This is a genomic window from Kitasatospora hibisci, from assembly GCF_043950205.1.
In the GTDB taxonomy this organism is placed as follows: Bacteria; Actinomycetota; Actinomycetes; order Streptomycetales; family Streptomycetaceae; genus Kitasatospora; species Kitasatospora hibisci.
The window spans coordinates 6834988-7065673 of record NZ_CP171642.1; the positions used below are offsets into that span (position 1 = coordinate 6834988).

The window sequence follows — 230686 nt, forward strand, 5'->3', positions numbered from 1 at the left end:
CTCTCCAGCAAGCCCGGGCCCGACGGCTACCCGGACGAGTACGCCAAGATCACCGCGTACGCCCGGATCATCGCCGACCAGGCGCACACACTCGACCCCTCGGCCACGCCCACCCCGGGCGCGGCGTGGCAGGAGATCGACGACGACAGTCCCTTCGTCTACCGGGACACCGCAACCTCCCGCGCCGGCATCGCTGCCATCAACCGCCGTTTCCGAGGCCACCGCGTCGTGATCGTCGGCCTCGGCGGCAGCGGGAGCTACATCCTCGACCAGGTGGCCAAGACCGAGGTCGACTCGATCCTCCTCGTCGACGGCGACACCTTCGACAACCACAACGCGTTCCGCGCTCCGGGCGCCCCGACCCTCGAGACCCTGCGCGGCCGCCCGGCCAAGGTCGCCTATCTCGCCTCGATCTACGCGAACATGCACCGGGGCGTGAAGGCCTGCGAGGAGTACCTCGACGAGGACAATCTCCACCTGCTCACCGGAGCGACGTTCGTCTTCCTCGCCTCGGACGACGCCACCGGCAAGCCGGCGATCATCGACTGGCTCGAGGCACACGATGTCCCGTTCATCGACGTCGGCATGGGCGTCGAGGAGATCGACGGCCACCTCAGCGGGCTGCTGCGCGTCACCACTAGCCTTCCCGGCCGCCGTGACGCAGCCCGCCGCCGTATCCCGCAGCCGGCACCCGAACGCGACGCCTACGCCCGGAACATCCAGACCGCGGACCTGAACGCGCTCAACGCTGTCCTGGCCGTCATCCGCTGGAAGCGCTCCATCGGCATCTACGCCGATGCCACCGACGAAGGCCACTCCACGTATTCGCTGATCACTAACGAGATCGCCAACGAGGACCTGCCGTGACCACCCAGGACACCCTGCGCCCGGTCTTCACCGAGACGTTCCCCCCGAGAATGGAACCAGGGATGCTGTACGTTTCCATCCCCTACCGCACCTGCGGTCACCTGTGCTGCTGCGGCTGCGGGAACGAGGTCGTCACGCCGCTTTCCCCCGCTCAGTGGTCGCTCACCTTCGACGGCGAGAACGTGTCCCTCTCCCCGTCGATCGGCAACTGGTCGCTCCCCTGCCAATCGCACTACTGGATCCGTGAGGGCCGCATCCGCTGGAGCCGCCGGTACTCGGCAGCGGAGATCGATCAGAACCGGGCTCGGGACCGTCGTCTGCTGGACCTGGAGACCACGGTCCCCGAGCCGGGACCGCCGTCCAGACTCCGCCGCTATCTGCGGTTCTTGCGCCCGTAGGCCGACGAACGATCGTCCTGACGAAGCGGCCCCGCAGGTACGGAGCGTGACGGTGGAGGCGGAGCCCAGGACGTGTGCGGTGACCTAGCCGGGTCCCGCTCCGGCTGCCCGGGCCGCGTTCCGAGTTGGCCCCGCCCTCCATGGTGAGTAGGGCCAGCTAGCTTCTCGGCACCAACCATGTGCAAGTGACTGGGCATGGCTGTTCTGCCAGGACTGACATGTCCGTGTTCGTCTCCGCAGGCGCCTGCGGAGACGGCTGGGCTTAGGCGACGGCGCGGTCCTCGTCCAGCTCGGCGTCGATCGCGGTGTACAGGTGGGCACCGTGGGCCCAGCGCTTCAGGGTCCGCCGTCCTACGAGCTCCAGGTCCTGGTCGTCGCCAAGCGCCCTGGCGTCCGCGGTGAAGCCGTTGAGGCCCACCATTACGGGTACGTCGGCGCGGTGCACGGGCCGGGCGGTGCCATTGAAGGTCTGCACGTCCCGAGAGCCGACCGGCTTGGCATAGTGCTTGCACTGCACGACCACCTTGCGGCCGAGATGGTCGTAGGCGATGACGTCCGCCCCGAGGTCACCGCGGCGCCCGGAGTGCTGGACATGAGTGAAGCCGTCCCGGACGAGCAGAGCGGCGCACGCCTTCTCGAAGTCGGTCGGGTGCATCGCGTCGAGGTGACGCATCCGATAGAGCGGGCCGGCCAGCTCGTCCTCTTCCTCCTCCTCGTAGTCCGCATAGTGGGTGTAGTTGCGCGGGGCGAAGGTTCTGAGCAGCAGGAGGGTGGCGACAAGAACGACTGGGCTGGCGATGAGGGCCGACCACCAGGCGTGGCCGGTGATCCAGCCCCATGCCTCCACGGTGAGCCAGTGCCAGAACGTGGTGGTCAGCCACTGCCAGAGCATCTTGGCGGCGGCGAGGGCGACCACTGCCCCGGCGATGAATTTCAGCAGCGGATCGAACGTGCCGTCCTCGCGCACGGGACGCCTCCTTGTCGAATCGGTGGGTGGAACAGTCAGGCTGCAGGCCGGCCCGATCCGCGGCGAAGAGGACGGGCCGGCAGCCGTAGCAGGTCGTGCAGAGCGAGGCCGTGTTCGGCCCACAGGCGGAGCCGATCCCGGTCGACCCAGTGCACGGCGTGCTTGTCACCCCACGCCTTTGCGTCGCGGGTGAAGGAGCCGTTGGTGACCACGACCGCGATGTCGGCGCCGTGGGCGGGCCCGGCAGTGCCCTTGACCTGATACATGACCTGGGAGCCGACCTTCGCACCGACCTTGGTGTGCTTGGCCTGGAGGACGATGCGGCCCAGGGTGCGGTGCTGACCGATCACGTCTGCGGCTTGGTCGCCCTGCTGGCCAACCTTCCGGGCGCTCCAACCGTCCCGGATCAGCAGATCTCGCAGCGCGAACTCGAACTCCTGGTCTCCGAGGGCGTCGATGCCGGCGAGGCTGAGCCTCATCGTCGCCAGCCGCTCGGCACGCACCCGGTCGGCGTCCCGCCTCCGCGCCCACCACGCCATTGCGGCAACGGCCGCCATGCCCGCGAGGACGGCAAGGACGGGCCAGTTGCGTGCGGCGGCCTGGACGGCGGCCTCGACCGCGTGGGCGAGCCAGACGAGCGCTGCAAGGACGACGGCCGTGGCTGCGAGGACTTCCGTGGTCCCGCGCGGCCGACGGAGCCGGCGCCGCGTGCGTGCCATCAGCGCCCCGCAGGGGCGGAGACCGCAGGAGCGGGCTTGTTCGGCGTGGTCGTTTCGGTGTGGCTGAAGCCGATGAAGTGCCCCCACAGCCACACCAGCGCGCAGATCCCGGCGATCGTCCAGCCGCTCATCTTCTTCGTGCTCGGCCGCGGGTTGCGGCGGATGTGGCTGCGGACGACGTGATATCCCTCGGGTACCGGCATCGGACTCGTTCCCTCCCATCGGCGGACCGCACCGCGCGGCCGTCTGGCATTGATGTACCAGCGGCCCATGACAGGAACTGATGGATCACCAACAAGCGGATAGTTCTCTGGACACGTTCCGGACAACCTCCCAGGAGCGGGCGGCTCACCTGTGCGCTCCTGCGAAGCGCCTCTGACCTTGCGTGATCGAACGACTTCATAGGCCGAACGAATAGAGGCTAGGCGGGAGGACGAGGACGTCTGGGCTGGGGGAGGGCGAGCTGGCCTGCCCGGATGCCACTCAGCGATGGGGCAGGGCAACTGGTCATGGATATGGCGGGAAGTGACGGCGTACGCCGGTGGTACAGGCTGGGGGTGATCCTGCCCGGATCCGCCGGTGCCCGGGACCTGTGAGGAGAATGATGGGCAGCGCCCGTCTGTGGGCCAGGCGGCGGAGTCCATAGGTATCCACCTGGGGACGCACGGCAGAGTCGGTCGTCCGGCCGACGGCCGGTGGTCCACCTGCTGGTCGGGATTACCGGGTCGGGGAAAGACCAGCTACGCGACTCGACTGCTGAGTCGGCTGGCGCGGTCCGGCTGTGGGTGGACGAGTTGGTGCACGCCCAACACGGCCGCTGCGGCGTGGACTAACCCGAGCACCGGCACTTCGAGCTGGAGGCCCTGGTGGTCGCAGAGGTCCGCGAGCGCCTGGCCGAGTTTGTCGCCAGCGGGACGGACGTGGTGCTCAACCACGGGCTGTGGTGTGGCTCCAGGGGGCCGCGAGGAGTGGAAGAAGCTGGTCACCGAGGCGGGTGGCGGCTGCTGTACTTCCCGGTGCCGAAGGACGAACTGCTGCGATGCCTGGCCGAACGTAACGAGCGCGAGGAGGCCAAAGTGCCCACCTGACGGCCAGCGCGCTGGACGACTTCTACGAGCGGTTCGACGTCCGCGAGGGCGAGGGCGAGGAGATCACCGCCCCTGGCTCGTTCCAGTCGAACGCCCGCGCGGGCGGGGGGCAGGCGTCGACCAAATACTGGGCCCTCCTCAGCCCACCCCCAGGAGTCTCGGTGAGGCTGACCGGTCGCAGCTCCAGCTGGCGGATGCCCATCCGGCCGCCGGGCCTCGGTGCTGCGGGCCTGCGAGAGGGCCTTCCAGGCCTCGGTGGTCAAGCGAAGGCTCAAGCCGCAGATCGCCCGGCCAGCGGGCGGCACTCCGATAGGCCGCTAACCGACGGCCTCGTAGGACGCCTTGAGCAGTGGCATCGCCCGATCGAGGTCGTCCGCGGAGTAGATCCGCACCTCCAGGTCCCCGGTGCCGTGGTGCCCTACCTCGCTCACGTCTCGGGTGAAGCCCTCCTCCAGCACCACCGACCGAGGATCGAGCCGCAGGAAGACCCGCAGACCGGTCGTCAGCACCTTCACGGTCGCGAAGTTCCCGCCGCGCCGGTAGGCGATGTACTGCTTCAACTCCACACTGTGCGCATCGCCGAGGGCGAGCAGCCGACCGTCCAGATCCTCGTATAGCTCCCGCACCGCGGCCGGCGCTCCGGCCAGCCGCTGCGCCACCGTCTTGCGGCCAGCGGCCGGAATCCCCGGCTCGCCGTCAGTAGTTCGAGCAGACATTCCGGCACTCGAGGTCACGAGGTCCAGCGACAGCAAGTCGTCACCGAAGCGTCGGTACTGCACCAGATCGATGCGCCGGTCGATCTCGCCGACCGCGTGTCGATCGAACTTGCTGTAGTCGGCAGCGACACAGATGATCCTCGGACTCGTCCAGTCAACCTGCCCCACCGCCTCGGGGCCAAGCACACGCGCCACCAGGCCCTCGAAGTCACCCTGGTGGTCCCGGAGCCACGCCAGGTAGTACAGCCCCTGGTTGATCACGTTCTCGTCGCGGGTGCGCTTGTACTCGACCACGACGGGCGAGCCATCCTCGTCCAGGCCCAGCGAGTCGATCCGCCCCGCGTGCACCGGGCCCGTGGACACCTCCGAGTCCAGGAATCGGATACCGAGCATCGACGACATGTTGCGCTCGATGCACGTCTGAAGGTGCCGCTCCAGGGCCACCGCCGAGCTGGCGATCTCCACCGCCTCGCCGCCGTTCAGGCGGAACACCCTCAAAGTCACGATCCCCCCGATCTCGCAGACCCGCTGACCCGGGCGGGCAGAAAGATCACCATATCCGCCTAACAGGTCGTAGGCTAGGGCAAATTGTGCGCAAATGAATCGTGCGGTCGGATCGATGATCCGGCGGCGAGTGGCTGGATTCTGCCCGATCGAGGCGACATTTCGCGCCGACAACTACGCTCAGAGCTTCGAAGCCGTCTGGGCCGGCGCACGCCGCTGGATGCCCGACCGGGAGGGGACCGCCACGCATGGGCAGGACTGAGTACTACAACGACCCGAACGCCCCCAAGGCCAACACCCTCATCCCGGCCAGCAACCTGCTCGTCGTCGACGACCAGGGAGCGATCCTGCTCCAGCGACGCCGCGACACCAGCCAGTGGGCCTTGCCTGGCGGGGCCCAGGACATCGGCGATACCGCCGCCCAGTGCGCCGTGCGCGAGTGCCTGGAGGAGACCGGCATCGTCGCCGAGATCACCGGGTTCCTCGGCGTCTACACCAACCCGAACCACATCGTCGCCTACACCGACGGCGAGATCCGCCAGCAGTACGAGAACACCTACATCGGCCGCCCTATCGGCGGCCAGCCGACATCAACGACGAGGCCGACGGCGTCCGCTTCGTCCGGCCCGCCGACCTCGACCAGTACGACATCCACCCCAGCATGCGCCAGCAAATCGGCGACTACCTCGCCGGCACCTACCCCTACCTCGGATGATCGCCACCCAGGCCGCGCCCTACGCCGCCGAGCGGGACACCGATGGGACTTGCCCTGCAGGACAACGGCCTGCTCGGTTTGGCGTCGGCCGTGGACTCCGTCTCTCCTCGGGAACCGGGTACGGCCCGGCACGAACGCTGGCGGCTTTCAGCCGCCCCACTCGATGCGCACCGGTTCCCGGGCCGCGGCCAGGGCGCCATCAAGGTCGGCCAGACGCTCCGCGAGGGTCGCTGTGGCAAGGCGTTCGGGGAGCGCGGTGGAGAACTTCAGGCCGCGGACCGCGCGCGGGTCGACCGAGGGCAGGGTGAGGGAGTCGGGCAGTTCCGCGCGGGCCGCCTTCCAGTCGCCAGGCGAGAGATCCTGGCGGAGGCGTACGTGGGTGTCGGTGGGGCGTTGGACGGGGTCGGCTAGGTTGCCGAGGGAAGCGGTGAGGGTCGCGTTGGCCCGGTAGCCGGCCCAGGTCCACCAGCGGGCCGCGTCGGCGTCGCGCGCCAGGAGAGTTCCGGCAGGATGGACTTCGCGCGGCGCACGATCGGTACGCAGCACCGCGAGGGCGGTCTCCGCACGACGGGTGAGGCGGACGCCGGGGTCTTCGCCGAGGAGCACGTCGCGCATCGCACGCGTGAGGGCGAAGGACAGGCCGCGGAACTCGCTGCCCTGCCACTTGGCCACGCCGCCGTCCTGGACCGGTTCGACGAAGACTCGCCGCCGCGCCCAGTCGGTGAAGGTGACTTGCCAGCTGCGTCCGGCGAGCAATAGGCGCCGTGGCCCTGGCCGTTCCTCGGTGAGTACGGAGGGGTCGGTGGTGCCGATCTCCGCGCGCCCGGCGAGAACGGTGAACTCGGGAGGAGCCGTGAAGGAAGCAGTGAGCTCCATGAAGTGCCGTCGCCTGAAGGCCTTCTCGGCCTCGGGCCCGATGAACAGCATCCCGCCGTCCCGGTCCAGGAAGCCCTGTGCAGCGAGATGGTCGACGAGGGGCTGTGCGGAGGCGTCGAATGGCGCGAGGCCGTTCCACTGCTCGGCCCACACCTGGTCGCCGAGCTGATGCTGCTGCAGGATCACCGCGAGGAGCTGCTGGGCGACTAGGTGGCGGGGCGAGGGTGGCGGGGTGATGGGCTCGACCCAGCCGCGCGACCACAACGTGAGCAGGCCGGCGGCCTGGAGCAGCGTGTCCTCGCGGGTCGCCAGGAACAGGCAGTTGCGCGACGAGCCGGCACGCCGCCCGGTACGGCCGATACGCTGCAAGAACGAGGCGACGGTCGACGGTGAATCGATCTGGATGACACGGTCCAGGTCGCCAACGTCGATGCCGAGTTCCAGCGTGGACGTGGACACGATCACACAGTCGCGGGCCTCGGCGAAGGCAGCCTCGGACCGGGCACGCTCCTGGGCCGACAACGACGCGTGCGAGAGGAAGACCGTGACCTCGCGCTCCCGCAGCGCGGCACCCAGCTCCTCGACCTGCTTGCGCGAGTCGCAGAACACGAGCCTTTTCTCGCCACGGTGTAGGGCCTCGATCACCTTGGCGGCATTGGCGAGCGAGCCGACGTAGTCCAGCTCCACGTCGCCTGACGGACGCGCAACTGCCTTGTCGGATACATCGGATGCCTTGGAAGCGCGGGTCAGGTCCGGTGCGACGACCCGCCCCACCCGCTCCTTCGGCCGGGCCCCCTGCAGCCAGGTGAGCAGTGCGTCAGGGTTGCCGACCGTCGCGGAGAGGCCGATCCGCTGGATCGGCCTGCCGGTCAGGCGCTCCAGGCGTTCCAGTACGGCGAGCAGATGCCAGCCTCGATCGTCGGCGGCGAAGGCGTGCACCTCGTCGATGACGACGGCTCGCACCTGACCGAGCATCAGCGCATGGTCTGTCTTGACGCTGATCAGCATGGCCTCGAGCGACTCAGGTGTGGTCAGTAGCACGTCAGGGGCATCGACTCGAATCCGACGCCGCGTGGCCTCCGAGGTGTCGCCGTGCCAGAGGGCGGCACGCCGCCCGAGCCACTGCGCATAGCCGTCGACGCGGTGGACGAGGTTGTTCAGCAGGGCTTTCAGTGGGGCCAGATACAGCACTGACGTTCCCGTCCACCCCTGGTGGGCCATGGCGGAGAGCACGGGGAAGACGGCCGCTTCGGTCTTGCCGCCCGCCGTCGGGGCGAGCAGCACCGTATCCTCGCCGTCAAGGAGTGGCCCGACGGCCGCCTTCTGAAGAGGGCGCAGATCGGGCCAGCCCAAGGTATTGACGATGTGGTGCACGATCACCGGATCAAGCCGCTCCACCGGGTCCGAACCCACCGCTTCTGAGCCCACAGCTACAGCTCCAGCTCGATCTCGTCTGCCGACCCAGTGAGGGCAGCTGCGTTGCGCTCTACGTCGGTCAGGTCACCACCGCGGAGGGTGAGCCGGTAGTGGGCGCGCGGATCGAAGTCGGGGAACTGGTCGACACGGTCCAGGACATCGCCCACGAGCTTCTTCAGGAACACCCGCGGCGCCACCCCCACCTTTCCCCCCAGTGCCCCGCCGACCGCGCCCGCCAGGTCGGCGATGTACGTGTCGTCGGCGAGCATGCCGATCCGCTCCGGGGAGTCGGCCCCCTGCGCGTACAGGTCGCGGATGGTGGCGCCGAGGCTGGTGAGCGAGCCGGTCGTGAAGCCGGGCAGCCGCACCTGCACGGCACGCGGGTTATCGAAGCGCGGGTCGGTGGTGAAATCGGTGGCCAGGCGCTGCGCGAGCGGTGCGAGGCGCTGCACGCCCTGCTGGCCGTCGTAGAAGGCCGGGGTGCCCGTGATGATCAGGTACAGGCCGGGGAAGCGGCCGGAGTGCACCTCGTCGATCAACTGCCGCAGGGCGTTGAGGGCTTTGTCGCGGGCGTCGGACCGTACCCGCTGCAGTGTCTCGACCTCGTCGAGGACCAGGACCAGACCCGCGTGCCCGCTGTCGCGCAGCACGGTGAGCAGTCCCTGCAGGAAACCGAACGCGCCGAAGTGGTCCAGGTCGCCGCGCACCCCTGCGGCGCGCCGGGCGGAGGCGGCGACGTGCGGCTGTCCGCCGAGCCAGGACAGGACGGCGGAGGCCGTCGGCTCGTCACCGGCTTGGACCGCCTGCCGGTAGCCGCGCAGCGCGGTCGCGAAGGCGGGTGCGTGCCGGGACACCTCGGCGAGCCGCGCGGTGAGCAACCGTTCGACGGCGGCGGGCAGCTCGTCCTCGCTTACCCCGTCGTCCAGTGCGTCTTCCTCCAGCGCGTAGAACCATGCGTCGATGACCGGCCGCAGCGCACTGGGCGGGAAACTCGCCGTGGTCAGACGCTCGGTGAGTCGCCGGTACACCGTCTCCAACTTGTGCAGCGGCGTCTCGGTCTCGGAGATCTGGACTTCGGCGACGGCGAACGTACGGCGTTTGGCGCGTTCTGCGAGCCACCGGGTGAAAAAGGTCTTGCCGGAGCCGTACTCACCGCGTACCGCCTTAAACACCGATCCGCCGGACGCCGCCGTCTGTAGCTCCTCGTCCACGGCCTGCTCGAACCGGTCCAGACCGGTTGCTAGGAGGTCTAGGCCGCTGTCAGGGACGGCGCCGCGGCGCAGCGCGTCGAGGACGGCCCGCCGCCGTACCGCGCCCACAGCGCCGCTTGCCGCTCCAGGGTTGTTCACGTGCTTACGTTGCCCTTCCAGTTGGGATGCACGGGGCTTACAGGTCGAACTGGGTACGCAGGAGCGTCCGGTTGAGCCTCAGCGTGCGGTTGTCGGGGAGGATTTCCAGGATCGGTGCGCCGTCGTGATTGAGGAGCTGCGCGAGGGTCGCCGCGAAGCCCGCCGCACGCGCGGCGGGCTGCCCGGCGCGCTCGGCGAGCGCGGTCATCGACAGCGTGCCCGCTTCGACCAACGCGGTCAGTGCGCGCGGCACGGCGTCGCCGCGTGGCTTGCGGGCGAGCAGAGCGAGCTGAGCCTGGTAGAGCTCGCTCGCCGTCAGCTGTCGCACGAGGTCGGAAGCAGGTCCCCCGGACGGTGTGGGCCGCGCCGGCTTGGCTGCGGCCTGTGGTTCCGGCTGAGGCTCGGGGACAGCGACCTGGTCGATGTCGAACAGGCCGAGGGTCGCTTCTCCCGACTGCTGCGTACGTCGGCGACTCGGCTTCTTCGCATTGTTCGCAGAAGCGGGCGGGGCTGCGGGTGAAGCAGGTTCGCGGACGTCGGCTTCGGTGTCGAGGTGCCACCACGCGGGTGTCGGATCGCTCACCTCCCGCCACCCCCTGGGAGGTTCGGCGCCGAACGGCAGCAGTGCGAGCACCGGGATGGTGACCTCAGCGAGGGTGGCGCCGCCGTGGTAGCCGGCCTTGCGGGCGGTGTAGCGGCTGTCATGGTCGCGAAGGGCGACGATCGCCGCATCGGGCTCGGGCCACACCACCCGCGGGCCGGACAGCTCGACCTCGCACTCGGCGACAGGACCACCCGGCGTACGATGCCGCGCGGAGCCGATGACCCCGCTACCGGCCTCCACGCGCTCGCCGTGCCGGTCCACGATGTGCCCGTGGTCGGAGGTGATCAGTACGGTCATGCCGGACGCGCGGGCGGCGCGGAGCAGCGGGGCGAGCCCGCCGACCTCGCCGACCGCCCAGGAGCCGTCGCCGAGCTTCTGTTCCTTGGCGAGCCGGTCGTCAATGGTGTTGAGGACGACCGCGACATGCCCGCGCTCGTCGGCGAGGGCCGCACTCAGGGCGCCCGAGAACGGCGATCCGGTCTCCTCGGACCGCAGGTCCTCCTTGTGGAACACGGCGGCAGGTGCGTTCTTCCAGAAACGGTGCTGAGGGAAGATCCGCTTCTCGTCGCCTTGGTCGCCCTTCATCAGCGCGCCCGCGAACAGGCTGGTGCGGCTGACGGTCGTCAGTGTCGGCAGCGCCGCCGCCATCGCTCGCCGGACTGGCCCGGACTCGGGCGCGGTCCCTGCCAGGGGGTCGAATTCGGCCCAGCCGCGCCGCAGTTCCTCGCCTAGCTCTGCGGCGATCGCCGCGCTCATGCCGTCGACGACGAGTAGCAGAACCCGCCGCCCTACGGACGTCGACGTTATCGGCGCGACGACCCGTTCCAGGAACGTCTCCACTGTCAGCAGTGACTTCGGCGGTGTGCCCCCTGCGGTCCACACGGCGAGCCGCTCGGAGAACTCGCGGTCCAGGTGCTGGCGTCGACTACGTACCTCACGGGCGACGGTGTCGTACGCGGCCGCGAGGACAGCATCCTCGTCACCGCCGGCCTCCAAGTGCTCCAGCGCCCGGTCTACCCAGCCGAACTCGGCCATCTGCCGCTCTATGCCCGCCGCCACGGTGGGGATCTCCGCGGAAGGTGCGGAGGCGAGCCACCGCCGCAGCCGCGCCGCCATTCGGACCCGCTCGACACGGGCCAGAGTCTGCGCCTCCCCGGCGAGCGCATGCGCGGACAACTCACCCAGGACCTGGGTTAGTTGTGCGCGATCCTGCGCGGCCAGGGCGTGGCCGGCCGCCGTGAACCGGGCGTCGAGCCCGCTCTGAAGGACCAGGCTCGCCCCGGCCACCGACTCTGCGCCGAACCGCGCGGTGAGTTGCGCTGCCCGCGCGAGCACTGGGTCGGCGAGCCGGTGCTCGCCGCGCTCGAGCAGGGAGCGCACATACCCCTCGCCAGTCCGGCCGAACACGGCGAAGAGCTCGTCCAGTTCCTCGCCCTTGCCGGGCAGCCGTTCACCGAAGAACCGCTCGGCGCGCCCGCGCGCCCGGAACACTGCCTCGCCGCCGCTCCCGTGTGCCCACAGTGCAGCGCACACCACGGCGAAGGCCAGTGCGTCCGAGCCGTTGCCCGCCTCGCACAGCGCGGCGACGCAACGCCCCGTCGAACCCGCCTGGTCGGGCTCGCCGAGAAACCGTCCGATACCCCGCCGCTCGGCGGCCCGCGCGCCGGCGAGGCGCTGTGGTCCGCCAGGCAGCAGTGTCCAGCGCAGCAGCTGTACCGCGTCGATCCGCTCCCCGCCTGCGGACGGATCCATCAGGCCCGCCTCGGCGGCCTCGTCGAGGCCGAGAATGCGCCGGGCGAGCAGCCCGAGCGCCTCATCGCGCGAGAGAACCCGCCGGCCCAACCCCGCTCGGTCGAGCCTCCCGGCCGAGCCGAGCAGGGCCTCGGCTGCCCACTTCTCGGCGCGCAGCCGCGCGTCGATGTCCTGAGCGCCGAACGCGGCCCGAACGACCTCCCAGTTGTCGACCTCGCGGATCCGCCGCCCGTACGTACGTGCCAGGAGCGCGGGGTCGAGCTCGGTGTCCTCACGGTCCGTCAGCACGACAAGGACGAGAGGGTCGACGGGGCCTGTTTTGTCGTTGCCGCCCAGATGACGCAGGATCTGCTCGTGCACCCCGAGCACCGAAGGCACGGCCGTCACCCAGACGCGCACCCCGTTCGGGGCACGCAATGCGGCGGGCCCGTCCCACACCGGGGCGGCCCGCAGCAGAAGGACGTGGCGCCCCCCGTCGTTCAAGGCGCTGCGCGAGGCGACGTACTGAGCGACAGTGGCCGCCGGTAGCCGCGGTGGTCCTGCGGGCGCGACGGCGGTATCGGACGTGGCGGTCTCGGACATCAGTCGACGACCTTCCAGATGATCTCGACGGTGGCGTTCGGGTCCAGCTCGGCCAGCCCGGCGATCTCCGCACGAAGCGAGGCGACAGCCTGTGCGGCGGTGGTACGGCCGCCGCCGGAGCGGCGCGCTCCGGGCTTGCGCTGGGTGCCCGCCTCTTCCTCGTCCGCCGCTTGCCCGTTGCTGATTGGTGGGTGCGCGGAACCGCCGTTGAGGTCGATGTCGTCGGGCTTCGCAACGACTACCGGCTCCGACCTGTCGACCTCCTGTTCGGCCTGTCGCTTGGCCGCCCGCTCCCGTTGCACCAGAGCGATGACCTTGCTCCCAGCCGTGCTCAACAGCACAGGGAAGTCCGGGAATTCAACGGGATCACCCGAAGCGGCTTCCTGCAGGCGGGTGACGATCGTCAAGCCCTCGACGCCGTAGCCATCCGCTAGCTTCAGTTCCTCCCAGCCCGTCCGGTGCAGCGCGTCTACCACCTTCCCGGCCGTCTTCAGCGACGTACCGAATCGCTGCGCCGTGAACCCGCCGAGGTCAAACCGCGCGAGTGCCTCCACGACACCCTTCGCCCCACCTGAAGCGGCAGCGGTCCCCGCCACCGTTCCGTCCCCGCCAAGTGTCCGCACCAGAGCGGAGGCCCGCCGCCCGAGATCCAGGCGCGGTGCGGCATCGTCCAGCCCGAGCTGCGACCGGTGCCGCTCAAGGGCAGCCACCAGCCGGTCCGCGTCGTCGACGAAGCCGCGCGCCTGCTGCCGGATCTGCCCGGCGAACTGATTGACGATCCGCCCGCGCCGCAACTGCGGCGGCTTAGCGCCGAACACTGCTTGGAAGCGGGCCTGCGCCTCCACCCAGTCCGTCTCGTCGGGCAGCGGCTGCTCACGCAGTCCGTACGTGAGCCTGAGATCGGCAGGTGCGGCAGGGGCGGGGTCGATCAGCGATCCACCGAGTACCCACACCCGGTCGGTCATCTCTGCGTACGCCGCGGCCACTAGCTTCTGCAGCGCCTCGGGCAGGCCGCGCGGTGCGGGTTTGTCCATCCAGTCGCCGAGCCGCACGAGGGTCGGCTCAGCCGCGTCGTCCTGGCGGGCGAGCCGCTGGAAGTGGTCGGGCCAGTACGAGGACTGCTTGTAGTACGCCTCCTGCTGGGTGCCCAGCTGCAGGCCACCCGCGATCCGCGCCATCACCTTGCGGTCCTTGGCGGCGACCTCGGCTCGCCCATCCGGGCTCTCCGCCGCCGCCCGCACGTACCCGAAGACGGTCCGCAGGTCACCCGGGGTCACCGTAAACCCGCGATTCTCTGGGTCGAGGTTGGGGTGGGCCGGGAACTGCTCGCCAAGGAGTTTGCCAGCGAGTTCGCAGGCGGCGCCGTGCAGAGTAGCGCCGAACGGCAGCTTCAGCTTGTCCTCGGGCAGGTCGCTCCGGAGGGACACGAGGTGCTGGTCGAAGTCGAGGGCGACCTTGCCCTCCTTCTTCTTCTCCAGCCCGTACGCCTGCTTCAGAACCTTGCCGAGTTCGTCATTGAGGGTCTCGCGCTGTGAGGCGAACATGGTCTTGGCACGGATCTTGTCGTCGGGCTTGAGGCGGCGCGCATACTCGTTGTCGAAGCGGTCGTCGTCGGCAAGGAGCTTGTCGATGACAACGAGCAGTTCGAAGTCGTCGCGCGCGGCTCGGGTGAGGTGGCTGGGAAGCCAGGCCAGGGTGCGCACCGTGCCGCCGGTCTTGTCGCGAACCTTGCGCAGCCGCTGTACATCGTCGACCGGCGTGAACTCACCCTCGTCGTATGGCAGATCGATCACGAGCCGCCAGGCGTCGTCGTCGGCAGGACGGAGATCGAGCTCGCCGAGGGAGTCGGGATCGGCGACATTGCCGAACACCACCTCGACCTGCCGCTGAGTGCCCTTCCACACCAGGTTGAGTAGGTCGTACCCGCCCAGTCCGTCCGGGCCCGCGGTGATGGCTAGGGCCTCCTTCAGGAGGGCCTCCATCTTGGTTTTGCGGGCGCCCTGATTGTTGTGGACCCGGGCATTGGCGAGGACCGCCTCCAGGTCGATGCCGGTGAGTTCGAGCCGGACGGCGGGACTGGCTTCCGTGCCCGTCCGCTTGATCTCCGGAATGGCGGCCGCCCACTCACCGACCTTCGTGTACAGCCGCGACACCTCCGTGCCCGGGATCATCGTGATGATCGACCCGTAGTTGAGCGCGTCAAGCCGCTTCAGGGTCAGATCGGCGAGAGCCGGCACGGTCGGCGCGAGAGCGGACAACAGCACGGTGTGCATCAGCCGCAGGTCGCCGGTGAAGTCGCGGCAGCGGGCCGCCACATGGGGGTCGGTGACGGACTCAGGGTCGCGTTGGTACGCGGCGACGGTGTCCTCGTCGAGGTTGTGCGTGCGCAGCAGGAACGGCCGCAGCTTCTCCTGGTACAACCGGTCGGCCGCCTTGAAGTGCACCTCTTCCTCACCCGTGAACGCCTGGTCACCGCCGCCCACGAGCGCCGGGTACAGGTCGCCGAGCGGGACGAGCTGCCCGAGCCGCCAGTCGTCGCGGTGGTCGGAGAGCAGCTGCCCCATCAGCTTCAGACCGGTGCGGGAGCGTTGCAGCGCACCCGAGATGTGGACGAGGGTGTCCATGAAGGCCGGCGAGAAGGGGTACGTCCGCCGGAACGACTCCTCGTCGGCGCCGGTCGTGGACTTGTCGTCCCCGAGCAGTGTTTGCCACACATCGGGCCTGAGCCGCTTCGCCTCCTCGAAGGCCGAGTCGATCTGCGCCTCAGCCTGGGGAGTGAGGGGCTTGAGGAGTCGGGCCTGAGCGATCTGGGGGAGGTTGCGGTCCTCCAGCGTGATCTTGTCAAAGCGGCCGATGCTCAGCTTCAGCCCCTCCTGCACGGCCACCTCGGCAGCGCCCGACAGCTCCTCGCCCACGAGTTCACGCAGGTCACGCTGGCGCGCGATGAACGACACGATCGGGATGGCACGTCGCTCGTCGGCGCCCTCCACCAGGTTCGTGATCTTGTCGGCCTCGCGGGACATCGCCTTCTGGTCGGAGATCAGACCGGCCAGCCACAGGATCAGCTCGTCCATGAAGAGGATCAGACCGTCGTACCCGAGCGACTTGGCGTGCTCGGCGATGATCCCGAGCCCCCTGTCGAGGGAGACGAACGCGTCCGCGTCCTCAGAGGAGTTGCGTGCGAAAGCCGGAAACAGGGTGTGCGAGAGGTCCTGCACGAGCCGGGCGCGCAGCTCCTGCGGGGTGATGGGGTTCTTGAGATCGAGTCGCTTGGTGTTCTCGTGCTCCTCGGGCGCGGACATCGCGGTGTCGAGCAGCTCGGACGTCCACTGGAACGAGGAGTCCCCGGAAGGGACGAGGTCGCCCCAGCCGTCGTTGTCGGCGACGACAGGCGTGCCGGCGGGTGAAAGGTCAGGCAAGGCCGCCTGGGACAGTTGCTCGATGACCTTGGCATCGCTGTTGAGCCTTCGCTGCTGCGCGAAGTCCTGGAAGAGACCGTCAGTGCGGTAGACCTGCGGCAGCGGAGCGGTGGGGTGCAGCTTGCGTACATGGTCGACGTAGCGGCCGAGCACGCGCTGTTCAAGGGACTTCGCCGAGAGCATGTGGTAGGGCACGAGCAGGAACTTGCGTCCGTCCTCGTCCAGCCACGAGTGGTTGGCGCGCAGGGCGTCGAACTCGTCGCGGGAGCGGACAGCCTGATGCCCGGACAACAGCGCGTACAGCACCGCCATGAAGTGAGACTTACCGGAACCGAACGAACCGTGCAGATAGACAGCCTTGGACGAGTGCCCGTCCAAAGCTGCCTTGATGTAGCCCAGCGCCTCGTCGAAGTTCCTCTTCAGCCGGTCCGTGACGACGTAGTCGCGCAGCGCTGCCTCCGCACCCTCGGGGGTGACGGCCTCACTCAGCCGCAGCACGTAGTCGGACGTCGACACCGTCTCCTTGATGTCGATCAGCTCGCGCAGCAGCGGCCGGTCTTCGGGGCGGGGCTTGCTCTTGCTCATGAACGCCATGGTGTGACTTTCTCGTCTTTCCGGTCTCGGCTCAGCTGTCCGACTTCGTGGTCACCGTGCGCCCGCCGCGCTTGGCTGCGACCGGTTTCCAGTTCTTCAAGTCGTCGTCGGTGAGTCCGAGTTCGCCCTGCTTGAGATGCCGGAATCCTTGGATCTCGGCGGCGGGAGCGGCCCCGTATTCCGGGTCATACTCGCTGTACCACTGGTCGAGCCACGGCTGCAGTTCGAGCAGCCCGGCCAGGTACGGGACAAGTTCCGTGCCCTCGATGCGACCACTGGAGTCCTGGATGTACGAGGCGAGTGCGAGCGCCTGCTGCAAGTGGTTCCAGCCCGCCCAGCCGTAAAGGGCAGGCTGCTGGACATTGGCCGACCCGTACGAGACGAACCGCTCCTTGGGCACGTCAAGCTTGCCGCGCGCCCGCCAGTAGGAGGGCTTGAGGAAGTCGGCGGAGGTGTACTTCGGAGGCACAGGTGTGCGCTCGCGGACCTTGCGCTTGGCGGGCTCGTCCTTGGCGGCGTCCTCCTCGCGCTGGAGGTCCCAGACGTGCTCCCAGTCGGCGCGCTTCTTCAGCCCGGAGGGCTTGTAGCGTAGAGCGGAGATGAACGGCACGTGCTCGTCGCCGAGCAGCTCGCGCACCGTCTTCGCGAAGTCCTGGCGCGGCGCGTAGATCTGGGCGACGGACACGAACTCGGCGTCCGTGCTGAGGTCTTCGGTGAGACGAGAGAGGGAGATCAGGGTCGGATTCCCCTCCTGGTCGAACCAGTGCTGACGATCCTCGACCCGGTCGAGCAGCCACGCCTTGAGCGCCATGTTCTGCATGGCGTCCCAACCGTCGGTCGCCCAACGCCGCTTGTACTCGGGGCGCTCGATCATGGCCAGGGCGCGGTTCATCTCGATGGCGTCGATGCGCTTCTGGACGAGGGCGCGGTAGGGGGCGGGCCAGTGCTCGGGGATGGCGGTGATAGGCGTCGATCCGTGCCGCTTGAACCACTCGTCGCTGGCTTCACCGGCCGCGACGCGGCGAGCGAGCACGATCTCGAAGGCGCGCTCACCGAGGGCGAGGGACGGGACGGCGGCGGTTTCGGGGTCCGCGTCGACCTCGGGGAGCCGCAGGTCGTCGGCGTGCAGTTGGTAGAGCCCGTAAACCTGCCAGTCCAACTCCTCCTGCAACGTAATCATCCGTGCTCGGACCGCGTCGTAGCGGGCACGGGCCTCGCGCAGGGCGGCGTGGGTCGGCGTCTCGCGAGTGGCGAGGGCGGAGGGGGAGACAACGGAGAGCTGCTGGGCGAGGGCGTGGATGGCGGTGGCTAGGGCAGTGGGATAGGTGGCGGGGAGGGGGAACTCTTGGAGCTTGGTGCCGGTGAACTCGTAGAAGCGCTCCCAGTCGTCGCTGGTGAAGCCACCGCCCTCGCCGCGGATTCCCTTGTCGTGGCTCACCATCTTGAGCCAAAACCCAGCTGTGGAGCTATTGAGCACCCCAAGCAACGCCAGATATTCTTCCTGTGTCGCCTCGTCCCGCAGTTTGATTACCTGTGCCGAGTCCTTCACCGGGAGAGGGGCGGTCTGAAGGTAGAAGTGATTATGCGTCGTCACTTTGGCGTACGCGATCAACCTCTGAGACTTGACCCGGGAATCGTAAACCTCGCGCCATGCGATCCATGGGATCCCCCGTTCCAGCAGGGTGACACTGAAGCGCTTCCGAAGTTCCAGGACATGTCGCAGAGGCCACATGAACTGCAGCAACTCGCGAATGTCGCCATTTGCATGGAGGTTCATTTGTCCGTCATACGGACTGGAAAGCCAAGTCGGACCGAGAAGAGCCCAGTCTCGAACCTCATCGCCGTTGGCGACCAAGGTTGGTCTGGCACCTCGCGCGCGGGCGGCCGCTGTATCTGTGGAACTGAATGCGTTGTCCTCGCCGGTGACGATCGATAGGCCGATTTCCTGCGTTACAGACCGCAGTCGCGGGGAGGAACTTTCGATGACCTTCATGATATCCGGGGCAGCGCCACCGGTAAGGCTCCAAGGGTGCTTCGCGAGATCGTCGCGAGGGGTAGGGCGGACACTGATCCAGGCGCTTTCGGACTCGCGACTGTCAATCTGTTCCGTGATCGCCGTCCAGACGAGTCCCTTGCCCGGGTCCTCCGGTGCCGCAGGTTCCCCCTGCACACTCCGCACTGTACAGATCGTTGCCTGCCGCCCCGAGCCCTTCCTCGGCCTGCCGACCAAGATCACCGTCGGCGTCCCGTGTCCCGGGATGTACGCCCCCGACGTGTCGATGACCTCCGTCAGCTCTACCTTGTGCGCGAAGAACTCCTCGATCAGCCGCGTGCCGAACTCCCGCTTCATGAAGGAGTTCGCTGTGATCTGGCCGACCATGCCGTACCCGCGCCCGCTCTTCGGATCGTCGCCCTGTACCGCGAGCTCGAAGAACCGCTGGGCGAACGGCACAGACAGCGCGTATGTCCCCGCGCACGCGTCGTACAGCCCCCGGTACCGCTGGTTGAGCGTTTTGTCCTTCACGGTGATGTACGGCGGGTTCCCTACCACTACGTGGTAGCGGCCCTTGCGCAGGATCTCCGGGTGCTCGAATACGTCCTCCGTGCTCAGTGCGTAGTACGGGTCCTCAGCCCCTTCCTCCGTAGTACCCGGAACCTCGAACAGCCCTTCCTGCCGGAACTCCGTCGGCAGGAGCGAGTCGCCCACGGCGAGCCCCATCGGCCACTCGTATGCCGACGCCTCTGCGAAGGTCCGCATTTCGCCGGCCGCCATCGCCGCGAGGAGCAGCCGGAACCGGGCGATGGCGACCGCGAACGGGTTGAGGTCCACGCCGTGCACCGATTCCAGCGCCGCCCGCACCCGCTCGTACGGGCCCACCGCCGGCCGCTCCTCCGCCCACAGCCGCACCAGCCGCCGGAACGCGCCGAGCACGAAGTGGCCTGACCCACAGGTCGGGTCGATCATCTTCAAGCCCTCGAACCCGAACTCTCGCACCGCCGGCTTCATCGTCCGGTCGAGGATGAACTCCTCGACGAACTCCGGGGTCTGCAGCAGCGCGTACGTCTTTCGGGCCGCCTCGCTCAGGTCCTGGTACAGGTCGCCGAGGAACCGGGTGTCCCACCCCTTCGTGCCGTCGCCGCCTTCCTCCAGTGGGTCCGTGAAGTCGTGGACCAGCGTCCCGTCGTCGCCGTTCTCTCGCCGCCAGAAGTCCAGCAGCGCGCCGGCGCCCTCGTGCGACAGCGGGATCTGGAACAGCGGGTTGTGGCGTCGGTCGAACAGAAGCCGCCCCGCCGGACCTGCGCCCAGCTCCGCGAAGGCCGTCTCCAGCCAGCCTCGGTACGTCGGGTCGTCGTCCTTGTCGACGTACTCCTCATACCGTGCCTGCGCGACGTCGCGCCCCGCCACGGTCGGCGCGGTGATGTACGGCTCAGCGATCAGGCCGTTGTCCTCGCTGAAGCGCACGATGACCGTGCCGAGCACCCACGCGACGGCGACCTGCGTGACCCGCTCCCCGAGCCACGCGCTCCACGTGGCGGCTGTCCGGTCCGCCTTGCGAGCCTGGTCGTACTCTCCGCGCAGCCGTGCACTCACCTCGGGCACGGCCTTGACCTGGGCGTCCAGGTCAGTTTCGGCCGCCTCGACCTGCTGCTGCAGGTCAGCGAGGAGAGTCTTGCGCTCAATCACGGATGGCTCCCGTTCGGGTGATCATGCGGTAGGTGGTCGTGGGGGAGTTGGGGCGAGGTTAGACGTCGCTAGGTATCACAGGTATCAGTGATCAATTGTCAGGCATCGGCACGCGCGTTCACCCATGCCTCCGGCACGTGGATCCACTCGCCGCGCGCGGCCTGGTACGGCACGGCCTTCCCCGCGAGGCGTGGCGTGTCCGACGGGTCGGACTGGGCGACGAGCAGCCACAGCGGCCGCCGCCCCTCCCGCGACAGCTCCGCGAGCCGGTCCAGGACATCCAGGGCGTCGTACCGGGCCAGCACCGCCGCCTCGGTGAGCAACAGCGGCCCTCGGTCCGCCCCCGGTACCCGCTCAAGCCGGGCCGCTAGCTTCGGCTCCAACTGGTGCCACGCCCGCCCGGCGACCACGCCGAGGTTCTGCCGACTCCGCGAACCGGGTGCGGCTGCATCCGCCTCGAGGACCGTCTGCCAGGTCGGCTGGGGGCGCCCGTCGACCATCGCATGCAGCTCGTCGAGGAACAGCTCAGTCAGTGACACCTCCTCCGCCCCGTACGGCGCCTGCGCCAGGAGTCGTGCCGCCGCGTGTGCACCGCGCGACGGCACGGTGAGTACCCGCAGCCCGTCCTTGCCCGCGTCATGCGTCAGCCGTTGCTCGGCGGTGGCCGCGGCTCGTACCGCCTGGTCGGCGTCGTACCGCGCGGCTCCCTGCTGGCTCGCTGACCGAACGGTCCCCGTACGCGAACTCCCGTACGTCGTCACCTGGCTGCCGCCAGCCCCAGCGCCCGAAGGGCGGTTGGGAAGCAGTCGCAGCACGCGGTCGTAGCGAGTCTCCAGCTTCAGGTCGAACCCGGCCTTGCGCAGCGCCGTCACCAACTCTGCACCCGTGGGGAGTTCGGCCGTGACGAGAGGGTCGGCGCCGAGGCCGGGGAAGCGGGTGTGGACCAGCTTGTGCACGTCCTCCACGCGCAGGCCCGGCTGCCGCGCCTCCTCCAATTCCGGCTGGACGGCGACCATGCCGGCCTGGGTGATGCGCAGGGCGCGCACTAGATCCAGATCCCGCGGATAGATCTCCAGGCGCGGCGTGAGCGCGGCTCGCGTGGACGCGGCGACGGCGATCTCCGCGATCCGCTGTTCGTTCCAGCCGAGCACACCCGGCGGCCGTGCGACGGAGCCCAGTTCGGTCAGCACGGTCGCGGCGGTCGGCAAGGACTCCAGGCCGGCGAGTCGATCCGCCTTCGCGCCGAGCTTCACCGCGTACTCCTGAAGCGCCGGCTTGGTTGGAGTGTCCGGGCTGTCTGTGCCCTCCCGTACGTCGATGACGAGTAGGCCGAGCACAGGCTCCGTGCCGCGCGGCGCCGGCGCGTGAAAGTAGTGCAGCAGCGGCGGCTGCGGATTCTTTTCGGCGTCGTAGAACTGCTCCCGCTCCACCAGCGCCCGCAGCAGCGCCAGAGCGAGTCCCCGACGGCCGCGCCGGTCGGCGACCCCGGTACCGCGGCGGGCGATGAGCGCGTCGGCGATCTCGACCACGGACGCCACCCGGCCGCGCTCGGCGAGGATCTCCACCACCTGCTCGCGCAGGGCCGACAGCGCCGCGTCTTCGTGCCACCGCTCGCGCGCCTTCCTCACGATCTGCGGGATTCGGCCTGCGGTGACCTCAAGGGCCTTCGCCACGTCCGCCTGCCGCGCCCACACCGGACCCTCGGGGTACCGGCCCTGCTCGTTCGGCAGACCGAGCAGCAGTCGGATGCCCTCGCGGGTCGTCTCGTTGGAACCACCACGACCTGTCGCAGGCTTGGGCACCAGCCGGGCCGCGAGCGCGTCCAGGCTGAGCCGGGCGTACGCCTCCGCGGCCGTTTCGCCTCCTACCGCCTCCGCGAGACTCGCTTCGAGGTCGGTGAGTTCCTGCTCTGCCTCCCTTCGCGCCTCACTGCTGGTCGGCGCGACTGGTCGGCGCAGCCGCGCGTTCCACTCCTTCTGACGACCCTGGATCTCCTCACGCGTACGCGAACCCATGCCGGGGGCGGTGAGGAACTTGCGTGCCTTGTAGGTGACGACATCGCCGACCGTGCTCAGGCCCATCGCATACAGCTGGGAGAGCGCGGCCGGGCTCAGGCCCGCCACCGACAGATGCGTGCTCAGCGTCGCCCGCGCGGCCTGCTCCTCACGGATCTGAAGCGCGGCGGCGCCCTCGTCACCGGGCGGAGTCTCATCCCCGACCCCGGCACCGGCCCCTGCACCCCGCTCCGCACCGGAACCGTGCCCCGTGGACGGCGCCGTCGCCTTCTGCGCCTCGATGAAGATCTGCTTCCAGGCCCGCTCCATCGGAACCAGATCCGGAAAGCGGTCCTTGACGTCCCGCGCGAGCGCCTTACGGAAGAACGCCACCAGGCCGTCGCGCACCTGCGTCTCGAACGCATCCGCCGCGATCTTCGGGTACGGCCACTCCTCCGCGACCGTCTGCCGCGCGGTGACCGAGCCGTCGCCCCACTGCGGCAGCTCGCGCGAGGCCATCTCGTGCAGGGTCACGGCGAGCGCGTACCGCTCGGCATACGCGTCGTACGCGCCGCGCTGGAGCGTGCCGAGAAACGGGTCGAGGTAGCCCTCCGTGCCTGCCTCGATCTCCTTTGCCGGATAGCCGGCCAGCGAGAAGTCGATCAGGACGAGCTGACGGGTGCCGTTCGGCCGGATGCGGATCGCGATGTTGTCCGGCTTCAGGTCACGGTGCCAGATCCCCTCGGCCTCCAAGTGCTCGACAGCACCGAAGAGATACTGCCCGTACGCCTCCAGCTGGTCCATGCCGAGGCGGCCGACCTCTCGGAGCTGCCGTGCCACGGTGTCCTCGCGGCGCTGCGGCCGCTCCGAGCGTCCCGCCTCCTCGCCGCGCTGCTCGCGTGCGTCACCCACGTACTCAAGGGCGAGGACCCGGCGGCCGCCGATCGTCAGCGGCTCGGGCATGGCGAGCCCGATGATCCGCGAGTCCTGGTGGATCCGGCCGAGAACCTCCGCCTCCCGCTCCAGGACCGGATGCTTGGCCTCGCTGAGCGCGACCTTCAGCACGACCGGCGGCCGAGAGCCGTTACGGCGAGGCTCGGCGGCCAGGTCACGTACGAGGAAGGCCCGCGCGGTCGACCCGGTGCCGAGCCGCCGCTCGACCTCCCAGCGACCCGCGAGTACATCACCCGCGACACACTCCAGGGGATCGCGCTCCGGCTCGGGCTCAGGAGCAGGGCCGGACGCGTCACCGTGACCGGCCCCCTCACCGGTGCCGTCGTCCGCATCCGTCTCCGTGGACGCCACTGCAGCGAACGACGACTCGACGAACTCCAGCATCTCCATGAAGTCGTCGAGCGCGGCAAGCCGACGGACCGGGTCGAATGCTGTCGCCGCCTCCACCAGGTCGTCGATATCCGGATCCAGGCCGTCGACCAGCGCACTGGGCCGCAGCGTCTCACCGCTTTCCAGCCGGCGCAGTACGTCCGCCTGGCTCGCCCCCGGCGCCTTCCCCGTGACCAGCAGATAGGTGAGTACACCCAGGCCGTACACATCCAGGCGAACCGGATCGGCCTTTGCCGCCGTCAGCTCCGGCGCGAGGTACGGGTCCGCCTGGTCAGCGATGTGCAGCGCGGACAGCGAGCTCGGCGACATCATCTGCGTCAGACGACGCCCGCCACCGGAAGCACTGCCACGGGAAGCACCGGCCCCGGGCCCGCCGGCCGCGATCTGCCAGTCCGCGATCTCCAGGCGGGGCCGTGCCCACTGCTCGGCCTCGCTGAGCTCATGCCCGCGCGCGCCGCGGTTGCGCGGAATGACGTGCACGCAGTGGGCGGATAGGGCGCGGTGGTAGATGCGGCGCGAATGCGCTGAGCGGATCGTCTCAGCGAGCTGCCGGACCAGGGCGAGACGGGCCTGCAGATCGAGCTCCTGGCCGTGGCTGACGAGGTAGTCGTCCAGGCGCATCGTGTGCGGGTGGTAGTCGAATAGGATCGCTGGCCCGGCCGGGTGCCCGGTCGGAAGATAGTTCTTCACCGACACCGCGCCGGGGTGGCGGAACCGGTTCAGCACTGCGGCTTCACGCGCGGCGGCCTTCTCCACCGAGGCACGCTCGGCGTTCGAGGCGCCGCGCTCGCTGAGGAACACCCTCACCCGGGCGATGTCGTGGAGCTGGGTGTGCTCACCCCTGTAGTCGGCCCAGGTCTGGCCGGAGTCGAAGGATGCGGAGTCGAGAAGGTACCCCCCAACCTCCTCCTGCCGCCGGATTGGCGCGATCCCCAGGCTCTGAAGTCCTTGTGCGACCTTTCGGGAGACTTCGGCGGTGACCGCGTAACGGGCGTCACCGGGCGGCGTGGCCAGCATCTCGGCCAACTGCCTTACGGTGAACACGCCGTTCAGGTCGGCGGCCGGCAGATGCAGACGGAGCCTGTCGTCGGTGAAGCAGACCGCTTCGCCGACCCAGATGCGCGGGCGCGGACCGACGGTCGACTGGATCAGACCGGCCAACTCCTTGGCCTTCTGGTTGGACAGGTGCAGCGGATTGGAGTGACGTCGACTAGTACCGCCCGGGGTCGTCTGGATCCAGTCGCGACCACCGCCCGCGACCGAGCCGTGCCAGTCCTTCAACTCGATCAGGAAGACGCCGGCCGGGGCGACCATGAAGAGGTCGACCTCGCGGACATGGCCGCTGTTCGCGGTGAAGGTGAAGTTCGACCAGGCGCGCCAGGGCTCCCCGTCCTGATCCCGCAGGGCACGCCGGATCGCCTCCAGGCCGCGCCGCTCATGCTCGAACTGCGACTCGGTGACAGTCGTCCACCGCTCGTCTTTCACACCACTCCCCGTCCTGCCCCCTGCGTCCCCGCGATTCTAGGCCGCACCGCAGACGAACAGCGTGCACGGTGGGACTTGGGTGGACGGTTGGGGGACTATTTCGCGTGAACTGCGTCCTCCGGCAGCGGTGTCCTCACTCGCCAGCTCACCTTCGAGGTCACCGTTACCCGGACCGAGCCGGTCACCCTCACCGAACACGGCGCGCATTCAGAGAGTGATGGGTGCGCCTTCGGTCTTGTGACATTGTGGGCGGGGCCGGTCCGGTCGAGTGCGGTTCCGGGCCTGGGGCGTTGCTAGGTTACTCGCCGGTATCAAAGTCGAAGAACAGCTGTTCCGTGGGCACAGCCGCTTCGGGGAGCAGGTCTGCGGCGTCAGTCGGGTCTACCACGTCGTCTTCGTCTTCGTGGGGGAGCGCGTACTGGTCGGCCAGCCTCGCCAGGTGCAGGACCAGTGGCAGCCCGAGTGCGTCGCGGTACTCCTCGCTGAACCGCTGCTGGTGGACGAAGGCCGCCCACGCCTCGGCGTCGTCTCCCGGCTGCAGGCAGGCGACGGTGAACTCCAGGAGGCTCGGGTTCCAGGCGTTCGCGGTGGGGCGGTATGCATCCCGCCCACTCGGGTTGACGTGCGGGGTCAGCTTGGCGTCGTCGTTGGTCAGACCGGTCTGCGTGCTCGACTTGTCGGCTGTGCTGTAGAAGACGCGGCCCGATGCGTCGGGCTCCGTCGGCACCCAGAGCCCCTTGGCGATGCCGCCGCGCTGCTGGCCGGCGAGGTCCGCGGTGAGTTCCTCCCGCTCAGCCCACCACTGCGCCGTCTCGTCCCGGGTTGCGTCAGCGATCCGGACGACCCGCAACCCCTTGCCGTACAGGCCGATCCGCTGGGTCGGACCGCCGTCGAGCCCGAGCCTGTCTCGCTCCAACCCGTCGTTCCGCAGCCACGGCCAACGCTTGCGGATGTCCTGGGCGTGGGCCAAGACCAGGGTGGGGGTGCTGCGCAGCCGGGACAGCGTGTTCTTGATGAACGCTGCCGTGAGGGCCGACTGGGCGGGCTCGCTCCGCAGCTCCTCGGCCCGCACCCGCCCGGTGAGCGACTTCAGCAGCACCGGGTAGGGCACCCACTCCTGCATGTCGGCGCTTCGGCCGAGGACGCAGGTGGCGCCGGGACGGAGTAGCACCGCGATTGGGGTGAACTGCGGCTTGCCGGTCGGCCCGTCGCTCCGGCGTTCGACCAGATGGAAGGCGACCTGGTTCAGCTCCTCCGGGATCAGCTCGCCCAAGGTGTGCTGGGGAACGAGCCGCAGACCGAGCTGACGGAGCGCGTCCGCCCACGCGGCCTCGGCCCGAAGAGCGGCTTCCTCAGCCGCCTTTTCCGGATCGCCCTCCGTGTCCAGCGGCCGGATGAACTGGGTGACCAACCCGCCGTCCGCGCAGCCCAGCCGGATCGCGTGCTTCGGGTCGGCACGCCGCCGGGGGCCGCGGTACACATCAAGGCCCTCCAGCTCGACGAGAGCGATCTGGGCGCCGGGCACCCGCTCGCGCAGCGCTGCCACCTCGGCGGCGACCAGCCGCCGCCGGTCCGCGATCGCCTCGTCGTGCTCGATGCCGATCCGCGGGACACGGTCACGGCCGAGCGGTTCGCCGAGCGCTCCCAGCGGGTGTGCGTGGAGCCGCACCGTGAGCTCAGGCGACTTCCACGCCCAGCTGTTCGGGCCATGTTCGGCCCGGCCGTCGGCCAGGCCGAGTCCCTTCTCGGCGGCGGCGACCAGCCGGTCGCGTTGACCGTCCGACTGGTACAGCAGTACGCCGACGAGCTCGGCGTCGGGCAGTGCCTCGGCCATCGCCCGACGGCGGGTCGCGGCGTTGGCTGCCGAGATCTGGCCATGGGTGTCGAGGATGGCTGCGAGCTTCTCCGGGGAGGTCTCCTTCTTCGGGATGGCCGGCAGTTTACGGAGCTGCTTCTTCGGCGGCCGGGCGAGCCGGCTGCGCTCGAGGTATGGGGCTGGCATGAGGTCGGGCAGGAGTGCCTGTTCGGCCCACTCGACGACTCGGCGGCGCTCGCTCGGCATGAGGCCGGAGTGGACCGAGTGGGATCCCATAGCCGTTTGGTGACCGACTGCGAGCTGGATCCCGTCGCGGCCGCCGATCCAGTGGTCGGCTTCCTTCACCAGTCGCTCCGGGGAGGGAATGTGGTCGAGCGCCGTGACGGCAGCCAGCATGCCGCCGGCGCCGCCTTGGCGCCATTCCGTGGTGCCGTTGCGCCACTGGAGCGTGGCGACGGAGAAGCGCGTGGATGAGGGTCCGTTCGGTACCAGGGAGGAGTCCGGCAGCAGGTACACCGAGGCGCCCTTGCGATAGGGGAGCCATACTTTGCCGCTGACGAAGCGGCGGACCCCTGCACTGAGGTGGACACGTGGGACGGGGGAGAACGGGACGGTGCGCACGGTGACTCGAAGGGTGGCTGAGTAGTACGCGGGGGTACCGGTGCCGCGCTTGGTCCGGTACTCGATCGGCGGCCACGACATCAGCTCCGCGCCACCGCTGCCAGCGCCCCGGGCCCCGCCGAGACCCGCGACCTGGTGGAACGCCAGCTGTCTTCCGCCGTGCTCGTACGGGGGTTGGGCCGCGATGCGGGCGGCGAGATGATCGGCCAGCAGCCGGTAGACGTGCGGTGCGGGATTGGCGGTGCCGTTCACGGACGGTTGCTGCTCGAGCAGGTCGACGTTCCGTGCCTGCCAGTGAAGGGAATCGGTGTCGAGGTCGCGGAAGCAGGCCAGCAGTCGCGAGGCGCTCTCCGGGTCCTCCGGGTTTCGCTGGAGGTTCCGCAGCCAGGCGGCGACGAACATGTTGGTTACGGGCTGGGGATAGGCCTGCGTGCAGTAGAGCCATGGGCGGTCGGCACCGAACGTGGCGGTGGCGTCGACCGTCACGATGTCGGGCGCGGTTGCCCGAAGGAGTTGGTTGATCTCCTTGGTCGGTACCCGGCGGGGATGCGGGCCGCGCCGCTCGGGCCGCCCGCCGGCTCGGAGCGCGAGCAGCGGTTCTTCCCACGCGGCGGGCAGGGTGAGGCAGTGCATGGGCACGGTGAGGCGGTCCCGGCCGGGAACGGGTAGAAAAGCGGCGGCCCTGATGCGCTGGTACTCCATGGTGTCCTCCACGGTGACGGCGGGCGGATTGAAGGTGTGAAGGCCTGGTCAGGCCATGCCGGTGAGGGCGCGGTACAGCGGTTCGTACAACTCCTGGACGAGGGACTGGTCGAGCTCCGCGGGTTCGACGGCGTCCTCGTCCGCGGCCTCACCGAAGTAGGGAGCGAGGACGGCGCGCATGCTGGCCAACAGGCTGGTGTCCGGGGTGTCCGCTGCCTGGAAGCCTGCTTCCCGGGGGGAGAAGGCGGCGTCGACGAAGACGACTCGGGCGGGCACTCCGCCGCGTACCAGTCGCCCGATGACCTGCCACATCACCACGAGTTGGTCCCAGGTGAAGGCGGTCTTCTCGTCCTCGCGAAGGCTGGACCAGGCCATCCGTCGGGTCAGGTAGCGGGTCCACTGGCGGAAGGCGGTGCTGCGGAACGCGACGGCGGCCCGATCGGGGCTGGCCGCGGCCAGCGCGGCCTGCCGGAAGGTGCCGTCACGGTCTCGGAGTTGGCGCGTGGCCCAGTCGTTGATGGACTGGACGGCGAGCGAGATGTCGTCCGGTCGCGGGTGCGGCCGAGCGAGGAAGTACACGCTGCCGATCGCGGCCTTGCCCGAGCCGAGCACGATGTTGTGTCCGCGCTCCACCGCGAGCAGTGGTGCGACCAGGAGGTCTCCACCGAACCGGGGGAAGGTCCGGACGTCGCCCCGGGGGAGGGTGCGGACTGTGGTGTCCTGCGGAAGCCTGGTCCAGGCGTGGTCGGCATCGGTGTCGTCGGAGACGAGCTGGGTGACGCGGCCGTTCCACTCCGGGATCTGGTTGAGGAACTCCGCGGCGCGGCGCGCCTCGTCGTAACTGCCGACCAGAAGCAGGACCCGACGTCGCTCAGGGTCCTCGATCTCGGCCAGCTCGGTGTCCAGCATGCTGAGCGAACCCGGCAGACTGCGGTCGGGGACGGCGAGTTGTCGGAGCATTTCGAGCAGAGCCTGGGGACGCTCCTCGGGGTCACATCCGGAGAGGCGCAGGGGCCTGGGGCGTTCTCCGCCCGGCCAGTAGAGGAACTCCTTGCGGAACTCCGTGCCCAGCACGGCTGCGACCTCCTCGTCCCGGGGCCGAAGGACTGCGCCGACCTCGGTGTGCAGGTGGTAGCGGCTGGAGGTACCGGCCCAGCTGGTCGCGGACATGAGCAGGACGTTGGGGCCGGGCCGGTTGTCCACGGCGCACAAGTCACCCAGACGTACCAGCAGTTCTCGGCCAACCCCGTTGCAGTGGAAGAAGCGGAGCTCGCCGCTTCGGTCGCCGTCGCGCTCCCGGTCGTCAAGGCGGAACTGGAAGCCGAGGACGTTGCCCATCGGAGATTCGGGAATGACCGCCTCGTAGTCCTTGGGCGGCCTGCGGGAGAGCACGTTGGAGGCGTTCTCCAGGTGCAGCGCGGCCTCGACGCGCGGCCAGAGCGTGGTCATGAAGTCGAGCCGACTGTGCAGGGCCGCGAGAATCAGCGTGAACTCGAAGCGCCGGGCCTGGACATCGATGCGGTCGAGTACTCCCGATCCGCGTCCGACGAGGTTCTCCAGGGTGTCGCGCAGCCGGTCGCGGGTTCGGGCACCGTGCGGTGCGTGCAGCAGTTCCAGAGTGAGGTGCACCAGAGTGTTGACGATCGGTGTGACCTCGTCGTCGCTGTCGGCCGGGTGCTCGTGCAGTGGGTCGTCCCGGAACTCATGCAGTGCGCGGTCCAGGACGTGGGCCTCCGGAAGTGGTTGCTGTCCCTTCTCCCGCCCGGGAAACCAGCTGTCGAGCAGCAGGTTGTGCAGGGTGAAGGCACTGAAGTAGTCGACGCTGATCCAGTTCCGCAGGCGCTCGTCCTTGACGAGGAGCGCGTAGAGCCGGTCAGTGGCGGCACTGACCGTGTTGACCGCGTTGCTCCAGTCGTCGACATCGCGTGCCGAGAGCTGCAGTCGCGCGTCCCGGGCCATCTGCTGGAACTTGTGGACGGCGACCTCGTCGAACCACGAGTTGGGGGAGCGACCGACCAGGGTGCTGGCCGGCGCGAACGCAGTGTCGAGCTGCATCTGGACCCGGTCGGCCTCGTCCACAATGACGAGGTCGCTCAACCTGCAGGCGAGTTCGAGGTAACGCAGCTGCTCGTCGTGCTGATGCTGCGGAACCGAACTGTGCACCAGGCCCGCCGGGGTGGAGACCCAGACCTGGGCCTCGACCAATTCGCGCGCGCCGCGGTGACGAGGGCAGCGGTCCCAGAAGGGGCAGAGCCGCCGCTGCGGCTTCGGCCGCTTGGCAGGGCGCGCGACCGGCTCCTCCGCGTCGAGCCACGGGTCGCCGACCGGTGTGTCGACCACAGTGAACAACGCAGTGCAGGGGGCCTGGCGGATGCCGAGCGGTCGGCGTGCCTCCAGACCTCGCAGGACATCCACCGGACAGGCACTGCTGAGGTAAGCGAAGCCCGGATGGTCATGCCCGAGCATGGTCTCGGCGCCCGCTGTCGCAGTACGGCGGTGCAGCCGGCTGATGTTGCGCTCACGGGTCGACTGGCCGAGGACCGGTGCGGCCCGAACCCCGAGCCGTTCGAACTGCGCAACCACCGCAAGGGTTTCAGCGACGTCGCTGACCACGATGGTGACCCGGCGGGCCGGTTCTCCGGTGACCACGTGGTAGGTCAGGATGTCGCGGACAGTGGACTTGCCGGCGCCGACCATCCCCACCAGGTGGAGCAGCCGGTCGATCCGCAGCTGCCCTTGTTCGGTGAACCGCCCGAGCTCCTCGTCCCGGACGAGCAGCCTGACGCGTTCGAGTCGGTCACGCCACCTGTTCGGGGCGCCGTCGGTCGTGGTGACCTCGGCAGCGTCCATCGCGTCGGCAGCCTTGGCCAGGTCGGTCCAGCTGACCTCGATCGGCGCGCCGCGCCCGCTGGGGAGCGCGTCGAGGTCATGCGCGAGCGGCCGGACGCCGGTGAGCAGATCGTCCGTGAGCACCACTGAGTGCATTCGGTCGTCCACCCGGAAGGTGTACTCGCCGGATTCGGCGATCGGGGTCGATCGGGTGGAGAAGTCGGGCGCCTGGCTGAGGACCTCCTCGAACACCTCGAACCGCTGGCTCGACCGTGTCGGCTCGCGGCGACGCGGCACCGAGTCCGGTGCGTCCAGGTCGTAGCCGCGCAGCTGCTGGGGCACCTCCAGGTAAGACGTGAGCGCCTCCAGCCAAGTGGTCCGCCGACGCAGGTCCCACAGCCGGTGGCGGGCCCGCAGGAGGCGCAGCCGCTGAGATTCCGTGCGCACGTCGCCGAACACGTCGCTGTAGGGATAGCCCCCGAGCAGCGGCCAGACATCGAGGGCGGTGCGGCTGGGGGTCACGCTTTGCAGGAGGTAGAGGCCCAGCTCGACATCGAGGAGGTCGGCCGGCCGGAACTGGCCGAGGCTCTCCGGCCAGACCTCGCGGAGCTGCTGTGGCGAGCAGCGGTTGTGCCAGCCACGCCGGTCACGCATGGTCGTCTCCTTCGATGGGGGTGGCCGCCCGTTCGGGGCGGATGGCGATCTCCTTGCCCACCAGGCGCAGGAAGGCCCCGCCGTCCAACAGCTCGATGCGCCCGGCGAGGTCGAGTGGAACGTGGCGCCGGAACTGTCGTCCGTAGGCCTCGTTCTCCTGGAAGCGGTAGTGCGGGACGACGAGGAAGGCTCGGTCGTACGGCGGGTCGCTCCGGAACGGCGTGAGGGTGCGGGCGAGAAGCGCTGGGTTGACGCGGTCCTTGACGTCCACGGCCCAGTGCCGCCCGTCAGGCAACGGAACGCGCAGGTCGTAAGCGTCGAAGTTGGGCCACATTTCGGCCGTGATACCGAAGCGGCGGTGAAGGGCGGCTTGGAGGTCGGTTTCGGCGAGGCCCGGGCTGGTGACGAACATCCGTAGCGGGCGAGAGAGCTGGAACAGGCCGCCGTTGTCGGCACGGATCGGCTTGCCATCTGCTCCGGTGCCGTCGCGGCGGCAGCGGTCGAGCTCGCACCTGTGTCCGCCGTCGATCAGGGGGATCATGAGGCAAAGGCATCGTCCGCACTGCCATCCTGCGCCGTCCATCAGGTAGGACGCAGGTACGGGCTCGTAGCAGCGCTTCAGGACGGAGAGCAGCAGCATGCCGCACTCCGGGTCGCCGCCCAGCAGCGCGAGTTCGGCCCCAGTGAGGACCGGCCTGGTGGTGAGCAGGGTTCGGAAGGCCGTGTACGCGCCGGGATTGCATGCGGCCCGGCACGTGGCGAGGGCTTCGTGGATCACCTCGTTCTCGAACAGTTCGGCGGCCGGATCGGCCGCGCTCACCTCCCATTCGAGGCAGAGCTGGCTGGGGAGTCTGGTCTCCGGATCGGAGAGGCGGTGGCTGGCATGCTGGGCATCTGCCGGCAGTTTCAGCGGCCAGTCGGACAGCGGGCGTACGCGTGCCCACCGGGCCAGTTCGGGGACACTGCCCGGGGGCTCGACACCGTTGCGCAAACAGTGCAGGACCAGGCGGTTGTAGGAGTTCTGCACCCTGGCGGGATAGACCGGGTTCGGTACGGTGCGCAGACGGGACAGATCGACCAGGGCCGTGGCGATCTCCCGCAGCAGCGCCTCGTCGGTGCCGGCGGTGGTGTTGTTGGCGTTCATGCGCCTTCCTCCTCGCTGGAGTCGCTCGTGGCGGCGCTGACGCACCACTGGGACACCGGGCATTGCCGGCAATGGCCGCCAGGCTGCGCCGGCCAGACATGGTCGTCTCGCCACGGGCCGGCGTAGCCATGCAGCACGGACCGTGCCTTGGCCAGCCGCTCGGGATCGGTGGGGTCGATCATGTGCGGGTCCGAGCCTTCCGGCCGCAGGATTTCCACCTCCACGCGTGACCCGGACGGGTCGCCGCCGAGCGCCCCCGAGGCGAGCAACGTGACGGCCAGGGCGAGCTGCGGGTAGAGGTCCAGGAGGTCCTCGCCGTGCCGCGGGCGCCGACGGGTGGTCTTGAGCTCCCGCCAGATCCAGGAGCCGTCCTCCCGGTACAGCAGGTCCGGCTTGCTGATGACCAAGGCCTGGGCCGCCGTGTCGTGAACCGCTCGCAGGGCCTCGGAGTCGACCTCCTCGATCAGCCCGGAGTCGTGGAAGGGACAAGCGTCGACGTGGTGCAGCAGCATGGCGCGGCCGGCTGCGGCGTCCCCGTCGGAGACCTGCCACCGGCCGGTGGTCCAGTTGACGCCGAGCGGCGGCATGTCGGTGACCGAACAGGCCGGGTGGCCGTGGCGCCGGTGGAGCCGGTCGAGCCAGTCGTGAACAGCCTGGCCCAGCTTGGCGGAGTCGGCGTACTCGGCCTCCTTCGGCAGGTGCAGGGACCGCAGATACGACTGCGCCGGGCAGGCGGCGTGATAGCGAAGGTCGCTCACCGATACCTTGCGCAGTGGTGCCGAGCGCGCGGAGAGACCAAGCACACCAGGAACACGGGGGAGCGCGGCGCAACCGGTTAACTGCTTGCAGCCCACGCATGCCGACCCTGGCCGCGCTGGCCCGCCGCGTACCACCGTCTGGACCTGCTGGGCACCGTATGTGTCGTAGTACGCCTTGGCGTCCTCCGGACTGCCCTCGAACTGGACTGTTGACGAGCCGTCGTCGAGGCCGACCTCGAGGATTCGGATCTGACGGGGTGAAGAGGGCACCCCGGTCAGGGCAAACGGCTGCCTCCACCGGCGTGGCCAGGACGCTGCGGCCCCAAATGCCGCGGCGTAGGCGGCGATCGCGACCTCGCCGGGCGTTGACGATCGGGCACCGGCATGCCGAAGCCGCCGCAGCTCCCGGAGAGTGCCGTCCGCCGACCGGTACCGGCGCCACCAGGCGTACAACTCCCACCGGAGTCCGTTGTCTCGGCGTACCACCCAGTAGTCCCGGACCGGAACGAGCTCACGCCCGGCCTCACGGGCCAGATACTGGCCCACCGCGTGCTCGGTGTAGGAGCGGTGCCCGGAGTGCAGCGCCCGCTTGCGGCCGGCCAACGCGGCGAGCGCTCGGTCGGGTGAGACCCCGTCGAACTCGACCAGGTCGAGCACCTCGGTCACCGGCCCGAGAGTGAATTCCTCCAGGACCTCCTTGGGCAGCTGAGACGGCACCCGCGTCGTGACCGCCGGTCGGGCCTTGGCGGCGTCCCGGGCAGGACACGTGTGGTCCTCATCGCCCCCGGTCCCCGGGCTGATCCGCACATGGCGGTCATCGCCAGTCATCCACTGCGGCCTACGCCAGCGCGCACTGTCGCCCATGCCCTCCCCTTCCAAGACGGCGGCACCGCACCTCGCCCCCCTGAGACGAGGGGGTGCGCCGGGCTACGACCATAGCGCACATCCTTGGAAGACTTTGGAGAGTTTTCTTGGAATGGCTTGGTTGATCTTGGAAATCGATGGACGGTGCACTACGCTGCCGCCATGGCCGCAACAGTCGAGGAACTCGAGAAGCGCCTCACCGCCCTGCGCGCCCAATGGCGGGAATCGCGCCGCGCCGGCGACAAGACAGTGAGCGCACGCATCCGCAAGGAACTGCGCGAGGTCGAGGAGGCCTGGGAAGCCGCGCTGGACGAAGAGGAGACGAAGGAGGGCGCGCCCGCAGCCGCCCCGCCGCGCCCGCACGCGGAACCGCTACAACCGGTCGGACAACCGAGCCACGGCGCGATCCCGGTGCGCGAGCAGGTCTACCAGTCGCTGACCGTCCTCGGCGCACCCGCCTCACCCAAGCTCATCTCCTCGGTGTACGAGGCGTTCTTTTCCGAGCCGCTGGTCGCCACCAAGCTCGCCTCGCTCCGCCGGGACGAAGAGCGCTCCTTCACCGCGCAGGGCTACTCCCGCCCGTACTACATCTGTGCCGCGCTCAACCACGACCGGCTCACCGTGGCGCGAGGCCTGCTCGCAGCGTCGGTCTGGCCGCTGGAGCGACGCCTCATCACCCCGCTCAGCCCCCGCGCGGACTTCCTCCGACACGCGATCGGCACCGCCGAACAGATCCAACGACTCAGCGACGCCGGGCACCCGCCCACCGACGCGGCCTGGCGACTGCTCCGCCGCTTCGCCCTCACCATCCCCGGCGCCTACAGCGAGGACACCCGGCCGGACCCGGCCCGTGTCCTCTCCGCTGCGCACACCGAAGCCGCCGTTCATCAGGCCGAGGGTGACAGGGAGCGGGCCGCGGCGGCTCGCCGCGCACGCGAACAACTCAGCGACGTCCAACAGCTTTTCGGCGCACGTGAACTGCACAATGCCCTTCGCAGCGCTGGGGGCTTCTTGTAGCTGATCTCGGGTACCACCGGAGATCAGCTACGCCCCCGACCCCCCGAAGACGAGACGATGCCCCCTCAGCAACCCGAACCTCCCGACCGGCTCTCCCAGCTGCGCGGCGACCGGCCGCCCCAGCCTTACAGCGCCCGGAAGATCACCGCACTCACCGCGAATCCGACCTGCTCGAGGCGGGCCGTTCTGGACGCGTCCGGGGTCGACAAAACCGCGCTGGCTCAGCGGATGGGCTATGAGCCACGCTTCGGCCAGTCGCCGTTCGCCATCGCCCGCGAGGAGGCGTTCAAGGCCTTCGTGAAGTGGGGAGCGTACGCAGAACTGATCAGGCTGCTCCGTGAGGAGCTCGGCGTCCCCGTCGAGGAAGCCAAACTACAGGACCTCACCGATGTCGGCGGCATCACCACGATCGCCGCGCGCGAGCGGGAGACCCGCAGCCTCATCGGGGCCATCGTCGCCGGTGACCAAGACCGGCTGATCCTCCAGAATCCCGTGCTGACCTTGGAGGTGGCCGGCCAGCTGGCTTACCTGGAACCCGATGCCCTGACGCACCGGATCGACGGGAAGTTCCACGTCGTCGCGATCAGGTCCTTCCCCGCGATCGACGGCCAGGCCAACCCGACAGCGGTCGCCCAGACCGCGCAGCAGGCCGCCGTGCACGTCCTCGCACTGCGCCGCGCATTCGCCGCCGCTGGCCTCGACGCGGAGCAGATCGCCAACACCTTCCTGTTGATCTGCCCCAAGGACTTTTCCAACCGCCCGTACCTCCGCCAGATCGACCTCCGCCAGGAGCTGGACGCGCTCGCCTTCCAGCTGACCCGGCTCAGCCGCGCCGAGAACCTGGTCCGAGACCTGCCGCACGCGGCCACCCTGGACATTGACCGGGACCCAGGTGAACTCCTGGAATCGGTGGGGCGGTTACCCGCTTCCTACGTTCCCGACTGCCTCTCGTTCTGCGAGATGGCACGCTATTGCCGTGACGAGGCGGACACCCAAGCGTCCCCGGCCCGGCTGGGCAGCGCAGTGCGGAACGACCTGCCCGGCATCGACTCCACCAGCACGGCCCTCGCCTACCTCGACAGGCTCCTGCCGCAAGGCGAAGAGGCAGCCGAGACCATCGAACTGCTCCTTGCCGCCGAACGCCTGCACCGCCTGCGCCGAGGGGATGTTGCATGAGCATGCTCACCACGGTCGCCACCCTACGGGCGACCCAGGCCGGCCGAGCCCATCCGCTGACCACCGTCCGGCACCAGCACCTTGACGCGAAGCCGTTCGTCCTGGTGCCGCTCACCCTCGCCGGAGAGGCCTGCGCACCACTTGCCGCCCTGGCCGGCACCGACCCGCAACGCCCGATCCTGCTGACGGTCCGCCAGCCGCGCGACAGAACCATGAGGTTCCGCTTCGTCGAAGAGCTCGGCGCCCTACTTCTGCCGTACATCAAGGACTGCCGTGCCGAGACCGAAATCTACACAGCCGGCCGGGGCAAGGAGGTACAGGAACGGGAACGCGCTCTGCACGCGCCCCAGCTCCTCGTCCCGAACGGCGAGGGCATCGCTTACCTCCGCCTGCTCGGCCGACTCACGCGGCTGCGCGCAACAGACGGCCCGCACGCTGTTCACCCCGACGTGCCAACGCTCGGCAAATGGCTGACCTGGTTCGCCGACCAGGCAGAATTCCCCGGATCCAGCACCACACTCGCGGTGAGCCGCGTTCTCACCGCCCACTGGGCGACTGGCCAGAGCTCCGCCGAGGACTCTCACTTGGCAGCTGTGGTGGCCTGGATCGACCCGCCCGGTGGCCGCAGCGGTGCGGACGCCGCTCGGGAGACCGAGGACCCGCTGGTGTGGCCGCCCGCCGGCCCCGCCACAGACCCGGGCTTCGACGGCATCCTCCATGACTTGTTCGCCCGCTACACGGAGACCGAAGGGAGAGTCAGAGAGCGAGTCGGCGAGCGGATCGACCAAGCGCTGCTGGGGCAGCTGCGGCCGACCTGGGACCTGATCTGGCGCGGTGTCGGCCTGGCACGAAACCTGCCCGAGGGAGAGCACGTCGCCGCGCGATGGACCTTGGACCGCCAGCAATTTACCGACTATGCGGTCTACCTTGACGAACACGGCCATCCGCAGGGCAGACGCGACCGTGCCGTGGGAGCGGCGCGGCGTCTGGCACGGCTCGAGAACGCGGTCGCCCGGTACGAAGCCGAACGAGCCTATGACGACCCCCTGGTGATGGCAGAGTACGAACTGACAGGTGAGGCCTTCAGTGGGACGGTCGTCGCCCGCGAGGAAGACCGCTTCGTTCCCGGCGCCAGGTCCCCCCTCTGGCGACCGACCATCACCGTCCACGCCGACCGCCCGGCGCGTCTGAGCGTAGGAGCCAAGGTGACCTCCCCGGCGCGGCCCGGCCAATCCGCCGAGATCATCGAGGTGACCCCACACGACGGATCCGACCTGGTGGTGCTCCAGCTCAAGGGTGGCTTCGCGAGGAAACAGAAGCCGCCCGCGCCACCCGGCACAATCGCCACGGTAGGCGAGACGGTGACCTACACGGTGCTCGACCTCGGCACCATCATGGCGAAGCTGCCCGCTGAGGAAGACACCCCGTGGACCCACGGGGGCCCGCGCAAGCCGTACGAACCGACCGATGAGGACGCCGAGGAGGAATGGGAGTGAACAGCACCACGTCCACGACGCCGGTCCCGGCCCAGCGCACCCCTGCCGACAACGCCGTGAACCCGGCGGACCGCGCGGACCGCGCGGTCGCCGCGATCCTGTCGGACCTCGACACCGTCACCGGTCGCGGGGTCGTCGTCGACTCTCCGCCCGGCGCCGGCAAGTCCACTCTTGTAAAGCGCGCCACCGGCCACCTCACCGAGGCCGGCCACCAAGTAATGATCGTGGCGCAGACCAACGAGCAGGTCGACGACCTGGTCGACAACATCGCCCGGGAATACCCGGATCTGGCGATCGGCCGCCTCCACAAGTCCGACTTCACCCTGCCACCGCGCGTCGCCCGACACCTGAACGTCAGCGCGGGCGACAAGATCGAAACCTTGCGGGACCTGCCCGTCGTGGTCTCCACAGCCGCCAAGTGGGCATACGTCGACGTGGAAAAGTCTGGAACCTGGCGATGGGCCATCGTCGACGAGGCATACCAGATGCGCTCCGACGCCCTGCTCGCGACCGGCCCCCTCTTCGACGCGCCCGAATCCCAGGTGCTCTTCGTCGGCGACCCGGGCCAGCTCGACCCCTTCGCCACCGTTGACACCGACCGCTGGCACGGGCTCAGCTGGGATCCACTGCGGAACGCGGTGGACGTCACCCTCGCCCACGAGAAGAGCCTGCTTCGGCATCAGCTACCCATCTCATGGCGGCTCCCAGAGATGGCCGCGCCCTTGGTGGCGCAGGCGTTCTATCCGTACTACCCATTCGAGTCGGGCACCACAGCGGCCGAACGCGTGATGACCTACGGAAGCGTGCCCCATCGGCCGACGTTGGAAGACCCGGTGCTAGCCCAAGCTGCCGCCACTGGCTGGGGCTACCTAGAACTTCCCGGCCGACACACCCTCGACCACGACCCTCAGACCGCCGAGGCACTCGCCGCGACGGCGTCCCGCCTGCTCGAGCGCGGCGCGCTGGTCAACGGCGAGCCGCTGACCGAGTCCCGAATCGCGATTGGCGCGGCCCGGACGATCCAGGTGAACGCGGTACGCGCCCGGCTGGCCGATCGCGGCCTCACCCAGATCACCGTGGACACCGCCAACCGACTCCAGGGACGGGAGTTCGACGTCACCCTTGTCTGGCATCCGCTCTCTGGCCGGGCGGACGCCTCCGCGTTCCACATGGAGACCGGACGCCTGTGTGTCCTGCTCTCCCGACACCGGTTCGCCTGCATCGTGGTCGCCCGGGCCGGCATCACCGACCTGCTCGACCGGCATCCTCGTAGCAGCCCCGTGCACCTGGATGTCCAGCCCAAGTTCCCGGACGGCTGGCGAGCTCACCAAGTAGTAATGGCGCAGCTGAAGTCGGCGTAGGGCTCTGATCTCGATCTCCGAATAGCGCTTGCCGCTCGACTTTGGGGCATCGGGCTTGACGTGCGCGCCACCGTGAGAGCCCCTTCAGTAGTCGACGCCTCGGTCGTAACTACGGCGCCGAGACGAACTCCATGAGCGGCTGGGCGACAACCTCTCGCCAGCGCTCCCGATGCCCCGTTGCATGGAGCCGGAAATACACCGTCTCGCGGCGTTCGTCGTCGGCCGTGCCGAAGTGGCCGCCGATGTTGTGGGCGAGCAGGTAGTGGACCAGGACCAGGCTTCCGGCTGGTCCGGCGACCTGGACGGGCTTGGGCAGCTCGATCGGCGGGTACGGCACAGCATCGCGGAGGGCATCCGCCCCGTGCTCGGATAGCCAGGCGCCCGTGCTCAGGTGGGTGCCGGGCCAGACCCACAGGTTCCCGCGGTCCAGCTCCCGTTGGTCGGTGAGCAGAATTCCGGCGAGCGCGGTGAACGTTCCGGGACGGCCGTCGTCCTCGGGGGAGTCAGGCCGTCGATGTGCGGTGCGCCGGGGTGGTGCGGATGCGGTGGGAGCGTGAAAGCGAACTGGGCGACCTCCGGCGCCGGAAGATCGAGATCGGCGCGCACGAACGGCCGGAAGGCATCGGTGATGCCGCTGTCCGCGTACAGCATGCGCAGTTCGGCATCCTCGGCGAGTGCCGGCCACAGGAAGTACGGCCCCGTGCGGTCCGGGGCAGGCGGCGCTGCGTCGATGTGGCGGGCGAGGAGTGCGCGCCACCTCTGGACCTCGGCCGCGGTGAGTACACCGGTCAGGACACAGTAGCCATCGCGCCGAAATGCACTGATGGCATTGGGAGTTGTTGTCTCCATCAGGCCATGGAAGCGGTTGACGGGGAGCGTGTGCAAAGGGATTTCCGTCCGGCTGGAGCGCCGGTGGCCAGCCCACCGCGGGACTGCGCCTTGGGCCTCCGTTGCTGTCCATCCTCGCGAACAGCGGTTTCGCCGCGGCCATGGCTGCTCCTCGACGAGAGAACAGGCCATCCATGCGACCGCTGGCGGCTGCAGCCGACGGCGGTGGAGGAGTCGCCCGCCCTCACCGCTCATATCAGGGCCTTCGTCGGGTCGTCAGCTGAGCCGCCCTGGCGGCGGAGCCGAGTTCCGCCTTGGCCTGTTCGAGTTCGAGGGGAGCTCAGCGGTGATCATCCGCGCCAGCCGGCCTCGCGGGTGCCGCAGTCCGATGCGGCATCCAGTCAGGCGAACGGCTCAGCGGCCTCCAGATGAGTACCCATCAGGACATTCAGCCCGATAGCATCCCATCCGACCCGGCGGCCAGATCGCCCTGTTCGACTTCGACCACGCCACTGCGGCGAAGGACGCTAGCGACTTCATCAAGATCGACCGTTGGTGCCTCACCTCATCCGAGGACCGTAGACAGCGACTGGATGCCTAATGGCTGCAGCGCGCCCAGCCGGCGGACCCGAAGTTAGAGCAGCGCTTAGCCTTCCACCGCCTGGTAATCCGCCTCTCGTACTTCCTGCACCGGCACGGCCGCGACCCCACCCATATCCCCGGCGGCGTCAAAGCCCTGCGAGACAAACTGGAGTGAGCCATGACCGCAACCGAATCCACCGCCCTGGCCCCCGCCCCCGCGCCGGTCGCCGGTCCTGGCGTCCAGGTCGTCGCAGCCCTGCTGCGACGTGGCGACCAGATCGTCCTCGTCCAGGAACAGCACGACGGGCAGGAGATGTGGTCCATCCCCGGCGGCGGAGTCGAACGCGGCGAACTCCTCGGCGAGGCGCTCATCCGCGAGGTCCGCGAGGAGACCGGCCTGCGCCTGGCGACCGTCGGCCCGTTGGCCTACCTCGTCAACACCACGACCACCCGCTACCCCTCCACGGTGGTCCTCGCCTTCGACTGCACCGACTGGGACGGGGAGATCGCCGTCCACGACCCGGACGGCAAGGTCACCGGCGCTGTCCTTCTGCCGCTGGAGGAGGCCAGGAAGGTCCTGGGCTCTTCGTCAGCTTCCCGCCCCGAGATCGAGCCCCTGCTGGAGTACCTTGCCGGCTCAGCCGCCGGCCACGTGTGGTCCTACCGCGACGACCGGCCCGCCGACTGACGTGCCCAGGGCACGTTGCCCCGGGCCACTGGGAACCATGACGCTCACCCGCGACCTCGACTCGTCCATAGCCGCGATGGACCTGTTCGGCGCCGACGCAGTGATGCGGGCCCTTCCTCATGCCGGCATCGTGGCCGACCCCGCTGGTGGCTCCGCATCCGAGCGATGCGGAGCCACCAGCACGCCTCCAGAATCCTCGACGAGGCCGTCAGGGCCACAGCGGCGGCGGTCATGGCAAGGCAGTTCAGTAGCGAGGCTGGCTCCTCGTCAGGAATGGCGTGGACCCTCCGATCGCTCCACGCAGTCGGGTCTGCGAACCCCCGACGAAACTACATGTACTCGCCGGGCTGGTCTGCCTGGAGGCGATGGCCTCCGCGCCACTCCAGTCGTTGCGACCGCCAGTGGCGGCCCCCTCGCCACCATCCGACCCGACGGGCCCCGGCCGACCGGGTGGCTCACCGTCCCGGGTGACGCCGATGACCTGCACGCTACCCTGCTGGACGCCCTCAGCCGTCCCGGGGAGATCGAACGGCGCGGAAGCCCCGCTCGCCACTTCGTCGTCCAGCACTACAGCTGGCGCACCATCACCGACCGATACGCGCAGATGTACGACGCGGTGCTGTCGAGCGTCCGCGCATAGCAGCCCACCACCCTCATGGCCGACTGGGCCTGCCGCGTTCAGGCTGGACGGGATCGGCCGGTCGGAAATCCTGCGCGTGAGTGAACGGCTCAGCTGCGGGCGGCCAGCTCCATCCCTCCAAGGAGGACGATCACCCAGATGGCATGTCTCGGAGGCGAACGCCATGGCCGGGGCAGCGACAGTCGCTGCCCCGGCCATAGCATTGAATCAGGCCGAACCGCGGACGGTCGTGCGTCCCACACTCATGTAGGTCAGGTCGAGCGCGGCCATCCGCTGCGGGTCGAGGAGGTTGCGTCCGTCGAAGACCAGGGGACGCGCCATGACGGCCGCCGCCTGGTCCCAGGCGACGTCCTTGAGCTCCGGCCATTCCGTCACGATGATCGCCGCGTCCGCGCCGGTCATCGCCTCCAGCGGGGTGGCACAGCGTGTGGTCGACGACCAGGGCGCGGTGTCGAGCTCGCGCACCAGCGGATCCCAGCAGCGGACCGCGGCGCCCTCGGAGAGAAGCCGAGAGGCGATGATCGTGCTGGGTGCCTCTCGCATGTCGTCCGTACCGGGCTTGAACGCCATGCCGAGCAGGGCGACAGTCCTGTTGTGGAAGGCACCGCCCAGCTCGTCCTTCAACCGCTGGATCGCGCGTCGTGGCTGCAGGTCGTTCACCTCGATGACGGAGGTGAGCAGCTGGAAGGAGTACCCGGCGTTGCCGGCTATGGCACGAAGCGCACGGGAGTCCTTGGGGAAGCACGAGCCGCCCCATCCGACGCCTGGCCGCATGAAGTGCGGGCCGAGGCGGTGGTCGAGCCCTACCGCGCGGACCACGTGTTCAACGTCGGCGCCGGTCGCCTCGCAGATCGTGGCGATCTCATTAGTGAAACTGATCTTTGTAGCCAGCAGCGCGTTGGCGGCCAGCTTCACCATCTCCGCCGAGCGGACGTCCATCTCCGCGATCGGGCCGTCCACGCCCTCGTGCAGAAGGGCGACCAACTTCGCCGTCTCGGGATCGTCTGCGCCGATCACCACCCGATCAGGGTGCATGAAGTCCCGCACTGCCTGGCCCTCGGCGGTGAACTCGGGGTTCGACGCGTACCCCACGTCCTGGAGCCCGGCCTCGTCCATCGCGGCCCTGACCCTGGCGCCGGTGCCCACTGGCACAGTGCTCTTGACCACCACCGCCGCCAGATGACGAGCGTCGGGCAGGGTCTCGATCACCTGCCAGATCCTGGACAGGTCGGCGTCCCCAGACGACGTCGGGGGCGTGTCCACGCACACGTACACGACGTCAGCGTCGCGGACAGCCTCTTCCGCGTCCAAGGTGAACGTCAGACGGTCGGCGTTCTCCGCGATCAGTGACGCCAGTCCGTCCTCGTGGATCGGAACTCCACCGCTCCGGAGGAGCTCGACGCGCTCCCGCTGGATGTCGCGAACGACGACCTTATGCCCCAGCTTCGCGAAGCAAGCGCCCGTCACGAGGCCGATGTAGCCTGCACCGAAAACCGCGATTCGCCGTTGCCCCAGCATCGGTTCGTTCACCTTTCCGGCCTCGAGACGCTTTGCTCATCAGCCGAATCTGACCATAGAGCATGTCGCGGGCTACGTCTGGCGGAGAGTGCTCGTGATGCGGCTGTCCTCGAGGAGGGGCGCGCAGACCGGCCTCTTCTGCGAGGGCTCGCCGCTGGATTTACGGGCCGACGCTGGAGGGTGGGCGGTGAGGTGACGATCGAGCAGCGAGTTCCATTGACTCGCCTGTTCGGTGGTCAGGACGGGCAGCGCCACGCACCTGAATCGAGGGAGGCCGAGATGCCGGCCTGGACCCCGTGGACCGTGAGCCACGTCTTCACCACCGCCGACCGCAGGTTCGGCCCGTACCTCGATGACATGAACGACCTGCTCGACCGCGCCGAGCGCAACGAGTGGATCCTCAAGCCGAGCCTCAAACCCGTCGGTTCGGCCGACCATCCCGTTCCCGCCGGAATCCGAGGCGGACCGACTGGCCGCAGTTGCCCGAGCGCCGTGACGACTTGCGGTGGGACCTCGATGCGGGCGACCTGTAGCACGCGGCAGGTATTCGGCCTGCCCCGATCGATCGGCCGGCAGCCTCAGCCGGGTTGCACGGGAGTGGGCTCGCGGAAGGCCCCCGCCAGCCAGTCCAGGCCCCAGTGCAGCGGAACGCCCGGGTAGTCGGTCAGAGCGGCCGGCACCTCGATCACGTCCGGCAGCGGGGTGTGCTTACGCATCAGGCGAGTCGCCAGATCCGAGAGCACCTCGTCGTTCCCAGGCACGATCTGCTCGGTCAGAAGTCGCTCCACCTGAGCCTTGTCGGTGATCAGAGACCGCACTTCGGCGAGTGCGTCTGCGGTCGGCCTGGCGCCCTGCTGCCGGACGAAGAGCAGCAGCGCCAGGCTCTCCAGCCCGTAGCCACCGTGGGTGTCGTACGGGCCCGTGTCCGGGGAGTAGTACGGCTCGACGAGTTCCGCTGCTCGCCGGACACACCACTGCCACGCGACGGAGTCGCTGCGCAGGGCAAGCTCGTTGGCTCGCCGCCACAAGGCCGTCTTCTCACCCTCGCGTGCTTCACCCACGCCGTTCTCCCCTCGGTGAACCGATGCTTCCACTATGGAGGGTCCATTGTGCGGAGGTGCCCCGTTCCGGGTGAATGCCTAGACCCGTGGGGCGACGGACCGATCGCCGACCGGGGTGTGGCCGGACGCCTCGCGGGAACGCCGTGCGTTACCGGTCGGAAGTCTCCGGGGGCGGGCGTCCGGTAGCCACCGTGGGCCGCTACTGGCCGAAGTACGGGTGGGGCCACCGGTGAGCGGGATGAGGACGACTGGTCACGCGTGGTCTACGACGGTCATCATTCCGGGCTGCTCGGTGCCCGGTACCGAGGTCACGTGTGTTGGAGGGCTTGGGTGATGAGGGCGCGCGCCTCGTCACCGTACACCGCGGACTGCTGGAGCAGTTCGAAGGCGCGGTGGAAAAGTTCGACGCGATGGTCGGTGATCGTCTCGCCGCCGCGGAAGCCCTCGACCTCGACGCGGGTCTCGTCGTGGATGCCGAATCCGTCGCCGGGATAGACGGCGAGGCGGGCGCGGGCGGGGATGATCCCGAGCGTGAGACCGGGCCAGGACAGAGTGTCGTGGAGGCGTTCGAGCTGCGGGCGCATAACCTCGGGCCCGCCAATACCGGTGAGCAGGGTCTGCTCGCCGAGCAGTACGTGGTAGGTGCGCCCACCGGACCCGATGTACTGGGCGCGGGCGACGCGCTCGGCCGCACCGGCTTCGACGTCCCGCGGGATGCCGTGCAGGTCGACGACTAAACGGAGGACCTCCTTGGCGTACGGAAGGGTCTGCAGGTTGCCCCAGACGATGTTCGGACTGTAGCCGAGGTAGTGGGTGGTGCTCTCGACCAGCCGGCGGAACGCGGCCTGGACTGGTCCGGTGCCGCTCTGGAGCAGCGCGGGCCAGTCCGGCTGAGGCGCGGCCGACGCGTGCGCGGCGGCGGGTTCGGGGGCGGAAGCGGTGTGGTCGGTCATCGGGCGCTCCTTGTTCGGGACAGGCGTGAGGTTGGTGAACGTAGCGGCCGGGCGCACTGTGCCTGGCGCTGGCGCAGGTGCAGGGCTACGGGCGCCGGCACGAGGGCGGGGGCCGGTGATCAGCTCGATGCGTCGCCGGGCGGAACAGCGGTGGTGCCGGCGGTGAGTGGGATCGTCGCCACCAGGTCCCACGACAGCTCCCAGGCCATCGCGCCATCGGGGCGAGGCTCTTGCCGGAACAGCACATCGAGCAACTGGACGGAGGTGAAACGGACGCTGGCGTGGCTGGGGGAGATCCGCCGCAGCACGGTCTGCAGCGCGTCGGACGACGCCTCGGTCCAGGCGTATCCGAGCGACATGTGCGCCCTGCCGCCGTCGTGGAGCAGCGCACCCGCCCCTCGCACCTCGCGGATCGCGTCCCTGACCCGCGACTGCAACTCGACCAGGTGCTCGTCCGGGGACAGATCGAGGAAAGCTCCGGCACGATTGGCGATCGGGGAGCCGGCCAGGACCTCCAGCGGGCCGAGCCCGGCCAGATGCGTGCGCAGGGCCGCAACGAGCTGCTCGCGTTCCTTCTCGCCGATCTTGTCGGACGTGGTGTCGGCGACCATCTCGAGGGTGCAGTGCAGGGTGTCGGCACCCATCGCGGTGATCGGGTACGGGCGCATTGCCTCATGGCACTCGGCGACCAGCCGGGCCAGCGGCAGATCGACCGTCAGGTCAGGGACGGCGTAGACGTGCAGGACACGGGCGCCATAGGGCCACGGTGATCCCTGGAACTTCGGGGTGAACTTCTCCACGAGGGCTTTCTCCTTCTGCAGGGGCGGGCCGCGACCTGGCGATCGCAGCCCGGGGTGCTCTCAGGCTTGGCCGAGGTGCAGCTGGTGGACGCGGTCAAACGTGTAGCGGGGCAAGGGGTGGTGGCGTTGGCGTTCCCACACCAGCCATATGCTGGAGACGGTGGCGTTGGTGCGGACGCCCGGGCGGATTCCTCGGCCGAGGTCCGAGGCCAGCTGGTCGGACCGGGCTGCCAACTCAGGGGTGTCGGTGTCCTGGACGCCGTAGCCGCACGACATGTGGCACCAGAAATGATCTTCGGCCGGAGGCAGTGCGAGTCCTGCGGCGGTGAGGCCCTCGCGGACGCGCCGGTACAGCTCCGCGAGGCCGTTCTCGGGCCAGACCTCCACGATCCCGGCGGAACCGGACGCCCGCGCCGGGCCTATCTCGACGCTGAACGGCTCCAGGCGGGCCAGCCGCTGCTGGACAGCGGCAGCTGCGGACTTGAGCATCGCGGCATCCACACGGACCCCGGCGGCGGTGACCGGCCGGACCGACTGGATCGTCATGTGGAGATCATCGTCGGCCATCGCAGTGATCACGTCCGGGTAGCGGGAGGTGATCTCCCTGAGCCGGGCGAAGCACGCGAGGACCTGCGGCTGGTCCTGCGGCAGCCAAAGCACGTGCGGGCGCACCCAGTCCTCATCCGGGCCGCCCGGCCGGCCCCACAACCGCTTGATGGACATGAACTTCCGCGCCGTCACACTCCCTTGTTGGCCTGTTGGATCCTGCTCGGATCGAGGTCGACGTACACCGGCCGGTGGTCGGCCGCCTCCGTACTCGCCTTGCTGACGTGGACGCGGTAGGCGGTGAGGGCCGGGGCGACGGGCCGGGTGGCGAGGATCAGGTCGATGCGGCGCTCGCCCCACGGGTCGGGGTCGCCCGTGCCGTCGGGCCAGTAGCCGACGGTCGGCTGCCACGGCGCTCCGAGGTGCGCGGCGGCGTCCACCGCGAAGCCCCGGCGGAGCAGGACAGCGGTCTGTCGCCGGTCAGCCAGGTTGGAGATGCCGATCGTCTCCGGGACGCATTGGTACTCCAGGTCGTCGTGGTCCTGGCGTGTGTAGGGCTCGGCGTCGTAGTGCAGCGTCTCCCCGCTGGGGTTGGTGACCTGGGCGGCGGAGATGGCGTTGAAGTCACCCAGGACGACGGCGGGGCGAGCGCCGCCGGTGCGCCGCAGATGGCCCTTGATGCGGATGCCCTCGTTCGCGCGGAAGCCCGGGCGGAACGGGTCACCGTGGTAGCTGGCGACGAGCAGCGGATCGGCTGCGCCGACGTCGAAACTCAGAGTGGTGAGGCCGTGGTGGAACTCGGGTGCCCCGAATGCCCGGTAGCTGCCGGGCACGGGGGTGACGGTGGTGGGGTTCCGCAGGATGGCGGTGTACCAGGTGTGGCCGGCGTTGGGGGCCATGGCGGTGCCGGCGATTCCGTCGGGGGTCGCGGCGGTGAGCCCGCAGTCGGCGGCGAGCCGGGCGATGGCCTCGGCGGCCTCACGGTCCCGCCGAACGGCCGCAGCCGCGGGGTTCTCATCCGGCTCGTGGGTGTTGTCGGCGACGACTTCCTGCAGACACAGGATGTCGGGGGTGACCTCGCGGATCGCAGTGATCCGGGCCTGCCACCTCGCGCTGCGGTGCTCGGTGAGGCCGAGTTTGAAGGCGTTGAAGTTCGCAATGCGTATCACGAAGAGTGGTTCCTAGTGGGTCGGGGCTGGCGGCGTTCAAGCCGAGGCCGCGGGCGTGGACTTGGTCGCGCTCTGGTGCGGGACGGTCGCGGTGCTGTCCTGGGCGATCGTTCGTTGCTCTCCTCGTCCCGGGATCGGACGGAATGGGTCACGGGGTGGTGACGGGGATAGGTCTGCCGGTGAGGTGTTCAGCGTGCCGGGCCAGGAGCGGGGCGAGTTCGGGATGTTGGCCGCGGGCGGTGACCTGCAGGAGCTGCGCGATGGCGACGAGTTCCCCGGTGCGGCCGGCGGGAGTGTCGAGGACGTGGCCGAACTCGCGGCGGATGCGAGCTGCTGTGGCGGGGCGGGTGAGGCTGTAGGCGTGCAGGAGTCCGGCGTCGTAGCCCACGGGTACCTGGCCCCAGGTCTCCCAGTCGAGGATGACCAGTGGCGGGCCGGTGAGGTTGGCCCAGTGGAGGTCGGCGTGCCCGGTGGTCCAGGCCGTGATCTGGATCGGGGCAAGGCCGGTGAGGCGGGTGAAGTGCTTGTCGATCCACTGCTGGCGGACCGACTGGCGGGCGGTGGGTACGGTGGCGGTCGCGGTGAGTGCGGCCTGCAGCTCGGTCCACCAGGCGTCGGGAAGATGCGGATCGCTGGTGAGGACCGGGCTGCCGGCCTGGAGCGCCGGGAGCGGCACGTACTCGGACAGCTCGGCGCGGTAGGCGTGGCGGCCGGTCGACCAGTCGACAAGGCCGTGCAGGCGGGGACGGGGGACGGCCGGCGGAAGCGCCGCCTGGGCGGTGGCCGTTCCCTCCCACAGGCGCCCGCCGCCGCGTTCCTGCGAGGCGCAGACCAGGCGAAGCCACCATCGACCAGCGCGCCGGGAGAGGGTGCGGCCCTGCCAGCCCCACACTTCGGGCCCGGTCGGCTCGACCCTGAGCGTCCGGGCCGCCGCGGCGTGTGCCCTCTGCATCCGCTGCCGCTCATCGGCCGCGCCGGGCGGAGTGAACACCGTCGCCGGGCCGTGACCGTGCCTGCTCGCCGTGCCGGTGCGTCCCTCGAGGACCGGCTGGGTGTCCACGGCGGTGGTGGGGCGCAGGTGAGCGGCGAGGGCCGCCATGTCGGCGGTGAACCGGTCCCCGAGGTCGATGCCGGTCTCCTGGGCGATGACCATGAGCGAGAACAGGCAATCGGAGAGCTCGTGGGCGATCTTCCCGGTGTCAGCGGCAACGTCGGCGCGGTGACCCTGGTGAGCCAGGATCAGCTTCGCGAGGTCGCCGACGTCGCCGGTGAAGCCGAGGACGAAGTCCGACAGGTTCCAGGTACGGCCCAGCTTCCGCTGGTTGATGTCGTCGTAGAGGACGCGCACCTCGTCAGCGGCGGCACACATCTCGTCCCAAGTGGGCATCGGCTGCTCCGTATCGGGTGCGTGGTCAGGAGAATTCGGCGTCGGCCGGCTCGGTGCCGCGCTGGTGGGGTACGGCGGTGTCGTACTGGGCGGCTTGCAGGAGGTAGGAGGCGCGGTATCGGCCGGCGGGGTCGGCCATGAGCTCTTCGTGGGTGCCCTGTTCGGCGAGGCGGCCCTGGTGGAGGACGTAGATGAGGTCGGCGTCGGCGGTGGCGGCGAGGCGGTGGGTGATCAGGATGACGGTCAGCCCTCGGTCGGCGAGTTCGCGGATGCGGGCGAAGGCGGCCACCTCGGACTGGGCGTCGAGGGCGGAGGTCGGCTCGTCGGCGATCACCAGGTGGGTGGGGCGTCCGCCGGGACCGTGGGTGGTGGCGCGGTGATGGGTGCGGGCCATGCCGACGCGCTGCCACTGCCCGCCGGACAGCTGTACGCCGCCTTGGAAGCCGCGGGCGGCAAGGGTGTCCCAGCCGTTGGTCTGGGCCTCGACGATCGGGTGGAGGTCCGCGTAGTCGGCAGCGCGCTTGAGTAGGGCGGGGTCGTCGCCGTGCTCGGGACGGCCGACGAGAACGTTGGCGCGCAGGGTGAACGGCCAGCGCTGGAAGTCCTGTTCGAGGACGGAGACGGAGGAGAACAGCTGGTCCCGGTCGGCGCCGGCGGTGTCGGTGCCGTCCCAGAGGATGCGGCCGGTGTCGGGGAGGTAGAGGCCGCAGAGGAGCTTGACGAGGGTGGACTTGCCGGAACCGTTGTCGCCGACCAGGGCGACGACCTGACCGCGCGGGATGGTCAGGGTGATGCCGGTCAGGGCCGGGGTGGCGCGGCCGGGGTAGGTGAAGCCGACGCCGTCCAGGGTGATCACATCGGGGCGGTGCGGGAGGCCGGTGCCGCCGGTGGGGATGGCGCGGCGTTCGGACTCGCGTTGGAGGCGCTCCAGGTCGGCGACGAACAGGGCCTCCTCGTAGAGGCGGTTCGCGGTGTTGACGAGGGAGGTGATGTCGGCGGCTCCGGTGCGGATGCCGACGACCGCGGTGCCTGCGACGGCGAGGGCCATCTGCCCATCGTGGACGAGCCAGCCGAGGACGGCGAAGGTCGCGGCGGCGGCCAGCCCGGACAGGGCGGAGGCGAGCACGGAGGTGCCGACGACGGCGCGCGCGAGCCGGTTCTGCTCCTGCTCGGACGCTTCGGCCATCGCGGTGTAGTGGCCGAGGATGAACGGGCCGATGGCGTGGACGCGGACCTCGGGCGCTGAGTGCGGCTGGGTGATCAGCTGGGCGAGGATGGCGGCGGCCCGGTGGTGCTGGAGCCAGGCCATCGTCGAGCCGTAGCGGCGGCGGGCGGAGCGCACCGCGCCCCAGCCCTTCGGGGCCGCGATCAGCACCAGCATGGGCATCAGCACCGGGTCCAGGGTGAGGAGGACTCCGCCTGCGGCGACGAGGCCGAGCAGGGCGGTGAGGACGGCGATGCTCTGGCTGATCAGGCGGCGTACCGCCGCGGTGCCGAAGCGGGCGGACTCCAGCAGCCGGCTGAAGTCCGGGTCCTCCAGGGAGGCCAGCTCGACGCGGGCCGCCCGGGCGAGGAAGGCGACGGTGGCCGCGCGCTCGGTCTTGGGCTCCAAGCGATCGCCGGCCCAGGACGAGGCGATGCCCAGGAGCGCGGAGAGGGCGGAGGCGCCGCCGACGGCGAGCGCGGCCGGCAGCGCGGCGCGCAGCAGCTGGTCGGAGCTGCCGGAGGCGAACAGGGAGGCCAGGGCCCGGTTGGTGGCGAGGAGACCGAACGCAGCGGCCAGGGCGCGGCCGATCTCGGCGAGGGCGACCACCATCAGCGCGGTGCGGTCGGCGCGCCAGGCCAGGTGCAGGGCGGTGCGGAGCATGCCGGGGATCTGGCGGGCGACGGCGAGAAAGCTGATCTTGAGCATGGTCTGCTCGTGGGAGGTGAAGCCGTAGTCGTAGCGCAGTGGGCCGCCGAACAGGAACTTCTCGCTGGCCGAGATGCTCTCCTCCGTGGCGGTCCCGGTCTTGGGCGGGCGGGTCTTCAAGCGCTCTCCTTCGTGGGGACGCTGTGGGCTGGGTTGGTCATCCGTTCTCGCCCGGGATCCGGGGCTCGGAGACGAGGTACTCGGCGCGGCCGGTGCGGCGGGCGGTGAGCGAGGCCCGCAGGGTGCGCAGGCGGCGCGGGCCGACGATGGGCGACCAGTCGTCGACGGTGCGCACGGCGTGGCCGCTGTGTTCGGCGGGGTCGAGGGTGATCCGCTCGATCTCCCGGTCGGTGAGCCGGCCGCCGTCGAAGGTGACGCCGATCTTCCACGGCCACGGCGGTTCGGGAGGGGTGAAGGAGAGCAGCAGCAGGCGCGGCGCGTCATCCAGGGAGGCGGGGACGAAGCCGATCTCCTCGGCGGTCTCCCGCAGGGCGCACGCCCATGGGTCCTCGCCCGGGTCGAGGAGGCCGCCGGCGTACTGGTACTCGCCCGGGTGGTGGACGGACGTGAGCAGCAGCGGCCGGTCGTGGCGGTCGGTGAAGTACACCCCGGCGTAGGAGACACCGTGGGGCAGGGTCAGGACGAACTGCTCGGGCGGGACGAAGGTCACGGTCGGACTCCTCGCTGGTCGGGGCTGCCGAGTCGGGTGCGCAGGTCGGCGGCGAGGCGCTCGTCGCGTCGGGGGTCCTGCGGCAGGACGCCTGCGCCCTCGGTCATCAGGGCGTGGAACTGCTGCTGCTCGTAGGGGACGCCGGGCGGCAGAGGGGCGATGTGCCAGTGGACGTGGGAGTTGCCCTGCCGGCTGCCCAGGCTCAGGACGTACACGCGCTCGGTCGGGACGGTCGCGGCGAGCGCGGTGGCGACACGGTGGACCACCAACTGCAAGGCCAGGTACTGGTCTTCGGTGAAGCCGCCGATGGCGTCCTCGACGTGGGCGCGCGGGGCCACCAGCAGCTTGCCCGGCAGGGTCGGGTAGCGGTCGAGGAACGCGACGTGGACGCCGTCGTCCAGGACGATCCGGTGCTCGTACCCGGGGACGCCGACGAGCATCGAGCAGATGAAGCACGGCCCGTTGCGGGCCCGCTCGTTGTAGGCGTCGAGATCGAAGGTGGTCACCGTACCCAGCCTTCCGGGCCGGGGCGCAGCGTCATGTAGCCGTCGAGCGGCCCGAAGCCGAGGGAGTGGTAGAGCGGTGCGCCGGCCTCGGTGGCGCGCAGCTCGATCGAGCCGCAGCCGGCGTCTTTGAGGGCCTCGATCAAGGCGGAAGTGGCGGCGCGGGCATGTCCGCGGCGCCGCTGGGAGGGGTCGGTGACCACGGTGTGGACGCGGCCCCATAGCCCGCCCGGGTGGGTCGGACCGCGGTAGCCCCGGTACACGATGCCGATGGCGCACGAGGCGAGTGTGCGGGCGTCGGCAGGGACTACGTAGGCGAGCAGGCTCGGGTCGCTGCCGAGGCGCTCGCGCATGTCGTCGCGGAAGGTGGAGCGCCACTCGTCGGTGAGCTGCGCATTGTCGAGGACCGCGACGCGCAGGCGCAGCAGCTCGTCGGCGTCCTGCGGGCCGGCGGGGCGAACGGGAAGACCGGGCACGGCGTTTCCTCCAGGTGAGGCGGTCAGGGTGCGAGGCAGAAAGGATGGGGATTTCAGGTGGTCGGCGCGGGACGGCGTAGCTGGTCCAGGACAGTGCGGGCGTACCCGAGGACCTCCTCGTCGCGGTGGTGATCGAGCGCCCAGCGCAGGGCCGCGGGGCAGTCGATCGCCGCCCAAGCCCGGCACGCTGCCCACTCGTCTGCGGTGAGGTCGCGCCCGTAGCCGGCGAGGAACGCCCTGCGGAGGTCGGGCCGGTGAGGAGTGAGTTGGAGCGTGACCCGCATCAGGTCGCGGCGCACCGGCTCCTCGACCTGGCTGCGCTCGAAGTCGATCACGCCGACGATCAGGTCGTCGCCCTGGCGACGGATGAGCCAGTTCCGGGGTCCGAAGTCGCCGTGGCAGGTGGCGGGGGCGGTGTGCGGGGGCTCGGTGCGGGTGGCGTCAGCCAGGACCTCGACGTCCTCGTCGGACAGCTGGGCCTCGCGGGCGCGGACGAGCGCCCGCTCCCGTTCCTGGCTCCAGGGCAGTTGCTCGCCGATCACGCCGCCGGAGACCGGGTGGGCGTGGGTGCGGGCGGCGAGCAGGCCGGCCTGCCGGTACACGTCGCGTTCCTCGGCCGGGGTGAGGGCGGTTGTGATGGCGGGGGTGCCGGGAAGGGCGGTGGTGACGATGAGCAGCGACGTGGTGTCCTCGGCGAGCAGTAGTGGGGCCCTGCCGGGGCCGAGGGCGGGCGCGAGGTGCTGGTAGGCGGTGGTCTCGCGCCGGTGCATGAGTTGGTTCTTGTGCCGCTTGGCGAACAGGCGGCGCCCGTCGCCGGCGCGGACCTCCCACACCGCCGGCCGACCCGCAAGGTCGCGCGAGCGCACTCCCAGAAACTCGTAGGGACCGGCCGTCCGGCGCAGCAGTTGGTCGGCGTCGTCGGGCAGAGCGGGCGCGGTCATGCCGGCCAGCCGACGGTGGACAGCGGGTTGCCGCGGCTGATCTCGCCGAGGGCGTGCGCGGTGTAGGGGACGATGTGGTCCGGCAGGCGGTCGAGCGGCCACCAGCGCAGCTCCTCGCACTTGTCCGGCTCGGCGTTGCGCACGCGACCGTCGTAGCGGGCGGGTCGGAAGAAGAGCTGGAGGCGGCTGCGGCCGTCGTCGGCGTCGAGGTGGTGCAGCGTGTGGACGAGTGCGAGCTCGTCCTCGGCGATGGTGATGCCGAGTTCCTCCTCGGCCTCGCGGGTCATGGAGCGGGTGACCGGCTCGCCCCGCTCCATGTGCCCGGCGGGCAGGTGCCACAGGCCGCTGGCGTAGCTGGTGTTGGCGCGCCGGCCGAGGAGGACCGCGCCGTCGTTGACCAGGACGAGGTGGACGCCGACGACCAGCGTCAGCGGGTCCGTGCCCGGCGTTCGGGGCTCCGTGTCGGCCGGGTGGTCGGTGTGGTCGAGCTGGGTCACGAGGTCCTCCCGGTGGGCAGGTCGGCCGTGGCGGTGAGCAGCGGCAGGTAGTGGTGCAGGTAAGGCGGGACCTTGAGGTCGAGCACCTCTGCGAGGGGCACCATGCGGACGGCCAGGCCCTCGTCGCCGAGTCGAAGGTCGCGTTCGGGTCCGTCCCAGACGGCGTGCAGAACGCGGGTGAGCGGCAGACCGAGGTCGGGAGGCGGGCCGGGGAGAGGCCGCAGCCCGGTGATCTCGATGCCGGCCTCCTCGCGGACCTCGCGCACCGCGCTCTCCTGAGCACTTTCGTCGGCCTCGCGCCAGCCGCCGATCGGAGTCCAGTAGCCGGGCCAGGCCATGCCCGGCCGGTCTTCACGCTGGTGCATCAGCAGTCGCCCCACGGGGTCGGTGATGAAGACCAGGACGCCCTCGAAGTCATCGCGGTCCGGGGCGGGGCGCTCCAGGTAGAGCGGGACACCGGCACGGTGGGCGCGCAGCACCTGCCGAAGCCGCTGGTAGTGGACGGGGGCCATCCGGGAGCGCCAGTCGTGGGCCGTCTCGAACCGGAACTCGGTGTGCTCGGCCGGATCGAGACGGATCCGGGCCCGCTGCTCGGGGGTGAGGACGCCGCCGTCGAAGACATAGCCGCACACGGGGACGGGGTACTCGGTGCCGGCCTGCTCGTGGATGACGGCGACCAGGCGGCGCCGGGCGAGGACCTCGGGATTCTCGGCGGCGAGCTCGAGGCCCAGCTCCTCCTCGGCTTCGCGCAGGGCGGCGGTGAACGGTGTCTCGCCGTGCTCGACGTTGCCGCCGGGGAAGTCCCACACGTCCGGGTTGGTGGTGGAGCGCATCCCGAGGACGCGGCCCTGTGGATCGGTGACCAGGAAGCAGCCGTAGGCGCTGGGCCGGGCGACGGTGGTGAGGTAACCGCCGACCGGCCGCCATCCGGGAATGGCCAGGCGGCCGGTGAGCCACTCGATCACCGTGCGCTGTCCGTCGCCGGTCAGCGGCAACTGGTTGGCGGTAGCCCACTGGTAGTCGTCGTGATCGGCCGACAGGGTGATCCGGGTGCCGTCCGGCACGACGGTGGTGAAGACGAATTGCCGCACGCGCCTTCCGCGCTGATTGGTGAAGTCAACGTGCCGTACGTACTCCAGCGGCAGGCCGGTGAGCCCGGTCTCCTCGGCCAGTTCCCGCGCCGCGCCTTCCGGTACGGGCTCGCCGTCTTCTCGGCCGCCGCCCGGGTACTCCCACAGGCCGGGCAGGACGTCGTGCTTGGCCCGGCGGATCATCAGGATCCGGCCCGAGGTGTCGCGCACCACCACGCCGACGCCGATTCGCTCGATGCCGTCGCGGAGGGCGAGGCTGGTCAGCACATTGAAGTCGATCACCGAGAATGCTCCTTGGTCTCTGGGGCGGGCACGGCACGCCGGTCGTCACGTCCTGTCTTCCGCCGGGTGCAGAGAGGGCGGTCCGCCCGGCTGTCAGGATTCGAGGTACGCGGTGCCCTGGCCGTCGGTGAGCGCGGTGTGGGCGGCGCGCAGATTGCGGGCGTTGTACGGCTCCATCACGCCAGGCGCGCACGCCTCGTCGACGTCCCACCAGCGCCAGCCCAGCAACTCCCGCTCGGGCGTGGCGATTCGCTCGTCCGACCCGGGGGCGAGGGTGGCGTGGAAGGTGAACATGTGGCAGGGATAAGCCGCCTCGTTCGCGGCGGCGCCGGGGAACAGCTCGGCCTTGGTGGTCATCCAGTTGTAGACGAGCAGGCGGCCGACGGTGACTTCGACGCCGAGTTCTTCCGAGAGCTCGCGGGCGCACGTTGCGGCGGGCGGCTCGTTCCACTCCGCCTTGCCGCCGGGCAGGACCCACGTGCGGGAGCGGCCGTGGTGGACGAGGAGGACCTCCTTGTCGCCGCGGGTGATCAGTCCTCCGGCGGCGGCCGAGAACACGGCACGCCCCGGCTGTTCGGTGTCGGACACGTCGTCACTCCTTCGTTCGGGGCCGCCCCCGTGCCGTGGCGGGCGGCAGATGGGCCAGGCGGTCAGGGGCGCAGGAGCAGGCACTGCAGGGAGCCGAGCGGGTACTCGGTCACCTCGTCCCACCCGGTGCGCAGTTGCTGAAGAGCCGTGTGGTCGAGGCCGATGTGGTGGCGGCCGTCGGTCTGCCGTTCGGCGAGCGGGGTGGTCACCGCGATCACTCCGTTCGGGGCGAGGCGGCGGCGGGCGGAAGCGAGGGCGGCCTGCTGGTCGAGGAACGCGAGCGATAGGCGGAAGGCGACGACATCGAACCCGTGGGCGGGCAGCTCGTCCAGGCCGCGGTTGGCGTCGAGTTCGTGGAAGGCCGCGTCGGGCAGGTGGGCGCACCGTTCGCGGGCGGTGGTGATCGCTGTTTGGGCGAAGTCGACCCCGGTGACGGTGGCGCCCAGCTCGCCGAGCGCGGCGGCCAACTCGCCGGTGCCGCAGCAGACGTCCAGCACCGTCAGCCCGGTGAGCGGGCGGCCGAGGTGCCCGGCGAGCAGGTCGACCTCCTGGTCGGTGACCGTCCGGTAGCGCGCGCCGTCGCGGTAGCCGGCATCCCACGGGCTCGGATCGCTCAAGTCCTCCATCGAGTCCCCCTCGTTGTCGGTTCGGCCCGGCGCCGCGGCTGCGCCGGGGCCGGAGGCGATGCGGGTCATGCCGCCGGTGGTGGGAACGGCCAGCCGACCGCGTCCGCACGGGTGAGTTCCCGGTACACGCTGCCGTCGGGCTCGTAGGTGTTCCGGTACAGGAACACGGTGTCACCGCCGAGCCGGGCGACGCCTTCCTCGACCACCGGCGTCCTGTCGGCGACCGCGCGCAGCCGCTGGTCGAGGTCGACCAAGCCGCCGGGCGGCTGGGCCGGGCGCCGGTGCCGGCCGGTGCCGATCACGCCTCGACCAGCTGGTGGTGGTCGGGCGCGTCGTCGAACCCGTACGTGGAGAACGCCGGTCCGCCGGCCAGGTACGCCTCCAGCGCGGTCTTCGACGTCGGGAACATCGGACCGGGCAGCGCGCTCGCCGGTGCCCAGCGGACTTCCAGGTGCTTCGTGGGTTCGGTGTTGACCAGTTCGCCGGTGAACTCGTCGGCCGCGAAGACGAACAGCACGAAGCCGCCGCGCCCGTCCCAGCCTTCCTTCACCTGGATCGTGTGCACCAGGCGCAGGTCGGCGGGCGCGACGACGAGGCCGGTCTCCTCGCGCAGCTCCCGCGCGGCGGCGGCCGAGATCTCCTCGCCCGGGTCGACCTTCCCACCGGGGATCGTCCACGCCGGACCGGGGCTCCAACTGCGCTGGGCGTAGTGGACGGTGGCGATCCGGCCGGTGGCCTTGTCGTGGACGATGACGCTGACCGACAGCCTGCTCGTCTCGTGCATCGAAGGTGCTCCTCGTCGTGGCCGAAGCCGAAAGGGGGTGGGCTGGGTAGTCGTCAGGCCGTATGCCCGGCGGTGGGCGGGGTGCTGGAGAGGTGGATGACGGTGCCGTCCGCCAGCGCCTGGAGCGCGGCGGTGAGCCGGTCGGCGAGAGGCCAGGGCAGGTGTGCGGCGGCCTGCTTGGGCTCCATCCAGTGGGCGGCGCGCACCTCGCCGTCGGCGAACCGCAGGCTCGCGGCCTGGTCGCGGGTGAGCGGGGCGGTGTCGAAGACGAAGCACATGACGGCCCGCCCGTACGGGCTGGCGGCGGCGGGCGGGGTGTCCACGACGAGGAGCCGGCCGACCTCGGCGGTGAGCCCGAGTTCCTCGGCGAGTTCACGGGCCGCGGCTTCGGCGGGGGACTCCATCGCCTCCACCATGCCGCCGACCAGCTCGTTGTGATCCTTGTACGAGGGCTCCACGACCAGGACCCGGCCCTCAGCGTCGCGGACCAGGACGGTGGCGGCCGTCATCGGCGCGGGCAGCTGGACGAGGTAGTCGCGCTTGGACATCGGCTGCCGGTGACCGTCGCGCAGCACGGCGGTGTGCGAGCCGCGCTCCGCACCGACCGCCTCCCGCAGGCGGCGCGCGACAGCGGGCGCGAGCAGTTCGAACGCCTCCTCCTCGGTGACGAACCGAGCCTCGCGGAGCTCGCTGGCCTGCACCACCAATGCGTGCGCGTCCACTGCGCCCACCGGGTGCGCGGCGTAGACGAGGCTGAGGATCGTGCGCCCCCAGATCTGAGCGGGGATCGTGTCGAGGGCCAGCAGTCTGCCGACCTCGACGTCCAGGGCCAGCTCCTCGCGCAGTTCCCGCCGCAGCGCCAGGTCCGGTTCCTCGTCTTCCAGCATGCCGCCGGGCAGGTCCCAGCCGTCCTTGTAGACGGGGTCCACCAGAAGGATCCGCCCCTGGTGGTCGCGGATGAGGGCGTCCGCGCAGGCGGCCGGTGCGGCATGCGCGGCCAGATACCGGGCCAGGGCGGGGTCGGCCGCCACGGTCTGGCCGCTCAGGTCGGGGTCGCTGGTCACGGCTCGCTCCAGGTCAGTGGAATCGGGCCGGCGGAGTCGCTGAACCCGAGGTCGCGGTAGAGCTGTTCGCCGTGCGGGGAGGCGGTCAGGTGGATCTGTCCGCAGCCGCTGGCGGCGAGCCAGTCGCGCGTGGCGGTGACCACGCGGCGGGCGTGGCCCTGGCGGCGGTGCTCGGGGTCGGTGGCGACGGAGGCGATGTGTCCGACGTGCGGGCCCTGTCCGGGGCGGGGCATCCGGTGGTCGTACTGGCCGACCGCGCAGGAGACGAGCCGACCGGTGCCGTCGTCGACGACGTACGCTGCGAACCGCCCGTCACCGGTCAGGCGTTCGGAGAACCAGGCGGTGCACTGATCCGCCCACCCGGCCGGCGGGGTGACGCCGGCGGAGTCGAGCATGACCAGCCGCAGCCGTGTCAGCTCGGCGGCGTCATCCTGCACGGCGCGGCGCAGCACGGTCCCGGCGGTACCGGCGGCGGGTTCCGCGATCTCCGGCCAGGCGCGGCCGAGCACCAACGTGGCGGCGTGGTGGTGGATGAGCTGCTGGGTGGAGTCACGCAGCCGCAGCCGGTGCAGGTCCTCGGGGCGGAACCAATGCAGCAGGACGCCCTCGCGGAGGTCGGCCGCCTCCGGGTCGCCCTGCCAGCGGGCGGTGAAGATCTGGATGGGCACGGCCAGCCCATCCGCCCCGATCGTCCACTCGACGGTCAGCGGCTCCACCGGGCCGAGGCGCAGCCCCGGGGCCTCCTCGGCGAGCTCGCGGCGCAATGTGTCCTCCAGGGTGCCGTCGCCGGGTTCAGCGCCGCCTCCGAGCAGGCTGAACTCGCCCGGGGCCCAGATGTGGTCGAAGTTGTCGCGCAGATGCAGGAGGTAGCGGCCGACGCCGTCGTGGATTAGCACGGAGGCGTTCACCGGCTCCGGCTGCCCGTCCAGGCCCGCGGCCTGCAGCTTGGCGCGCAGCGACGGGGAGGCAACCCGCTCGATGGGGCGCCACTCGCAGCCGGTGACCTCCTCCGCCTGCAGCGCGGTCTCGGGCGTCGCAGGGTCGGCGAGGTAGAAGGCAAATCGGAAATCGTAGTGCTGGTGGGCGCCTTCGCCCTTGTCGGGGTTCGTATCGATGTCGTTCACGTCGATGTCGACGGGCTGGTCGAGGAGCTGCGGGACCAGGCACAGCGCGCCGGGCGGGATGCCGGCCTCCTCGGCGACTTCCCGCAGCGCGGTGGCCAGCAGGCTCGGGTCAGTCTCCTCACCGTGGCCGCCGGGGCAGAGCGTCAGCCCGGTGGCCTTGTGGTGGATGTGCAGGACCTGCCGGTCGCGGTTGATGACGACGGCGCTGCAGGTGACGTGCGCGGGCAGGGTGCTGCGGTTGGTCGGCTCCGGTGTGGTGGCCAGCATGGCGAGCAGCGGTTCGAGCTTCGCCCGCTCGGCGGGATGGTGGTCAAGGTAGGCGCGGGTGACGGCTGCGATGGCGTCGGCGGACGGCGGCAAGCGGGGCTCCTTCAGGACCGGGGGAATGGGATCGGCAGGGCTACCGGCGGGCGGGGCGTCAGGCGGCCGGATCTTCGAGGGCGTGGTTCCACGCGGCCAGGTGGCGGGCGTCGAGGAGCGGGGCGACCGGGGTGGCGAGGTAATCGTGTTCGACGAGGTAGAGGGCGGCGGTGCCCTGGTGGCCGGGGAAGAGCTCGCCCAGCTGGTGGCGGACCTCCTCCTGCGTGGCGCTGTCCTTGTCGAGGAGGCGGCGGGCGAGGAGCTTGGTGTTCCACACGTCCAGGCCGACCGCGGACGGGTCGCGGGAGGCGTGGGAGGCGATGACGCCGGCGGTGTACGGACCGACGCCCTTGATCTCCTGGAACCGGGTGGTCAGCGCGGGGTCGTCGCCGAGGGTGGCCAGGTCGTTGGCGGTGAAGAATTCCGCGAACCTGGGCAGGTACTTGTCGCGGTAGCCCAGCCGGTCGGCCTCCTTGAAGGTCTGGGCGGGGATGTCAGCGATCTCGCGTGGGGTGAAGAAGGCGCGCAGGGTGATGCCCGCGAAGCTTACGAGGTGGCCGTAGTGGATCAGGAGGTTGCGCATCATCTGGGTGGTGCGGGCGATGGTGGTGTTCTGCAGGAGCAGGGCGACGACGGCGATATCGAACAGGTCCTCGGGGCAGCTCTGCCGCATCCCGGCGAGCGCGGCGAGCGGTCCGCGCATGGCAGGGACGCGGCTGGCGAGGTCGATGAACTCGCTCGGGTCCTCCTGCAGCCCGTAGCCGGTGGTTAGGCGCCGGGCGAGCGCCTGGCGGTGGTCGGGCTTCCACTCGCCGTCGGTGTGCAGGGCGGCGACCAGCACTTCGGGTGCCTCCTGGCGCAGGTGGACCCCGCACACCAGCTCCTCGACGCGGAAGGTGCGCCAGCTGTCGGTGGTCGTGTGGGCTTCCAGGCCCGTCGCGAAGTGCGACGGCTTCCACAGGGTATGGAGCCGGTCGAACGGGCCGGTGACGGGCAGTTCGATCGTGTCGACCAGGTCAAGGTGACGGGGTGCGAGCACGCGGCCGAGGGCCGCCGCGCCGACGCTGGTCCCCTCGAGGCGCCGGCCGTTGTCAAGCGGCTGCAGCTCCTTGCCGTCGGCCTGGACCTCGGTGCTCAAACGCTCTCTCCTCCCGACAGAAAGGGGTATGTGCAGCCGCCGATGCGGCAGGTGAGAAACCGCCAATTCGACATCTCAGATGCGGAGTTGGACCGGTTCTATGGCTGAGGAGTGTCTGATGATGGTGCTGTTCGAGTGCGACGTTCAAGCGGATTACCACCGGGCGAGCCCGGGTCGAACGGGGAGTTTTCGAGCACCTCCGAGGCGATGCCCAGGGCCGCCTCCAGTTGCTCGCGAAGGGTGATGGGAAGTACGCCGGAGCCCAGTGCGCAGGCGGCGAGAGCCTGTTCGAGAGCGGCCGTCGGGCCCGGTTCGAGGTGGTCGCGGAGGCCCGGGTGGGCGAGGAGGTCACGCAGTGCGTAGCCGTCGCCGGATTCACTCGTTCGGCTGGTCAGGCGCCGTGCGAGGTTTCGGGCGGCAGGCGTGTCCGGGGCCGAAGCGTCGAGGGTGGTGAGCGCGAGCCGGGTGGTGAAGACGGCCATCCCCTCGCCCACGTCCAGGGCAAGCCAGCGGTCTATCGCCTGCGCGGCGGCGTACTGATCTCCGGGGCGGCACAGCGCGGTGAGCACCGCGGTGACGGCGTCCTCCCAGGGGTCGCCCGGCTCGGTGTCCTCCAGCAGCGCGAGGGCGCCGGACAGGTCGCCGGTGGTGGCGGCGGCGAGGACTGCGGTCTGGCGGCCGTCGAGGATGCGCTGGCCGATGCCGCGGTGCTCCTCGAGGTGGCGCAGGGCTTCCTTCCAGCGGCCGGCGGCGGTGAGGGCGCGGGTGCCGTCGGCGATGACGACCCGCCACAGCCACTGACGGACCTCACCGCGCTGCTGGTCGGTCTCGGTGAGGCGGGCCGGGACGGTGATGCCGTCCAGCGTCGTCTCGGTCGCGGTGGTGACGGATCGGTAGAGGTCGAGGAGGAGTTGGTGGCCGCGCTGGTGGTGGCCGGCGCGGATGTGGAGGCGGGCGAGGTTGACGATCGGCTCGAGGCCCCGGATTGCACTCATCGCCGGGAGTGGGCCGCGGGTGAGGTAGAGGGCGGCGTGGCGGTGGCAGAGCTCGCGGGCGTAGCCGGGCAGGGCGAGGTCGGAGGCAAGGAGGGCCGCCTGGTTGAAGACGGTGGATGCCTGGCCCGCGTCGGCCTGCCGGGAGGCCGCGTCGGCCAGCTCGCAGAGCCGGCCGACACGGGCGTCGAGGGGCAGGCACGCGGGCCGGTGTCGTGCGACCAGCGGGAAGCGCTGGGCGACAGGACCGGTCGGGTGCACGCGGGTCACTCCCAGATGACGGTGATCGGGTGGTTGGGGCGGTCCAGGACGAAGCGGCCGGCGGCCGGGTCCGTGGTGGCGGGGGTGTCGGGGAGTTCGATGCGCAGGCTCCGGGTGCGGAAGCCGGTGTTCCAGACGCGGATCTGTTCGGCGACGAGGTCGGCGAGCGCGGCGCCGTCGGGGCCGTGGCCGATGACACCGGTCTCGTAGGTCTTGCGGCCGTCGGCGGTGGGTTCGCCGGGGCGCAGGGTGAGGTAGGCGAGGGAGCCGGCGTCCACGGTGGCCATGGCGCCCCACCCGAACATCGGGTTCACGCCGCGCTCGCGGGCGTTGCCGGTCACGCTCATCCGCATGATCGAGTTCGGGAGGGTCAGGGCCAGCCACAGGTCCTGGTACTCGTATGTAGTGCCGCCGGGGATGGTCACGCCGGTCCATGTCTCGTGCCGTCCGCTGTCGAGGATGCCGGCCAGCAGCTCGGCGTCGACCGCGTCGTGCTGGTCCTTGTGGACCTGGAGGGTGACGTCGCCCTCGCCGGTGAGGGTTACGGTGCGGCGGGCGTCGTCCATGCTGCCGCGCAGCGGCATGAAGACCGCGAGCTGGTCGTCGACTGACACCCAGCCGCCCTCGGCGCGCTCGAAGGCGATGACCCGGCTGGCGGTGCCGCGCAACCGCAGCGGCAGCACGATCCGGCCCGTGGGCTTGACCTGCTGGAGCCAGGCGCTGGGCATCTCGCTGGTGCTCACCGTGGCGATCACCCGGTCATACGGGGCACCGTCCGGATGGCCGAGAGCGCCGTCGCCGAGGACGACCTCGACGTTGGTGACGCCTGCGTCGGCTAGGTGCTTGCGGGCGCCGTCGACGAGGTCCTCGTCCACGTCCACGGTCACCAAATGCCCGTCGGCGCCGACGATGTGGCCCATGTAGGCGGCGTTGACGCCGGTACCGGCTCCGGCTTCGAAGATCTTCTCGCCGGGCTGCGGGTCGAGCTGTTCGAGCATCAGGGCCACGATCGCGGGCTGGGAGGCGGCGCTGATCTGGGTGCCGGAGCCGTCGGCCTTGGTGTAGGTGGGGTTGTCCGCGTAGGCGGCCTCCAGCGGGAAGCCGGGCAGGAAGGGCTCGCGGGACACCGCGCGGAAGGCGGCCTCGACCGCGCCGGTGCGGATGGCGCCCTGGTCGATCAGGCGGGCGGTGAGGGCTCCGCGAAGCTGCTCGGCGGATCCGGTTTCGTTGCTGAGAGTAGTCATATCGGTGACCCTAGTGGTTGGTCGGATGGTGGAGGTCGAGGGCGCGGGGCCCTCGTCGGAGTGGAATACGGCGTCCAAGGCCCGTGCGGCCATGGCGGATTGGTGGTCGACCGGCAGGCCGGCGCGGTTGGCGTGGAAGACGAGGTGGTGGGCGAGGACGGCGCGCAGGCCGCGGGTGAGAACGCCGTCTCGGGCGAGGCGGGCGAGGTCTTGCCCGGTCTGCTGGAAGGCGTGGACCCAGTCGCCATGGTGGGCGAGTGGGGCGGTGTCGCGGGTGAGTGCCCAGGTGTCGAGGCGCATCAGGTGCTGGATGGCGGCGGTCAGCGTGGCTGCCCGTTCGGGGGCCACGGGGGCGGGAGTGTCACGGAGCATGGCGAACTGGGCCCAGACGTGGCCCTGTTCGTACCAGTCGAGTCCGGCTGCCCGGAGCATGGCGGAGATGAGGACGACCACGGTCTCGGACCGGCCCAGCGCGGGCGGGCCGGGCTCGGCCGCCCGAGCCAGGAGGTGGCGGCTGTCGGCGTGGAAGAGGCGGTGGGCGACTTCCATGGCCTCGGGACCGCCGAAGGCGTGGGTCTCCGGCTCGTAGATGACGGTGGCCCAGCCCGCGATTGGCCCCTTCTCGACGAGCGCGTCCAGCAGCGCGGTGACGGAGGGTTCGGGGGCGGCGGCGCGGTAGCGCAACCGCAGGCCTTGTTTGCGCATGTACCACCAGCCGTCGAGCGCACCGGAGTTCGTGGCAGCGGTGAGGACGGGGGCGAGACGGTCGGCGGCGAGCCGCTCAGCCGTGTCCTGGTCGGTGAGCGTGATGTTGTGCTGGATCCAGCCGGTAGTCATCGGATCGGTCCTCGGTCAGGCGGTCAGGAGACAGGCGTCCCAGTGGGTCGCCGGGGTGGCACCGGTGGCGGGAGCGAGTAGGGCGAGGGCGGTGCCGGCCGCACCCTCCAAGAACGCAGGGCCCGCCGTGGCGAGAAGGCGTCGGGCCTGCTCGTCCGGGTCGGCGAGGGGCGGATAGGTGGTCTCCAGCAGCAGGTTGGCGACCGAGCGGAGCCGGGTGGCGGTGCGCGGCGAGGCGTCGGCGGCGGCGCGATGGGCGATGTGGGCGAGCCCGGCGTAGCCGTGGCAGGCCGACAGGTCCCTGGTCGCGTCGAGCGCCGGCGGGTCGAGCAGGGCACTGGCGAGCGCGCTCTCGGCCTCGTGGCGCAGACGGTGGTCGCCAAGGGCAAGGGCGGCTAGTTGCTGGGCACGGGCAACTCCGGCGGTGCCGTAGCACCAGCTCGGCCGTTGCGGTGGCAGCGGTCTGCGGTCGGGGCCGGTCAGGTGTGCGGGCGTGATCCAGTACGGCCAGGCGTGGCCGTCGCGCCAGCGCTCCAGCCAGGCCAGGATGACGCGGATCGCCTCGCGCTGGCCGTCGACCTCCACTCCGCGCCGCAGTGCGAGGGCGAGCAGCGCGAGCGGGCCCGCGATGCCGTGCGCCACACCGGTGTTGGCGTGTCCGCCCGGGAACCGCTTGTCCGGTTTGCCGGACGGTCCGTCCAGGGTCCACCAACCCGGGAGGAGCTCGCCGTCGTGCTTGATGTCCTCGGTCAGGCGGACCAGGCAGTCCAGGATCCGCCGGATCGCATTGCCGCCGGGGGCTCGGCGCAGGAGCACGGCGCCGACGCCTGCCAGGCCGCGGATGGCGTCGAACTCGGCCAGCGCCGGCAGATCGCCGCGGTCGATTCTGGCAAGAGCTTCGTCGCAGCGCCCTGCCGCGTCGGCCGCTACGGTCTGGTCGAGGTGGGCGAGGGCGCGTTGGTAGGAGCCGGGGCTGGCCTGGGCTGCGCAGTCGAGAGCGTGCGCGAGCGCCGGAGCGCCGTAATACAGGTAGCTGTCCGAGCCGCTTGTGACTGGGCCGTTGGCCGCGACCGACAGCCAGGCCCGGGCGGTCGCCCACGGTCCCCTGCCGGTGGCGGCGCGTTCGATGTGAAGCAGGGCGATGCCCGGGGCGCCATGGGCGAGGGACTGGCGCCACTGCGGGCGGGACGTCCACGCCGCTGGCACATCGGCCGGGTCGGCGAGCAACTCGGCGATCCGGTCGGACAGCCGAAGGGCGGGGTGCAGAGTGGTCACCGGTCACCGTCCCGGGCCAGGCGGGCGAGGGCGGCGGCCCGGGCCAGGTAGAGGACCTGCGCCTCGTCGTCGAAGTCGATGCGGTGCGCACGGACATACGAGCAGTGGAGGAGGGAGCCGAGCACGTCGTCCGCCTGTACGCCCTGGGTGTGCGGGCCGGGGAAGAAGTGGCGGTAGGAGTCGAGGGCCTGGTGGCGGGCCGCCCAGGCGTCGACGACGGTGTCGCCCGCGGGCTGGGCGCGCAGCGCCGCCCAGTCACGTGCCGGGTCCGCGAGGCGTACGGCCTCGCGGAAGACCGGCCTGGGAACGTGGGCCGGGGCTTGGGCGGGGACGTTGTCGACCAGCCAGCGCAGCCCAGCATTTGTGGAGCCGGTGAACCCGGCCGCGATGGCGACGGCGTGGGCGGCGAGCAGCGCCTGCCGATCGGGCAGCTCGGGCTGGGAGAGCTGGGCGAGCTGGGCGAGGACGGCGGCGGAGTCCGTGCGGAAGACTTCTTCGGCTGCGGCCCAGGCCGGCCCGTCTCCCCAGCGTCCGGTCTCCGTGTAGGAGGTCGGATACACGACCTCGGACAGCAGTCCGGCCTGGTGGAGCTCCGCGGTCCAGGTGGTGATCGTGGTGGCGGCGGGGCCGAAGGCGGTCGGCTCGGGCAGGGCGATGCGCAGCCGCAGGTGCTGGCGCGGGTCGCGGAAGCGGACGAACCACCACGCCGGGTGCCCGAGCCGCGCGAGGAGGTCAGGCAGGTGGCGGGTGATGACGGTGTCCTGGCGTTCCAGGTCGCCATAGAGGGAAGCGAGGAGCACATGGGAGGTACCTGGGGCGTCGCTGTGGCCTCGCTGCAGGATCCGGGCCGGGGTTGGTTTGGGTAGGCGGGGCCAGGCCGGGACGCGGGTGGCGGTGACGGGGATGGCGATTTCGTGGGCCCGGCCGCCGGCCCAGCCGAGGTCGGCCGGGTCGGGTTCCTCGACGAGGACCGCGTGCGGTACGGAGCGTAGGTGATCGCGGAGCAGGGACCGGTGGCCGGGGTGGTCGAGGTCGAGCGGCAGGCCCTGGCTGTCGGCGGCCAGCATCACGTGCTGCGGCACTCGGCGCCGCGTCAACCACGAGGTGAGGGCTTCGTTCCACTGCTGCTGCGGGGCGTGATCGGAGGGTAGTTCGGCGGTGGTGAGTCGCCATGCGGCCGGGGAGAGGATGATGCGCCGGTGCCTCAGTCGGGGCCGGAAGGGCAGCGCGTGGAGCGAGCCCCAGTCGAAGCGGGTGACCTGTGCGGTCTGGGCACGGGACAGCTCGGTGATCAACCGGGCGAGCGGCGGGGTGTGGGTGCGCAGGTTCAGTGCGTGGGTGGCGGCGGCTTCGACCCGCACGCCGAGCGCCGGTGCCGCCAGGTACATGCGCCGCCCGTCGCAGCCCACCGCGAGGTCCTCGGGGCCGAGGACGCCTTCGGTGGCGGGGCGGTGCTCGGCGAGGCTGATCACCAGCTGGCCGGTCGCCGTACTGCGGGCGACGTGCCCGGCCGCCGCGTCCAGTGGCGGGAACGAGAGCTGTGCGGTCACGGCGCGCTCGTCCATCGTCGGCAGGTTCGTCAGCACGTCGGTGAACGCTGCCTGGTGCTCGGGTTCGAGCAGGTGGAGGAAGCGTCCGACGGAGACGCCAGCTGTGCGGGACGCCGACACCACCTCCAGCCGGAAGTCGCCTCTGTCGAGGGCTTGCTGGCTGCGGGCGTGGAGGCGGGCGATGATTTCCAGGTGTGGGGGCAGGCGGGGCTCGGCCGGTCCCAGGTCGAGCGCGGTCAGTAGCGCGTCGTCGAGGACGACCTCGCGGTCGCCGTCGAGTGCGGCCCGCTGGGTGACGGCGGCGAGCAGTTCGTCGCGTTCGTCGAAGCGCGGCGCCTTCGACGGACGGGTGCCGGGGTAGCCGTCGGGCCAGCCGATCCCGCTGTCCGCCACCATGTCGAGCAGCGGCACCAGGGCGCCACGGCCGTAGCGCTCGTAGAACCGCTGGTGGTAGGACCGCCATGCTGCCGTGCCGTTGGGAGCGGCGCTGAGTCGGGCTAGCAGGTGGGCGGCTCGGGCTGCCTCGTCGGCCACGCCGCGTGGGAGGACCAGGTTGGCGTCCAGCCGCAGGTCGATGGCCGGCACCGGACGACCGCCTTCGGCATTGCGGAGATCCGCCAGGGGCTCGGCCGCTTCGGCGATTTGCTCGGCATCGGCGCTCTCCAGGACCGTCAGGAGGTGTCCGAGAGGGTTGGGGTCGGTCGCCGGGGCGTGCAGGTTCGTGATGAGTACCCGCTGGGCGACGAGCTCGGACAGGATGCCGGTGACCTGCTTGGCGGTCGCGGTGGGAAACTCGGCGTGCAGCTTGTCGGCCAGGTCCTGGAAGCGGAGGGGAAGGCAGGCGGCTGCGAGGGCGAAGGCGACGGGGCCGGTGTGGCGCAAGGTCGTCTCGGCTGCGGCCGTACCGCCGCCGGGCCGTTCGAGCGGTCGGTGGGGGACCACGAGGCGGTCGTCGCGCACGTGTACGGTGTTGTTCGCCACCACGTCCAGGCGGGCCAGCAGGGCGGGGCAGTGTTCCAGCTGCTCGATCGCCCGTGCGAGCCGGGCGGCCGAGATGCAGCTGACAACACGGTGGCCGTCACCCCACCGCAGACGGCTGGTAGGCCCGAACGACGCGGCCTGCACGCCGGCGAAGTACCCGAACGGGGTGGGCCGACCGGCCGCGCGCAGGACATAGCGGGCGGTGGAGTGGACAGCGCGCCGTACCTCGCGCGGGTCGGGCTGCGGGGTGGCGACCAGCTGGGCAACCTCATTGGTGAGAGCCGGGTTGGCCAGTTCGAGAGCTTGAGCGAGTTGTCCGTCGGCCCACACCGTGCGCAGCCATCGCGTCTGCTGCTGGGCCACAGCAGGGCTGTTGTCGTCGAGGTCCGGCCAGCTTGGAACTGCCGGGTGGGGGCTGGCGACGGCGCGCACGAGCGCCACGCCGGCGGCGCGGTAGGGGGCCGTGGTAGCGGGTGGGCGCATGGCGGCGGACCTCAGTCTTCTGAGAAGGGGCGGGGGCGGGGCGGGTTCCCCGGGAACACATCCCGGGGAACCCGCCAGGAGGGTCAGTGCACGCCGGTGGTGCAGGCGCCGCAGGTGGCGCCGCAGCCGTCGTCGGTGAGGACCTGCAGGCTGGCCGCGTCGGTGGTCTCGACGGTGCGGACGTCGAGGTCGAACTCGTCGTAGACGACCGTGGTGGCCTTCGTCTCGGCCGCGATCTTCTGAGCCATGGTTGGCTCCTCCTTCGGAGGTTTCCCTTGCGGGACCTGGAGCCGGGGCGCGGGATGCGCCCCGCATCACCAGGAGACGGTGGGGCGGCAGTGCCGCGTGTCGGCGGCCAGCTGCCGTACGAGGGATGGCGGTTCGCCGGGGGTGTCCGCGAGGTGGGCTTCCGCGGGTGGGGTGGCGGCGCCGGGCCGCGACCACGGCGCGGGGAAGCCGGGGCCGAGGCCGAGTGCGGGGTGCGGTTCGCCCAGCGCGCGCAGTATCAGCCGCTCGCCCAGGAATGCGGTGCGTCCGTGCAGCAGGCGGTGGTTGTCCAGCACAAGGCCCTGGCCGGGGGCCAGGCGCAGCCGGTGGGTGTTGCGGTCGATGGCTTGGCGGAGCGCGGGCATGTGTGCTTCGGCGTCGGGTGAGAATCGGGCGAGGTCGTCCTGCCGCAGCCGCAGGCGCCAGCGGCCGTCGGGCAGCTGCTGGAGGACGGGGGCGAAGTGGCCGCTCGATCCGCCGAAGTAGGCGGCCCGGTCGGCGGAGAGCGCCTCGAGGGCGGTGGGGTGGTGCCCGGCCAGTTCGGCGAGGACGGCCTGGCCGTCGACGAGCAGGCTCGCCCCGCCCTCGTCGCCGGCCCGCGCGCACGCGAGCAGGATCAGACGGGGCGGATCCGGCTGCTGCGCGCACTCGGTGTGCAGGGCCAGCGGGCCACGCCCCAGGCCGGCGAAGCCCGGCCGTCCGGTGTGGCGGCCGGTGTCACGGATGACGGTCAGCCCGTCCGGGTCGGCATCCCGGTGCTGCCACAGGGAGGACATCAGCCGGCCGGCCGCGAGGAGCACATCGTCGCGCCCGCCCAGCCTGGAGAGCCTCAGCAGCCCGTGCTCGCGCAGCACCGCGCCGGCCCGCTCGCGCACTGCTCCGTCCAGCACGCTCGCGGTGAAGACCTCGCCGGCGGTGCCGTTGGTGTCGGAAGACGGCATGGTGGATCTCCCTCGTGGGACCGATTGGATGGGAGGCGACACACTCTCCACGCCGGACCGCCCCGATGGAAAGTGACAGATTGTCAAAGCGCGATCACCGGCTCGCGAGGCGTCGTGCCACTGCGCGACTGCTACCTTCGATGGGCCCGTGCCCGCCCGCGCGACCCGGAAGAAGCGATGACCGGACAGACAGAACAGCCCTACGTGCCAACGGCTTTCCCGATCTCCATCAAGGGCGTCGTGCTCGACCCGCAGAAGCGGGTGCTGCTGCTGAAGAACGAGCGCCAGGAGTGGGAGCTGCCCGGCGGAAAACTGGAAGGGACCGAGACCCCCGAGGAACGGGTGGTCACGGAGATCCAGGAGGAGAGCGGCTGGACGGCGACCGCCGGTCCGCTGCTGGACGTGTGGATGTACGAGCCGATCCCCGGGCGCAAGGTATTCATCGTCACCTATGGCTGCACCGCCACCGACGCCGACCGGCCCCCGGTTGTCAGCCACGAGCACAAGGAATCCGGCCTCTTCCACCGCGACGAGGTGCCCGGCCTGGTCATGCCGCAGGGCTACAAGAACTCCATCGCCCGCTGGTACGAACTGCAGGACCGGACCTGACCGGTGGCCCGGATCGACCTCAACGGCGGAATCCGCTGGCACTGGACCACCCCCAGGGCCCAGGACATCCTGCGCCGCCGCGCTCTGCCCGAGATCCTGCAGCTGTACCGGGAGATCCACAGCCTGCCGCAGCAGGAACTCGCAGACCTCCTCGGCTACTCCACCAGCTACGTCTCCCGCATCGAGACCGGCTCGCGCACCATCACCGACGTCGGTGCCCTGCGCCACATCGCCGATCGACTCGGCCTGCCGCCGCACTGTCTTGGCATCACTGATGACGCCGACGGAGACCACCAACTCGTGATCCAGCTCGCCGACTCCGTCCTGCGCCTGGCCGAGATCGCCCGCCAGGCTGGCCATGCCACCACCGCTGTCGCGGAACTGTGGCCGCTGGTCGCCCGCCTGGAGGCCCGCACCGCCGACGGGCACGCCGACCTCGACACCCTGCGCCTGCTCGCCCGCGCCAGAGTCGGCCTCGGAGTCGCCCTCGGCCACGTACTGCCGGAAGAACGCCTGGCCACAGCCGCCCGCTGGACCGGCAAGGGCCTCAGCATCGCCCGACGCCTGGACGACCCGGCCCTCCATGCCCACGCCCTGCGCCACCACGGCAACGAACTGCGCAAATCCGGCCTGCACCTCCGCGCGCTCGACCGACTCGAGCAAGCCCGCGACACCGCCCGCACCACTACCGAACGCGCCGAAGCCGTCGTCCTCCTCGCCCGCGCCGCCGGAGCCGCCGGAAACGCCCCCGTCTTCGACGAAGCGGTCGAAGCCAGCCGCGAACTCCTGGACCAGGCGGCACCCACTGCACTGCTCTCCGAATTCACCATCCACGAAGTGCGCCTTCGCGGTCTCATGAGTACCGGACGGATCGCGGAAGCAGTGCGGCAACTCGACCGGGCGCCGGCCGCCGGCCTCGGGGCGACCGCGCAGTGGCGAATCATCGCGGCAATCACCGCCGGACAGGTCCTGCTGCGCCGCGGAGACGTCGCAGGTGCGGGAGAGCAACTGAATGCCGCGATCGACGGCGCCACCATGCACCGCCTCCCTCACCAGCTCCAGCGCATCGTCCGCGCAGGCGGCAATGTCCCTGATGTCCAGGAGCGGGCCAACGGAGCACTCGACCAGCTCCGCGCTGAAATAGCGGCCTGACACGCGATTCAGCCGCGCCATGGTCGACAATTCACTACTCCTCTCCCGGTGTTGAGACGTTGGGCATGCACCCGAAGCAGCCGGCTGCGAGTGCAGAGCATCGCGTGGTCGCGATTCGTCAGTGGCGGATCACCTGGACCCGGCGGTTCAGGACCTGGGCCAATCCTTGGTGGCTGTAACGGGTGAAGCGGGGGCCGGTGGTCGAAGCAGGCGCCGGTGACCGGGTCGGCGACGACCCGAGCGTCGACCACGGCGGCCGCGAGTTCGGTGACCGCGGCCTGCTCGTCGGCGCCCAGCGTCGCGCCGTGCCAGGTGGAGTGCCGGGTATGCGGCTGTGCGCGGTCACGGTGGTGTGGCTCCTCGGAGGGGGTGGCTGTTGGAGTGCGGCCCTGACCCGGACGGCCGCCATGGGTGGGAGCTCGTGCTCAGCGCCCTGCGAAGGGCGGGTCCGTTCGTGCCCGCTGGACGGCGCGGGCTCGGACCTGGGGCAGCCTGGGTCACGCTGCGGCGCTGACGGGGGGCGTTCCAGCCGGGAGCTCGGCCCAGGCGGGTGTGATGTGTGTGGGCTCGACCAGCCCGCACAGGACCCCGGCGACGGCGGCCTGCTCCTGCCGGTGGACGCCGAGGGCGTTCAGGATGCGGGCGGAGTAGCCGCGCATGGTCCCGACGGCGACACCGAGCTCGGCCCGGACCTCCTCGGGGGAGACACCGCCGGCCCAGGCCCGCAGGATGCGCAGCATGCGCGGCGGGAGGTGCGGCAGGGCGGTCTGGGCGGCGCAGGGTTGGGTGGTGCTGGTGACGATCCGTTGGGCGGTGGCCCAGGCGGCGGCCTGGGTGCGGGTGCGGCAGCCGGTCTTGTCCAGCAGGGCGGTGACCGCGCCTGCGATGGAGTTGAGCGGTCGGCCGGTGGTGGTGGAGATGCTCCGGTCTCCGGCGGCGGAGGCGAGCAGCTGCAGGAGGGTGCGCTCGTCGGGGGTGAGTTCGGGGCCGGGCAGTGGGAGCGGCGGCGGGTTCATGGCGGGGCTTCCTTCGCGGGGTTAGAGGTCGGCGGGGATCGGGGTGTCGGGGGCGGTGAGGTGGTGCAGCAGCCGGACGCCGAGGCGGGTGGCGGTGTGGGCGCCGATGGTCAGGACGAGGTCGCCCGGCGCGGCGAGCCGTGCGAGGACCTGTTCCGCGGTCGGCGCATCGGGGCCTTGGCCGAGGAAGGCGAGCTGTGCGGGGGGCATGCCGGCGCCGATGGCGGCGTGGCGGACGGCGTTACGTTCGTCGTCCAGGCGGGTGCCGGGCATCAGCGAGTGGACGGGCAGCAGCACCGCGTGGTCCGCCAGTGCGACGGCTTCACCGACGCGATGCGCCAATGCGCCGGTGCGGGTGTGGCCGTCGGGCTCGAGCGCGGCCAGGACGCGGCCCTCGGTCAGGAGGCGGGCGGCGGCGAGGTCGGCGGTGATCTCCTCGGGGTGGCGGGCGCGGGAGGCCATCACGGTGACGCCGCGCTGGGTGCCGGTGTGGGTCAGGTGCCCGTCGATGCCGCGGAACGCGCTGATGCCGGCCGCCAGGTCGGCGCCGCGCGTGCCGAGGACGAGGCCGGTGGCGAACGCGGCTGCGGCGGCGAGGGCGTGGTGGCGGCCGGGCACGGCGAGGGTGAACTGGTGGAACTCACCGCTGGAGCTGTCCTGGACGGTGATGTGGGTGTCGGTGCCGGACCACACCTGCTGGACCAGACGCACGTCCGCATCGCGGTCGCGGCCGACGGTGAACACCTGCGGACCCGGGTCGCGGGCGAGTCGACTCCACAGCAGCCGCGTGCCCTGGTCCCACACGCACAGCACGACCGCGGACGCGCGGCGCGCGGCCCTCTCGGCCGCGGCCAGGGCGGAGGCGAAGTCCTCGGTGTGCGGGGGGTTGGCGTCGATACCTGTGACCAGCAGGACGCTCGGAGTGCAGTGCGCGGTGGGCACCGACGCCTCGTGCGTGGTGTTGTCGTCGCCGAGGTCGGCGATCAGCAGGCCGCCGCCGCTGGCGTGCCCGGCCGGGGCGCCGACGGGCGGCTCGTTCAGCACCCAGCCGGGGTTGCGGTGGGCGAGCGCGGAGGTCAGGATCGCGGCCGGCATAGAGGTGGAGTGGGTGCCAGTCACCGCGACGCTCACCGGGGCATGGTCGACCAGCTCGCCGAGCGCGCCCAGGCGCCCGATCACCGGGATGCCGAGCCCGCCGGCGGCATCCAACACCGCGCGGGGCCCCGGATCGGCGCCCTGCCACACCGCGCACGAGCGGCCCACCATCCGAAACGCCGAGCCCGGACGGTGCAGCCGTACCCCGGACCGCTCGATCTCGGCCAGCAGCTGGTGATCCGTGCCGAGCGGCGCGGAGGCGCCCACCCGGGCTCCGGCGCCGGCCAGGTAGAGGGCCAGGCCCGTCATGCCGGGCAGGTGGACGTCCAGCAGGTGGGGGCGCGACAGCCGCTCGGTCAGCGATGGCCCGCACACCGCAGGCCCGCTGGTGATGGGGGTAGTGTCGGTTCTCAACGCTCTCTCCTCTCCTCCTAGTTGGTGGGCCGGCCGCCCGCGCGGCTCGGGGGACTCGCACGGGCGGCCGGCCGGTCTGCTACGCCTGGGCGAAACCCCAGGCGAGCTCGGCGTCGGTGACGGCGTGCGCGAGGGCGAGGACCTCGCGCCGCCCGGCCACCACCAGGTGCCCGGCCACCTCCGCGCCGAGAAGCTCCAGCGCCAGCGGACTGGACTCCATCGCCGCCACGGCCGCGGTCAGGCTGGTGGGCAGGGCGGGCGCGTCCCACGCCTCGTAGCCGTCGCCCTCGCACGCCTGCGGCGGCTTCAACTCCCGCTCCAGGCCGTGCCGGATGCCCGCCGCGACCGCGGCCAGCGCCACGTACGGGTTCGCGTCCGCTCCCGGCACCCGCACCTCCAGGTGCAGCCCCCGCCCGTGCCCGACGACCCGCACCGCGCAGGTGCGGTTGTCCCGGCCCCATACAGCGCGGGTCGGCGCGAAGCTCCGCGGCCGAAGACGCCGGTAGGAGTTCACGTACGGTGCCCACATCAGCCCCGTCACGGGCAGCACCTCCAGCACACCCGCCACCGCGGCCAGGCCCTCCGCGGACAGCTCGGCCTCCGTACGCTCGGCGCACATCACCGGCTCCTCGCCGCGCCACAGGGACACGTGCAGGTGCATCCCGGACCCGACGCCGGTGACCGGGGCTGCCATGAACGTCGCCGACATTCGATGCTGGTCCGCCACCGCCCGCGCCGCGTGCTTGAACAGCACGTGCTGCCAGCACGCCGCCTCCGCCTCCCCGTACGGGAACGTCACCTCCACCTGCCCCGGCGAGGACTCGGTCTTCACCGCCTCCACCGGCATGCCGGCCTCGCGCAGCACCCGGCGAAGATGCCGCGTGTAGGCCGTGAGCTGGGACGGCTGGTCGAGGGCGTAGTCGCGGTTGTCCCGTGTCACTGGCACCAGTTGGCGGAAGGCATCGTCGGCGGCGTGCTCGGCGGTCCCCTCGAAGATGGTGAACTCGGTCTCGATGCCGACCTTCAGGCGGTACCCGAGACCGGTCAGCTGGACGAGCTGCTCCTGGAGGATCGCGACCGGGCCGGTCGGCAGCGGCACGGCGCCGGGGGCGATCGGCTCGGCGGGCAGCAGCGCGGTTGCCGGCAGCCACGGAAGCCGCGTCGCCCGCGAGCGGTCGGGCAGCAGCAGCAGGTCGCCGAGGCCGCCGCCCCACGAGGCGGACATCCCCAGGTCCGTGTCGAACAGGTAGCCGCACACCTCCGGAGTGAGCGAACCATCGCACAGCCGGGGAAGCAGGAACTCCGCGTCGAGCTCCTTGCCCTTCAGCCGGCCCTGGCCGTCGACCACCCCGAGCAGCACGGTGTCGACCGTGCCGTCGGCCACCCACCCTTCCAGCGTGTCCCCGGTGCCAGAGGTCGGCGTCGGCAGAGCGTTGGCCTGCGTCGTCCGGGCCTGCTTCGATCGCTTGCGGGCCATCACACGACCTCGATCGTCAGCTCGGCCAGCTCAGTGTTCGACTGGACCGGCGGGTTGTAGGTCCTTCCTGCCTTCCACCACCACGCCCACGCCCCCAGCAGCGCGACGCCGAGCGCGAGGGGCGCGTAGTTGAAGGTGTCACCGGTGACCGGGTACGCCTGCGGCAGGCAGAACAGCAGCGTGACCACCGCCACCCAGCACACCGCCACGACACCGACCGGCCGGCTCCATCGCCCGAGGTGCCACGGACCGGCCTGGAACCGCGACCCGGCCCGAAGCCGCAGGTAGACCGGCACCGCGTACGCCGGCGTCATGCCCAGCACGTTGATCGCCGTCACCGCCCCGTACGCCACCGGGCTCCACAGCGCCGGCAGCGCCAGCACCGCCGCCACCGAGACCGACAGCCACACCCCAGCCACCGGCGTCCCCGTGCGCTCCGACACCCTGCTCCACAACCCCGACCCCGGCAACGCCCCGTCCCGGGAGAACGCGAACACCATCCGGCTCGCCGCCGCGGTCTCGGCGTTCCCGCAGAACAGCTGGGCGAGGATCACCACGGCCAGCATCACCTTGGCGCCCGTCAGCCCGAGAGCATCCAGGAAGATCTGCGCCGGCGCGACACCGGTCGCCGAGGCGAGGACACCGTCGTAGTCCTGGACCGCGTACAGCATCCCGGCCAGCAGCACGAACCCGGCGATCCAGCTCACCCAGATCGACCGCACGATCCCCCGGGCCGCCGACACCGACGCCTTCGTCGTCTCCTCCGACATGTGCGCCGAGGCGTCGTACCCGGAGAACGTGTACTGCGCCAGCAGCAGCCCCAGGGCGCTGACGTAGATCGGGTTGGACCAGCCGGTGTTGTTCACGAAGTGGCTGAACACCCAGGTCGTGTCCTGGTGGTGAGAGGGAACCAGCGTCAGTGCGCCGACGATCAGCGCCACGCCGCCGATGTGCCACCACACCGAGATGCCGTTCAGCAGTGACACCACCCGCACGGCCCGCAGGTTCAGCACGGCGTGCAGCAGCAGGATCAGCATGAAGATCCCGAACAGCCCGCCCGGGGTCGGGGTGTAGCCCCACTGTAGGTTGAGGAACGCCCCCACGAACGACGCGGCGCCGTAGTCGATCCCGGCGATCCCGCCGACCAGGCCCAGCAGGTTCAGCCAGCCGGTGAACCAGCCCCACCGCGGACCGCCCAGCCGGTGCGCCATGAAGTACAGCGCGCCCGACGTCGGGTAGGCCGAGGTGACCTCGGCCAGCGCCATGCCGACCAGCAGCACCATGAACCCGACACCGACCCAGCCCCACAGCATCACCGCCGGACCCCCGGTGTTCAGACCGAAGGCGAAGAGTGTCATGCACCCGGACAGGATGCTGATCACGGAGAAGCTGATGGCGAAGTTGCCGAACTCGCCCATTCGGCGGGTCAGTCTGGGCTCGTAGCCGAGTCGGCGGAGCTGTTCCTCGTCGGCGGGTGGGGCGGTGTGGGTAGGGAACATCGGGAGAACCTCCGTTGGCGAGGGGACGTGAGAGCCGTGGACGGGCAGGCAGCGGGCGGGTCAGGCCGATGCGGTCGCGCGGCCGGCGTGCGCCTGGAGCTGGGCGGTGAGCAGCAGCTCTTCCCCTTTCTCGGGCGAGTCGGCGACGTGGGTCCAGGGAGCGCGAGAGGCGAAGGGTCCGAGGGCCGAGAAGACCTGCACGGCCGCGTCCATCTGGGCCGACGCCCACAGCGCATGGGCGAGATAGCTGAGGTCGATGACCGGCCATGAACCGGGCTGCGCCTCAACCCAGCTTGCGTACGCCCGTACACTCCGGGAGAAGTGAGGTTCCCGAAGCCATTGGCGACGCACCGCATCTTTGCGTCTCTCGTTGCGGTACTGATCGACCGACAGATAGAGCGGCAGCGCTGCAAGCGGAGAACCGTCCCGAGCGGCCGGTACGACTCTGTGGACGAAGTCGGCTGCCGCCGGACGGTAGATGCGGGTCCAGTACCGCAGCATGCGGTGGTGAGACTCCCTGTTGCCGGGATCACGCTTGAGCGCCTCGTCGAGCAGGCCCCACGGTCCAGTCGGCAGCAGTGGATCTGATGAGCGAAGCCGGTGCTCGGGGCGATGCTGGCGTGGATCCAGTGAAGCCAGCGCGAGGAGACAAACCCATGGCACTGGGTCTGAGGGATTCGCCCGCGCGGATTCCCAGCACGACTCCCGCGCGGCCTGCTCCAGACGAACTGCTTCCGGTGATTGAGCCTCGGCCGCCATCAAGGCGTGCTCGACCATGACGCGGGTCTTCAGGATGAAGAGCCCCGGGTCTTCCGGCTCCTCGCACCTCCACCGAGAAAGCACGGTCGATCTGGCAGCGACCAGCGCGAGCACCTGCGTCCGGGAAGTGCGGCGCGCCCAGTCCTGCCCGGTTGTGGCCAGCAAACGCTGCGTCGATAGCCAGCGCCCCGCCTGAAGGTCGTCCACCGCTGTCCGCAGCTCCTTGTCGAGCCCGGCAGGGTGGTACGCCGGCCGCGCCGGACGTGCGGTGTTCATGGTGGCCGAATCCTCCCTCTCATGGGCATGGCAGACTGTCGCTCACCGAAGCCGGGAAGCAGATTGAACGTTGGCCAACCGGGTTCCACGCAGCGGTAAATGGGCACAGGTCAGGGCTGGGGTTGGTGCCCGGATGTCCGACTTTCGGCGGCGAGTCATACAGAAGCAGCACGAAGCGCTGGAGAACAGAGCAGACTTGACGCACTGATGGCGCATTACTGCGGCAAAGTGCCTACTGAGCTGGGTCTTTGTCGCGTCGATGAAGTTTGGGAATCAGCCAATGGTGGTCAAGAAGCGCACCGCACTTGCCCTGCAGCGAATGGCAGCGGGCCACTCGCAGGAGACACTTGCCGCCGCGATGGACGTTGAGCGAACCACCGTGGCGCGCTGGGAACGGGGCAAGGCCGAGCCGCGGCCCTGGCAACGCCCCAAGCTCGCGAAGCTGCTGAACATCGGGGCTGCGGAACTCGACAGGCTGCTGCGGCTTACCTGTGAGCAGACGGCAGCGGAGTCCCCGCCCGGACCCACGGGCCAGGCAGAGCTACAGCCAGGACCCAATCGCCGGCCGAACGGTAATGCGGTACAACTCGCCGACGTGGACACGCTGATCGGCGACTGGGCCGCAGCAAACTCGGCCGGTCATGGGGTCGGGAAGACGCCGTGGGTCACCGAAGAGGAGGTCGGTGTCGCTGAGGGCATGCTCGCCATGTTCCGCCAGCTCGACCACACGCACGGCGCCCGCCACTATGCCCGACAGGTCCGCGACTACATCGACACCGAACTCGACGCCATGCTCCGCCGCCCCGCCGCCGACGACGAGGTAGCCCGCAACCGCGCCAGACTCACCGCCGGATTCTGCGAACTCGCCGGATACCAAGCCGTCGACACCGGAAGCCCAGTCCGTGCTCAGGCGTACTACCAACGCGCCCTGACCCTCACCACCGCCACCAACGACCAGGCATACGGCGCCTACCTGGTCGCCGTGAACCTCGGACACCTCGCCTTGCACTGCGGCCAGCCGGAGGTCGCCCTGCGCTGGGCCTCCTCAGCCCGCGCTACGGCCGGCACCGCAGCCAGCCCCGCTACCCGGGCAGCCATCACCGCCGTTCTCGCCCGCGCGAACGCCCGCATGCAACGCGAAGCTGAGGCGACCCAGCTGATCCGGCAGGCCGAGGAACTGCTCGGCGCCGCCGACGGGGACGAACCGACCTGGATCCGGTACTTCACCCACGCATACCTGGCCGACGAAATCGCACACTCCCTTCACGACCTCGGCCGCGCACCGGCCGCAAGAACCCAGCTGACGGACGCCCTCCAAGGAGTCGGCAAGGACAAGGTCCGCCGGCTCGCAATCGACGCCGCCCTGCTCGCCTCCACCTGGCTGCGCACCGGAGACCTCGACCAGGCGTGCGCGGTCGGCCGGGAAGCCGTCACGTACGCTGCCAGAACCGGCTCCGGCCGGTGTATCGACCGTGTGGCCGGCGTCCTCGCCGACCTCCAGGCCCACGCCGACTACGCGCCTGTGCGTGACCTGCGGGAGTTCACACGGGCAGTGCTGCCCGAGGCCGACCGCGTCGCGATCACCCTGTCCCGCGGCGCATGATGCGCTGGTAGAAACCGAGTTCGGCACCGAGCGCATGCTGCCGTGACGCGGGATCCGACAGGTAGTGGTCGCCGCCTGCGAGGAACAGGCTCTCGTGGTTCCGGTCCCGAGCAGACAGGGCGCCGGCGAAATGCCTCGCGTCGTCGGCCGAGGTGATCGTGTCGGCCGTGCCGTGGATCACCAGAACAGGAACCCGGACACGGTCGGGTACCGCCGCGCCCGCAGGCCCGCGCAGTACCGCGGCATGCGGACGCTGGAAGGGCGGCACGGACCTCTCCCACCGGGCCGGGTCGATGATCGCCGACGTGGCCGTCGCCGCGCTGAAGGGACCTGGGCGGCACGCGGCCTGGAGTGCGGTGTACCCACCGGCACTGGCACCGCTGATGAACAAGGCTCCGGGCAGAGCAACGCCGGCCGCGAGCAGATGCTCGCCGACAGCGGCGCAGTCGTCGACGTCGTGCTCACCCCAATGGCCGTGCAACGACTGCCGGAAGGCTCGTCCCTGTCCGGTGCTGCCCCGGTACAGGACTTCGGCGACCGCAAAGCCGTGACTGATGAAGAACTGCGTCGTCCAGTCCAGTCGCAGGGGGACATCATCGGTCGGCCCGGGATGAGCCCGGACGATCAGCGGCACCGCCCCGGTGTCGTCCGGGCGGTGGAGCAGGAAGCGCAGTGGCCCGTTGACCGTCTCGACGGTCTCCACCGAGGGCGGTGAAACCGTCCAGGGTGATGAGGGCGGCGGCTCTGGTACCACCAGGCGGGCACGACCGTCCGACCCGGCCGCGAGGTTGACCGACCAGATCGAGGGTGAACTGCTTGCCGTGGCCCCGATCACTGCCACCTCGGTTTCCGTGGCGGCGACATAGGGCTTTATCGATGTGAGGTTCGACGCTATGCGGCGTCGGTCGAGCCCATTGACGAGCAGCAGCTCGGTGGCGATCCCGTCCGTTGCGGTCAGCAGGACCTCACCGCGCGGCGTGAAACCGTACGACTGGTACCCACCCTCCCACGGTGCAGGGGCGCAGTCCGCGTCGACCGGGGCGATGGCCTCCGCCACGCCGTTCCACCGGTACAGGTTCCACCAGCCCGTCCGGTCGGACATGAAATGCAGTCGGCCGCCCAGCCCCCACGATGGCTGCGTTACGGACTCCTGTCCATCGCCAGCCACGACCACGCCCGGCTCTACCACGCCCGGCCGGACGGCTGCCAGCAACAGCCGGGAGCTGTCCCACGGCATCTGATCGCGGTCCCACTCCAGGTAGGCCAGCATGCCCGGCGCAAGCCGCGGGCCGGCCAGGAACCCGGAGGAGCGGACCAAGACCTCGACGTGCCCCGTCCTGGATACGGAAACGATCTCGTCGGCCGAGTCGCCACCGCGGACCGCCAGCGGAAGCCCGTCCCAGGACAGCGAGAGATCCCCGTACTGCACCTGATCGTCGCCAGTCGCGACGCACACCGGAGTCCCGCCCGTGGAAAGGTGGAAGAGAGAGCCGTTATCCACGAACCACACGCCGTCCGGCGCCACCACGAAACTACCGCCGCCATAGGCGTGAAGCTGACCACCGACCGAGAACTCCGGCGCAGTCACCGGCAGGGTTGAGCCGGCGAAACTGCGCATGAGTCGCCGGCGTCCACCATGGTCGGGATCGGACTGCAGCCACCACAGCGCGCCCTGCGCGAAGCAGAGTTCGTCATAGGTCACCACGGCCTGGGCCACCCAAGCGGGCGCCAGCCCGGTGCCGTCGTCGGTCATGCGGTGCAGTCCTCCTGGCATCGCTGCTGGCCTGCCCGTAGGCTACCCGTCGGCCGGGGCTTGGACGAACCTGCAGACCACAGCGGTGCCCGCGCTCGATGAGCGCTCCGGGGCTGGACAGCACATGGTGGCATCGGGCTGGCAACCTGGATCAGCTGGCCTCGGTCTTGGGCGCGTATCGCAGCACCACCACGTCGCCGAGCTGCTCCGACCCGAGAAGCTTCATCCGCCGACCACTGCCACCCGGGTAGTCGGCCGGGTGGAGGAAGCGGGGTGCTGCGGCGTCGCCGACGAGCAGCGGAGCGATGGCGAGGTGGATCTCGTCCACCAGCCCCTGGGAGAGGAACTGGGTGTGGATCTGCCCGCCGCCCTCGACCATGAGGCGCTCGACGCTGCGGGTAGCAAGGTCGTCGAGCAGCGCGCCGAAGTCGACGGTGGAGCCGGTGCTGACGACGTCGGCCAGGCCGTCGAGGGTGTCGCGAAGCTTCGGTGCTGCAGCGTCAGTGGTGTAGACGACCTTCTGGTCGCCGAAGTGCCAGAACTTGAGGTCGCGGCTCAGGTCGCCGCTGGCGGAGATGGTGACCTTGAGCGGGTACTCGGTCTTGCCAGCCGCGATCCGGTCAGCCCGGCGCTTCTCGCTGTTCACGAGCAAGCGGGGGTTGTCGCTGCGGAGGGTGTTGCCACCGATGAGGATGGCGTCGGATTCGGCCCGGACCTGGTCGACGCGATCGAAGTCCTCGGCGTTCGACAACAGAAGACGCTCGGGCGAGGCGTCGTCGATGTGGCCGTCGACGGAGGTGGCGACGCTCAACAGGACGAAGGGGCGGGAGGGCATCATGAGGTCCGTTCTCTCAGGTACGCAGCATCGGTCTGTGGTGATCACACTTCATGGAGCAGGAGGCTGTTGAGTGCCTGCTGGAACTGCACAACCTCGGGCACTCCCCGCCACCCTCGCAGCAACGCGTCCAGATTGGCCAACTCGTTGAAGATCCGGGCCGATCCGGTGGTCGCCGCAATCGACAGCGCCGTGCAGGCGGTGACGGCTGCCTGCTCCGGGCCGTCGATGGACAGCTGGGCGATGGCCGAGCGGGCCAGGTAGACACCGCGATCACGACGGTAGGTTGCGGGCAGGGACCGGATCGCCTTCTCGAAGCCGGCTACCGCATCGCGGTGGCGTCCCAATGACGACAACGACCGGGCGCGTTGAGCCTCGACGTACGCCTCGTTCAGCCAGCGGCCACGGCCGACCGGTGCCTCGGGTGGGCGGGTGAGCAATGAGAGTGCCTGGTCGAAGGTGTGTTGGGCTGTCCGCTCGTCGCCGAGCAGCGCGTGTCCGTGGGCCTCGTAGACCGCGCCCATGGCGCTCAGCCGGCTTCTCGAGCCGGCCAGGCGCTGGGCGGAGGCGGCGAGGTCGATGGCCTCGATCGAGTCCTGCATGTCGCCGGCGAGCTGGGATTTCCGGGCCATGATGTAGGCGGTCAGGTCCTGGTCTCCGGAGGCGCTTGCCCAGTCGACGGCGCGGTCCGCCCAGTATTGGGCGGCACGGTGGTCGCCGCTGTCCTGGTACAGCCAGCTGCAGAACTCGGCGTACTCGGCTTGCACTTGTAGCAGGTCGTGCCGGTCCCGGCCAGACGCCTCGCGGCGAAGGTGCTGGATCAAGCGAACGTGCTCCTGTGCCGTGGAGACGACCTCGCGAGGCCCGAGGACGTTGTCACACTCCACCAGCGATCTGCGCAGGGATCTCATGTTCTCGACCGGGTGGATATCCGGCGATAGGACTGGCGGGGTTGCCTTGACCTCGGGTGCCGCGAGACCCGACAGGGCTGTGACACCCGCAGCGGCGGTGAAGCCCCGCAGCAGGGCCCTACGCGGCATGGCCACGAAGATGATCCTCCCATCTGCGGTCCGGCAACCGACCCGGACGCCGCCGTCCATGAGCGCCATCGACGCGGCGCCGATTGTGTGCCCATCGAGGTTGGGCGCGTTCCATTCCGGCGTCGTGACACGCTGCATGCCTCCACCGGGCAGCGAGGCTCCTCGCGTCGACGTCGTGTTGTCGGCGAGTACATCCTGCTCGAGAGCTGATAGCAGTGCGGCGAGTTCGCTCGTACTAACCCCTAGCATTCTGGCGAGCTTCGCCATCTGCCACGGGCGTGGGAGAGCGGAACCACGCTCCCACCGGCCGACCGTCGTCCGGTCGACCCCCATCGCGGTCGCCAGGGACTCCTGCGTGAACCCCGCGCTCGCGCGTTGCGCAATGAACCGGTCGCGCCTGGCCCCCATAACCCACCCCCTGCCGCGCCAGGACTCTGTCGGCTGCAGAAGTTGCCAGCTCAGACGCGGGTTTGCCACATGAATGCCTCATCGATGCATCAATTCTGCTCTGTTCAAAGCTCGTTCGCAGCGATTCCCTGGGGTCTCGCCGAAGGCACGGCTGCCAGCGGCCCGCCCCGGCACCTCGAGAGGAGGCCTGCGATGTCCTACGACCACTGATCTTGATCGTCGGGCTGGGGCGGTGACCACAGCTGCCCCGGCCCGACGCCAGCTGCCACGAACGCTCTGGAGCCGCGAGGAGAGTTGATGCCGTCCCTGACGATGTACAACCCGCTGGACCCGGCGACGTTGGAGGACCCGTACCCAGTGCTTGCCGCGCTGCGCGAAGCAACGCCGGTGTTCTGGCACGAGGGCATGCGGTCGTGGACGCTGACCCGCTACGCGGACTGCGTCGCTGTGCTGCGCGATCACCAGCGCTTCGCCCGCGATCGGCGCCGCACGGGCGCCGCGGTGCCGGAGCCGAGCCTGAGTGTGCAGTCGCTGGATCCACCCGACCAGGGGACGGTGCGCTCGTTGTTCATGAACGCTCTGCGCGCCCAGGACCTTTGAGCGATCGAGGAGCGTGGCCGCCGCCTACTGGCCGTGCGCTTCGAAGAGCTCGCCCATAAGGGCCCCTTCGATGTGATGGCCGAGATCGCCGCGCCCCTCGCGCTCGCCGTCATCTCGGACCTCCTTGGAGTCGAGCAGCCTGACCTCCATTCCTTCGCCGAGATCTCCGACCGGATCATGCGAAGCATGGACGCGGGCCTCGCCCCGGCTCTCGCCGCGCCGGGCCAAATCGGGCTCTTCTGCTCCATCCGTGGGTCGGTCCGGAGTGCCTGACACGGCACACGCCGTCCCCTGTGCAGATCTTGAGGTATCGAGGCTCAGGATCAGACGCGCAGGGAGAACGGCGTGCGGTTCACCACCGTATTGAAGGCACTGGTCGGATGCGGGGAGGCAGCGCCGGAGGACGCCTGGTTCGAGGAAGAGTCCCAGGTCATCGTGGTCGCGGTGCGTCTGCGGGGTCGGGCGCGTCGCCGCTGCGGGGTCTGCGGCAGGCGCTGCCCCCGCTTCGATGCCGGGGACGGCCGGCGCCGCTGGCGGCACCTGGACGCGGCCGGCCTGAAACTCTTCCTGGAGGCTGACGCTCCGCGGGTGTCGTGCACGCGGCACGGTGTGGTGGTCGCGGCGGTGCCCTGGGCCCGTCACGGAGCCGGGCATACCCGTGACTTCGACCAGCAGGTCGCCTGGCTGGCCACCGAGTGCTCCAAGTCGGCAACCGCGCAGTTGATGCGGGTCGCCTGGCGCACTGTCGGCGCGATCCTGACCCGCTACCGGCGCGACGCCGACGTCGGGATCGACCGCCTCGCCGGGCTGCGGCGGATCGGCGTCGACGAGATCTCCTACCGCAAGGGGCAGAAGTACATGACCGTGGTCGTGGACCACGACACCCGGCACGTGGTGTGGATGGCCGACGGCCACGGCAAGGAGGTCCTGCGCCGCTTCTTCGACGCTCTCGGCGAGCAACGGGCCCATCGGCTGACGCATATCAGCGCGGACGGCGCGGAGTGGATCGCGGACGTCGTGGCCGAGCGCGCCCCGAACGCGATCCGGGCGATGGACCCGTTCCACGTCGTCGCCTGGGCCACCGACGCCCTCGACGAGGAACGCCGCGCGAGCTGGAACCGGGCCCGGCGCCAGGCCGCCGACCCCGACCTGGCCCGCCGGCTGAAGCACTCGCGCCACGCGCTGTGGAAGAACCCGGAAGACCTGACCGAGCGCCAGAGCGCGAAGCTGGCCTGGATCGCCGCCAACGACCCCCGTCTGCACCGCGCCTACCTCTTGAAGGAGGGCCTGCGCATGGTCTACCGGATCGCGAAGGCCGAGGGCATGGCGGCTGCCGTCGCCGCGCTGGACCGCTGGCTGGCCTGGGCCCAGCGCTGCCGCATCCCCGCCTTCCTGGACCTGCGCCGGAAGATCAAACGGCACCGCGAGGCCATCACGGCCGCGATCGCCGAGCAATTGTCCAACGGGCTGATCGAGTCGACCAACACCAAGACCCGTCTGATCATCCGCCGAGGCTTCGGCTTCCGCACCGCCGACGCCGTCATCGCCCTCGTCATGCTCACCCTCGACGGCAACCGACCCACCCTGCCCCGCCGCCAACTCACCTGATCACACCCACGGATCCAGCAGAAGAGCCCCAAATCGCCCGGCAGCAGCTGACGGCTCTGGTGGAGTCCTGGTTCACCGTCAGCAGCCGACCGGGGCTGCTCGCGCACGTCCGCCAGCACGCCGATCCGGCCGGTGGCGCCGACCTTGACTTGTTCGTCCGTAACACCGCTCGGGTCATGTTCCAAGGCGGCTACAGCACCATGGTCGCCGCGCTCGGCAACGCCGTGCACACCCTTCTGCGACACCCCGACGCCCTGGAACGGATGGGCGACCCCAACCTGTTGCGCAGCGGAGTGGACGAGCTGGTCCGGTTCGACGGACCGGTGCAGGGCACCAGCAGGATCGCCACCAAGGACTGCGAGATAGGCGGCACCGCGGTCCGGGCGGGAGAGACCGTGCTGGCGCTGTTCGCCGCCGCGAACCACGACCCGGAGCAGTTCCCCAATCCGGATCAGCTGGTGCTGGACCGCGCGCCCAACCGGCACCTCGGCTTCGGCTGGGGCACCCATTCCTGCATCGGCACGGTCCCTGCCCAGGCGGCGCTGCGTGTTCTGTTGCACGCCCTCCTCGGCCACCCGGTCCGCCTGCGCGCAGCGGGAACACCTGCCCCCCCCCCCACCGCGACGATGCGCGTCTTCGACCAGCTTCCGGTCGCCTTCGGAGCGTGATCTTCCGCGCCACCCGGGGGCAGCCGCACGTTACTCGTGACCTGGAGTGCCTGATGAGAGTCCTGATCGGCAACCACATCGACCCCGCCATCCGCGACCGCGGTGACCTGCGAGCCTGGACCCAGCGTCTGCTGTGGTTCGCCCAGGACGGCGACCTGATCGTGCTCTGCGATGTCCCCGATCCGCGGTTCCTGGCCTACGTCACCGCGCTGACCGGCGTGGATCCGGCGAGCCTGCACGTGCTCATCACCCCGCCCGGACGCTTCGGTGGCCGCCTGCTCGACCCCGATTCCCTGACCAGCCATCAGTTCCTTGACGCGGCACGCGAGGCGCTCACCGCCTCCGACACCCGGCAAGTGGAGGAGGTGTTCGCGCTGTGGCCTTCCGCTTCTGTCGCCCTGTTCGCCGCAGCCCTCGGCCTGGCCGACCGGTTCCCCGGTGCCGCGTTCGTCGCCCAGAGCGGTGGAGAACTCGGCAACAACAAGGCCGCCTTCCGGGCACTCGCCGCCGGGGCCGGAGTGCCGATCGCCCCTGGCGCGGTGTGCCGCAGCGCGAGCGAAGCGATCGACGCCACATCTACCCTGCTCAGCACCGCTGGGGCGGTCGTGGTCAAGCAGGCCCACAACGGAGCCGGCGTCGGCAACCAGCTCCTCGTCCGCGACTCGATGCTGGCCGTGGACCACGTCGGTGCCCGCCACCTCCACCACCTCGACCCCGGCCCGGACGCGATCGATGTGTATTGGCAGGAACGCTGGGACTGGGCCAGTGGTGAGGGCCGCTTCCCCGTCGTCGTCGAGGAGTTCACGCCCAATGCGACCTCCCTCTACTCCGAGCACTACGCCGCCGACACCGGCACCCGTCCCACCGAGATGGGCACCCTGCTGTACGTCTGCCGGCGGCTGAGCCACCAGATCGTCCCCCTGCGCGACGTGGACGACAAGGTCCGCGCCCAGCTCCTGGACGGCGGAACCCGCCTGGCCGAAACCTGGCGGGCGCTCGGCTACCGCGGTCACCTCAGTGCCGACGCGATCGCAACCCCGGACGGTCGCGTGCTGTTTACGGAGGTCAACGCGCAAGTCTCCGGCTCCCTGCACATCTACCAGGTCATCGCTCACCGCATCGTCGACACATCCGCCCTGCCCGAGCGATCCGTCGTCGAGTACCACGTCCCCCCGACCTGGTCCGTCCCCGACGCCGACACCTTCTTCGCGGCCCTCACCGAGCTTGGCTGCGCCTGGGATGCCAACAACCGCACCGGCGTCATCGTCTCGATGCCGATCGTCCCGCTCCAGCCGGGTCTGGCGCAGTTCGTGTTCTGCCTCGCCTATGCCACTGAGGCAGACCGCCAGACGGTATGGGAACGCCTGGACGCCCGCTTCGCGACGGTGCCCGCGAGCGCATACAGCGCCAGCGACCACGTCGGCACCCCTGTGCACTTCGCGTCCTGACTACCGCCACCCCGAAGGGGTTCCCTCATGAACGCGCCCGCCCGCCCCGGACCCGTCCGACTCGCCGAAGCAGCCCGCCTCACCCCCGCGTTCGACGCCGACAGGCTCGCCCGGGAGCTCGCTGCCGTCACCAGCCACCGCTGGCAGCGCCAGCGCATCCACGCCCCCGGCGGCAGCATCGGCGAGGCGACCGCGATCGACTGGCGGGTCCTGCCGCTGCGCAGCCCCGGTGGCGATGGGGAGCGTACCGATCCCGGTGGACCCGGCCCGGTCGACTTCGCCCCCACCCCGTGGCTCGACCGCATGCCCTACCTGCGCGAGATCCTCGCCGGCATCCCGGCGCCGCTGAATGCCGTGCGGCTGATGGCGCTCGGCCCCGGCGCTGCCTCGCAGCCCCACTGCGACCCCAAGTACCGCCTCGACCGCGGGTTCGTACGCCTACACATCCCGATCGTCACCCACCCCGAGGCGGTGCTCGTCCTGGACGGCGCCGAGCATTGCTGGCAGCCCGGCGAGTTCTGCTACGGCGACTTCTCCCGCGAGCACCTGGTGCGCAACACCGGCCGCACGGTGCGGGTCCACACCGTCATCGACGCCCTTCTCACCGAGGAACTCGTCGACCTGTTCCCTACCGCTTGGCAGGCCGCCCTCGCTGAAGCCGACGTCCTGTTCAACCGCCCCGCCCTGCGAGCTACTGCCTTCCCCTCCCCGCTCCCGTACTCGGTGCTGCTGCCCAGCGGCTTCACCGACTTCGACCACGACGACCCGCTGGAGGGCCAACTCGAGCCCGCTCAGATCACCCAGCAGCCCGGCGGCCAGCTAACGCTGACCACCGCCGGACGCCTCCTCGCCCTCGCGCCGACCGGAGACGGCGAGTACCGCTTCGCCGGCTGGAGCGAGCAGCGCACCCTCACGCCCGCCGACGACGGTGTCCTGCTGCAAGTGCGGCGCGGCCGCACCACCCGCAACCGTCACCTGCCGGCCGCGACCACCACCCACTGACTAGACCCGGAGGACAAAACAGCCATGAAGCTGCACAGCCACGACGACTTCACCCCACTGCGCGAGATCATCGTCGGCTCCGCCGCCAACTACCTCTCCCACGAGCGCGACGTCACCTTCGAGCTGTTCCACCACGAGAACCTGACGGGCTTCCGCTCCGACTGGGCCTACCCTCGCCTCGCCACCACCCGCGGCACCGCGCCGCAGAGCTGGCACATCAAGCACGGCTACGCCGAGGAACTCCACGAGGACGTCGAGAACCTCGCCGCCGTTCTCGCTGACCTCGGCGTAATCGTCCACCGGCCCCTGCCGCTACCGCCGAACGCTGACCCCATCGCCGGCCTCGGCTGGCAGGCCGCGCCGACCCCGGCATTGAACATCCGTGACAACACGCTCATCCTCGGCGATGAGATCATCGAGACGCCACCCGCGATCCGCTCCCGCTACCTGGAGACGCGCCTGCTCGCCCCAGTCTTCCGCGCCTACTACGGGGCTGGCGCCCGCTGGACGACGATGCCTCGGCCCCTGCTCACCGACAACTCCTTCGACCTCTCCTACGCGCGCGACGCCACCACGACTCTCGGTGGTCCCACCGAACCGATCGCTGACCCCCAACCGTCCCCGTACGACGTCGGCTTCGAGATGATGCTCGACGGTGCCCAGGTCCTGCGCCTTGGCCGCGACCTGGTGGTCAACATCGCCCATGCAAACCACCTAATGGCGGTCGAGTGGCTGGAACGGCACCTGCAGGGTCACTACCGCATCCACCGTGTCCACCGGATGGCTGACAACCACATCGACAGCATGCTCCTGGCGCTCAAGCCTGGGGTGTTCCTCGCCCGGCACGCCGGCCTCCGCGACCTGCTGCCCGAACCGCTGCAACGCTGGCAGTTCATCGTGCCGCCGCAGCCCGACCCCGGCGCGTTCCCGGCCTACGACGACGCCGACCTGCTCCTGACCAGCCCCTACATCGACCTCAACGTGCTGTCGATCGACGAGAACACGGTGCTGGTCAACGAGGACTGCACGGGCTTGATCAAGACGCTCGACGCCGCTGGCTTCACGACCGTGCCGGTCCGCCACCGGCACCGGCGGCTGTTCGGCGGACGCTTCCACTGCTTCACCCTCGACACTCACCGCTCCGGCGGATGCGAGGACTACCTCTCGTGACGACGCCCCGCGTCCTGCTCCTGGAAGCGGCCAGCCCCGAGTCCGGTGCCCTCGCCGCGACTGCGGTCGCAGCCGGCTACCAGGTATATGCCGCCACTGATCCCGAGACACATGCCACCTATGCGACCGACCTGCAAGCGCTCCTGTCCGGCTGCCTGCTGACAGATTTCCAACGTACGGACAGCGCACTGCGGGATATCGTCGACTACGCCCACCGCTACGGCATCGACGCGGCGCTCACCACCAATGAGTACCTCACCGAGCTGCTCGCGCACGTGTGCGCGGCCCTCGGCCTGCCCGGCAACGATCCGGCCCAGGCCGCTGCGGCACGGAGCAAGGCCGCCATGAGCGAGGCGTTCGCCCGCCACGGCGTCACCGCGCCCCGCAGCCAGGCCGTCGGCACCGAGGACGAACTGCTCGCCCTGTGCTCCGCCCGACAGGTCACCTTCCCGTGCGTCATGAAACCCGCAGCAGGGGCAAGCTCTGCTGGCGTCACCGTAGTGACCAGTCCGGCTGAGGCAGCGGCAGCCTTCCGGGCCGCGAAGGTGTCACGCGGCATGTACGGGATGGAGCTCGATCCGCGAGTCCTCGTCCAGGAATTCATCGAGGGCACCGAGTACAGCGTCGAATCCATCACCCAGAGCGGGACAAGCACACACCTGTGCGTGACCCGCAAGACCGTCACCGGCGGCGCCAACCGGGTCGAACTCGGCCATGGCCTTCCCGTCGTTCTCTCTTCGGAGGCCGAGCAGACCGTCCTCAAGGAGGTAGACCTGGCCATCGCCGCGGTCGGGATTCGCAACGGGGCGTCGCACACGGAGGTGATGCTGGCGCCGGACGGTCGGTGCACCGTGATCGAGATCGGAGCCCGTATCGGCGCCGGGCAGATCGGTTTCCTCATCCAGCACGCGATCGGCATCGACCCATGGGCGGCCTGTCTCGACACAGCCTTGGGCCGCCCGGCCCACCTGGCGCCAACCCGCAGCGGTTACGCCACCGTGCGCTTCCTTACTAGCCTCGCGCTTTCACGAGCGGCGCTGTCCGAGGCTTGATCAAGAGAACGAGGAGTGCCACTGACCTGGGACGATGGGACTTGTCTAGGGTCCTGATCATCCTCAAGAGAGCTGCACTCCTCAGGTGAACAAGCGTAGTGGGTTGTATCCGCGTGTCCGTGTCCGGGGCGACGGTGAGGGGGCGGTCTCACAGGCCGGCGGGGTTCTGCTGGTGGAGACCGCCCGCCGGATCGGCCTGGACACCGCGTTGTCGGCGGCGCTGGAGCCGTGGCGCAAGCCCCGGGCGGTACACGATCCCGGCAAGGTCCTGCTCGACCTCGCCCTGGCCGTCGCACTCGGCGGGGACTGCCTGTCCGACATCGGCGTGCTGCGGGCCGAGCCTGCCGTGTTCGGCCCGGTGGCCTCGGATCCGACGGTGTCCCGGCTGGTCGACGCCCTTGCCGCCGCCGGTCCCCGCGCGCTCGCGGCCGTCCGGCGGGCACGGTCCGAAGTCCGGCAACGGGTATGGAAGTTGGCCGGTCAGGCCGCGCCGGACACCGGCAGCGAGGTGATCGTGGACATCGACGGAGTGCTGGTTCTGGCGCACTCCGAGAAGGAGCACGCGGCTGCGACCTGGAAGAAGACCTTCGGCCACCACCCGCTGTTCGCGTTCGTCGACCACGGCTGTGAAGGGTCCGGCGAGCCGGTCGCGGGCCTGCTGCGGCCGGGGAACGCGGGCAGCAACACCGCAGCCGACCACATCGCCGCCACCCGCCTGGCTCTGGCCCAGTTGCCGAAGAAGCACCGACGCGGACGGCGGACCCTCATCCGCACCGACTCCGGCGGCGGCACCCACGAATTCCTCAACTGGCTCACCGCACGCGGCCGATGGCTGTCCTACTCCATCGGGATGACCATTACGGAAGCGATCCACCAGGCCGTGCTGCTGGTTCCCGCCTCTGCCTGGACGGCGGCCGTCGAGCCGGACGGGAAGATCCGCGACGGCGCCTGGGTCGCCGAACTCGCCGGCGACGTCCTCAAGGGCTGGCCGAAGGGCATGCGGCTGATCGTCCGCAAAGAACGCCCGCACCCCGGCGCCCAGTTGCGCTTCACCGACGCCGACGGCATGCGGCTGACCTGCTTCGCCACCAACACCACCCACACCCCGATCGCCGTCCTGGAACTGCGGCACCGACGGCGCGCCCGGGCCGAGGACCGCATCCGCGCCGCCCGCGACACCGGCCTGCGCAACCTGCCTCTGCACGACGCCGCCCAGAACCAGGTCTGGCTGGAGATCGTTCAGATCGCCCTGGACCTGCTCGCCTGGATGCCCATGCTCGCCCTGACCGGCGACACCCGACGCTGGGAGCCCAAGCGCCTGCGGCTTCGCCTGTTCTCCGCCGCCGCCCAGCTCGTCGCCACCGGCCGCCGCCGCTGGCTCCGCCTCGCCCGCCACTGGCCCTGGACCGACGTGATCACCACCGCGTTCGACCGCCTCCAAGCTCTGCCGCAGCCGGGCTGACCAGCGACAACGCCTCTGTCCCAGCGAGAACCACACCCCCGGAGTCGTGGAACCCGGCGCCCACCCGACGCGACAGTCGGGCCACCGCCCTGCCCATCACCAGCCCGAGAAGCCGAAACGGCCCGGCGGATGAACCGACGGACCGTCACGAAAGATCGAGGCTAGTCCGCACTCCGGACGCCTGGCAGCCGTGTCCGGACTACCCGACCCCAGCCCCCGCGTTCCGATGGTCCGTGTGCGTAAGGCTGTCGGGCAGACCGTCAACGGAGTCACGGACAACACCGCCCGCCTCGGCAGCTTCGTCGTGGTCGGCCCCAACCAGCAGTCTGTCGATCTATATGCAGAGCAGCTGCTCGGCCAGGTCCGCATTGACGTCGAGCCCGGAAAATGGCCGGGCAGCCACTCCACGATCACGGAGACCCAGGATGCCCCGTCCAGCTCCCGCGTTGATCACAGCTGAATGCTTTCCGACGCCGGACGTGGTTCTGCGTAGCAACCAGCCGACCGCCCAGCGGGTAGTGCGTGAGTTCGCGCACCGTCAGGCTGAGACAGCGCTCTCAATCCTCCGGACGTTGAACGAAGTGCTGCCTACGGCCTGCGACATCAACGCGCGGACCGTGGCGCTCACCACGGCGTTCGAAGCCACGGAGGAGTGGCGCTACCGGACCGCGGTGGCGAACCCGCACCCAGCCGGTCGATACGGCGCAGCCTCGACGGAGCAGTTCCGCATACCGATCACCGACGACAACCCGAACCTCTTCCGGATCGGGGAGCACGAGCGGCTCCGGGACGGTGCCACCTGGGATTCGGCCACGCGGACCTACCTCGGCGGCGCCGAGACCCCTGCCAGCCGGACCATGCGACGGATCGCCGCTCTGATCGCTGCGAGGTTCACCCAGTCGCCCGGCGTGGACATCGTGTGCAACCGTGTCACGTTGCCCAGCGGCCAGGCAGCACACGGGATGCGACTACTCCGCGGCAATGCCGCCCACAGTGCTGCGGCCGCAATGGTCGCTCGAGTCGCCGCACGGGGCGGGGACACCTCGCGGATTGTCACCGATGGCCAGCTGGTCTACAGCGCCAGCTCCCCGGAAGCGGACCGAAGGGCGATCTTTCGCAGCGCCATGATCCTGCTCGCCCAGGACCACACTAGCCCGATCGCCGCGCTGACCGCTTGGCTGGAGGCCGCGTACCTGCTCTATCAGGCACCGCGCACGAAGCGGGGCAGTGACGCCACGACCCGAACCTTCCTCATCGCAGCCGGTACACATCTGCTGGGCCGGCCACCGGTGTTGTTGCACGACGTCGACCTGCGGGCCTACGTCCAGCCACAGGACCAGTTCACGGCCGAGCTGCGAGAGGCACAGACCAGAGGTAAACACATGCTGAGCCGCGAGACATCTCGGTAGTGCGACCTTGCGAGTCACGCCTGAAGCTGGTCGAGCACGTTCCGCATCAACTCGTACGTCTGCGGCACCGTGTCAACGTTTCCCAACCGATGCCGCTCCAGGCGGATGGCACCGATGTGGCGAGCCTCGTAGATTCGCGAGCGCAGCACCGCGGCCGGGGAACGGTCCTGGGGGCCGTAGCTTTCCCAGAATGACTCCCGCTCGTCTACCTTCGCCAGCGCCATGCGGATCGTCCAGTCCGCAGCTGGATCACCCCACCATGTGCGGTCCAGGTCGAGGACTCCGGAGATCACCGGTTCGGGTGTGCTCTCGGCGAGCATCACATTGACCGTCCACAGATCACCGGAGAGAAAGCGCGGCTCGGTGATCTCGTCGAGAACTGCACGGTGCTGGCTTGCTACTCCCGCTACCTTGCGTAGATCAGCGGAGTCCAGGCCCACGGCCTCGAGATCGGCAGCGATGTCCTCCAAGGAAGCCGCTACCGCCGCGCTCCATGTGGAGTAGGCCGGGCCGGCGACTGGGCCGAAGTGCGGACCGCGCACCCCGTGGATCTTCCGCGCGATCGCTCCCATCTGTCGGAAGAAGCTCGGCCAGCTCGTGCGGGAGTACCTGCCGAGACCCTCGGGGGCGGGTAGGCCGTCAAGATGGGTCTGGACCATGTAGTCCCGGCCGATCACCTCGTGCGACCAATCCGCGGCAAGGACGCGGGGCATCAGAGGTGCAATCGCCGTCAACCATGGCGCGCTGGCGTACTCGTTGCGCATCAACTGCCGCTCGGAGCGGAACTGCCTACCCGGCTCCGGAGCGATCCGGAGAATCACCGGGCGTTCGTGTCCGATCACGGCCACGCGGTAGGTGTTGTTGTACATGCCCGAGCCCAGCTCTCTGGCGGACTGTACGTCGGCGCCGAACACCCGTTGGCAGACCGCCTGAATCTCGTCGGCGGTCACCGGCTGCTGGAACGCTTCAGCAGCGCGCTCGATCGGCAGAAATTCCATGGGGTTCCCTTGAGCTTCGGGCGGGCGCAGTGAGTCACGGCAGGGTAGGACCGTATGAGTGATGGTCAACTGTGTTACTCATTCGGCCAGTCGACGATACCGGTGCTCGCGACGAATGCTCGCGGTTCTCCACAGTAGTCCCGCGTTGTGCCAGGAGCGAGCCTGGAGCACCTGGGTGGGGGCCGCCCGGCCTGATGGCACTCGAACTGGTGATCCTCATCCAGGCGGGATCGCCCCCGCACGCCGCGTTCCAGATCACCGAGAGGGCTGCCCGGGCTGGACGTTGTCCTCACCTCGACCAGCGCCCGTCAGCCCTGGGACGATGCCAGGGAAGTTCTCGCCCGCCCGATCCCCGACAAGCCAACACAGGACGGTGCTCGATGTCCTTTCAGCCGGATGACGACACCCGGCACGACCTGATGGCAGCGCACGCCAAGGCCGCAGCGTTTCTCGGCCTTGTGTGCGCCGGCCGCCCCCTCTTCGGCACCTCCGGTGCCACCATCGGCTGCCGGGCCGACGACGTCTGGCTCCGAGTCTCCAGAAGCAGCCGAAGGAGGGTGCCCCGTCCGACCGGCCAGGGCGCCCTCGGCGCGGAACAGCTCGTCCCCAAGGCCGTTCCCCGGCCCCGGCTCCACAACACCATGGACTGGACCGAGGCCGACTGGTTCTACCAGGCTGACGTCTTCGACTTCGTGGGTCCGGCGATCTCCTCGACGCCAGACCTCCGCGACGACCCCCGACTGGACGATGGCTGGTGGAACGATCTCAAGGGCGCTCTGGTCGACATCGCGGCCGCACCCAGTACGAAGATCACCCTGCGGCAGACGTGGATCGACGAGGTGTTTCCGAAGTACCTCGGCATTCCGGCCCCGGCAGAGGTCGATCGGACCGCCGGTCACGGTGATTTCCACTGGGCCAACCTGACTTCTGGGCCACTCGTGATCGTTGACTGGGAGCGCTGGGGCCTTGTGCCGGTCGGCTACGACCCTGCCGTCCTGTGGGCCAGCAGCCTCCTCGTCCCTGCGGTCGCGAACCGTATTCGCGTCGAGTTCTCCGACATCCTCGATACCCCGGCCGGACGTGCCGGTCAGCTGATCGCTCTCGCGGAGATGCTCCAGGCCGTAGACCGCGGGCACTACCCAGAGCTAGCGCCTCTCCTCGCCGAGCAGGCTCGTATGCTGACCGTGACTCCCTTACAGCCAGGCGTCGGAGGCGGACCCGTCAGGTAGCCATGGACCTGCGACAGCAACCCATTGAGAATGTCCTGCAGCAGGCGGAGCAGAGCCTCGGCACACGTTTGGACCGGGCGACCCTGGTGCGCAAGCGCCGGACGATCGGAGCCCGTACGGACCGCTCCAGTTGGATCCGGGTGGAACGGCGCCCCAGGGCGCGCGCCCTGGAACAGGGCTCGAGCGGTCTCGAAGCCGCAGCGGCGCTGGCCGGAGTCGCGATGCCACGCTGGTTCAGGGCGGCAGCGTGGCAGGACCCGGACGACGCGGCGATCTGGCAGGCGGACGAAACCTCGCTGCTGCCGGGCTGCCCGGTTGGGTCGGCGATCGTGGTCGCCGACCCAAGGCTGCCGGATACGTGGTGGCGTTCGCTGAACGCCTCATTGGCAGCGCTGGCCGATCAGCGCACGACCCGGGTAGCGACTCCGGACACCGAACAGATCACTCAGGAGCTGGTCGACAGCACCATCCGGGCCGCCTACCCCGAGGCTGCGAACACCAGGGTGGACCGCTGGGGCCCGGCACACGCAGATCTCAACTGGGCGAACGTTACAGGCCCGGAGTTCTGCATGTTCGACTGGGAGGACTGGGGGATGGCGCCGTGCGGACTGGACTCCGCCTCGCTGTACGCCGCCTCTCTAGCCGTGCCGCTGCTCGCTGACCGGGTACGGCGGGAGCGCCGGGCAGAGCTAGAGAGCCGGGACGGGATGGTCATGCGACTGTTCGTGCTTGCGAAGATCGCCGGACCGCACGCACACCCGAGCGATCCCCGAGTGGGGCCGGCTCGGCGGGAGGCTGAGCAGCTTATCCCCGCGCTTCGACCGGGGTGAGGACGGCGAGGAAGCCGCCCCATCGACTACGACCGCTGGCCGCTGTATCGCAGTCTTCAGCGGGCCCGCGCTGTCGGCCGCATCCGGACGTACTGCTTCGGTGTTGGCTGCGACGCTCTTACACTGGCCGCCACGATCCCCAGCGTCCTGGTGATCGACGACGAGGTCTTCGACGAGTTGTTCGGCGAGGTCGTCCGGACGAACGCCGAGGGCGTCACGGTCACCTGGTGGAACGACCAGGACACAAGCCGAGGCATCCCGTTCACCGAACAGAATGTCTCGCAATTCATCAGAACCGAACCTATGGCGCCGCCGGGCGCGGCATGCTTGGCTCTGGCCTGGAGGTACCGCGACCTGCTGCTTGGCACCAGCCCGGGGCAGTTGGCGCCCCCCGAGCGTTTGAAGGAGCCCTGTGTCCAGTGTGCCTGCGGAAGACCGCACCAGCCCGGCCGAGAGCCAGGAGCAGTGGCGCCGGGTGCGCCAGTTCCTCAACGAGAACCGCTTCGCGCTGACTCAGCGTCTGCTCGCCGAGGCCACGCCGGATCACCTGGTGCCAGAGACGCCGCTTCTTGCCCGCGAGCACTGGATCCCCAAGGAACCGGTGCCGCTGGAGCAGGTACAGCTCCGCTGGCAGCCGGAAGCCGCGCCGGCCCTGGTCGACGGCAGCCAAGACGAGCTGGACCACGTGCGCCCGCGCCACGACGACGGTGTGCCGTACGCCCTGTACGCCGACGCCGTGCGAGACCTGGCAAAGCCGCGGCTGTTCGAGAATCGCACCTGCTACCGACTGCTGGTCGTCTCTGACGACGCTGACAGGCCGACGTTGACCTTCGGCCAAGGCCAGTACTTCGACGTGATCAACATCTGCGAAGCGGCCGCCCACGAGTACGCTGCGGCTGCACTGGCGACGCCCGACCAGCCCATCGACACCAGCACCACACCCTTCCGTGAAGTCATCGCTGACCCGACGGACCTGGGCCGGCGCCCGGTCATGGCGGCAACCAGCACCCTGGTGATTCGGCACGACCGCTCGACCGGCGAGGCTGAGTTCATCCTGCACTGGCGCGACCCAGCAAAGGTGGCCAGCGGCGGCGGCCTCTACCAGGTGATGCCGGTCGGGATGTTCCAGGCCTCCCACGACGCACCGTGGAACGAGACCAACGACTTCGACCTCTGGCGAGCGATCCTGCGGGAACTCAGCGAGGAACTGCTCGGCGACAGCGAAGACTACGGCAGCGGCCAGAAGCCGATCGACTACGACGCCTGGCCGCTGAACAAGAGACTGACCGCCGCCCGCGATCAGGGCAGCCTGCGGCTGTACTGGCTCGGCCTCGGCATGGACCCACTGACGTACGTCACCGACATGCTCACCGTGGCCGTCTTCGACGCCGACCTGTTCGACGAGACCTTCCAGCGCATCGTCTCCGGCAACGAGGAAGGCCACCGGGTCGGCCTGGAAGACGGCACCGGTCGGTCGCTCGGTATCCCGTTCTCAGAGGAGCAGATCGACCGGTTGACCGGCGCTGAACCGATGCAGCCGGCCGGAGCAGCACTACTGCGGCTGGCCTGGCAGCACCGAGATGTTCTACTGGCCACGAGCAAGGAGTGAGACGCCCAGCTGGTAGGTGTGGCGCTGGCAGCGTCGGGGTCCGCTCGGACACAGGGGACCGGTCCGCTGTGCGACCGCCTGACGAGCTGACGCCTCACACCACGGCGGTCAGCAGCTTGTGGACGTGTTCCACCGCCTCGGCCACCGGCACGGACTGGGTCTCGCCGGTGGCCCGGGTGGTGACCTCGACCGTGCCGTCGGCCAGGCCGCGGGAGCCGACCGTGATCCGGTAGGGGATGCCGATCAGCTCGACGTCGCGGAACTTCACGCCGGGCCGCTCGTCGCGGTCGTCCAGCAGCACGTCGACCCGCTCGCCCTTCAGCTGCCGGTACAGGCCCTCTGCGGCCTCGACCACCTTCTCGTCGCTGGTGCCGAGGACGACGACGGCCACCTCGAAGGGGGCGACCGCGACCGGCCAGATGATGCCCTTGTCATCGTGATGCGTTTCCACGATGGAGGCGAGTGCCCGCTCCACGCCGATGCCGTAGCTGCCCATGATCGGGACGATGCGCTCGCCGTCCCGTCCGAGGACGGTCACGCCGAGGGTCTCGGTGTACTTGCGGCCGAGCTTGAAGATGTGGCCCACCTCGATGGTGACCACCACCTCCAGCGGCGTACTGCACTGCGGGCAGGGCTCGCCGGCGGTCACCTCGCGCAGGTCCGCCCACTGCTGTACGGCGATGTCCCGCTCGACGGACACACCGCGCAGGTGGACGCCGTCGGTGTTGGCGCCGGTGCTCATGTCGGCACGGCCGCGCAGGGCCTCGTCCGTGAGGATGGGCAGTCCTGCGACGCCGACCGCGCCGAGGCTGCCGGGGGAGGCGCCGAGTGCCGCCTGGATCTCCTCGGCGGTCGCGGGCCGTACCGCCGTGGCGGCGAGCGTGTCGATGAGCTTCTGCTCGACCAAGGCGTGGTCGCCGCGGACCAGGACGAGCGTCAGCTGGTCGTCGACCACGTACACCAGCGTCTTGATCTGCCGCTCGGCCGGCACGTCGTGCTGGCGGGACAGCTCCTCGATGGTGCGCGCGTTCGGGGTGTCGAACCGCTCCGGGGCGTCCAGGCCGGGGCCGTCCACCACGGCGGGCAGGGCGGAGGTCGCCTTCTCGGTGTTCGCCGCGTAGTCGCAGCCCGGGCAGCGGACCACCAGGTCCTCGCCGGCGTTCGACGGGCTCATGAACTCCACCGACGCGCTGCCGCCCATGCTGCCGCTGGACGCCTGCACCGGGATCGCGGGCAGCCCGAGGCGGGCGAAGATCCGCTCGTAGGCGGCCTTGTGCAGGTCGAAGGAGCGATCGAGTCCGCCGGCCTCGATGTCGAAGCTGTACGAGTCCTTCATCGTGAACTCGCGCACCCGCAACAGGCCGCTCTTCGGGCGGGCCTCGTCGCGGAACTTGGTCTGGAACTGGTACCACATCTGCGGCAGGTCCCGGTACGACCGCAGCTCCTGCGACAGGACGGTGAAGATCTCCTCGTGCGTCATGCCGAGCGCCAGGTCCGCACCCTTGCGGTCCTTGAGCCGGAACATCTCCTCGCCCATCACCTCCCAGCGGCCACTGCGCTGCCAGATCTCCGCCGGGTGCAGGGCGGGCAGGACGAACTCCTGGGCGCCGATCGCGGCCATCTCCTCGCGGATGATGTCCATGATCTTGGCGCGGACGCGCACGGCCAGCGGCAGCAGGGAGTAGTGGCCAGCCATGAGCTGCCGGACGAACCCTCCTCTCACCAGCAGACGGTGGCTCACCGCGTCCGCGTCCGCCGGGTCCTCCCGGAGGGTGGGCACGTACAGCTGGGACCAACGCATGGGATCGGAGACCGTCCTCTCGGTGTAGCTGCGGAGTGTCGCGGCGGCGCTCACGCCGACATCACGACGGGGAACGCACTCTAATAGCGGAGTCGTGTCTGGCTCGCTCCATTTTGTGGAGTTTGAGGCCGGGTCGGACTCGCGCGCTCTGGCACAAGCGAGACCGATGACGGAACACGGACGGCTTGGTCAGGCGCGAACGCTCCATTGCCGCTGTTGACCGCTACTGCGACTCCCTTACCGCTGGAGAGGAACCGACCGTTGGCAGCCCGTCAGGCTGCTGAGGGTACGCCGCGGTCCGCGTTTCTCCGTTGCTCGCATGGGGGGCTCGTCCTATCCTCGACGCAACGCGCTGACGGAGACGAGTAGCCGCGATCACGCGAGCCGAGAGAGCTGCCGGTAGCTGGAAAGGCAGTCTCGCGTCCGAGGTGAATCCCCTCCCGAGTGCGGGGAGGAACGGCCCATATGGCCCAATGCCCCGCCGGTTTGCTCCCGTGACCGAGCACCCGAGGCCGTCACCAGATGACGGCGAAGGCGTGGTGGCACCGCGAGTACCCGTCTCGCCCACGCTCCCAAGGGATCATGTCGAGGTTCCTCGACCGATCGAACGGAGCCCGCGCCGTCATGCTGGACGTCGCCCTGATCCGCCAAGACCCCGAGCGCGTCGATCGCGCGCTGCGAAAGCGCGCCGTGGACGCCGACCTCGCGCACTTTCTCGCCATGGACACAGATCTGCGCCGAGTACGAACGCAGACGCAGGAACTGAGGGCCGAACGGAAGCGCCTCTCCCGCGAGGTGGCGCAGCTGGAGCCGGCAAGCGCGCAAGCCGCCGCGCTGCGCGCGGAGTCGAAGACCGTCGGTGAGCGCCTGAGCGGCCTGGAGGCCCGGCGCGCGGAACTCGAAGCCGCTTGCCGGGACTTCCTGGACGGTCTGCCGAACCTGCCCGACGATGACATTGCGCCGGGAGGCAAGGAGAACAACGAGGTCATCCGGTCGGTCGGTGAACCACCCAAGTTCGGCTTTCAGCCTCGGGACCATATCGACCTCGCCCAGCACCTTGGGTTGATCGACTACGAGCGCGGGGTGAAGCTCGGGGGCAGCGGACACTGGCTGTACCGGGGCAACGGTGCGCTGCTGGAGTGGGCCCTGCTCAACCACTTCGTCGACGCCCACCTCCGGGACGGCTACGAGTTCGTCCTGCCCCCGCACCTGCTGACCTACGAGGCCGGGTACACGGCAGGCCAGTTCCCCAAGTTCGCCGACGACGTCTTCGCACTCGAGCAGGGAACCCGGGGACCGCGGCGGTTCCTCCTGCCGACCTCGGAGACCGCGCTGGTGAACCTCCATCGGGACGAGACCCTTCGCGAAGAGGAGTTGCCGAAGAAGTACTTCGCCTACTCGCCGTGCTACCGCAAGGAGATCGGCGGCTACCGCTCCACCGAGCGTGGAACGCTGCGAGGCCACCAGTTCGACAAGGTCGAGATGTTCCAGTTCACCCGCCCCGAGCAGTCCGAGGCCGCGCACGCGGAACTGCTGGGCAAGGCCGAACAGCTGGTTGCCGACCTGGGCCTTCACTACCGGATCACCCGGCTGGCGGCCGAGGACACCAGCGCCGCGATGTGCAAGACGTACGACGTCGAGGTGTTCCTGCCCGGCATCGGCGCCTACGTCGAGGTCAGCTCGGTGTCGAACGCGCGCGACTACCAGGCCCGACGCGGCAACATCCGCTACCGTCCGGCCCAGGGAAGGCCGGCCTTCGTCCACACCCTGAACGCCTCGGGCCTGGCCACCAGTCGGCTGCTACCGGCGATCCTTGAGCAGCACCAGCAGGAGGATGGAAGCGTGACGGTCCCCGAAGTACTCCGTACGTGGGTCAGGACCGACGTCCTGGTGCCTCCGAGCTGACGAATCGCGGGAAGTGCATCGCGCCGCCCGGCGCCGCGCCCGCCGGGCGGCCCTCTTCTGGACAGGCGGCCGCCGGCTGCCCGGTCGAAGGGGCGCGACGCCGGTGTGCCCGACCAGCGGACGAAACGTCGGGGCCGGTGGGTCGGAAGAGTTCAGGTCCGCCGGCCCACGGCGATCACCACCGTCTCGGAGAAGAAGAACCGTCGATCGCGCGCTGCAGCTTGCACGGCCGCGTGCCAGTCAGTGACCTCGATTGCGGTGACCGTCGTCGTGCCGCGTGCGGCCGAGCTCAGTAGTGCTCTGCGCATGTCGGCCACTCGACGCTCGGCATGACCCGTCAGCACCGTCGAGGCGGCCGTGAGTGTCTCGGTGCGGTGCAGGGTCAGCCCGGCGCCCGCGATCAGGCCAGGCAGTGTGCGACCGATGCGGCCGTTCGCGTGGTCCATCCACGGTTGGCGGTCGTCGGTGAAGGCGTGGCACACCCGCCGGTCCAGGTCGGCCGGCGGACCGGAGACCATGATCGAGTCGAAGTCGACGTGCGCGAGCACCAGGGTGCCCTCGGGCTTGAGCAGCCGAATGGCCTCGCGAACGAGCGCCGCAGGGTCGCCGAGGCACTCGAGTACGTTGTAGGACACGACCGCGTCAACGCAGGCATCTGCCAGGGGGAGGGGTCGCCGAAGGTCTGCCTGGACGAGCTGTAAGCCTCCGCCGTGGCCGGTTAGTTGTGTTCGCGCGGTCGAGAGTGCTGCCGCTGAGCGGTCCAGACCGACGAGTCGTGCCCGCGGGTGGCGTCGGGACGTCGCGGCGAGCGTCGGCCCGGTGCCGCAGCCGAGATCGACCAGCGTCCCGTCCGAGGGCAGCTGCGACAGCTCTGCGAGGACAGCGTGAACGGGTTCATCGGACTCGGACATCGGGCACCTCCTGTCCGGATCGCAATACACGGATGCGGCCGTGCAGTTGGTCAGCATCCATCGGTGGCAGCGGGTCTGGGTGGCATTGTGCTGGCGCGGCGGTTGTTGCCACTACATCCGGTCCGGCGCCTGGATACCGAGCAGGTCCAGGCCGAGGGCCAGCGTCTCCGCGGTCAGCCGGCACAGGGCCAACCGGTTCGCCCGGCGGGCCGGCGTCTCCGCTTTCAGGACCGGGCAGGCCCCGTAGAAGTCGGTGAGGGCCTTCGCCAGCGCGAACAGGTACCCGCACAGCCGGTGCGGTTCCAGCTCCCGGGCGACCTCGCGGACGATCGCGTCGAAGCCGTCCAGCAGCAGGATCAACGCCCGCTCCGCCGGGTGCAGCGGCAGCGTGGTGTCGATCGGCTGTTCCAGGGCCTCCTTGGGGGCCTTGCCGAGGATGGTGCGGACCCGGGCGTGGGCGTACTGCATGTAGACGCCGGTGTTGCCCTGGAGCGAGACCATCTGGGCGGTGTCGAAGACATAGTTCTTCGCCCGCGAGGTGGACAGGTCGGCGTACTTGACCGCGCCGATCCCGGCCGCCTGGATCACCTGCTCCAGCACCTCGCCGGTCAGGTCGTGCGGCTTGCCGGCCATCGCCTCGCGGGCGCCCTCGACGGCGGCGTCCAGCAGCTCGGAGAGCCGCACGGTGCCGCCGGAGCGGGTCTTGAACGGCGTGCCGCCGGGGCCCATCACGGTCCCGAACGGCACGTGGACGGCCTCGACGTCGTCGGTGAGCCACCCAGCCCGCCGAGCGGTGTCGAAGACCATCTGGAAGTGCAGCGCCTGCCGCGCGTCGACGACGTACAGGATCCGGTCCGCTTCGAGCTTCCGGATGCGGTACCGGAGGGTGGCCAGGTCGGTGGCCGCGTACCCGTAGCCACCGTCCTTCTTCCGGACGATCAGCGGCACCGGCTCGCCCTCCGGGCCCGTGAGGTCGTCGAAGAACACGCACAGCGCGCCATCGCTGTCCACCGCGATGCCGGCCTCGACCAGTTCCGCGACGACCTCGTCGAGGAACGGGTTGTACGTCGACTCCCCAGCGCAGTCCTGCTCAGTGAGCAGCACCCCGAGCCGGTCGTACAGCTGCTGGAAGGCCCTCGTTGACACCTCGACCAACTCGCGCCACACGCCCAGCGTCACCTCGTCACCGGACTGGAGCGCCACCACCCGCAGCCGCGCCCGCTCGACGAACGCGGGGTCGGCGTCGAACGTCTGCCGCGCCGCCCGATAGAGGCTGTCGAGCACCGAGACCTGCTCGCCCGCGCCGGGCTCCGCCGTGCCGCCCCGCCACTGCACCTCGGGGTGCTCGTCGATGTACTGGATCAGCATGCCGAACTGCGTGCCCCAGTCACCCAGGTGGTTCTGCCGGACAACGTCGCCACCCACGAACGTCAACACCCGGACCAGGCAGTCACCGATCACGGTCGTGCGCAGGTGACCGACGTGCATCTCCTTGGCGATGTTCGGCGCCGAGTAGTCGACGACGGTCCGCGTGCCGGCCAGCGGCAGGCCGAGGCCGAGCCGATGGTCCGCGAGCCGGGCCTCGACCTGGCCCCACAGCTGCGCGTCGGCCACCGTCAGGTTCAGGAACCCAGGCCCGGACACGGTCGACGACACCGCACTGCCGCCCAGCTCCCGCTGGAGTGCCTGCGCCAGCTCCCGGGGCGGCATCCCGGCGTCCCCGGCCAGCGACAGAGCGACGTTCGACTGGAAGTCCGCGTGCTCGGAGGAGCGGACGAGAGGGTCTCGCTTCGACAGCTCACGCGGCAGAACCCGGGCCATGGCGGCCGACACGGCGTGCTCGACAGGGCTGAACGCTGCAAGTACCTCGGTCACGGGTGCTTTCCCTCTCCGGCGCGCACGGGCGTCCGTCGCCAACTTTCCGGAATCGTAGAGGCACCGACCGTGATTCGGTCCACGGCTTTTTGCGTGCCTGGACCGCCACGAACCGGCCGCGGCGGTGCGCAGAGCCAGTGTGGGCAGAGCCAGCGCCAGGGGCGGATGGCGCCGCAGGCGATCATGCCGGACACCTGATGAATCCGCCGGAAGCCCGCGGCCGCCGGCTCGCCCGGCGGGGACACCTCTGAGTGAACTCAGTGGAGTTGATCTCACCCGCCGCCCTAGGCTCGATCGACCGAGCAACCTCTGGAAGGTGCCGTGATCGCCAACGATCCCTCCCCGCGAACCTCCACACGCCCGTCGTGGGAGGAGCTTCCCCTTGCCGTGCGGGAGTCGGCGGCCGCTGCACTGGGCTCACCGGTCGTCCGGGCGCTCCCGCAGGCGGGCGGATTCAGCCCCGGCCTCGCGGTCCGCGCCACCCTCGCCGACGGCCGGGCCGTCTTCCTCAAGGGCATCGTCACCGACCACCCCGCCTACCCGATGTACGCCAACGAGGAAGCCATCAACCGCAGCCTCCCCACCCAGGCGCCCGTCCCGAGGATGCTCGACTCCTGGATGGCCGCCGGGTGGCTCCTCATGGCCTTCGACGACATCCCCGGCGGGCACCCCGACCTCGGACCCGGCTCGACTGACCTGCCCGAGGTCATCCGCCTGCTCGACCAACTCCCTAACACGGTCGACCCGTCGCCGATCCCGGACGCGCCTCCCCTGGCCGGACTGGTGCACGGCGGCCTCCACGGATGGCGTCGCCTCGCGAACGAGCCGACCCACCTCGACCCCTGGTCCGCACGCCACCTGGAACAGCTCGCGGCCATCGAACACGACTGGCCCGCCAACTCCGCCGGCAGCTGCCTGCTGCACGCGGACCTTCGCGCGGACAACATGCTCATGCACAACGGGAACGCGCTGGCCATCGACTGGGCCTACCTGAACCAGGGCGCGGCCTGGATCGACCCAGCCTTCCTTCTCCCGCAGCTCATCCGGGCCGGCCACACCCCGTCCGAGGCCGAGGCACTGATGACCGAGGTGACCTCCTGGAGGAACGCCTCGCCGGCCGCCATCACCTCGTTCGCCGCCGCGCTGGGCGGCTACTGGGAGCGCAGCTCCCGACTTCCCGCTCCGCCCGGGGCTCCGTACCTGCGCGACTACCAGGCCGAGATGGCGGCGGTCGCCCGGCGGTGGATCGCGCACCGAACCGGCTGGGTCTGACCCCAATCGACGCCGCGTCAGCTGCGGTCTCCAGCCCGCGGCCACGCGACCGCGACCCCTGACGTCAAAGAACGACCAGAGACGGAGCGCACATGCACCTCACCCCACGGCCTCCCGGAACCCCCGGCGCGGAGGACATCGCGAGCGCGAAGGAACGGGGATGGCGCGACCTGGCCCCCATCGACGACGCCTACCAGGCAGGGGAGATCACGGCTGCCGAATGGCACGCCGCCGTCCTGAACGTCATCGAACCGGCCTACCTCAACGGCGACAACCCGAGGGCCCAGTCCGGCCACAGCGGCGACGAGACACGCTGGCGAGAGGCCCGCAGCCTGCTCGTCGACCTCCTCCCGCCCGACGGAGGCACGTTCCTCGACATCGGATGCGCCAACGGACACCTGATGGAGAGCCTGACCGCCTGGGCCGCCGAAGCAAGAATCGCCATCGAACCCTACGGAGTGGAGATCTCCACCGCTCTCGCCGACCTCGCCCGAACCCGCTGCCCACAGTGGGCCGACCGCATCTGGACCGCCAACGCGATGGGCTGGAAGCCCCCGCACCGCTTCGACGCCGTCCGCACGGGCCTGGACTACGTACCGGCGGACCTGCACGGCACATACGTGGCCCATCTACTGCACCACGTCGTCACCCCGGGCGGCCGACTGATCATCGGTGTCTACAACGAGGAGCGAGACCGGAGCACCATGCAGGACCTGCTGCGATCCTGCGGCCACATTCCGGCCGGCACCGCCAGGGCAGACCACCGGCACGCTGAGATCCAGTACAAGGGCATGTGGGTGGCCAACACCCGAAGCTCCCAGGTGGCCGCCGACGCTGCGGATGGCCCCGGAGCCTTCTGAACGGCTGCGCAGTCTGTGGCCCCGTGCTTCCTCGAGAGAGGCTCCCCGGTGGATGGCCTGGAACGGTGCTGGCCGGACCTCGGAAGCTTCCCTATCGAAGGTCCGGGCGGGCGCATGCACGAGTTCGATCCCGCTTGGTCAATGGTCCTAGAAGTTCCCTGTTGGCTCCAACGGATAGGTGGCTACCAACATGCAACGCATCATCAAACGAAGTGCCCGAGGAATCCTTCTCAGCGACGATCAGTTGGTCCTCATCAAGCGCACCAGACCGGGTCAGGATCCATACTGGGTAACCGTTGGTGGCGGAGTCGAACCGACGGACGCCGACGTGGAAGCAGCACTTCACCGCGAGGTCTTCGAGGAGCTCGCCGGGGTTGTTAAGACTCCACGGCTGGTGCACCTCATCACCGACTCGCTCGACGGCGGGCTGGGAGTGCAGCTCATCTTCGCCGCCCGTCTCGTCTCGATGCGTCCGAGCGCCAGGACCGGCTCGGAGTTCACCAAGCCCGAGCGCGGTGCCTACGAGGTGGAACTGGTTCCTTTCGCTTCCGATGCTGTCCGCGGCATCAACCTCATGCCGCCCGAACTCGCCGACTTCATTGCCGAGAACATCGCCGCGATCACCGCGGTGATCGACAACTGGTAACGCCCGGGCGGGCCATAGTGCAAATCGCCGAGGGGTCGCTACCAGGCAAGCGGCTCGCGCATGTAGAACAGGCAGCCGGCCGGCCCGTCGCCGGGGAGTGTGGCCAGCCACACCGGTATCGGTGGCATCCTCGGGAGTCTGGTCGGTCTCACCGTAGGCCATCCTGGTGTTCATCTGACCGCGGGAGACCGCGGTGACCGTCAGGAGAATCCGCCGGTCTTGAGCCGCCAGATCGTCTCGGGGACGAAGCCGAGCGAGGCGTACAGGCCCTCACCCGCCTTTCTGGAGTTGAGTTCGATCCGCGTGCAGCCTCGCTCCTTCGTCACCAGCCACCGACGCGGCCGTACCAGCGCTTGTACGGCCGATCAGCAGCTCGACGCGGTCGAGTGCGGCCTGGGTGGATTCGATCAGCCCGGTGTCCCCCTTGGCGATCCGAAGTCGCAGGGCCTCCTGTAGGTGGGTGCGGGCGGGAACCAATTCTCCCTTCTCCATGAGGTGTTTACCGAAATGCTGGAGGGCGAAGTCGACGAGTTCCGGGTGGCGGCTTCGGGCTGCGTCCAGGGCGCCGCGGTAGAGCGCGTCCGCGATGTCCACCTCGCCGGTATAGCGGTGCGCGTCACCGAGGTTGAGTTCGGTGGCGATGACGGCCCGGCTGTTGTCACTGGCTGTGGCCAGGTCGAGCGCCTGCCGCAGGAACGGGTGTGCGTCCTGGGGATCGCCCAGGCTCACCAGGCCGATGCCGATCCATCGGGCCAGGACCCGCGTCTGATTCGGGTCCGCGTCTGCGGGCAGCGCCCGCAGGTCCTCGCGCATCTTCTCGACGGTGCTGGCCAACTGCTCGCGGTCGGCGGGGATCATGCGCAGGTCATCGCTTTGTGTGATGAGGTGCTGGAGCATCCACCCCTCCCTTGTTCGGTTCCGGTTCCGGTCGGTGCTATAGCTGGTCGGTCTGCTGACGCCGGTCGGCCAGCACTTCCCTGCCGTACACGGTGAAGTGGTGCGCCTGGAGTTCGAGCTGGTCCATGAGGTAGCGGACGGCGGGAAGTCGACAGCACTTGCGATAGGGCGCTAAGGGCGGCTTTCGAGACTCGGAAGCTCACGCTGCTGGAGCCCATGTTGCCAGCAGTGCCCAAGTGGCTGGTGACGTTGACGATGCGTCCGTCGCGAGCGTTGCACCATCCCATGCATGGAGCCGGTAGCGGCGGCCTCGCCGGCGTCCTGTTCCACACGGTGCTCATGGCATAGCCGCAAACGCGGCCTGCACGTCCCTGCGCCACCTGGTCCGCCAGGCCGGGAAGCGCTCGGCGGGCAGGAACAGGTGGTCGCAGGAGTAGACGTCGTGGTTGTAGTGGAAGACCAGCTGCATTAGCCCCGCAATGCCTTCCACCACAGCCGCTCCGCCGCGCTCGTAAGCGCGGCGACCGCGATCAGCACCACCGACCGCTGCCGGCCCCCGAACGCGGAGGTCGCCCTGCTCTGGGCGATGGAGGACGTGATCAAGGTCGCTCAGGCTGAGGGGCTGGTCTTGGGGCTTGTCAGTGCTACGTTCCGTAGTCCCAATCGAACATAGGTGACCCCGGCGGTGCGCTAACACCCCGGGGCCCGGCACCAGGAGACGCAACTCCCGATGCAGGTACATCGTAGCGCCCACGCGCGCAACTTCACCGTGCTACCCAACGCCGCCCTGCAGGACCGGGGGCTTTCCTTCACCGCTCGCGGCCTCCTCGTCGACCTGCTGTCGCGGCCGGACCAGTGGCGCGAGGACGCGCGGCAGATGGCCGACTCGAGCACGCAGAGCCGTGCTGCGGTGCGCAAGGCCCTGCAGGAGCTGACCGAGGCGGGGTACTACCGGGTCGAGAAGGTTCGGCTGCCTGACGGCACGATTCGCTCGGAGGCGCACGTCTTCGACACCCCGCAACTACCCGGCGTGGAGGCAGCAAAGGAGCTGCTGGACACGGTAAAGCCGCAGGTGGAGCCGGGTGTACCCCATCCGGCGTCCGGTGCAGCAGACTCCGGTGGCGCTGGCGTCCCTGTTGTAAAGAACCTGATCCAAGAACCTTCCCTCCCTACCCGTGGTGACCACGTACGCTGCCCTGCGGCGGCCACCAGGCGGTCGAGGCCGGAGGGCGGGCGGGCCGTTGTCTCGCTCGCAGACCTGGACGACGGACCCCTGCGCGCGGCGGCCCTTGCCCTGTATCGGGCGCTGAACGACGAGCCGCGCCTGCGGCTGGGCGAGGCGGAGGTCATCGAGCTGGCGCCCCTGGTGGCGCGCTGGCTGGCGGTGGGCTGCGGCCCGGCGGAGCTGGCCGCCGCGCTGCTGCCCGGGCTTCCGGCGACGATCCACTCTCCGGCGGGGATGATCCGTGACCGGCTGCTGCGCAAGCTGCCGCCGACGCAGTGCCCGAGCGTGCCCGCACGCCAAAGGCACGAGTGCGACGTGTGCCGGGCACCGCTGCGCAGGCCCGGCCTGTGCGGACCGTGCTCGGGGAATCCAGGCCCGGTGTCCGCGATCGGCAGCGGGGAGCAGTACACGGCGGCTGGGGCGGCGCGGGCGCGGGCGGCGATGCGCAGACCGAAGTCGCTTGCCGCAGCGCGCTCGTGATGCCTGGAGACGCCGGGCGGCCGTCCCGCAGGGTGTTGCGGGACGGCCGGGCTCGGTATTGCTGGTGGGCTACAGCCGGGCACCAAGCGGGGTGGCGGTCAGGTCGCTGATGTCCTTCGCGGTCCGCAGGGTGTGGTGGATGAGCGGGCGCAGGTCGGCCGGCATCGTGCTGCTCGGCTTGAGCAGCAGGACGGAGCCCATGACCTGGTCGCGCCAGAAGACCGGGGCGGCGACGGAGTCCCACCCGGCCATGCACTCCTGGCGGCCGATGGCGAAGCCGCGTTCACGGATGGCGAGGAGAGAGGCGGCCAACTGGTCGTTGTCGCGGATGACGCCCGGACCGGCGGTCGGCGGTACCTCCTCGGCCAGGACCTGGTCCCGAACGTCCTGGCGCAGGTACGCGAGGATGGCGCGGCCGGATGCTCCCGTGCGCAGCGACCGGGAGACCGAGACGACATCCTCCGCGGTCATGCCGACCTCGGCTGGGTCCATGCCGCCGATCTCGTAGTCGGTGCACAGCCGCTTCGCGCCGCCGAAGGCGCTGAGCACATAGAGGAGCGCGAGGCCGCCGGTGGCCTGGTGGAGACGGACGAGGTACGTGTGTGTGCTCGCGGCACCCGGGGTGCGGGTCATTGCCTGGACCCCGGCTCGAGCGGTGCCGGTGCCGAGCCGGTACGTGCCCCGGCCCACCTGTTCGAAGACGCCAGTGTCGACCCCGGTCTGCAGGATGCGGTGGGCGGTGGCTTCGGGTAGTCCAGCCACGCGGGCGATGTCCCGCAGGGCGTGGACGTCGTCGGGGAGCTGGGTGAACGCCTGCTGGACGGCGTAGGCGCGGGCGGCGAGCGAGGCGGACTTGGCGGGCGGCTCGCTGCTCTGGCGCTGCGCGGGAACGGCGTCCTCGCGCGCGGTGCTGATCTTCATTTCGGTGTGCCCCCCAGAGGGTGTGTCGCGCTTTCCTGGGACGCGACTGCGGATGCCGCCGGCCCGGCCCTGATGCGGGCCGGCGGGGAGGTTGGTGACTGCGGGGGTCAGTTGCGCACGTCGAGGACGACCTTGCCGGAGGTGAGCCGGGCGGCGAGGTCGTGGTGGGCCTGGCGGGCCTGGCCGAGCTTGTAGACCGGGCCGGTGAGGGGCTTGAGCCAGCCTTCCTGCACGGCGGTGAACAAGGCGGTCATCGAGTCGTTGAGGTGGGTACGCGACGGGTAGAGGCTGGGCAGCCAGAACCCGGTGATGCTCTTGGAGCCGGCGACAAGCTGGGTGATCGGGACGAGCCCGTCGACGCCGGTGACCGCGCCGAAGACGGACATGCGGCCTCGCGGGGTGAGGGCGTCCAGGGTCTCGTGCAGCACCTGACCGCCGGTCATCTCCATGGCCGCGCTGACGTACCCGCCGGCGGCCTCCAGAATCCGCTCGGTGAGGCCCTCGACAGTGGAGGAGTCGACGACAGCATCGGCGCCAAGGTCGAGGGCGGTCTGACGCTTGGCCTCGGTGCTGGCCATGGCCACGACCTTCGCCCCGACGCGCTTGGCCAGTTGGACAGCCAGGGAGCCGACGCCGCCAGCGGCTGCGGGAACCAACAGTGTGTCCTTGGCGGTCAGCCGCAGGTCGGTGTGCAGGAGGTGCCAGGCCGTGTTGCCCTGGAGCATGAGCGCCACCGCGGCGTGGTCGTCGACGCCGTCCGGGACCTCGAAGGTGAGCTTGCGGTGGGCGGCATTGATCTCCGCGTAGCCGCCGCCGCGGCCGAGGGACACATAGCGGCGTCCGTCCTCGGCCTCGCCGAGGACCTCGTTGCCAGGGATGAAGGGGGCCGGCATCGGGGCGGGGTAGGTGCCTTCCCGCAGGTGGATGTCCGCGTAGTTCACGCCGGCCAGGAGAGTGCGCAGGCGAAGTCGGCCGGGCTTGATCTCGGGCTCGGGCATCTCGCACAGTTCCAGGACCTCGGGTCCGCCGAACTCTCTCACTGCAATGGCGCGCATTTGGTTTCAACCCCGGTTATTGCTTGGGCGGTTTCTTGGGTCCCCTGGTCGGGGAGCTTCGGGCAAGGAATATACCCGTTGCGAAACCTGCGCCTTCGATCGCGCATATAGGGGTATCGGGGGGCGAAGCCTCAAGATCGCTTACGGAGTGTTCTCTGTCACGTTACTCTGAGTGGCCGAAATCGGGATGTTGCTCACTGTGAACGATGCAGGTGGTGGTCAAGATTTTGACTACCATCGCCGCTGCTGAGGGTGAATCACCCCTCCTTGCATGATCGTTTTCCAGCCTCTGAAGAATGGCCCACGCTATGCGCGTAGATTGCTTGAATTCGTTGACCGGTATCCATCCGGATACCTATTGTCTTTCTCGCGGCGCAGACCTGTGCCGCCCATTTGATGGAGGGTCACATTTCGATGGCGAACAAGGAGCTCTGGCCGGTCCCAGCGTGGATCGCGCAGCGCCCCGACGGTCGCGGGACCGCAGCCGTCACGGCCGGTGAAGGAACCGGCCGAGCTTGCCCTGCACGAACGGTGACATCGTCCCGCCCCGGGAAGGGTCGGACGGCGCTCGACAACGGCTGGCCTTAACGCAGGGCAGCGGTCGGCTTCGGCCTTCGCCCGCGTCCCGGTGGTCAGCACTAGGGCGGAAGCACGACGGCGCTTGGAGCGGGAACTCCAAGCGCCGGTCGTAATCGTGTGTGTCGTGCAACACAACCGCAGGTGGCCTGCCTTTTCGACGAGCCTGGCCGACCTGCTACCACACTGGGAGTAGTGAATCATGCCTACGCTTCGGCGTACAGAGGGAGCGGCAGGAAGTCTGCCCGCACCACAGAGCCTTGGCACGCCCGTCGGCGTCTCCGAGCGCACCATCCGCATCGTCACGGACAGTCTCCGCGGCGCGGCCCCGGCGGCCGAGATCGTGCGGATCACCGTGTCCGAGCCCGACAATCTGTGGCTGGCCCGCGCCTACGGCCCGGACGGCGCGGCGGTCGAGCTTCCCGCCGCACTCGACGAGGCCCTGGCCCGCTGGGTGGCCTGCGACCTGCCTGGTCTCGACTGGCGCCACCAGCACGACCTTGACCTCGCCACCGGGCGCATCACCCTGGCCAGCGACATCGCGAAGGCGGCGTGATGGCCACCCACGACGGGCGCATCCGCACCCACAAGCCCGAGATGGCCCGCGACCCCAAGCTCGCCGAGGTCTCGCTGACGGCCGAGCGGACCTTCATCTACCTGCTCAACTTCGTCGACGACAAGGGCCGGCACATCGACGATGCCGGCATCGTCCGCGGCTTGATCTGGAAGCGCAAGAAGAGCTGGGACGGCAGTGTCCACACCTCCGAACGCGTCGAGGAAGACCTGCGGCAGCTCACCGAGGCCGGGCTGGTGTGCCGGTACGTCAACCCGGCCGACGAGGGCGAGGAGCTCCTCCACGTCACGAACTTCAACAAGCACCAGCGCATCGACAAGCCCAGCCAGTCCCGTCTGGCACCCTGCCCGCTGCACCAGACCCAGGAAGCCGACGCCGACAAGTCGGTCCCCGGCAAGCGGAGCCGCAGGAAGACCGCGGAGAGTCACCCGGAGCAGTACCCCACGACCATCACGCAGACCGCCGACACCACCGCCCAGCTCGGGTCCGACATCACTGACCTCGACCACCAGGAGCCGTGCCCGGAGGACTCCACGACACCCTCCACGACACCTTCCAAGAACGGATCCAGGATCACGGATCCTGGATCTACCCCTCCGGGGGGCGGCTGCGCCGCGCCCGCCCAGCCTCTCTCGCCGGAAGAGCCCTCGACCGAGCAGGTCGCCGCGATGCACCCGCACACCACCGGAGCCAACGCTCTCGTCGCCGAGTACGTGCGCAGCTGCCCGCAGCAGCCCACCCAGCGGTTCCGCGGGCACCTCGGCCGGGAAATCCACCAGCTGCTTGCCGCCGGCTACAGCGTGGAGCAGGTGCGGGTCGGCCTGCGGCTGCTCGCGCAGAACCCGAAGGGGCCAAGCGCCCTGGAATCGTTCGTGCAGGAGGCGCTCACCGCTCGCAGTCCCCGGTCGGGAGCGCCGTACCAGGCGTGGACCAACCCGGTCGCCGGGGCCGCCGCCTACGCCGGGGATCTGTGATGGCCAGCCGCGACCCGCGACGTGCCAGCGCTACCCTGCAGAGCATCGTCGACCGATTCGCCCGACTCGGCGTCGATCCGTCGGTGATCGGCGTGCCCGAGCAGACCACCGCACCGCAGCCCAACCAGGACGCCCTGGAGCTGGCAGCCAGCCGCATCCCGCCGCTGTATCAGCACGCGGTGGCCGACGACCCGCAGGTGCTCGCGTGGGTCGAGCACGTCAAGCAGGCCGCCCGCCGCGGTCCGGAAGGGCAGCTCGGCATCGCCCGAGCGCACTCCCTGCTTCTGCTCGGCGAAACCGGCACGGGGAAGACGTACCAGGCCTACGGCGCGATCCGGGCACTCCTGGGTGCTGGCGTCCGGCTGCGCTGGCAGGCGGTCACCTCGGTGAGTCTGCACGCCGCGATGCGTCCGCGCCCCGGTGCCGACCCGGAGCGCGAGATGCGCGAGCTGGAGCGGACGCCGCTGCTGCTGATCGACGACCTCGGTGCCGGCCGCGCGAGCGAGTTCACCGAGGAGACCACCTACAGGTTGATCAACTGGCGCTACGAGCAGCAGCTGCCGACCATCCTCACCAGCAACATCACCCCGGCCGAACTGTCCGGCCTGCTCGGCGACCGCACCGCCAGCCGCCTGCGCCAGATGTGCCACAAGGCCGTCCTCGCCGGCCCCGACCGGCGCAGCGCCCCCTCCTTCTAATCTCCCGCGATCCCGTACGGGGCCGGCCCAGCCGCCCCCGGGAGCCGCCCTGCCCACGCGCCCACGCACTCAGGCGCGCCCGGAGACATCCCCGAATGAACACCGCCATCAACGCCATCAACGAACTCCAAGACGCCCACATCCAGCTGGAGCGCGGCTCCCCGCGCTGGCGCCTCAAGGCCGCCTGCGCCGGCACGCCGGATCCGGAGATCTTCTTCGGCGATCCCCGCGCCGACCACCGCCAGGCGCTCGCGCTGTGCGGGCAATGCCCGGTACGACGGCAGTGCCTGAACGACGCCATCGAGAGCGGAGTGCGGGACGGCATCCGCGGCGGCCTGACCGAGGATCAGCTGTGCGAGATCGTCGAGTACCTGGAGGGCGGCCGTGTCGACGTCGACCGCGTCCGCGCCGCCCTGGTCGGCACCCACCGGCCACGGCTGACCGAATCCGAGAAGCGGGCCGTGGTCCGCGTGGCCATCGACGCCGGCATCCCGATCGACATCTGGGCCGCGGCTCTGGGCATCGGCTACAAGGCCGCCATGAAGAGGCGCCGCAAGGCGACCACCCAGCTCGATGTCATCCCGCTGTCTATGCGGAGCGAGGAGATCGCCCTTGCTGCGGAACTGCGCCGGGCTGCCGCGACCACCCCGGCGGTGGCCGCGTGATCCCCCGCCGGCCAAAGGTCTCCCGGTGGGACGTTGCAGCGATCGGCCTGCTCGGGGTCTTTGGCTTCTCGCTTTCGTACGACGCGTTGCAACAGATGGCGCAGGCGATCCACGTCCGAGGCGAGCTCACCTACGCGTGGCCGGTTGTCGTCGATGGCTTCATCGCCTATGGCGTCCGCGCCTTGGTCCTTCTGCGCGAGGCCCCCTGGACCGCCCGCGCCTACGCCTGGACCCTCTTCTCCGGTGCCACCGGCACCAGCATCTGGGCCAACGCTTTGCATGCGGTCCGTCTCAACGAGCAGACCGTCGGCCTTGCCAGCGAACTGCGCCTGGGGAACGCGGCTGTCGGAGCACTGAGCACCATCGCTCCCATCGCTCTCGCCGGCGCGGTTCACCTCGGCATTATCGTCACCCGCCACGGGGCGGCTCAGAGGGACGCCGACACCAGTACCTCCCAACCCTCGCTCGCCACACCCCAGTCCATGGCACTCGGTCGCTCGGACGAGCCCGCCCAGCCGCTTGCCATCGAAACACCGACAAACACTGCTCAGGCGGTCCCCGCACTCAGCGAAACCCGTTCCGGGCGGGCGGAACTCACGGCCGGCACCGAGAAGGCCAGGCCCAGAACCGCCGGCGAGAAGCTCGCCGCGCACCGCCAGGGCTCCCGCTTGAGGGACCGAATCGCCACACGGATTCTGCGCAGGACTCAGCACAACCTGGACGGTCCGGGCCCTCGGTCCGTTGGTCCGTCCGAGGCGGGTGGTCGGTCTGGCGGTCCGGTCGACGGCAGTGGTCCGGATCCTCGGTCCGTTGGTCCGTCCGAGGCGGGTGGTCGGTCTGGCGGTCCGGTCGACGGCAGTGGTCCGGATCCTCGGCCCGGCGGTCCGGCGGATGCCGGTAGTCCGTCCGGCGGACGCGGTCCGGTGGACGCTGGTGGTCCGGGCCCTCGGTCCGTTGGTCCGTCCGAGGCGGGTGGTCGGTCTGGCGGTCCGGTCGACGGCAGTGGTCCGGATCCTCGGCCCGGCGGTCCGGCGGATGCCGGTAGTCCGTCCGGCGGGCGCGGCCCGGTGGACGCTGGTGGTCGGAAGCCGGAGCCTTTGGACCCAGCCCTGCTGACGGCCGGCCGACGCGCCGCAGCAGAGGCCGGCCGGATCACCCGCAAGGTGGTCGGCGACGGTATCCGCGCCCAGGGGCTCACCGTGTCGAACGACCGGATCCCGGAGATCCTCCAAGCCCTGCGCACCGACAGGCCACCGCCACAGCGCCGGTGAACCCGGCATGCCCCTTACCTCTCCCTCCTTCACCCAACGGAGCACTTCATGAGCACCACCGTGCTGGCTGACCGCGACATCGTGGCCGACTTCGTAGCCGTCCTCGCCCGCCACCACCACCTCCACAGCGCCGAACCGCTGGGCGACGGCCGCTGGAAGGTGCGGCGGACCGTCGGCGGAGCGCTCGAGATCCTCAGCAGCGAGCAGACGGAGGAGCTGGTGATGGACCACCTGATCGCGGCCTTCGCCGCCCGGGGTCTGGCCAGCGACGACGACTTCTGACCGCACGATCCCCGTCAGCCCCTGGTCGTTCGGTCCCGTCTCCAGCCGCCAACCGCGTCTGATCCCAGGTGAGTTGCCGCCTACGGCGGAGCGAGCTATCCCCTTGGAGTGTCCTATCGGACACTCCAAGGGCTCGCCCCCGCCCAAGGGGCGGGGGAGCCCGTGTGTCGAGGTCGAGCGGGGGCGCTCGACCTCGACACACGGCTCGCCGCAGCCAGGGGGCATCGGCGGGCAACAACCAACAGGAACAGCCCAAGATGACCACCGCCGAGCCCGCCGACGCCGACGAGCCGACCGTCGCGCGCCGCCCGCGCCGCCGCTTCCACGAGCCGCAGCAGCGCCAGCGCGTGTTGACGCTCCGTGTGAGCGTTGACGAAGAAGCCCAGATCCGCCGCGCCGCTGCCGAGCGGGCCGAGACCGTAGCGCGCTTCATCGCGAGCGCTGCACTCAACGCCGCATCCCGACCTGACGCCGCTCGCGATCCCGACGATCAGCTCGACCGTGCGATCGACGAGCTCGCCGCTGCGCGACGGCAGACCGCTCGCGTCGGCAACAACGTCAACCAGATCGCGCGGGAGCTCAACTCCGGCGGACTCCCGCACCCGGCTGACCTGGTCGCGGCGTTGACGGCGGTCCGCAGCACCATCGCGACCATCGACATTGCGGCGGCCGGCCTTCTCAACGATCGGAAGAAGCCCTGATCCCGAACATCACCCGCGGATCGAAGACGTACGGCCTGCTGGCCTACCTCTATGGCCCCGGACGGCGGGACGAGCACACCGACCCGCACCTCGTGGCCAGTTGGGACGGCTTCGCCCCCGACCCGGGCCGTGATCCGAATGCGTCCCTCAAGCAGCTCCAGTCGGTGCTGGATTTGAGGGTCGATCAGCGCGGCTCCCAACGGCGGCTGAAGAAGCACGTGTGGCATTGCTCGTTGCGGACCGCTCCTGGCGACCGGCTGCTCAGCGACGAGGAATGGGCGGAGGCGGCGCGCCGTGTCGTCGCCGCTGCCGGTATCGCGCCGGATGGTGATCTGGACGGTTGCCGGTGGGTCGCAGTGCGGCACGCCACGGACCATGTCCACGTCGTGGCCACCATCGTGCGCGGCGATCTGCTCAAGGCCGACATCGAGAACGACTTCAACCGGGCCCAGGCCGAGTGCCGAAAGATCGAGAAGGAGTGGGGGCTGCGTCAGCTCAACCCCGGCGACGGCACGGCGGCGAAGGAGCCGACCAACCGTGAGAAGCACAAGGCTCAGCGGCTGTCCCAGCCGGACACGAGCAGGCAGCAGCTGCGCGACGCGGTCCGCCAGGCCCTGGCCGGTGCGGCAAGCGAAGCCGAGTTCTTTGCCCGGCTGGAGACGGCAGGTGTCCTGGTCAATCGCAAGGTGGGCCCCTCGGGCGACACCCTCGGCTACAGCGTGGCCCTGGTCGGAGAACGTGATGCCACGGGTGAGCCGGTGTGGTTCGGCGGCTACAAGCTCGCCCCCGACCTGACCTTGCCGAAGATCCGCAAGCGCCTCGCGCTGCCGGCCGCAGACCGGGAGACGGACGCCCGCCCCGCTGCCGGCACAGGCGGCGGGCGGACACCGGCTGGCCGCCGCTCGCCGGCCGCCACGGCCCGTCTCCAAGCAGCGGACACGGTCGTCGACGCCATCGACGTGCTCGATGGCGAGCCCGAGCACGCTGCCGGAGTGTTCCAGTCGACCGGGGAGGTGCTCGACGCGCTGGTCGCCACGGCCCTGCCCGCACAGAAGCAGGAGCTACTGGCCGCCGCCCGGGCGTACGAGCGCGCCTCGCGCTCGCACGTGCGCGCCGCGAACGCCAACTCCCGCACCGTGCGGGCCGCCGCCCGCGCGGTGCTGTCCGGTGGCTACTCGAGCAACAGGGGCCCGGACGGTGAAGCCGCAGCGACGGTGCTGTCTGTGCTGATCCTGCTGGTGATCGCGGCAAGCCGCTGGCACGTCGAGCAGGGCCACCGCCAGCAGGCCGCCGCCGCCCGCGTGGCGGCCGACCACCTGCGCGCCGCCTATCGGCAGGCCGCCGCCCAGCCGATGGCCGCTCTGCGCGAGCGCGGCCGACAGCTGCCCAAGTCGGTGCGCGAGCGTCAGGAGCAGGCCCTGCGCCGGGCGGTGCCGGGCGATGCCGGGCGGCAGCTGCTCGCCGAGCCGGAGTTCGACGCTCTGGCCGCTGCTCTGGCGGAGGCCGAGGCTGCCGGGCACGACCCGCAGGCCCTCCTGGCGCGCGCCCGCTCCTGGCGAGAGCTGGACACCGCTGACTCGGTCACCGCCGTGCTGACGTGGCGCGTTCGGCACATCGCCAAACTGCCCCACCCCGCCGCCGGGACCGGGCGCCCCGGCCGCACCGCCGCCACGACGGCTCCGGCCACACCTGCTGCCGCCGACCCGCGCCGGCGCCGCTGACCCGGCCGCCGACGGATGCCACCAGGGCTCCGTCGGCGGCCGTACCAACCCAACCTTCCGCCCATCCCCGCCCAAGCAGGAGATACCGCATGCCCCGCCCGACCGACGCCGGACGCCGACGGCACCACGTTCCCAGCGCGGCCGAGCGCGACTGGCTGCTGCGCTGCTACGTCCTGCGCGCTACCGATTCCCTGGCCGCCGCCGTGGTCATGTACGCCGTCCCGCTGCTCGTCCTCACCCTCACCCACTCCCCAGGCTGGGCCGGACTCGCCTTCCTGCTGGAGTGGGTGCCGCGCCTTGCCGCCATCGCGGGCGCCGGCCCGATCATCGACCGGCACAGTCCCCGCGTCGCCGTCCTGGCCACGAGCCTGCTGCGCGCCGGCGCCGCACTCGCCACCATGGTGGGCCTGGCCGCGGGAGCCGGACCGTGGCTGGTCCTGCTGTTCGGCGTCACGGCTGGCATGCTCGGCGAGGCCGCCTTCCTCGCCAACGAGGCGGTGGGCGCCGAGGCCAGCCGCCGTGCCGGCGAGCGCGCACACCGCGTGCAGTCCGTCCTCACCGGAACCGACCAGGCAGCGCTCCTGATCGGCCCCATGATCGGCGGCCTGCTACTGCTTGCCGGTCCCGCGCTGCTGCTGGCCGCCGTCGCGATCCTCTCCACGGTCACCGCCACCGTCGCCGCGAGCGTGCGCACCCACCGCCCGCACCTGCACATCGTCTCCGACCCCATCGCCCGCCACCCGCTGGCCAGCCTCGCCACCGGCATGGGCACCCTGCGCCGCACCCCCGCCCTGGCCTGGCTGGTCGGCGCGCTGGCCTGCGTCAACCTGGCCAGCGGCCTGCTGCAGGTCTCCGCGCCCGTCACCGTCACCCGCACCCTGCACCACTCCAGCGCCGCCGTCGGCGCGGTCTGGAGCATCGCCGCCGCCCTCTCGCTGGCCGCCGTCGCCCTCGCCCACCGCGCCATCGACCGCTGGGGCCTGCTCACCGTCGGTACCGCCTCGGCCGCCGCCATGTGCACCGCCACCCTCGCCAGCGCCCTCGCCCCCACCCTCACCCTCTACGCCGCCGCCGTCGGGCTACTGATGGCAGGCGAAGGCGCGGTAACCGTGGTCCTGCGCACCGCCCGCGCCCGCCTCATCCCCGAGCGGGCGTTCGCCGCCACCCTCGCCACCACCGTGCTGCTCGTCCTCGCCCCGCTACCGCTCGCCGGGCTACTCGTCGCGCTATGGCCCGCAGGCCACCTGCCGCTGCTGGTCGCGGTAACCGGGCTGGCGGCCTCGGCCGGCACCTTCGCCTGCTTCCGCGGCCTGCGCGCCCACCGCGCCGCCTGGGCGAACACCGACGACAGTGAGCAGCTGCTGAAGGCGGCCTGACCGGCCGCCAACACCCGCCCCCATCCTGGAGGAACCCCATCACCCACACCACCACCAGCGACCCCCACCACGAGCGCGCCCGCGCCGTCGGCACCTGGTACGACACCATCGCCGACGCACCCCAGGACAGCCATCCCGCACGCCACCCCTCCCGTACCCGCGCCTGGACCGCGGCCTGGGAGAAGCTCACCACCGAGCAGATCGACGCCCGCCGACACGTCCGCGTCACGGACCTCGACGCCGACCGCTCCGAGACGGTGCCGTACTTCCTCATCCCGGCCCGCGGCTGCCCCTACTGGGCCAGCCAGGAAACCGACGCGGGCGTCCCGCCCATATGGCTCGGCCCGATCCTGTACTCCGGCAGCCCCCACGGCCAGTACGGCGGTGCCGGAGCCGCCACTGCCCCGCTCGCCCAGTTGGCCACCCGCGCGGGCCTCGACCTGGCCGACGAGTACGGTGCCCACGCCGTCGTCTACTCCGGCCTCAGCACCGACCAGGCCGACCGACTCACCGCCGCCGGCCGCCACCAGGGCGCCGCCCGCGTCCTCAACTTGGCCACCGACGTCGCCCACCTGCGCGACCTCCCCACAGACCCGAGCCTCGACCACTGGTGGGCCGACACCCCCGCCAGCCACCGCCGCGACATCCGTCGCCAGTGGCGCCGCGCCACCCAGGCCGGCCTGACCCTCGACCCGCTGACCAGCTACCAGATGCTGCCCCACCTGCCGGAGTTCACCAGGCTCGCCATCGGCACCGCCGAGCGCCACGGCACCGCCCTCTACGGGCCCGACATGTTCGAGCACCTCGCCCAGGTCCCCGGAGCCGTCCTCCTCGCTGCCCGCCACCATGGGCACCTCGTCGGCGGCATGTACGCCTTCCTCCACAACCGCTGCCTCTACCTGTGGGCCAGCGGCATCGACTACCAGCACCCCCTCGGCCGCCACGCCTACACCTGGCTGATGACCGAGGCACCCCGCTGGGCCATGGAGCAGGGCGCCCACCGCATCGACGCCGGCCGCGCCAACTACCAGGCCAAGAAGCGCCTCGGCTACCACCCGCAGGTCCTGCGCACCGTCGTCCACCTGCCCAACAACGCCGGCACCACCGCCGAAGCCCTCACCAACCTCTCCCGCCGCCTCGGCGAACAGGCCTTGCACCATCACCCCCACCTGCCCTGGTAGCACCACGCCGGCACTACCCGCACCCCTTGGAAGGACCACCTCCTGACCCGCACGATCCCCACCCTCCTGCTCGTCTCCTCCGGCGACGAGCAGTACCGCCGCTACGCGCTCGAGCAGATTGCCGACCGCCACCGCGTCGTCCTCCTCACGCCCGAGCACCCGACCTGGCAGCTGCCCTACATCGCCGACCATCAGATCACCGACACCCGCGACCCCGACCAGGCCCTTCCCGCCGCCGAGCGCCTGGCCCAGGACCATCACATCGCCGGAGTGCTGACCTGGGACGAGTACGCCCAGCACAGCGCCGCGTACCTGGCCAACGCCTTCGGCACTTTCGGCAACTCGGTGGCCACCGCTCACGCCTGCCGCAACAAGGCCGCGAGCCGGGAAGCGTTCGCCGCCTTCGGCGTCCCCTCTGCCGCCAGCATCCGCGTCGACTCCCTCGACCAGGCCCGCGCCGCTGCCGAGAACATCGGATACCCCGTCGTCGTGAAGCCGGCAGCGGCGGCCGGCAGTATCGGGGTGAGCCGGGCGGACACCGCCACCGACCTCGCCCACGCCTACACCCAGGCCGCCGCCCGCGCCGCTGGCCACCGCTTCGGCGTCCTCGTTGAGGAATACCTCGACGGCCCGGAGATCTCCGTCGAGTGCGTCACCGTACGCGGCACCACCACCCCCGTCGCCGTCACCCGCAAGCAGCTCGGAGCGCCGCCCCATTTCGAGGAGATCGGCCACAGCGTCGAAGCGGGCGATCCGCTTCTCGCCCTCGCCGGACCGGTCGCCATCCAGGCCCTGCACGCCGTCGGCTTCGCCAACGGCGTCTCCCACGTCGAGATGCGCCTGACCGACGGCGGCAGCACCCCCCGCCTGATCGAGGTCAACGGCCGACTCGGCGGTGACCTGATCCCGCACCTGGTCCGGGAGGCCACCGGCATCGACCTGCCGCTCGCCGCCGCCGACATCGCCCTCGGCCTGCAGCCCGACCTCGCCCCCACCCGCCGCCGGGCCGCAGCCATCCACATGGCCTACGCCCCCGCCGACGGACGCCTCACCCACGCGGCGGCGGACCCCGCCTTGCGCGAGCAGCCGTGGCTGGAACGCCTGGTCTGGGAGAAGCAAACCGGAGACCGTGTCGCCCTGCCACCGGCCGGCGACCTCGGCATCGCCCGCATCGCCCACATCGTCGCCCGCGACACCACCGCCGAGCGCTGCCTCCAGCACCTCGCCGACGCCGCCAGCCACCTCGACATCACCGTCAACTGACCTAACGAACAAGGCCCGGGTCCGGAACGCTCTGCGTTCTGGACCCGGGCCTTCGTGGTAGCGGGGACAGGATTTGAACCTGCGACCTCTGGGTTATGAGCCCAGCGAGCTACCGAGCTGCTCCACCCCGCGTCGGTGAAGATGACTCTACGCCACCCACTGCGACAACGGGAAACGCATTAACCCGGCTGGGAAAATACCTGCGAGGGCACCGCGACCAGCGCGACCATTCATGCATGAGCGAACTGCCCGCCGACGACTGGTCCCCGGCCGACAACCCGTACTCGATCGCCTTGTCCGAGGCGAACTGGTGGAAGGCCACCGTCGCCCTGACCACCGGACGCATGCGCGAACAGGCATCCCACGTGGGCTTCTTCGACTCCGCGCAGATCGACGCCCGCACGCTCGTGGTCGCGCTGCGCCAGATGCTGATGGCCGTCAAGCTGGAGCAGATCGCCCTCGCCGACCTCGGCATCGACCCGGCGGTCGGCGACGAACTCGCCAAGGCCCAGGAGCAATTCGAAACGGCGCTGCCGGGCATCAAGGAAATCCGCGACGGCCTGACCCACTTCGAGGACTGGGCCCGAGGCACCGGCAGAGGCGCCCAGGCCACCGCACGCAAGAACGGATCCACCGAGCGGGAAGTGGCGCGCGACTTCTGGAGCTTCGGCTACGACCCGGCCGCCGACACCGTCACCATGGGCCCGTTCACCATTTCGGTGCCCGCCGCCGAAACTGCGACACGGCAGCTCCACACCGCGATCTACGCCGCAGCCCGGGCCGTCGACCTCGCCCGGGCCCTGGCCGTGCGCGCCGAAGCCGACCAGGCCCTGACCGCGGCGGGGATCACCCACGCGCCACCGGATGGCCAAGTCCTCCTCTCACCGGGCGCAGATCTACGAGTGTGGCTGTCGCTCAACCTGCCCGGCGACCAGGCGCAGCTGCGTCACGACGTGGCCGAGCGCACCATCGCGGCGATCACGGCAGCCGGCCTCGCCCTGGCCTCCACCTCCCACCCGCAGGCCCGCGATCTGCACGACCGCCTGGTGAGCGCCGAGGCCCTCCTCGTGCAACGCCGCTGACCCACCGTCCGGTGACGCAGGTCACCCCAAAATCCGGACAAATCGGGAATAAAGACCAACATAATAGACCTTTCCTCTCATACATCACGAGAGTTGGGGGCTCCCTCACCATGTCCGACGGCAACGACGACATGTCCCGCTTCACCCAGTTCCGCTACGGCCAGGAGCCGCAGCCTGCCGAGCCCGTCCCCGACACCCTGGCCATCCCGCACCCCGGCCCGCTGAGCCCCCGCGGCATGCTCATCTCCTGTGCCCAGTGCCAGGCGACCCGTGACTGGCTCCTCATCCACGTCCGCCCCAACCGCAGCCACACGAACCCCAACCTGGTGTTCGTGCGATGCCGCTGCGCCCACGAATGGCGCGAGCCGGACCTGGAAGCCCACCACGTCACCGAGACCCGGGACGACAGCTTCGAGGAGCGCGAGTGGGACTCCTTCGAGGAGATGTACCGCGGCCTCGGCTTCGACGGCCTCTTCCGAGGCGTGTACTTCGCCGAATAGTACTGCAACGGTGCTTACGGTGATGAGGCTTCAGGTCTTGGGCTGTGGCCTCGTCGTTTGTAGTGGCTGGTGCGGGCCTGCTGTTGGCGTCTGCGGCGCCATCGGGACCAGTGCAGGACGTGATCGATGCTGCGGCGGGCAGGTCGGGTGAGCTGGGTGACCAGCCGGCGGATCTCGGGGACGGTGAGTGGTATCAGGTCTGGCGTTCGAGGGGATCCGGCCGCTTTTCGAGCTGCTGGGCCCGCAGGACGGTGAGGTAGGCGTGGGCGGCCATGGCGAGGGTGATGTGCCGGTACCAGCCCTGGTGGCGGCGGACCTGGTAGTCGTCCAGGCCGCATTGGCCTTTCGCGCTCTGGAAGCACTCCTCGATGGCCCAGCGGGCGCCCGCGACGGAGATCAACTCGTTCAGGGTGGCCTCGGCGGGCGCGTAGGCGATGTAGTAGGCAAGCTTTGTGGGATCGCCGATGCTGCGGCGGGCCAGCACCCAGTGCTTGCGGTCGGGGCGGTGCCAGGGGCGGACCTCCACGCGGGCCCAGTCGTAGATCCAGGGGCCGTGTGCCCCGTCGCCGCAGGAGCGACGCTTCCACTTCTGCCGGGGCAGGTCTGCGATCAGGTCGTGGAGCCGGTGGTCCATGGCCCGCCGGGTGACGACGGTGTCATGGCTGGTGGTGGCCACGACATGGAAGACGTCGGCCTGCTCCAACTCGTAGCGCCAGCCCTTGCTGTAGCCGTAGCCGGCATCCGCGGTCACCCAGCGGAACGGAATCCCGTCGTCGATCGCGCGGCGGACCATCGCTCTCGCGAGCTGGACCTTGGTGGCGAACTCGACCTCGTCGCCGATACCTGCGGCCCGGCAGCGCTCGCGGTCGTCGGTCCAGGACTTCGGCAGGTAGAGCGCCCGGTCGATCAGGGTCCGGCCCAGCTTGCCGGAGTAGGCGAGGAAGACGCCGACCTGGCAGTTCTCGGTGCGGCCGGCGGTGCCGGAGTATTGCCTTTGGACGCCGGCCGACCGCACGCCCTTCTTCAGGAACCCGGTGTCGTCCACGATCAGCACGCCGCCGGGATCCCCCAGGTGCTCGACCACGTACTCACGCACATCGTCGAGCACCCCGTCGGCGTCCCAGTCGATGCGGTTCAGCAACCGCTGGATCCGGTCCGGACCGCCGTGACCGGCCTCCTCGGCCACCGTCCACCCGTTCTTGCGCTCCAACGGCGCCAGCAGACCCCGCATGTACGCCAGTGCCGACTCACGCGATTCGCTCCGCGCGAACCGGCGGGCAAACCGCTCATGCAACCCGGCAAGCCCGTCCGACCAGCGGCGAGCATCGACCTCGGATATGTCCCCACCCATGAACGGTCCAACGAGCGAACCCGACAACCGTCACGATAAGCACCGTTGCAGTACTAACTGGGCGTTTCGTCCTTGGCTCCGGAGCCAAGGACGAAACGCCCAGTAAGAGCTCGTCACACGACCGCGGCGGCGGTTTGTCGGACCGTCTCTGGCAGTTGAGGGCGCAGGCGAGTGAGACGACCGGGTCGTGGAGTTCAAGGCGTCGTCCCCAACGGGTTGTGAGGCGCTCGGACTGGTGGTCGGGAGGCGTCAGTCAGCCCACGACCTCGCAGAACTCCCCGCGGTGGTCCACCCCTTGGCATTCGTAGCAGGTGTAGCGCGAGCACCCGGTGCACACCTGGAGGTTCTCCAGCTGCCAACTTTGGCCGCACCCTGGGCAGTCAGCATGTTGGCGCAGCACCGCGTCCCAGCCACGGTCGCCGCCAGCGACGGTCCGGCACGCCGCGACGTAGTCTCGGAGGGCGAGGGAGGCCAGCTGCGGGGAGCGGCGCCGGCTGGGGGCCATCGACCAGCAGTTCAGGATGAAGAACGCCGTACCGGTGGCCAGCCACTGATTGGTTCTCCCATCAGCGTCCCAGAGTCCGACCAGGTGGGCGACCCGCTGTTCGAACGGGCCGGTGGCGGGGTGCTCCCCAGTCGCGAGGAGCACCGCTTCGGCATCGAGCGGCGGTGGTGGCGCGGGAGGCTGGGGGGTCCGGGCCTGTTCGGCCTGTTCTGTGCGCAGCCGTACCAGGTCCCGTGCGTCTGCCAGCGCGGATGTGAAGTCGGCGGGCCGCGCCGCGGCCAGCCGCCGGAACATCCCGAGGGCCTCCTCGGCGGGGGCCAGGGCCTCCCGGGGGTCGTCCAGGCACTCGGTGAGGACGAGCAGGGCGGCGGCGAGGTGCGGTTCGTGGACGTCTGGGGTGGTCGCCGCCAGTCGCCGGTGGATCTCGACGGCCTCCCGGGCCGGCGCCAGGGCCTCCGCGACCCGCCGCGCGTGCAGCAGTCCGCGGCCGAGGACGACCAGCGCGTGGGCGTAGTCGTCCCGGTGCTGGGCGAGGATCATCGGCGGCAGCCGGCGGAGGACGTCCACGGCCTCCTCGGCCGCTTCGAGGGCCTGCTGTTCCCGGCCGCTCGCGTGCAGCATGGTCGCCAGAGCGCTCAGGGCTGCGGCGAAACGCACCCGGGAAACCCACTTGCCGGGTTTGGCGTCCGCGAGGACGCCGTCGACGTGCGAGCGGTACAGGCCGGTGGCCTCCTCGGCGGTCCGCGCCGCCTCGTCCCGGTGTCCGATCCCCCAGAGCAGGGCGCCGTGGACGGCCAGCGACTGTGCGACCAGCCCGTTGGTGAGTGGGGGCACGGCGTGGGCGCGCCACCGCGCGACCGCCTCGGCGGAGGCCACGACGGCCTCGACGCCGCGGCCGGCGCCGGCCAGGTTGCGGGCTAGCTCGGCCAGCGCGTCGGTGAGGTCCATGGTCCCGGACAGGTCGGCCGGGTCCAGGTCCAGGTGGCGGTGGCGGGCGACGGCCTCGGTGCTGAAGGCGACCGCTTCCTGGTGGCGGCCGATCCTGGCGAGGCGGGTCGCGAGGCTGAGGTGGAGCTGCGCCCGGGTGTGTGCGTCCGGGGCTTCGGCCAGGCGGCGGCTGTGCAGGTGAACGGCGTAGTAGGCGTAGTCCCAGGCGCGCTCCGGCCGGATCCCCTCCATCGACTGGCTGTCCATGATGTCCAGCGAGCCGGTGATGAAGTCCGCGGTGCTCTGGGTGCCGAGGACGTCGGACAGGTCGTCCGCCGCGAGGGGCGTGTGGTGGGTCGGCAGGGCCAGCCTGGGCTCCGACACTAGGGCCTGTTTCAAGTTCAGATCTTCGGTTTCGCCGTTTCCGGACGCTCGGCGGTTGCGTCCTGGTAGAAGTTCGGCGTGACGCGTGGTGATCTGACTGATGCCGAGTGGGAGTTGGTGGAGCCGTTTCTGCCGTTGGGCGAGCGCGGCCCGATCCCGGACCTGCGCAGGCACTTCAACGCGGTGATGTGGCGGTTTCGGACCGGGAGTCCGTGGCGTGACATCCCTGAACGCTACGGCTCCTGGTCGACCGTCTATGGCCGGTTCCAGCTCTGGGCGCTGTCGGGCACCTTCCAGACGCTGATGGACGGGATGATCGCCGAGGCCGCCGCTCGGGGGCAGGTCGATCTCAGCCTGGTCAGCGTGGACTCCACAGTCGCCCGCGCACACCACCACGCGGCCGGTATGGTCGTCGACTCCGCGCTCCTGGAGGAGCTGGAGAAGGCCGTCGCGGAGGAAAAGGGGCTTCGCGAAAGGGGCAAAATGCCTCGTTAGCGGAGGCGGCACCCCCTGTCGACGACCCGGCACGTGAGGAACGCCGCCGTGTCCGCCGGCGCCGTAGAGCCCGGCTACGGGCGGCCGAACTGGGCCGCTCGCGCGGTGGGCTGACCACCAAGACCCACCTCGCGGCCGAGCGCCGCTGCCGGCCACTGTCGTTCGTCCTCACGCCCGGACAGTCTGCTGACAGCCCGCGCTTCATCGAGGTGGTCGAGCGAATCAAGGTCCGCGTCCCGGTCGGCCGACCCCGCACCCGACCCGACGCGATAGCCGGCGACAAGGCCTACTCCTCCCGCGCCAACCGCAACTACCTGCGCCGCCGCCGGATCAGGGCGGTCATCCCGGAGAAGGCCGACCAGGCCGCCAATCGTAAGAAGCGGGGTTCACGCGGCGGTCGCCCCGTTGCCCACGATCAGGAGCTCTACAAGGAGCGCAGCACCGTCGAACGCTGCATCAACAAGATCAAGGAGTGGCGGGGCCTGGCCACGCGCTATGACAAGACCCCCGCCAGCTACCTCGCCGGACTCCACCTGCGCGGTGCCGTCATCTGGCTCCGCAGCCTCAAACCCGAATGATCCGAACTTGGAACAGGCCCTAGCAGTGGGTGGAAGACCGTGGTGCGGACGTGCGGCCAGCGCTCGGCTGCCGCTGCCAGGAACGCCATCGCCCGCGGCGCGTAGGCGGGGGCCTGATCGTCGGTCAGGAGCGCCGCCGGGACGGCCGCCGCCCACGGGTCTGCCTGGTAGCCGGCGACGCCGTGGCCGGGGAGGCTGAGTGCGACGAAGTCCTCGGCGAGCCGGTCGGGGTAGAGGGGTTCGAGCACTGTCGCGGGGTCGAGCGGTGGGTAGTAGCGCGCGTGGTCGCCCAGTAGGGAGCGGGCGGCGGCCGGACCGTCGGCGAGCCGGGCCCTGGCCAGCGCCTCGGCGCCGCGGTCCCAGTCCGTCGGGCCGGTCAGCGCCGCGACGAACGCGGCGCCAGCCAGCGCCTCGGGTGTGGCACCGGCGCCGCCCGCGCCGTTCTCGCTCAGCCGCTGCCAGTGCTCGCGCTCCCGGTGCAGCAGGTAAGACGACAGCGCGACCGGATCGGCCGGCGGCCGTCGACCGTGGGCCAGCGCGTCGACCGCAACCAAGGCGGCCATGTGCAGGGTGAGGGTGAGCCCCGAGTCCGGGTGGTCGGGCGGCAGCGGCAGGGCGGCAGGGTCGGCTTCCGGCGGCCGGTGCAACGGGTGCGGCGGCCGCAGCCCGTACAGCTCGGCGAAACGGGCTCGGGCTGCGGCGAACACCCGCTCGCGGGCGCCCGGCGTGTCCGGCACTGCCTCCAGCTCCATCGCGGAGGCGACGGCGCGGTCACCGAGCACGCCCCGCACCGCGGGCCAGGGGCCGACGGAGCGGGCGAGCATCAGCACTCGCACCGGGACGCCCTGGCCGAGGCTGTTTGGGAACAGGCTGTTAGCAAACAGCCAGGTCAGGTCGCGCAGCGGCCAACGGTCGGCGTAGTCGACCAGCACCAGCAACCCCGTACGGTCGCCGGGGCGCGCGTCGTGGCTGCCCTGCGACTGCCAGGACACTCCGCTGCCGTGCCTGGCCACCACGGTCTTCCAGCCGCGCGCGGTGGACGCCGAGGCGAAGTGGTCGGCCAGCCGGCTCTTGCCCCGACCGCCCGGCCCGTACAGCCACCGCACGCCCAGGACCGGGCCGTCGTTGTCGCCGTCACCTTCGCCATCGAGCCAGCCTTCCAGGTCGCGCAGTTCGGCCTCGCGGCCGGTGAATGGCACGACCGCGCTGCGGGCGTCGAGCAGTCGGCTGGGCCGACTTACCCAGCCGGGGTCCGGGATCGCGGGGGCCGGACGGTACTCCTCCAGCAGGTACACCGGGCGTCCGTCGCCGTGGACGTGCACGTCGGCGGCGACCGCGCCGTAGGCGAACCCGCCGAAGGCGTACACGTTCTGGACGGTCTCCGGCATCGGCATCGACCCCGGTTCCGGTATCTGCTCCGGCTTGGTCATCCGAGATCACCGGCGCCGGGCGCCGTCGGCTTCTGGTTCCCGATCTCCGGCAGGACCGCCTCCGACTCTGCGAACGCTTCGGGGCGGGCCGTCCGGTCATACCCCCAACAACTCTGCCATGCTAGGCCATTGGGGTAGTCCGATGGGCGGGATCCCGGGTGGTTTCGGGCTGTGGGGCTCCGGCGTTGGACGGCAGATCCGCCGGGTTTGCCAGTGGCGCGGGGAGGGGCAGGATCGCCCCGAGCGGGTGCGCGGCACCCGGGGGTGCTCCGAGGGCTCGGCCGCAGGTCGGCGGGCTGGCGGAGCGACGGGAGAGGGACGTTCATGGATCCAGCTACGCTCGCGGCCGTCGCGGGCTCGTCACTCGTCGGCGCGGTGGCCACCGACGCCTGGCAGCAGGTGCACAACGGGGTGGTCGCCCTGTGGCGCCGCTTCCGTCCGGACCGCGCCGATCAGCTCAGCGAGGACCTGGTCGAGCTGCGGCAGGAGGTGCTGGGGGCTCAGGCGGAGGGCGACGAGGGCCTGCAGGACGCGCTCGCCGCGGACTGGCAGCGGCGGCTGTCCGAGCTGCTCCGCCGGCAGCCGGATCTCGCGGAGGAACTGCAGCGGATCCTGGACGAGGTGCTGACACCGGCCCTGCCCAAGGAGGCGAGCAGCCGCGTCTACCGGCAGTCGATCGTCGCCAAGGACAACGGGCGGGCCTTCGGCGTCCAGGGCGGGAACCTGATCTATCACGAGGGGAAGGAAGCGGGCGGCGACCCAGTCGGGGCCACGGGGTGAGGCCCGTCGGCTGACGTCCGGGCCGCTCAGCCGGGGAGCTCCGAGCGCAGCACGTCGCGGATGTCCTCGAATTTCCGCAGGTCGGCGGTGAACGCTGCGGGGTTCGCCGCCGCCAGCTCCTGCTGGATCGCGATGGCTTCGCTGGTCAGCTCCAACCCCTTGTGGACGAAGCCGATCTGGGCCTGGTGGAGGGCGTGGTTGGCGAGCGCGCGGGCCAGGTCAGCGCGGTACGCCGACGGGTGTTCTGCGGCCAGCGTCCGGTAGATGTCCATGGCGGCTCCGGACATCCGCAGGGCGTCCTCGGTGCGGCCCACCGCGGCGAGCCGGTTGCCGAGGTTATTCAGCGCCGTGCCGAGGCCGTCCTGGTTGACTTCTTTGCCGCTCGCCGCCTGCCTGCGGCAGATGTCTACGGCTTCGTCGGCGGCGGCCAGGGCCGCGCCCGGCCGTTCGAGGGCGCCGAGCCGGTTGCCGAGGTTGGACAGCGCGGGGGCGAGGAAGTCCTCGTACAGGGCGGGGTTGGCCGCCGCCAGTTCGCGCCAGTGGGCCACCGCCTCCTGGCTGGCCTCCAGCGCCTCGGCGCGTTGGCCCGCCGCCCACAGGTAGACGCCCAGCCCGGTCAGCGAACTGGCGAGGGCGCGCCGGAAAGCGTCCGGGTTGGCCCGGGCCAGCCGGCGGCGGATGGCCGCCGCGATGGCGGCGTGGGTGCAGGCCTTCGCGCTCTCGCCCTGGCTCCACAGGTGGTTGGCGACGGTGACCAGCGACGTCGCCAGCTCGGGTTCGTACTGGTCGGGGTCGGCGGCGGCCAGTTCCCGGAAGACCCGCACTGCGGCGTGGCCGGCGTCGACGGAGTCGGCCCGGCGGCCCAGCTTGGACAGCGCGATCCCGAAGTTGACCAGCGCGCGGGCGAGGCCGGGCCGGTGCTCGGCCGGATCGATCCCGGCGAGCCGGGTGTACAGCTCTACTGCCTCCCGGGCGGCGTCCGCGGCGTCCGTGAGACGGCCGACCTCCAGCAGGCCGTGGACCAGGTTGCTCAGCGCCGCCGCGGCTAGTACTGCAACGGTGCTTATCGTGACGGTTGTCGGGTTCGCTCGTTGGACCGTTCATGGGTGGGGACATATCCGAGGTCGATGCTCGCCGCTGGTCGGACGGGCTTGCCGGGTTGCATGAGCGGTTTGCCCGCCGGTTCGCGCGGAGCGAATCGCGTGAGTCGGCACTGGCGTACATGCGGGGTCTGCTGGCGCCGTTGGAGCGCAAGAACGGGTGGACGGTGGCCGAGGAGGCCGGTCACGGCGGTCCGGACCGGATCCAGCGGTTGCTGAACCGCATCGACTGGGACGCCGACGGGGTGCTCGACGATGTGCGTGAGTACGTGGTCGAGCACCTGGGGGATCCCGGCGGCGTGCTGATCGTGGACGACACCGGGTTCCTGAAGAAGGGCGTGCGGTCGGCCGGCGTCCAAAGGCAATACTCCGGCACCGCCGGCCGCACCGAGAACTGCCAGGTCGGCGTCTTCCTCGCCTACTCCGGCAAGCTGGGCCGGACCCTGATCGACCGGGCGCTCTACCTGCCGAAGTCCTGGACCGACGACCGCGAGCGCTGCCGGGCCGCAGGTATCGGCGACGAGGTCGAGTTCGCCACCAAGGTCCAGCTCGCGAGAGCGATGGTCCGCCGCGCGATCGACGACGGGATTCCGTTCCGCTGGGTGACCGCGGATGCCGGCTACGGCTACAGCAAGGGCTGGCGCTACGAGTTGGAGCAGGCCGACGTCTTCCATGTCGTGGCCACCACCAGCCATGACACCGTCGTCACCCGGCGGGCCATGGACCACCGGCTCCACGACCTGATCGCAGACCTGCCCCGGCAGAAGTGGAAGCGTCGCTCCTGCGGCGACGGGGCACACGGCCCCTGGATCTACGACTGGGCCCGCGTGGAGGTCCGCCCCTGGCACCGCCCCGACCGCAAGCACTGGGTGCTGGCCCGCCGCAGCATCGGCGATCCCACAAAGCTTGCCTACTACATCGCCTACGCGCCCGCCGAGGCCACCCTGAACGAGTTGATCTCCGTCGCGGGCGCCCGCTGGGCCATCGAGGAGTGCTTCCAGAGCGCGAAAGGCCAATGCGGCCTGGACGACTACCAGGTCCGCCGCCACCAGGGCTGGTACCGGCACATCACCCTCGCCATGGCCGCCCACGCCTACCTCACCGTCCTGCGGGCCCAGCAGCTCGAAAAGCGGCCGGATCCCCTCGAACGCCAGACCTGATACCACTCACCGTCCCCGAGATCCGCCGGCTGGTCACCCAGCTCACCCGACCTGCCCGCCGCAGCATCGATCACGTCCTGCACTGGTCCCGATGGCGCCGCAGACGCCAACAGCAGGCCCGCACCAGCCACTACAAACGACGAGGCCACAGCCCAAGACCTGAAGCCTCATCACGGTAAGCACCGTTGCAGTAATAGGCCAATTACTGCGTCTGCAATGGCGCGGTGATCTCCGCCCAGTTCGGCGACACCATCGCCGTTGCTGCGAAGGCTACCCCGGCGCGGTTCTTCCTCTGCTCCGTGGTTCGGACAGCTCAACATCGACTACTGCGGCGCGGACGGCGACATCCACTGCGTCACCCGGCAGCAGCCCGCCCCAGGCTCCCTCGCCCGACGGGCCCGTCCCGGGCACTGCAACGAATCTGTCACAGGGCCTGGGATCGGCCGGGCTGCCTTCGCTGGTGAGCCCATGCTGGTCCGGAAGCTTAGAGAGAACCGGGGAGGCTCTCATGGCGCGACATGAGTCCGAGGCGGCTGGGGAGCCGGCAGCGGTGCAGCGGGAGTGGGTGCAGGACGTCACCGCCGACGGCGGCGGCAGCGCCTTCGTGGTGCAGGACGGCACCCAGCACGACCACTTCATGGATTCCCCCGACCCCGATTCCGATGGGTTCGCGGAGTGGGTGGACCGAGGGTGAGAACGCCGACGGGCCCGGGCGAGGGCGAGGGCGTGGTGTACACGCAGAACATCACGGCCGTCGACGGTGGCCTGGTATACGCCGTGCAGGGCGGGGACCAGTACAACTACATCTACCGCGGCACCCCGCCCTACCGGGTGGAGCCCTTCGTGCCGGGCGAGGCGGGTGGGCTGCCGGCCGGGTTAGAGCGGACGCCCAGCCGGCTGCTGACGGCCCGTCACGGGGTGGTGCCGTTCGTGCCCCTGCCAGAGACCGGGCCGCTGGAGGCATGGCGGGACGGCCCCGTACTGGGGATGTCGGTGCGACTGCTGTACGCCGAGGGCGGCTCGGGCAAGACCCGGCTGGCCGCCGAGTTCGCCGCCCGCTCCGCCCGGGCCGACTGGACGGTCGCAGTGGCCCGCCACCGCAATGAGACAGCCTCGGCCGGCGGCGGCGACCAGAGTCTGACCGTCCGCGCCCCCGGCCTGGTCATGATCGTCGACTACGCCGAACGTTGGCCCCTGGAAGACCTGGTCACCCTGCTGCGCCAGCACCGCGACGCCGCCCGCGACCGCCTGCGCGTCCTGCTGCTGGCCCGCCAGGCCGGCCCCTGGTGGCAGAACCTCGCCCACCAGCTCGCCAAACTCGACGTCCACGACAGCGAAGCGGTCCGCCTGGCGGGCCTGCCCGACGACCCCGGCACCCGCACCGCCATGTACACCGCCGCCCGCGACAGCTTCGCCCGGGCCTTCAGCCACCCGAACGCGCACCACATCTCCCCGCCCCGCGACCTGGACGACCCCGCCTTCGCCCTCACCCTCACCCTCCACATGCGCGCCCTGGTCGACGTCGACGCCGCCGCCCGCGGTCACACACCCCCCACCGGCAACGGACAAGCCGCCCTCTCCTCCTACCTCCTGGACCGCGAACAAGACCACTGGCGCTCCTTCCACCACCACGGCCGCGGCCCGCTGCGCAGCGACCCGCGCACCCTGGGCCGCGCCGTGTACGTGGCCACCCTCGCCGGCGCCCTGGCTCCCGCCGAGGCCGCCACCGCCCTGACCCGCACCGGTGCCGCCAGCACCACCACCGCCGGAACGGCGCTGGCCGCCGACCACGCCCGCTGCTACCCGCCCGCCGAACCCGGCCTGCTGCTGGACCCGCTCGCCCCCGACCGCCTCGGCGAGGACTACCTCGCCCTCACCCTCCCCGGCCACGAGGAGGAGTTCGGCTACCACGCCACCGATCCCTGGAGCGATACCGCCCCCGCCGCCCTGCTCGCGTCCGGGGACGAGAGCGGCGCACCGCCCGCCTATACACGCCAGGCCCTCACCGTCCTGATCGAGACCGCCCACCGCTGGCCCCACCTGACCACCCGCCACCTCGATCCGATCCTCCGCGACCGGCCCGATCTCGCCCTGAGCGCCGGCAGCGCCGCCCTGATCCGGCTGGCCGCCCTGGAGAGCCTCGACACCGCCGTCCTGGAAGCCGTCGAGGCCCGCTTCCCCGCCGAGCGCCACACCGATCTCGACGCCGGCATCGCAGCCGTCGCCGCCCGCCTGGCCGCCCACCGCCTGGCCACCACCATCACCGACCCCGCCTCCCGCGCCCGGATCCACCGGAGCCTGGCGCTCCGCCAGTCCTGGGCCGGCCTGCGCAACGAGGCCGTCGCCAACGGCCAGCAGGCCGTGCTGATCTGGCGCGACCTGGTCCGGGCTGGCCCCGGCTACCACGCCGACCTCGCCACCTCGCTGGTCAACCTCAGCGGCGACCTGTCGGCGGTGGGGCTGCAGGACGAGGCCCTGGCGGCCGCCCAGGAGGCGGTGGGCCTCCAGCGCCGGCTTGCGGCGGGCAGGCCGGCCACCCGCGAACCGAACCTCGCTCTCGCGCTGTCCCACCTCGGCGCCCTGCTGGCGAATTCGGGGCGGCGGGACGAAGGCCTGGCCGCCGCCCAGGAGGCCGTCGACATCCTGGGCCGACGGGCCCAGTCCGACCCGGCGGCCCACCCGCTCGTCTTCGTCCAGGCGCTGAGCAGCCTCGGCCACCACCTGTCGCAGGCGGGGCGACGGGAGGAAGCGCTGGCCACCACCGAGTCGACGATCGCCGTCTACCGCCGCCTGGCCGCCGACAACCCCGCGGCCCACGCACCCGACCTCGCCGGGGAACTGACCAACCTCGCCCTCCACCTGCAGGATGTCGGGCGCCATGCGGAGGCCCTCGCCGCCGAACAGGAGGCGGCCGAGATCCGGCGCGGCCTGGCGGCCGGGAACCCCGAAGCCCACGAAGCCGACCACGCCCTCACCCTGACCAATCTGAGCGTCTCGCTCATGGAGGAGGGACGCCCTGCGGAGGCCTTCGCGGCCATCGAGCGGGCAGTGGAGATCCGGCGCCGCCTGGCCGCCAAGAACCCGAAGGCCTTCACCGCCGACCTCGCCCACTCCCTGACCAATTTCGGCATCTGGCTGGCGGGGGCGGGGCGCGAAGAGGAGGCCCTGGCCGCCGAACTGGAGGCGGTGGGGATCCGGCGCCGCCTGGCCGCCAAGAACCCCGAGGCCCACGAAGCCGACCTCGCCGCCTCGCTGTCCAACCTCGGCAGCTACCTGTCCGCGCTGGGGCGCCCGGCAGAGGGCCTGGCCTCCGAGGAAGAGGCGCTGGGGATCCGGCGGCGGCTGGCCGCCCGCAACGCCAGGGCCCATGAATCCGACCTCTCCCGTTCCCTGGGCAACTTCGGCGCCCAGCTGTGGCAGGCGGGACGCCCGGCGGAGGCCCTCAAGGCCATCCAGGAGGCGGTGGAGATCCGGCGCCGCCTGGCCGCCGAGAACCCGGAGGCCTTCGCCGCCGACCTCGCCCACTCCCTGACCAACCTCGGCAACTGGTTGACGACGACCGGGCGGTGGAAGGAGGGCCTGGCCGCCACCGAGGAAACGGCCCACCTCTACCGCTGGCTGGCCGAGCGGAAGCCCGCCCTCTTCGCCGCCAAGTTCGCCCGCGCGCTGTCCGACGTCGGTGCCGGCCTGTTGCGGACGAAGCTGCTGCTGGAGGCCCTGAGCACCCTGGAGGAGGCGCTCGGCCTCTACCGCCGCCTGGCCGCGGCCGACCCCGACGTCCACGAACCCGGCCTCGCCCGCGCGCTGTCCCGCCTCGGCACCGGGCTGATCAAGGCCGGAGGGGCGGAGCACGCCCTCCCTCTCCTCGCCCAGGCGGTCGACATCCGGCACCGCCTGGTCATGGAGGTCTCCGGGTCGTTCGAGCCCGACCTCGCCGACGCGCTGTTCGACTTCGCCTCTTGCCTCACCAAGACGGGACGGCGCGGGCCGGGCCTGGCCGCCGCCGCCGAAGCGGTCCGCCACTACCGCGGACCGGCCCGGCACGACCCCGCGACCTTCGGGCCCAAGCTCGCCAACGCGCTGTCCGGCTTCGCCGGCTTCCTGTCCGACGCGGGGCGGCGGGCGGAATCCCAGGCCGCCGCACAGGAGGCCGCGGAGCTCCGGCGCCGGCTGCGCAAGGCCGGCGTACCCCGCCCCGCCAGCCCGCCGTCGGGCCTCGGCGCCCTCCTGTCGAGCATCGGGCGGCAGGCCCGTACGGTGCTCCGGCCCCACCGCGAGGAGCCGCGGCGGAGCACACCCCGGGAGTCGCGGACATTCGCCGTCGAACTCCCGGACGGGACACAGTTGGACGTCGTTGCCCCGGGAGTCGCCACCACCGGACCGGAGCCCCGGACGCCCGCCACCCACCTCTCCGACAAGCCGCCAGCACCCGCCACCCACCTCCCCGACGGGCCGCGGACGGACCTCGCCGCCCCGGGAAACCCCGACACCCGACAGGAGGACACCAGCCCCATCACCGAACCACAGGCGCAGACGTTCACCGTCGAACTCCCGGACGGGATCCTGGAGATCAGCATCGGGGAGGATGCCAGCACCAGCGAGAACACGGAGAGGTTCGCCGTCGACCTCCCGAACGGGGAGAAGCTGAACTTCGTCTTCGAGGAGGTCCTCGACGAGCCGCAGGTGGACGCCGGCGCCGTCATCGACGTGGCGCACCAGGTCTACCGCCTGCTGAACAGGGCCGAGCCGCCCGCCGCCGAGCCGGAGCTCGCCGCCGAGCTGTCCGACCTCGGGATCCGGTTGGGGCAGCTGGGGTGGTACCAGGAGGCGCTGATGGCCACCGAGCAAGCGGTGATGGTCCGGCGCCTACTGGCCATGGCCGAACCGGCCGCGTTCGGGGACGACCTGGCTGCCTCGCTGTTCGACTTCGGCGCCCTGATGTGGGAGGCGGGGCTGCGGGAGGAGGCCCTGGTCCCGGCCGAGGAGTCGGTGCGGATCCGGCGCCCGCTGGCCGGGGCCGACCCGGCCGTGTACGGGCCCGGCCTGGCCGCTTCACTGGCCAACCTGGCCCGCTACCTGCGGCGGGCCGGGCGGCGGGAGGAGTGCCTGGCCGCCGCCCGGGAGGCGGTGGAGGTCCGGCGCCGGCTGGCCAAGGACGACCCCACCCACCGACCCGGCCTAGCCGCCTCACTGCTCGATCTCGCCCACCACCTGTCCAAGGTCGGCCTGCGGGAGGAGGCCTTGGCCCCGGCCGAGGAGGCGGTGCGGATCAGGCGCGAACTGGCCGCGGACGACCCCGCTCGGCAGTTCCGCCTCTCCATCGCGCTGCACGAACTCAGCGACCTCCGCGCGGAGGCGGAACTGCGGCAGGAGTCGATGACCGCCGTCCGGGAGGCGGTGGAGATCCAGCGCCGGCTGACAGCGGCCGACCCCGCCGCCTACGCGCCCGCTCTCAGCGACTCGCTGATCGACCTGGCCATCGACCTGTTGGACGCGGAACGGTTCGAGGAGGGCCTGGCCGTCGCTGGGGAGGCGGTGGGGATCGGGCGCGAACTGGCCGAGGACGACCCCGGCACCCACCGGCCCCGGCTCGCCCTCCTCCTCTACAACCTCGTCCCGCACCTGTCGAAGGCGGAACGGCGCACGGAGTCCCTGGCCGCCTTCGAGGAGGCGGTCGGCATCCACCGGCGGCTGACGGCGAACCAGCTGTTCGCCCACGGACCCCGCCTCGCCGACACGCTGCTCGCTCTCTCCCGCCACCTGTCCGGGGCCGGCCTGCGGGAAGAGGCCCTGGCCGCCGCCGAAGAGGTGGTCTACGCCTACCGCCTGCTGGCCGCACACAACCTGGCCGCCTTCGCGCCCCGTCTTGCCGAGGCGCTGTCGGACTTTGCCGTCGACCTGTCCGGGGCGGGACGGTTCGAGGACGCCCTGGCCGTCGCTGGGGAGGCGGTGGGGATCGGGCGCGAACTGGCCGAGGACGACCCCGGCACCCACCGGCCCCGGCTCGCCCACCTCTTGCACGATCTCACCCTCCACCTGTCGAAGGCGGGACGGCGAGAAGAAGCCTTGGCCGCCGCCGGGGAGGCGGTCGACGCCTACCGCCTGCTGGCGGCAGACGAACCCGCCGAGCACGCGCCACCACTCGCACGCGCGCTGGACCGGCTCGGCACGCTCCTGACGGAGGCAGGGCGGCCCACGGAGGCGGCGGCCGCCGCCAGGGAGGCGGCCCGGCTCCGGCGCTCGCGCTGAACGACCGATGCCCCGCCGAATCGCGCCCGGCGAACCGCCCAGCTCAGCGCCGCCGCGGCTAGTACTGCAACGGTGCTTATCGTGACGGTTGTCGGGTTCGCTCGTTGGACCGTTCATGGGTGGGGACATATCCGAGGTCGATGCTCGCCGCTGGTCGGACGGGCTTGCCGGGTTGCATGAGCGGTTTGCCCGCCGGTTCGCGCGGAGCGAATCGCGTGAGTCGGCACTGGCGTACATGCGGGGTCTGCTGGCGCCGTTGGAGCGCAAGAACGGGTGGACGGTGGCCGAGGAGGCCGGTCACGGCGGTCCGGACCGGATCCAGCGGTTGCTGAACCGCATCGACTGGGACGCCGACGGGGTGCTCGACGATGTGCGTGAGTACGTGGTCGAGCACCTGGGGGATCCCGGCGGCGTGCTGATCGTGGACGACACCGGGTTCCTGAAGAAGGGCGTGCGGTCGGCCGGCGTCCAAAGGCAATACTCCGGCACCGCCGGCCGCACCGAGAACTGCCAGGTCGGCGTCTTCCTCGCCTACTCCGGCAAGCTGGGCCGGACCCTGATCGACCGGGCGCTCTACCTGCCGAAGTCCTGGACCGACGACCGCGAGCGCTGCCGGGCCGCAGGTATCGGCGACGAGGTCGAGTTCGCCACCAAGGTCCAGCTCGCGAGAGCGATGGTCCGCCGCGCGATCGACGACGGGATTCCGTTCCGCTGGGTGACCGCGGATGCCGGCTACGGCTACAGCAAGGGCTGGCGCTACGAGTTGGAGCAGGCCGACGTCTTCCATGTCGTGGCCACCACCAGCCATGACACCGTCGTCACCCGGCGGGCCATGGACCACCGGCTCCACGACCTGATCGCAGACCTGCCCCGGCAGAAGTGGAAGCGTCGCTCCTGCGGCGACGGGGCACACGGCCCCTGGATCTACGACTGGGCCCGCGTGGAGGTCCGCCCCTGGCACCGCCCCGACCGCAAGCACTGGGTGCTGGCCCGCCGCAGCATCGGCGATCCCACAAAGCTTGCCTACTACATCGCCTACGCGCCCGCCGAGGCCACCCTGAACGAGTTGATCTCCGTCGCGGGCGCCCGCTGGGCCATCGAGGAGTGCTTCCAGAGCGCGAAAGGCCAATGCGGCCTGGACGACTACCAGGTCCGCCGCCACCAGGGCTGGTACCGGCACATCACCCTCGCCATGGCCGCCCACGCCTACCTCACCGTCCTGCGGGCCCAGCAGCTCGAAAAGCGGCCGGATCCCCTCGAACGCCAGACCTGATACCACTCACCGTCCCCGAGATCCGCCGGCTGGTCACCCAGCTCACCCGACCTGCCCGCCGCAGCATCGATCACGTCCTGCACTGGTCCCGATGGCGCCGCAGACGCCAACAGCAGGCCCGCACCAGCCACTACAAACGACGAGGCACAGCCCAAGACCTGAAGCCTCATCACCGTAAGCACCGTTGCAGTAATAGGTCGAATTCCATCCGATGCAACAACCCGACTTGCGCCGCTCCGACACTTGGCGCCATCGGGGAAGCGATGAACAGCGCCCCGCTGGCGTGCCATCCTGGTCGCCGGCCTTACACCCAGTTGGCGTGTCCGCCGACGGTCTACGGGGCCGCCCTCGACCCCGGCGGTCCGCAGGCCGCGAACGGAGGCATCTGTGAGTAGCCATGACGGCAAGGCCCACCGCCGCACACTGCCCAGGGCGGTGGAGGACATCCGGCTGACCTACACGAGCGACGAGAGCTGGTGGTACGACCAGAACTCGGAGCTGGACTCGTGGAGCGTTTCGGCCGACGTCTGGGACCTCGAAGCGGAGGAACGGGTGTCCCACGTCGGTAGCTTCCACTTCGTGAGGATCGACCCATACGAGATGCACGACGTCTTCGACCTGCTCGACGGCTTCGACGGCGATCTCGGCGTTGTCGCCAGCGCCATCATCGACCCAGCCACCAACGACTATCGTGACGAGATCGACAACTTCGCCGAGCCCGGAGCCGGCTCGGCCACGCTCATCCTCAACACCGCAGTCCTCGAGCCGGAATGGCGAGGCTTCGGCCTCGGGGTCATCCTGGCCGGGCGGGCCATCAAGCGGCTGGGAGTCGGCTGCCGCACCGCCGTCTGTTTCCCCGCACCCCTTGACGGCGCCAAGGGCCAGCAGCGGTCGCAGGCCATCAACGCCATCGGGGCGGCCTGGCAGCGGCTCGGTTTCGAGCACTTCCGCGACGGCACCTACGTCCTTGACCTGGGCACCATCACCTTCGGCGAGAACCTCGACGCCCTGACCAAGAAGGCCGAGCAGCTGCCGCAGCCCGCACTAGATGATCAATTCCAAGGGGTACCTGCGGAGGGTGTGGGGGTGGGCGGTCAGGCGTCGGGGTCGACTTCGGGGTGCGTGAACCGCACGGGCTTGCCCAGCGACCGGGCGTAGGCGATTTCGGCTCGGGTGCTTTCTCCGATGTAGTCGCCGACTACGAGCACCTCATCAGAGAGCCGGATCTTCGCTCGGTGCAGATCGTCGAGTCGAACCTTCAGCGCCTCGGCCTCGACAGGATCGGACCAAAGTTCGTGCGGCGACTTCATGTTGAAACCCGGCTTGACGACAATCTTTCCGGCTTTGGTCTCCCGCAGATCGGCCTCGGTCATCTCGGTCATGAAACGGGTGGAGCCGCAGATCGCGACGATACGCGGGAGGCCCAGCTGCTTCTTCGCGTCGGCGAGTTTCTCCTCGGGGGTGAGCGGTTGCGGGTATGACACTGGTTCCTCCTGGTGGTGTGGTCCAAGGGGTGCCTGCGAAGACGAGAACGAGGGTGTCCAAGATCGTCTTATGGCGAACGACGTGGACACCCTCGCGACAGCACTCTATGCGACGACCGACGACATGCTGAACCGCCGCGGCCTTCGCCCACGCCCTTGCCTTCACCACCGTTGCCGCCCGCCAGACGGCCGCTCACCAGCGCGACAGCCTCGTCGCGTCCTTGCCCGCAGGCTACCTGCTGCGCGTCGAAAAGGAACTGACTCCGCAGGCGCTGGTACGCCGTCCCCTGACCTCTAGCCAGGCTCTCTCTTTCCGATCACCCGATCATTGGTCCGAGTTCAGCCGGGTAAGGCCGCGTGGCGCGGTACCTTCACCCCGTGACAGGAACCGAGGACGTAAGCGCATTCTGCAGGGCGGTCGAGGCACGCTCGGAGGAGCACCGCAAAGCGATGGACGTGGCAGTCTCCGAGGGCTGGTGGGCGATCGCCGGCAGCGTGCTGCGAATGGAGCTCGACTCCCTGATCCGGGTGAACTACCTCCTTCGCAACCCGGACACCCGGGAGCGAATCCTGGCGTCCTGCGCTGCCGGCAAAGGCTTTAAGGACCACCGGTCCCGCATCCCCGATGCGGACATGGTCCGCATCGCCGAGACCGGCAACCCGTGGGTGCGCAATGTCTACCACTTCGGCAACAGGCTCGTACACCTGACGAACGTGCACGACTACGCCTGGGCCGACCCGTTCCGGGCCTTCGAGAAGGACGAGAGGGAGGAAGTCATCGGCTACCTCAACCACTACCACGGGAGCGCGGTCGAAGGCCCGTCTCTAGACAGCAGCGCCACCTTCCTCGACATCGCCGCGTACGCCCCGCACGTGCTTCGCAAGATCGCTTCGAATCTGCGCATCTCCAGCGAACGCCTGTACCAGGAGGTCACCGGCGACAGCTAGCCCTGGCGCGCTTCAGCCGCTCGCGGCCGTGGCCAGCGCTCTGCGCAGGGGCGGCTGGTACAACCGCCCCGTGCGCAGAACACCCGCCATTCCCGCGGCACGCCCGACTGTGGCTCAGGAAAGGAGCTGGGTGAGCGCTCCGGAGATGACGGTGGCGAGAGTGAGGACGGCGGCGAAGGTGGTTGCGGCGCGGGTGATGGCGGCGAGATAGGTGGCGCCGTCGAGGCGGGCGAGTACGCCTGCGGCGGCGGCGGCCAAGGTCGCCTACTCCTGCCTGGTGGTAAGCGTGGCGCCACTGAGCGACCTGCTGAAGGCCTTGGCCGACTCCGAGCCGCTTGGGAGGGTTAGGCCGCAACGTCCTCACTGCGGAGGTCCGCTGTCTGCCGGTGCCGCGGGACACTGCGCCCCGAGCCCGATGTCGAGTAGAGCACCTGATGGACCGTCGTCCCCGAGGACCCGCGCCGACCCAGACCTGTAGTCCTGAGCGCGAGCGCTCTGGGTCGGACAGCCGGTCAGGTGCTGGCTGTGTTGCTCGTGTACTGCGGTTCGTCAGCCGTCGTCCGCTGTGCGATCACGTTCGAGTGACGCCGATCCGGACGGTGGGCGGCCACGGTGGCGCGAGGGAGTAGGCGTGCACCACGTTGACGGCCGGACGCCCCGCGGCAGTGTCGCGCTCGATCCGGATGAGTAACTCGACTGGTCAGGCGACGCCCATGGCGGCCTCGTGCTTTCCCCGGGCTATCCCTGCCAGCAGGAGCCGCAGGTCAGCGACCTCGCTGTCGCGTCCCCGGGTCTTCACCGCATGGCAATTGGGACAGAGCACCACCATGTTGACCGGATGGTCCGGCCCACCGTCCTTCAGACCGTGGACGTGGTCGACCTCGACGATGGGCCGCTCGTTGCGACCGATCGCATGGAAGCCGGGGTGGCCGCATCTGGGATTCTCGCAGCGGCCGCCGGCGCGTTCCAGGACGAGCGCCCGGAACACGTTCGAGCGCGCAGCCTCGGTCCTTAGCGCCGGGTTGGTGGCGGCGCGGTGGCGCTGCGCGGCCTCTTCCGCCTCGACGCGCTGCCGGTATGTCGGCCCTGGAGCCGGTTGTGGCTGCTCGCCGGGGTGCTCCGCTGTCCGAGCGCCGGTGCGGGCTCGGTCCCATTGCTCCGGCACCGGAGCGGCGTACCAGTCCGGTGCTGCAACGGTGCTGATCCGCTTCAGGTCGAAGTGGTGCTCCGTCAGGCGGAACTCGGCCCGGTCGAGCTCCTCGCCGGTGAACAACTCCCTGAACCAAGGCAGGCACACCGCAAACTCGACGCTGGCGTCGAGCCTGTTCTTCTCCCACAGCGTGGCAAAGCCGTAGGACGTGTGCCTCGCGGAGGCCAGGAGAGTTTTCGCGGTGCGCACCGCTCCCTGTGTCTTGATCATCCGGAGGAAGTCGGTCGGGTTGTACCCTGCCCTCTGCAGGGCGGGTATGCCGGCCAAGAGGTGCTCCTCGAACCTCTTCCCGAGCTCGCCGTACTGCTCGTCACGAACCATGCTGAACGCCTCCCCCTGGCCCGCGAACTCCGCGCGCCGCCGCCGATCCTAAGCCCCGGCATCGAGACACCGTGGCCGGTCCCGGCGGGGTGCTTGCGGGCTGGCACCTGGGAAACCGTCGGTCTAGCTTCCCGCGCGGTGGGCAAGCAAGGTCAGACCCCCCGAACCAAAGAGCAGACCCTAGGACCGGCGCGAGCCCGCAGGCGAAAGGTCCCTCCTAGGCTGACCTGACTCCCGAGTTCGGTGGCTGTGCAGTCACCAAAACGTGACTGCACAGCCACAATCCGTGCCGCTCCTGCTCGTGCAGCCAGTGCCGGACTTCCCGGGATTCCTCGTTCTGGGGGCAGTCGGCGGGGCTAGAGTCCGTCCATGACCGACATCACCGCCTACGAGCAGGCGCAGCAGCAGAGCGTCCGGAGTGAAACCCTGCTGCAGAAGGCCACGCTCAGGTTCCTCGAAGGGGTCCAGACCTCACTGGACGAACGTACGACAACCCGAAACATCGGGTTGGTGGTGCGGGACAACCTACCGCTGGTCCTGGCTGCGCTGTCGGACTACGCGGACAGCGGGCACACGGCCGGGCTTGCACTGCTCAACGCGGCCGCCGATGGCCCGGGCGGGGAGAACAAGGCCAGTCAGCGGAGCGAGGCGCTGGAGATGTTGAACGACGCCGATCGGGCAGCTCAACTTAGGCAGTTGCTGCTGGAGCTGGCCAACGATTGAACGAGCACAGCGTGTGGCCAGCCTTCACTGATCCGTTGGCGGCTGGTGAAGGCCCCGGGGTTTCTGCTCCAGCAGAACGAACCGGATCGTCAGGATGCTGCTCAAAGAGCGGTGCTCCCGGCCGGTGTTGCTCCGGCCGGGAGCACCCCGGGCGGCTACTCCTCGCCGAGACACTTGTCCGCAGGCTTTCCACCGGCGCCCGACCGGGGCCATCCTGCTCGACCAACGCGACGGCCGGTCGACGGCCCAGTCGCTGGAGGCAGAACCGGCCTGGCCTGTCAACCCCGCTTCACGGCGCCGGAGGCGAACAGCTGGACGAGGAGCGCGGCCAGATGCACCGCCATCACCGCCTCGTCCACCGTCTCCTCCCGGGTGACGTTCAGGTTGCCGTGCCGACTGGTCTGCCCGGCCCAGAGCAGACTCATGAGGCTCTCCACAGCGTCGACTCCCTCGGTGCCGCCCTTCCCGGCGATCGGCACGCCGAGCTTGTTCCGTACCTGGCGAAGCTCACCGAGCATCGTGCCCAGGGTCGCGGTGGCGTGCTTCGGTTGCAGGGTCGCGTGGGCGGCGGCCTCCACCGCCTTGATCGCCTCGCTGTAGGCCCGGACCGGGTCCGGCTTGAGGGCGTACGCGGCTTCCCGCGCGGCCTGAAGGTGCTTGGAGGCGGAGCCCCGATCGGGCCGCTCAGCGCTCGCGATCGCGGCGTCGAGCGTCGCACTGACAGCCGGGTCGACACGACGATCCAGTCCATGCCCGCCCGGGGAGACGGCGAACGCGGAATCACCCTCGCGTAGAATGCCGCTCAGCTCGCTGGCGAAGTCGTAGGCGGTCCGACGGTGATGCGGGGGAGCGCTTTCGAGCGCCTGCGCCATGCAGCTGAGCGTCGCGTCAACAATCTCCAGCCGCAGCATTGGGTTGGCCCGCTCGTTGAACGTGGCGATGGCCCAGTCCGGGTTCTCGCTCCTCAGAACTCCGGCTGGCAGCTTCATGCGGACCGCCACCGCCTTGGCGAGACCGAAGTGCTGCAGGACCTCGAAAAGCCAGTCGCGGACGGGCACGTCGAGATGATCCGGCACGCCCTCCGTCCACAGGGGCTCCGGCTCGGTTCGTCCAGCCAGACGGTCGGTCAGTCGTCTCCATGCACTCGCCATGAGGGGACTGTAGAGCGACAGCGGATGAGAGCACGACTGACTTGTTGTCGGCGCCGTGCAGTCGGTGCTCTGGCGCGAGTCGCACATGGACTGGCGCTCCCGGGCCCCTCCTCGTTCTCGCACCTTGTCCATCCGCGGCCTCTCCGCTGCGCGCGTCCTACACCACCTGTTGAAGGGCAGCCCCAGCCCATTTGCGAGCAGCGCCGACCAGCCTCGGGGGAACGGGTCTGTAGTCTCTGCCTCATGTCGGCCGATCTTGGATTCACGTGCACCTGCTGCGGCGAACGGCACGAAGAGATTCCCATGAACTTCTCCAGCCCGGCGCCTGCCTACTGGCAGCCGGGAATGGAGCAGGTAGCAGGCTGTGTCCTCTCGTCTGACCAGTGCGTGATCCAGGACGAGGCCTTCTTCGTACGAGGCCTGATCGAGCTGCCCGTCATCGGCCGCGACGACGTCTTCTCCTGGGGCGTGTGGGTCTCGCTCAGCGAGAAGAACTTCGAGCGCGCGAGTGAGCTGTGGGAAACCCCTGGCCGCGAGTCGGAGCCTGCGTACTTCGGCTGGCTGTCGACGGACCTGCCCCTGTACTCGCCGTCGACGATCAACCTGAAGACCATGCTTCACACACGCCCCGTGGGCGAGCGACCCTTCATCGAACTGGAGCCGACCAATCACCCGCTCGCGGTCGAACAACGCACGGGCATCACCATGGACCGCGTGCAGCAGATCGCCGAGGCTGTCCTTCACCCGAAGGCCTGAAGCCGTGACTCGCGGCATGGACCACCGCACCTGGCTCTCGCAGTGGCGGGCCGATGTCACGGCCGCGGTGACATCGATGACCTCAACGTTCGAAGCCACCCATGGTTATCCGCCTGGTGTCAACGAGGTTCGCATCGCCACCGATGTGGACAAGCCCAGCAGCGGGCGCGACGGTGAGGCCCTGGCCACCTACGGCTTGGCGGCCTTCTACGAGTCGATCGGTGAGGTGGTGCTTGGCGACGTTGGCAACGGCTACTTCGTCCACTCTGCGCATGATGTGCTGCAGCGATTCGTGGAAGAAGGTCCCGTCGTCATTGCCGAGAGCGAGCGCGGCCTGGTGTTCGCCTCCGACGGCGGAGGCATTCAGTACGTCATCGACCAGCAGGGCGCGATCCACCGATCTACAACGGCGTCCCTCGACACATGTGAGCTCGACAAGGTCGCCCACAGCCTGTCCGAGTTCCTCGACCTCATGCGAAGGTTGGTCACCAGCTTCGTGAGCACAGGGGACCCCGGCTACCTGTAGGCCGACACCCATTCGGGAATTCACGCGCTCTCCGGGAAGCGATCTTCAACAGGTGCTGAGCAGCCCTGGTCAGCCGTACTCGTGAACACCCCGTACGCCGGCCGGGGCGGGCGGCCATGCGCGCGGCTGGCTTGGGAATCTGATCCGACTCCGGGCCCTCGCTGGCAGCTCCCAGGTGGCCGGATTGCTCAGCGAGCGGCGTAGCGGTCGACGCCGTTGACGGTGCCGACCGCGGCGAGCTGTAGGCGGCGCAGGCTCAGGCGAACCGGGCCGGGACGGCCCAACCGGAGGTGGTTCAGCTGGAGCTGTCGCGCTGCCGGGGGATGCGGCCGATGGTGAGGGCGGCCGTCGTGGAGCGCTGGAGGCGCTGGAGCTTCATCTGGAGTCCGATCTGCTGGCTGCATGTCAGGGCAAGCGCGAGGGCGAGCATGTTCTCGTGGAGGCTGGCGCTGACAGCAGCGGCAGCGGCCGTGAGACGGTTCCGGCGATGGCGAGGTACTGCGCCGAGGCGAAGGCCTTGGCGATGCCGGAATCCCAGGTGCTGGTGTCGGTGGTGATAGCGGGCGGCCCTTCGGCGGTGTGTCAGCGGGTCGTGCGGGTGTGCATCGCGGCGAGCAGGTCGAGGACCAGCTCGACCGGTGCGTCGCGGTCGAAGGTCGCCTTCCAACCGGGCTCGCGGGCCGTGCCGGTGACCGCGATGGTCCAGGTGTCGGCGTGCGGGTCCTCGGGCGCATAGCCGAGGTAGACGTGGGTGTCGGGAGAAGCGGCGTGGATGCTGCCGCGCGGATCGCACACCCAGCTCCAGCTGTGCGCGGCCAAGAAGGTGCTGATCGCGTAGGGGCTTCCCGGGCCGATGAGCCACGTTCCGTGCTCGATGGGGCCGCCCGGCTTGAGGCCGGGGACGGTGGGCGCGGTGATGGCCACGGTCATGGCGGGCGCCTTCCTGGTGGGCGAGGTGGGGAAGACGTCCATGTTTGCTTGGCTATCTGCGGTTTGCGTAGCGCATTATGTCTGCCCGAGGCGAACAAAGAAGCAGGCGCGACGAACGTCATCAGTGCCGAGCCGGGGCGCGGTTCCGAGGACGTAACGGTGTTGTGCGGTTGCGCAGTTGGCGGGTGGCTGGACGGTTACCTGGAGGTGGTGGCGCGTTCGGCGCCGGATGTGGCCGGGCGCGCTGCGGCTGTGGGTGCTACAGGCCGGAGGGAGCGGATGAGGGCGGATCCGGCGTGGGCGGCCAGGGCGCGGCTGCTGCCGCGGACCGGGGCGATCGGGGCGACAGTGGCCTGTGCGGGCAGGTCGCGCAGATCGTTGCCGTAGCGGCGGATCGGGGTGGGTTGACGACGGCGCCGTAGAGCGCGGACACCAGGCGGGTCGATGACCCATCGGGCCTTGGAGCCCGCCAGTTCGGCGGCCGGGTCCAGGCAGCCCGGGAGGTGGTGGACCTCGGCGTAGCCGTCTGGCGACTGCCACAACGCGTGGGGGAGCCGCTCGTCCTCGACGGTGGGCCAGCCGGCCGCGACGAGGGTCTCGTCGAGGCTGATCGGGTAGGTGTCGGTGAGGTAGTGCCGCGGGCCTTCGGCGTGCGCGGCGAGGAGCTCGACGGCGAAGTCGCCGACGATCTCGGCCGGGGTGTTGTGGTCCATGGTGACCAGCCAGGTCGGCTCGCCGTGGAACGGGTCGGCGGTGGCCACGGCCTTCCACAGCGGGCCGTCGATCTCGGGGAGGAAGCGGGGGCTGAGGAACATCCGGGCCAGATCGTGCGCTAAGCCCGCCCCGGTCTCGGGAGGCCGTTGATCAGGGTTGATCGTGCGGCTGAACCTTCGCGGGTCGATGTTGTCGATCTTCGGAGGGCCGTGGTGGCAGTCGCGTTTCTGACGGATGAGCAGGCGGCGCGGTACGGGTCGTTCTACGGGGTGCCGGCGCGGGTGGAGCTGGAGCGGTTCTTCTTCCTGGACGACGTGGACCGGGAGAAGGTGCAGGCGAAGCGTCGGGCGCCCAACCGGCTGGGGTTTGTTATCTGCAGTCTGCGAGTCTCTGTCCACCACGTCCAACACGTACGGGTGGAGGCGCCTTCGTCCTGTTCTGGATGGGATTACCTTCCGTCATCCACCACGGATGAGCGGGAGGTTCCATGCGGGTGCAGCGCGTGCTGATGCCGGACTCGGAGACCGAGTCGTGGCCGGTGTTGGGCGACGACCACGTACCGGTCGTGCCGATCGAGCGCTATCTGGCCGCTGTCGAGAAGTCGCTGAACACGGTCAAGGCGTACGCCCGTGATCTGAAGGACTGGTTCGCCTACCTCGCCGGGAGGGGACTGGACTGGCGGTCGGTGACGCTGGAGGACATCGCCGGGGACCCAGGCGAACCTGCAGGAGGGCCGCCACGCGCTCGCCCGCAAGATCTTCCACGGCCGCGCCGGCCAGCTGTACCAGAATTACCAGGACGACATGGAGGACCAGATCGGCGCCCTCGGCCTGGTCCTCAACGCCCTCGTGCTGTTCACCACCAGGTACATGGACGCCGCCCTCGACCAGCTGCGCACCGGCGGCCTCGACGTCCGGGATGGGGACGTCGCCTGCCTCTCCCCGTTCGTCCGACACCACGTCAACATGCCCGGCCGGTACAGCTTCCACCTGCCCGAGCTGCCTGGCGGCCTCCGGCCGCTGCGCGACCCCGACGCCGCCGATGAAGGGTGGGGGGCTGGTGGTGCGGGTGCCCAGGCACCCGCACCAGGAAGGCTTAGAGGAGGAACGGCAGCACGGCAGCGAGGGTCGCGAACGTGCCGCTGGCCGTGACGATGCCGCGGAAGAAGGCCTTGCGGAAGGTCACGTCTTCGGCGACCTCCTGGCCGATCAGGACGGCCTGCCCGACCGGGTGAACCATCCTTGGATAGCCTTCTAGGGCAATCTTCTTGACCAACTTTCTAGAAGGAGTACCTTGGGGGCATGACTAAGAGTGAAGATCGGCTGATGCCGACGGGTACCTGCTGGTGCGGATGCGGAACCGAGGTCGGCCTCGGCTCCTTCTTCTCCCAGGGCCACGACAAGATCGCAGAAGCCGCCCTCCTGGCGGCCCGGTACGAGAACTCCGTCGCTCGACTCATCGCGCAGCACGGCTTCGGCCCCCACAACGGCATCCGCGAGGCCGCGGTCGAGAGCGGCCACTGGGAGGCGTGCCCCGGGGCGGACTGCAACTACCTCGGCACCCCGGCCAGCATCCGAAACCACCGCAAGAAGGCTCAACACTAGCCGTAGCTCGGTGAAGACCGCCGGGTTGGCTTCGGCCCACCCGGCGATCAACTCCACCTTCGTTACTCAATGGTGCTTCCGCAGAGCTCGATCGGTGCAGTGTGCTTGGTGAGCGTTAGTGGAAATGAGTCCCAGCTCAGAGGGAGAGCGTCAACAGCCATGTCAGTAGGAAAGGCCGCACGGTCTCTTCTCGTTCTCGTGGGTGCATGGGCTGCGTGGGCGCTGCTGTTCTTTGCGCCGATACCCTTCATGCCGGAGACATCGGGCTGGGGTGTCATCTCAGCCCTGATCGCCTTCTTCGCTCTCCCCGCCATTGCCCTCAAGCAGACTGCGGCCTGGCGCGAGGGCGGACCGCCTCAGACGCCTTCCTCAGGAGTGCCGTCTCGGCTTCTAGGCTTCAGCCGTCATGTCCCGCTCCTGAGCGACGGTCGCGGCGTCACCTACCGCATCACCAAAGGCCCCCATGGCCCGCGTTTCACCTGGTCGTTCGATGCCGGAGTAAACGCTGATGACCTCTCAATCACGATCCTGGCTAAGGAGAACCTGGCGCGCATCGAGGCCGAACTAGGTCTGCCGATCTCCTTCCCGCATACGACCCCGGAGGGCCGAGCCGAGGCCAAGCGTCGTAGCGACGCCACCCGACCCAGCGTAGAGCAGCTCGAAGAGGCCGCTGCCGGAGGCGACCAGCGCGCGAGGTTCCAACTCTGGGGCCGCGTGGGAACCCCCATCACGGACGAGAGCCAGCTGAAGGTCGGGACGTACTACCACCTTGGCTTCGACATCGGCCGATACATCGGGAGCTTCGAAGGCTGCAAGTGGCTCGGCACAGAGTTCGAAAACGACGAAGACGACAATCCGCCGGGAATCTGGCATGAGTTCGAGGTCGCCGAGAGCACGATGAAGGGCGGAGCGCGGTACCAAGCTGATGAGATCGCGAGCCGCGCTGCCGAAGAGGATCCGCTGGTACGGGTGATTCCCGCACCGCAAGACGTAGCGGAACGTGCCTATCAAGATAGGCATGCGGCTCACCTTGCGTGGGAAGCACGTCGGCGCTCTCGCTAGACCTCCGTTGCTCAGCGCCGGCTGTCGCCGGGTGCCAGAAGACTGGTGACCTCGGCCATGGCCTCCGCCGAGGGCTTGAAGTACTGGCGGACGTTCTCCGCCATCTTGTGCCGGGACTTGGCCATCAGCATCAGCTCGGACGCGCCCCGCTCGCCGAGGTGCCGGGTGGGTGGTGGACCAGCGAGCCTCGTGGACTTTCGCACCGCTGCAGGGGCTGACGGCCTGCACGCCGTGGGCGTGGGTGGTGACGTGCCAGCCGTAGTTACGGCGCAGCGTGTGGAGCACGGCCTGGTAGTCCGGCGGCCCGCCAGCGAGGTAGGGCTGTGCGATGGCGACCAGACGGGAACGGGGGCGGTCGGCGGTCATCGAACTGCCTTCCTGCCCGTCGCGGGCAGGCCGTGCCCCATCGCGCCGGGATCTGCGGGAGGTGGGGCGGTGGCCGGGCGGCCGGTGTGGCGCGCGCGGCCAGTGTGCGGGCCGGAGCAGGCCGGTCGAGTCCGGGGTCCGGATGGCAGTACGTGTAGTCGTGGACGGCGATGGCGAGAGTGTCGGCCTGGGTGATCGGTTCGAGCTGGACGAGGTGGGCCATGTAGGCGGGGATCCGGTCGTCCAGCGGGCCTGCCCCGGTGGGCAGTTCGTTGGCTCGGCTGAGGGCGTAGGCAACCTGTACGTCGTGATGGCGCCGAGGTGGTCGGCGTTGTGCTCACTGAACGCGCCGCGCGCCTCGAGCGCGGCGATGCCAAAGTCGGCGACGTTGCTTGCGGGTTGATTGGGGATGGTGGGGTCTCCGTCGGTCGTGTCAGCGCCGCCGGGCCGTGCTGCGGGGTTGGTCGGGGGCGGGGTTTGCGGAGGGCGTGGTTGCGGTCGGGGCGGTGTTGATGCCGCGGGCCAGGGCTGCGGCGCGTCTGGCCGTTGTTCCTGGGTGTGGCCGGGCCGTCTGGGAGGCCAGCCATGTACGGCCCTCGGTGGCGGTGGCTGCTCTGTGCAGCCGTACGGTGTAGGTGCCGGCGCGCTGGTCGCGGGTGATGCGCGCGGCGAGGTACTGGTCGGTGTCGCCGCCGAGGTAGGTGCTCGTCCCGAGGCCGGCACTGTGCTGCTCGTCGAAGTCGAGGCCGAAGTGGTGCAGGAGCCGGGCACCGATCGCGTCGTCGGCGGTAGCGGGCTCCAGTCCGGCCAGGCCGAAGTCGGGTTCGTCCGGCTGCCCGCGTCGAGCGGTCACCGCCGCGGCTCCCGGGCCGCTCCCGTGGCGGGCACTGGCGTCGTGGCAGTGCCTCCAAGGGCGGGTACCGGCGTGGTGGTGGAGGCGCGGGAGTGGGCGGCAACGGCCCGGGGCGGCTTAGGCGGGGCGGCGGCGCGCTCGGCCGCCTCGCGGTACTGGACCACGGCTTGGCCCAAGTGCTCGGCGGCGAGGTGGTAGCGGGCTCCGAGGGTTTCGAGATCGGAGCCGAGGACGCGAAGCACGCCGTGGGGCTGGACGTCCAGGTGCTCTCCGGCACGGACCTTCGTGAGGCGCTCGATGGCGCCGGCGGCGGTCCGGCGCAGTTCATGGTCCAGGTTGTCGAGTTCGCGGGCCATGTTGTCGAGGTGCAGGCCGAGCGTGCGCAGTTCCCCGGGGACAGGGTGGAGGCGGTGGAGGTCCCAGGTGTCGATACCGAGCCGCTCCAGGACGAACAGGCGGCCCGCGAAAGCGGGCCGTCCGCCGACAGTGGCTGCTGGGCCGGGGCCGGTTTGGGGTCGTGTGCTCATCGGGTCCTCGTCGTGGACGGTGCGGGGTGGGCGCTGACCACGATCGGCTGGCCCTGCTCGGCCTGTGCCGCCATCCGGTCGGTGGCCGTCGTGCCGGCCAGGGCAGCGTGCAAGCGGGCGCCGAGGGGGGTGAGGAGGAGCTGCCGCCCGTGGTAGAGGCTGGTGCTGGCGTCCTGGACGACGAGACGCCGGTCGATCAGCGAGTTCACCGTGGCCGGGTGGAGTTGGAGCCCAGGTGCGGAGATCCGCCGACCTCGGCGGATGCTGCTCTCGGAGACGGTGACCAGGCCGCGGGCGACGGCGTCGAGGGCTTGCCGCTGAGCCTTGTTGAGCGTGACCGCCGTCTTGATGGGTGCCTTGGGCGTCGGGACGGGCGAGGTGGCGAGGACCTTGTGCAGTCCGGTGAGTGCGTCCAGGCGCTCGTACAGCTCGGCGCGACGCAGGGCGAGGGCGTCCAGGGACTGGGCGGTGGAGGCGAGCAGTCCGTTGGCTTGCAGCAGTGCGCCGTCGTGGCCGTCGATGACCAGTTGCATGTCGTCGCGAATGGAGCCGGCGAGGGCCACCAGGCGCTCCTGGACGTGGTCCAGGCGCCGGACGGCGGTGCGGATCTCGCTGTTGAGCCGGCCGAGCGGGGTGTCGTCGCCGTCCGTCCAGCCCGCCACGGCGCTGAGGCGCTCGACACCGAGCGCCTGCAGGACCATCGCGGTGCCGACCCGGGGCGAGGGGGCGGCAGGGCGGGCTGACGGCTTGTCGGCGGGAGGGGTCACGCGTCCGCCGTGCGGCTGCTCGCCTTGATCGTGGCGAGGCCGACCTCGACGGCCTCGTGGAGGCTGTCGACCAGCGGGGCCCCGGCCGTGGCCAGGCGCTCGGTGCTGTGCAGTCCGCCGGTGTGCAGAACGGGGACGGCGCCGACCGCTCGGGCGGCCAGCGCGTCGTCCACGCTGTCGCCGATCACCACGACCCGGGCGGGGTCGACGCCGGGGCCGAGAGCCCGCAGGTGGGCGGCGAGCGCCGGTGCCTTGCTGGCGACCGACGGTCCGATGCGGCCGTCGATGCGCTCCATCAGCCCGGCGATGCCGACCTGCTGCACCTCGCGCCGCAGCCGCTCGTGCGGGGCCAGGGAGAGCAGGGACTGGCGGATGCCCCTGGCGCGCAGGCCCATCATCAGCTGGCGGGCGCCCGAGCGCAGCCGCACCGGCCGCTTGTCGAGCACGGCCAGGAACGCGGAGTCGTTGGACTGCCACTCCTCGTCGGAGATGCTCCGCCCGAGCAGGTGGTCGTAGAAGGAGCGGATCGGCACCCGGTGCTGGGAGCGGTAGGTCTCCTCGCTGACCGGTTCGCCGCCCAGGGCGGGCAGGGTGGCGTTGAGGGCGGCGACGTGATCGGCCAAGTCGTCGCGCACGGTGCCGTTCCAGTCCCAGACGATCCGGACGGCGGTGGTGGTGCGGCGGGTCAAGCGCTCTTCTCCAGAGGGGCGTTGGGGGTGGTGAGCAGGTCGGTGCGGGCAAGGGGGATGGCGGCGGCCAGGACGGCGGCCAGCACCGCCACGGTGGCGACGGCCGTGGTGCCGTGACCGGCCAGGCGGCCGGCGACGGCGGTGCCCAGGGCCTGGCCGACGCCGATGACCGCGATCAACCAGGCGGCGGCCTCCGTTGCGGTGCCCTCGGGGGCCAGGCGGTCGCACAGCAGGAAGGTGCAGGTCAGCAGCGGAGCCAGGTACAGGCCGGGGCCGATGCTGAAGGCCACCGCGGCCTGCGGCACGGCGACGAAGAGCAGCGGCGCGAAGCAGACGGCGTACCCGCCTGCCGCGGCGAGCAGCTGCCGCCGCAAGGGGAGCGGCCATGGGGAGCGGGCGTAGACGAACCCGCCGATCAGGCTGCCCGTCGCCAGCGCCGCCGGGAGCAGTCCGGTCAGCCATCCCGTCCCGTTCCGATCGGCGAGCGAGAGCGCCAGGACGTTGAACGCACCGAGGTTGACGCCGAGGCAGAACATCGCGGCCAGCAGGAGCAGCAGGCCGCGCGAGCGCAGCGGTCCGCTCCAGTGGACCTCGTCGCGGGCGACGGGTGCCCAGCGGGCCGGCGAGCGGGTTACGACGACGGCTGTGCCGAACCCTCCGATGACGCCGCACGCCCACAACGCCGCGGAGGGGGAGACGAGTTGGCACAGGGCGGTGGCCGCCAGCGGCCCGGTGACGAAGACGAGCTCCTGGCTGACGCTGTCGAGGGCGTACGCCACACGCTGTTCGGCCGGATCGGGGACCAGACGCGGCCACAGCGCGCGAAGGCCCGCCTCGAGCGGAGGGGTTGCGGCCCCGGCGAGCGCTGCGAGCGCCCCGGCCGCGATCGGTTTCGCGGCCAGGTCGAGCACGGCGAGCACGGTGAACGCCGCGAACGCCACGGACGCCGCGATGGCGGCGACCGGTGCCAACAGGGTGCGGTCGACGAGACGGCCGAGCAGCGGCTGGCTGATCGCACTGGCCAGCCCGAAGACGCCGGCGAGGACGGCCCCGAGCAGGACCGGTCCGCCGGCCGAACGCACAGCGAGCAGCAGCGCGAGTGGCGCCATGGCGGTGGGCAGGCGGCCGATGAGGGTGCCGGTAAGCAGCGCGGGCACGTGCGGGCGGGCGAGGACGTCGCTCATCGTCGGGCGGCGCGGGCGGGCGGAGGCAGGGTGCATACGGGGGTTGGAGTCTCCTGGCGGTTGTGCGGGTGGCGGGTCAGCCGGCCGGGGCGGCGCGCAGCGCGGCAGCGGCCGCGCCCAGGTGGGCGCTGGCGCTGGCGAGCAGGGCGGAGGCGCGCAGGCGGCCTGCCTGTACGAGCCCGGAGGTGTCGGTGATGCCGCTGTCGGGGGTGGACAACAGGTCGAGGACGGTGGCCATCGAGCCGCTGGCCGACACCATCGACTGCAGCGCCGACTCGATCCGGGCCAAGGCGCGAAGGTGGGCGACGGTGGGCGGGTCGGCGGCGTCGACAACGGCCGCGGCCGAGGCGCTGACGGTGGCGAGGTGGACCAGCGTGTGCAGCAGATTGCGGCTCAGCAGCCGCGCCGGGTCGGGAGCGCGGTGCGGCAGGTCGAGGCTGCGGGCGAGTGCCTGGATCTGCTCCGACTCCTCCTGGAGGTCGGCGGTCAGCAGCACGGTCGCCTCGTGGTGGACGGTGACGGTCAACGGCTCCTCCGGACGGATGCGGATGCGCCCAGGGCGGGCGTGATGACGAGGGCGGCCGGACCGGCGGCGCGGGCGGCCGGGGAAGTGCGGCGGGCGACGTCGGCGCGGTAGGGGTCCGGCCCGATGTCCAGGTAGCGGCGCAGCGCTGTCGGCAGGTCGGCGGTGCGGCGGCGGGCCGGGGACTCGGTGGCCAGACAGCCGACGACGGCCTCGACGAGCAGGTCGGGGCAGTCGCCGACCAGCTCGGCTTCCCAACCCTCGCCGTCCACGCCCGCGGTGATCAGCCAGGCGCGCTTACCCGGGTGGCACAGGATCTCGGCGAGACGGTCGGGGGAGGTGATCCGAGCGATGCTCCCGCCTCGGGTGTCCGCCCCCTCCCAGCCGGCCTCGGCCAGGCAGAAGAGGGCCTGGTCGAGATCGGCGCGATCGGGCGCGCCGTCCTCGGCGACCATGGCCACCTCGGCCAGGGCCTCGGCGGCCGAGGCGAGGACCTCGTCGGGGCTCTGGGCGCTGAAGACCGCTCGCCAGCCCGGGCCGTGGGCCGTGAGCGCCTCGCGCTGGTACGGCTGGTCGGTGTCGTCGTGGAGGAGGACCTCGATGTCGCCGCGGGTGAAGGCCTGAGCCTGGTCCCGGCCGGTGCGGGTCCAGGAGGCCTCCTGCAGCACGCGGCGAGCGCGAGCGAGCGAGGTGTAGGTCCCCAGAGCGAGGTAGGCGGGCCGGACGCCGACGGCGTTGCCACGGTTCCAGGTGGCCTTCGGCAGGGGCGGGGCGACCCGCTTCCGGGGCTCGCTGCCAGCGGGTCGGCGCGGCCTGCGGGTGTAGTTGGAAGCGGCAGACGAGGTAGTGGAGTCCATGGGTTTCCTCAGCGCCGCTGGGCGGCAGGGGAGTTGGAGACGAGCGGGGCGGGCTGCGGGGCGCTCCGGTGGCTGAAGACCAGCGCCGTGGTCGCGGAGCGGAGCGTGGCGGCCTTGGCCCGAGCCGCGGCCTGCTCCGACGGCGAGGGCCCACCTGGCGACCGGACGGCGGCCGGGACCAGCCTGGGCGCGGCCGACGGTGTAGTCAGCCGGGCCGACAGTGCGGGCGCGGGCGCCACCGCGGCGCGCTGCGGGGCAGGATCGGCCACCGTGGCGCTGTGCGCGCTCGTCCAGCGGGTGGTCACCGAGCCGCGCGCTGGCGCCGGCAGGTGGCGCTGCGCCCAGCGGGCGATGGCCTGCAGCGGCTCGGCCAGTGCCTTGCCGGCCGTGGTCAGCTCGTACATGTAGTGGCGGGGTTCGCCGGTGCGCTCGACCAGCCCGTCCTTCTCCAGCTGGGCGAGGCGCTGGTAGAGGTTGCCGGGGTTCATGTCGGCGGGCAGGGCAGTGTCGAGGATCTCGCTCGGGTAGGCCGGCTCGCCGTAGGCGGCCAGGGCCATGACCGTGGCGACGGTGTTCGCCCTGTTGAGCGTGGCGAGCGCCTGCTCGGTGTAGGCGCCCAGCCCGGTCCCGTTCTCCGGGACGCCCTGGTGGGCGGAGGACCAGCGGGTGACGGGGATCTGGATGAACAGCGCCTCGCGGCCGGCGCGGGTGAGCGAGACGAGGGTGGAGCCCGCCTCGCGCTTGCGGGCGATGAGCCCGCCCTCCTCCATCGTGTCGAGCCGGGTGTCGATCTGGCTCTCGCTCATCCACACCGACTTCGCCTCAAGCTCGGCCTTCGGCAGGACTCCGTCGGCACTCTTGAGAAGGCGAAGCAGCGAGACGGTGTCCTGCGGGCCGAGGATCGACACGGCGTTCTGGATCCGCTGGGCCTGGGCGAGGGTGGAGGGGGCGGTGGGCATGCGCTGGTCCTTCACGGTGAGGGGACGGGTGGTAGGAAAGTGGGTGGGTCTGGCTGCCGGGTTGCCGGTGGTGAGCAGCTGCAGGCGGCGGGCCGCGGTGTTGTAGACCTGGTGGCCGCTGCGGGGACCGGCGGCCAGCAGGTAGATCTCGCCGCTGGACTCGGACACCGGCAGGGGCGGGCGCTCCTGGTAGACCAGCCGCCAGCACCGGTCGCGGTCGAGGTAGACCCGGCGGCAGCCGGTCAGGTCCCACAGGCCGCGCCGGCCGAGCACGGGCCCGCGCTGCTGACAGCGCACCAGGCGGCGCAGATGGTGGACGGCCGCCTCCCGCACGTCCTCCGGGAGCCGGTCCAGATCGGTGAGCGCCGCCGGGTGGGCGTCGAAGTCGAGCAGCGCGGCGGTCACGGACGGTCCTTGATCTAGACGGAGGTGCGGGGTATCCCGGGACGGGGCAGGGACGCGGGGTCGGTGAACGGCGGGTGCGGCAGCAGCCGGTGGTGCGGGTGGTCGGGGTTGGTGGTGCACGCCCCGAACGGCCCGTCAGGAGCGCGGAGTTTGAGCAGCAGCGGCTCCAGGTGGTCGCGCTGCCACACGCTCGGCCCGGTCGCGCCCGAGCGGGAGTCGGTCAGCTCCTGCCAGGCCAGCCAGCAGTGATGGATCCGGGCGAGCGCCTCGTCGTGCTCGGGCCAACTGGCGCACCACGGCCGCCCGGAGGTGATCTCCTGTCCGTAGACGCCGAGCAGGATGTGGTCCACCCACGGCACCATCGTCATCACCTCGGCGGCGAGCGCGTCGTCATCGAAGGAGAGGATGGTCAGCGAGACGGGATCGCCGGACTCGCTCTCCGCGTCTTCGGCCTCGGATTCCCCGGTGCCGGGGAGGACTTCCGCCTCGGCCTGGTCGCGTTCCTCGGCGAGGCGCTCGGCGACGACGGCCAGCGAGTCCCGCTCCGCCTGGACGCGGGCGAGAGTGGCGCTCCACTCGGCGACAGTCTGCGGCGTGACCGTCGGGCGGGCCGGCGGATCGGCGGGTATAGGCGTGGACAAGGGCGGCTCCAGGGGAATCGGTGGTGCGGTCGGCGAGCACGACTCTGCCCGCCGACCAGGTCCTTGCTCGGGAGATATCCGGTGATGTATGGCCGCCTGGAATTCACCGGGAAGGCGCGAGGTGAGTTCCGCAGAGGGGAATTCCGCCGGTCAGCAACTTCGTTGCCAGAGCTGCTTGTTGGGGGACGACTCCGTTTCCCAAAGCGGTGAGCTGCGCCGACCGAGAAAGTCCTGTGATCTGCGTCACCCATCCCTTTTCGAGGCCCATGACCCATTCCACGAAAGCCGGGGAGAGGCGTCCGCGCGAATCCACTGGATCGGGCGCGGGGCGGGTTACGCGTTCCCAGCGGTCGATGGCGGCGGCGTACTCGCCCCAGCGGCGTTCTCCTGAGCCTGCGGCGACCACATCGGAAGCACCACCTGCGACAGCGGGGGGCGGAAGCCGTCGCCGGCCCGGCGACCCGGTGTGCCGGTGTCGCTCGCTTTCGGGGTCGGAAGCAGCCGGGCGGCGGCGCTCGGCAGGGTCAGATCCCCGCGGCTCCCGCGCTGGTTCGGGCCGCCCTTGGTGCCGTCGCTCGCCCTGGGCGTCGGCAGCAGGTGCTCCACCAGGTCCGAGAGGTTCGGGCCGTGTCCGCCTGCTCGCCGTTGATCCGGGTGCTGCGAGCCGCCGATCGAACCCAGGTTCGATGTCGGGGTGAGCAGCAGGGTGACCACATGGCCCAAGCTCTCCCGGCCGGCGTCCGGGCCCTTGAAGTCCCGTGCCCTCGGCGTCGGAAGGCCAGGCGGCGATGAAGACCCGCTCGCGTCGGTGGGGTGCTCCGACATCGGATGCGCGTAGCACTTGCCAGCGCGCATCGAACCCTGCGGCGGCCAGGTCTGCGAGTACGGCACCGAGTGCCCGCAGATGATGTTCATCTCCGGCGTCTCCCAGGCACCACGGGCAGCGTTCCACGTCGCCAGCGGCTGTCGAGCGAGCGGGGGTGGAGAGCAGGCCGCGGACGTTTTCAAGAATCACCAAACAGGGCTTGAGGGTTGAGATGGCGCGGGCGATGGTGTGCCACAGGCCGGAGCGGGTGCCCTCGGCGAGCCCGGCGCGGGCGCCGGCGACGGACACGTCGGTGCACGGGAAGCCGGCGACGAGGACGCAGACCGGTTCGACCGCGGTGAAGTCGACCTCGGTGATGTCGCCCAGGTTCGGGACACCGGGCCAGTGGTGCTCCAGGATGGCGGCGGCACCGGGGGCCGGGTCGGCGTGCCAGGCGATCGTCCCGCCGAGGACGGACTGCACACCGATGTCCAGACCTCCGTATCCGGAGCAGAGAGAGCCGATGCGCGGGCCGGTCACCGCCGCCCCCTGCCAGGGGCGGCGGTGCGGCGGCGGCGCTCCGGACGGCTACAGGCGCTGGCATCGGCCTGGGAGTTGGGCGTCGCACGAATGCCGGGAGTGCGGGCGGCGGTGAGGGAGACGGTGTCCAGGTGTGCCCGCCGCACCGCCTCGATGTGCTCGGGCGCGCTGTGCAGGGTGTCCTGCCGGCGCAGGGCGTCGAGGTCGGTGCGGGCGGTCTGTATTCGTTCGGCGATCTGGCCGAGGGGCGCCGGTGGCTGGTTGTCGGGCGAAGGCAGGGAGGGGCTCCAGAGGGGATTAGCGCCGCTTGGCCGGGGAGGCGGTGGGGGCCGGGCCGTGGTCGGTGCGGTCGGCGCCGTCGCTCTTGCGGAAGGGGTGAGCAAGGGCGGAGCGCAGGCGGGCGGCGGCGCTGCGGGACGGGAGGCGGCTCTGCTCGGCGTCGGGGGCCGGGCGGTTGGGCTTGGCGGCGGCTCTGGGCGCCGGGGAGTTCTGGCGCACGAGGTGCGCCGCGCTGGAGAGCTGCTCGCCGGCGTCGCGGTAGAGCCACTGGGCGTGCTGGCGGACGATCGGCGTGGGCGACAGCTCGTGGGCGTCGGCGAGTTCGAGGACCTCGCTGACGCGCTGCAAGGCGATGGCCGTCAGCGAGGCTGCCCGGGTGGTGGCCCGCCGCTCGCGCCGGGCGGCGGCGGCCTGCTCCGGCGCGGCGAACGGGTCGGCTGGCCGCAGGGCGGCGTCGGTCAGCCCGGTGTGGAGCACGCGTAGGGCGAACAGCTGCGCACCGACCAGGCCGGGTGAGGGCAGCGGCCCGGCTGTGGGTACGGCGGGCCACGAGCGGACCACTTCGTCCAGCATGGCGGCGAGGTCCCAGGCGGTGGGGTGGTTCGCGGGCAGGGGAAGCTCCGATTGCCGGATGGTCAGCGGCTGCGGTGCAGCGGGATGACGGGCGCGGTTGGGACGGAAGGCCCGGGCTGGTCGCCGGCAGTCGGCTGGGCGCTGACGATCCGGGACCGGGCCGTCGCGGCCGAGGACTGGGCCCCGCGTCGCCTCCCCAGGTCGTCGGTGTGCAGCGCCACCACCGGGGCCAGGGCGGTGGCGGAGAGGCGGTCGGCGGCGGCGTTCAGCTCGCGGGCCGCAAGACTTGCGATGCCTTCCGTCCGGGCGACAGCGTGCTGGGCGGCATCGGTGTGGCTGGGCTCCGGGGCGAGGAGCAGGGTCGTCGCGTTGGCGAGGACGGACAGGGCCTGGCCGGCGTGGCCCGCGGCGGTGGTGAACGCGGCCAGGACCGCTCGGTCGGCGTCAGCATCGGCCACCCGGAACAGGTATTCATCGCAGGCCTCGGCGGCGATGCCCACCAGGTGCGTCATCGGCCAGGCGGTCTCGGAGTGGTGACCGGCCGAGGCGACGGCGGGAAGGGTGCGGCGCACGGCCTCCAGCCGGTCGGCCAGAGACCGCATCACGGCTGCGGGGTCGTCGGTGTCGTTCAAAGCGCTCCGATCATCAGGAGGGGCAACGGCCGGTCAGCGGCGGCCGGCGACCGGGGCCCGGGAGGCTGCGGGAGCCGGTGTCTGGGAGGCGATCCTGGAGGCTTCGGTCCGTCGCGAGGCATTCCCTGCGGTGGCCGTGGACACGGCGCGGGAGCGCCGTGGGGACGTCGCCGTCGCTGGTGCGGCGGCGGGCAGTTGGTCGCTCAGCTCCAGGACCTCGCGAGCTCCGGCGACTGAGGCGTTCTGGGCCTCGGCCACTGCGCACAGCGTTTGGTAGCCGAGGCGCCGCTCGCGCTCCGAGCCCTCGGCGTCGTCCTCCGCGGGCAGGGGCGTGTCTTCGAGAGTGACGGCCAGGTCGAGTGCGTGGGCGAGGTGGCGGTGGACAGTTGCGGCGTGCGCGCGTCCGGCGCCGAAGGCCCGCCCGGCCGTAAGGCGGAGCGGGTCGGCGGGTGCCCCGGAGGCCGTGAGATCGCCGCGCCGGGCCGAGCAGTGTCGCAGCACGGTCATGGCGTTCTCGCACTCGCTGGCCACAGCCGCGGCGGTGGGGATGGAGGGGCGCCCAGGCAACGTGGCGGAGGCGTTGAGGTTCTCCGCAATGAGCGTGAAGACGGCGGCGAGCTGGGTCAACTCTGCCGTGTAGCTTGATGTTTTGGGTATGCCTCGGGTGATGGTGGACTCCTGGTCGGGGTGGGGCGCTATCGGCGGGGTGCGGCGGCTGTCGGCGCTGGGGCTGGCGGTAGGGCAGCGCTGCTCGGGCGGCTGGTGAGCGTGGGCGTCGGATGCGCAGCGGCGCTGCGGACGACGGCTGCGGCGTGCCGTGCGGCTGGTAGCGCAGCGGCATCGCGGCCGGACCGGGCCTGGTGGCGAAGGGCGTCTCTGGCCTCGGTGAGGGCGAGGCGGGTACGGGACAGGGCCAGGTTCAGCTCGCGTCCGGCCCGCTCGCGCACGTCTTCGGCGCGCAGGCTGCCCAGGCCGTCGACCTCGTGGATGCGAGCGGCCATCGTGACGGCGCGGCTGATGGTGCCCAGCGCCTGGCCGACCTGGGAACCGGCATCGGTGAGCACCCGGGCGTACGCCCGCTGGGCGGTGTCGGCCAGCGGTGCGCCGGCCAGCGCACCGGCCGAGGCCAGCAGCTTCTGGTGGTGCGAGCTGAGCCGGGTGACGTGCGGGAGCAGCTCGCCCAGCGTCGGCGGGCCCTGCTCGCGGTAGGCGCCGGGTACAGCGGTGGCCAGTTCGTCGATGGCGTCGGCCTCGGCCCGCAACCGGGTGGTCAGACGACTCGGCGGTCGCAGCGGGGTCTCGGACAGGGGAACTCCTCGGGATCTAGCGGGAACGGATGGTGCCGGGGTCGTTGATCGTTTCGGTCAGCGGGTGCTTCTGATGGGGGCTCGGGGCGGTGCCGCCGCCTCGGCGGGTGAAGGGGTGGCACCGGGATTCGGGACGGGGGCGGGAGTTCGGGCGCGGGCGGCCTGGCGGCGCTCGACCGCGGCAGCCGGGGCAGCCGGGGCGGCCGGGGCAGGCGGCGGGTCGGGGCGGGGTGGGATGCCGTTGGCGGTGCGCCAGCGGTCCTGGACGGCCTCGGCGTTGCCGAGGGCGTGCAGCGCGGAGCCGAGCAGTCGGGCGGCCGGGAGCGAGGAGTCCCGGGCCAGCAGCCGCACCACACCGGCCGAACTGGCGCTCTGCCGTAGCACGGAGGCCCGCAGGATGCGCTCACCCCAGTACTGCGGGTCGCCGGTGAAACCGCTCCGGGTGACCGCGCGCACACCGTCGGCGGTGATGGCGCCGGAAGCGATGGCGCCGCGGTTCTGCACCTCCCACAGCACGGTGAGCACGTCGATCGGCTCCGAGCGGTGAGCGAGAGCGGCCAGGGCCTGGTAAACGGCCCGGTGCCCGGTGTCGAGGAAGTCGACCGGCTGCAGCCACCGGGTGATCTCGACCAGGCCGGTGGGGGAGGCGGTGGCGGAGGAGAGCGTCGCGCTCTCGTGCCGGAGGGTCTTCTCGCGGATACTGTCGGCGAGTTCCAGCGGCCACGGTCCCGGCAGCGGGCGGGGCCGCTCGTCCAACGATCCCCAGAAGCCTGCGAGCCCGCGGATGGCCTTGCGCAGTTCGCCGGTCAGCTCCAGGACGCCCTCCAAGGCGCCGGTCCGGGCGGCGTGGTGGAGCCGGTGGGCGTGCTCGTGGACCTGGCGGCGGATCGCGCTCTCCAGAACCATTCGGCCGTAGGCGCCGGCGTGGCGCGAGTCGGGGCATGCGGCGATCAGCGTCGCCCCGTACCCGGGGGTGAGGCCTCGGCTGGCCCCGGCCGCTGTGGCCAGTGCCCCCAGCGCCCAGTCCTGCAGCTGGTCTTTGTCTGCGTCCTCGGCCTGGGCCGGGTGACCGGCCGCGCGCTGGGCGAGGAGGACCTCGTAGAGGGCGGCATGCGAGTGGCGGTAGAAGTGGCCGGGCTCCAACCACTCCACCACCGCGGCCAGTTGTGCCGGCGAGAGCAGGAGTGCGCCGAGCAGAGCCTGCTCGGCCTCCAACAGAGGACTGGAGGAGCCACCGGACACCGTCACCGTCCCCGGCTGTCGAACGCCACGACGAACCGCTGGGCGCCGTCGGCTGTGCGGTGCGAGCCGACGACCTCGAACAACTCGGGTTCGGCCGACAGGGTTTCGAGTGCGACGGCGGTCTGCCAGTCGCGAGGGGGCCAGCCCCGTAGGGCCTGAACGATGCTCTCCACGAGCCTCCTCGGGTAAGGGAAGGGGACAGGAACGGCACCAGCATCTGGCGCTCGCCCGGTCAGCGGATGCGCGGTGCCGGGTGCCCCGATGCTGCGGATCGCGGTGGCGTGGCAGGTGCCGCCCAGTCGGCGAGGCCCGGCAGCACCGGGGAGGAGGAGACGGCTGCCGCGGCGCGGCGAGAGATTAGGCGTGGCGTGGCTTTGGCGGCGCGCGACTGGCTGTCCGGGCCGTACAACTCGTCGAGATAGCCGGGAACCTTGTCTCGCCAGGGCCGGTTGAGCAGCGGGCCAAGCACCCGGGCGGCCTCGGTAGGAGCGACGATGTCGCCGATCTGCTGGAACGCGGAGGACGATGAGCCCTCCCACGGGTGGTTGGCGGGCATCCCCACCAGCAGCGCCGCCTCACCCAAGGCAAGTCGGCGCTCCGGGAAGTCCGCCCAGTACCAACTGCGGGCCCGCCCGGTGATGGCGGTCGCCTCGCGGTCCGCCGACCACTCGTTGCCGCCGTTGGTGCGACGGACCCCCCGCGTGTTGACGCGCACGCCCTCCGGCCACCCCAGGGCCTGCGCCGCGGTGCGGGCCGACAGAGGCGGAGACGGCTGCATGGCCTGCAGCTTCACGTAGTGATGACGGCCGGCCACGAAGTAGGTGCGGCGGCGGTGGGAGGCGAGGCCGACGTCGGCCGCATCCAACGCCTGGTAACCGCTGCTGCACCAGTCCGCGAGGTCCAGCGCGTCACCGAGGAAGTCCAGGACGATCGCCGGCAGGGCACTGGACTGCTCCATCGCCAGCCAGAGCAAGGAATCGAACCGGGCGGTCAGAGTCAGCGACCAGATCAGCGTCTCGGCGATCAGGCCGATCCGCGCGTCGGTCATCCGGGCGACCGGCTCCCGGACTTCGGCCCGGGACAGAAGTGGGCCGGTCCAGCCCCCGTGGCCGTCCCATTCCGGGTCGGGGCAGATGCGGCAGACATCGGCCTCGTCGCACTCGCCCTCGTCATGCCAGTGGCCGAAGCTGCCCTCGACGGCCCGCGAGAACACCTCGAGCAGCAGCTCGATGTTGCGGCCCTCGTGCCCTTGGCGCTTTCCTGCCAGCGTCCAGACCTGGCACGGGGCGCTGACGATCAAGCCCTCCACATACCGCAGTGCCGGATGGGTCGGGTCGAGTGAGCGGACGTCGCAGACAATGCGCCGGTGGCCCGCAGCCCTGGCGGTCGCTGCGGCGTCCTCGCCTAACTCGACGCCGATGACGTCAAACGCCTCGGGCCCGGGGTCGAGAATGTGCAGCCCCTGCTCCCAACCTCCTGGACCGGCAAAGAGGTTGACGATGCGCGGCGGGTCCACGCCAGGTCGCGGCGGGAACAGCCAACGGACCGGCCACGGATGGGAGAGCGCGACGAGTTCAGCGTAGGACCACGGCCCCATCCGGTGATCCGGCCCGAACCACATCGGCTCACCTGCGCTCGACAGAGGCCGATAGCCGTGCGGAGGGAGGGAGTTGGTCAGGTACACCAACGGCGACAGCTCCGGACGGTCATCGGCCCGACCCCTGCGGCGGCCGGCCGGCCGACCGGGGAGGGGCCGGTCCAGCTCTCGCCGAGCCGGTTCCCGGCGTCCGCAGTGGCCGGCAGGTGGCTCGAGCGGGCGAGTGCTCCCTGCCGTGGCCGAGAGGGCGGCGCCACCATCTCGGCGGCTATCCGCGCCAGGTCACCGCTGATCTCCTCCAGCCGCTCCCTGGCCTCGGCGAACGCCTGGGCACGGTCGTTGTCGTGCCCCTCCCACAGCCGGTTCTCGGCGTACTGGAGGAACTGGTGCAACTGCGCGACGGCGCCGTCGTCGTGGTCGACGATCCGGGAGACGACGCCGGCGAACTCGACCGGCCCGTCGGTCTGCGTCACCAGCGTGGACCAAGCCTTGATGCTCTCGCCGGACGGTGTGGGGAACGGTCTGCCCTGACGGGCCAGGACAGACGCGAGATCCTCCCGCAGCAGGTCGTCCTCGGCCGGGGGCGCCGGGTGGCCCGCGTGCTCGTACTGCTCGAAGTCGGGGTGGTGGAAGACGATGGCCAGCTCCAAGGGGAAGTCGGTCAGGCTGCGGGGTCGCCGGAGCGGCAGGAGTACGGTGAACAGCCGTCCGCCGGGCCGAACTCGGCCTCGTCGGCGGCGAGCCGTTCCTCCAGGGCGAGCTGTTCGCGGCGCGTGAGACGGTCGATCGGCGCCGCGGACAGCGGCACGCGGGACCGGTGCAGGTAGGCCTGGCCGAGCAGCGGCCTACCATCCGCGTTGGCCCGGGCGTTTCCGGCACGGATCTGCGCGTCGAAGTCGACGACGTCCACCCACTCCTCGGGGTCGCCGTCGCGTATCGCCCTCCACTGGGCGTTGCCGTGGTACGGGCACCCCAAGCAGCTGCTCTTCGGGGTGCTCTCCAGGCCGTGCTCGGCGAGCAGGCCGAGGCAGTCGCCACGCGACAGGCCCAGCTCGATCAGCGGGAACCGGTTGCGCGTGTACTTGACGTCGGCGTCCTTCGCGCGATGGAATTCGTCAGTGCTGATGCCGATCCACTGCTCAGCGAAGATGCCGGCCGGTATTCGCTCCGGATATGGGTATCCGAGAATTTCCCGAACCTGCCGCTTAATGGGTTTGATCTTATATTCGCCGGTGCATTGGCGTCGTGTCATCCCAGGTGAGCCGTCTTGGTTGAGGATGTAGAGCGGCATGCTGGCGAACCGGTGTGAGGGGTCGAGGGCATCGTTTCTGATGTTTCCCGAGGAAACCCGAAGGATGGGTATGCCGGCAGGCTTGGCTATTTCTCGCTCGACGCGGTCGAGGTGCTCGTAGACCTTTTTCGGTTCCCAGCCGGTGTCCGCGAAAATGGCGCAGTCCAGGCGGGGGAGTTCACCGAGTGCGGAGAGCAGCAGGAGGGTGGTGGACTGCACGCCGGCGCCCAGCGAGAGGGTGCGCACGGCCGGCGCGGTGGCGGCCGTGGCCACGGGGGCGAGGCGACGGCTCATGCGGCGGCCTCCGCCTTGGCCTTGGCCCGCTCGGTGATCGCCGCAGTCTGCCGGGAGGATGCCTTGCCGATCACGTCGGCGCCGGGCTCCTTGTACCAGGGCCGCAGTTGCAGCAACGCGGGCTTGATCCCGGTCGCGAAGAGCAGGGCCGAGCCCTTCTTGAGGGCACGGATCTGGTCGGCCGGCAGGATCCGCTCCTGCCGCATCGACACGGAAGTCGAGCGCCCGGACTCGGACGTGGAGTGCGAGACCGTCTCGACGTCGTGCTCGCCGACGAGGCGGGACAGCTTGTCGGCGAAGTCCGCGTCATCGATGCCGCTACCGACGAGCTTGATCGTGGCGGCGGACCACATGGCGTCCATGCCGACCTCGCCCCACACCCGCTGGCCCTGCCGGTAGGACTGCAGGATCGTGATCGGGATGACCCCGCGCGAGCCCAAGTGCGAGTACAGATCGGGGAGATCGCCGATCTTGCACACGTTCGCGGCCTCGTCGAGCACCGCGAGCAGCGGCGGGTCGAGGCGCCCGCCGTCACGCTCGGCCTGGATGACCGCGGTGCGCATCACCGAGTCCGCGGCGGCGGCGATCAGCGCCGAGGCACTGCCGCCGCCGTCCTTGCTCAGCAAGTAAAGGGTGTCCCGGCGGGTGACGAAGTCGGCCGGCTTGAACTCCGGCAGCGTGTCGCTCGGGGTGACCCAGGCGGAGATCTTTGGATCGAGCAGGCACGCGGCGTACTGCCTCGCCGTTTCGAAGATGCCGTCACGCGTCTCCACCGCGCCGGAGACCGTTCCCTGCAACTGGGCAGCGATGGCGGTCAGTTGGTTGGCCTTGAGAATGTCGATCGGCGTGCGGTCGGCGGGCTGGGCAAGCCAGCCGAGCACATCGGTGATCGGGCGTCCGTCCGCGCCGGCAGCCAGGAAGAGCGCGGTGAGCGTGTTGGCGGCGGCGGTGGACCAGAAGTCGCCCTGCTCGCCCTCGTCGACGGCGGCCGTGACGAAGTGCTGGGCCAGGCGCCGGGCACCGGGCAGGTCCTTGGCATCGGCGAGCGGATCCCACCACATCGCCTGCTCGGTGTGGGCGATCTGCTGCGGGTCCATCGTCCACACCCGCCCGACCGCGGTACGGGTGTCGAGGGTGACGGTGTAGGCGTCGCCTGCGGCCTTGTTGGAGGTGAGCAGGACGGGGCCGGGAGCCCGCAGGATCGACGGGACGGCCAGCGAGGTCGTCTTGCCGCTTCGCGGGGCCATGATGGCGACCGCGACGTCCTCCCAGGACGTGCGGACCTCGGGGCCGTTCTCGCCGAGGTTGCCGAGCAGGATGCCGGTGTCGTCGGGCTTGATCGATCCGGGCTTCGCGTCGGCGAGGCTGGGGCGCAGGCTCCGGGCCTTGGCGGTGATCTCCTTCGGTAGGAGGACGGCCAGGTCGCGGCCGGTGGCCAGCCCGGCGCTCTTGGACCGGCGGCGCTTGAGCACCCAGCCAGCGCCGATGCCGGCCAGGAGGGCGAAGAGCAGGCCGGGGACGATCCGGGCACCGACCATGAGTTGCACCGAGCCGAGCGCGGGCCACAGCCGCCCGGGGTGAAGGGCGGCGACGACGGGCTGGTAGGGCTTCCACGCGCCCGCGCCGAACAGGTAGTTGGTGACGTTGCCGCCGACCCAGGCGAGGGAGCCGTAGGCGGCGAGGGCAAATCCGGCACCGATCAGGGTGTAGAGGAGTGCGTCGGTACCGGGAGAGGACGAAGGGGCCTTGGGGGAAGAGGAGGGGGAGGGCAGAGAGAGTCCTTGCGGGGAAGACCCGGGCGCGGGGCGGGGCACGCGGGGTTGGGGAAGGCCACTGGTGAGGGCCTAGGGACGGCCGGGCGGCGGCGTGGCGCAGTCACGCGCTGGAGGCCTGGGCCGGAGAACTGCCGGTCAGCGACGCGGTGAGACGGCGCTGTTCGCCGGGGTCCAGGACCGGGCGACGGACGCTGGCATGGCGCGGACCGGGGCGGGGCGGGTGCAGGCGGCCAGGGTGCGGTGACGGCCGTTGGAGTGGTCGAGGTCGGCCAGCTGGCAGGCGGCGTGGGCCAGGGAGTGGTCGCGGTGCAGCGGTGGTGCGGTGCCATCGGGGCGCATCAGCGGGGCGATGATGCGTACCTCGTGGCTGTCGAGACGCAGCGCGATCCACCGGCAGCCGGCCGACGGGTCGGCGGCGGGGACGATGCCGGTGGCGGCCAGGACCCGCCGGGCGGTGGCCGCCCACTGGGCGTCGGTCAGGGGCGGGGCGTCGGGGTGGTCGCGGATCGTGCAGTGCCACACGTCGCGGCTGCGGCCCGGCCGCCGATCCCGCTCAGACCCGAATCCGCAGGTAGTGCGGCGTACGTCGGGCTGATACGGCGACAGGTGCCCGTGCTGGTTTGAGATGATCGAGGTTCTCTACGCCTAACCACTCAACCTGCAAGGACACCTGTCTGGTGAAGAAGATATCGCGTCGTCGTACCGCCTCCCGCACCTCCGGCGGGCGCTGGACCAGGTTGGACGCTCGGGTGGGTGGGGTGGACGGGTCGCTGACCGAGAACGGCGGCCTGGTGCTGGTGGCCGAGCTGGACCGGGTGCTGGGGGTCACGGCCGCTCTTGACGCCGGGATCGGGCCGGTCAAGGTACGTGATCGGGGCCTGTCGGGTGGGGAGTTTGCGCTGGCAACGGCGGTGGTTCAGCTGACCGGCGAGGACCACCTGGTCGGCTTCGACCGGCTGCGCGCGGACGTGGTGGGCGAGGGGCTGCTGCCCGCGCCACTCCCGGCCGCGACCACCGCCGCCACCTTGGCGGCACGCTTCGGCCAGGTGCAGCGCGAGGGCATCGAGACCGCGTGCGCCAAGGTCACCGCCCGCGCGCTCGCCGCGCTGCCGGCCAGGGATCGGGCCCCGATCCTGTCCGGGTCGGTCACTATCGACCTGGACGCCAAGGACGTCGAGGTGTTCTCCACCCGCAAGGAACGGGTCGTCCGCTCCTACAAGGGCGAGGTCTCGGGGCGGGTGCACGCCGCGCACTGGGCCCAGGCCGGCACCGTCCTGGCCGCCGATCTCCTCGACGGCCGCTCGGACGGCCGCACCGTCGCCCCTGCCCAGATCGACCGGGCCGTGGACGCCGTGCGCACGGCCGGAGCCACCGGGCAGATCCTGATCCAGGGCGATACGGGCTACTACGCGGGGAGGGTCGCCGAGAAGATCGTCGCCCGCCGGGCGCTGTTCAGGCTTGCCGTACCGCGAAGCCGACCGCTGTGGCGGGCGGTGGCCGCCGTGCACGTCGACGACTGGATCGACGCCCTGGACTACCCGGCCGCGCAGGTCGCACTGTTGGACTACGCGCCACCCGGCTGGCCCGAAGGCACCCGGGTGATCGCGCGACGGGTGCGCTACGACGCCGCCGAACTGTCCGCCGACCCGCGCTCGCGCCGCTCGCGCACCGTCGGCAAGGACCAGCTCGCCCTGGTCCTGGAAGGCCTGGAGGAACAGGCATACGCCTACTCGTTCATCGCCACCAACGAGCCGTTGGACCTGGACGAGGAGGTCGCGGTGGCGGAGTGGGAGTTCCGCCGCCGCACCAGGATCGAGGAACTGTTCCGCGACACCGCGCACGGAGCCGGACTCAACCACCTGCCGTCCGGCTCCCACGCCGTCAACAGCATGTGGATGTGGGGCGCGCTGCTGGCCTACAACCTCACCGCCTGGCTGCAGACGCTCGCCCCGATCGGCCGGGCCCGCCGCCGCATCGCCACCGTGCGACGGCTGCTGATCCGCCGCGCCGCCCGCTGGACCACGACCGCCCGCCGCCACGAACTCCACTTCACCGCCGAAGCCCGCGAGCTGATCGCCAACACGCTGGCCCGGATTCGAGCCCACCGGCACCTGACGGCCACCTGACCTACCGCCCCTACCGGCCCGAACCACCCATCCCCGCCCTGGAAAGCCGTCCACCCGGCACGACAGCCGGACCGTCGGCCTACCCGGAAACCCTGAACCCGGGCCAACGGCCAGCACAGAGATCAACTGACGGACCGTCGGCCACTACCTGCGGATTCGGGTCAGACCCGAATCCGCAGGTAGTGGCCGACGGCCTGTCAGTTGATCTCTTTGGCTGGTCGTCGGCTGGAGTGTGGGGTATGTGGGTAGGCCAATGGCCCGGCTGGCGCGTCGGGTGGGCGGCTTTCCAAGGCGGTGGCGGGTGATTCTGGACCGGTCGGGGCGGTCGGTCAGGCGGACTGGAGGCGGCGGTGGGCTCGGATGCGGGCCAGTGTCTGGCCGATCAGGCTGGCCGCTGCGGCGGTGAACCGGAGCCGACGGCGGCGACCGGTGCTGGTCAACCGGGCGGCGCGGGCGATGAGCAGGCGACGGACGGTGGCGATGCGACGGCGTGCGGTGCCGATGGGTGCGAGCATCTGCAGCCAGGCGGAGAGGTTGTAGGCCAGCAGCGCGCCCCACATCCACATGGCGTTGACGGCGTGGGACGCGGAGGGCAGGTGGTTCAGGCCGGCGCCGTGGGCGGTGTCGCGGAACAGTTCCTCGACCTCGGTGCGGCGACGGAACTCCCACTCCGCGAGCGCGATCTCCTCGTCCAGGTCCAGCACCTCGTTGGTCGTGAAGAACGAGTAGGCGAACGCCTGATCGGCGATGCCGTCCAGCACCAGGGCGAGCTGGTCCCTGCCGACGGTCCGCGAGCGACGCGAGCGCGCGTCGGCCGAGAGGTCGGCCGCGTCGTAGCGGACTCGTCGGGCGATCACCCGGGTGCCTTCCGGCCAGCCGGCCGGTGCGTGGTCCAGCAGGGCGGCCTGCGCGTCGGGATAGTCGAGGGCGTCGATCCAGTCGTCCTCGTGCACGCGGGCGACCGCTCGCCACAGCGCCGTGCTGCGTGGGACGCCGAGCCGGAACAACGCGCCACGGGCCACGATCTTCTCGGCGACCCTGCCCGCGAAGTAGCCGGTGTCCCCCTGGAACAGGACCTGTCCTGTGGCGTTGGCCGCGCGGACGGCGTCCACGGCCCGGTCGATCTGGCCGAGGGCGTGGGTGCGGCCGTCGGAGCGGCCGTCCAGCAGGTCCGCGACCAGTACCACGCCGGCCTGGGCCCAGTGCGCGGCGTGCACCCGTGCGGAGATCTCGCCCTTGTAGGAGCGGACCACCTGTTCCTTGCGGGTGGAGAACACCTCGACGTCCTTCGCGTCCAGGTCGATGGTCACCCGCCCGGACAGGATCCGGGCCCGCTCGGTGACCGGCAGCGCTGCCAGCGCCCGCCCGGTCAGCTTCGCGCACGCGGTCTCCACGCCCTCCCGCTGCGGCTGCCCGAACCGGGCCGCGAGCGTGGCGGCTGTGGTAGCAGCCGGGACCGGTGCGGGCAGCAGCCCTTCGCCGACCGCATCCGCGCGCAGACGGTCGAAGCCGACCAGGTGGTCCTCTCCGGTCAGCTGCACCACCGCGCAGGCCAGCGCGAACTCGCCCCCGGACAGGCCCCGGTCGCGCTCCTTGACCGGGCCGATCCCCGCGTCCAGCGCGGCGGTGACCCCCAGCACCCGGTCCAGCTCGGCAACCAGCAGCAGGCCGCCGTTCTCGGTCAGCGACCCGTCCACCCCGCCCACCTGGGCGTTCAGACGGGTCCAGCGACCACCGGGAGTACGGGAGGCGGTACGGCGACGCGATATCGTCTTCACCAGACAGGTGCACTTTCACGTTCGAGTCGATTAGGCGTAGGAACCTCAATCTTCTCAAACCGAAGGCGCACCTGTCGTCGTATCAGCTACCAGCCTCCGCCACTACCTGCGGATTCGGGTCAGAGCGGTGGAGGCGCAGAAGTCCGTCCAACTCGGCGACCAGCGAGTCGAGTTCGCCGGTGCCAGGGGCGGGGAGATCGGAGATCCCGCGCCAGGCGCCGATGACGCTCACGCGCGGGTGGCCAGGCAGGCGCAGGACGTGGTGCTGGGCGGAGACGAGCAGGTCGCGGGTGCTCGCATAACGCGTGATGGAAGGAATCAGGGGAGGACCTTCGTCAGCGCCCGCGTGCCCGACCGGCCGCGCTGCTCCAGTACGCCGACTCGGCGGAGGCGGGTCGGGAGAACGGGGGACGCGGCGGTGTCCGGCCCGCCGCGGTAGAGCGGCTGGACGGCAGGGACCACGCGGGCTGCGCGGAGAACCGCGCGGCCCCGTGGGTGGCGGCGTACTCGGCTGCGAGCTGGTCGAGTTCGGCGATGCGCTGCGCGTTCTCGGGCAGCCATGCCACGATTTCTCCGCCGCCACCGTGGTTGGGCTCGCTGCGGAGGTATGCCGCGTCGGCGTCGTCCACGCTCGGGTGGCCGGTGGAGACCCACCAGAAGCTGTCGAGGTACTCGACGTCCCACTCGTGGTCGAAGTCCGGGTGGCTGGAGTCCTTGGTGTACTCGAAGGCGTAGAAGCCGACGGACCAGGTGCCGGCGCTCGACTCCCAGAAGACGTGTTCGCGGTTCAGGCTGATGGGGCTTCTCCTGGTGGTGTGGGGTTCAGCGCGTGTGGCGCGCGGAGGTTGCGGGTGGGGGCTGCGCCGGGGACTGCGCGGTGGAGGCGGTGCCGATGCTTCGGACCGCAGCCGAGCGGATTCGGGCCGGGTGGCCGGCCAGGGCGCGAAGCTGCGGGGGCAGTTCGGTGAGGTCGGCGCCGGCCTGCCAGATCTCATCCGCGGCCAGGCCGAGCGGCTGCCACAGGTATCCGCCGCCGGGCCGGTCCTTGACCCACCGGCTTGCGGTGGCGACCGCGTCGGACAGCGCCTCCAACGTGCCGCCGTCGCGGACGATCTCCTCCACCAGGGCGGCGACCTCGGCGGGGCCGGAGGCGCTGCGGATCTGGTCGGCGACTTCGCGCAGGGCTTCGGTGGCCTGAACGTGCAGGGGCTTCGGGGGCATGGTCTCCTTCGGGGTGGCTACCGGGCCCGGCCGGGCACTGGGGGCGGCAGCGCGGGCTGGTGCGTGACGGGATCGGAGCTGTGGACGGCTGTGGTCGGGGTGGCGCTGACGGGCGGGCCAGTGTGGTGCGTGACGGGATCGGAGCTGTGGACGGCTGTGGTCGGGGTGGCGCTGACGGGCGGGCCAGTGTGGTGCGTGACGGGATCGGAGCTGTGGACGGCTGTGGTCGGGGTGGCGCTGACGGGCGGGCCAGTGGTGGTGCGCGCAGCCGGTGACTGGGCGCGGGCGGCGCTGGCGCGGGCCGCGAGCGGGTCGGTCGGCGGGGGGTGCGGCGTGGAGGCGGCAAGCGCTGACATGCGGACGGCAGCGTCGGCCCCGGTCTGGAACCAGGAGGCGACCTCCCCGCGCTCGTACGGGAATCCGTGCGCGTGCCGGGCGGCTTCTGCTCCCGCCGTGAAGACGGCGCCGACGGCATCCACCAGGTTGTCCCGGCCGACGACCATCTGGCCGGCCACAGCCGCGACGTCCTGGAAGTCGTCCATCTCGGCGATGACGTCTGCCAGTTCACCGAGCAGGGTGCTCAGTTCGCCGAGGATCTCCAGCGCCTGTTCCCCCGAGGGGGAGATTCGCAGCTGCGGATCGACCTCGACGGCGTAGCCGGCGCGCTCGAGGCGGCCGGCGCCCTCGTCGACCAGGGCCAGCCGGGTGAGCGGGCCTTCGAGGGAGTGGAGGGAGACCGGATGCGGGGCGTTGCGCGGTGGAGCGAAACCGAGCGGCGCCAGCAGGGCAAGTGCGGCCTGGTCCGCCCCGTGCACCTCGGCATAGCCGAAGGCCCCGGGGCTGATACGGACCGGCTCGGTCACCGCCGCACCGTGGTGCCGGCCGTGGCGGTCGGCACGCCTGCTGATGCCGCCGCGGGTCGTGCGGAGCGCGGAGCAAATCCGGCCTCGGGCACGGTGCGCTGGGCGGCGGCGGCCCGAGGAGAACGCACGACGCTGTCGGCAGGGAAATCCGTGCCGTAGCCATGCAGCCGGGTGGTGATCTGCTCCAGGTGCAGCCGCAGCAGGACGACGGTGGCGCTGGCCTGCCCCAGCTGCTCGGCCGCGCCGCGAGCGGCCGGACTGGTGCTGGCGCTGCTGGTTGTCTCGGCGGCCAGCCGCAGGGCCTCCTCGACTTCGTGGAGCAAGGGCTCCAGCAGGACCAGCGGGCGTGCGATGTCGCTGGGCAGGGCGCTGGCGACGAGGGAGTCACTCAGGCGGCGAACCGCCCAGGCGGCGACGCGGGAACTTTCGCCGTCGTCGGGCTGGCTGTGGGAGAGGGCGGTGATCAGGCTCAAGTCTGGTGCGGGCCTTCCGCGTTAGAACGGGTTCTCAGTGCTGCGGTCGGCGTCGGTGGCCGCGTCGAGCAGCTCGGGCAGGTCGCCCGGTGCGGCCTCGCGCTGGTCCACCCACCATCCGGCGCGGTCGACAGTGCGAGCCCGCTCCTCGATCGCCTGCCACTGCTCCTCGGTGACGTCGCCCTCGGTCACGAGCTTCTGGTAGGCGGTGGTCACGAGCTGGTGGCGGCAGCGCTCGCCCCAGGCGAGGATCGTCGCGGGCCCGGACAGCGGCGGCATGCCGTACTGCGCGGCCCACTCCGTGGCGGCCTCCTGCTCCTCGGCGCGGCGGGCGGCGATCCACACGGCACGCTCCTCGTCACGGTTGCCGTCTCGCTGGGTGCGCCAGCAGTCTGTGCAGTCCCGCCCTGCGAGCCAGCGGGCGTAGCCGGCGCGGCGGTCGGCCGGGCGGTTGGTGAGGTCGTGCTCGACCTCGTGCCCACAGGAGTGGGTGACGGTCCATCGGGTATTGACGGCCAAGAGGTGGTCCTTCGAGTGGTCAGCGGGTGTGGATGCTGTAGGCCAGGCGGGGGTCGACCGGCTGGGCAGCGGCTTCGACGGGCTGGGCGGCGGTGACCCGGCCAAGGCGCAGGCTCGTGGTGGTGGCTGCCCGGGCGCGGGCGCCGAGCGTGGGCGAGACGGCTGGCCGGGAGGCCTGGACGGGCTGTCCCACGCGGGCGGGGGCCGCGGCGGAGATCGTCTCCAGGTCGCGGCGGACGCCACCGAGGGTGGTCTGCGTCTGCTCCAGCACCGCCGACACCTGCTCGGGATCCAGCGCCTGGGGGTCGTCGCGCAACTGCTGGGAGAGCCCGGCCAGGATCTCCTCGACCGCGACGAGGGTGTCCTGCCGGTTGCTCAGCAACGCGCCCATCCGGCTGTCCTGCGAGGCCTGCGCGGGAGCCGGGTGCAACTGAGTGGCGAACGGATCCAGCCCGACCGCCGGCGCATCGGTGCGCTCCGGGTCCTGCTTCACCACTGGGAAGATCCGTGTGGCGAACGGATCCTCCACCACCTCGGCTTTGGCGGGCGGATCGGCGGCGACCTTGATCAGACGGGTGTTGAACAGGTCACCGGGATTGTCGGGGGTGTGTTCCGGGTCGTACGCGGCGTCCGCCGCGACACTCAGCCCGGCCGCGCGAAGCCGCGCGACGGTGTCCGTGGCCCGCTCGATGCCGCCCGCCTCCTGCCTGGTCAGGGCGAAGAGCGTCGGATGGTCGGGCATCCGGTAGAAGCCGGCCTTCGCCAGGATCCGGGCGGCGTCCGGGCTGTTGCTGGTGTTGGTGGCGGTGATGCCGTGGTCGGGGTGGCTGCCCACGGCCACGTCGGTGCGCCCGGCCGCCGCGGGGGCCGGCGGGGCCATCGGGGTGCCGGGGGTGACGATCTTCGTGCCGAGTCCTGCGGCGACCGAAGAGGGGGAGGGGTAGCCCGGGTGGGCGTCGTACTCGAATCCCGGGTCCGGGCGGACCTCGGCACCGGTGGCGCGCAGGGCCGCCACCGTCTGGCGGGCGTGGAGGATCAGGCTGTCGGTTTCGCCGGTGAATGCGTAGTCGCCGGTGCCGGGGATGGGGGTGAAGCCGTAGTCGGCCAGCAGGCGCCGCTGCCGGTAGGTGGTGTGCTCCAGGCCGGTGGCGGCGACACCGTGCTGGGGGTGGCGGACGATGCGGATGGTGGGGCTGTCGGGGATGCGGCTCTCCTAGAGCGTGACGGCGGTGGAGGGGGCGGTGGACACCGTGTGGGCAGCGGGCGCGGCCTGGATGATCGGGCCGGCGGGCACCCCGAGGGCGCTGACGGCGCTCGCCGCGGTGGCGCGAATGCTGCGCGTCGTGGCGATCGGCGCCGCGACGGCGGTAGCGAGGTCGGTCAGGCCGGACTGGACGGCGGCCAGGTTTTCGACCATGGCGGTCGCCTGGAGTCGGGCGATGCCCACTTGGGCGCCGAGGATCTCGCCCTGATCCGGGGGCAGCTGGGCGATGAACGCCTGTGTGGAGTCGAGCAGTTCGATGAGGTTCGGCAGCGCCCCTGTCTTCGGGTCGAGGGCGACGTCCAGTACGTCTGCCACGTCGCGGCTGTCGGTGAGGCTGCGCAGGTTGACCGTTTCGAGGGCCAGGTCCTCGGCGGCTTCGGCGAGCCGGTCCGCGGAGGCCGGCGGCGTGGCGAGTCCGACGGTGGCGACCTGAAGGCCCAGGCCCTGCAGGACCAGGCTGGCCCGGGCCGCCGCCACCAGAGCCTGCCGCTCGTTCACGCCGTCGGGCGGCAGGTAGATGTCTCGGTCGGGCGCCGAGCCGTCGTAGCGGAAGCCGCACTGGCGCAGGACGTCGGGCACCAGGCCTTCGGTGGAGTCGGTCGCGGTCGCCGCGACGATCCCGTCGGCTGGGTGCCTCGCGAAGACCACGTCGGCTCCGTCTACGGGCAGGTGACGGGAGGGAACCGGCACGGTGGTGCTGTCCGGCTTGCCCGCCGTGAGGAGATACGCGGCCTGGGCGGCCCGGGCGACGGCATCCGGTCCGCTGAACAGGTACTCCCCGGCGCCGACGCCGCGGCTGGCGCCGTTCTGCTGAAGGAGCCGGTGAGCGCTGTCGGGAGCCTCGGGCCCGAGCCGGGCGCTGATGGCACCGTCCGGGCCCGGCCCGAAGGAGATGTCGGACAAGGAGGGTCCTCGCTTGGTGAAGTGGGTAAACGAAGGTGGTCAGCGCCGCCGGCCGGGCGCGGCCGTCGGGGCCGGGCTGGCAGCCTCGCGCGACTGTCCCGGGGCGAAGGCCCGTCGGGGCAGGGCGGCGGCGCGCACACGCGCGGACGTCGGCGGCCGGGTCTCGCGCAGAATGAGCTGCCGGAAGGTCCGCCGGACGTGACCCGCGAAGGATTCGGGAGCGTCGCCAGTGACGAACGTCTGCGCGGTGGGGAGATGGTGGCGCAGCTCCAGGTAATGGTCCGGCCGGCCGCGCTCGGAGGCGATCATCCACTCGTCCTCGTCGAACGTCCGCCGCGCCTCCACCAGCAGCTCCCCCCGCGCGATCATCTCGGTGACCACTCGCGAGTCCTGCGAGAGCAGCCGGCTCAACCTGCTGTCGGCCTCGGCACGGGCCGTCCGCGCGGTCGCCGCGGCGTCCGGGAACGGGCCATCGGAGGTGAGCCAGGCGTAGTGGCGGACCACGTCGGCCGAACGCTGGTGCGGCGCGTGCCAGTTGCGCACCTGCTCGCCGGCGGCTACGAGCAGACCGACGGCGGCTGCCGCGGCATCGGCCTGCTCGAACATCGGAACCGACCGGTGCATGTGCCAGGCCCCGAGAGGCTCGGCCCGGTACCAGAAGCCGGCCTCGTCGAGGATCCCTTCGATGGCAGGCTCGAGGTGGCGCGGGGCGATGACGAACTCGCCCCAGTCGAAATCCCAGCCGAAGCTCAGGACTTCGCGACGGCGGACGGTCACCGGCACCGGGCGGGAACGGCCGCTGCCGGGGCGGGCGCGGTGGTGGCCGGCAGGCGGTGCTGTGCCTCCTTGATGCGGGCCAGCAGGTCGGCCTCGGCCTGGTCGCGGGCGGCTGCGGCGTCCTCCAGGATCTCCAGCTGGTCGGACAGGTCGGCGAGCAGCTGGGCGTCGACCCTGCGCTGGCGGTCGGCGCAGATCAGCAGGCGCACACGCTCGAACGCGACGGCGGTCTCGGCCTTCGTCAGCGCGCGGTGGGCGTCCAGCACGCGCGCGGCCTGGGCGGTCAGGCGGGCATCCTCGGCGTTGAGGGCGGCGATGCTGGTGCCGAGAGCCGCCTCGACGCGGGAGTCCAGGCGGGTGAGCGAAGCGGGCAAGGGGCAACTCCAGGGAGCGGGGCGTGAAGGGGGCGGGTCGTCCGGGCGCGAGCCGGGCGTAGGTGCTGAGCCGCGGCTGCAGCGGAGCCGCAAGGGCGGGAAGCCGGAACGGCGGTGGGATGGGTGATCAGCGCGCCCGGCTGGCGGCAGCCGACGTGGCGGCGACGACCGTGGCGGGAGCCTGATCGAGGTTGGCCGTGCTGGCGGGCTGCGCGGAGGCGGAGCGAATCCCGCCCGAGCTGGCCCGTGCCGCCGCGGCGGCAGTGGGCGGCGGGGGCTGAAGCGGCAGCCGCCCGTCCCGTGACCAGAGGTGGGCCTCGTCGCTGAAGCGGGAACCCGGATCGGTGTCCCAGGGGACTACCGGCCCGCGCTCGTACGCGTACAGGTTGATCACCTCGATGCCGTGCGGATGCAGGACATACCCCCAGTCCAGCCAGCCGGTGTCGTCGTGGGTGACGATGTCCTTGGCAGGTGGGGAGCCGTCCGGGGTGATGATGCCGCGGGCGTCCAGCTGCTTGCTGGGATCGTCCCAGGCGGCCAAAGCGGTACGCAGCCTCTCGGGGGCGCCGTCGAGTAGGTCGTTGCCGAGGACCGACCAGCCGATGACCGGAGCGTCGATGAGGTGACCGGCCATGGCCTCGACGTCGCCGGAGAAGCGGTGCTGGTAGGCGGTCAGCAGCAGGGGCAGCTGGTGGCTGGGGTAGCCGTCGTAGTGGCAGTAGATGCCGGTGTAGCCGCCGGAATCGGTGGGACGGGCGATGACCGAGCGAGTAGACAGAGGGCCCTCCACAAGGGGCGAGGAGAAGGGGGAGGTCGGCCGGGCCGTCAGCGCGAGCGGCTGGTGCCCGCTGCGGCGGGCGAATGGTCCGCGTGGTCGACGGGGAGGGCCGCGGGCGAGATCGCGGCGGTCGCGGTGCGGGAGGAAGCTGCCGCGCGTCGGGACGGGGCCGGCGGCAGGCTCGGCGTTGTCGGCCACTCGAGCGCGGCCTTCGCGGAGTCGAGATCCGGGTACCGCGAGACGCCGAAGAAGCCGGCGCCCTCGGTCGCGAGGATCACCGCGTCGCCGTGTTCGGAGTAGCTGGCCAGGAAGCTGGTCGTGCCGGCCGCTTCGCTGCGGCGCGCGTGGACAACCAGGTGGCCCGCCGCGATGTCCGAGGCCACGTGGTGCCTCCAGATCGTTCCCGGCTCGCGGGTCAGCATGGGACCGGGCTCCTTGGCGGGGTCGACGGCCTGGAACTGCTCTTCCTTCGAGTAGAGGCGCAGCACGTTGTAGCCAGCCGTGGTGAGCAGGCGGGTGGCGTCGGCGATGATCCTCGGCGCTGTCGACTCGGCGGTGTCTCGTCGGAGCCTGTGCAGCCCCGACATGTCGTCGCGGACGAAGCCGGCCTGCTCCAGCCGCTGGCGGCTGGAGCGGTCGACGGGCATGGCGGCGACCGCGTCGAGCGTTGGGTCGACGGCAATGGTGATGGTGGGTGAGGGCACGGTCCTCCGGTCGGGAGTAGTCGGTGCGGGGAAGACGGGCGACGCGGCTACTCCTCGTCGGCGTCGAGGTCCGGGCTGGACTGCGCGTCGTGGATGTAGCCGAACACGATCCGCTCCAGCTGGCCGAGCAGGAGGCCGTTGTGCAGCCGGAAGGCGTCGAGGCGCTCGGCGACGTAGTCCTGCCGGTCGGCCTCGGCACGCGCAACCCGGGCGAGGTTCCGCGTGGACAGCCGGCCCCATTCCAGGAGGTCGGTGGGCGTCGCGAGTTCCATCCACACCCAGATCCCCGAGCCCAGCTTGAGGATGCCGCGGGGGTGGAACATCCCCGAGCGACGGCGAGGATTGGGGCTGCGGCGCTCGCCGAAGCCACGCACCAGGCCGTGGGCCAACTTGTCGAGGGCAGCGGCCTGGACGTGGGCTTCAAGATCGGCGCCGGAGAGGCGCTTGCGGACCTCCGATTCGAGATCGCCCTTGCGGAAGCGCCCGGTCTCGTCGGTGACAGTACGGGCGGCCTCCTCGACGATCTCCCACAGCCGCACTTCGGCGATTGCGCTCACGCGGCATCACGCTCCCGCCACGCCTCGGCCATCTCGGCCAGGGCCGCCATCGCCTGCTCGATCACCTCGCTGGTGATCGCCCGGCCGGTCAGCATGAACTGCTGGTCGTAGAGCTTCACGGTGTCGGTGCCGCGGGCTTGCGCGAGCGGTGGCACCACCTCGCACAGGAACTGGGTGGCCACCCGGCGCTGCCGGACCTCCTCCTCCGCCCGCTCCTTCCGCTCTGCCCACGCAGCCGGAAGGCTCAGCTCGCCCTCGACGACCTTGTCCGCCAACTCCGGATCCTCTTCGCGAAGGCGGGCGAGCTGGGACTCCACGGACTCGGCCTTGGCCTTGTTCTCCCGGGCGGTCTTGTACGCCTCGTCCAGACCCATGGCGCCGCTGATCACCTGGTCCACGAGATCGGAGGCATGCCGGACGACGGTCAGGGCCTGACCGATCCTCCCGAGGGAGACGCCGGCCTGTTCACTGACTGAACGAGCGGAGAGTTCACCCGCTGAACGGCCCTCGTGTTCAGCCGCCGAACACGCCTTGGCGGCGACCATGGCGATCTGGCCCTTGGTCAGGTTGCGTCGACGGATGTTGACCGAGAGCGTGAAAGCGTCCGGGTCGGGGCCGTCGTAGGTGGCGAACTTCGGCTCGACACCGGCGATTTCACATGCGCGAAGGCGGTTGCGCCCGTCGAGGAGGCGGCCGTGGTCGTCCAGCATGATGGGGTGGTACTGGCCGTGCTTCTTGATGTCCTCGGCGAGGGCCAGTAGCTCGTCGTTGTCGAGCATGGGGAAGGTGTCGGCGGTGGGGTGGAGCTCGATGATGGTGTCCAAGAGTTGATGGGATGGGTGGCAGCGCAGCCCGGTGTGGGACACCGACCGCTACGTCGTGGGTGACAGTTCTCGGGGGCCGGCCTTCATGCGACTGTCGGTGTCGTAGAGGTGGCGCTCGGCGGGGTGGAGCAGGTGCTGCACCACGAAGCTCCGCCCGGCGATCTTGTAGAGCCCTCGGCCGCGGGTCAGCGCGGCGATGGCTTGGGTCTCAACTCCGGTCAGTCCCAGCAGGCTTGCGGTTGCCGCGAGCTGGTCTGGTTCCTGGCGGTAGATGATCCGGGTCGCGCAGTCGGTGAGCAGGCCCTCGGCCAGGGCTCGGCCTCGGGAGCCGGCGTCGCCGGCCGACAGGAGGTCGGAGAGGCGGTGGATGACCAGGACGTTGGCGATGCCGAGGCCGCGGCTGAGCTTCCACTGGGCCTGCATGCGTTCCAGCAGTGGGAGGTGGCGCAGGAGGCGCCATGCCTCGTCGTAGATGACCCAGCGTCGCCCGCCGCCTGGGTCGGACAGTGCGGCTTCCATCCAGGCGGAGGCGCAGGTCATGGCCAGGATCAGGCCGGTGTCGTCGCCGGCCGAGCCGAGCTGGGACAGGTCGATGCTCAGCATCGGCGCCTGCGGGTCGAACTCGACGGTCGAAGGGGCGTCGAACATGCCGGCCAGGTCGCCCTGGACGAGACGGCGCAGCGCGTGGGCGAGGTCCTCGGCGGCGGCGCCGAGGCGGCGGGCCGGGTCGCCGAGGGCGTCGTCGAGGCGGCTGGCCTTGCCGAGCATCGAGGCGACATCGCCGAGCAGAGGGACGCGGCCGGTGCGCTCGGCGTCGGCGACGACCTCGTCGAGTGCGATGTCGAGGGCGGTGTGCTCCATCGGAGCGAGGTCGCGGTGGAGCACGGTGCGGGCCAGGCTCGCCAGGAGTAGCAGGCGGCGCTTGCGGACCTCGGTCGCCCAGTCCGCCGGGTCGGCGCCGACCGGCGCGGTCGGCGCATCCAGGGGGTTGAGCCTGCCTCGCATCCCGGGGCCGAGCGCGATGGTGCGCCCGCCGAGGGCCTCGGCCACGCCCGTCCACTCGCCCTTGGGGTCGCAGGGGACGTAGACCTTGTAGCCGTGGGCGATGCTGCGCAGGGCAAGGGACTTGGCGAGCGCGCTCTTGCCCATGCCGATGACTCCGGCCAGCAGGACGTTGGGGTTGGTGAAGCCCTCGACCTTCCCGTACAGCTCGAACGGGTCGAAGCAGAATCCGGCTTCTGCGTGGACGTCTCGGCCGATGTACATGCCTCCGGAGCCGAGGCCGCCCTCCGCGAGGAAGGGGAATGCCCCGGCCGCGACGGCGGTGGTCATGCGGTGGGCGGGGAGGCGGAGCTTGCCGCCGCGGGCGGAGGCGGGGCCGGGGCGGCCGGCGCCCGGGTAGACAGGCCGGGCGTCGAGTTCGTCGACGGCGGTGACGGTGCGGGCGTCGGGCCGGTCGGCGAGGCGGGCCTCGCGCTGGGCGGCGACGAGGTCGCGGCGTGCCTGGCGGCGCTTGCTGCGGTCGCCGCGGGCAGGGGTGAACAGCGCGCTGGCGCTGGTGCTGGTGCGAATTCGCAAGGGCTGGTGGGCCTCTCTCGGCTGCCGGTCAGCGGCGGATCATGCCGGGGGCGGGTGCGTGCAGGTCGGTGGGTGTGGTGAAGTGCCGGACCCGGGTGGAGGCCTTGAGGTGGCGCTGGCAGATCGTCAGATCCGGGGCCCCTTCGGGGAGCCGGGTGGCGCAGGCCTCGCGGGTGGGCAGGCGTCCGTCGGCACGCGGGGCGGCGTGGTACGCGGCGTGCAGATGCTCGCTGACCTGCCACATCCTGATGCGGGCGTTGTGGAGCTCGTTGCCCTCGGCGGCCACGTGGGCGCGCGTGCGGACGGTGGCCTGGTCGAGGAGCAGGTGCATGGCGACGGCGTGCTCGTGGAGCGCGTCGAGTTCCGCGCGGGTCAGCGGCTGGGTGCTGGTGAGCTCGGTGTCGCGGTGGCAGGAGAGGGAGGCGGTGGCGAACCCGATCAGGTTCGGCGCGTCGTGCATGGGGAGCCCTTCGATGGTCAAAGGCGGGCCAGCGGGAGGGCGGCGGCGGTGAAGGCCTCGGCCTGCTGGAGGCTGAGGCGGCGCAGGTCGATCAGGGCGGCTACGGCGGCGGTCTCGACCTGGGCGCAGGCGGCGCTGAGCTGGTCGGCGTCGTCGGCGCTGACGACGAGCAGGCCGGTCATCGCTACGTCGGCGTGGCCGGCGATCAGCTGCAGCTCGCGCTGCTTGACGTCCTGGTACTCGACGGTGTCGGCCTCGGAGTCGACCTGGCCGCGGCGTACGCGCTCGGCGGCGTCGGAGATGATCGTGGCCTTCTTGCGTTGGACGTCCTTGAGCGCGGCGTCCAGGTGCTGCGGGGTGTAGAGCAGCGAGAGGGTGCGCCGCACGCCGGAGGAGTACAGGAGCTGGTGGAGGAAGCCCGCGCTGGTCTCGGTGCGGGGCCACTGCTCGATCCAGAAGACGGCGTGGTGTGCGCTGTCGGTGCGGATCTTCTCCGGCTCCTCGACGAGGACGACGGGGCCGGCGGCGGCGATGTCGGCCTCGGGGCGGCCGGAGTCGGACCAGCGCTCCAGTGCGCCGAGGACGGCCGGGTCGTAGGCGGTGCGCACGGTGGCGGCGATCTCGCCTGCGGTGAGCCAGCCGCCGGGGGTGAGTCCGGCGCCTCTGATGGACTGGTCGAGGGAGGCAGTGAGCTGGGCGAGGACCGCGAAGGCGCCGGTGAGTCCGCCGCCGGCCTGGTTGATCAGGCGGCGTGCCTCGCGCAGGTCCAGGGCGATGGCAATGTACGCCTCGTGCGGGGCGGCGGCCGGTCCGGAGGCGGCCAGGAGGTCCTCGTAGATCGGACCTGCGACCGGGGTGGAGGGCTGGCCGTGCTCGAGCCAGTACCGCTGGAGGGCGTCGCCCGAGTCGGGAACGGTGCGCTCCATCACCTGGATGCGGGCGATCTGCCCCGAGCGTGACAGGGCGGCCAACGCCCTTCCCCAGCCGGTGACGTTGCTGGACTGGGTCGAGGGGTCGAGCAGGGCGAACGCGCGGCTGCTGACGCGGGTGACGGCAGTGAGGGTGCCCTGCTGCTGGTCGTGGACCGCGCCGAGCCGGCCGTCGGGGGAGGTGACGGCGCGCAACGAGGCGGCGGTGCCGGGCAGGTGGAGCAGGCCCTCGACGCGGGGCCGGGTCGAGGGGCGGGCCAGCCAGATCAGCTGGCCGCGGGTGCGCCGCAGCCAGTAGCGCACGGCGATCGGCGCCCACTCGGCCAGCGACCGGCCGCGTATTCGGACGACGACGGCGATGGCCATCAGCACCCACAGGGGCGTGAGGGTGAGCGCCCCGACGATGCCGGCCGTCATCAGCACGGCGAGCAGGACGGCGCCACCGATCGCGGTGAGCACAAGCTGCGGGAGGGTCAGGCCGAGGAGGATGCCCCGGCGGCTTCTGGCGGGGAACTTGATGGTGGCGGGGGTCTCGCTGGTGCTCAGGAGGAAGTGCTCTCTTGGTGCGGGGGCGGGAGGGCGACCCGGGGCCCTCCCGGCGGCGTGGCCGGGAGGGGGCAGAACTGTCTCTGCCGGCGGGGTGCGGAGGGAAGCGCGGGGCCGCGCGTGGACCGGCGGGCCGTCAGGCGGACGGCGTGCGCTGGGGAAAGGTGAACCGCTGGCCGGAACCGGTTGCGGTCGGGCCGGAGGACTGGGCGATCACCGGGTCGAAGGCCGGGCCGCTGCCTCCAGCCGGCGAGGCACCCGGTGTGGACAATCCCGGCGAACCCGACGCGGCATGGGCGGCTGCGGCCGGACCCAACCCACCGGAAGCCGCTGGGGCGCCCGAGGATGTACCGGGTGCGCCAGCGCGAGTGATGAGGGCACGACCCTGGTCGCCGTCGGTCCGGTCGGTGGCGGGTCGGCTGACCAGTGGCACGCCGCCGTCGCCGCCGCCGGAACGCTGGGGCCCGCCGTAGCGGAACGAGGTGGGCGTCGCCTTGGCCAGGGTGTCGGTGCTCGGACCCTCGGGCCCGCCACCTCCCCCGCCGCCCTGCCCCGTGCCGATGGACTGCATGCCAGGGACCTGGGAGGGCCCGGCGGGACTGCCGCCGGCCATGCCCGCCCCGGCCGCTGCTCCGTCGGAGCCCGCGGTCATGGCCATCTGCCCGCCCTTCTTGGCCGCGGCGCCGGCAGTCTGGAGTCCGGCAGCGGTGGAGCGGTGCAGGTCGTGCGACTGGCCGTCGCCAGCCCAGTGGATGAACTTGTAGATCATGAAGGGGGCCAGAAGGACCAGGGCCATGACGACGAGGCCGGCGATGATGTCGCTCAGCGCCTGGATGCCGTCCTTGGTGTCGCTGTTGCCGATCGCGGAGACGCCGACGAGCATGATGATCGTCACGACCAACTTGGAGAAGACCACGGTGGCGGTCGCCTCGATCCATCGCCGCCGCCAGTCGCGGGTCGGCTCCCACGGGCCGCCGGCCGCAGCGAAGGGGGCCAGGATCACGAGCACGAGGATCGACACCTTACGGAAGATCATCATGCCCCAGTAGAGAATCGCGCCGACGGCGCAGCCGAGCGCGACCAGGGCGGGTATGGCCCAGCCCAGCGGCGACGTGATCGAGATCATCGACACCTTGACGAGGCGGCGCACCGCGTCGTCCATGCTGGCGTTGGCCACGGTGAACAGGCCGCGGGACAGCGCGTCGACCACGACCAGGGCCACGCCGGTGAAGGTGATCGCGGTCAGGGCGAAGAAGATGCTGCTGACGGTGGCGGTGACGGCTTGGCCGAGGGCTTGGCCGTCGCGCCGCCAGGCGGCTCTGATCAGCTGCAGGATGAACGTCATCACGATCATCGTCAGCGCGATCGGCAGGATGAGCGCGTAGTTGCTGCGGAACCAGTCGGCGCTCAGGTCGACGTTGGTGGTCTTGTCGACGGCGCGGCTGGCCAGGTCCACGGCGCTCTTCGCGAGGTCGCCGCAGCTCTTGGCGATCCAGTTGCCGATGCTCTCGGTGATGGAGTCGGATACTCCGCCGACGACGACGTCGCAGAGCAACCCCGAACCCGGAAGATCACAGAAACCGATGGTCTCCTCCTCAAGTAAGAGACGGGCAGGGGCGGTTAGGGGTAGACGGTGGGGGCGACAGCCGCGAGCGCGCAGTCGCTGCCGGGACGGCACTGGATGGCGAGGGTGACGGCGCGGTCCTCGGCGCCCCGGCCGCCGCCGTCCCAGGCGATGTTGACCTTGGCGGTGACGGTGACGGCGTAGATGTAGGCCTGGGTGAGGGCGCCGGGGTTCTGCGCGATGGCCTTGGTGTAGGCGTCGGGCACGTGAGCCGTGGCACCGCTGGCCGTGGAGGTCTGGCCGGTGTCGCGCATCCGCGACCACAGCACCGGGTCGGGCACCTGGCCCGCGACGGAGTCGCCGTCCGCGTACTGGGACTCGGAGGTGAACCACAGCCGCAGGCCGGACAGGAAGTTCTGCTGGGTCACCCGGCGCGAGTCGTAGGACCACAGGGTGGTGGCGAAGGCGGCGGCGAAGTCGGTGGGGCTGCTGGTGTGCGGGGGGCGGGCGACGGTGGCGCCCGCGGCGGTGGCGGCCGTGCTCGGGCGGGCCGAGGCGGTGGCCGAAGGGGTGGAGCGCACGGAGGAGCTGGGACTCGGCGCGGGGTGGTCGGTGTGGCCGCCGCCTGCCAGCCGGGCGAGGAGCCCGGCCAGCAGACCGACGACCAGCAGCACGCCCAGCCCGATCAGAAGCCGACGGCGGAATGTCGAATCACCGCCGGAGACAAGGGACTTGGGCTTGGGCACTTACTTGACCTGCGTCCCCAGGGCACTGAAGAACGCGACCAGCCCGTTGGCGGCGCCCAGGAGCAGGGCGACACCGGAGGCCACCATCGCGCCCTGCTTGCCCTTCTGCTCGGCTCCGTGGCTGCCGCTGTGATGGCCCCAGGCCCAGACGACGCCGGCGACGCAGAGCGCGCCGACGGTCGCGATCACCGCGAACAGGTTGATGGAGGAGACGACCTGCTTGAGGACGCTCAGGCCGGGAAGGCCGCCCTCGGCCGGGGCGACGCCCGGGTCGAACGCGAGGTTGGTGACCGCCTCGGCGGCGAGGATCAAGGACAAACGCTTCTCCAGAGAGAGGGGGAGGACGTGCCGGGGCGCGATGCGGCGCCACGCCGGCGCGCGGGAGGGAGGAAAGGGAGAGAAGAAGCTCAGGGGGCTACCCGGCGGATCGCGATCACGCCGGATTTCCACGAGCTGTAGGAGGCGAGGCGAACGACATCGCCCGTGTGCGGCGCGTGCACCACGAGGCCGTCGCCGATGTACATGCCCACGTGTTCGGGCCCGTTGGGGCCCGGCTCGGTGAACAGGAGGTCACCGGCGCGCAGTTGGTCGGGCGAGACGGCGCTGCCCTGCTTGACCTGGTCGTAGGTGACGCGCTCCAGCGTGATCCCGGCCGCCTTGTAGGACTGCTGCATTAGGCTGGAGCAGTCGCAGCGGCCCATCGGATCGGGCCCGTGGCTGTTCGTGCAGAGTCCGCCCCACTGGTAGGGGGTGTTCAGCTGCCCGAGAGCCCAGCGGATCGCGGCCTGCACGGCCGGCGAGGCATCGGTGGGGATCTGGTAACCGGCCGGCAGCACGCCCGGCGGGATGATGCCCCAGTCGGTCCCCGGTGGCGTGCACGAACCCGGCGAGGCGCTGGATGGCGGCGCGGTGCCGGCCACCGGGGCCTTGAGCGCCGTGCCGATCGCCTGCTGCAGAGCGGTCGCAAGCGGCTCCCACTGCGCGTACGCATCGGGATAGCCGCTCTTCTGGACCTTCTGCGCCGCGACGGTGAGCGGGAGATTCTGCCAACCGGCCACCGCGAGCAGAGCCTTGTAGAACGCCGTGGACGCGTACACCGGGTCCTGCAACTGCGCCGGACTGCCCCAGCCCTGACTGGGCCGTTGCTGGAACAGGCCGAGCGAGTCCCGGTCGCCGCTGGACAGGTTCCGCAGCTGCGACTCCTGCATCGCGGTGGCGAGCGCGATCACCTGGCCGCGCGGCGGCACCTGGAGGGCGATACCGGTGGCGACGATCGTCTGGGCCATGGGGATCTGCACGGTCGGAAGGTCCATCCCGGCGACGGGGGCGGTCGGTCCGGCGGCGCCGGACAGGATCAGCTTGATCGCGGCCTGGATCGCAGCGGTGTCCACAGGCTGTGGGCCGCCGCTGCCGGAGCAGGCCCCGCTCCCGTTGTCGAACTTGCCGTCCTTCTGGGCGGCCATGGCGACCGGAAGGATCAAGGCGAAAGGGGTGAGAAGAATGGCGGCGCCGAGACCGGCGGCGACCTTCTTCACATGGCCTGCCGCTGGAGCGAGCCCTCCTTACGGCTCGGGCCCGGCGGGGCATCGAAGGGCAGGGGAAGGTGAAGTCCCGTCACGGGAATCTCCGATCGTGTGGGTGCGCGGGCGGCTCGTCGAAAGGCGTCACGGCGCGGTGGTGGAAATGAGGAGAGTCGCGGCCAGCTGGCTTTTCGGTGGAAGTTCCCGCTTCCATCCAGCCAGGTCACGGCGCTTGCGGCGACGACTACGAACCTAGGGATCCGGATATCTCCCGTGCAAGGACTTCGCGAATATTCGCGAAAATTGCCGAAGTCCTTGCGTAGGAGATATTGCGATCCTAGGTTCGTTGAAGGCCCGGCAGACCTCTGCGCTGCGGGGCCTTTCTGCGCGCCAGCCGCGACCGGACTCGCCCCCGGCCGCAGTTGCTTCACGCGAAAATGCCGCCCACTTCCTGCGAGGACATTTGACGACCGACTACACCCTTCTCCGGGGCGATGCCCTGACCCGCCTGACCGAGCTGCCGAGCGGCACCGTCGACTGCGTGGTCTGCGACCCCCCGTACAACAGCGGCGGGCGTACGACCCAGGAGCGCGTGGGGCGAAGCGCCAAGGACAAGTACACGACCGCGGGCTCGAAGAAGCAGCTCCCGGACTTTCCTGGCGAGAACAAGGACCAGAGGTCGTACGGCTTCTGGCTCTCGCAGCTGCTCGCCGAGGCCTACCGGCTGACCGTCGACGGCGGCACCGCCTGCATCTTCACCGACTGGAGGCAGCTGCCCACCACTACGGACGCCCTGCAGGCCGGCGGCTGGACCTGGCGCGGCATCGTGCCCTGGCACAAGCCCGCAGCCAGGCCACAGAAGGGCCGGTTCACACAGAATGCCGAGTTCGTGGTCTGGGGTAGTCGGGGAGCGATGGACGGCGACCGCCACCCCGTGTACCTCAAGGGTCTGTTGGAGGGCAGCCAGCCCTCGGGCAGCAAGCGGATGCACATCACGCAGAAGCCGATCGGTGTGATGCGCGACCTGGTGCAGATTTGCCCGCCGGGCGGCACGGTCCTCGACTTCACTGCCGGGTCCGGCTCGACCGGCGTCGCCGCGCTGCTGGAGGGCCGGTCGTTCCTCGGCATCGAGCTGACGGATCACTACGCCGACATCGCCGAACAGCGCCTCGCCGACGCGCAGCGCAGTCTCGCCGCCGATTAGCCCTGACCAGCCGTAACACGCCACTGCCCCGGGGCGGGCACGCCCCGGGGCACGCCCCTCCACGTCCCAGGAGCTCTGCTATCGCCCCCAGCCACACGACCTCGCACACGGCACACGACCCGACCATGGAGGTGTATCCGGGATACCTGGCAGGCCCCGGAGGTGCGGCCCAGTGCCTGAGCGACTTCCTCACCGGCCGCAACGACTGGAACATCCACCACTCGACCGGTTCCACCGCCGTGATCCACGAGAAGGCCACCACCCTCCTCGAACTCGACCACTCCTCCTCAGCAGGGCCGGGCTGGACGCTCGCCGGCTACCGCACACCCAACGGCCGACTCGACTGGACCGCGACGTTCTGCCCCCGCACCCCGGCGGAAGTCCCGACAGCCGTCCTTCGCCGCCTCGCCTACGCGCTGTCCCAGCCCACCGACGCCGAGCGAGACCGGCAGCTGTGGGGATCAACCAATACCGGCCCCGAGAACGCGATCGAGCACGAGGTCGACTTCACCGGAGACCAGTGGTGCCGCGGCGGGGATCTCACCGGACTCCTGACGTACACCTCCCCACACGCGACGGCCGGTATCGACATCGACGGCCTTCACGCCAACCGCCCGCTCGACCTCGACCCGGTGTTCACCGTCTGGGGTGGCATCCCCGGCCGCGAGGACGAACGGTGGCGCGCCCGGTTCACGCGCTGGACCCCGACCGTCCTGATCACCGAGGCCGTACGAACCGTCACCCGGCCCGCTGCCTACCGGCGTCTGTCCTCGCAGATCCCCATGGCACACCGGGCGCGCCTGTTCACCAGCCCCCTACACCGTCCACATCCGGAGACCACCCGTGCCCGCTGATCCCTCCCGCACCGCAGCACCGCCCATGGACCCGGACGACCGCGTCCACGTCATCCCCGGCTACCTCGCCGGCCCCGGCGATCCCGACGCGGCCCTCGAACAGTTCCTGTCCGATCACGCCGCCTGGTCCCGGTACCGGCCCGCCGGCGGTGACACGACCGTCCTGGTCAGCGACGACCTCCTCTTCCGCGTCCAGCTCGACCACGAGCCGGACCTCAACGACCAGATCCGCTGGACGATCGTCGAATACGCCGACCCGGTCGGCGACGTGGTCTGGCGGGCGACCTTCGATGCCGCCACCCCACACGAGATCCCGATGGCAGTGGCACGCGCGCTCACTGCCACCTTCCACGGCTTCGACCCGACTCGCCTTCACGTCGCGTCCGACGGCCACGCGAGCAAGCAGACGGTTGGGGATTACCTCCGCAACGAGGGCTGGTCGATTGCTGACCACGGTGACGCCATGGCGTTCAGGAGTCTCGACGGCAGCGCCGTCCTCAGCCAGCACGACCTCGCCCCCTACCTCGACGAGCCTGGTGGCGAGGCCGCCTGGAGCCTCGCCACCGCGACAGACCTGCATGTCGGACCGCCTGGCACATCAGAGCACCACTGGCACGCCGAGTTCTCCGCATTCGCACCCGCCTATCCGGTCCTCGCAGTCCTGCACGAGCTGATCGAGCCGATGCCCGCCAAGCGGCGCAGCACCGAGCTGCCCCAGGCACTCCGCGAGCACGTGACGACCCGGCCCGACCCCAGAGCGCTCCGTTCCTCTGCCGCAAGCCGCCGAACTTCCAAGACCAGCACCGCTCTTGGAAGCCCGCCCGAAGCACCTTCCGTGACACCCCCAACCGTGCCTCCCGGCCCGGCGACACGGAGGCACTCGTGACCAGTCGCCCGTTCCTGACAACCCCGGACGAATTCGACGGCGATGTTTTCGTCCGCCCGGTGTACCTGGCCGGCAGCCGCTACACCGGTGACTTCGCACTGAAGCCTCTCTCCGACCAGGGGTTCGACGGCCGACACGACGACCTCGGCAACTACTACCTCACGGCGCCCGACGGCCGCATCCGTGTGGGCTTCATTCCCGAGCAGGAGTGGGACACCCTCTGGAAGATCGCCGTCCACCGGAACGCCTTTTCTGCGCCGGAGTGGGTCGCAAACTTCTCCGAAGACACCCCCGCCGAGATCGTCACCGCCGTCACTACCGAGATCGCCCAGATGTCCAGGGAGGACGACGACGTCTGGCTCGAGGGGCGGCCCGCAAGAGCCTCGGAGTGGCTCGCTCCCTACACCATGGCGGGCTGGACACCGCAGCCGGCGGACCGCGGAGCAACGACCCTTCACTCGCCGGACGGCCTCGCCAACGTCACACACCACCTTCTTCCGCTCGGCCCGGAAGACGCCGAACAGGCAGGCCAGGACGGAAGATTTCAAGTCCAGTGAGACGGTCGTGATGCTATGAGGTTTGTGGTGCGGGTTGGCTGCGCTTGGCGGGGTCGTTGATCCATGCCGTCTTCGGGATCTCGGGTGGTCTGGGGCGGCGGCCGAAGCGTTCGGGGTGGCGCGCGTAGGCCTCGGAGAGGGTGATGGCCCGCTGGTCGCGGATCTCCTCGGCGGTGCCGAAGTGGACGCTGGCGGGTGTGTGAAGTCCGATGCCCGAGTGCCGGTGTTCGTGGTTGTAGTACGCGATGAAGGCGTCGAACCATTCGCGGGCGTGGGCGAGGGAGTCGAATCGCTCGGGGTAGTCGGACATGTACTTGGTGGTCTTGAACTGGGCCTCGCTGTAGGGGTTGTCGTTGGAGACCTTGGGGCGCGAGTGGCTCCTGGTGACGCCGAGGTCGATCAGCAGCTGGGAGACTTTCTTGGAGGTCATCGAGGTGCCCCGGTCGGCGTGCACGGTCTCGGGGACGATGCCGTTGCGTGCGATGGTCTCGCGGATCAGCTCCTCGGCTCGTTCGGCTGATTCGGCCGCCTCGACGGTGTGGCCGACGATGTAGCGGCTGAAGATGTCGATGATGACGTAGGCGTGGTACCAGATGCCCTTGCGGGGGCCGGCCGCTTTGGTGATGTCCCAGGTGAAGACCTGGGAGGGGCCGTCGGCGACCAGTTCGGGCACCGTCTTGGCCGGGTGGGTGGCCTGGCGGCGGCGCTCACCGGACTGGCCGCGCTCGCGCAGGATCCGGTACATCGTGGAGACCGAGCAGTGGTAGCGCCCGGTGTCCAGTTCGCGGGCCCAGATCTGCGCGGGTGGCAGTTCGGCGTACTCGGGGCTGTTCATCAACTTCAGGACCGCGTCACGCTCTTCGGCCGTCAGGGCGGAGGGTTGGACCTGCGGGGACCTGGGCTTGCGCGGGGGTGGCGGTTTCAGTCTGCGGTAGTGGGTGGCCCGGGAGCGGCCGGTCAGCCGGCACGCGGCCGTGGTGCCCAACTGGTGTTCGATGGCGGTGAACGCCTCGTCCACGACGGGGTCGGCGGCGTGCGTCAGTCCGCGCTCTCGGAGATCATTTCCAAGAGCGCCGACGCTTTTCCCAGGACCTCCAGCGCGGCCTTGTTCCGGGCGAGCTCCCTCTCCAGCCGTTCCACCTGGCGGCGCAGCTTCTCGTTCTCCGCCTCGGTGGCGGACTTCTTCGGGCGGGCCGGGCTCGTGCGGCGGTCGACCAGGTTCTCCAGGGCCCCGGCGTCGCGCGCGGCCCGCCACTCGGTGACGTGGGAGTGGTAGAGGCGCTCGCGGCGCAGGACCGCGCCCTTCTCGCCCTCGGGCGCGGCGTCGTACTCGGCGACGATCCGCAGCTTGTACTCGGGCGTGAAGGTGCGGCGCTTCGGCCGGGGAGCCGGGTCGGACGCGGACGGCTTGGTGCTGGTCATCAGGGGTGGAACTCCTACTCGGGCCCTCTCAGGCTAACCCGACAAAGCGGGACGTCTCACCCAAGGCTGACAGAGAGGGGGACGGCCGCTACTACATCGGAACCACGACCCGAACCGGCTGGTACGGGAGGCTCAGCTCCGCCACCCCAGCTCGAGTCCTCCACGCAGTCACGGCTGCCATGCTCGCTACCGGACCGGTTGTCCGCTACCGCGGCGAACTCACCCACCTCGCAGAGCACCTGGCCGCCGTAACCCCTATTGTCCCGTTGCCACCCAGCCCCCTGGACGTCCAGCGCTCACTCGCGGCCAAAAGCCGTTCGCGCCAGCGGATGGTCCCCATCGCCGTACCGTCCACAGCCACCCGCCTCGCCTGGACTACCGCCACACCTGGCTGCCCAGGGCGGTCGACGCGAACCCGCACTTAAAATCCCACGCCCCGACGCTGAGGCGCGCGACCCTGCCCGCATACCTACGTGCCCAGGTCTCTGGCGGTGAGCCTTGGCGATGGTCTGGTTGCTGAGGTGGGATCGGCGGTGACGTCGAGGGCCGTGATGACGAGGACCTGGAGTCCGACGGCGATGGCATGACGACCAGGCAGCCCATCCTGGCGGATTCAAGAATCGCCGTCCTGGATGGCGTCACTGACGACGCGGGGCCGTGGGCGCGGGCGGGCGTGGTCCGCCCACGGAGGGCGCTGAAGACTCGCAGATTCCTGAAAATGACTCTGAGATCGCTTGGATCATGGATATGACGTGGCATAGCTTGTCGTCCTAGATCAGGCGATCACGCCTCTAGGGAAAGGAATGACACTGCACGGTAGGGAACCTCTGAAGGCGGCGCGACAGCTCGGCGAGACAGCGTTTGGCAATGTCGGGGAGCGCGTCAGTCAGGGCGATCGCTACCTGACAACGGAGGAGGCAGCTGCCTTAATCGGCATACGCCCGAAGACGCTCCGGAACTGGCGCTCGCAAGGTAAGGGACCCAGACCGATCCGCCTTGGGCACGTTGGAGGCCGTGTGCGTTACCGACTGTCAGATGTTGGAACCTTTCTGTCCCTCGGGGCGGCCAATGGTGTCGTTCCGGGGCTTCGCAGGGCCTCTGGCTCGCGTCGCCCCGGGGCGCAGGAGAAGCGGAGGGGGAGTACCGATGGGGAAAGCTCATGTGAGTGACCGTCATCACAAGAGCCATCCGGAGCCTGGCGAGAAGGTGTGTCGAGAGCATCGAAAGGTGCCCACCGCGGCTCACGGAGACGGTAGCCGATGGGAGGTGCGCGGGTGGGACAACTCGGGCTCGCCGCTCCCGAAAAGGCGGTTCGCTGACAAGGGTGAAGCGGAGCGTCATGCGGCAGCGATCACGAACGACCTGGCCGAGGGCGACTACATCGACCCTCGGGACTCGCGGACCACGGTGAAAGTGTGGGCCGCTGACTGGCTCTCGGCGCAGGGCGGCGACGGGTCGACGGCCGAGAACCGCGAGAGATATGTGCGACTTCACATAGTCCCGGGAATTGGGGATCACGAGCTCGGACAGGTGGAGCGCCGCCCGTCCATTGTCCAGAACTTCCTCAAGGGGCTGGAGGATAAAGGCCTATCGATCGGCTATCGCTACAATGTATTCATAGCTCTTTCGTCGATCTTTGCGGCAGCAGTCGAGGATCGCCTGATAAAGAGGAACCCCTGCCATTCGCGCTCTGTGACCAAGCCGAAGATTCCTCCCAGGACACTGGTCCCATGGGAATTTCAGAGGGTCAATTCTGTGATTCTCGGATTGCCTGAGAGATTGCGCGCTGCAGGATGGGTCGGATTCGGCGCGGGGCTTCGCCAGGGGGAGATATTCGGTATCGCGGAGTCTGATATCGACTTTCGCCGGCGGATAGTCAGAGTGCGGCAGCAGGTGAAGCTCCTCAAGACGGGTGTCAAGGTGTTCGCGCTTCCGAAGGGAGGAAAGACCCGGGAGGTGCCGATGGACGATCTCCTCGCGGAGAAGTTGGCCCAGCACCTCTCCGACTTCCCGTCGGTGCGCGTTTCGCTACCGTGGGGCACTCCGGCCGCAAAACCGAAGTCGTTTCGCCTTCTGTTCACGGACGTCGATGGCAATGCGCTTCTGAGGTCCACGTTCAACCTGACGGTCTGGAAGCCAGCGCTTGTCAGTGCGGGAGTGATTCCGCCGCCGATCAGGGCGCAGAAATTCGAGGCGTCGCCGGAGGACGGTATGCACGCCCTCCGGCACGCCTTCGCTGCTGCGCTGATCGACGGCGGGTGCTCGATCAAGGACCTCGCCGCATACCTGGGGCATGCGGACGAGGCCTTCACCCTGCGGACCTACGTCCACCTCATGCCCAAGAGCGACGAGCGGGCGCGTTCCGCGATCAGCAGGGCTCTACTTGCAGCCGATGGGCCCGCTCCGGGCGGAGTCCTGCCGGCTGTGTAGGCCAAGCGGGGTCAATGTGCCCCGAATGTGCCCTCTCAGGGTCATCCCGCTTCGTTTGTGCAGGTCAGCGCGGTTCAGATGAGCGTCTGCCAGTAGTACCAGAACCGGTTGAGGACGAGCAGCGCGATCACCGCAGCCCACAGCACCGGCAGCGCCCAGTGGTAGCGCGCGGCCTCGCGGACCACCACCGCCGCCCGCGGCCCGACCGGGATCGCCCCGGATCGCAGGTTGTGCAGGGTCGTGTACCAGCACAGCACCACCACCGCCGTCCAGACCACCATGCAGTACGGGCAGAGCGCGCCGATGTCGTACAGCGCCTGGTCGATCAGCCAGTGCACGAAGACGACGCCGAGCACGGTGCCGGCCTGCAGACCCCACCAGAACCAGCGGCGGAAGGCCGCGCCCGCCAGCAGACCCGCACCGATCGCGGCCAGTGCGCCGAAGGCGGCCAGGCCGAGCAGCGGGTTCGGGAAGCCGAAGACCTCGGCCTGCTCGGTGCGCATCACCGAACCGCAGCTGATCACCGGATTGAGGTTGCAGCTGGGGATGTACGAGGGGTTCTCCAGGATGCGGAGCTTGTCGAAGGTCAGGACGGCCGAGGCGGCCAGCCCGAGCAGGGCACCGAGGAGGAGCAGCAGCGAGAACACTCGGCTCGCGCCGATCGTCGCGCCGGGCGCCGCAGTGGCGTCGGCACGGTCGCCGGCGGACGCGGGGCGACGGGGGTTCACAGTGGTCGGGGCGGTCATGGCAGAACACTCCGGTGGGTGAGAAGGGCCGGCCCGGCCGGGAGTTCGGCCGGGCCGGTGGTGCTCACTGCAAGCCCGCGGCCTGCTTCACCTGCGCGGTGAACTGCTCCGGCGTCACCGGGCGGTTCGCGCTGAACAGGGTGATCGGCTTGCCGTCCAGCTTCACCGTCGGCGTGCCCGTCACCCCGCTGTCGTTGAACGCCGCCGCGACCTTCGCCGCCCACGGCGCGTAGGTGCGCTCGGTGACCGCCTTGACGAAGGCGTCCGTCTTCAGCCCCGGCACCTGCTCGGCCAGGTCCAGCAGGTGGTTGACGCTGCCGAAGCCGTCCTCGTGCTCCTCCGGCTGGTTGGCGTAGAGCACGTCGTGGTACTGCTTGAACTTGTCCACGCCCTCGTTGAGCGCGGCGCCGACCGCGGCCAGCGCGGTGCGCGAGCCCTTGCCGCCGAGGTTCTTGTCCAGGAACGCGGCCAGATGGTAGTCCACCTTGACCGTGCCGTCGTCGGTGAGCGTCTTGACCGTCTCGCCGTTGGTCGACTCGAAGGTCCTGCACACCGGGCAGCGGAAGTCCTCGAACACCTGCAGCGTGTGCGGGGCGTCCGCCTTGCCGTAGGTGATCACCGTCCCGTCCGGGCCGGTGGCGTTGGCGGGGACGACCAGCGCGGTCGGCTCGCCGGCGGCGGAATCGGCGGACGACTTGCCGTCACCCGCCGCGCTGATCGCCAGCGTGGTGCCGCCCGCCAGGGCGAGGACGGCGACGACGGACACGGCGACGACGATCCGCCGCCGGCGCTCGGCGGCCAGCCGCTCCAGGCGCTGCGCCTCCTGGATCCGCTGCCGGGCACTGATCTTCTCGGAGTGCTTGCGGCTGGGCTTCTTGTCGGCGGGCTGCTTGCCTGCGGTCGTACGGGTGCTGTCGGTCTGGGCCATGGTGGGTCAACTCCGTGACGTGGCGCGCGGGTGCGCGCAGGGGTGCCCGCCTCGGCGCGGCGGCGGCGCGGGGCGCTCGCGGCCGCGCAGGGACGAGGAGGCTCGGTCGGTGAACGCGGGAGTCGTGCGCACTGCCTGCGCGGGGCTCCACCGGGGCGGTGGGCCGCAGCCGGCCGACCGGGCGCGGCCCCGAGAAGGGGCGGCGCGTCAGGGGTGGCGGTCCGTCAGCAGGCAGGCGCGAAGGCGGGCGGCCCGCGACGCGGTGCCGGGGCGACCACCACGTCCTCGCGGCGCGGCCGCGGAAGGTCCGAGACCGGCAGCGGCACCCGCAGCACCGGGCGCACCGGCACCGGCGTCAGCAGCGCGAACAGTGCCCGCAGCGGGGCCGCGAGCGAATCGCTCAGCAACCGCAGTGCCCGGGCCAGGCCGGACAGTGCGGAGTCGCCCAGCCGCAGCCAGACGGCGGCCGCGAAGGCGACCAGCAGGTGGACCACCAGGACGAGCAGTTGGGTCAGCGCCGGCGGGAACGGCCCGCCGTGGCCCAACTGCCCCGAGAACAGCGAACCGTCCACCGAACCGCCGCCGCACACCAGCAGGTTCATGCCGCGCGCGGAGACGTGCTCCGGCCCGAGGACCGGACCACAGCCCGCCTGGCCGAGGTTGAAGGTCGTGTTCAGCAGCAGCTCGACCGGCACCAGCACGGCCGAGATGTGCAGCAACCGCCGCTCCCCGCCGGCCAGCGCGGCCGCGACCAGGAAGACGACGCCGGTCGCGGCGACCACCAGGGTCAGCGGCAGCGGGCGACCGGTGATGACGACCTGCCCCAGCGCGGACAGCGGCACGGCGAGCGCGGTGAACACCGCGGCCCGCAGGGCCCTCGTCGCAGGGGTGGAAGTCGTCACGCCCGGAGTATGTCACGAGCGTGACACCGCGCACGAGGGCACATCGGCCCTTGCGTTCCTGACGGCGGAACAGGGCTCCCCGCCGGCGCCCGCCCGTTCGCGGCCCGGAGGTGTAAAGTCGCCCGCCGCGACGGGTTTGTCGGCGGGCGGTCGGCCATCCAATTCCACCCGTAGGCGGGGCAGGGTGGTAGTAGTTCACCAGGGCTGGAACGGCGAACTTCGAACACAGGGGCCTTCGCTGATCTCCAGGTTCCCATGCAGAAGCGCGTGGTCAATCAAGTAGCCCGAGACGCTGGAGTGGGACTCGACGGCGTCAAGGTCAAGATCAACCGTGATACGGACTTGATCGGGCGTGGCCTGTATGGCCATACATCGCCGGATGGGACGATCACGCTGTATCCGGATGCCTTCTCCTCCACAGAGGATCTTGTCCGAACGATTGGCCACGAGCGAATGCACGTCATGCAGAGTCAGCTGTACGGCCACGCGTCCTCGCTTGAGCAGGAGGCCGCTTGGGAACGGGCCGCCTACGCCTCGGAGGACCAGTTCTGGAACTACTTCAACGGGAGGTTGGGCTGATGGCTGATCGTGCAGCGTGGCTGCAGGTACTGGGCCAGGTGGCCGACCGGCAGGGTGAGATGGGCCTGGTCTCGTGTCCGGACTGCGGCCGGGACCGGCTTGAGGTCAGATACATCGTCAAGCCTGAAACTCGGATCGGATACGTGCTCTTGTGGTGCGGCGCTTGCCTGCACGGCATCTCTGTCTCGCGGGTCCGTGCGCCGGAAGGCGGAAGATTTCAAGTCCAGTGAGACGGTCGTGACGCTACGAGGTTTGTGGTGCGGGTTGGCTGCGCTTGGCGGGGTCGTTGATCCATGCCGTCTTCGGGATCTCGGGTGGTCTGGGGCGGCGGCCGAAGCGTTCGGGGTGGCGCGCGTAGGCCTCGGCGAGGGTGACGGCCCGCTGGTCGCGGATCTCCTCGGCGGTGCCGAAGTGGACGCTGGCGGGCGTGTGAAGTCCGATGCCCGAGTGCCGGTGCTCGTGGTTGTAGTACGCGATGAAGGCGTCGAACCATTCGCGGGCGTGGGCGAGGGAGTCGAATCGCTCGGGGTAGTCGGACATGTACTTGGTGGTCTTGAACTGGGCCTCGCTGTAGGGGTTGTCGTTGGAGACCTTGGGGCGCGAGTGGCTCCGGGTGACGCCGAGGTCGATCAGCAGCTGGGAGACCTTCTTGGAGGTCATCGAGGTGCCCCGGTCGGCGTGCACGGTCTCGGGGACGATGCCGTTGCGTGCGATGGTCTCGCGGATCAGCTCCTCGGCTCGTTCGGCTGATTCGGCCGCCTCGACGGTGTGGCCGACGATGTAGCGGCTGAAGATGTCGATGATGACGTAGGCGTGGTACCAGATGCCCTTGCGGGGGCCGGCCGCTTTGGTGATGTCCCAGGTGAAGACCTGGGAGGGGCCGTCGGCGACCAGTTCGGGCACCGTCTTGGCCGGGTGGGTGGCCTGGCGGCGGCGCTCACCGGACTGGCCGCGCTCGCGCAGGATCCGGTACATCGTGGAGACCGAGCAGTGGTAGCGCCCGGTGTCCAGTTCGCGGGCCCAGATCTGCGCGGGTGGCAGTTCGGCGTACTCGGGGCTGTTCATCAACTTCAGGACCGCGTCACGCTCTTCGGCCGTCAGGGCGGAGGGTTGGACCTGCGGGGACCTGGGCTTGCGCGGGGGTGGCGGTTTCAGTCTGCGGTAGTGGGTGGCCCGGGAGCGGCCGGTCAGCCGGCACGCGGCCGTGGTGCCCAACTGGTGTTCGATGGCGGTGAACGCCTCGTCCACGACGGGGTCGGCGGCGTGCGTCAGTCCGCGCTCTCGGAGATCATTTCCAAGAGCGCCGACGCTTTTCCCAGGACCTCCAGCGCGGCCTTGTTCCGGGCGAGCTCCCTCTCCAGCCGTTCCACCTGGCGGCGCAGCTTCTCGTTCTCCGCCTCGGTGGCGGACTTCTTCGGGCGGGCCGGGCTCGTGCGGCGGTCGACCAGGTTCTCCAGGGCCCCGGCGTCGCGCGCGGCCCGCCACTCGGTGACGTGGGAGTGGTAGAGGCGCTCGCGGCGCAGGACCGCGCCCTTCTCGCCCTCGGGCGCGGCGTCGTACTCGGCGACGATCCGCAGCTTGTACTCGGGCGTGAAGGTGCGGCGCTTCGGCCTGGGAGCCGGGGCGGACGCGGACGGCTTGGTGCTGGTCATCAGGGGTGGAACTCCTACTCGGGCCCTCTCAGGCTAACCCGACAAAGCGGAACGTCTCACCCAAGGCTGACAGAGAGGGGTGACCATCGGCGGCGGAGGCGGGGCCACCTCGAACACCTGCCGCTTGGACATCCCGAACACTGCCGCGTCGGCCAGATCGGTTCCGCACCCAGCACACTCTGCAGGAGCACACTCGATGACTTCGTCGGGGTCGGCGACCTGGCGGCGGGTCGTCCCGGGATCGCCGTGCTGCTTGCCCGGTTTACGCCCGGACTTCTTGCGCATCGCCGACGCCTTGGGCTGCGGCTTGCGGTACGGGCCGTCCGACGACGGCGGCCGGGAGGAGTTCGACGAGTCCCGCCGCACGCGGGCCTCCAGCTCGGCAACCCGCGCGGTCAGCTCCTCGATCCGGCCGAGGGCCGCCACCAGCGTGGCGACCAATTCATTGCGGCTCAGCGACTCCGGCTCGATGTCCACGGCATGTTCAACGACCCACGGCGCCAGCCGTCACCGAGACGGTGATCCCGCAAGCCACTCCATGTGAACAGCTACGCAGGGTGAGCAAACGGGAGTGCCCCGTCTGGTAGCCGGACGGGGCACTCCCGTTTGCCCTCGTTCAGCCCTTGGCGAGGTCGATCACGCCATAGACAAGGCCGTACGCCGAGATGGCGATGAACACCCAGCCCGCGAGGAGGTGAACACGGGCAGGCCCTTTCGTCGAGGACCTACCGCTCGGCTGCATGAAGAACCTGCTGATCCCTCGGAAGTCCGTGACGACGGCGATGCCAAGGAGCAGGGGAATCAAACAGACCAGGAACTCCACGAGTGCTCCCCCACAGTCGTTCCTTAGAAGCGTCGACGGTCGGCGCGAGTGCCTGCCGAATGAGCACAGCCTAGCAGGCGGGCATCACTTCGGGGGCTCATTGACGTCCCATCCAGATCCTCCCGCGCCGAAGTGAAACCCGATCAATGGTGGGCCCTGTACTGCCACGCCGGCTCCTCCAGCCCAGCCGAACTGGTGGAATGAATTTCCCTCGGGGCCTCTCTCGTACGAATATGACCCTCCGATCCAGCCGTCCGCGACTGTGACTCCGCTGATTGTGGTGGCGTTGTCGTCCGGGGTGGCGGTGTTCCATCCGGCCGAAACTCCCAGGAATGCTCCACCCTTGAAGCTGAATGGATTCCTTGCGCTCTTGAGCGTGTCGAAGGTGAGGCCACCCGTCAAGGAGACGGAGGCCTTTCCGCCCTGGAAACTGGCGTTCACGCAAAGGACCATGCAGTAGCTTCCGCTGACGTACACGTGCTGGTAGACCTTCTTAAGGAAAGGTCCGGGCTGGAATTGGTTTCCGGGGTCGCCGTTGTACTTGTCGATGTACTTGGGCTTCTCGGTCAGGCAGGGCATGAGCTTTCTCAGGTTGTGGGCTTGATCAGGTCGAGTGCGTGGTCGGGGCGTGACCTGTAGTGATCGACTGCCGCGGCGTGGTTGTGCCAGCCGGCGAGCTCGGCGAGCGCGAGGGCGGTGTTGCGCAGACCGGCCATGATGCGGGGTGCGCTGCCGGTGCGGATCTTGGAGGCGTCCTCGCGGAGGGTGACGTCACGCAGGTGGTGCAGGGCCTCGACGCCCCAGTGTTCGCGTACGTGTTCGGCGAGGTGGGCGGCCGTGGCCTCGTGCATCGTCAGGTCGGTGAGCGCGTAGATGCGTTCGACGGTGAGTTTGCCGGTGCTCAGGACGCGACGGCGGCGCACGATCTGCAGGACCTGGTCGGCGTGGGGGAAGGGAAGGTCGGGGACGGTGGCGGCCTTCAGGCGGCGGATCTCGTCGCGGCCGTGAGCGATGGCGCGGGTCTTGTCCATGAGCGGGACCTCACTCCAGGGGAGCTTCTTCAACTGGGCGTGCAGGGTGGGGTGGTTGCCCTTGATCAGGGCGATGTAGTGCGCGTTCTTCTCCTCGACCAGGAAGCGGGCGTGGTCGTGCTGGGTGAGCAGGGCATCGAAGGTGACGACCTTGTCCGCCAGGTCGAGGGGTCCGAGGAGCGGGCGGAACGCGGTGATCTCGTTGCTCTTGGAGTCGACCTGCCGCTGGGCGATGACGGCGCGGGTGCCGTGGATCGACGCGGCGAGCAGGTGGACGGCCCGGCGCTCGCGGGTTCGCGAGCCGCGCAAGGTCTTGCCGTCGACCGAGACCGCGTCCCGTTTGACCGGTGCGTCTGCCGGGACTGGGCCGGTGAGTGGGTCGGTGTGCTGCAGTTGCAGCCAGGCGCCCAGTGCCGCGTCGAGCGCGTCGCCGTCGAGGCGGGCGAGGAGGCGGGCCAGTGTGCTGGTGCGCGGGATGCCGCGGACCAGGCCGATGCGCTCGCGCAGCACCGGGTCGAGGCCGGCGGCGAAGCGGACGATGGCGGCCCAGGTGGACGCCCCGGCCATTACCGCGGTGGCGCACAGCACGAGCAGGGCGCCCAGTCGGTAGCGGCGCCCCCGCGTGCGGCGCGGGTCCGGCAGGCGGTCCAGGACCTCGGCCAGGGTGATCAGGCGCTCGGCGTCGCCGGTCAGATCGCCCGGCATGTGGTCCTGGTGGCGGGTGACGGTGGAGATCAGGGAGGATGGCATGCAGACGCGGCTTCGGTTGTGATCAACGGCTTCGACACCTTGATCATCCGGAGCCGCGTCCCGTTTCACCACACCGGCGAAGCGGACAACCCTCCTACTTCGTCACAACTGTGACGTCTCGTCACCCGAGAACGCTCGCGCCCTGCTCGGTCAGGGACTTCTGAAGCCTCTGCATCCCCGGATCGTTGTCGCTGGTGTATCCGAGTGTCTGGCAGAGCTTGCTGCAGTTGGGGCGGTTCGCCCGCTCGTGCTCCTTCCGGGTCTGCTGCAAGCGGACCCGTTCAGGAATCTCCTTCTTGAAGCCGGGAGCGCTCCAGACGAGGCGGTCGTACGCGGAGTCGTCGACCCTCTTCGCCGTGGTTTCGGCATGGTTGGCCATGGTGATGGTTCCGGCGGGGCCGCACTTGTAGAGGGTGCCGCATTCTTCGGATTTGAGGCCGTTGGGGTCGGAGCGGTTGACGGGGTTGTTGTTGCTGTAGGCGTAGGCGTTCCACTGGAGTGGGTCGCCGGCGTCGAAGATCGGGTCCGGGCTGAGGAAGCGGCCGGTGGTGGGCTGGTACTGGCGGGCGCCGAGGTTGGTGAAGCCGGTGGTGTCGTCCTTGAGGCCGCCGACGTAGCCCTTGTCGCCGGCCCAGGGGGTGGTGAGGGAGCCGGGGCCGCGGAGGTTGCCGAAGGGGTCGGTGGTGCGGCGGGTCTCGGCGAGGGAGTCGCGGTCGAGGGAAAGAGAGTTGGTGCCGTGGTGGTCGGAGAACTGGTAGGTGAGCTTGTCCGGGCCCTGGCGGACGAGGGTGATGCCGCCGGGGATGGTGTAGTAGCGGGTTCCGGTGCTGGTCTTGCTGTTGGTGTCGTAGGTGAGTTCGTCACCGCCGCCGAGGTTGACGGTGACCTTGCCGGGGTTGCGGCGGATCAGCTGGTTGCCGTCGGCGTCGTAGACATAACTGGTGGTGGCGGATCCCTGGGTGAGTGAGGCGAGCTTGCCCTCGACGTCCCAGGTCAGGGTCGCGCCGTTCGCGGCGTCGACCGCACTCCACGTGGGAGTGCTCCACTTGGACTGCCAGCCCGGCGCGTAGACGATGAACTTGCCGTCGTCCTGCAGTACCGCGAAGTAGCCGCTGCCCGCACCCACGTAGGTCTTCGACGACCAGAGGGCGATGCGCTGGGGGTCGTAGACGACGAAGTTGCCGTCGTCCTGCATGGTCGCCCAGGCGCCCGGGTGGTCCTGGGTGTTGGTGGCCCACACGGCCTGGCCGGAGCGCAGGGAGGTCAGGACGAGGTTGCCGTCGGTCTGCATGGTGAGCTGGGCGCCGTTGGAGCGCACGGTCTCACCGGACTTGAGGGTGAAGCCGGCCTTGAGTTCCTTGTTACCGCCGGGGTTGGTGATCTTGGTGGTGTTGCCGGCGGCGTCGTACTGGTCGCTGCCCTGGGTGCCCGGGCTCCAGCCGAAGGTGTTCTTGGCCGTGGTGAGGGCGTGGGGGCCGCCGGTGCCGCCGCCGGTTCCGGCCGCGGTGGTGGGGGTGTTGCGGGTGCCGGGGGCGGGGAAGGTCTGCTCGGTCTTGAGGTCCTTCGCCACGTCTCCGGCGGGGTCGTGGTTGATCAGCTTGGTGCGGTTGCCGGTCAGGTCGTAGGAGTAGTCCTGCCAGTAGGCGGCGCTGCCGCCGACCGTGGTCTTCGCCGGGGCGGTGGCCCCGCTGGTGGGGGTGGTGTTGGCGCAGGCGCCCTGTCCGGCGAGGGAGGGGGTGGGCTGGTCGAGGCGGCCGGTGTCGCTCCACGCGGTGGTGAGGCGGCCGAGGTGGTCGTAGGTGAAGCACTGCAGGTCGGTCGCCGCGGGGGTGTTGTTCGGGATGGTGCGGATCGCGGTGATCTGGCCGGCCTGGTTGTAGGCGTAGGTGGTGTTCTGGACGGTGCCGGTGGTGGAGGTCTGCTTGTCGATGTACTGGGTCAGCAGACGCCCGGTGGACTCGTCGTAGGTGTTCGTCGCGACGATCTGCCAGCCGAACGGGTTCACCGTCGAGCGGATGTTGCGCCCGTAGGCGTCCCAGTCCGACTGACGCAGATAGACGTCACCCGCCCCGCCGATGTCGTGCAGCAGCCCATAGGCCTCGTACTTGTAGTTGATGGACTCGTCGGCGAGGTTGCCGGCGGCGGCCCGGTACTCGTTGGTCATGGCGCCGGTGATCGGGTCGTAGACGGCCTCGTACTCGAAGGTCTTCTGCCCGCTCTGGCCGATCTCACTGCCGGGGATGGAGACGGTGGTCTTGGTTGGCCGGTACGCCTGGTCCATCGTGGTGACGGCCTTGGTGTAGGCCGCGCCGGTGGCGCCGCCGACGTAGCGGGTCGAACTCGCCGGCTGGCCCTTGGCGACGGTGTCGTAGGTGTAGCCGGTGAGCTGGTTGGCCGGGCTGACGGTGCCGTTGTAGGTGCCGGTCTTGCGGCCGAGCAGGTCGTAGGTGATCGCCACGCTCTGACCCCGTGCGTCCGTGGTCGTTGCCAGGTGGCCGGCGCTGTCGTAGGTGCGGGTGGAGACACCGGTGTCGGGGTCGTCGGCGCGGACCTGGCGGCCGCGCTGGTCGTAGCCGTAGCTCCAGGAGTTCCCGGCCGCATCCGTGCGCGTGGCGGCCTGGCCGCCCGGCGTGTAGGTGTAGGTGGTGACGTCCGCGTCGGTCTGCCGGCCGGTCGCGCCCGGGGTCCGGTACTGCCACAACTGGGCACTGCGGCCACGCGCGTCGGTCACCGTGCTGGTCGCAGTCGCCCCGGCCGGCGGGGTCACGTCGATGCGGTCCGCGCCCGGGTAGGCGGTGGTCGTGGTGTTCTGCGCCACGCCCAGGGCGATGAACTGCGAGCTCACCGCACGGCCCATGCCGTCGAACTCGGTGTACGTCTGACCCGGGACCTGCGCCGCGGTCGCCTTGAACCGCACCGTGCCCGGGCCGGACGTGTCGTCGTAGTACGTGTTGAACGTGCGGTTGGTGCGGCCCTGCGAATCGTAGAACGTGTCGGTGACCAGCCGGCCGTGGTAGGCGGAGATCGCCGGATCCGTCTGGGTCTGCACGACCCGACCCAGACCGTCCATGATCTGCGTGGACACGGCGTCCTTCCCACCCGAGCGCAGCGTGCGGCTGGTGATCGCCGAGGGCCTTGCGGTGCCGTCCACGCTGTAGTCGAACGTGTAGTTGGCACTCTCACTGGTCGCCCGACCCAGCGTCCAGACCGCCCTCAGCCGGCCCAGCCCGTCGTAGGACTGGGTGACAGTACGGGCGTTGGGGTCGGTGGTGGTGAGCGGCAGCGCGCGGGCCGGGTTCAGTGTCACGGTGGTGTTGCGCTTCGCGCCGGCGTCCGGCGCACCCGCCGGGGCCGGCGTGCCTGTGACGGTCTGATTCGGCAGCTCACCCGGGTTCGCGGAACTGTAGCTCGTGACCACCGTGGCGCCGTTCGGGTTGGCGCTGTCCGTGGCGGTCACATCGGTCGCACTGGTCGTGCGGCCGTACGCGTCGTAGGTCATGGTGCTGGTGGTCACATACTGGGCAGTGCCGGAGCCGTCGTAGCGGTCGAGGACCTGGGTCCCGGTCGCCTCGCCCTTGGCAGCGGCGTTGCCGAACGCCTGGCCGTCGTAGAGGGTGCGGGTGCCCGCGACGGTGTTGGCGGACGTGGCCGTCACGGTGCAGGCGTTCGCACCGGAGACGGTCAGGGCCTCGGAGACCAGCCCGGTCATCTGCGCGTTACCGCCGTTGGCATAGGAGTTGCGTATGCACAGGTCCGGCGTGCCGTCGGCGGCGCTGAGCTTGGTCTTGACCCGGTTGCTGTGGTCCTTGTCGGTGATGGTCACCGTCGAGGTGGTGCGGGTGCCGGTGGTAGTCTTCGCCGTGCTCACGCTGGTCGAGGTGGTCGCCGCGTAGCGGGCCACCAGGTCCGGCAGGCCGGTGCGCTTGTGCGTGGCCGTGTCGGACGGTCCGCTGCTGGTGTTGACGGTCCACAACTCCGGCGCCGTGGCGTCGGCGTCGGCGTAGACGTCGGACTCCAGCACCCGGCCGGACAGCCAGTCGGAGTCGGTCTTGGCACCGCTGGTCGGACCGGCGACCGAGACGGACTTGGCCGTGCCGTCGGCCTTCAGGTCGCCGTCCATGCCCTGGTAGTAGCTGGTCGAGGTCTTGGACTTCTTGCCGTCCTGGCCGGAGCCAGTCACCGCGGTGACCTTCGTGAACCCACGGAACTGGTCCCAGGTGCGGGACTTGTCATCGACCAGCGCACCGTCGTTGCGGTGCCAGGCGGCGTCACCGTACTCGTAGGCGGTGGTCTTCGTCAGCGCGCCCGCGATGAGGTTGGAGTTCGGGTCCACCGTGACGGAGGCGACCGGGTAGCGCAGGAACCAGTCGTCCACCATCGCCGCCACACCCGTGTCGTACCACTTCACGTTGTAGCAGGCCAAGGTGTTGCTGTCCGGCGAGGCCGGCATCTTCCCCGTCGTGCGTTGGCAGGAGTTCTGCTTGTACTCCACGCCGATCGTGCCGCCGGTCTCGGTGGTGATCAGCTCCATGCGCGGCCGGTTGTAGCGCGGCCGGGCCGGCACCAGGCCATCCACCCGGTTGGGCAGCAACAGGTCCGCGAACGTGACCGCCGGCAGCTCCTGCTCACTCTGCCCGTTGAAGGTGTCCTTGCCGAACCGCTTCACCGTCTGCAGCCACGGGATCTGCGTGTTCTCACCCGAGTTGGACGGCGACTTGAACACGTGCGCAAGCTCGTAGCGGTCCACCGGACGGTAGGCGCCGCCCGAGCGGATCGACGTGGTGATGGTGTTCAGCCACTGCGTCGACCAGTAACTCGGCCCGTAGTTCGAGCAGGTGCCCTGCTCGGCGCACTGCTTGTCCAGCGGAACGTCCGGCCAGTTCGAGGCGTTGGCCGCCGTGCGCTGGGTGGGTGCGCAGGCCGCCTCGCCGGCCACGCAGCGCTCACCGATGCCGAAGTCGATCCTGGACGCCGCCTGGTAGGCGCCGTTGGCGCCGAGCTGGTCGGAGAGCAGCTGGCCGTAGGCGATCGAGGCGAGCGTGCCGCCGCGGGTGTACTCGGTGTTCGTGCCCGAGCCGCGGTTCTGGCCTCCGCCGCGCGCGTACCAGTTGGTCTCCGGCGCATACGTGTAGGTGGTCAGGTTGTTGTGGACGTCCACGACGTAGTCGAGGTTCCAGCGCCACGCGGTCTGGCACCACGAGCCCTTGCCCTTGGCCGCGTCGTAGCACGGGTCACCCGCGTTCGGCGAGTACACCGGCACCGTCCACGCCGACCTCGACTCCGGGCCGACCGTGGTCGGGGCGCCGGTGGCGGAGGGCAGATGGTTCAGACCGAAGTAGTACACGGTGCCGGCGGTGTCGGTCACCTTCAGGTACGAACCGTTCCAGGTGCCGTTCGTGGCACCGGTCAGGAACTCGACCTTCGTGCCGTCGTCGTTCTTCAGCCGCCACGTGCACGTGGACTGCTCGTTCTTCGGGTCTCCAGACACGCAGGAGGCGTCGTGCGGGACCAGCTCGCCGGAGTGGCCGCCCAGCGACAGGGTCAGGTTCGCCCCGCCCCAGCACTGGTCACCCGAACCCGCGATCCCCGCCTTGTCACACGCCTGGTAGGAACGCTCCACGAACCCGGAGCTCAGGTCCCAGCCGTCACCGATCCAGGAGGCCTGCGCGTTCGTCGACGACGTCCGCCCGTCCACCGACGCCGAGTCATAGCCCAGCGCCACCTGCGGCGCGGAACCGCCCAGCGTCGGCGGCACCTGGATCGGATAGCTGTAGGTGAACGACCCGGACGAGCTGCCCGCCGTCCACGCCTGACTCGGCGACAACGACGTCGCAGAGTACGTACCCAGACCACTGGACGGGGTACCCTCGGCCGCCAGCACCATCGGCGCAGCGGAGGACGTGAACGCCCCGGACGGTGCCAGGTCAGCCGACTTGGCATCCGCCTGCTGGCCCTTCGTCAACGCCACCTCGACCGCGGGCAGATCGACGTCCGCGACGAGCCGCTTCGCCTGCACGTCATAGTGCGACGCAACGAGCGTACGCTCCAGACAGCCCGCCACCTCCGGCGTGGTCAGCGAACACGCGGGAAGCGAGACGAGCCGCGCCCGCTGCGCGAAGTCACCACCGAAGCCGACACCCGACAGATCCAGGCCCACCCGGACCTTCGCCGCATCCGCCTGCTCGTTGCGGGCCAGCGACACCAGCGCACCCTGCACACCCGCCGCCGAAGCCGCCTTCGCATCCGCGACGGCCACCTTCACCGGCGGATTGGCCGGCGCGGCATCGGCGGCCGATGCGCCCGCCGCCTTCGCCGCCCCGCCATCCGGCGCGACCGGAGCCAGCCACACCGGCAGCTCACCGGCCTGCTTCGACGCCCCCGCCGCCGGCTCCCGCACCTCGACGCCGTCCGCACCCTTGCGGACCGCCTGAGCGCCCACCGCCGGCGCCGCGTCCAGCAACGCGACCGCCGAACCCGCCGCCACCTTCGCCGCGGCCTTCGGCGGCACCCAGTCCGGCGAACCCTTCTTCGCCGCAACCGACTTCGGCTTCTCCACCGAACCCGCCACCGACGGCGTCTTCGGCAACGGCGTGTTCGGCGGCGACCACACCTTGTCCTTGTTCTTGTCCGCCACCGGCGCAGCCAACGCCGGCGCAACGGGCGCCACCAGAGCACCCAGCAGCGCCAGTGAGGTCATGAAGGCCAGACGCGTTCTCCTCGAACTCTGTGGAGGTGCCCCCCTTCGCGCCGACCAGACTGAACGGGCATGACGAATGGACACCGCTACCCCCACGTAGTGACGAGGCGTCGAATGACGCGCATGTGCACGACTGTGGCGGACAGTAGGACTTCGACGGCGGTCAGGTCGAGCAGATTGTCGACCTATCCCCATGGTGATCGACGTCACATCGGAGCCAAAGCGGTTCGCCTGCGTTCAAAGCGGACAGCCCTGCAGCATAATGAGCTTGACGAACCGTCGGTAACTTCGACAGCTTGCCTGGCGACCTCTGCTCTAGATCTTCACGGATCGCCCAGAGCAGCCGATTCGTCATTGCGTGGGGGGACTTCACCGATGTCTGCCGATTCGCCCGGGGCCCGCTCCGGCGCACACCTCCGTTCGAGAAATCCGTCGCCGCGAGGGTCCGCCGCGGCCGTCGGGCTCGTCCTGGCCCTGACCTCCGTGGCGCCCGTCGCGTTCGCCGACTCCGCGCCCGCCGCCAACCAGTCCGGCGCCGGCGTTCCGCCGAGCCTCGCTGCCACCATGGCCGCCGCCGATGCCGAACGCGCCAAGGAGCAGCCCGCCGTCACCGCGGCCGACAAGGCGATCGCCCAGGCGAGGGCGACCGGGAAGCCGGTCTCCGTGCCGGAGCTGACGGACGAGTTCAGTGAGACGGTGGCCACCCCCGAGGGGCACCTTTCCCGTACCCAGCACTCTGACCAGCAGCGTGCCAAGCAGCAGGACGGCAGCTGGGCCGCGCTCGACGCCAAGCTCGTCGCCGACCCCGCGGGCGGATTCCAGCCGCGCAACGCCGCCTCCGGCGTGCACCTGTCCGGTGGCGCAGCGGGCCGCTCGGCACCCTGACGAGCGCCGACGGCGAGACCCTCTCGATTGACTCACCGTTCCCGCTCACCGAACCGACCACCGACGAGGACGGTGACGGCCTGGTCTATCCCGAGGTCGCCCCCGGTATCGACCTGAAGGTCACCGCCGACAAGTTCGGCGGCCTCAGTACCGTCCTGATCGTCAAGACGGTCGAGGCGGCCAAGAATCCGAAGCTCAAGAAGGTCCGCTTCGGCACCAGCGGCAAGGGAGTGTCGGTCAAGGCCGACGCAGCCGGCAACCTGACCGCCACCACCAAGGACGGCGTCACCCGCTGGCACGCCCCGACCCCGCAGATGTGGGACAGCTCCGCCGGCACCCCGGCGCCGTCGGCCCCCGCCGCCTTGGCGGCCAACGGCGCCAAGGCCGTGCAGGCCGCCCCAGGTGGCGGTGCCCTGGTCGGCGTCGCCGCCAAGTCGGAGAAGGTCAGCACCGCCGACGGTCCCGCCGCGGGTGCCAATGTCACCGCCGTGCAGGCCACCGTCACCGGTGACGCGATCGAACTCACCACCGACGACTCCGTGCTCGGCAAGGGCCAGGGCCCCTGGTTCATCGACCCGGGCTGGATCCCCGACCGCCGAGAGGGCAACGCCTGGACCTGGACCCAGTCGGCCTACCCGGGCACATCCCGCTTCGGGCAGACCACCGCCACCAACGGGCAGTACGCCCGCCCGGGCGTCGGCTACCAGGGCTACCTGACCGACAAGGGCGTCGAGCGCTCCTACTTCCAGTTCGACACCCGCGGCTACGGCGGGACCGTCGTCAACAAGGCCACCCTGACGGCCTGGGAGTACGAGTCCTCGAACTACTCCTGTACCGACAAGTACTGGCTGGACCTCTACCTGACCGGCCCGATCGATGACAAGACCACCTGGGGGAACCCGCCAGGCGTGGTCGGCGGCGGGCGGATCGGCGAGGCGGAGGTCGCCGGCTCCGGCGGCCAGGGCTGCCACGACAACGTGGCGTTCAGCTACGACATCACCTCAACGTTCCGGGACTACGCGCCGTCCCGTGACACCCTCACCTTCGGGGTGTTCGCCCGGGACGAGGTCAACCGGCTGGGCTTCAAGCGGCTCGACTACCGCCCGGTGATCACCGTCGAGTACGACCGCGCCCCCGACACCCCCACCAACCCGTATGCCTGGCCGGCCCCGGCCACGACGGTGCCGTGGGCGGAGAACCAGGGCTGTGACGGCTCCTCGCTGGCCTGGATGAGCGCAGGCAGCAACTTCAACGGCGCGGTCACGCTCAACGCGACCGTGCACAGCCCCGTCCAGAACAGCCTCTACTCCTGGACGCACATCTGGGACTACAGCCTGCCGGGCATCCCCGACGTCGATTCCGGCTTCTCCGGCGAGGTCGGCAACGGTGGGAACGCGGCCTTCGGCGTCCGCGGCGACGTGATCAAGGACGGTCACGTCTACGGCTGGAGCACGCACGCCACCGACAAGCTGATCGGGATGTCCAACTCGACCCCGACCTGCCGCTTCGGCGTCGACCTGACGCCGCCGAGCATCTCCGTCCCGGACGTCCACAGCACGCTGAGCGACGCCGAACTGGCCGATCGCTTCCCGCCGTCGGGCAACGGCCAGGTCACCAAGAAGCGCTCCGGCGAGTGGGGCATCGTCCCGTTCACCGCGGTCGACAACGCCCCCGACGGCGGCACCCCGTCCGGTGTGATGTGCGCCCGCTTCGCCTGGGAGCCCCAGTTCGCCGGCGTCGAGTGGCAGTGCGGCGGCAGCCTGCCGCAGGGCGGGATCAGCGTCCTGCCGGGCCGCTGGGGCACCAACATCGGCTACATCCAGGTGATGGACAACGCTCGCAACGTCTCGCCGGTGGCCCAGTACGCGTTCTACGTGCCGTGGAACCCGGACGGCCCGCCGCCGGTCTTCGGCGATGTGACGGGTGACAGCGCACCAGACATCGTGACGCCCGACCAGGCGGGCGACCTGCGGGCCTACACCGTGCCCGGCAACCCGCAGGCGAAGAGCCCGGCCGTCTCCCTGGTCGCCAAGCGTGAGGACTCGCCGACCGGCCAGGGCTGGGGCGACATCCAGTTCGCCCACCGCGGCACGTTCACCGGCGGCAACAACGTCGACGACATCGTCGCCCACGCCCCTGGAGACAAGAACCTCTGGATTTACGGCAACCCCGGTAACACCGGCTACTACGGCCGCGTCGACTCCAGGACCCTGCTCGCCAAGCCGAAGTGCGCCCCGACGGCCACCGAGGACTGCTCCTGGCGGACCGCGGCCGACTACAACGCCAACGACTGGTCGAAGACCCTGCGCGTGGCCGCCCTCGGCGACCCGGTCACCACCGACCTCGACTACAAGCTGCAGTTCAAGAACAAGAGCGGCCTGCTCACCGTCGAGAGCACCGAGAACGGCACCGACGCCGCGCTCTGGTACTACCCGGCGACCGCCGGCAACGTCCTCGGCAAGCCCGTCCGCCTGGCCGCCTCCGGCTGGAAGGACAAGGAGCTCATCACCCCCGGCGACTGGGCCAAGCAGGGCCACCCCGGCCTCTGGAGCCGCAACCTGGAGGCGGCCGCGGACGGGGCCAAGGGCGATCTCCTCGCCCACACCTTTACCACCGGCACGGTTCCCGCGACCGACGGCAACGGGCGTCCGATGGTCGACGCGACCGGCCAGCCCGTCACGGTTCCGACCCTGACCGGGATCGCCACCACGTCCAGGATCGGCGGCGTGCCGGTCGACGTCTGGCCGACCATGGGCTCCGACGGCGACCTCACCGGCAAGGGCTTCCCGACCCTGTGGGGCACGCGGGGGGACGGAACGGTCGACATCTGGTGGGGCGAGACCACCGGCCCGGGCACCGCCGCCCCCGGCTTCGCCTGGCAGGTCGGGCCCGAGACGGTCGCCAACACCGCGGTGAACCCGCTCTGGTACTCGCTCGACGCGCAGAACAAGGCGGACTCCAACTACGCCGATCCCACCAGGCCGAGCGCGAAGCCGGAGAACCCGCTCTACCCGAGCGCGTTCACCCGCACCGCCGACCACAACGGCGCGGCCGACCGGGCGACCGTCTTCGACGGTTCGTCCACCTTCTACCGCTCCACCAACCAGGCCAACATCGACACCACCAAGAGCTACACCGTCGCCGCCTGGGTCAAGCTCAACAACCGGAATGGCTACCAGAACGTCGTCACCCTGACCGGGGCCGAGCGCAGCCCGTTCTATCTGCAGTACTCGGCCGCGTTCGGCAAGTGGGCGCTCGTCCTGCCGCACGAGGACTACCTCAACACCGGTGCGTACTACAGCGCGGTGGACGACCATGAGCCGGACCTCGGTGTCTGGACCCACCTGGTGGGCATCTACAACGCCCAGGCCGGGACGATCACCCTCTACGTCAACGGGCGCGCCACCGGCTCGGCACGGGTGCCCAACACCTGGAAGGCCACCGGCAGCCTGAACGTCGGCGGTGCGGTCACCTCCCGCTTCACTACCCCCGAGGGCCTGCTGAACGGCGCGATCGGCGACGTCCGGGTCTACCCGTACGCGTTCACCGAGACGCAGGCCAACGCGCTCGCCACCACGGGCTCGCGGGTCCAGCTCCACAGCTCGTACGCCCCCGGCAAGTGCATGGACGACTGGGGCGGCGCCGTCGGTGCGTCGGTGGCCGTCTTCGACTGTTGGAACGGAGACCCGCAGCACTTCACGCTGACGACCGACAGCAGGATCAAGGTCCGCGGGGACGACAGCCGGTGTCTCGGCATCGCCGACAAGCCCGCCCACTGGGGCTCGAAGATCCAGGTCCAGGCCTGCAACGGCAGTGACCCGGGCCAGATCTGGGTGCGGCGCTTCGACGGGGCGCTGTACAACCCGGGCGCCGACAGCTGCCTGGAACTTCCCGGGTGGAACACCGTGAACGGCACCGCCCTCGGGATCTGGCAGTGCAGTGGCAACCCGAACCAGCGCTGGTTCGCCCGGGCGCAGCTGGCGTCCTGACCGGTCGGCGCCGATTCGGGTGAACCCGGGCCGCCGTCGCCCGCAGCTCCACCGTGGCCTCCCCCGAGCACCCGCTCGGGGGAGGCCACGGCCTTCCGCGCCGGGTGGCCGTGCTGCGGCCGGGGCCGGTCGGGGCGGTCTCGTGCCCGGATCGGGGGGAGGACCTAGCCTGGAAGGCGATCCGGCGGCCCCGAGGCAGTCCCGGCGGTCCCGAGGAAGGGGTGAGCGCATGGGTGCGCAGAACCGCAGCCGCACGGTCGGTGCGGCGGTGCTCGACCGGATCGGGACGCAGGCCGCCGTGCTGGACGGACTGGACGAGGCGGTACGTGCGGACGAGCCGGACGCCGTGCACCGGATGCGGGTGGCGTGTCGGCGGCTGCGCAGCGCGCTGCGGACCTTCCGGTACGTGTTCGCGGCCGGGGCCACCGACGAGCTGGTGGCAGAGCTGCGGTGGCTCGGGGCCGCCCTGGGGCGGGCGCGGGACCGCGAGGTGCTCGGCGAGCGGCTGGTGGCGCGGGCGCGGGAGCTGCCGGCGCCCTGCGGACCCGACCGGGTGGCGGGGGAACTGGAGCGGTGGTCGGCGCAGGAGTACCGGCGGGTGTGGCCGGAGGTGGTCGCGGCGCTGGACAGCCCGCGGCGGCGCGCCCTCGCGGACGGCCTCGCCGCGCTGCTGGCCGACCCGCCGCTGCGCGGCCGGGCCGGGCGCCCGGCCCGGCCCGAGCTGGCCCGGATCGCCGCTCGCGAGCAGCGCCGGACGGCGAAGCGGGTGCGGGCGGCACTGGCGGAGGGGCCGGCGGAGGGGCCCGCGCAGGACCGGGCACTGCACGAGGCCCGGAAGGCGGCGAAGCGGGCCCGGTACGCGGGGGAGACGGCGGTGCCGGCGGTCGGCCGGAGGGCCGAGCGGTACGTCGAACGGATGAAGGCGGTCCAGGAGGTGCTCGGGGAGCATCAGGACGCCGTGGTGGCGGAGGCCGCGCTGCGGGAGCAGGCGGAGCGCTCGGGCGAGGCGTTCGGGTACGGCGTGCTGTACGCGTGGCAGTTGGCGGCGGGCGAGGCGGCTCGGCGCGAGCTGCCGGCGGTCTGGGCGGGGGCGTCGGGCCGGAAGCTGGCGCGGTTCGGCTGAGGCGACACCGGGAACGCGGGTGCGGCCGACCTGCCGACCTGCCGACCCGCCGGCCGTCGCGCCCCGGCCGTCACGCCCCGGTCGGGCCGGGACCGGTCGGCTGCAGTCCGGCCGAGCGGGCGGCCGTGCGGAGCAGGTCGTGCAGCATGGCGGCGGTCAGCCGGCCGGTGTTCGTGTTGCGCGGGCTGACGTGGTAGCAGCCGTAGAGCTCCAGGGGTGGGCCGCCGTCACCGGCGGGCAGCACGAGGTGGGCGCCGTGCCCGAACACCGGGCGGGGGCGCGGCAGCTCCCAGCCGGCCGCGGTGATCACCGGGAGGAGGGCCTGCCAGGCGAACCCGCCGAGGGCTACGACCGTCCGGACGGTGGGACGCATCAGCTCCAGCTCGCGGACGATCCAGGGGCGGCAGGTGTCGCGTTCGGCGGTGGTCGGCCGGTTGTCGGGCGGCGCGCAGCGCACCGGGTCGGTGATCCGGACGCCGTGCAGCTGCAGCCCGTCGCCGTGGCGGACGGACTCGGGGCGGTTGGTGAGCCCGATTCGGTGCAGCGCGGCGTAGAGCAGGTCGCCGGAGGGGTCGCCGGTGAAGATCCGGCCGGTACGGTTGGCGCCGTGCGCGGCGGGGGCGAGGCCGACCAGCACGAGCGGGGCGTCCGGCGGGCCGAAGCCGGGGATCGGTCGGGCCCAGTAGTCCCAGTCCAGGTAGGCGCGGCGTTTGGTGCGGGCGGTCTCCTCGCGCCAGGCGACCAGTCGGGGGCAGGCGCGGCAGCCGGTGACCACGCGGTCGAGTGCGGTGAGCCCGTCGGCCCGGGCGGCGGCCGCGACCGGGTGGCGCGGGTCGTCCGGGTCGGTGGCGGGGCCGGGGCTGCGGCCGGGGGCGGCTGGCTGCATGGCTTGATCGTAGGGCCTCTCCGGTCGGCTTCCGGTCGTCGTGGCGGGGTGGGCGCGGTCCGTCCGGCGCCTGCCTGCCCCGGATCGTCCTCGCCGGGCCCGTCCCGGTGCCGTGCTCGCAGGCGTAGCGTGGAAGGTGCTGCTCCGGCGGCCCCCGGCAGGGCCGGGAGAGCGACGGCCGGGACTCGTCGGTGCCCGCGAGGAGGCCGAGATGGTCGTCGATGTCGTGGTGGGGGTCATTGTCGGAGTGCTGCTGGTCGGTGCCGTGGTGGCCGGTCTGAGCATCCGGGTCGTGCAGCAGTTCCAGCGCGGCGTGGTGTTCCGGTTCGGCCGGGTGCGGGACGAGATCCGGCAGCCGGGCCTGGTGACACTGATGCCGGTGGCCGACCGGTTGCGCAAGGTGAACGTGCAGATCGTGACGCTGCCGATCCCCGCACAGGAGGGCATCACCCGCGACAACGTGACCGTGCGGGTGGACGCGGTGGTCTACTTCCGGGTGATCGACCCGGTGAAGGCGACCGTCAACGTGCAGGACTACAAGTTCGCGATCTCCCAGGTCGCGCAGACCTCGCTGCGGTCGATCATCGGCAAGAGCGAGCTGGACGACCTGCTGGCCAACCGCGAACCGATCAACCAGGGCCTGGAGTTGATGATCGACAGCCCGGCACTGGGCTGGGGCATCGAGATCGACCGGGTGGAGATCAAGGACGTTGCCCTTCCGGAGTCGATGAAGCGCTCGATGTCGCGGCAGGCGGAGGCCGAGCGGGAACGCCGGGCGCGGATCATCACGGCGGACGGCGAGTACCAGGCGTCCGCGCGGCTGTCGGAGGCGGCGGCGGTGATGAGCGAGACCCCGGCGGCGCTGCAACTGCGGCTGCTGCAGACCGTGGTGGAGGTGGCGGCGGAGAAGAACTCGACGCTGGTGCTGCCGTTCCCGGTCGAGCTGCTGCGGTTCCTGGACAGCGCGGCCGACGCGCAGCAGCGGCGGTCGGCGCCGGCGGACGGCAAAGGGGAGCCGACGGCCGGGCCGGGCGCGGGTGAGCGGCGGCTGCCGAGTGTCGAGCAGCTCGAACTGCCGCCACTGGAGGAACTGTTGGACCGTTCGCCACTGGACGCGCCGTCCGGTCGGGCCGCCGAGACCGCGGCCGGGCGGCCTCCTGGGCGCTCGGCGGGCGGGTCGGTGAACGGGACGACGGGCGCGGCCCGCGTGCCGGACCGCTCGGGCGGCGGGTCCGGTGGCGAACGGGCCTCGGGCGAACGGGCTTCGGGTGAACGGCCTTCGGGTGAACGGGGCCCGGAGGAGCGGCCCACCGGGGAGGCGTGAGGGTCGAGGCGCCGGAGCCCGGTGGCGAGGCCTGCGGGGCCGGACCAGGATGGAGTGAGCGCCAGTGGCAGGTACGTCAGGAGGCCGATCATGATCAGAGCCAGCGACATCATGCACCCGGGCGCGGAGTGCATCCGCGAGCACGAGACCCTCGCCACCGCAGCCCGGATCATGCGGGACCGCGGCGTCGGCGCCCTGCCCATCTGTGGTGAGCGGCAGCGGCTGCTGGGTATCGTGACCGACCGCGACATCGTGCTGAAGTGCGTCGCCGAGGGCCGCGACCCCGAACACGTGACGGCGGGCGAACTGGCCCAGGGGCGGCCGATGACGGTGGAGGCGGACGAGGACGCCGAGCAGGTGCTGCGGGTGATGGAGCAGTACAAGGTGCGTCGGCTGCCGGTCATCAACCACCCCGAGCACGAGCTCGTCGGGATGATCAGCGAGGCCGACATCGCGCGCGGCCTGCCGCAGGCGCGGCTGGCCGAGTTCGTCACGGCGGTCTGCGAGGAGGACAACCCGAAGTCGAAGGAGATGGAGCAGCCGTACCCGACTCCCCTGTAGTACCCGCGCACCGCGGCACCCGCCCGTCGGAGCACCCGCCCGACCGCCGGGCGGAAGGAGTTCCCCGCTCAGGCCAGCGCGTACACCGCGGTGGCGTGCGCGGCGGGTTCGTCCTGCCCCTCGGCGGTCAGGGAGATGTCCAGGAAGGCGATCCGCCGGCCGAGCTTGGTGACCCGGGCGTGGACCAGGACGTCCTGCCCGGTGACGGCCCGCTGGAAGCCCGTGGACTGCTGGACGGTGGTCATCGGGCCGAAGCCGCCACGTGCCGCCGACACCGCGATCACACTCGCGGTGTCGGCGGCGGCCATCATGGCCTGACCGGACAGGCCGCCGCCCTCCCGGGCGAGTTGGTCGGACCAGGGCAGTCGGAGCACCGCGTGCTGCGGGCCGGTCTCGGCCACCGAGAGGCCGAGGGCCTGCACCCAGGGGGCGAAGTTCTCGGCCAGGATCTTGTCCGCCTCGGCGGTGGTGAGGGTCATCCCGCCATTGTGGCCGCCGCGAGCACCCGCTGTCAGCGGCTTCACTCCGTACGCGTGTCGAGTCCGGAGCCGCGGCGGCCGCCCGTCCGCCGCGCCTGCCGGCCCGTCCGCCGCGCCTGCCGGCCCGTCCGCCGCGGCGGACTCGGATCGGCCGGGCCTCCAACTCGCGTTCGGGGCTCCGTTCACGTCCGTTGTCCGCGGAGGGCGCGGGCGATCAGTTCGGCGAGGTGCAGGGCGCGGCGTCCCTGGGCGAGTTGGGAGATCTGGGTCCGACAGCTGAAGCCGTCGGCCAGGATCAGGGTGTCCGGCGCCGCGGCCCGGACCTCGGGGAGCAGGACGCGTTCGGCGATCGCCTCCGACACCTCGAAGTGGCCCTGCTCGAAACCGAAGCTGCCGGCCAGCCCGCAGCAGCCGGAGTCCAGCACCCGGTTCCGCAGCCCGATCCGGGCCTCCACCCGCCTGTCCGCTGCGGTGCCGAGGACGGCGTGCTGGTGGCAGTGGGTCTGGGTGATCGCTTCGGCCGAGAGCCGGGGGAGCGGGGCCCCGGGGGCGTACTCGTCGAGGAACTCGGCGAAGGTGCGCGTCCGTTCGGCGAGCGGTCGGCCGACGGCGCCGAGCAGGCGCGGCACGTCCTCGCGCAGGGTGGCGGTGCAGCTCGGGTCCAGGACGACCACCGGGGTGCCGGCGGGCAGACCGGCATCGGCCAACGCGTCCAGGCTGCGCCGCACCACCCGCCGGGCGGTGCCGAGTTGGCCGGTGGAGTACCAGGTCAGTCCGCAGCAGACGGGCCCGGACGGCAGCCGGACGTCGAAGCCCAGGTGCTCCAGCACCTCGACGGCGGAGCGCAGCACGCTCGGCTGGAGGTGGTCGGAGAAGGTGTCCGGCCAGAGCAGCACCGGCCGGGCGTCCGCCGGGGCGGGCCGCGCGGTGCGGTGGCGGCGGAACCAGCGGGTGAAGGTCTCCGGCGGGAAGACCGGCACCACCCGGCGCGGGTCGATCCCGCCGAGCCGCTTCAGCGGTCGGGCCGCCGGGGAGCGGGCGATCAGGTTCGCCGCGGCGGGGGCGAGCGCCACGGCCCGCAGCCAGAGCGGCAGCCAGCCCATCGAATAGTGGGCGACGGGCCGCGGCCGGCGCCGGTAGTGCTGGTACAGGAACTCGGTCCGGTAGGTGGCCATGTCGACGTGGACCGGGCAGTCGCTCGCGCAGCCCTTGCAGCCGAGGCAGAGGTCCAGCGCCTCGCGCACCTCGGGTGAGCGCCAGCCGTCCGGGACGGCCTCGCCGCGCAGCATCTCGGCGAGCAGCCGGGCCCGGCCGCGGGTGGAGTGCCGTTCCTCGCCGGTGGCCATGTAGCTGGGGCACATCACCCCGGTGGTGGTGTCGACGCAGGCGGCCACGCCGATGCAGCGGCGCACCGCCCTGGCCAGGCTGCCGCCGTCCTGCTCGTAGGGGAGGGCGAGGGGAAGTTCGCGCACCGGGCCGGCCTGGCGGAGGTCGGCGTCGAGCGGGCGCGGGTCGACCAGGGCGCCCGGGTTGAGCAGGTTCTCCGGGTCCCAGATCCGCTTGAACTCGGCGAAGAGGCCGATGATGTCGGGCGGGTACATCCGGGGCAGCAGCTCGGCACGGGCCTGCCCGTCACCGTGCTCGCCGGAGAGCGAACCACCGTGCGAGACCGCCAGGTCGGCGGCCTGCTCCATGAACTCCCGGAACACCAGGACGCCCTGGGGCTCGGCGAGAGGGAAGTCGATCCGCAGGTGGACGCAGCCCTCGCCGAAGTGCCCGTACGGGACTCCGCGCAGGCTGTGGCGGCGCAGCAGGGCCCGCAGGTCGCGCAGGTAGTCGCCGAGCCGCTCGGGTGGGACGGCCGAGTCCTCCCAGCCGGGCCACGCCTCGACGTCGCCCGCGCCGGAAGGCCCGCCCGGCCCGGCGTCGGCGAGGCCGGCGGCCGGTCCGGAGCCGGACCCGCCGTCCGCGTCGCCCGCCCCGGCCGGCAGGCGGGTGACGATCCCCGCCCCCGCCTCGCGCACGGCCCAGAGCTGCCGCTGCTCGCCCGGGTCGGTGACCACGGCGACGGTGGCGGAGCGCTCGCGCCGGACGGCGTCCGCCAGCCCCCGGGCGGCGTCCAGGGCCTCGGCGGCCGTGTCGCCGCCGGCCTCCAGGAAGAGCCAGCAGGCACCCTCGGGCAGCCGGTCCAGCGCGGGCGGGCGCGGCCCGGCGGCGAGCAGGGCCGTGATCAGGTCGGCGGCCATCCCCTCCGCGGTGAGCGGGCGCAGCGGAAGCAGGGCCGGGACGGCGTCGGCGGCGGCGGTCTCATCGGGGTAGCCGGCCACCACCAGGACGCGGGCGGCGGGTTCCGGCACCAGGCGGACGGTGGCGCCGAGCAGCAGCGCGCAGGTGCCCTCGGTACCGGTGAGCGCCCGGGCGAGCTGGTGGCCGCGCTCGGGCAGCAGCGCGTCCAGCGGGTACCCGGAGGTGCGGCGGGGCAGCTCCGGCATGCCGCGGCGGATGGCGGCGAGGTTGCGGTCGGTGAAGTCCTGCAGCTCCCGGTGGAGCGCACCGGTCCGCCCGGGGAGCGCGCGCAGGGCCGCGCGTTCGGCCGACCCGAGCGGTCCGCCGACGGTCAGTTCGGTGCCGTCGGCGAGCAGCAGGTCGAGCGACTCCACGTTGTCGGCCGTCCGCCCCCAGGCCAGCGAGTGGGAGCCGCAGGCGTCGTTGCCGATCATCCCGCCGAGCGTGCACCGGCTGTGCGTGGACGGGTCCGGTCCGAACCGCAGCCCGTACGGGCGCGCCGCCCGTTGGAGGTCGTCCAGCACGGTGCCCGGTTCGACCCGGGCGGTGCGGCGCTGCGGGTCGATGTCGAGCACCGCGCCCAGGTGGCGCCGGAAGTCCAGGACGACGGCGCCCGGCCCGACCGCCTGCCCGCCGATGCTGGTGCCGGCCCCGCGCGGCACCACCGGCACCCGGTAGCGGCGGCAGAGCGCGAGCGCGGTGCGCACGTCGTCGAGGTCGGCGGGTTTGACCACGCCGAGCGGCAGGTGGCGGTAGTTGGAGGCGTCGTGGCTGTAGACGGTGCGCTCGGCGGGGCCGAAGCGGACGTCGCCGCGCAGCGTGGCGGCCAGCTCCCGGGCGAGGTCGGCGCCGGGTGTGGCGGACGGTCGGCTCACGTGGGTCCTCCCGGTACGGGGCGGGGCGGGGCGGGACGAGCGGGACGGCGCGGTTCCGCGGACCGCCGCAGTCACGGCCGGTGCACCCGCGATCATCCCAGCCGGGCGGGTCCGCGCGGTGCCGGCACCCCGGTGTGCATCCGACGAGGCGTCATGTGGCACGCTCGGCCGACATGACGATCACGAATCCGGCCGGCGGCTCCGCCGGAGCCGACTACGTCGCCGGCCTGCCGATCGGCGAGCGCCCGCCGTTCCCGGCCGGCGGTGCGCCGTCCTGGGACATCTTCCCGTACGAGGGGGACCTGAAGGTCCGGGTGCTTCGGGCGCCCGAGCTGTCCGAGCCGCCGCGGGAGGGCGAGGACGGACCGGAGGCCTGCGCCCAGTGCGCCCGCCCGGACGCGGACTTCCTCTGGACGGACGAGCACTGGCGCCTGAGCAGCATGGACGAGCCGGCCGGCCTGCCCGCCGTCGTGCTGCTCCAGCCGCGCGCCCACCACGACCTGCTCGACCTCCCGGCGGAGCGCTCCGCGGAGCTGGGCCCGATGCTGCAGAGGGTGGAGGCGGCGCTGCTGGCGCTCGGCGGCATCGGCCGGGTCCACGTGAACCGCTGGGGCGACGGCGCCGCCCACCTGCACCTGTGGCTGATCGCCCGGCCCGAGGGCATGGCGCAGCTGCGCGGTTCCACCCTGCCGCTGTGGATGGACGTCCTGCCGAAGCCCTCCGACGAGGCGTGGGCCGCGACGGCGAGCCGGATCGCCGCCGTGATGGCCGCCGAGGGCGGCACGGCCCACGTCTGAGCGGCCGACGGGCCCGGGGCCGGCGGACGGCCCCGGGCCCGGGCCCGGCGACCGCGCCCGGCTCGGGACGCACCGCGACCGACGTCCGTGCCCCTGCGTCAGGCCGAGGCCTTGCGCCGGGACGAACCGGTGAGCGTGCCCTTGGCGATGTGGGAGAGCTTGGCCACCTCGAACGCCGGGTAGGCGCCGCCGGCCAGCAGCGAGAACTTCACACCCTCGCGCCCTCCGGGCCGCCGGTGTCCGGTCGGCAGGAACCGGCGGTGGTGCTCCGCGGCGCGGTGGAAGAACTGCGGGCGCTCGGCGCGCGCCACGCACCCGGCGAGGTCGAAGACGAAGAGGTAGTGCCGGATCATCCGGGTGAACAGCGCGTCCCGGACGGCGTCCGCGTCGGGGAGCTCCTCCAGCAGGGCGAAGCTCCGCTCGTACTGGTCGAAGATGTCGAACACGCCGCTGCCGGGCGAGCCGGTGGGGTGGACGGTCTCCCGGCGGCGCAGCTGGACGCAGGCGCGCGGCAGCACGGCGATCCGCCGGGCTGTCAGCATCGCCGCGTGGACCACCGGGACCTCCTCGTACCGGCCGTCGGGGAACGCCAGGCCCTGGGCACGCCAGTGCTCGCGGCGGACCAGCCGGTCCCAGATCAGCGGGGGCGCGCCGAACACCTCCGGCCGCTCCAGAGGACCGAACGGCTCCGGCCCGGCCTCGGCGAGCAGCGCCTCGGCGCCGCCCGGCCAGTCCCGTCCGCCGTGCCGCCGGGTGTGCCCGAACACCAGCACGTCCACCGGTCCGGTCTGTGCGAGCCGGTCGGCGAGCGTCTGCAGGGCGTCCCGGGCGAGCAGGTGGTCGGCGTCCAGGAACAGCAGGTACTCGCCCGCCGCCCGTGCCGCGCCCGCGTTGCGGGCGACCCCGACCCCGACCGCCGCGTCCAGGTGGAGCGCCGAGACCTGCGGGTAGCGGGCCGCGTAGGCGTCCGCGATCCCGGCCGGGGCGTCGGCGGAGCGGTCCGCGACGACGATCACCTCGAAGTCGCGGAAGGACTGGGCGAGCAGCGAGTCCAGGCACTCCGAGAGCTGTTTCTGCTGGTCATAGGCGGGGACCAGGACGCTGAGCAGGGGTGAGGGCATGAGGCCGGAGCGTAGGAGCGCTCGTCGGAGGTGGCAAAGCCTTGACAGCCCGTAATTCTGAGCAATACCCGTCAAATCGTACGGGTGTACGCCATATCTTCACGTGTCGTTCCGGGCGCGTCCACGTTGGTGCCGGCTCACGCACAGTCCCCACGTCGCCCCGCCGCCGCCCGGCGCGGTGGCCGGGCGACGGCGGACGTCCGAAGAGGGGTGCTCCCGGCGCAGTCGGCTCAGCGGTCGCCGGCCGAGGGCTGCGGCGGCTCGGCCACCAGCCGCAGGTCGGCCGCCGGCTCGGCCGGCCTTCCCGCCGGCCGCCGCAGCAGGGCCGCCACGGCGACGGCCGCCAGCAGCGCGGCGCCCGCGCCGGTCAGCAGCGTGACGTGCATGCCGTCCACGAACGCCGCGCGGGCGTGCTCGGCCACCGGCCCGCCGAAGTGGGAGGCCGCGGCGAGGGAGGACCGCGCCGCGTCGGCCACCTGCGGCGGCAGCCCGGTGACGTCGAGTCCGGCACGGTAGCCGGCGCCGAGGACGCTGCCCAGGACGGCGATGCCGAGGGCGCCGCCGAGCTCGCGGGAGAGGTCGTTCATCGCCGAGCCGACGTTCTGCAGGGACTGCGGCAGCGCGTCCGTGATCGCGGTGGTCGCGGGCGTCATCGCGAGCCCGGCCCCGGCGCCGAGCAGCAACAGTCCGCCGGCGAGCAGCGCGTACGGGCTCTCGGCGTCGAGCCCGCTGAAGGCGGCCATCGCGGCGGCGATCAGCACCAGGCCGGTCACCCAGGGGCCGCGGGCGCCGAACCGGTCGGTCAGCCGGGGGCTGAGGCGGGCCATCGGCACCATCGCCAGGGCCATCGGCAGCACGCTCACGGCTGCCACCAGGGCGGTGTCCCCACGCACCAGCTGAAGGTACTGCATGATCACGAAGATGTAGCCGAAGAAGGCGAAGAACTGACAGGTGATCGAGAGCGAGCCGGCCGCGAACCGGCGGTTGCGGAACAGCCGCGGGTCCAGCAGGGGGTGACGCCGCCGCAGCTCCCAGCCGACGAAGCCGGCGAGCACGGCGAGCCCGACCGCGATCCCGCCGAGGGTGAGCGGATCCCCCCAGCCGCGGGTCGGGGCCTCGATCACCGCGTACACCAGCACGCCCAGGCCCGTCGCGGCCAGCACCGCCCCGCCGAGGTCCAGCCGCGGCGCGTCCGGATCGGCGGACTCGGGCACCACGAGCAGGGTCCCGACCAGCGCAACCACCGCGAGCAGCACGTTCAGCAGGAACACCGAGCGCCAGGACCACAGCTCCAGCAGCGTCCCCGAGGCCAGCAGCCCGACCACCGCACTGGCCCCCGCCACGGCCGCCCAGACGCTGACCGCCCTGGTCCGTTGCGCCCGCGGGAAGGTGCCGGTGATGGTCGACAGGGTGGCCGGCATGACCAGCGCCGCCCCGACGCCCAGCAGGCCCCGCAGCGCGATCAGTGCGGTGGCATCGGTGGTCAGTGCGGCCAGCCCCGACCCGCCGCCGAACAGCGCCAGGCCGACGAGCAGTGCCCGGCGCCGGCCGAACCGGTCGCCGAGCGCGCCCGCGGGCAGCAGCAGGGCGGCGAACACCAGGCTGTAGGCGTCGATGATCCAGGAGAGCTCGGTCTGGCTGCCGTGGGTCGCCCGGGCGATCTCCGGCAGGGCCACGTTCAGCGAGGCCATCGCGGCGACCACGGTGGCCAGCGCGAGGCAGGTCACCAGGAGGACCAGATGGTGGCGGCCGGCCGGCCCGCCCGGCGCTGCGGGCCCGGCTGGAACGCCGGCACCCGCAGGCGCGGTGGCGGCTTCCTCTCCGGCGGCTCCCGGTGTGGCGGCTCTGGGTCCGGCGGCGGCTCTGGGCTCGGCGGCGGTCATGGCAGGCCTTCTCTCCCTCGCGTCCTCCCACCCGCCGCGGACCGGTCCGGTCGTCCGGGGGTGGCTCGATGCCGCCAGACTGGGCGCGCCGCCCCTAGTATTTCAACCATGATGAATAAAGCGCCGCGCCGGGGCCGGCGCGCCGGAAGCCCGGACACCCGCGCCCAGATCCTCGACGTCGCCCGCCGCCGGTTCCTCGCCGAGGGCTACCAGGCCGTGACGATGCGCTCGATCGCCGCGGAGGCCGACGTCGACCTCGCCCTGATCAGCTACTTCTTCGGCTCGAAGAAGGGCCTCTTCGGCGCCGCGCTGGCCCTGGCCACCAACCCCGCCGAACGCCTCGCCCTCGTCCTGGAAGGCGACGTCGAGACCCTGCCGGACCGCATCCTGGCCGAGGTCCTCGACGTGTGGGGGAGCCCGGTGGCCGCCGACCCGCTGCGT

201 protein-coding genes, 1 tRNA gene and 8 pseudogenes (2 of these 210 running past the window's edge) are annotated in these 230686 nt (G+C 70.7%); 76 read left to right on the top strand and 134 right to left on the bottom strand.

Features of this window, described 5'->3' with window-relative positions; translation table 11 throughout:
- Together ACF9IK_RS29825 and ACF9IK_RS29830 are read left to right on the top strand one after the other, a co-directional pair.
- Positions 1-867: the 3' portion of a ThiF family adenylyltransferase gene (locus ACF9IK_RS29825; RefSeq protein ID WP_395297166.1), read on the top strand. 303 nt of this gene lie to the left of the window's left edge; 867 of the gene's 1170 nt are visible here — the last part of the coding sequence; its start codon lies off the left edge, out of view; its stop codon occupies positions 865-867.
- Positions 864-1265, top strand: coding sequence for a DUF6527 family protein (locus ACF9IK_RS29830; protein WP_395297167.1), 402 nt, complete (start codon positions 864-866; stop codon positions 1263-1265). The genes ACF9IK_RS29825 and ACF9IK_RS29830 overlap by 4 nt, the downstream gene beginning before the upstream one ends.
- Before the next feature lie 262 nt (positions 1266-1527).
- Here the strand turns inward: ACF9IK_RS29830 and ACF9IK_RS29835 are convergent, their stop codons facing one another.
- Genes ACF9IK_RS29835 through ACF9IK_RS29845 form a run of 3 tightly spaced genes read right to left on the bottom strand, consistent with a single transcriptional unit; the run spans position 1528 to position 3154 of the window.
- Complete coding sequence (locus tag ACF9IK_RS29835) at positions 1528-2232, bottom strand: restriction endonuclease (protein ID WP_395297168.1); 705 nt, start codon at positions 2230-2232, stop codon at positions 1528-1530.
- Positions 2233-2267: 35 nt separating this feature from the next.
- Entirely contained in the window at positions 2268-2951 is a 684-nt protein-coding gene (locus ACF9IK_RS29840) for a restriction endonuclease (RefSeq protein ID WP_395297169.1), read from the bottom strand.
- Positions 2951-3154: a hypothetical protein gene (locus ACF9IK_RS29845; protein WP_395297170.1), complete on the bottom strand. Its 204-nt coding sequence runs from the start codon at positions 3152-3154 to the stop codon at positions 2951-2953. Before ACF9IK_RS29845 ends, ACF9IK_RS29840 begins: the two co-directional genes overlap by 1 nt.
- A gap of 663 nt (positions 3155-3817) precedes the next feature.
- On the opposite strand from ACF9IK_RS29845, the gene ACF9IK_RS29850 reads away from it, so the two are divergent.
- Positions 3818-4039 carry a hypothetical protein gene (locus ACF9IK_RS29850; protein ID WP_395297171.1) on the top strand — a complete coding sequence of 74 codons (222 nt, stop codon included), beginning with the start codon at positions 3818-3820 and terminating at the stop codon, positions 4037-4039.
- A gap of 317 nt (positions 4040-4356) precedes the next feature.
- Here the strand turns inward: ACF9IK_RS29850 and ACF9IK_RS29855 are convergent, their stop codons facing one another.
- The gene (locus ACF9IK_RS29855; RefSeq protein ID WP_395297172.1) at positions 4357-5247 is read right to left on the bottom strand and encodes a DUF5655 domain-containing protein; all 891 of its coding nucleotides are present in this window, start codon (positions 5245-5247) and stop codon (positions 4357-4359) included.
- Between the two features lie 260 nt (positions 5248-5507).
- Here ACF9IK_RS29855 and ACF9IK_RS29860 point away from each other — a divergent pair.
- Positions 5508-5974, top strand: a pseudogene (locus tag ACF9IK_RS29860) (NUDIX hydrolase).
- Between the two features lie 147 nt (positions 5975-6121).
- On the opposite strand, the gene ACF9IK_RS29865 reads toward ACF9IK_RS29860, so the two are convergent.
- The 10 genes from ACF9IK_RS29865 to ACF9IK_RS29910 form a co-directional block, all read right to left on the bottom strand.
- The gene (locus ACF9IK_RS29865) at positions 6122-8263 is read right to left on the bottom strand and encodes a DEAD/DEAH box helicase (RefSeq protein ID WP_395297173.1); all 2142 of its coding nucleotides are present in this window, start codon (positions 8261-8263) and stop codon (positions 6122-6124) included.
- Between the two features lie 17 nt (positions 8264-8280).
- Positions 8281-9615 carry a BREX system ATP-binding protein BrxD gene (gene brxD / locus ACF9IK_RS29870; protein ID WP_395297174.1) on the bottom strand — a complete coding sequence of 445 codons (1335 nt, stop codon included), beginning with the start codon at positions 9613-9615 and terminating at the stop codon, positions 8281-8283.
- A gap of 37 nt (positions 9616-9652) precedes the next feature.
- On the bottom strand, positions 9653-12553 hold the full coding sequence (pglZ, locus tag ACF9IK_RS29875; protein ID WP_395297175.1) for a BREX-2 system phosphatase PglZ: 2901 nt from the start codon (positions 12551-12553) through the stop codon (positions 9653-9655).
- Positions 12553-16557, bottom strand: a complete 4005-nt coding sequence (gene pglY / locus ACF9IK_RS29880; RefSeq protein ID WP_395297176.1) for a BREX-2 system ATPase PglY — start codon at positions 16555-16557, stop codon at positions 12553-12555. Before pglY ends, pglZ begins: the two co-directional genes overlap by 1 nt.
- A 40-nt stretch (positions 16558-16597) precedes the next feature.
- Entirely contained in the window at positions 16598-20251 is a 3654-nt protein-coding gene (gene pglX, locus ACF9IK_RS29885) for a BREX-2 system adenine-specific DNA-methyltransferase PglX (protein ID WP_395297177.1), read from the bottom strand.
- A 98-nt stretch (positions 20252-20349) separates the two neighbouring features.
- Complete coding sequence (pglW, locus tag ACF9IK_RS29890) at positions 20350-25074, bottom strand: BREX system serine/threonine kinase PglW (RefSeq protein WP_395297178.1); 4725 nt, start codon at positions 25072-25074, stop codon at positions 20350-20352.
- A gap of 298 nt (positions 25075-25372) precedes the next feature.
- Complete coding sequence (locus tag ACF9IK_RS29895) at positions 25373-28213, bottom strand: pPIWI_RE module domain-containing protein (protein ID WP_395297179.1); 2841 nt, start codon at positions 28211-28213, stop codon at positions 25373-25375.
- 48 nt (positions 28214-28261) lie between these two features.
- Positions 28262-31696, bottom strand: coding sequence for a signal recognition particle (locus tag ACF9IK_RS29900; RefSeq protein WP_395297180.1), 3435 nt, complete (start codon positions 31694-31696; stop codon positions 28262-28264).
- Positions 31689-32840 (bottom strand): hypothetical protein, encoded by a 1152-nt coding sequence (locus ACF9IK_RS29905; RefSeq protein WP_395297181.1) that lies wholly within the window; start codon positions 32838-32840, stop codon positions 31689-31691. The genes ACF9IK_RS29900 and ACF9IK_RS29905 overlap by 8 nt, the downstream gene beginning before the upstream one ends.
- Complete coding sequence (locus tag ACF9IK_RS29910) at positions 32837-34264, bottom strand: PD-(D/E)XK nuclease family protein (RefSeq protein WP_395297182.1); 1428 nt, start codon at positions 34262-34264, stop codon at positions 32837-32839. Before ACF9IK_RS29910 ends, ACF9IK_RS29905 begins: the two co-directional genes overlap by 4 nt.
- Positions 34265-34624: 360 nt before the next feature.
- Here ACF9IK_RS29910 and ACF9IK_RS29915 point away from each other — a divergent pair, with 360 nt between their 5' ends.
- Genes ACF9IK_RS29915 through ACF9IK_RS29930 form a run of 4 tightly spaced genes read left to right on the top strand, consistent with a single transcriptional unit; the run spans position 34625 to position 39512 of the window.
- Positions 34625-35479 (top strand): hypothetical protein, encoded by an 855-nt coding sequence (locus ACF9IK_RS29915; protein ID WP_395297183.1) that lies wholly within the window; start codon positions 34625-34627, stop codon positions 35477-35479.
- A 57-nt stretch (positions 35480-35536) separates the two neighbouring features.
- Positions 35537-36655: a hypothetical protein gene (locus ACF9IK_RS29920; RefSeq protein ID WP_395297184.1), complete on the top strand. Its 1119-nt coding sequence runs from the start codon at positions 35537-35539 to the stop codon at positions 36653-36655.
- Positions 36652-38151, top strand: a complete 1500-nt coding sequence (locus ACF9IK_RS29925) for a hypothetical protein (RefSeq protein WP_395297185.1) — start codon at positions 36652-36654, stop codon at positions 38149-38151. The genes ACF9IK_RS29920 and ACF9IK_RS29925 overlap by 4 nt, the downstream gene beginning before the upstream one ends.
- Positions 38152-38207: 56 nt before the next feature.
- A complete protein-coding gene (locus tag ACF9IK_RS29930) occupies positions 38208-39512 on the top strand; it encodes an AAA family ATPase (protein ID WP_395298721.1) in 1305 nt (434 codons plus the stop codon).
- Between the two features lie 109 nt (positions 39513-39621).
- Here ACF9IK_RS29930 and ACF9IK_RS29935 read toward each other — a convergent pair whose 3' ends face one another.
- Together ACF9IK_RS29935 and ACF9IK_RS29940 are read right to left on the bottom strand one after the other, a co-directional pair.
- Positions 39622-39849: a hypothetical protein gene (locus ACF9IK_RS29935; RefSeq protein WP_395297186.1), complete on the bottom strand. Its 228-nt coding sequence runs from the start codon at positions 39847-39849 to the stop codon at positions 39622-39624.
- Between the two features lie 50 nt (positions 39850-39899).
- Positions 39900-40361 (bottom strand): phytanoyl-CoA dioxygenase family protein, encoded by a 462-nt coding sequence (locus ACF9IK_RS29940; protein ID WP_395297187.1) that lies wholly within the window; start codon positions 40359-40361, stop codon positions 39900-39902.
- Between the two features lie 739 nt (positions 40362-41100).
- Between ACF9IK_RS29940 and ACF9IK_RS29945 the strand changes: the two genes are divergently transcribed.
- The gene (locus ACF9IK_RS29945) at positions 41101-41610 is read left to right on the top strand and encodes an NUDIX domain-containing protein (RefSeq protein ID WP_395297188.1); all 510 of its coding nucleotides are present in this window, start codon (positions 41101-41103) and stop codon (positions 41608-41610) included.
- Positions 41611-42457: 847 nt separating this feature from the next.
- On the opposite strand, the gene ACF9IK_RS29950 is transcribed toward ACF9IK_RS29945, so the two are convergent.
- The 27 genes from ACF9IK_RS29950 to ACF9IK_RS30080 all read right to left on the bottom strand — a co-directional run bounded on the left by ACF9IK_RS29950 (position 42458) and on the right by ACF9IK_RS30080 (position 70571).
- A complete protein-coding gene (locus ACF9IK_RS29950) occupies positions 42458-43780 on the bottom strand; it encodes a UDP-glucose dehydrogenase family protein (RefSeq protein ID WP_395297189.1) in 1323 nt (440 codons plus the stop codon).
- A 566-nt stretch (positions 43781-44346) separates the two neighbouring features.
- On the bottom strand, positions 44347-44829 hold the full coding sequence (locus tag ACF9IK_RS29955) for a hypothetical protein (RefSeq protein ID WP_395297190.1): 483 nt from the start codon (positions 44827-44829) through the stop codon (positions 44347-44349).
- Between the two features lie 308 nt (positions 44830-45137).
- Positions 45138-45782, bottom strand: a complete 645-nt coding sequence (locus tag ACF9IK_RS29960) for a DUF5753 domain-containing protein (RefSeq protein ID WP_395297191.1) — start codon at positions 45780-45782, stop codon at positions 45138-45140.
- Between the two features lie 119 nt (positions 45783-45901).
- The gene (locus ACF9IK_RS29965; protein ID WP_395297192.1) at positions 45902-46582 is read right to left on the bottom strand and encodes a hypothetical protein; all 681 of its coding nucleotides are present in this window, start codon (positions 46580-46582) and stop codon (positions 45902-45904) included.
- 60 nt (positions 46583-46642) lie between these two features.
- Positions 46643-47305, bottom strand: a complete 663-nt coding sequence (locus ACF9IK_RS29970; protein WP_395297193.1) for a 2'-5' RNA ligase family protein — start codon at positions 47303-47305, stop codon at positions 46643-46645.
- A 14-nt stretch (positions 47306-47319) separates the two neighbouring features.
- Positions 47320-48297: an endonuclease/exonuclease/phosphatase family protein gene (locus ACF9IK_RS29975; RefSeq protein ID WP_395297194.1), complete on the bottom strand. Its 978-nt coding sequence runs from the start codon at positions 48295-48297 to the stop codon at positions 47320-47322.
- A 148-nt stretch (positions 48298-48445) separates the two neighbouring features.
- Positions 48446-49684, bottom strand: a complete 1239-nt coding sequence (locus tag ACF9IK_RS29980) for a hypothetical protein (RefSeq protein WP_395297195.1) — start codon at positions 49682-49684, stop codon at positions 48446-48448.
- A gap of 25 nt (positions 49685-49709) precedes the next feature.
- Positions 49710-51716 (bottom strand): ABC transporter ATP-binding protein, encoded by a 2007-nt coding sequence (locus tag ACF9IK_RS29985; RefSeq protein ID WP_395297196.1) that lies wholly within the window; start codon positions 51714-51716, stop codon positions 49710-49712.
- A 37-nt stretch (positions 51717-51753) separates the two neighbouring features.
- The gene (locus ACF9IK_RS29990) at positions 51754-52266 is read right to left on the bottom strand and encodes an NUDIX domain-containing protein (RefSeq protein ID WP_395297197.1); all 513 of its coding nucleotides are present in this window, start codon (positions 52264-52266) and stop codon (positions 51754-51756) included.
- Positions 52263-52772, bottom strand: coding sequence for an HIT family protein (locus tag ACF9IK_RS29995; protein WP_395297198.1), 510 nt, complete (start codon positions 52770-52772; stop codon positions 52263-52265). The genes ACF9IK_RS29990 and ACF9IK_RS29995 overlap by 4 nt, the downstream gene beginning before the upstream one ends.
- Complete coding sequence (locus tag ACF9IK_RS30000; RefSeq protein WP_395297199.1) at positions 52769-53245, bottom strand: GNAT family N-acetyltransferase; 477 nt, start codon at positions 53243-53245, stop codon at positions 52769-52771. Before ACF9IK_RS30000 ends, ACF9IK_RS29995 begins: the two co-directional genes overlap by 4 nt.
- Positions 53246-53298: 53 nt before the next feature.
- A complete protein-coding gene (locus tag ACF9IK_RS30005) occupies positions 53299-54186 on the bottom strand; it encodes a phosphotransferase family protein (RefSeq protein WP_395297200.1) in 888 nt (295 codons plus the stop codon).
- Complete coding sequence (locus tag ACF9IK_RS30010; protein ID WP_395297201.1) at positions 54183-54683, bottom strand: NUDIX hydrolase; 501 nt, start codon at positions 54681-54683, stop codon at positions 54183-54185. The genes ACF9IK_RS30005 and ACF9IK_RS30010 overlap by 4 nt, the downstream gene beginning before the upstream one ends.
- The gene (locus tag ACF9IK_RS30015; RefSeq protein ID WP_395297202.1) at positions 54680-56056 is read right to left on the bottom strand and encodes an NUDIX domain-containing protein; all 1377 of its coding nucleotides are present in this window, start codon (positions 56054-56056) and stop codon (positions 54680-54682) included. Before ACF9IK_RS30015 ends, ACF9IK_RS30010 begins: the two co-directional genes overlap by 4 nt.
- A 93-nt stretch (positions 56057-56149) precedes the next feature.
- Complete coding sequence (locus ACF9IK_RS30020) at positions 56150-56644, bottom strand: NUDIX domain-containing protein (RefSeq protein ID WP_395297203.1); 495 nt, start codon at positions 56642-56644, stop codon at positions 56150-56152.
- A 62-nt stretch (positions 56645-56706) separates the two neighbouring features.
- Positions 56707-57339, bottom strand: a complete 633-nt coding sequence (locus ACF9IK_RS30025) for a class I SAM-dependent methyltransferase (RefSeq protein ID WP_395297204.1) — start codon at positions 57337-57339, stop codon at positions 56707-56709.
- Positions 57336-57572: a hypothetical protein gene (locus ACF9IK_RS30030; RefSeq protein ID WP_395297205.1), complete on the bottom strand. Its 237-nt coding sequence runs from the start codon at positions 57570-57572 to the stop codon at positions 57336-57338. The genes ACF9IK_RS30025 and ACF9IK_RS30030 overlap by 4 nt, the downstream gene beginning before the upstream one ends.
- Positions 57569-58054 carry an NUDIX domain-containing protein gene (locus ACF9IK_RS30035; protein ID WP_395297206.1) on the bottom strand — a complete coding sequence of 162 codons (486 nt, stop codon included), beginning with the start codon at positions 58052-58054 and terminating at the stop codon, positions 57569-57571. The genes ACF9IK_RS30030 and ACF9IK_RS30035 overlap by 4 nt, the downstream gene beginning before the upstream one ends.
- Positions 58055-58107: 53 nt before the next feature.
- Positions 58108-59118 (bottom strand): NUDIX domain-containing protein, encoded by a 1011-nt coding sequence (locus tag ACF9IK_RS30040; RefSeq protein ID WP_395297207.1) that lies wholly within the window; start codon positions 59116-59118, stop codon positions 58108-58110.
- Positions 59115-60602, bottom strand: a complete 1488-nt coding sequence (locus ACF9IK_RS30045) for a GNAT family N-acetyltransferase (RefSeq protein WP_395297208.1) — start codon at positions 60600-60602, stop codon at positions 59115-59117. The genes ACF9IK_RS30040 and ACF9IK_RS30045 overlap by 4 nt, the downstream gene beginning before the upstream one ends.
- A gap of 58 nt (positions 60603-60660) precedes the next feature.
- A complete protein-coding gene (locus ACF9IK_RS30050) occupies positions 60661-61740 on the bottom strand; it encodes a hypothetical protein (protein WP_395297209.1) in 1080 nt (359 codons plus the stop codon).
- Positions 61741-61838: 98 nt separating this feature from the next.
- On the bottom strand, positions 61839-63002 hold the full coding sequence (locus ACF9IK_RS30055; RefSeq protein ID WP_395297210.1) for a hypothetical protein: 1164 nt from the start codon (positions 63000-63002) through the stop codon (positions 61839-61841).
- Entirely contained in the window at positions 62999-65074 is a 2076-nt protein-coding gene (fxlM, locus tag ACF9IK_RS30060; RefSeq protein WP_395297211.1) for a methyltransferase, FxLD system, read from the bottom strand. The genes ACF9IK_RS30055 and fxlM overlap by 4 nt, the downstream gene beginning before the upstream one ends.
- A 15-nt stretch (positions 65075-65089) precedes the next feature.
- Positions 65090-66349 carry a lanthionine synthetase C family protein gene (locus tag ACF9IK_RS30065; protein WP_395297212.1) on the bottom strand — a complete coding sequence of 420 codons (1260 nt, stop codon included), beginning with the start codon at positions 66347-66349 and terminating at the stop codon, positions 65090-65092.
- Complete coding sequence (locus tag ACF9IK_RS30070; protein WP_395297213.1) at positions 66346-69363, bottom strand: lantibiotic dehydratase; 3018 nt, start codon at positions 69361-69363, stop codon at positions 66346-66348. The genes ACF9IK_RS30065 and ACF9IK_RS30070 overlap by 4 nt, the downstream gene beginning before the upstream one ends.
- 83 nt (positions 69364-69446) lie before the next feature.
- Positions 69447-69611: an FxLD family lanthipeptide gene (locus ACF9IK_RS30075; RefSeq protein WP_360207841.1), complete on the bottom strand. Its 165-nt coding sequence runs from the start codon at positions 69609-69611 to the stop codon at positions 69447-69449.
- Between the two features lie 66 nt (positions 69612-69677).
- The gene (locus ACF9IK_RS30080; protein ID WP_395297214.1) at positions 69678-70571 is read right to left on the bottom strand and encodes a TauD/TfdA family dioxygenase; all 894 of its coding nucleotides are present in this window, start codon (positions 70569-70571) and stop codon (positions 69678-69680) included.
- 177 nt (positions 70572-70748) lie between these two features.
- On the opposite strand from ACF9IK_RS30080, the gene ACF9IK_RS30085 reads away from it, so the two are divergent.
- Entirely contained in the window at positions 70749-71180 is a 432-nt protein-coding gene (locus ACF9IK_RS30085; protein ID WP_395297215.1) for an NUDIX hydrolase, read from the top strand.
- A 3-nt stretch (positions 71181-71183) separates the two neighbouring features.
- Positions 71184-72332: a helix-turn-helix domain-containing protein gene (locus tag ACF9IK_RS30090; RefSeq protein ID WP_395297216.1), complete on the top strand. Its 1149-nt coding sequence runs from the start codon at positions 71184-71186 to the stop codon at positions 72330-72332.
- A 497-nt stretch (positions 72333-72829) separates the two neighbouring features.
- On the opposite strand, the gene ACF9IK_RS30095 is transcribed toward ACF9IK_RS30090, so the two are convergent.
- The 5 genes from ACF9IK_RS30095 to ACF9IK_RS30115 all read right to left on the bottom strand — a co-directional run bounded on the left by ACF9IK_RS30095 (position 72830) and on the right by ACF9IK_RS30115 (position 78868).
- Positions 72830-73348: a hypothetical protein gene (locus ACF9IK_RS30095; RefSeq protein ID WP_395297217.1), complete on the bottom strand. Its 519-nt coding sequence runs from the start codon at positions 73346-73348 to the stop codon at positions 72830-72832.
- Between the two features lie 21 nt (positions 73349-73369).
- Positions 73370-74857, bottom strand: coding sequence for a glutamate ligase domain-containing protein (locus tag ACF9IK_RS30100; RefSeq protein ID WP_395297218.1), 1488 nt, complete (start codon positions 74855-74857; stop codon positions 73370-73372).
- A 79-nt stretch (positions 74858-74936) separates the two neighbouring features.
- On the bottom strand, positions 74937-76334 hold the full coding sequence (locus tag ACF9IK_RS30105) for a glutamine synthetase family protein (protein ID WP_395297219.1): 1398 nt from the start codon (positions 76332-76334) through the stop codon (positions 74937-74939).
- Positions 76334-77833, bottom strand: coding sequence for an amino acid permease (locus ACF9IK_RS30110; RefSeq protein ID WP_395297220.1), 1500 nt, complete (start codon positions 77831-77833; stop codon positions 76334-76336). Before ACF9IK_RS30110 ends, ACF9IK_RS30105 begins: the two co-directional genes overlap by 1 nt.
- Before the next feature lie 60 nt (positions 77834-77893).
- Positions 77894-78868, bottom strand: a complete 975-nt coding sequence (locus ACF9IK_RS30115) for a hypothetical protein (RefSeq protein ID WP_395297221.1) — start codon at positions 78866-78868, stop codon at positions 77894-77896.
- 280 nt (positions 78869-79148) lie between these two features.
- Here ACF9IK_RS30115 and ACF9IK_RS30120 point away from each other — a divergent pair, with 280 nt between their 5' ends.
- The gene (locus ACF9IK_RS30120; protein ID WP_395297222.1) at positions 79149-80471 is read left to right on the top strand and encodes a helix-turn-helix domain-containing protein; all 1323 of its coding nucleotides are present in this window, start codon (positions 79149-79151) and stop codon (positions 80469-80471) included.
- Here the strand turns inward: ACF9IK_RS30120 and ACF9IK_RS30125 are convergent.
- From ACF9IK_RS30125 to ACF9IK_RS30140, 4 genes and pseudogenes are all read right to left on the bottom strand, one after another.
- Complete coding sequence (locus tag ACF9IK_RS30125; RefSeq protein ID WP_395297223.1) at positions 80449-82224, bottom strand: alpha/beta hydrolase family protein; 1776 nt, start codon at positions 82222-82224, stop codon at positions 80449-80451. The two genes, ACF9IK_RS30120 and ACF9IK_RS30125, sit on opposite strands and share 23 nt — an antisense overlap.
- Positions 82225-82375: 151 nt before the next feature.
- Complete coding sequence (locus ACF9IK_RS30130; RefSeq protein WP_395297224.1) at positions 82376-83062, bottom strand: RibD family protein; 687 nt, start codon at positions 83060-83062, stop codon at positions 82376-82378.
- A 41-nt stretch (positions 83063-83103) separates the two neighbouring features.
- Positions 83104-84237: a DNA-binding protein gene (locus tag ACF9IK_RS30135; protein ID WP_395298800.1), complete on the bottom strand. Its 1134-nt coding sequence runs from the start codon at positions 84235-84237 to the stop codon at positions 83104-83106.
- A gap of 87 nt (positions 84238-84324) precedes the next feature.
- Positions 84325-84507: pseudogene (locus ACF9IK_RS30140) on the bottom strand (helix-turn-helix transcriptional regulator); the annotation flags it as partial.
- Between the two features lie 297 nt (positions 84508-84804).
- Between ACF9IK_RS30140 and ACF9IK_RS30145 the strand changes: the two are divergent.
- The 11 genes from ACF9IK_RS30145 (at position 84805) to ACF9IK_RS30195 (ending at position 94926) form a co-directional block, all read left to right on the top strand.
- A complete protein-coding gene (locus ACF9IK_RS30145) occupies positions 84805-85107 on the top strand; it encodes a hypothetical protein (protein WP_395297225.1) in 303 nt (100 codons plus the stop codon).
- Between the two features lie 33 nt (positions 85108-85140).
- Entirely contained in the window at positions 85141-85380 is a 240-nt protein-coding gene (locus ACF9IK_RS30150; protein WP_395297226.1) for a hypothetical protein, read from the top strand.
- A gap of 72 nt (positions 85381-85452) precedes the next feature.
- Positions 85453-86715: an ISL3 family transposase gene (locus ACF9IK_RS30155; RefSeq protein ID WP_395292190.1), complete on the top strand. Its 1263-nt coding sequence runs from the start codon at positions 85453-85455 to the stop codon at positions 86713-86715.
- 59 nt (positions 86716-86774) lie between these two features.
- Complete coding sequence (locus ACF9IK_RS30160; RefSeq protein ID WP_395297227.1) at positions 86775-87383, top strand: cytochrome P450; 609 nt, start codon at positions 86775-86777, stop codon at positions 87381-87383.
- Between the two features lie 53 nt (positions 87384-87436).
- The gene (locus tag ACF9IK_RS30165) at positions 87437-88831 is read left to right on the top strand and encodes a hypothetical protein (protein WP_395297228.1); all 1395 of its coding nucleotides are present in this window, start codon (positions 87437-87439) and stop codon (positions 88829-88831) included.
- A gap of 27 nt (positions 88832-88858) precedes the next feature.
- Entirely contained in the window at positions 88859-89833 is a 975-nt protein-coding gene (locus tag ACF9IK_RS30170; RefSeq protein ID WP_395297229.1) for an aspartyl/asparaginyl beta-hydroxylase domain-containing protein, read from the top strand.
- 24 nt (positions 89834-89857) lie between these two features.
- Positions 89858-91003 (top strand): glycine amidinotransferase, encoded by a 1146-nt coding sequence (locus tag ACF9IK_RS30175; RefSeq protein ID WP_395297230.1) that lies wholly within the window; start codon positions 89858-89860, stop codon positions 91001-91003.
- Entirely contained in the window at positions 91000-92055 is a 1056-nt protein-coding gene (locus ACF9IK_RS30180; RefSeq protein ID WP_395297231.1) for an ATP-grasp domain-containing protein, read from the top strand. The genes ACF9IK_RS30175 and ACF9IK_RS30180 overlap by 4 nt, the downstream gene beginning before the upstream one ends.
- Before the next feature lie 85 nt (positions 92056-92140).
- The gene (locus tag ACF9IK_RS30185) at positions 92141-93517 is read left to right on the top strand and encodes an IS1380 family transposase (RefSeq protein WP_395292246.1); all 1377 of its coding nucleotides are present in this window, start codon (positions 92141-92143) and stop codon (positions 93515-93517) included.
- Positions 93518-93671: 154 nt separating this feature from the next.
- On the top strand, positions 93672-93977 hold the full coding sequence (locus ACF9IK_RS30190) for a hypothetical protein (RefSeq protein WP_395298722.1): 306 nt from the start codon (positions 93672-93674) through the stop codon (positions 93975-93977).
- 112 nt (positions 93978-94089) lie between these two features.
- A complete protein-coding gene (locus ACF9IK_RS30195; protein ID WP_395297232.1) occupies positions 94090-94926 on the top strand; it encodes a hypothetical protein in 837 nt (278 codons plus the stop codon).
- Positions 94927-94940: 14 nt separating this feature from the next.
- On the opposite strand, the gene ACF9IK_RS30200 is transcribed toward ACF9IK_RS30195, so the two are convergent.
- Positions 94941-95924 carry a phosphotransferase family protein gene (locus ACF9IK_RS30200; RefSeq protein ID WP_395297233.1) on the bottom strand — a complete coding sequence of 328 codons (984 nt, stop codon included), beginning with the start codon at positions 95922-95924 and terminating at the stop codon, positions 94941-94943.
- Between the two features lie 380 nt (positions 95925-96304).
- Here ACF9IK_RS30200 and ACF9IK_RS30205 point away from each other — a divergent pair, with 380 nt between their 5' ends.
- The 3 genes from ACF9IK_RS30205 (at position 96305) to ACF9IK_RS30215 (ending at position 99592) form a co-directional block, all read left to right on the top strand.
- Complete coding sequence (locus tag ACF9IK_RS30205; protein WP_395297234.1) at positions 96305-97153, top strand: hypothetical protein; 849 nt, start codon at positions 96305-96307, stop codon at positions 97151-97153.
- 2 nt (positions 97154-97155) lie between these two features.
- Positions 97156-97983 (top strand): hypothetical protein, encoded by an 828-nt coding sequence (locus ACF9IK_RS30210; RefSeq protein WP_395297235.1) that lies wholly within the window; start codon positions 97156-97158, stop codon positions 97981-97983.
- 412 nt (positions 97984-98395) lie between these two features.
- On the top strand, positions 98396-99592 hold the full coding sequence (locus ACF9IK_RS30215; protein ID WP_395297236.1) for an XRE family transcriptional regulator: 1197 nt from the start codon (positions 98396-98398) through the stop codon (positions 99590-99592).
- A 94-nt stretch (positions 99593-99686) separates the two neighbouring features.
- On the opposite strand, the gene ACF9IK_RS30220 is transcribed toward ACF9IK_RS30215, so the two are convergent.
- Positions 99687-101393 carry a proline--tRNA ligase gene (locus tag ACF9IK_RS30220; RefSeq protein WP_395297237.1) on the bottom strand — a complete coding sequence of 569 codons (1707 nt, stop codon included), beginning with the start codon at positions 101391-101393 and terminating at the stop codon, positions 99687-99689.
- A gap of 624 nt (positions 101394-102017) precedes the next feature.
- On the opposite strand from ACF9IK_RS30220, the gene serS reads away from it, so the two are divergent.
- The gene (serS, locus tag ACF9IK_RS30225; RefSeq protein ID WP_395297238.1) at positions 102018-103298 is read left to right on the top strand and encodes a serine--tRNA ligase; all 1281 of its coding nucleotides are present in this window, start codon (positions 102018-102020) and stop codon (positions 103296-103298) included.
- 152 nt (positions 103299-103450) lie between these two features.
- On the opposite strand, the gene ACF9IK_RS30230 is transcribed toward serS, so the two are convergent.
- Together ACF9IK_RS30230 and argS are read right to left on the bottom strand one after the other, a co-directional pair.
- Positions 103451-104209, bottom strand: coding sequence for a methyltransferase domain-containing protein (locus ACF9IK_RS30230; RefSeq protein WP_395297239.1), 759 nt, complete (start codon positions 104207-104209; stop codon positions 103451-103453).
- A 111-nt stretch (positions 104210-104320) separates the two neighbouring features.
- Positions 104321-106084: an arginine--tRNA ligase gene (argS, locus tag ACF9IK_RS30235; protein WP_395297240.1), complete on the bottom strand. Its 1764-nt coding sequence runs from the start codon at positions 106082-106084 to the stop codon at positions 104321-104323.
- Between the two features lie 387 nt (positions 106085-106471).
- On the opposite strand from argS, the gene ACF9IK_RS30240 reads away from it, so the two are divergent.
- The 3 genes from ACF9IK_RS30240 (at position 106472) to ACF9IK_RS30250 (ending at position 108862) form a co-directional block, all read left to right on the top strand.
- Positions 106472-107356: a phosphotransferase gene (locus tag ACF9IK_RS30240; protein WP_395297241.1), complete on the top strand. Its 885-nt coding sequence runs from the start codon at positions 106472-106474 to the stop codon at positions 107354-107356.
- A gap of 92 nt (positions 107357-107448) precedes the next feature.
- On the top strand, positions 107449-108216 hold the full coding sequence (locus tag ACF9IK_RS30245) for a class I SAM-dependent methyltransferase (RefSeq protein ID WP_395297242.1): 768 nt from the start codon (positions 107449-107451) through the stop codon (positions 108214-108216).
- A 190-nt stretch (positions 108217-108406) separates the two neighbouring features.
- Positions 108407-108862: an NUDIX hydrolase gene (locus ACF9IK_RS30250; protein WP_395297243.1), complete on the top strand. Its 456-nt coding sequence runs from the start codon at positions 108407-108409 to the stop codon at positions 108860-108862.
- 270 nt (positions 108863-109132) lie between these two features.
- Here the strand turns inward: ACF9IK_RS30250 and ACF9IK_RS30255 are convergent, their stop codons facing one another.
- Positions 109133-109759 carry a tetratricopeptide repeat protein gene (locus ACF9IK_RS30255; RefSeq protein WP_395297244.1) on the bottom strand — a complete coding sequence of 209 codons (627 nt, stop codon included), beginning with the start codon at positions 109757-109759 and terminating at the stop codon, positions 109133-109135.
- A gap of 337 nt (positions 109760-110096) precedes the next feature.
- A complete protein-coding gene (locus tag ACF9IK_RS30260; protein WP_395297245.1) occupies positions 110097-110249 on the bottom strand; it encodes a hypothetical protein in 153 nt (50 codons plus the stop codon).
- 240 nt (positions 110250-110489) lie between these two features.
- Here ACF9IK_RS30260 and ACF9IK_RS30265 point away from each other — a divergent pair, with 240 nt between their 5' ends.
- Positions 110490-111464, top strand: coding sequence for a hypothetical protein (locus ACF9IK_RS30265; protein WP_395297246.1), 975 nt, complete (start codon positions 110490-110492; stop codon positions 111462-111464).
- Positions 111465-111533: 69 nt separating this feature from the next.
- On the opposite strand, the gene ACF9IK_RS30270 is transcribed toward ACF9IK_RS30265, so the two are convergent.
- Both ACF9IK_RS30270 and ACF9IK_RS30275 read right to left on the bottom strand, forming a co-directional pair.
- Positions 111534-112385 carry an IclR family transcriptional regulator gene (locus ACF9IK_RS30270; protein ID WP_395297247.1) on the bottom strand — a complete coding sequence of 284 codons (852 nt, stop codon included), beginning with the start codon at positions 112383-112385 and terminating at the stop codon, positions 111534-111536.
- 107 nt (positions 112386-112492) lie between these two features.
- Positions 112493-113440 (bottom strand): quinone oxidoreductase family protein, encoded by a 948-nt coding sequence (locus tag ACF9IK_RS30275; RefSeq protein ID WP_395297248.1) that lies wholly within the window; start codon positions 113438-113440, stop codon positions 112493-112495.
- 778 nt (positions 113441-114218) lie between these two features.
- Here ACF9IK_RS30275 and ACF9IK_RS30280 point away from each other — a divergent pair.
- The 12 genes and pseudogenes from ACF9IK_RS30280 (at position 114219) to ACF9IK_RS30335 (ending at position 124722) form a co-directional block, all read left to right on the top strand.
- Positions 114219-114572 (top strand): hypothetical protein, encoded by a 354-nt coding sequence (locus ACF9IK_RS30280; protein ID WP_395297249.1) that lies wholly within the window; start codon positions 114219-114221, stop codon positions 114570-114572.
- On the top strand, positions 114572-115564 hold the full coding sequence (locus ACF9IK_RS30285; RefSeq protein WP_395297250.1) for a hypothetical protein: 993 nt from the start codon (positions 114572-114574) through the stop codon (positions 115562-115564). The genes ACF9IK_RS30280 and ACF9IK_RS30285 overlap by 1 nt, the downstream gene beginning before the upstream one ends.
- The gene (locus ACF9IK_RS30290; RefSeq protein ID WP_395297251.1) at positions 115564-116262 is read left to right on the top strand and encodes an ATP-binding protein; all 699 of its coding nucleotides are present in this window, start codon (positions 115564-115566) and stop codon (positions 116260-116262) included. Before ACF9IK_RS30285 ends, ACF9IK_RS30290 begins: the two co-directional genes overlap by 1 nt.
- 95 nt (positions 116263-116357) lie before the next feature.
- Complete coding sequence (locus tag ACF9IK_RS30295; protein WP_395297252.1) at positions 116358-116927, top strand: WhiB family transcriptional regulator; 570 nt, start codon at positions 116358-116360, stop codon at positions 116925-116927.
- Positions 116924-117190 (top strand): annotated as a pseudogene (locus ACF9IK_RS30300) (DUF2637 domain-containing protein); the annotation flags it as partial. The gene ACF9IK_RS30295 and the pseudogene ACF9IK_RS30300, both read left to right, overlap by 4 nt.
- Positions 117191-118024: 834 nt before the next feature.
- The gene (locus ACF9IK_RS30305) at positions 118025-118198 is read left to right on the top strand and encodes a hypothetical protein (RefSeq protein WP_395298801.1); all 174 of its coding nucleotides are present in this window, start codon (positions 118025-118027) and stop codon (positions 118196-118198) included.
- 48 nt (positions 118199-118246) lie between these two features.
- Positions 118247-118480 carry a hypothetical protein gene (locus ACF9IK_RS30310; protein ID WP_395297253.1) on the top strand — a complete coding sequence of 78 codons (234 nt, stop codon included), beginning with the start codon at positions 118247-118249 and terminating at the stop codon, positions 118478-118480.
- Positions 118481-118737: 257 nt separating this feature from the next.
- Positions 118738-119181, top strand: coding sequence for a plasmid mobilization relaxosome protein MobC (mobC, locus tag ACF9IK_RS30315; RefSeq protein WP_395297254.1), 444 nt, complete (start codon positions 118738-118740; stop codon positions 119179-119181).
- Between the two features lie 92 nt (positions 119182-119273).
- Positions 119274-120902, top strand: coding sequence for a relaxase/mobilization nuclease domain-containing protein (locus tag ACF9IK_RS30320; protein WP_395297255.1), 1629 nt, complete (start codon positions 119274-119276; stop codon positions 120900-120902).
- 89 nt (positions 120903-120991) lie between these two features.
- A complete protein-coding gene (locus ACF9IK_RS30325; protein ID WP_395297256.1) occupies positions 120992-122278 on the top strand; it encodes an MFS transporter in 1287 nt (428 codons plus the stop codon).
- A 257-nt stretch (positions 122279-122535) separates the two neighbouring features.
- Positions 122536-123459, top strand: coding sequence for a GNAT family N-acetyltransferase (locus tag ACF9IK_RS30330; RefSeq protein ID WP_395297257.1), 924 nt, complete (start codon positions 122536-122538; stop codon positions 123457-123459).
- Positions 123460-123729: 270 nt separating this feature from the next.
- Entirely contained in the window at positions 123730-124722 is a 993-nt protein-coding gene (locus ACF9IK_RS30335; RefSeq protein WP_395297258.1) for an ATP-grasp domain-containing protein, read from the top strand.
- A 55-nt stretch (positions 124723-124777) separates the two neighbouring features.
- Here ACF9IK_RS30335 and ACF9IK_RS30340 read toward each other — a convergent pair.
- A tRNA-Met gene (locus ACF9IK_RS30340) sits at positions 124778-124854 on the bottom strand.
- Positions 124855-124958: 104 nt separating this feature from the next.
- Here ACF9IK_RS30340 and ACF9IK_RS30345 point away from each other — a divergent pair.
- Positions 124959-125804, top strand: a complete 846-nt coding sequence (locus tag ACF9IK_RS30345; RefSeq protein WP_395297259.1) for a hypothetical protein — start codon at positions 124959-124961, stop codon at positions 125802-125804.
- 110 nt (positions 125805-125914) lie between these two features.
- On the top strand, positions 125915-126304 hold the full coding sequence (locus tag ACF9IK_RS30350) for a hypothetical protein (protein ID WP_395297260.1): 390 nt from the start codon (positions 125915-125917) through the stop codon (positions 126302-126304).
- A gap of 193 nt (positions 126305-126497) precedes the next feature.
- Here ACF9IK_RS30350 and ACF9IK_RS30355 read toward each other — a convergent pair whose 3' ends face one another.
- Together ACF9IK_RS30355 and ACF9IK_RS30360 are read right to left on the bottom strand one after the other, a co-directional pair.
- Positions 126498-127655, bottom strand: coding sequence for an IS701 family transposase (locus ACF9IK_RS30355; RefSeq protein WP_395297261.1), 1158 nt, complete (start codon positions 127653-127655; stop codon positions 126498-126500).
- A 253-nt stretch (positions 127656-127908) separates the two neighbouring features.
- Positions 127909-129471, bottom strand: coding sequence for a tetratricopeptide repeat protein (locus ACF9IK_RS30360; protein WP_395297262.1), 1563 nt, complete (start codon positions 129469-129471; stop codon positions 127909-127911).
- 78 nt (positions 129472-129549) lie between these two features.
- Here ACF9IK_RS30360 and ACF9IK_RS30365 point away from each other — a divergent pair.
- Positions 129550-130544 (top strand): annotated as a pseudogene (locus tag ACF9IK_RS30365) (IS5 family transposase).
- On the opposite strand, the gene ACF9IK_RS30370 reads toward ACF9IK_RS30365, so the two are convergent.
- The gene (locus ACF9IK_RS30370; protein ID WP_395297263.1) at positions 130481-131974 is read right to left on the bottom strand and encodes a hypothetical protein; all 1494 of its coding nucleotides are present in this window, start codon (positions 131972-131974) and stop codon (positions 130481-130483) included. The pseudogene ACF9IK_RS30365 and the gene ACF9IK_RS30370 overlap by 64 nt on opposite strands.
- Positions 131975-132298: 324 nt before the next feature.
- On the opposite strand from ACF9IK_RS30370, the gene ACF9IK_RS30375 reads away from it, so the two are divergent.
- On the top strand, positions 132299-132754 hold the full coding sequence (locus tag ACF9IK_RS30375; RefSeq protein WP_395297264.1) for a hypothetical protein: 456 nt from the start codon (positions 132299-132301) through the stop codon (positions 132752-132754).
- A 26-nt stretch (positions 132755-132780) separates the two neighbouring features.
- Here ACF9IK_RS30375 and ACF9IK_RS30380 read toward each other — a convergent pair whose 3' ends face one another.
- The gene (locus tag ACF9IK_RS30380) at positions 132781-133578 is read right to left on the bottom strand and encodes a tetratricopeptide repeat protein (protein WP_395297265.1); all 798 of its coding nucleotides are present in this window, start codon (positions 133576-133578) and stop codon (positions 132781-132783) included.
- Positions 133579-133737: 159 nt separating this feature from the next.
- A pseudogene (locus tag ACF9IK_RS30385) lies at positions 133738-133821 on the bottom strand (hypothetical protein); the annotation flags it as partial.
- Positions 133822-133856: 35 nt separating this feature from the next.
- Between ACF9IK_RS30385 and ACF9IK_RS30390 the strand changes: the two are divergent.
- The 5 genes from ACF9IK_RS30390 (at position 133857) to ACF9IK_RS30410 (ending at position 143694) form a co-directional block, all read left to right on the top strand.
- Positions 133857-135014, top strand: a complete 1158-nt coding sequence (locus tag ACF9IK_RS30390) for an IS701 family transposase (RefSeq protein ID WP_395297261.1) — start codon at positions 133857-133859, stop codon at positions 135012-135014.
- Between the two features lie 508 nt (positions 135015-135522).
- Positions 135523-135708 carry a hypothetical protein gene (locus tag ACF9IK_RS30395; protein WP_395297266.1) on the top strand — a complete coding sequence of 62 codons (186 nt, stop codon included), beginning with the start codon at positions 135523-135525 and terminating at the stop codon, positions 135706-135708.
- Complete coding sequence (locus ACF9IK_RS30400) at positions 135705-141263, top strand: tetratricopeptide repeat protein (protein ID WP_395297267.1); 5559 nt, start codon at positions 135705-135707, stop codon at positions 141261-141263. The genes ACF9IK_RS30395 and ACF9IK_RS30400 overlap by 4 nt, the downstream gene beginning before the upstream one ends.
- A 115-nt stretch (positions 141264-141378) precedes the next feature.
- Positions 141379-142536 carry an IS701 family transposase gene (locus tag ACF9IK_RS30405; protein ID WP_395297261.1) on the top strand — a complete coding sequence of 386 codons (1158 nt, stop codon included), beginning with the start codon at positions 141379-141381 and terminating at the stop codon, positions 142534-142536.
- Between the two features lie 387 nt (positions 142537-142923).
- A complete protein-coding gene (locus ACF9IK_RS30410; RefSeq protein ID WP_395297268.1) occupies positions 142924-143694 on the top strand; it encodes a hypothetical protein in 771 nt (256 codons plus the stop codon).
- Here ACF9IK_RS30410 and ACF9IK_RS30415 read toward each other — a convergent pair.
- Positions 143631-144020 carry a hypothetical protein gene (locus ACF9IK_RS30415; protein WP_395297269.1) on the bottom strand — a complete coding sequence of 130 codons (390 nt, stop codon included), beginning with the start codon at positions 144018-144020 and terminating at the stop codon, positions 143631-143633. The genes ACF9IK_RS30410 and ACF9IK_RS30415 overlap by 64 nt on opposite strands.
- 378 nt (positions 144021-144398) lie before the next feature.
- Here ACF9IK_RS30415 and ACF9IK_RS30420 point away from each other — a divergent pair, with 378 nt between their 5' ends.
- Positions 144399-144968, top strand: coding sequence for a hypothetical protein (locus ACF9IK_RS30420; protein WP_395297270.1), 570 nt, complete (start codon positions 144399-144401; stop codon positions 144966-144968).
- A 114-nt stretch (positions 144969-145082) separates the two neighbouring features.
- Here the strand turns inward: ACF9IK_RS30420 and ACF9IK_RS30425 are convergent, their stop codons facing one another.
- Together ACF9IK_RS30425 and ACF9IK_RS30430 are read right to left on the bottom strand one after the other, a co-directional pair.
- Positions 145083-145226, bottom strand: a complete 144-nt coding sequence (locus ACF9IK_RS30425) for a hypothetical protein (RefSeq protein ID WP_395297271.1) — start codon at positions 145224-145226, stop codon at positions 145083-145085.
- A gap of 442 nt (positions 145227-145668) precedes the next feature.
- Positions 145669-146499: an HNH endonuclease gene (locus ACF9IK_RS30430; protein WP_395297272.1), complete on the bottom strand. Its 831-nt coding sequence runs from the start codon at positions 146497-146499 to the stop codon at positions 145669-145671.
- A gap of 369 nt (positions 146500-146868) precedes the next feature.
- On the opposite strand from ACF9IK_RS30430, the gene ACF9IK_RS30435 reads away from it, so the two are divergent.
- The gene (locus ACF9IK_RS30435; RefSeq protein WP_395297273.1) at positions 146869-147222 is read left to right on the top strand and encodes a hypothetical protein; all 354 of its coding nucleotides are present in this window, start codon (positions 146869-146871) and stop codon (positions 147220-147222) included.
- Between the two features lie 278 nt (positions 147223-147500).
- On the opposite strand, the gene ACF9IK_RS30440 is transcribed toward ACF9IK_RS30435, so the two are convergent.
- Positions 147501-148373, bottom strand: coding sequence for a hypothetical protein (locus tag ACF9IK_RS30440; RefSeq protein WP_395297274.1), 873 nt, complete (start codon positions 148371-148373; stop codon positions 147501-147503).
- A gap of 243 nt (positions 148374-148616) precedes the next feature.
- Here ACF9IK_RS30440 and ACF9IK_RS30445 point away from each other — a divergent pair, with 243 nt between their 5' ends.
- Together ACF9IK_RS30445 and ACF9IK_RS30450 are read left to right on the top strand one after the other, a co-directional pair.
- Positions 148617-149129: a DUF2199 domain-containing protein gene (locus ACF9IK_RS30445; RefSeq protein WP_395297275.1), complete on the top strand. Its 513-nt coding sequence runs from the start codon at positions 148617-148619 to the stop codon at positions 149127-149129.
- A gap of 16 nt (positions 149130-149145) precedes the next feature.
- A complete protein-coding gene (locus ACF9IK_RS30450) occupies positions 149146-149655 on the top strand; it encodes an SMI1/KNR4 family protein (RefSeq protein WP_395297276.1) in 510 nt (169 codons plus the stop codon).
- 295 nt (positions 149656-149950) lie between these two features.
- On the opposite strand, the gene ACF9IK_RS30455 is transcribed toward ACF9IK_RS30450, so the two are convergent.
- The 3 genes from ACF9IK_RS30455 to ACF9IK_RS30465 form a co-directional block, all read right to left on the bottom strand.
- The gene (locus ACF9IK_RS30455; RefSeq protein WP_395297277.1) at positions 149951-150085 is read right to left on the bottom strand and encodes a hypothetical protein; all 135 of its coding nucleotides are present in this window, start codon (positions 150083-150085) and stop codon (positions 149951-149953) included.
- A 152-nt stretch (positions 150086-150237) separates the two neighbouring features.
- Positions 150238-150627 carry a DUF317 domain-containing protein gene (locus ACF9IK_RS30460; protein ID WP_395297278.1) on the bottom strand — a complete coding sequence of 130 codons (390 nt, stop codon included), beginning with the start codon at positions 150625-150627 and terminating at the stop codon, positions 150238-150240.
- Between the two features lie 155 nt (positions 150628-150782).
- Entirely contained in the window at positions 150783-151400 is a 618-nt protein-coding gene (locus ACF9IK_RS30465; RefSeq protein WP_395297279.1) for a DUF317 domain-containing protein, read from the bottom strand.
- Between the two features lie 111 nt (positions 151401-151511).
- On the opposite strand from ACF9IK_RS30465, the gene ACF9IK_RS30470 reads away from it, so the two are divergent.
- The 3 genes and pseudogenes from ACF9IK_RS30470 to ACF9IK_RS30480 form a co-directional block, all read left to right on the top strand.
- Positions 151512-151808 (top strand): DUF4158 domain-containing protein, encoded by a 297-nt coding sequence (locus tag ACF9IK_RS30470; protein ID WP_395297280.1) that lies wholly within the window; start codon positions 151512-151514, stop codon positions 151806-151808.
- A pseudogene (locus ACF9IK_RS30475) lies at positions 151808-151993 on the top strand (site-specific integrase); the annotation flags it as partial. The gene ACF9IK_RS30470 and the pseudogene ACF9IK_RS30475, both read left to right, overlap by 1 nt.
- A gap of 16 nt (positions 151994-152009) precedes the next feature.
- A pseudogene (locus tag ACF9IK_RS30480) lies at positions 152010-152345 on the top strand (Tn3 family transposase); the annotation flags it as partial.
- Positions 152346-152394: 49 nt separating this feature from the next.
- On the opposite strand, the gene ACF9IK_RS30485 reads toward ACF9IK_RS30480, so the two are convergent.
- Positions 152395-152538, bottom strand: a complete 144-nt coding sequence (locus tag ACF9IK_RS30485; protein ID WP_395297281.1) for a hypothetical protein — start codon at positions 152536-152538, stop codon at positions 152395-152397.
- Positions 152539-152600: 62 nt separating this feature from the next.
- Between ACF9IK_RS30485 and ACF9IK_RS30490 the strand changes: the two genes are divergently transcribed.
- Both ACF9IK_RS30490 and ACF9IK_RS30495 read left to right on the top strand, forming a co-directional pair.
- Entirely contained in the window at positions 152601-152903 is a 303-nt protein-coding gene (locus tag ACF9IK_RS30490; protein WP_395297282.1) for a hypothetical protein, read from the top strand.
- A gap of 159 nt (positions 152904-153062) precedes the next feature.
- The gene (locus ACF9IK_RS30495) at positions 153063-153965 is read left to right on the top strand and encodes a hypothetical protein (protein WP_395297283.1); all 903 of its coding nucleotides are present in this window, start codon (positions 153063-153065) and stop codon (positions 153963-153965) included.
- An 11-nt stretch (positions 153966-153976) separates the two neighbouring features.
- Here ACF9IK_RS30495 and ACF9IK_RS30500 read toward each other — a convergent pair.
- From ACF9IK_RS30500 to ACF9IK_RS30605, 22 genes and pseudogenes are all read right to left on the bottom strand, one after another.
- A pseudogene (locus tag ACF9IK_RS30500) lies at positions 153977-154123 on the bottom strand (site-specific integrase); the annotation flags it as partial.
- Positions 154124-154764: 641 nt separating this feature from the next.
- A complete protein-coding gene (locus ACF9IK_RS30505; protein WP_395297284.1) occupies positions 154765-155184 on the bottom strand; it encodes a hypothetical protein in 420 nt (139 codons plus the stop codon).
- A complete protein-coding gene (locus tag ACF9IK_RS30510; protein WP_395297285.1) occupies positions 155181-155711 on the bottom strand; it encodes a hypothetical protein in 531 nt (176 codons plus the stop codon). The genes ACF9IK_RS30505 and ACF9IK_RS30510 overlap by 4 nt, the downstream gene beginning before the upstream one ends.
- Positions 155708-156478, bottom strand: a complete 771-nt coding sequence (locus ACF9IK_RS30515) for a hypothetical protein (RefSeq protein WP_395297286.1) — start codon at positions 156476-156478, stop codon at positions 155708-155710. Before ACF9IK_RS30515 ends, ACF9IK_RS30510 begins: the two co-directional genes overlap by 4 nt.
- Positions 156475-157167, bottom strand: a complete 693-nt coding sequence (locus ACF9IK_RS30520; protein ID WP_395297287.1) for an HAD family hydrolase — start codon at positions 157165-157167, stop codon at positions 156475-156477. The genes ACF9IK_RS30515 and ACF9IK_RS30520 overlap by 4 nt, the downstream gene beginning before the upstream one ends.
- A complete protein-coding gene (locus ACF9IK_RS30525; RefSeq protein ID WP_395297288.1) occupies positions 157164-158387 on the bottom strand; it encodes an MFS transporter in 1224 nt (407 codons plus the stop codon). The genes ACF9IK_RS30520 and ACF9IK_RS30525 overlap by 4 nt, the downstream gene beginning before the upstream one ends.
- Before the next feature lie 40 nt (positions 158388-158427).
- Positions 158428-158877 (bottom strand): hypothetical protein, encoded by a 450-nt coding sequence (locus ACF9IK_RS30530; protein WP_395297289.1) that lies wholly within the window; start codon positions 158875-158877, stop codon positions 158428-158430.
- The gene (locus ACF9IK_RS30535; RefSeq protein ID WP_395297290.1) at positions 158874-159731 is read right to left on the bottom strand and encodes a DUF317 domain-containing protein; all 858 of its coding nucleotides are present in this window, start codon (positions 159729-159731) and stop codon (positions 158874-158876) included. Before ACF9IK_RS30535 ends, ACF9IK_RS30530 begins: the two co-directional genes overlap by 4 nt.
- 8 nt (positions 159732-159739) lie before the next feature.
- Positions 159740-161095: a winged helix-turn-helix transcriptional regulator gene (locus ACF9IK_RS30540; protein ID WP_395297291.1), complete on the bottom strand. Its 1356-nt coding sequence runs from the start codon at positions 161093-161095 to the stop codon at positions 159740-159742.
- 14 nt (positions 161096-161109) lie between these two features.
- The gene (locus tag ACF9IK_RS30545; RefSeq protein WP_395297292.1) at positions 161110-161736 is read right to left on the bottom strand and encodes a DUF4913 domain-containing protein; all 627 of its coding nucleotides are present in this window, start codon (positions 161734-161736) and stop codon (positions 161110-161112) included.
- Between the two features lie 103 nt (positions 161737-161839).
- Positions 161840-163081: a DNA cytosine methyltransferase gene (locus ACF9IK_RS30550; RefSeq protein WP_395297293.1), complete on the bottom strand. Its 1242-nt coding sequence runs from the start codon at positions 163079-163081 to the stop codon at positions 161840-161842.
- A 297-nt stretch (positions 163082-163378) separates the two neighbouring features.
- Positions 163379-163933, bottom strand: a complete 555-nt coding sequence (locus tag ACF9IK_RS30555) for a hypothetical protein (protein ID WP_395297294.1) — start codon at positions 163931-163933, stop codon at positions 163379-163381.
- Positions 163934-163995: 62 nt separating this feature from the next.
- Positions 163996-164565, bottom strand: coding sequence for a hypothetical protein (locus ACF9IK_RS30560; protein ID WP_395297295.1), 570 nt, complete (start codon positions 164563-164565; stop codon positions 163996-163998).
- Positions 164566-164598: 33 nt separating this feature from the next.
- Entirely contained in the window at positions 164599-165192 is a 594-nt protein-coding gene (locus ACF9IK_RS30565; protein WP_395297296.1) for a hypothetical protein, read from the bottom strand.
- A gap of 68 nt (positions 165193-165260) precedes the next feature.
- Positions 165261-165827, bottom strand: coding sequence for a hypothetical protein (locus ACF9IK_RS30570; protein ID WP_395297297.1), 567 nt, complete (start codon positions 165825-165827; stop codon positions 165261-165263).
- A 102-nt stretch (positions 165828-165929) separates the two neighbouring features.
- Complete coding sequence (locus tag ACF9IK_RS30575) at positions 165930-167087, bottom strand: DnaB-like helicase N-terminal domain-containing protein (protein WP_395297298.1); 1158 nt, start codon at positions 167085-167087, stop codon at positions 165930-165932.
- Positions 167088-167116: 29 nt separating this feature from the next.
- On the bottom strand, positions 167117-167287 hold the full coding sequence (locus tag ACF9IK_RS30580; protein WP_395297299.1) for a hypothetical protein: 171 nt from the start codon (positions 167285-167287) through the stop codon (positions 167117-167119).
- A gap of 59 nt (positions 167288-167346) precedes the next feature.
- Positions 167347-168798: a DNA cytosine methyltransferase gene (locus ACF9IK_RS30585; protein ID WP_395298723.1), complete on the bottom strand. Its 1452-nt coding sequence runs from the start codon at positions 168796-168798 to the stop codon at positions 167347-167349.
- Positions 168789-169361, bottom strand: a complete 573-nt coding sequence (locus ACF9IK_RS30590; RefSeq protein WP_395297300.1) for a hypothetical protein — start codon at positions 169359-169361, stop codon at positions 168789-168791. The genes ACF9IK_RS30585 and ACF9IK_RS30590 overlap by 10 nt, the downstream gene beginning before the upstream one ends.
- A gap of 11 nt (positions 169362-169372) precedes the next feature.
- Positions 169373-170296 (bottom strand): hypothetical protein, encoded by a 924-nt coding sequence (locus tag ACF9IK_RS30595; protein ID WP_395297301.1) that lies wholly within the window; start codon positions 170294-170296, stop codon positions 169373-169375.
- Positions 170293-172068: a type IV secretory system conjugative DNA transfer family protein gene (locus ACF9IK_RS30600; protein ID WP_395298724.1), complete on the bottom strand. Its 1776-nt coding sequence runs from the start codon at positions 172066-172068 to the stop codon at positions 170293-170295. Before ACF9IK_RS30600 ends, ACF9IK_RS30595 begins: the two co-directional genes overlap by 4 nt.
- Positions 172069-172206: 138 nt before the next feature.
- Positions 172207-172593 carry a hypothetical protein gene (locus ACF9IK_RS30605; RefSeq protein ID WP_395297302.1) on the bottom strand — a complete coding sequence of 129 codons (387 nt, stop codon included), beginning with the start codon at positions 172591-172593 and terminating at the stop codon, positions 172207-172209.
- A 155-nt stretch (positions 172594-172748) separates the two neighbouring features.
- Here ACF9IK_RS30605 and ACF9IK_RS30610 point away from each other — a divergent pair, with 155 nt between their 5' ends.
- Positions 172749-174197 carry an IS1380 family transposase gene (locus ACF9IK_RS30610; RefSeq protein ID WP_395292754.1) on the top strand — a complete coding sequence of 483 codons (1449 nt, stop codon included), beginning with the start codon at positions 172749-172751 and terminating at the stop codon, positions 174195-174197.
- A 329-nt stretch (positions 174198-174526) separates the two neighbouring features.
- Here the strand turns inward: ACF9IK_RS30610 and ACF9IK_RS30615 are convergent, their stop codons facing one another.
- The 21 genes from ACF9IK_RS30615 to ACF9IK_RS30715 form a co-directional block, all read right to left on the bottom strand.
- Positions 174527-175975 carry an IS1380 family transposase gene (locus tag ACF9IK_RS30615; RefSeq protein ID WP_395292486.1) on the bottom strand — a complete coding sequence of 483 codons (1449 nt, stop codon included), beginning with the start codon at positions 175973-175975 and terminating at the stop codon, positions 174527-174529.
- Positions 175976-176310: 335 nt separating this feature from the next.
- Positions 176311-176541: a hypothetical protein gene (locus tag ACF9IK_RS30620; protein WP_395297303.1), complete on the bottom strand. Its 231-nt coding sequence runs from the start codon at positions 176539-176541 to the stop codon at positions 176311-176313.
- A 256-nt stretch (positions 176542-176797) separates the two neighbouring features.
- Positions 176798-177196, bottom strand: coding sequence for a hypothetical protein (locus tag ACF9IK_RS30625; RefSeq protein ID WP_395297304.1), 399 nt, complete (start codon positions 177194-177196; stop codon positions 176798-176800).
- Between the two features lie 17 nt (positions 177197-177213).
- On the bottom strand, positions 177214-178059 hold the full coding sequence (locus ACF9IK_RS30630) for a hypothetical protein (protein WP_395297305.1): 846 nt from the start codon (positions 178057-178059) through the stop codon (positions 177214-177216).
- Positions 178056-178532 (bottom strand): hypothetical protein, encoded by a 477-nt coding sequence (locus ACF9IK_RS30635; RefSeq protein WP_395297306.1) that lies wholly within the window; start codon positions 178530-178532, stop codon positions 178056-178058. The genes ACF9IK_RS30630 and ACF9IK_RS30635 overlap by 4 nt, the downstream gene beginning before the upstream one ends.
- A gap of 21 nt (positions 178533-178553) precedes the next feature.
- Positions 178554-179051, bottom strand: a complete 498-nt coding sequence (locus tag ACF9IK_RS30640) for a hypothetical protein (protein WP_395297307.1) — start codon at positions 179049-179051, stop codon at positions 178554-178556.
- A gap of 19 nt (positions 179052-179070) precedes the next feature.
- Positions 179071-180066: a hypothetical protein gene (locus ACF9IK_RS30645; protein WP_395297308.1), complete on the bottom strand. Its 996-nt coding sequence runs from the start codon at positions 180064-180066 to the stop codon at positions 179071-179073.
- Between the two features lie 198 nt (positions 180067-180264).
- Positions 180265-181218, bottom strand: coding sequence for a hypothetical protein (locus ACF9IK_RS30650; protein ID WP_395297309.1), 954 nt, complete (start codon positions 181216-181218; stop codon positions 180265-180267).
- 39 nt (positions 181219-181257) lie between these two features.
- Positions 181258-181995, bottom strand: a complete 738-nt coding sequence (locus tag ACF9IK_RS30655) for a hypothetical protein (RefSeq protein WP_395297310.1) — start codon at positions 181993-181995, stop codon at positions 181258-181260.
- A complete protein-coding gene (locus ACF9IK_RS30660; RefSeq protein WP_395297311.1) occupies positions 181992-182369 on the bottom strand; it encodes a hypothetical protein in 378 nt (125 codons plus the stop codon). Before ACF9IK_RS30660 ends, ACF9IK_RS30655 begins: the two co-directional genes overlap by 4 nt.
- Positions 182370-182496: 127 nt before the next feature.
- The gene (locus ACF9IK_RS30665; protein WP_395297312.1) at positions 182497-183159 is read right to left on the bottom strand and encodes a hypothetical protein; all 663 of its coding nucleotides are present in this window, start codon (positions 183157-183159) and stop codon (positions 182497-182499) included.
- A 35-nt stretch (positions 183160-183194) separates the two neighbouring features.
- On the bottom strand, positions 183195-183851 hold the full coding sequence (locus tag ACF9IK_RS30670) for a hypothetical protein (protein WP_395297313.1): 657 nt from the start codon (positions 183849-183851) through the stop codon (positions 183195-183197).
- Between the two features lie 47 nt (positions 183852-183898).
- Positions 183899-184408 (bottom strand): hypothetical protein, encoded by a 510-nt coding sequence (locus ACF9IK_RS30675; RefSeq protein WP_395297314.1) that lies wholly within the window; start codon positions 184406-184408, stop codon positions 183899-183901.
- Entirely contained in the window at positions 184405-185232 is an 828-nt protein-coding gene (locus ACF9IK_RS30680) for a ParB N-terminal domain-containing protein (RefSeq protein ID WP_395297315.1), read from the bottom strand. Before ACF9IK_RS30680 ends, ACF9IK_RS30675 begins: the two co-directional genes overlap by 4 nt.
- A 48-nt stretch (positions 185233-185280) precedes the next feature.
- Positions 185281-186810 (bottom strand): ATP-binding protein, encoded by a 1530-nt coding sequence (locus tag ACF9IK_RS30685; RefSeq protein WP_395297316.1) that lies wholly within the window; start codon positions 186808-186810, stop codon positions 185281-185283.
- A 28-nt stretch (positions 186811-186838) separates the two neighbouring features.
- Entirely contained in the window at positions 186839-187270 is a 432-nt protein-coding gene (locus tag ACF9IK_RS30690) for a DUF6238 family protein (protein WP_395297317.1), read from the bottom strand.
- Positions 187271-187287: 17 nt separating this feature from the next.
- On the bottom strand, positions 187288-188745 hold the full coding sequence (locus ACF9IK_RS30695; protein ID WP_395298725.1) for an SCO6880 family protein: 1458 nt from the start codon (positions 188743-188745) through the stop codon (positions 187288-187290).
- Positions 188746-188881: 136 nt separating this feature from the next.
- Entirely contained in the window at positions 188882-190300 is a 1419-nt protein-coding gene (locus ACF9IK_RS30700) for an SCO6881 family protein (protein WP_395297318.1), read from the bottom strand.
- Positions 190301-190365: 65 nt separating this feature from the next.
- A complete protein-coding gene (locus ACF9IK_RS30705) occupies positions 190366-191055 on the bottom strand; it encodes a hypothetical protein (protein ID WP_395297319.1) in 690 nt (229 codons plus the stop codon).
- Positions 191056-191373 (bottom strand): DUF6112 family protein, encoded by a 318-nt coding sequence (locus tag ACF9IK_RS30710; RefSeq protein ID WP_395297320.1) that lies wholly within the window; start codon positions 191371-191373, stop codon positions 191056-191058.
- Between the two features lie 89 nt (positions 191374-191462).
- Positions 191463-192590, bottom strand: a complete 1128-nt coding sequence (locus ACF9IK_RS30715) for a C40 family peptidase (RefSeq protein WP_395297321.1) — start codon at positions 192588-192590, stop codon at positions 191463-191465.
- A gap of 448 nt (positions 192591-193038) precedes the next feature.
- Between ACF9IK_RS30715 and ACF9IK_RS30720 the strand changes: the two genes are divergently transcribed.
- The 4 genes from ACF9IK_RS30720 (at position 193039) to ACF9IK_RS30735 (ending at position 196076) form a co-directional block, all read left to right on the top strand.
- Complete coding sequence (locus ACF9IK_RS30720; RefSeq protein ID WP_395297322.1) at positions 193039-193779, top strand: DNA-methyltransferase; 741 nt, start codon at positions 193039-193041, stop codon at positions 193777-193779.
- A gap of 125 nt (positions 193780-193904) precedes the next feature.
- Complete coding sequence (locus tag ACF9IK_RS30725; protein ID WP_395297323.1) at positions 193905-194633, top strand: DUF317 domain-containing protein; 729 nt, start codon at positions 193905-193907, stop codon at positions 194631-194633.
- A gap of 25 nt (positions 194634-194658) precedes the next feature.
- On the top strand, positions 194659-195519 hold the full coding sequence (locus tag ACF9IK_RS30730; RefSeq protein ID WP_395297324.1) for a DUF317 domain-containing protein: 861 nt from the start codon (positions 194659-194661) through the stop codon (positions 195517-195519).
- Positions 195516-196076, top strand: coding sequence for a DUF317 domain-containing protein (locus ACF9IK_RS30735; RefSeq protein ID WP_395297325.1), 561 nt, complete (start codon positions 195516-195518; stop codon positions 196074-196076). Before ACF9IK_RS30730 ends, ACF9IK_RS30735 begins: the two co-directional genes overlap by 4 nt.
- Before the next feature lie 13 nt (positions 196077-196089).
- Here ACF9IK_RS30735 and ACF9IK_RS30740 read toward each other — a convergent pair whose 3' ends face one another.
- A complete protein-coding gene (locus ACF9IK_RS30740; RefSeq protein ID WP_395292217.1) occupies positions 196090-197094 on the bottom strand; it encodes an IS3 family transposase in 1005 nt (334 codons plus the stop codon).
- Between the two features lie 20 nt (positions 197095-197114).
- Entirely contained in the window at positions 197115-197498 is a 384-nt protein-coding gene (locus ACF9IK_RS30745; RefSeq protein ID WP_395295430.1) for a transposase, read from the bottom strand.
- Positions 197499-198301: 803 nt separating this feature from the next.
- Between ACF9IK_RS30745 and ACF9IK_RS30750 the strand changes: the two genes are divergently transcribed.
- Both ACF9IK_RS30750 and ACF9IK_RS30755 read left to right on the top strand, forming a co-directional pair.
- Positions 198302-198667, top strand: a complete 366-nt coding sequence (locus ACF9IK_RS30750; RefSeq protein ID WP_395297326.1) for a helix-turn-helix transcriptional regulator — start codon at positions 198302-198304, stop codon at positions 198665-198667.
- Positions 198668-198764: 97 nt separating this feature from the next.
- On the top strand, positions 198765-199928 hold the full coding sequence (locus ACF9IK_RS30755; protein WP_395297327.1) for a tyrosine-type recombinase/integrase: 1164 nt from the start codon (positions 198765-198767) through the stop codon (positions 199926-199928).
- Positions 199929-200002: 74 nt separating this feature from the next.
- Here ACF9IK_RS30755 and ACF9IK_RS30760 read toward each other — a convergent pair whose 3' ends face one another.
- The 3 genes from ACF9IK_RS30760 to ACF9IK_RS30770 form a co-directional block, all read right to left on the bottom strand.
- Positions 200003-200674 (bottom strand): vitamin K epoxide reductase family protein, encoded by a 672-nt coding sequence (locus tag ACF9IK_RS30760; protein ID WP_395297328.1) that lies wholly within the window; start codon positions 200672-200674, stop codon positions 200003-200005.
- A gap of 64 nt (positions 200675-200738) precedes the next feature.
- On the bottom strand, positions 200739-201602 hold the full coding sequence (locus ACF9IK_RS30765; RefSeq protein WP_395297329.1) for a DsbA family protein: 864 nt from the start codon (positions 201600-201602) through the stop codon (positions 200739-200741).
- A gap of 224 nt (positions 201603-201826) precedes the next feature.
- Positions 201827-202504 carry a hypothetical protein gene (locus tag ACF9IK_RS30770; protein ID WP_395297330.1) on the bottom strand — a complete coding sequence of 226 codons (678 nt, stop codon included), beginning with the start codon at positions 202502-202504 and terminating at the stop codon, positions 201827-201829.
- A gap of 255 nt (positions 202505-202759) precedes the next feature.
- Between ACF9IK_RS30770 and ACF9IK_RS30775 the strand changes: the two genes are divergently transcribed.
- Positions 202760-203083: a hypothetical protein gene (locus ACF9IK_RS30775; RefSeq protein WP_395292941.1), complete on the top strand. Its 324-nt coding sequence runs from the start codon at positions 202760-202762 to the stop codon at positions 203081-203083.
- Positions 203084-203326: 243 nt separating this feature from the next.
- On the opposite strand, the gene ACF9IK_RS30780 is transcribed toward ACF9IK_RS30775, so the two are convergent.
- The 7 genes from ACF9IK_RS30780 to ACF9IK_RS30810 form a co-directional block, all read right to left on the bottom strand.
- On the bottom strand, positions 203327-204331 hold the full coding sequence (locus ACF9IK_RS30780; RefSeq protein ID WP_395297331.1) for an IS3 family transposase: 1005 nt from the start codon (positions 204329-204331) through the stop codon (positions 203327-203329).
- Positions 204332-204351: 20 nt separating this feature from the next.
- On the bottom strand, positions 204352-204735 hold the full coding sequence (locus ACF9IK_RS30785) for a transposase (RefSeq protein WP_395297332.1): 384 nt from the start codon (positions 204733-204735) through the stop codon (positions 204352-204354).
- 33 nt (positions 204736-204768) lie between these two features.
- Positions 204769-205212: a DUF6444 domain-containing protein gene (locus ACF9IK_RS30790; RefSeq protein ID WP_395297333.1), complete on the bottom strand. Its 444-nt coding sequence runs from the start codon at positions 205210-205212 to the stop codon at positions 204769-204771.
- 139 nt (positions 205213-205351) lie between these two features.
- The gene (locus ACF9IK_RS30795) at positions 205352-205558 is read right to left on the bottom strand and encodes a hypothetical protein (RefSeq protein WP_395297334.1); all 207 of its coding nucleotides are present in this window, start codon (positions 205556-205558) and stop codon (positions 205352-205354) included.
- Positions 205559-205642: 84 nt separating this feature from the next.
- Entirely contained in the window at positions 205643-206137 is a 495-nt protein-coding gene (locus ACF9IK_RS30800; RefSeq protein WP_395297335.1) for a hypothetical protein, read from the bottom strand.
- Positions 206138-206145: 8 nt separating this feature from the next.
- The gene (locus ACF9IK_RS30805) at positions 206146-207339 is read right to left on the bottom strand and encodes an ISAs1 family transposase (RefSeq protein WP_395292209.1); all 1194 of its coding nucleotides are present in this window, start codon (positions 207337-207339) and stop codon (positions 206146-206148) included.
- 121 nt (positions 207340-207460) lie between these two features.
- Positions 207461-214036, bottom strand: a complete 6576-nt coding sequence (locus tag ACF9IK_RS30810; protein ID WP_395297336.1) for an RHS repeat-associated core domain-containing protein — start codon at positions 214034-214036, stop codon at positions 207461-207463.
- 483 nt (positions 214037-214519) lie between these two features.
- Between ACF9IK_RS30810 and ACF9IK_RS30815 the strand changes: the two genes are divergently transcribed.
- From ACF9IK_RS30815 to ACF9IK_RS30825, 3 genes are all read left to right on the top strand, one after another.
- Positions 214520-214921 carry a hypothetical protein gene (locus tag ACF9IK_RS30815; RefSeq protein WP_395297337.1) on the top strand — a complete coding sequence of 134 codons (402 nt, stop codon included), beginning with the start codon at positions 214520-214522 and terminating at the stop codon, positions 214919-214921.
- 230 nt (positions 214922-215151) lie between these two features.
- Positions 215152-218910: a LamG-like jellyroll fold domain-containing protein gene (locus ACF9IK_RS30820; protein ID WP_395297338.1), complete on the top strand. Its 3759-nt coding sequence runs from the start codon at positions 215152-215154 to the stop codon at positions 218908-218910.
- A gap of 229 nt (positions 218911-219139) precedes the next feature.
- Positions 219140-220033 (top strand): CHAD domain-containing protein, encoded by an 894-nt coding sequence (locus ACF9IK_RS30825; RefSeq protein WP_395297339.1) that lies wholly within the window; start codon positions 219140-219142, stop codon positions 220031-220033.
- 70 nt (positions 220034-220103) lie between these two features.
- Here the strand turns inward: ACF9IK_RS30825 and ACF9IK_RS30830 are convergent, their stop codons facing one another.
- A complete protein-coding gene (locus ACF9IK_RS30830; protein WP_395297340.1) occupies positions 220104-220919 on the bottom strand; it encodes a uracil-DNA glycosylase in 816 nt (271 codons plus the stop codon).
- A gap of 211 nt (positions 220920-221130) precedes the next feature.
- Here ACF9IK_RS30830 and ACF9IK_RS30835 point away from each other — a divergent pair, with 211 nt between their 5' ends.
- Complete coding sequence (locus tag ACF9IK_RS30835) at positions 221131-222243, top strand: slipin family protein (protein WP_395297341.1); 1113 nt, start codon at positions 221131-221133, stop codon at positions 222241-222243.
- Positions 222244-222333: 90 nt separating this feature from the next.
- The gene (locus ACF9IK_RS30840; protein ID WP_395297342.1) at positions 222334-222804 is read left to right on the top strand and encodes a CBS domain-containing protein; all 471 of its coding nucleotides are present in this window, start codon (positions 222334-222336) and stop codon (positions 222802-222804) included.
- 68 nt (positions 222805-222872) lie between these two features.
- Here the strand turns inward: ACF9IK_RS30840 and ACF9IK_RS30845 are convergent, their stop codons facing one another.
- Positions 222873-223283 (bottom strand): PaaI family thioesterase, encoded by a 411-nt coding sequence (locus tag ACF9IK_RS30845; RefSeq protein WP_395297343.1) that lies wholly within the window; start codon positions 223281-223283, stop codon positions 222873-222875.
- Positions 223284-223465: 182 nt separating this feature from the next.
- Positions 223466-226444, bottom strand: a complete 2979-nt coding sequence (locus ACF9IK_RS30850; RefSeq protein ID WP_395297344.1) for an FAD-binding and (Fe-S)-binding domain-containing protein — start codon at positions 226442-226444, stop codon at positions 223466-223468.
- A gap of 173 nt (positions 226445-226617) precedes the next feature.
- On the opposite strand from ACF9IK_RS30850, the gene ACF9IK_RS30855 reads away from it, so the two are divergent.
- The gene (locus ACF9IK_RS30855) at positions 226618-227241 is read left to right on the top strand and encodes an HIT family protein (protein WP_395297345.1); all 624 of its coding nucleotides are present in this window, start codon (positions 226618-226620) and stop codon (positions 227239-227241) included.
- 98 nt (positions 227242-227339) lie between these two features.
- Here ACF9IK_RS30855 and ACF9IK_RS30860 read toward each other — a convergent pair whose 3' ends face one another.
- Together ACF9IK_RS30860 and ACF9IK_RS30865 are read right to left on the bottom strand one after the other, a co-directional pair.
- Complete coding sequence (locus ACF9IK_RS30860) at positions 227340-228362, bottom strand: glycosyltransferase family 2 protein (protein WP_395297346.1); 1023 nt, start codon at positions 228360-228362, stop codon at positions 227340-227342.
- Positions 228363-228592: 230 nt separating this feature from the next.
- On the bottom strand, positions 228593-230089 hold the full coding sequence (locus tag ACF9IK_RS30865) for an MFS transporter (RefSeq protein ID WP_395297347.1): 1497 nt from the start codon (positions 230087-230089) through the stop codon (positions 228593-228595).
- Positions 230090-230353: 264 nt separating this feature from the next.
- Between ACF9IK_RS30865 and ACF9IK_RS30870 the strand changes: the two genes are divergently transcribed.
- Positions 230354-230686, top strand: partial view of a TetR family transcriptional regulator gene (locus ACF9IK_RS30870; RefSeq protein ID WP_395297348.1) — the 5' portion only. 285 nt of this gene lie beyond the right edge of the window; only the first 333 of its 618 coding nucleotides appear in the window; it begins with the start codon at positions 230354-230356; the stop codon falls past the right edge of the window.

What these genes read in the sequence shown, in the direction of transcription:
- ACF9IK_RS29840 (WP_395297169.1), bottom strand. Translation starts at nt 2,951, where the DNA reads ATGGCACGCACGCGGCGCCGGCTCCGTCGGCCGCGCGGGACCACGGAA.
- ACF9IK_RS29845 (WP_395297170.1), bottom strand. Translation starts at nt 3,154, where the DNA reads ATGCCGGTACCCGAGGGATATCACGTCGTCCGCAGCCACATCCGCCGC.
- pglZ (WP_395297175.1), bottom strand. Translation starts at nt 12,553, where the DNA reads ATGTCCGAGACCGCCACGTCCGATACCGCCGTCGCGCCCGCAGGACCA.
- pglY (WP_395297176.1), bottom strand. Translation starts at nt 16,557, where the DNA reads ATGAGCAAGAGCAAGCCCCGCCCCGAAGACCGGCCGCTGCTGCGCGAG.
- ACF9IK_RS29895 (WP_395297179.1), bottom strand. Translation starts at nt 28,213, where the DNA reads ATGGAGTACCAGCGCATCAGGGCCGCCGCTTTTCTACCCGTTCCCGGC.
- ACF9IK_RS29900 (WP_395297180.1), bottom strand. Translation starts at nt 31,696, where the DNA reads ATGCGTGACCGGCGTGGCTGGCACAACCGCTGCTCGCCACAGCAGCTC.
- ACF9IK_RS29905 (WP_395297181.1), bottom strand. Translation starts at nt 32,840, where the DNA reads ATGAACGCCAACAACACCACCGCCGGCACCGACGAGGCGCTGCTGCGG.
- ACF9IK_RS29915 (WP_395297183.1), top strand. Translation starts at nt 34,625, where the DNA reads ATGGCCGCAACAGTCGAGGAACTCGAGAAGCGCCTCACCGCCCTGCGC.
- ACF9IK_RS29920 (WP_395297184.1), top strand. Translation starts at nt 35,537, where the DNA reads ATGCCCCCTCAGCAACCCGAACCTCCCGACCGGCTCTCCCAGCTGCGC.
- ACF9IK_RS29925 (WP_395297185.1), top strand. Translation starts at nt 36,652, where the DNA reads ATGAGCATGCTCACCACGGTCGCCACCCTACGGGCGACCCAGGCCGGC.
- ACF9IK_RS29940 (WP_395297187.1), bottom strand. Translation starts at nt 40,361, where the DNA reads ATGGAGACAACAACTCCCAATGCCATCAGTGCATTTCGGCGCGATGGC.
- ACF9IK_RS29945 (WP_395297188.1), top strand. Translation starts at nt 41,101, where the DNA reads ATGACCGCAACCGAATCCACCGCCCTGGCCCCCGCCCCCGCGCCGGTC.
- ACF9IK_RS29960 (WP_395297191.1), bottom strand. Translation starts at nt 45,782, where the DNA reads ATGACCGACCACACCGCTTCCGCCCCCGAACCCGCCGCCGCGCACGCG.
- ACF9IK_RS29970 (WP_395297193.1), bottom strand. Translation starts at nt 47,305, where the DNA reads ATGTCCATCAAGCGGTTGTGGGGCCGGCCGGGCGGCCCGGATGAGGAC.
- ACF9IK_RS29980 (WP_395297195.1), bottom strand. Translation starts at nt 49,684, where the DNA reads ATGCCCACTTGGGACGAGATGTGTGCCGCCGCTGACGAGGTGCGCGTC.
- ACF9IK_RS30005 (WP_395297200.1), bottom strand. Translation starts at nt 54,186, where the DNA reads ATGACCGCGCCCGCTCTGCCCGACGACGCCGACCAACTGCTGCGCCGG.
- ACF9IK_RS30025 (WP_395297204.1), bottom strand. Translation starts at nt 57,339, where the DNA reads ATGACCCGCATCGCCTCCGGCCCCGGCGCAGCCGCGGCGCCGGGCCGA.
- ACF9IK_RS30035 (WP_395297206.1), bottom strand. Translation starts at nt 58,054, where the DNA reads ATGCACGAGACGAGCAGGCTGTCGGTCAGCGTCATCGTCCACGACAAG.
- fxlM (WP_395297211.1), bottom strand. Translation starts at nt 65,074, where the DNA reads ATGACTACCGGCTGGATCCAGCACAACATCACGCTCACCGACCAGGAC.
- ACF9IK_RS30070 (WP_395297213.1), bottom strand. Translation starts at nt 69,363, where the DNA reads ATGCGCCCACCCGCTACCACGGCCCCCTACCGCGCCGCCGGCGTGGCG.
- ACF9IK_RS30075 (WP_360207841.1), bottom strand. Translation starts at nt 69,611, where the DNA reads ATGGCTCAGAAGATCGCGGCCGAGACGAAGGCCACCACGGTCGTCTAC.
- ACF9IK_RS30080 (WP_395297214.1), bottom strand. Translation starts at nt 70,571, where the DNA reads ATGCCGTCTTCCGACACCAACGGCACCGCCGGCGAGGTCTTCACCGCG.
- ACF9IK_RS30085 (WP_395297215.1), top strand. Translation starts at nt 70,749, where the DNA reads ATGACCGGACAGACAGAACAGCCCTACGTGCCAACGGCTTTCCCGATC.
- ACF9IK_RS30095 (WP_395297217.1), bottom strand. Translation starts at nt 73,348, where the DNA reads ATGAACCCGCCGCCGCTCCCACTGCCCGGCCCCGAACTCACCCCCGAC.
- ACF9IK_RS30105 (WP_395297219.1), bottom strand. Translation starts at nt 76,334, where the DNA reads ATGGCCCGCAAGCGATCGAAGCAGGCCCGGACGACGCAGGCCAACGCT.
- ACF9IK_RS30110 (WP_395297220.1), bottom strand. Translation starts at nt 77,833, where the DNA reads ATGTTCCCTACCCACACCGCCCCACCCGCCGACGAGGAACAGCTCCGC.
- ACF9IK_RS30115 (WP_395297221.1), bottom strand. Translation starts at nt 78,868, where the DNA reads ATGAACACCGCACGTCCGGCGCGGCCGGCGTACCACCCTGCCGGGCTC.
- ACF9IK_RS30120 (WP_395297222.1), top strand. Translation starts at nt 79,149, where the DNA reads ATGGTGGTCAAGAAGCGCACCGCACTTGCCCTGCAGCGAATGGCAGCG.
- ACF9IK_RS30125 (WP_395297223.1), bottom strand. Translation starts at nt 82,224, where the DNA reads ATGACCGACGACGGCACCGGGCTGGCGCCCGCTTGGGTGGCCCAGGCC.
- ACF9IK_RS30130 (WP_395297224.1), bottom strand. Translation starts at nt 83,062, where the DNA reads ATGATGCCCTCCCGCCCCTTCGTCCTGTTGAGCGTCGCCACCTCCGTC.
- ACF9IK_RS30135 (WP_395298800.1), bottom strand. Translation starts at nt 84,237, where the DNA reads ATGCAGCGTGTCACGACGCCGGAATGGAACGCGCCCAACCTCGATGGG.
- ACF9IK_RS30145 (WP_395297225.1), top strand. Translation starts at nt 84,805, where the DNA reads ATGCCGTCCCTGACGATGTACAACCCGCTGGACCCGGCGACGTTGGAG.
- ACF9IK_RS30165 (WP_395297228.1), top strand. Translation starts at nt 87,437, where the DNA reads ATGAGAGTCCTGATCGGCAACCACATCGACCCCGCCATCCGCGACCGC.
- ACF9IK_RS30170 (WP_395297229.1), top strand. Translation starts at nt 88,859, where the DNA reads ATGAACGCGCCCGCCCGCCCCGGACCCGTCCGACTCGCCGAAGCAGCC.
- ACF9IK_RS30175 (WP_395297230.1), top strand. Translation starts at nt 89,858, where the DNA reads ATGAAGCTGCACAGCCACGACGACTTCACCCCACTGCGCGAGATCATC.
- ACF9IK_RS30200 (WP_395297233.1), bottom strand. Translation starts at nt 95,924, where the DNA reads ATGGAATTTCTGCCGATCGAGCGCGCTGCTGAAGCGTTCCAGCAGCCG.
- ACF9IK_RS30205 (WP_395297234.1), top strand. Translation starts at nt 96,305, where the DNA reads ATGTCCTTTCAGCCGGATGACGACACCCGGCACGACCTGATGGCAGCG.
- ACF9IK_RS30210 (WP_395297235.1), top strand. Translation starts at nt 97,156, where the DNA reads ATGGACCTGCGACAGCAACCCATTGAGAATGTCCTGCAGCAGGCGGAG.
- ACF9IK_RS30220 (WP_395297237.1), bottom strand. Translation starts at nt 101,393, where the DNA reads ATGCGTTGGTCCCAGCTGTACGTGCCCACCCTCCGGGAGGACCCGGCG.
- serS (WP_395297238.1), top strand. Translation starts at nt 102,018, where the DNA reads ATGCTGGACGTCGCCCTGATCCGCCAAGACCCCGAGCGCGTCGATCGC.
- ACF9IK_RS30230 (WP_395297239.1), bottom strand. Translation starts at nt 104,209, where the DNA reads ATGTCCGAGTCCGATGAACCCGTTCACGCTGTCCTCGCAGAGCTGTCG.
- ACF9IK_RS30245 (WP_395297242.1), top strand. Translation starts at nt 107,449, where the DNA reads ATGCACCTCACCCCACGGCCTCCCGGAACCCCCGGCGCGGAGGACATC.
- ACF9IK_RS30250 (WP_395297243.1), top strand. Translation starts at nt 108,407, where the DNA reads ATGCAACGCATCATCAAACGAAGTGCCCGAGGAATCCTTCTCAGCGAC.
- ACF9IK_RS30255 (WP_395297244.1), bottom strand. Translation starts at nt 109,759, where the DNA reads ATGCTCCAGCACCTCATCACACAAAGCGATGACCTGCGCATGATCCCC.
- ACF9IK_RS30265 (WP_395297246.1), top strand. Translation starts at nt 110,490, where the DNA reads ATGCAGGTACATCGTAGCGCCCACGCGCGCAACTTCACCGTGCTACCC.
- ACF9IK_RS30270 (WP_395297247.1), bottom strand. Translation starts at nt 112,385, where the DNA reads ATGAAGATCAGCACCGCGCGCGAGGACGCCGTTCCCGCGCAGCGCCAG.
- ACF9IK_RS30275 (WP_395297248.1), bottom strand. Translation starts at nt 113,440, where the DNA reads ATGCGCGCCATTGCAGTGAGAGAGTTCGGCGGACCCGAGGTCCTGGAA.
- ACF9IK_RS30280 (WP_395297249.1), top strand. Translation starts at nt 114,219, where the DNA reads ATGCCTACGCTTCGGCGTACAGAGGGAGCGGCAGGAAGTCTGCCCGCA.
- ACF9IK_RS30285 (WP_395297250.1), top strand. Translation starts at nt 114,572, where the DNA reads ATGGCCACCCACGACGGGCGCATCCGCACCCACAAGCCCGAGATGGCC.
- ACF9IK_RS30290 (WP_395297251.1), top strand. Translation starts at nt 115,564, where the DNA reads ATGGCCAGCCGCGACCCGCGACGTGCCAGCGCTACCCTGCAGAGCATC.
- ACF9IK_RS30295 (WP_395297252.1), top strand. Translation starts at nt 116,358, where the DNA reads ATGAACACCGCCATCAACGCCATCAACGAACTCCAAGACGCCCACATC.
- ACF9IK_RS30310 (WP_395297253.1), top strand. Translation starts at nt 118,247, where the DNA reads ATGAGCACCACCGTGCTGGCTGACCGCGACATCGTGGCCGACTTCGTA.
- mobC (WP_395297254.1), top strand. Translation starts at nt 118,738, where the DNA reads ATGACCACCGCCGAGCCCGCCGACGCCGACGAGCCGACCGTCGCGCGC.
- ACF9IK_RS30325 (WP_395297256.1), top strand. Translation starts at nt 120,992, where the DNA reads ATGCCCCGCCCGACCGACGCCGGACGCCGACGGCACCACGTTCCCAGC.
- ACF9IK_RS30345 (WP_395297259.1), top strand. Translation starts at nt 124,959, where the DNA reads ATGAGCGAACTGCCCGCCGACGACTGGTCCCCGGCCGACAACCCGTAC.
- ACF9IK_RS30350 (WP_395297260.1), top strand. Translation starts at nt 125,915, where the DNA reads ATGTCCGACGGCAACGACGACATGTCCCGCTTCACCCAGTTCCGCTAC.
- ACF9IK_RS30355 (WP_395297261.1), bottom strand. Translation starts at nt 127,655, where the DNA reads ATGGGTGGGGACATATCCGAGGTCGATGCTCGCCGCTGGTCGGACGGG.
- ACF9IK_RS30370 (WP_395297263.1), bottom strand. Translation starts at nt 131,974, where the DNA reads ATGACCAAGCCGGAGCAGATACCGGAACCGGGGTCGATGCCGATGCCG.
- ACF9IK_RS30375 (WP_395297264.1), top strand. Translation starts at nt 132,299, where the DNA reads ATGGATCCAGCTACGCTCGCGGCCGTCGCGGGCTCGTCACTCGTCGGC.
- ACF9IK_RS30390 (WP_395297261.1), top strand. Translation starts at nt 133,857, where the DNA reads ATGGGTGGGGACATATCCGAGGTCGATGCTCGCCGCTGGTCGGACGGG.
- ACF9IK_RS30395 (WP_395297266.1), top strand. Translation starts at nt 135,523, where the DNA reads ATGGCGCGACATGAGTCCGAGGCGGCTGGGGAGCCGGCAGCGGTGCAG.
- ACF9IK_RS30405 (WP_395297261.1), top strand. Translation starts at nt 141,379, where the DNA reads ATGGGTGGGGACATATCCGAGGTCGATGCTCGCCGCTGGTCGGACGGG.
- ACF9IK_RS30430 (WP_395297272.1), bottom strand. Translation starts at nt 146,499, where the DNA reads ATGGTTCGTGACGAGCAGTACGGCGAGCTCGGGAAGAGGTTCGAGGAG.
- ACF9IK_RS30435 (WP_395297273.1), top strand. Translation starts at nt 146,869, where the DNA reads ATGACCGACATCACCGCCTACGAGCAGGCGCAGCAGCAGAGCGTCCGG.
- ACF9IK_RS30440 (WP_395297274.1), bottom strand. Translation starts at nt 148,373, where the DNA reads ATGGCGAGTGCATGGAGACGACTGACCGACCGTCTGGCTGGACGAACC.
- ACF9IK_RS30445 (WP_395297275.1), top strand. Translation starts at nt 148,617, where the DNA reads ATGTCGGCCGATCTTGGATTCACGTGCACCTGCTGCGGCGAACGGCAC.
- ACF9IK_RS30450 (WP_395297276.1), top strand. Translation starts at nt 149,146, where the DNA reads ATGGACCACCGCACCTGGCTCTCGCAGTGGCGGGCCGATGTCACGGCC.
- ACF9IK_RS30455 (WP_395297277.1), bottom strand. Translation starts at nt 150,085, where the DNA reads ATGCTCGCCCTCGCGCTTGCCCTGACATGCAGCCAGCAGATCGGACTC.
- ACF9IK_RS30460 (WP_395297278.1), bottom strand. Translation starts at nt 150,627, where the DNA reads ATGGACGTCTTCCCCACCTCGCCCACCAGGAAGGCGCCCGCCATGACC.
- ACF9IK_RS30465 (WP_395297279.1), bottom strand. Translation starts at nt 151,400, where the DNA reads ATGTTCCTCAGCCCCCGCTTCCTCCCCGAGATCGACGGCCCGCTGTGG.
- ACF9IK_RS30485 (WP_395297281.1), bottom strand. Translation starts at nt 152,538, where the DNA reads ATGGTTCACCCGGTCGGGCAGGCCGTCCTGATCGGCCAGGAGGTCGCC.
- ACF9IK_RS30490 (WP_395297282.1), top strand. Translation starts at nt 152,601, where the DNA reads ATGACTAAGAGTGAAGATCGGCTGATGCCGACGGGTACCTGCTGGTGC.
- ACF9IK_RS30495 (WP_395297283.1), top strand. Translation starts at nt 153,063, where the DNA reads ATGTCAGTAGGAAAGGCCGCACGGTCTCTTCTCGTTCTCGTGGGTGCA.
- ACF9IK_RS30510 (WP_395297285.1), bottom strand. Translation starts at nt 155,711, where the DNA reads ATGAGCACACGACCCCAAACCGGCCCCGGCCCAGCAGCCACTGTCGGC.
- ACF9IK_RS30525 (WP_395297288.1), bottom strand. Translation starts at nt 158,387, where the DNA reads ATGCACCCTGCCTCCGCCCGCCCGCGCCGCCCGACGATGAGCGACGTC.
- ACF9IK_RS30535 (WP_395297290.1), bottom strand. Translation starts at nt 159,731, where the DNA reads ATGGACTCCACTACCTCGTCTGCCGCTTCCAACTACACCCGCAGGCCG.
- ACF9IK_RS30555 (WP_395297294.1), bottom strand. Translation starts at nt 163,933, where the DNA reads ATGCTGGACGAAGTGGTCCGCTCGTGGCCCGCCGTACCCACAGCCGGG.
- ACF9IK_RS30595 (WP_395297301.1), bottom strand. Translation starts at nt 170,296, where the DNA reads ATGAGCCGTCGCCTCGCCCCCGTGGCCACGGCCGCCACCGCGCCGGCC.
- ACF9IK_RS30625 (WP_395297304.1), bottom strand. Translation starts at nt 177,196, where the DNA reads ATGCCCCCGAAGCCCCTGCACGTTCAGGCCACCGAAGCCCTGCGCGAA.
- ACF9IK_RS30690 (WP_395297317.1), bottom strand. Translation starts at nt 187,270, where the DNA reads ATGCACGACGCGCCGAACCTGATCGGGTTCGCCACCGCCTCCCTCTCC.
- ACF9IK_RS30725 (WP_395297323.1), top strand. Translation starts at nt 193,905, where the DNA reads ATGGAGGTGTATCCGGGATACCTGGCAGGCCCCGGAGGTGCGGCCCAG.
- ACF9IK_RS30730 (WP_395297324.1), top strand. Translation starts at nt 194,659, where the DNA reads ATGGACCCGGACGACCGCGTCCACGTCATCCCCGGCTACCTCGCCGGC.
- ACF9IK_RS30745 (WP_395295430.1), bottom strand. Translation starts at nt 197,498, where the DNA reads ATGACCAGCACCAAGCCGTCCGCGTCCGACCCGGCTCCCCGGCCGAAG.
- ACF9IK_RS30750 (WP_395297326.1), top strand. Translation starts at nt 198,302, where the DNA reads ATGACACTGCACGGTAGGGAACCTCTGAAGGCGGCGCGACAGCTCGGC.
- ACF9IK_RS30760 (WP_395297328.1), bottom strand. Translation starts at nt 200,674, where the DNA reads ATGACCGCCCCGACCACTGTGAACCCCCGTCGCCCCGCGTCCGCCGGC.
- ACF9IK_RS30765 (WP_395297329.1), bottom strand. Translation starts at nt 201,602, where the DNA reads ATGGCCCAGACCGACAGCACCCGTACGACCGCAGGCAAGCAGCCCGCC.
- ACF9IK_RS30775 (WP_395292941.1), top strand. Translation starts at nt 202,760, where the DNA reads ATGCAGAAGCGCGTGGTCAATCAAGTAGCCCGAGACGCTGGAGTGGGA.
- ACF9IK_RS30785 (WP_395297332.1), bottom strand. Translation starts at nt 204,735, where the DNA reads ATGACCAGCACCAAGCCGTCCGCGTCCGCCCCGGCTCCCAGGCCGAAG.
- ACF9IK_RS30800 (WP_395297335.1), bottom strand. Translation starts at nt 206,137, where the DNA reads ATGCCCTGCCTGACCGAGAAGCCCAAGTACATCGACAAGTACAACGGC.
- ACF9IK_RS30805 (WP_395292209.1), bottom strand. Translation starts at nt 207,339, where the DNA reads ATGCCATCCTCCCTGATCTCCACCGTCACCCGCCACCAGGACCACATG.
- ACF9IK_RS30810 (WP_395297336.1), bottom strand. Translation starts at nt 214,036, where the DNA reads ATGACCTCACTGGCGCTGCTGGGTGCTCTGGTGGCGCCCGTTGCGCCG.
- ACF9IK_RS30825 (WP_395297339.1), top strand. Translation starts at nt 219,140, where the DNA reads ATGGGTGCGCAGAACCGCAGCCGCACGGTCGGTGCGGCGGTGCTCGAC.
- ACF9IK_RS30830 (WP_395297340.1), bottom strand. Translation starts at nt 220,919, where the DNA reads ATGCAGCCAGCCGCCCCCGGCCGCAGCCCCGGCCCCGCCACCGACCCG.
- ACF9IK_RS30835 (WP_395297341.1), top strand. Translation starts at nt 221,131, where the DNA reads ATGGTCGTCGATGTCGTGGTGGGGGTCATTGTCGGAGTGCTGCTGGTC.
- ACF9IK_RS30840 (WP_395297342.1), top strand. Translation starts at nt 222,334, where the DNA reads ATGATCAGAGCCAGCGACATCATGCACCCGGGCGCGGAGTGCATCCGC.
- ACF9IK_RS30845 (WP_395297343.1), bottom strand. Translation starts at nt 223,283, where the DNA reads ATGACCCTCACCACCGCCGAGGCGGACAAGATCCTGGCCGAGAACTTC.
- ACF9IK_RS30855 (WP_395297345.1), top strand. Translation starts at nt 226,618, where the DNA reads ATGACGATCACGAATCCGGCCGGCGGCTCCGCCGGAGCCGACTACGTC.
- ACF9IK_RS30860 (WP_395297346.1), bottom strand. Translation starts at nt 228,362, where the DNA reads ATGCCCTCACCCCTGCTCAGCGTCCTGGTCCCCGCCTATGACCAGCAG.